Source organism: Staphylococcus equorum (genome assembly GCF_029024965.1).
Lineage (GTDB): Bacteria > Bacillota > Bacilli > Staphylococcales > Staphylococcaceae > Staphylococcus > Staphylococcus equorum.
In genome coordinates, this window is record NZ_CP118982.1 from 1,845,486 (window position 1) to 2,076,171 (window position 230,686).

The window sequence follows — 230,686 nt, forward strand, 5'->3', positions numbered from 1 at the left end:
CTTACAGCTGAATTCTCATTATTTGGTACGTTGTTTGCAGCGTTACTAACACTGCAACATGGTGGCGATTATGGTGGTAAAATGACTACCGAGTTATTTGAATTGCCCCTCGTTTTGATAATGACATTCGCTTTATTGATTAGTTCTTATACATGTGGTATTGCAATTTACTACATGAGAAAAGAAAAAGAAAAATTAATGATGATTTGGATGATTATCACTGTATTATTAGGTGTCGTATTCGTGGGCTTTGAAATCTATGAATTCATACACTATGTACATGAAGGTGTTAACCTTTCTATTGGTTCTTATTGGTCTAGTTTCTTTATACTATTAGGAACACATGGTGCCCACGTATCGTTAGGTATCGTCTGGATTATCTGCTTATTAATTCAAGTAGCTATGCGAGGATTAAATAAAGACAATGCTCCTAAATTATTTATAGTAAGTTTATATTGGCACTTTTTAGATGTTGTATGGATCTTCATCTTCACTGCCGTATATATGATAGGGATGGTGTTTAGCGGATGAATACAATAGTAAAACACACAGTAGGTTTTATTGCCTCAATCGTTCTGACAATATTAGCAGTGTTTGTAACTTTATACACATCTATGGAACTTAACGTTAAGATTACCATCATTTTTGGTTTTGCTTTTATACAAGCTGCAGTTCAATTATTAATGTTCATGCACTTAACTGAAGGTAGAGACGGAAACTTACAAGCATTTAAAGTTATATTTGCGATTATCATTACTTTAATTACTGTTATTGGTACTTATTGGGTAATGCAAGGTGGACACTCGGCTCACTTATAATCCAAGAAAAGACTTCTCTAAAAGAGAAGTCTTTTTTTATTATTAATTAAATTATAGAAGTTAGTTCCCGTTAAATTTTATGTTTTTTCCCTACTTTTATGCTCAACTTAAATATACATTAATTTATATACAACACTTTTAAAAGAAAACAATGTAAAATGGATCCATACAATAACAAAATGACTTAGGAGGACTTAACAATTATGAAACAACCAATCATTATAGATTCCGATCCTGGTATTGATGATGCCGCTGCTATAAGTATCGCGCTGAATCATCCCAACTTTGACCTACGAATGATTACTACAATTAATGGTAATGTTGGCATTGAGAAAACTACAGCAAATACGTTGAAACTCAAGCAATTCTTTGCAAGTGACGTACCCGTTCATAGAGGGGCTTCTCAACCATTAGTTTCTGAGATTGTAGATGCAAGCCAAGTTCATGGTGAGTCAGGTATGGATGGTTATCCATTTCCTAAAGTAAATGAAAAAGATTTAGCTTCAACACATGCTGTAGAAGCAATGCGAAAAGCTTTAATAAGTAGTGAGATTCCTATAACTCTTATACCTATAGGTCCATTAACGAATATTGCCTTATTACTTTCTACTTATCCAGAAGTAAAAGATTATATTAAGGAAATTGTATTAATGGGAGGCAGCGCAGACCGTGGTAATGTCACCCCTTTAGCGGAATTTAATATTTATTGTGACCCTGAGGCTGCACAAATCGTTTTTAATTCTGGTTTGCCTTTAACCATGGTAGGACTTGATGTAGCAAGAAGTTCAACATTAAGCCATGCATTTGTAAATAAACTACCAACACTAAATGAAACTGGTGATATGTTGCATCAACTCTTCAAGCATTACAAAGGCGATGATTTTGAAAAAGGGATTAATGTATACGATGCATATACTGTGCTTTATTTGCTTCATCCTGAGAAATTCAATGTACAGGAAGCAGATGTACAAATAGAAACGAATGGTACATTTACAAAAGGTGCAACAGTAACTGATTTCAAATCTCGCTTCCCTAATTGTTCAGTGGTCATGTCCATTCATCCCGATACGTTTGAGGACATGTTCGTCAATGCACTAAAATACTGTAAATAAGGTGAATATGATTTGTAGCATAATATAACTATTATTTATACTTAAGAAAAAACACTCCTAATACTGTCATCAAGTTAAAGGTTGTACCTTTACACTTTACAGTTAGGAGTGTTTTAAATTACTTCATTTTAGGTTACTACAATAATCAAGTAATTAATAACGTTGCCCTACTATATTATAAGGCTTGTCTTGTTTTAGTAATTTATTAAAAATATGTTTTATCTTTTCCTCATTATTCACATCATTATTTTCATAATTTGTCCCAAGCACCACAATATAGTCGTCATTAAAATATGCCGTAAATACTTGTCCAAAAAAACCACCATTAATTCGATTTTTATTAGGAAGTGAATAAAAACCATAACGATACGCTTTTGGATAACGTGGCGTTAAACTTTCATGTAGTAAAGGCGTTGTTATATTATCTTTGAATAGTTCATTGTTTTGTAAAGTTAATATCAATTTCCCCATATCATGAGGGGTCATATATAAATTACCAGCGCCTTAATATTGGTTTAAAACATTAGGCTTCTGCTTAACCGGTTCACCTGTATTTTCATCTTTTTTATAGCCTTCCGCCATATCTTTTTTGAAAGTTTCATCATTAAAAAATGCCGTGTGCTCCAATCCGTATGGCTTTGATAATCTGTTTTCGAAATTCTTTGAAAAAGATTTACCAGTTACTTCTTCTATCACACGAGATAAAACTAAATAATTAGCATCATTATATCTATTTTTATTATAAAATTTAGTCTCAATACCTTTGCGTTGTATTGACTGTACTGCATTATCTAGATTTTTATAAGAAGTTGAAGCTTTATATTTATATAAACCACTTTGATGAAGCATAAGTTGATTTAATGTAATAGGTTTGGATGTTTTGAACCATGGCAAATATTGATGAACCACATCATTCATATTAATTTTTTGCTCATTTTCTAATTGCTTAAGCATTAATCCAGTGGTGAATTTTTGAGAAGATCCGATTAAATATAATGTGTCTGCCCTATTCTTTTCATCTGTTTCAAAATTTTTGAAACCATATCCTTTATTTAATTTAAGTTGACCACGTTCAAAAACAGCTATAGTGCCGTTAAAATTAACTTTTTCTAAATATTGATGAATCGCGTTTATTTGTGGGTTGTTTTTACCCATTACTGTTTTCAAATTATTCGTATGAATAATTTGGTATTTCGTGTCTTGTTTATTATCTTGATAATATCTATATCCAATTGTAAAAGTGATTATTGTTAAAATAAAGATTAAAAAAATGATAAATTGTTTTAGTTTTTTTGATGTCATCTTGCTGCCTCTACATAAATTAATCTATATTTTGAATATAGTCTTTTTCAAATTGATCTGTAATTGCATCTATATCTTCTACATTCAGAGAGAAATAGAGTTTAATTTTCGGCTCTGTTCCAGATGGTCTAAGCGCGATAAATCCATTATCAAAAATGAATCTAATCAAATCCGTTTTCGGTAACGTTAATGCTTCTGTTGTACCTTCTATAACATTTCTATTTTCACCCGTATGATAGTCTTCTATTTGTTTTACATCCATACCACAAATTGAGAATATATCGTTATTTCTAAATTGACTCATTATATTCGAAATCTTTTCTACACCTTCGGCTCCTTCAAATGACGGTGCGAGTGTTCTATCTTTAAATGCACCAATATTTTGATAAATATCTTCCATAGTGTCTTTAAATGTTAAACCATTTTTAGATAATAGATTTTTATATTTAACTAATAAAGGTACCATTTGAATTGCATCTTTATCTCTAGAAATTGATTTCGCTAAATAGCCGTGGCTTTCCTCAAATGCGAGTAATAATTGCGTCTCATTGTCTGCACCTTTTTGCTCAATTAAATCAGAAATATATTTAAATCCAGTCAGCACATTATTAACTTGTACATCTAACGCTAATGCTAATCTTTCTGCTAACTCACTTGTGACGATAGATTTAATAATGTAAAGTGGTGCGCCTGCTTCAACTAATTCTTGAAATCTCAATTTCATAAACAGTAACCCAATTTCATTACCATTAAAATATCTATATTCATTTTTTCCATAACGCTCAATAAAACCAAATCTATCTGCATCAGGGTCTGTAGCTATGATCAGTTGTGCGTCTGTTTTTTCTGCAAGTGCTAGGCCGTAATTAAAAGCAGTTTCATCTTCAGGATTAGCAATTTCTACAGTTGGGAAATTACCATCCGGTGTAGATTGCTCTTCTTCTATCACAAAATTTTGGTAATCCAATTCTGTTAATATATTTGAAACTAACGGTAAACTTGTACCATGTAAACTGGTTAATACTACTTTTGCACCTTTTTCATCAATCGAACCTACTAAATCTTTAACTTCACTTTTATATTTTTCAGTTACTTCACTAGTAATATATTTAATTCTATTATTTTCTTTTAATACTTCAAAATCGCCCTTTTTAATCGATAATGGAGATTCTATCGTATTAATATAATTACTAAGTTGTTCGGATTCATCAGGTAATAATTGGCCGCCTTTTTCATCATAAATTTTTATACCATTATAATTTTTAGGATTATGACTAGCTGTTATCATCACACCTGCATCTGCATTCAAATGTCTAACGGCAAATGATAACTCTGGAGTAGATTTATAATCTTCTGATAAAATAGGTATAACATTATTGTTAGCTAGCACACTAGCCATTTCTTGTGAAAATGCTTTAGATAAAAATCTCGTATCAAAGTGTATTACTACAGTTGGTGAATCAATTTTACTTCTTAAAAATTGAGCTAAACCTAAAGCCACTTTGCGAATTGTAAATGCATTTAATCTTCCTGGTCCTAAGCCAAAAGTGCTTCTAATACCTGCAGTTCCAAAAGCTAAACTTCCTTTGAACCCTTCTTCTTTTTCTGTTTCAGTTTGTATTTCATAAAAATCTTTCACTAAACTCTCATCTATTTTATCTAACCATTCTTGCTTCATACTCACTTTTCCTCCTCATATCTTTTGCTAAAGATATATCCATTTCAATTATTAATTTTAAAAATATTTTATAGAAAGCATTGTTCTTAAATTATAACGTAGCAAAGCCCTTTTTTCTTATATTTATAATTATTTTGTCATTTCCTTGAAACACAGTTATTGTTCACAAGATGATATTTCTATTATATATTATAGCTCATGTATCGCTATAAATCATTTCTAAGCAAATGACAATTTTGTTAGTTTCTACTGATAAATTCCAATATATAAGCATTATACTTCACATACCCTAATTTAATTTTACTTTAAACTTGAAAATAACACATTCATAGTTGATATTTACTAGCTATAGTAATAAAATTATAAGTTATAGTACATTTTCTTCTTTACAAATATTTAATATAGTTAAAAGAGCTATAACATTTAACGATAATATAGTAACATGTACAAAATCATATACATGGGGAGCTTCAAACATGAATAAATTTTTAAAATATTTTTTAATATTTCTATCTTTAGTTCTTGTCGTTGTTCCGGTTATATTTGCTATCATTCTACTCAAATCATCTCAAGGCGCTTTTGAGAATTCTTTTAACGATGGTGACTCCTCTAGGAAATCAAACATTCGTGAATCTAAAGTCGATCCTTCTAAAGATCCTATTTCTATCTTATTTTTAGGTATTGATGGAAATAGTGGACGAGAAAAAAATGGGCAAAGTACTGAACAATCAAGAACCGATGCAATGATTCTTTCAACATTTAATTCCGATAAAGAACAAATAAGAATGCTAAGCATTCCTCGTGATACAATCAGTTATATTCCAAAAGTAGGTTATTACGATAAAATCACTCATGCACATGCTTATGGTGGACCTACAGCTTCAATGGATTCTGTAGAAGCTACTTTAAACGTACCGGTTGATTATTATGTACGTATTAATATGGATGCATTCGTAGATGCTGTTGATGAACTTGGTGGCATTGAATATAATGTCCCTTATGACATCAGTGAACCAAATACTGATGACAGTGGCAAAATAAAAGTTGAAAAAGGACATCAAAAACTAAATGGCGACGAAGCATTAGCAGTCGCTAGAACACGACATCATGATTCTGATTTAAAACGTGGTCAAAGACAAATGGAGTTAATTAAAAAACTCTTTGCTAAGGCACAAAATGCTGGTTCCTTTAGTAAGCTAGATGATGTTATTGAAATAGTTGGGAATAATTCAAAACATAATTTAAGCTATGATGAGGTAAAAGCTCTTGCAACATCTTATTTAAAAGATGATGTTGAAATCAAAAGTAAACAACTTAAAGGTGAAGATGATTACTTAAATGGAATCTATTATTACAATCCAGATATTAATAGTATTCAAGACACTTCAAATTTACTACGTGATGATTTAAATTTACCTAAGATTGAAGATACAAGTGATTTCTTAAATCAACGTGTCACTGATTTTTATGGTACACTCGTACCACAAACAGAGTTAGACAGTAGTCTACTTAGAAAAAATCAAAATGATACTTCCAATGATAATGATGAAGACAATTCATCAGAATTAAATGGCACTGAAAACAATGATAATTCACAACAACAGAATAACGATCAACAACAAATTGATCCTAATCAGCAACAAGTAGATCCTAATCAGCAACAAGGTAACCCTAACCAACAACAAAACAATAATAATCAGCAACAACAGAATACCAATCAGCAACAAATAGATCCTAATCAGCAACAAAATACTCAAGAAGTACCAACTAATCAATATTAACTGTAGAGAGGAGCTCACTATATGTCACGCAAAACATACGAAAAACTTGCTCATATAAACGGAATGTTTAATGTTTTAGAACAACAAATGATACACAGCAAAGATATGGCGCTTTTTAGAAATGAATTTTTCTATGTCAATCATGAACACCGTGAAAACTATGAAGCTTTACGCATATACTATAAAGATAGTGATAATAATCCTATCATCGATGGTGCATGTTATATTGTTGGACTTCCAGAAATATTCGAAAAAGTTGATGTTTTTGAATCAGAATTACCGTTTTCATGGGTTTATAATCAAAATGGTATTACAGAAACAATGAAAGAAATTAGCGTACCCATCCAATATCTTATTGCGGCTGCACTAGAGGTTACAGATGTTAATTTATTTAGACCATCTGGTTTTACAATGGGTATGAATAATTGGAATATTGCACAAATGCGAATTTTTTGGCAATATACTGCGATAATTAGAAAAGAAGCACAATAATCATTAAAAAACGCCCTATCATATTAAACTTTGATAGGGCGTTTTTTTAACCAAAATAAATGAAACGAGGAATAGTTATGTTTAAAATTGTTACAACGCCTTCCATGATGGAAGATGCATATAGTGTACGAAAACAAGTATTTGTTCTTGAACAAGGTGTACCGTTAGAAAATGAAATAGATCAATACGAAGCTATTGCTACGCATATCATTGGATATGATGAAAACAACATCCCCTTCGCCACTGGTAGATTTCGTCCTTATGACAATGCCGTTAAAATAGAAAGAGTTGCTATTATTTCATCTCATAGAAAATCTGGATATGGCAAACTACTCATGCAATTTTTAGAAGAAATCGCTAAAAATCAAGGCCATCATTCCTTAATGCTAAATGCACAATGCCACGCTCAAACTTTTTATGAATCTCTTGGATATAAACCTTTTGGAAAGATTTTTATTGAGGAAAATATTGATCATATTGCTATGACAAAATCTATTTAACCCAATTTAATATGTTTTTGTATTTATATTGCAACTATCTTTTGTAATATTTCAATATTTTCAAAATTAAGCTTTATAACGCATTAAATCAGATGTTATAACTTTTCCAAAACTTAATTAGATTAATTTTATATTACAAATCAGTAAAAAGTAAACCACTCCTCCAAAAGTCGTATTATAATAGATATTAAATTATATAGTTAAAGGGGCAGTTTAATGACTAAGAAAAAGTTTACTTATAAAGTACCGTCGATGGTAGCACTAACGTTAGCAGGTACAGCTTTAACATCTCATCAAGCACAAGCTGCAGATGACGTACAAAATAAATCTACAAACGAGAATGTGTTAGATGATAAGAATACACTTAAACAAAGTGAACAAATCAAATCTGAAGTTAGTAAACCTACCGCTAATATTTCAGGTACACAATCATACCAAGACCCTACACAAGTTGAACAGACCTTAGCAAACGAAGTTAACACTTACGATGCAGAATTAGATGAGTTGAACTCTGATCAAACACCAAGTCAAGATACATACAATCAACAAACTTCAGGCCAAGAAGACCAAGCGAACACGCAATCTGAAGCTAATGAAGTAACTGAAAACACTCAGGATTCTGAAGATGCTCAAAGTATTGAACAAGAGCCCGCTCAAAACAATAGTTCTTCTGACCTAAACCAGCAAGATTCCGAAGAGACTCAACAATCTGTAGAAGATACTTCTAATCAAAATATTCAACACAACGAAGGCAATTCAACTGATGATACAACTACTGCAGTTGATAACAGTCAAACTGTTGAAAATACGCAAGCTACTGAACAAAATACAGCTCAAGACAACACTTCTTCTGATGTAAACGAACAAAATTCTGAAGATACTAAAGCTACTGAAGAAGACACTTCTAATAAAGATGTTCAAGACAATCAAGCTAATCAAAATTCTGAACAAAATAAAGAGGACAACACTTCTTCTGATGTAAACGAACAAAATTCTGAAGATACTAAAGCTATTGAAGAAGACGCTTCTAATAAAGACGTTCAAGACGATCAAGCTAATCAAAATTCTGAACAAAATAAAGAGTACAATACTTCTTCTGACGTAAACGAACAGAATCCTGAAGATACTAAAGCTACTGAAGAAGACGCTTCTAATAAAGTCGTTCAAGATGATGAAACTAATCAATCTACTGAACAAAATACAGCTCAAGACAACACTTCTTCTGACGTAAACAAACAGAATCCTGAGGACGCTAAAGCTACTGAAGAAGACGCTTCTAATGAAGACGTTCAAGATGATGAAACTAATCATTCTACTGAACAAAATAAAGAGGACAACACTTCTTCTGACGTAAGTGAACAAAATTCTGAAGATGCTAAAGCTACTGAAGAAGACGCTTCTAATAAAGACGTTCAAGATGATGAAGATGCTAAAACTTCTGAAGATAATAAAGTAGACGACTCTTCTGACGTAAACGAACAGAATTCTGAAGATGCTAAAGCTACTGAAGAAGACGCTTCTAATGAAGACGTTCAAGATGATGAAGATGCTAAAACTTCTGAAGATAATAAAGTAGACGACTCTTCCGACGTAAACGAACAGAATTCTGAAGATGCTAAAGCTACTGAAGAAGACGCTTCTAATGAAGACGTTCAAGATGATGAAGATGCTAAAACTTCTGAAGATAATAAAGTAGACGACTCTTCTGACGTAAACGAACAGAATTCTGAAGATGCTAAAGCTACTGAAGAAGACGCTTCTAATGAAGACGTTCAAGATGATGAAGATGCTAAAACTTCTGAAGATAATAAAGTAGACGACTCTTCCGACGTAAACGAACAGAATTCTGAAGATGCTAAAGCTACTGAAGAAGACGCTTCTAATGAAGACGTTCAAGATGATGAAGATGCTAAAACTTCTGAAGATAATAAAGTAGACGACTCTTCTGACGTAAACGAACAGAATTCTGAAGATGCTAAAGCTACTGAAGAAGACGCTTCTAATGAAGACGTTCAAGATGATGAAGATGCTAAAACTTCTGAAGATAATAAAGTAGACGACTCTTCCGACGTAAACGAACAGAATTCTGAAGATGCTAAAGCTACTGAAGAAGACGCTTCTAATGAAGACGTTCAAGATGATGAAGATGCTAAAACTTCTGAAGATAATAAAGTAGACGACTCTTCTGACGTAAACGAACAGAATTCTGAAGATGCTAAAGCTACTGAAGAAGACGCTTCTAATAAAGACGTTCAAGATGATGAAGATGCTAAAACTTCTGAAGATAATAAAGTAGACGACTCTTCTGACGTAAACGAACAGAATTCTGAAGATGCTAAAACTTCTGAAGAAGACGCTTCTAATGAAGACGTTCAAGATGATGAAACTAATCAATCTACTGAACAAAATAAAGAGGACAACACTTCTTCTGACGTAAGTGAACAAAATTCTGAAGATGCTAAAGCTACTGAAGAAGACGCTTCTAATAAAGACGTTCAAGATGATGAAGATGCTAAAACTTCTGAAGATAATAAAGTAGACGACTCTTCTGACGTAAACGAACAGAATTCTGAAGATGCTAAAGCTACTGAAGAAGACGCTTCTAATGAAGACGTTCAAGATGATGAAGATGTTAAAGCTTCTGAAGATAATAAAGTAGATGACTCTTCTGACGTAAGTGAGCAAAGCACAAGCGAAGATAGTAAGGCAACATCAACTGCGACAGCAGTTGCAACTAAGCCTAGTTCGCCAAGTACTACTGCGACAACGGTAAGTACAGAAGCTACTCCTAAATTAAGAGTAGCATCAGCTAATGTAAATAATACGCTTTCAACGCGTTCTGCAATAACAAGAGAAGCAGGCACAACAAGTTCTCTACCAGCATATAGTCCACAAGTGAGTTCATCACTTAATAACTATATTCGTAACAATAACTTCCAAGCTCCAAATTATGAACAAGATATTGCAAGTTATTTACCGCAATATAATTATCGTTATGGTAAACCAGAAGGTATCGTTTTACACGAAACTGCAAATGATAACTCAACTATTACTGGTGAAATTAACTACATGAAGAATAATTATAATAGTGCTTTTGTTCATGCATATATTGACGGTAATCGTATTATTGAAACTGCAAATACTGACTATCTTGCTTGGGGCGCTGGTCCAGCTGCAAACGATCGATTTATTCATGTTGAGTTAGTTCATACACATGATTATGATTCATTTGCACGTTCAATTAACAATTATGCTGATTATGCAGCGACAAACTTACAATATTATGGTCTTTCACCAGATAGTGCTGAGTACGATGGACAAGGTACAGTTTGGACTCACCAAGCCGTTAGTACTTTCCTAGGTGGTTCTAATCATACGGACCCTCATGGTTACTTAGCTTCATATAACTACAGTTATGATGAATTATATGACCTAATCTATGAAAAATATTTAATTAAAACTGGTCAAGTAGCACCTTGGGGAGCAACATCTTCAGGTAGTACTAGTGGAAAAGACGAATCTACAAATACAGATGGTTCTAGCAATACTGGTGGCTCAGGTAGTACAGGTGGTTCTAGTAACACTGGTAGTACTGTTACCCCACCAAAAACAGGTTCATTAACAGTAGAAGCTAATAATGGTGTTGGCCGTTTTAATACTACGAATGATGGCTTATATGCAACAGTTTATGACCACCAAGGTAAAAAAACTGATCGTACAAATCAAACACTAAAAGTTACAAAATCAGCCAAAATAGGCAACGAAAATTTCTATTTGGTAACTGATTATAATAAAGGGAACTTAATTGGTTGGGTTCACCAAAATGATGTGGATTATAATACAGCTAAACCTGTTACTGCGATAAATAAAACTTATAATATTAAACCAGGCGAAATTTTATATACAGTCCCTTGGGGTACTAGCTCTCAAAAAGCTGGAACTGTTTCAGGTAACGCTAACCAAACATTTAAAGCAACGAAACAACAACAAATTGGTAAAACAAACTATGTTTATGGCTCTGTAAATGATTTATCTGGTTGGGTAAGTTTAAGTAAGTTGTCTTCACCAAGTTCAACTGTTGCCCCACCTGCAAATACAGGTCAATTATCAGTAACTAATCTTACTAACCAACAAGGTACTGTAGCCAAAACAAATCATGGTGTCTACACTTCAGTTTACGACAAACAAGGTGTACAAAAACCATATGTGAATGGCAATACTTATAAATTAAGTAAAAAAGCTACACTTGGAAGTAATAGTTTCTACTTAATAACAGATAACAAAACGAATAGTAATATAGGTTGGATGCAAACCGGTGATATTACAGTTAATGAAGCTGCTACTAAAAATACAGCAAACCCAACTCAATCAGTAAGTAAAATTGGTCAATTAAATAATACAAATTCTGGTATTAAGACTAAAGTTAATGATACAAAAGCCAAAGATGCATCTAAATTATCAGGCCGTACATTTAACGTTACAAAACAACGTACACAAGGCGATAACACTTACGTATTAATTCAAAATTCTAACCAAAACACACCATTAGGTTGGGTTAATACAAAAGACATCAATACACGTGATTTAAGTAAAACATCTGCTAAAAATGGTCAATTCACAATTAAATCTACAAATAATGGACTTTATGCAGTACCTTGGGGTACAAAAGCTCAACAATTAGACTCATTAAAAAATGTGAAAAACAATCAATTTAATGCTTCTAAATCAGTTAAAGTAGATAAAGATGAATACTTGTACGGTAATGTTAATAACAAGACTGGATGGATTGCAGCTAAAGATTTAAATACAAATAATAAAGTTGCAACCGAAACTCAAACATCTGACGTAACTAAATCGGCAGTTACACCTTATAAATTTGATTATGTTATTTATAATGCTGATGGTAGTTATTACTTAGATCCAACTTCTAATCAACCAGCAGGCTCATTAAATGATTTCTATGAAAGTATCTTTACAGTATTCGAGAAACAAGTTGTCAATGGTGTGACTTGGTATCACGGCAAACTATCTAATGGCCAAATGGTTTGGATTAAAGAAGAAGACTTACGCAAAGAGTTAATCAAATATTATCAATCTGGTCTAACGCTAGATGAAGCTGTTGCAATTCAAGCAGGTTTAAAAACCAAACCTCAAATTCAACACACACCAGGTAAATGGGAAGATGCTACACCTATCGAAATAAAAAATGCTATGGATACTGGTAAATTAGCACAAGACCCTACTCAAAAATATCAATTCTTACGTTTAGATAAATCTCAAGATATTGCTTCAGCAGATTTAGATAAACTTTTAGTTGGTAAAGGCATTTTAGAAGGTCAAGGCGAAGCATTCAGTGAAGCAGCTAAGGCTTACAATATAAATGAAGTTTATTTAATCTCACATGCCCTATTAGAAACAGGCGATGGTACTTCAAAACTTGCTAACGGTGGCGATGTAGTAGATGATAAAGTCGTAACAGATGGTCCAAACAAATATTATAATATGTTTGGTATCGGAGCAGTTGATAGCGATGCAGTTAAACAAGGTTTCGCTACTGCCAAATCTAACGGTTGGGATACAGTTAAAAAAGCAATCGTTGGTGGCGCTAAATTCATCTCAAGTTCATACATCAGCCAAGGTCAAAATACACTTTATAAAATGCGTTGGAACCCTGAAAATCCAGGTGAACATCAATACGCAACTGACGTAAGATGGGCAGAGCACAATGCCACACGTATTAAAGGGTTCTATGATTCAATGGGTAAATTAGGTAAATATTTTGATGTAAATACTTATAAAGCTTAATTTACACCTACAATACTATATTTTCTTTTATACAATTAAAATAAGAGTACATGATCACTCAACAGATATTTTCTATGAGTGATACATGTACTCTTAAATTTTTATTTATTGGTGCTTTCATATAAATTAATCAGCCCCAATAATCTAACGTAAATAAGCATGACGAACGTTTAATTTATATAGCAAATGGTTTAAGTCTTCTATATCTTGTGAAGTTAAATTTTGGCAGCGCGCTTCAATTAAAGCTACCCTTACCTCATTAATTTGTTGTACAAGTTCCTTTGTCTTATCCGTTACCACTAAATCTTTACATCTCAAATCTTTATTAGATTGTTTACTAGTTATGTAACCCATTTGGCAAAGTTTTTTTATCCAACGTGATACAATTGATTGTTCTTTATTAATTTTCATAGTTAAGTCATATTGAGATAAAACTTCATAATTGTATAAAATTCTTAACATTTCTAATTGCTCTGAAGTTAAATCTGTACGTTGGCCAAACCTTCTACTTACTAAGTTCAAATCGTTACTCGTCAGTGTAATTAATTGTTCTAGTTGTTTGTACATGTTGCTTCATCTCCACTATGTTAATTTACTTGTTACTACCAATCAAATGACACTATTATATTTCTTAATATTATAATGTCATTCTACATAATATACAATAATAAAATACAAATCGATCTATTTTGTTGCATTTCTCATATGATTTATAATAAATTAGTATCAGTGATTATAAAATTCACCCGGCACTTTTAAAGGAGAAAAAGCATGGCACAATTAAAAAAGAGAGATTACTTTTTTGACAATGCAAGAGCAATATTGATTTTTCTTGTTGTCTTTGGGCATTTATTACAACCTTACAATGAAGCGAGTACATATCTATCGTCGTTGTACTTAACAATATACAGCTTTCATATGCCAGCATTTTTATTTATTTCTGGTTACTTTGCAAAAAAAGCAGGAGAAGCTGGTTATTTAGAAAAAGTCTCTAAAAAACTATTAATACCTTATATTATTTTCTTTGGTTTTTTCTCTATATATTATTATTTAACTGGTAAAGAAGATAGCGTTCAATTCGATCCTTTCGATCCAGTGTTCGCACTTTGGTTTTTACTTACATTATTCTTCTTTCATGTGATTTTAGTAATTGTTAAAGACTATAAACCTTATTTTGTCTTACCAATAGCAATCATTTTTTCATTATTTGCTGGTTATTCTGACAATATTGATAATTATTTGAGTTTTTCAAGAACGATTATGTTCTTTCCGATATTTTATTTAGGTTATTTATTTACAAGTAAACATACTCAAATTTTACGAAATAAAAAGTTCGTCCCTATTGCTTTTATAATTTTAGTGACTTTCTATATAATCTATACCATTCATCCAATCAATTCAGACTGGTTGTTAGGTGATTCGCCATATATGTCATTAGAAGGGAAACAAGATCTTTACAGTCCGTTCAAAAGATTACTCCTTTATTTTATTATTTTAGCAACAATGTTTTCTTTCTTGAATTTAATACCTGAAAAAGAAAAATTCTTTACTTATATAGGACGTAGAACAATGCATATCTATTTATTACATGGTCTTGTAATCGGAGTGGTTCGTGGTTTTGGTCTTCATCCGTTTAAAGATGAAATATCTGTTTTAACTTATATTTATCTTTTAAGTGCAACATGTTTCATTGTTTATATTTTATCGACACGTTTTGTATCAAAATGGACAAACCCAGTTATTAATTTGCAGTCACCTTCTAAATTCAAAGGTTAATAAAAGCTTTTACCGAATTGTATTTATTTTAAATATGTTATGATAGAAATAATTTGATGATATCTATTAATCATACATATAAAAATACAATTCGGTATTTTTAATCTCGAGGTGAAATAATCAATGAAACTTTCTTTAAACAATAATGCTAAATATTTAAGTGCACCAAGCATACGTCAATTTTCAAGTCGTATTAAGAACATTGATAACTGTATCAATTTAACAATTGGCCAACCAGATTTTCCTATGCCAGATGTAGTTAAATCTGCATATATTAATGCGATAAATGAAAATCAAACAACCTATTCGCATAATAAAGGATTATTTGAAACAAGAAACGCTGTAAGTGAATATTTTGAGCAACGCTATCATTTTAAGTATAGTACTGAAGAAATTATTATTACTAATGGCGCTAGTGAAGCATTAGATACAGCATTACGAAGTATTATTAATCAAGGCGATGAAATTATTGTTCCTGGCCCTATTTATGCAGGATACATTCCTTTAATTAAAACACTGGGTGGCGTTCCAATTTTCATAGATACAACTCAGTCTCAGTATAAAATCACTCCTGAGGCCATAGAAGCTCATATTACGAACAATACAAAAGCAATATTACTAAACTATCCAACTAACCCTACTGGCGTCATATTATCGTATGATGAGGTTCAAGCAATCACTGAGACCTTGAAAGATAAAGAGATATTCATAATTAGTGATGAAATTTATGCTGAAAACACATTTAGTGGAAAACATACTTCTTTTGCAGAATTTGATGCTATCCGCGATCAACTTTTACTCGTAGGTGGTTTAAGTAAATCACATTCTGCAACTGGTATCCGTATTGGATTTTTAATTGGACCTGAGTACTTAATTGAAAAGTTAACATTTATGCATGCTTATAATTGTATTTGTGCAAATGTACCAGCACAAATTGCTTGTATTGCTGCTTTAAATGAAGGCTTAGAAGCACCACAATATATGAATAAAGCTTATATTGAACGTCGTGATTTTTTAATTCAAAAATTAGAGTCTCTCGGATTTGAACTTGATGCTAAGCCAGAAGGTGCTTTTTATATCTTCCCTAGCATCAAAAAATTTACTGATGACGATTTTGAATTTTGTATTAATGTACTTGAAAAAGCACATGTAGCAATGGTACCAGGTTCAGCTTTTACTGATTTAGGTAAAGGTCATGTACGTATATCCTATGCTTATGAACTTGACGCCTTAAAAGAAGGTATGAGAAGGCTTGAAGAATTTCTTAAGGAATACTATCAACAATAACTTTTTATTATAGACACAAAAGCACCCGCTAAATGTTGAATTATCTTCAATGTTTAGCGGGTGCTTTATATTTATAAATCTTCATTTTTCTTAAAAACATTTTTCTCAGCAAACGCTTTTAAAATTTGATAATAAGTAACTGACTCTTCAACTTCCATATCAAATTGTTGAATAACATCTTCGGAGATTTTGCTGAATTCTTCTTTAAGTTTCAAACCTTTTTCTGTTAATCTCACTTTAACTCTACGTTCATCTTCTTCTGTTCTGATTCGATTAATTAGGTCTTTTTTTTCTAAACGTTTAATTATAGGGCTTATAGTACCAGAATCTAAATAGAGTTCATCACATAACGTTTTAATATAAACATTTTTATCGTTTTCAATATAAAGTAATACAATATAGTTAGGAAAGCTTATATCATACTGTTTTAAGTAGCGATTAAAACGATTTACAACTTCTTTACTCGTAATATAAAATAAGTAGCACATTTCTTTTCGTATTTGGTCGTTAGCGTCTGATGCCATTGTTCTCCCTCATTTCTTTTCATTATAATATTAATATATTTTTAAATTATAGTCAAATATATTATAACTATTAAAAGAGTTTTTTAAACAACGTATTTCTAACTATAAATTGATACACTATCTTATTTTTATATAAAAATAAAATCTATGTAATGATTCCAGTTATTCATCTTTTTTATTCTTTTACTATGGGCAAAATCACTGAATAAAGTCACAATAATGGATCGAAATCATATCTTAGATAATTCCGTATAAAGATACATAGTAAAGTCAAAGTTGTAATTGCGCAAAAGCGCAAAAAAATGTCGACAAAGTCTGATACTTTGTCGACAGTATATGTTAACCTCTCAATAACGGTTAATATAATAATTCCTTACGGGAATTTAGGGAATTGGTCAAAATCAGGATCACGTTTTTCTTTAAACGCATCTCTACCTTCTTTTGCTTCATCCGTTGTATAGTAAAGTAATGTTGCATCTCCAGCCATTTGTTGAAGTCCAGCTAAGCCATCTGTATCTGCGTTCATAGCAGCTTTTAGGAATCTTAAAGCAGTTGGTGAATGTTTCTTAATGTCTTCACACCATCTAACAGTTTCATCTTCTACTTCGTCTAGTGGTACTACTGTATTAACTAATCCCATATCTAGTGCTTCTTGTGCATTATATTGGCGACATAAATACCAAATTTCACGCGCTTTTTTATGCCCTACTATACGTGCTAAATAACCAGAACCGTAACCTGCATCAAATGACCCTACTTTCGGTCCAGTTTGGCCAAAGATAGCATTATCAGCAGCAATTGTTAAATCACATACAACATTTAATACATTACCGCCACCTACTGCATAACCTCTTACCATTGCGATAACTGGTTTTGGAATTACACGAATAAGTCTTTGTAAATCTAATACGTTTAAACGAGGAACTTGATCTTCACCTACATAGCCACCGTGGCCACGTACTGACTGATCTCCACCAGAACAAAATGCTTTATCTCCCTCACCTGTTAAAATAATAACAGCAACACGTTGATCATCACGTGCTTTAGTAAATGCATCCATCATTTCTTGTACCGTGTTTGGTGTAAAAGCATTACGAACTTCAGGTCGATTAATTGTTACTTTAGCGATTCCATCGTAATATTCATACTTAATCTCTTTATATTCTTTAATTGTTTCCCACTGTCTAGTCATTTTGCTCCTCCTTTTGAATAAAACCTAATACTATTCTATCAAATTCTGCCATTTCTTCCACATGAACAGTATGACCACTCTGTGCTATTTCAAAAAGTTCAGTCTTCGGTATAATTGAAACTATCTTTTGAGCAATTTCACAAAATTTACCATCTAAATTTCCAACAATAATACATGTTGGGATTTGTATTTGATTCAATTCCGACCATAAATTAGGCATTTTTCCAGTACCATAATCTCTCAACGCTTTTGCTAATCTAGATGCGTCTTGACGCATTCTCATGTTACGAATACTTAATTTAGTGATCTTATCTAAGTCATGTTGTGTATAAAATAGTGGCAGTTTTTCCCAATCATTAACAAAAACTTCTAATCCTGCAATTTCTAATACTCGGGCACGTGCATAATCAACTTGTTGCCTTTCTATCTGTGCTGTTCTATCTTCAATGCCTGGGGACGTACTTTCCAAGACAAGACCTGTCAATGTAGTGTTGCCATGAATTGCATGATACAACGCTATTCTACCACCCATTGAATAGCCATGTAAAAATAATTGATATGCACTAAACACTTCTAGCGTTTCATCTAACTGTTGGCTAATAAAAGGAAAGTCCCACTCTCGATGAAATGGAGATTCATCTGCACCATGTCCAGGCAAGTCAATAGTTACGATATTTACGCTTTCTTTCAATATGTGAATATGGTTATCAAATGCCTGTTGATCACTAATAAAGCCGTGTAGCATCACTAATAATTGATTAGTTGATTGATTCGCTCGATGAAATTTATAATGTAACATTGATAATATCACTCAACTTTTTATAGAGTTTAAGATGTTGTTGTAGGTTATCTTCTCTATGCGTCATAATTTCATAAATATGTGCGCCAAATTTGGATAACTCAGTGTACTTAAATGCTTCAATAGATTCAAATCGTTTAAATGTAAAGTCGTAAAGTAGCGCAGTATGTTCAAAATCCAATCCAGTTGGTGTGCCAAATAACCTTTCGAAATATGCATCGGCTGAATCTTTCTGTGGTAAATAGGAAAAGATTCCTCCACCATCATTATTTAATAGCACAATATTCAAATTGATGTCATTTAATTTAGACATGAGCAAGCCATTCATATCATGATAAAAGGCTAAATCGCCAATTAATAATGTCACTTTCTTGTGTACCGCCATACCTAATGCTGTTGAAGTAACACCATCTATACCATTAGCGCCACGATTTGAAAAGACTGCTGCTTCACAGTCTATAAACAAATTATCTACATCTCGAATTGGCATACTATTACTCACAAATAATGCATCATCTGTTGTTAATTTGTCTAGTACATTTGCTACGTAGGCCGCTTCATCTGTCGCAGTTCTTACATAATCTTTAATTTCAACTTTGGCATGTTTCTCTAATGATTGCCATTTTTCTAACCATTGCTTACGTTCAACTGTAGTTGTCTCAGATAATTGTCTAAAGAAATCATTTGCAGACATCTCGTAAGAAACATGAGGTGTTATTGGAAATGCATCTGGTCTATCGTTATTCTGCACTAATATTTGAAATGCCTTCGTATCTTTTAACCATTGATTTATTTTTTTAGAAATAACTGGTTTACCTACTCTAATTATAAAGTCAACATCTACTTCTAATCCGGCTCTAAATAATAAGTCATATGTCGTTATAACATTAGGATGGTGCTCACGACGTAATTGACTTAATGGGTCAGCAAGTATAGGCATATCATGTATCGTCGCAAATGTGAGTATTTGATCTACATCTTGATGCTGCATATCACCAACGATAATAAGTCCTTTGCGTTTTTTAACAATTACATTTATTTCATTGAGACTCGTCGTTTTTTGATAATGTGGCATAATCTTCGTATCTGAAGTTAACCATTCAACTTTTTCTAAATCAGGTGTCAGCGGCTCTCTAAATGGCAAATTCAGATGAATTGGACCTCGATGCGGGCCATATAAATACTGACTCGCTTTTTGTAATTGGAATTTAACTGTATTCGTCATAAAGTCTTGGTCATCATTACTATCAGCAATAGGGAAATCAAATTGATATTGTGTATAATTTGCAAACATATTTGTTTGATCTATTGCTTGTGGTGCCCCAATACCTCTGAGTTCATGTGGACGATCACTTGTTAATACCACTAGTGGTAAATGACTCAAGCTACTTTCAGAAATGGCTGGTGTATAATTCGCGGCAGCACTACCAGATGTACAAAGAATAGCAACTGGTCGCTCACTACCTTTCATTAACCCCATCGCAAAGAAAGCAGCACTACGTTCATCTGGATGAATCCAAGATTTCATTTTAGGATGTGCCTCAATTGCAATTGCCATTGGTGTTGAACGAGACCCTGGACTTATCACTATTTCTCTTATTCCGTATGCATATAATTCTGAAACAAAAGTAAATACCTGTTTTGTTAATGCAGTTGTATGGTTATTCATATTTCTCGACTCCTAAAGCTTTCATCATTGGGCTAAATTTAACAGCAGTCTCTTCTACTTCACTATCCGCATCAGAATCACTTACAATCCCACAACCAGCAAATAATGTTGCCTGATTTTTCTTAATCAACATAGATCTAATTGCAACAATAAATTCACAATTATCATACATGTCAATATAGCCAACTGGCGCGCCATAAAGCCCACGTGTTCCAAACTCATTTTGTTCAATATATTCAATTGCTTCCTCTTTAGGATAACCTCCAAGCGCCGGCGTCGGATGAAGATTATCTAATAAACCAATATAAGATTTGCTAATCAATTGTCCTTTAATTTTCGTATATAAGTGATACAAATGATCATTTGTTAAAATTTGTGGTTTTTTATTGTATGTAATATCTTCAACATACAATTCAATATCATTCAATATACTGTCTACGACAAAACGATGTTCATTTAAGTTTTTTTCATCGTTTAAAAATGCATTTATATTTTCATTATCTACATCATCTTGGTGGGTACGTTTAATCGTACCTGCAACTGCTTTGGTAGATAGTATTTCATCATTAATTTCCATTAACTGTTCAGGTGTTTGTGAAAAGAATACACTGTCTTGTGATTCTAATACAAATAAGTAACTATTATGTTCACCTTGTGTTGCTTGGTTTAAGATATAAGGGATGTTTATGTTTTTATCAAACATAATCAATCGTTTTCTTGCAAGCACAATTTTTTTATTTTCGTCTAATATATCTATTGTATCTTTAACTAAATCACGCCACTCATCTTTATAAATATCCTCAATGCGCTTAATTTCACCTTTTTCAAAATTTGGGCTAACATTCTCTTGAGTTAACTTATCTATAATCGATAAAAATGAGTCAATTTCAAATTGATCTGCTTTTACAGTATAGGTAATATACGTGTTTCCTTCTTCCATAGTTACCAATACTTCAGGTAATATAAAATGATTAATACCAAATTCACGCCACTCATCTCCAGATTTATGTGTTGAAAATTGGAATCCACCACATATCTTTAAATGATGTCGTTCTGAATTTGGATGAATTAAATCAATATCACTTTTATATTTTTCCCATTCTCGGAAAATAGATTGTTTACTTTCAAAGTCATTTTTAAATCTTTTAATAGCATGATAGCCAAAGAATGAAGTTTCGTTGTCATTTTTTTTAAAATAAAAACGGTCTCCTGCACTGTCTTCCGTAACATGGAATAATACAGTAGGATCTAATTCATAATTTAATTTTGCTTCTACAGAAACCCAAGTATGATTACTTTCGTATACCGCTTCGACAATTTCACTTTCCTTGACGTCCAAAGTCATCTATTTCACTTCTTTCATTTATCAGTTTGCACTCATTATAATATTGTACCACTTTTCACAATATGTGTATGGTATCTAGCCTATTTCATTTATATAATTTTCACGTTATTTGACCTTTACAAGTTCTTCCATTAAAATAAATTTGATAAAAAATATTTTAATATAAAAGAATTCGAGGTATAAAATTTTATGGCATCTCAATATCAACAATATTCTACTGTCAGAAAATACTGGCACTTAATGAGACCACATACTTTAACCGCTGCTGTGGTACCAGTACTTGTTGGTACTGCTACTGCAAAAATATTCCTACTTGGTAGTGAAGATCATCTAAGTCTTACTTTGCTTTTAGCCATGTTAATCGCTTGTTTATTAATTCAAGCTGCGACAAACATGTTTAATGAATACTATGATTTCAAAAAAGGGTTAGATGACCACACTTCTGTAGGAATCGGTGGTGCAATCGTTCGCAATGGCATGAGTCCTAAGTTAGTCATGAATATAGCCATTGCATTTTATGTCATTGCTGCTTTACTAGGATTATTTATAGCCATCAACAGTTCATTCTGGCTCATACCAATTGGACTCGTGTGTATGGCAATTGGTTATTTATACACGGGTGGACCATTCCCTATTTCTTGGACTCCTTTTGGTGAAGTATTCTCTGGAATTTTCATGGGTATGATTATTATTTTAATTGCATTCTTCATTCAAACAGGTAATTTACAAAGTCTAGTTGTTTGGATCAGTCTTCCGATTGTTATAACAATCGGTTTAATCAATATGGCTAATAACATTCGTGACCGTGTTAAAGATAAAGAAAGTGGTCGTAAGACATTACCTATTTTATTAGGTAAAAATAATTCAATACGCTTCTTAGCATTAATGTACATTGTCGCGTATGCATTAGTTATCTATATTACATTCTTCCAACCTGGTGGTTCAATTTTCTTTTTACTTGCATTACTGTCATTCCCGTTACCTATCAAGGCTGTACGTAGATTCAAAAAGAATGACACGCCAGCAACTATGATGCCAGCAATGGCTGCAACAGGAAAAACGAATACATTCTTCGGTCTACTGTATGCACTAGGTATTTATATTAGTGCTCTGCTCGGTGGTATTTAATATATTTCTCAATTAGCAAGTTTAACCCAGCAATCAAATAAAGTAAGTATTACTTTTTCGATCTTCATACTCATGAAGGTCGATTTTTTGTTTTTTAACAGAGATAAAAACTCAGTCTTTTATATGTATCATGTGGTAATGCATATGACCATATAAATCGAATTCACTTGTAGGTTGGAATCCTAATTTTTTATAAACATGTAACGCCCCATCATTGAGTAAATCACAATTTAAGCTCCATTTTTCATCTGGATACGTTTCTAATACATGTTTAATTAATTTAGTAGCGACACCCTGCCCTCTAAATTCTGGGAATGTAGCAACTGTTTCGATATACCATTCATCATCATTAGCCTCTTTCATTGGCATCGGCGTCCCATAAGCTCTAATGTCTTCATCTAATTCCATATCTAACCAAGCCTTTTCAAGCTCTAACTCTTTGTTACCAGGATATGCAATTAAGCAACCTGCAATGTTACCATCGACTTCGTATATCCAAGTGTTACTATAATGACCTCTATATGGTACATCCACCATACTTTGTTCCATGATTTTTAGTAATCTTTCTTTATCGGTGTATTCCACTAAATCTATGTCTAATTGACTCCAGATGATATAACATAATTTTGCAATTTCATGCTTATCGGTAGGTTTAGCTTTTCTAATCATTTGTATTCTCCTTATTATGTTTATTTAACTATATTATATATGAATTAAATAAAAAATTCGAAGTAATAATTGGTTTTTACGAGAAATCGTTTTTCATTAATTGTTTTCGATTGTTGAATCGCTTAATATAAGAGATAATTAAGATAAGAACTTTAAAATGAAAGGACTAGACATATGAAAGTAAATAAAGTCATTTACGTTATACTTGCATTTTTACTCGGTTGGTGTGGCATTCATAAATTTTACTCAAATCAACTTTTACAAGGTATTATACATTTAGTGTTCTTTTGGACAGGCATTCCATACGTTATCGCTATCATTAGTGGCATCATTACGATTTTCTTTAACAAATCAGACGAAAACGGTCTTATTTCTTTTGAAAAATAACCACTTTTTTATTAAAAGATAAAATATTTTCTATTTTCTCCAATATTTCATCTGAAATTGGGTAAAGAAACTATATAGCAAATTATGGAAAGTTGAATTGTAACTTAGGAGGACTAATAATGAAAAATATTATATCACGTGTTTTCAGATCTGTAGTAGTAGGCTTTATTATAAAAGGAATCAGAAATTTAATAAGTAAAAAATAGATTTCATATACATTGAAATTCACGAAAAAATTGAAAAGCTAATCGTTTCTAATTTTAGAAATGATTAGCTTTTATTTTTACAATTACCTTATAGAATTCTTATGATTAACAAAAAACACCCACCAAATGTTGAGTGTTTTTTAATTATTTTCTTTTTCTAATTGCTTTCATAATAAATGAAACAATTAAGATTAATACGATTGACCCGATTAGTGCTGGTAAGATTGGAACGCCACCTAAGACTGGTCCCCATGTACCTAATAATTTACTACCAATAGCTGAACCGATTAAACCTGCAATAATATTACCAATTATTCCACCTGGAATATCTTTACCTAAAATTGCGCCGGCTAACCAACCGATTAAACCGCCTACAATAATCATTATAATAAAGCCCATATATCTCTCTCCTATTTTCTTGATTTATCACAATGCATAGCTTACCACTTTTTTTATTTATATACAACATTGCGAACAACATTTATTTTAAAAACCAAAACAATTTCTTGGTTTTTCCTCAAGCCATATCTATTTAAATTCGCTATAATAATATTTTATAATGAATTTCTTGTTTTTCATGCAATATCAAAATATATAGTCATACAAAATCTTGAAATAAAATCAAAAATTCATTACATTTATTGCATCATATTACCGATTAAGATTTACTCATATCTAATTATCATAATCTTGTTGTTTATAGTACATTTTTCCCTAACTAGTTATTTAAAATTTTACAAACTATAATTATTAATACACTTTTTCATTTTGACGTGTAAAAAACCTTCAAAGTTTTCACTTTTAGTGTCTACTTTGAAGGTTTTTATTATTTTTCTGATTTAATTTATGCTCATTTTTAAAATTGAGATAATTATAGTTCTTTAAATCGTTTAATTGTATCGCCTATTTCATCTCTTACGCGTTGAAACTCTGACCATGCTTTACCTGCTGGGTCATCAAAGCCCCAATGTTCTTTTTTCACATTAGGCGGTATAACTGGACAATTATCATCAGCATCACTACAAAGTGTAACAACGAGATCAGACTGTTTTAAAATATTATTATCAATCATATCAGATGTATGATTTGAAATATCAATATTAACTTCTTTCATAGCTTCTATCGCCTTAGAGTTTACACCATGCGTTTCAATACCTGCTGAGTAAACATTCCATTCTTTGCCGAGTATTTCTCTTCCCCAGCCTTCAGCCATTTGACTACGACAAGAATTACCAGTACATATAAAGTAAATTGTTTTTTTATCCATTTATGATTACCTCTCATTTAAAAAATAATTAGTGTTAAATATAAACCTAATAAGGTTACAAATAAAACAGGGATGGTGATAATAACTCCCGTTTTGAAATACACACCCCAAGATATTTTCACTCCTTTTTGAGTTAGCACGTGTAACCAAAGAAGTGTGGCTAAAGAGCCAATGGGTGTTATTTTAGGTCCTAAATCAGACCCAATAACGTTAGCATAAATCATGCCTTCTTTTAATATTCCTGTGGCACTCGATTGACCAATTGCTATAGCATCTATTAATACAGTTGGCATGTTGTTCATAATAGATGAAAGAAATGCAGCTATAAAGCCCATGCCCATGATACTACTAAATAAGCCGTAACTTGAAATATTTGTTAGTACATCACCAAGAAGTGTTGTAATCCCCACATTTTTCAGGCCAAATACGACGAGATACATACCAATAGAGAATAAAACAATATTCCATGGCGCACCTTTAATTACTTGTTTCGTATGAACGGCTTTAGATTTACGCGCTAATAATACAAATATTAAAGCAATCATACCAGCAATAATAGATACTGGAATATTTATAAACTCACTTATTAAATAACCAACGAGTAAGATAGCAAGTACAATCCAAGAGATGTTAAAAAGCTTTTTATCTTTAATCGCTTCTCTTGGTTCTCTAATATTTACTTCGTTAAATTTACCTGGAATAGATTTTCTGAAATAAAGCCATAACACAAGAATACTTGCAATCAACGAAAATATATTAGGTATAATCATTTTACTAAAGTATTCAATAAAACCTATATCGAAATAATCTGCAGAAACTATATTAACTAAATTACTAACAATGAGTGGTAATGAAGTTGTATCTGCAATAAAGCCACTAGCAATGATAAATGGAAATATTGCTTTTTTATCAAAGCCTAAATTACGTACCATAGCTAATACAATAGGGGTAAGTATTAAAGCTGCACCATCATTTGCAAAGAAGGCTGCTACAACTGAACCCAAAAGCATGATAAAGATAAACATTTTCAAGCCATTACCCTTTGATGCTCTAACCATATGTATAGCAGACCACTCAAAGAACCCAATTTCATCTAATATAAGTGAAATAAGAATAACTGCAACAAACGTTAAAGTCGCATTCCAAACGATCCCAGTAACTTCCAGTACATCTGAAAAACTTACAACACCCGTAATTATAGCTACTACAGCACCAATTAATGCAGTAATTCCAATATCTAAACCTTTAGGTTGCCAGATAACAAAAATTAACGTTAATACAAAGATTGTGATTGCTAATATCGTCATCATTAACACTCACCTGACTTCATATTTTTACAAATACATAATTCATTTGTAGTATTTATTAGATTTAAACTTTGATTAATTTGTTCAAATACATCGTGGTTAAGCCGATACATGCGCTTATTCCCCTCTTTTCGTGTAGTAATTAACTCACACTCTACTAATGATTTCATATGATGACTTAAAGTTGGCTGAGAAAATTGAAAATGTTGCAATACATCACATGCACATAACTCACCACAAGAAAGTAAATCCATAATTTCTAATCTACTTGGGTTAGAAAGCACTTTTAATACGTTTGATAATTCTTTATATGACAAGTTCATCTCTCCTCTTATAACTAAATATAATACTATCTATATAGACGAGTGTCTATGTATTATTGCTGATTACTTATAATTTTTTTATTAAAAAATTGAGTTTTGATATATTATAGTTGATTCACAGCACTTAACACTTGAGCAATATAAAACATGAAGTTATTACAGGATTAACGAAGCTCTATAACAAGTGGTATCAACTAGCAGTACTTGTAGCAATTCATTATACTTTTTAGCTTTTTGCGGTTACTTACTATCATGATTATTAATTGTGAATTTACAAATTATAAATTCACAAAACAAAAAAATACCGAAATCCTGTTAAGGACTTCGGTATTAAAAAGCTTGTTTTTATTAACGGAAACGGAGAGATTCGAACTCTCGCGCCGCTTGCGCGACCTACACCCTTAGCAGGGGCGCCTCTTCAGCCAACTTGAGTACGTTTCCAATGGCTCCACAGGTAGGACTCGAACCTACGACCGATCGGTTAACAGCCGATAGCTCTACCACTGAGCTACTGTGGAATAATTGATATCTCAATCAAGCACAAATACTATTATATCAACTTCAGAGAATTTTTCAAGTACCTTAATCAAAAAAATATGCGGAATATTTACACTAAATTAATATAATATTCCACATATGACATTTTTACATTTAAATTTCAGAAATGTTTTGCTATTTATTTTCAAATAGAGAATATTTTGCTAATGCTTCATAAATATTTAATTGTGGTTTCGTATAGTCTATAGGAGATTCAGGATCAAAAGTAGCCACCCTAGCTGCTCTATCCATCATATAGTAATAATATATACCATTTAAGTATTGATGATGCATACTGTGTGCTGAAATATTAACAACTATAGTCTGGTTATCGACAAATGTGATTTTACATTTTTTATCTTTTAAAGCTCTTATGGTTTGTACATAATGAATATTGATCCAAGTGTTTTCTTCTTTTCGGTCTGAATGTGTAGGAAAAAAATAAGTAGGAAATAATGGAGTGAATAATATCGGGGGTTTACTATTAATACCTGTAATTCTCATTGTGTCTTCTTTTTTAAATACATAACTGCTACCATAAAATCTACATGAACGATCTATAATCTTATGTGTCCGTTCCTTTACAATATCACGCTCCTCCTTATACTTTAATACACAAGTACCTTCATTTAGTCCTATAGATAAATTACAAGGTTGAAGAGCCATATCACCTTTTTTAATAATGTATTGTTGAATCATAGCTGACGCCTCCTTAAAGCTTATGGTGATACTCAAATAATATAACACAAAGATTTTAAAATCAACTTATTTAATAAAATATTTTATAAATTTTCTACAATTGATTTTTAGTTATTATACTTTTGCATTTTCTTATTTTTTGAAAAGTTGCAAATTACACTTATATTTTCGGAAAAGTCTGACTATTTATTGATTTCAAAAATAAAAGGCTGTATACTATATGTAAATATAGATAGAGGGGCTGTGTTGAAAATGAAAAACAATACAAATGTTAAATACAATTCATTAGAATCTTTTGTGTCAACGATTAATGATTTAGGTATTGAATTAATCATTGATGAGTCGTTAAGAAATGTCCGTAAACAGCAGTTAGAATACCTCATTGACCACGCGCTTAAGAATAAAAACGAGCAGGATTTCAAACGTTATACTGAAGAATACAGAAACCTGGAGGAATTTCTCGTTGGATAATTTAATAGCTTGTTATTTAAAATAAGGTCTATTCCCTACTTACACCAATAAGTTAGAGAATAGACCTTTTTGAGTTTTATTTTTACTTATAACTCTTGTTTAAGACATTAATCTAATGAGTTCATGGCGATCGATATCACCAAAATAATGATAAATATCGTAGTTTGAAAATGCTTCTTCAATACTATCAAACTCGTGTAACGTACCTTCTAATGCATTTTCAAGTTCTGTTATGTCACCTTCACCGAAGAAATCTCCAAAAATTCTTGCGTGCTCAATACGACCTTGTTTAACATCTAATTTAATTTGAACGAAACCTTTTTCAAACTTCTCTTCTCTTTCAAAGTTATATTTTGGATTTCTACCATAATTCCAATCCCATGTACGATATTTCTCATTACTCAATGCTTCAATATTTTTCCAATCTTCATCAGTAAGTTGATATGTCTCAACTTGATTTGCTTCTCCAAAAATAGTTTTTAAAATAATATCTTTAAAGTTATCAATATTAATAGGTTCTTCAAGAAATTCTGAAATATTTGCGACTCTGCTTCGTACAGATTTAATCCCTTTAGATTTAATTTTTGCAGGATTAACTTTTAATGCGTTCTGAACTTCATCCAATTCACTATTTAACATTAATGTACCATGACTAAACATACGATCTTTCACTTTTACCATAGCATTACCTGAAATTTTGGCGTTACCTACTTGAATATCATTTCTACCAGTCATTTCAGCATCAACACCCAACGATTTTAATGCTTCAACAATTGGCTCTGTAAATTTTTTAAAATTATGGAAGCTGTTACCATCATCATCTGTTATAAAACTGAAATTTAAATTACCTTCATCATGGTAAACAGCACCTCCACCAGATATACGTCTCACAACATCAATATTATGTGCATCAATATATGGTTTGTTAACTTCTTCAATCGTATTTTGGTTTTTACCAATTATAATAGACGGTCTATTCACATAAAATAGAAAATAGCTGTCGTCTTTCGGCATATTTTTTAATACATATTCTTCCATTGCTAAATTTAATGTTGGATCTGTAATATCATTATTACTAATAAACTTCATCTATTGCACTCCTTTTCCCTAAAAATATACCCTTACCTTATTTATGCTATATTTTCTCTAAAAATGCCAATCATTTACATTAAATATGATAAAAAGTTTCAAAATCGGTTTATATCACACAATTTAATGGTTATTTGTTTATTTGTCTTAAGTTTTTTTGTATAATACTATCTAGTTAGCATTTCTAGGGAGGACTAAAAATGACTGTTGCAGAAGTTGGAAATATAGTAGAATTCTATGATGGTTTAAAAGGCCGTGTAGAGAAAATTAATGATAATTCAGTAATTGTAGATTTAACAATTATGGAGAATTTCAATGATTTAGACTTGCCTGAAAAAACTGTTATTAATCATAAGCGATATACAATCGTTGAACAAGAAGGATAGTAAAAAATGAATAGAATTTCAAAGGCTTTAATATGGTTTCTTTTAAGCTTTATTGTATTCCACATCATCCTCTTCATTATGTGGGGGGAAAAACAAGAGTATTGGTATTTATATACTGGCATTATGCTCATAGCTGGTATTAGTTATATCTTTTATCAAAGAGATATAGAATCTAAGAGATTACTTACTTCTTTAGGTGTTGGAATTGTTACTGGTATTGTATTAATTATTATTCAGCTGATTATTGCAGCAATTTCTTCGGATATAAAATATCTTGAATTAATTAAAGAATTAACAAGAACTGGCGTATATTTTAAATGGCAAATGTTAATAACATTAGTCTTTGTTATACCTTGTCATGAACTCTATATGAGAACAGTTTTACAAAAAGAATTGATTAAATTAAACATACCAAGTTGGCTTAGCATTATAATTACGGCGCTTTGCTCAGCTTCATTATTCTACTATCTAGATAATTTATGGATTGTTTTCTTCATCTTTATCGTACAAATTGCACTCTCAATAAGCTACTTTTATACGCGTAGAATTGCTACCACTGTAATAGCACAAATCGTTGCAGTAGTAATTCTATTAATATTCCATGCTTAACTTATTGCGGAACTTTATACGTTTTATTAAAAATTAAAAACTGGAAGGCGCTCATTAAAATAATGAGCGCCTTCCAGTTTTTTGTGCTATATAAAATAAATATATTATAATGCTCATTTTTCCAGTTATTACAACACTGTTGCATACGAGACACTTGACCAACTAGAATAGTCTAGCATGAATTGAAGGCTACATGCTGAGTCTATAGCCCTATCTTATGCAAACGAGGATATAGTAGTATTTATATTACAATCCTTTAGCCTATGTTATTACATTAAAGCTTTGTTTTTGATTTATTTTATACTGCTCATTTTTCAAATTTCTAGATATTAATTCTACCATCGTTATTTTGCCAGTTTCATGAATAACTGCATTTTCTAAATACTGTCTATAATTTCTATAACAATAATCTGTCATACTTACACGATACATATGATTCAGTCTTATGTTTTTTAAATTAACACGATTAAACGGTGCAGCATTCATATCAATTGTGTAATCCACGCCTTGCCAAAACGTACATAATGTTTCATCAATAATTGTTAAACTGAGTTCACCATGGCTAAATTCTATATGTGAATAGCCATACTCTAGAATATCTTTAATCTGCTGTCCTTTTAAAGTTAAATCAACTGGCACGTCAGGATGCGGATACGCTTTATATAATGCTTCATTGGTTATTGTTGCTTCTAAGCCTTCTTCTCCACTGGTAGGTAAATGTACACATGAAATATCATAATCAAACTCTGAGCGAATACCGTCATGTAAAAGTTGCGTGAAAGGATGGGGCTTCGTAATAACGTCTCCTAAACCATTTACTTGAGCAGAAACGGGCGTAACATTTAAAACTTCTTTCCCCCAATGTTCAACAGTTTTTCTATCATAAAATGTTAAGTTTAGTAAATCCTCATCTTCCTTATACTCATTTAAATCAACAATTTGTGACTCAACATCTTCTAATTCATATGAGGTAGTTCTTTGCTTAAAGTTAATTTTTACATGGACTAATTGTTCCGCATTTTGACCAGCTTGTACATACAATGTTTGATCATCTCTACCTATAAAAGTTTGATGTTGATGACCAGTAATCAGTAAATCAATCACGCCTAATGATTGCATAATTTTTTCCGCTTCATTCACGTTTTGTTCGCGTTCATTTGCGGATTTATTCAGTTGGTTTATACCACCATGATATATGACTATGAGAAAATCTGGCATTTCAGTTTCATGAATAAAGCGAATCCATCTTTTAGAAGCCACTAAAGTTTTATCAATTTGTAGCTCATTTTCCATTTCAAAGTGTTCGCGGTTCATCAATCCGTCTGAAGTTAATCCAACAATAGCTATCTTGACGCCTTCTACTTCTTTTATCGTATAAGGTGTAGAGAAATAAGGTTCTCTTGTACGCTTATATTCAATATTCGCCGATAACCATGGAAACCTGGATAAAGAGACCGCTCTTGAAAAGAAGGACAAACCGAATTTAAATTCATTAGGACTAATACCACTTGCATCATATTGCATAGCATTCATCAGCTTTATCATAGGATGACGCTTATATGGCGCAACAACAGCATAATAAAATGCAGCCAATGAACCAGCCAAACTACCGCCACTGTCCAACAAAATAACATGTTCATTTTCTTTTCTCTTCGTTTTAACGTAAGTACCTGCTCTATATATATTAGAACCATGATCTCCGTTTAGAAAATGACTGTGCATATCTGAAGTTGTGATAACATCTATTGTAATTCTCTCGCTTTTTTTCATATGCCTCTCCCCTCATTTCCTTCAGTTTAACATGTTTCTAAATACCCATGATAGCAAAAGGAAATATTACATTCTAAGAATTTTAATAATTTAAGAAGCCTTGCTTAAATCATTTAATTGCCTCTTTTTAGTGCTTTTACATTATTCTATAAAACATTGAAATTAAAAAACCCTCTCTTGCACTGTTTTCACAAGAAAGGGAATAACTTTATAATTAATCATCTTAAAACTATCAAAATGAAGTTTTAGCCAATTTGAATACGTTCTTTCGGATAATGGTATTTGTCTGGCTCTCTACGCCCACCAATCATAATAATAAAACTAATAAGTCCTACACGACCAATAAACATCAGTACCATCAATACGATCTTACTCATCCCACTAATGTCATCAGTAACACCTAATGATAGTCCACATGTACCAAACGCTGACATGACCTCGAAAAATGCTTGTAGAAATGATATTTTGCCATTTTCAACCACAAGTATTGTAATCGTACCTGCAAATGTGAGTATTCCTGCCATTGTAAAAACAGCAAATGAGCGTTGTACATCTGTTGTATGAATTTCACGATTAAATGCTTTAATCGAGGTTTTTTCATTATTATTGCTAAAGTTCAATAAGAATAAGATTAAGATTGCGAAAGTAGTCGTTCTAATACCACCACCTACTGAACTCGGTGAAGAACCTATAAACATTAAGACACTCATAATTACATTCGTACCTTCTCCAAAATTACTTACATCAATGGTTTGTAATCCGGCACTTCTTGTTGTTGCAGATTGGAACAGTGCGTAAAATAACGATTTATGCCACGTCATATTTTGAAAAGCATGGTTATGTTCAAATAATAAAATTATTATTGCGCCGAATACAAACAATACTAAGTAAGTCATTGTTGTAATTTTAGCAAATAATGAAAATCTAAAATTAGGTATTCTATTTTTAATGTATGCTTTTACTTCAATTAATACTGGAAAGCCAATAGATCCTAAAATAATTAAAAACATAACTATAGTCTGAACAAAATAGTCATTAGCATAAGGAATTAACGATTGTCCTGTTATGTCTAAACCGCCGTTTGTCGTTGCAGATACCGCTACAAACATGCCCTGCATAATTGCATATTGCAAATCTGGATTATCTCTATAAAAATAGAATGCTAATAATGACGCTCCAACAAGTTCTATAATTAAAATTGTACGTACAATATCTAGAATCAGTTTAACTGTACCACTCATGGTATCTTTATTATTATCAAGCATAATAAGCTGACGTTCACGCATGCCAATATGTTTTCCTAAAAAAACCCATAGCATCGTACCAATGGCCATGACGCCAATACCACCGATATTTAGAATAATCATAATTATGATTTGTCCAAAAGTAGTATATGTCTCAACGATATTAACAGGTGATAAACCAGTCACACTCACGCCTGAAACTGCTACAAACAAAGAATCAATCGGGTCAACATTGATTCCAGATTTGTGAACAAATGGTAAATTAAGTAATAAAAATGCTACGATAATTGCAACAATATAATACATCACTATCCCTTGTTGAGGACTTGATTTTTTTAACAATTGATTGAAAATGGACAACGTTTATTCACCCCAACGCTACTTCAATTTAATCTTGATATCCTTAAGCTTACCATCTCTGTATATTTTAGCTGGTAATGTATCCAAATCATCTTTATGATTAAAAATAATTTGTCTATATCTTAGATTATCTTCTAATTCTTTACCATCTAATTCTACTATTACATCATCTTTTTGCAACCCAGATTTTTCACCTGTTGAATTTTCTTTAACTTCACCAATTATTACACCTGATTTCACATCTTCAGGTAGTTGTAATGATTGACGCGTTTCATCATCGATATCGGCAACATTCATGATACGAATACCTGTATTAGGATATTTGACTTCACCTTTAGCTTCAAGTTCTTTTGCTATTGATTCAGCTTGATTTACTGGAATTGCAAATGCAATACCTTCTACATTATCCATATCTATCTTCAACGATGCAATGCCTATTAATTTACCATCTCTATTAACCACGCCACCACCAGAGTTACCAGGGTTTACTGGCGCATCGATTTGAAATGCATCCATTAATACATCATATTGTTCATCTTTATCAATATCTACAGGAATATGACGATTAAGACCTGATACGATTCCTTCTGAAACACTACCTTTAAAATCAACGCCTAGTGGATTCCCTACCACGATAATAGGTTCCCCTAATACTAAAGTGCTTGAATCACCCATTTCGATTGGTTTAACGTCGCTCCCAGACTTAACCTTTGCTTTAACCACTGCAATATCAGAGAATTTATCTGTACCAATAACTTTTCCTATTGAGTAGTCTCCATTACCATATGTAATCTTCTGTTCTTTCTTGTCTCCTACTACATGCGCATTTGTCATGATAAAAATAGAGTCGCCTACTTTTTTGTAGACGACACCTGATCCTAGCTCATTTTCTTTACCTGCTTCTTGTGTCTCTTTCTCTGCAGAAGAATCTTTGTTGCTTGTATCATTCTCAACCGTTACTACTGATTGCGTAGCACTATTAGCGCTCTTCATAGTTGTGGTATATGACTTTTCTTTACCCTTATTACTTTGGAAAATACTATCCTTGTCATTACCGTTTTGATCAACGTTAGCAAATATTGCATTCATCAATGTTAATAATAATATAACTGCAATAACAATAAGTACTTTAGGCCAATGTTCCTTAAAGAAATATTTAATCTTATCAACGTTGCTTAATTGTCCATTTTGATTGGTGTGATTTGGTCCTTGATGTTGAGATGCATGTTTGTTACGCGCTGTTGTTTGCGCTTTTTCTTCTTTTGCATCTACATCATCTTCTTCAACGTATGTTTCAACTCGAGATTGTTGTGCTTCTTCTGAATAAAAGTTATCTTCTTCATCAATTTTTGACGATTGATTTTTTGATAATGTGCTCTGCTCAGTAACCACTGTATCATTTTCTGTATTCTCTCGATGATCATCTGTTTCTTGCTCAGACTTACTTTGAGTATGATAATTAGCATTTTGCTTCTGTGGGTAACTTGAGGACTGTGTGGTATCTGATGACTGTTTATCGCTTGGTATATCTATATTTTCTTTAGAACCACTTTGTTTAGCCATCAAAGCCTGTTGTTGTTGTATCTCTTCTTGTGTTAGCTTTTCGATACGTGCTTTTCGTAAATTTTCTTTCACACGCTCTTCATTATTTTTGGCTAATTTTTGCGCTTTTTCTTTACGCTGTTCTCTGGCCTCATGCTCTAAATGTACACGTTGTTCACGTTCTTCATTATGAAAAAACTCACGTCGTTTACGTCCATATTTTTCTTTAGGAATGACGTGTTTTTTATTTTGAGTCACCTTTATCCCCCCTAATCTTACATAAATCTTCACTATCTATTATGACATAATATAATAGATAATTCTTCTTTATTTTCTTTTATAAAAGTAGATACATTCTGATTATAATCACTTTCTTTCTAAATTTCTAACTTTAAATGATTTTCTCAAATATTTTGACACATCCTTGCTCAATTTTAGTAAACGACAATATTAAAATTTATAAATAATACCTTACATGTTTTTACATAAAAAAACTGGAAAACCTCTATGAGCTTTTCCAGTTACCTTAACATTTACTTTTGCTTTTCTTTTTTCTTGTTATTTCTTAATGAAGTTAACCAACCAATAACTACTAACAATATCATGACAGTCCAGAAAATAGATTGCCATAACGTACTATGTGGGAAGTGTTCAGGTAAAACAGCGATTTCTTCATGCGCAAGAACCATGACCACTAATTTAACACCTACCCAACCAACAATAGCAAACGCTGCGCCTTCTAAACCTGGGTATTTGTTTAATAAGTTTACAAACCATGTTGCAGCGAAACGCATAATTACAACGCCCAACATACCACCTATGAACATAACAGCAAACTGACCTAAGTCCATTCCGCCGAAGTGGATGCCAACTGCTGGTAATGTCACTGCAATTGCAAGAGCTGCAAGCATTGAATCAATAGCAAATGCAATATCTGCAAATTCAACTTTTAATACAGTGCCCCAAAATTCTTTAGGGCTTGCGTGAATCTCTCCACCATCTTCATCAAAGTGATGATCATCACCAGCTTCTTGTTCTTCCTTATCTTTCTCTTTAAAGAAGGATATCAAATTGGTTATGGACATATATAGTAGGTATAATGCACCAAGTGCTTGTATCCACCAAAGATTTGCGATAATACTGATTAAGAATAAAGAAATAAAACGGAATACTAATGCACCTAATAAACCATAAAACAAAGCTTTTTTTCGTTGTTCAGGCGGTAAATGTTTAACCATAACTGCCATAACTACGGCATTATCTGCAGCCAATAGTCCTTCTAAAAATACTAGAACAACGAGCACCCATAAATAAGGTAAAATCATACTTGGATCCATCTAGGACAACTCCTTAATTTTTTAAACATAAAAATAGAGACCTAAGCTAAGTTAGTGTATTGCCGCTATTTAATTTAGTTCATTTAGTTTTTATACACTAAAGAACAAATCAATCACGTTATTCACTATTAGCAAAGGTCTCACTCGACAGTTTGTATCTGCCCATTTTACCGGAAGCAATCAGGCTTCGTAATGACGATAAAATGACTATGTTAAAAAGATATATAAAGTATTTTCTTTAAGCATATAAATGCATGCTTCATATATATTTTTAATAAAAGTTGAGTTACTCCCCTCTGACTACAAAGTCATAGGTATTCTATTAATATCGTTATTATACACAAAATATAGTTTTATAACAAACCATATAATTTAATTTCTGGAAACTTCTCTTCAAACCATCTCGTTGCAAATTCATTATCAAATAAAAACACATAATTTTCATAAATATCTTTAACTAAAATTGAACGCGATGTACTCATCTTGTCTTTAACTTCTTCTTCATTTTCTATCCAACGTGCAATTTTCGGACCGACTGCCTCCATGACAACATCGACATTGTATTCATTTTTTAAGCGGTGTTCGAATACTTCAAATTGTAACTGTCCAACTGCCCCAATAAGAATTTGGTTTGTGTGTAGTGCTTTATAATATTGAATCGCACCTTCTTGAACTAATTGTTCAATACCTTTATGAAAGTGCTTTTGTTTCATAACGTTTTTAGCTGAAACTTTCATAAATAACTCTGGCGTAAATTGTGGTAATTCTTGGAAACTGAATTTTTGATTACCACCAACTAACGTGTCACCAATTTGGTAATTACCAGTATCATACAAACCAATAATATCTCCAGCCACCGCATGGTTTACTGTTTCTTTATCATCAGCCATGAATGATGTTGAACGTGTGATTTTTTGTTTTTTCTTGGTACGCTGTAACGTAACATCCATGCCACGTTCAAAGGCACCGCTTACTACACGCATAAAGGCAATACGGTCTCTATGTTTAGGGTCCATGTTCGCTTGGATTTTGAAAATAAATCCTGAAAAATCTAAATCATAAGGTTTTACTTCCACTTCTTCTTTTGTTTGACGACTATGAGGCATTGGTGCATGATCCACATAAGCGTTTAAGAAGTTTTGAACTCCAAAATTAGCTAATGCCGAACCGAAAAATACAGGCGTTAATTCACCATTTAGTAATGCTTCATTATCAAAGTCTTCGCCCGCTTCTTCTACTAGCATCAACTCTTCAATAGCTTGAGAAAACGCGCTATCATTTTTCATTTTATGATCTTCTTCTAATTCAAAATCATCATTTAAATGCAGCGTATTTTCTTCTTCTCTAAAAGGCTCAATTGTATGTGAGTCGCGATCGATAATACCAAAGAAATTTTGTCCCATTCCTATCGGCCAATTCATGGGATATGTTTCAATTTCTAAAGTAGATTCAATTTCATCTAATAATTCAAATGGTTCTTTACCAACACGATCAAGTTTATTAATAAAAGTAAAGATTGGAATACCTCTCATTTTACAAACTTTAAAAAGTTTTAGTGTTTGTGGTTCAATTCCTTTTGCACAGTCAATTACCATAACAGCACTATCTACTGCTAAAAGTGTTCTATATGTGTCTTCTGAAAAATCTTCGTGTCCTGGCGTATCTAGAATGTTGATTTTATAGTGATCATAATCAAACTGCATCACTGAACTTGTAACTGAAATACCACGCTCTTGCTCTACTTTCATCCAGTCACTTGTTGCAAATTTCCCACTTTTTTTACCTTTAACAGTTCCTGCTTCTCTAATCGCACCACCAAATAGTAATAACTTTTCAGTTAATGTGGTTTTACCAGCATCAGGATGAGATATAATTGCAAAGGTTTTTCTTGATTCTACTTCTTCCTTTATACTCATTTTTAGTCTCCTTTAATCCTCAAGTATCAATTTGACAATGTCAGTGGCAATCTTAGTTGCTGTAGACTCGTCAAGTAACGTAAACAAGTGTATCACAAGTTCATCATTGATATCATCTTCATTTAATGTTGTATCTATTTCTAATGACCAATTTAATTCTGGCAGCGCAATTAAGTATACTTCCGCTTCAGTATTTTCATAAATATATAAATTTGAATGCACATCATTACAATCTATATTGCTAATCTTCAACTGGCCCACCACCAAATTTTTTATATGCCGCTTCTAAACCAATCAAATCATCTCTATGAGGTACTTTTACATGGCCGGGCATAATCTGATACGGCTCCCGCCCTTTCGAAGCTAATACTACTGTATCTCCAGGTTCAGCGATATCAATCGCATGGCGAATTCCTTCTGCACGATCATCAAATTCAATGTAATTTTGATGTGTCGCACCTTGTGCTAGTGCCTGTGTTAACACTTTAGGCTCATCGTTTGCTGGATTATCTGGTGTGAAAACCACGTAGTCCGCACGGCATGCAATGCGTCCCATTTCAGGTGCTTTGCTCATATCTCGTTCTCCTGCCAAACCACATAAGAAAATTAATTTTTGTGAAGTAAAGGGTTGAACTGCATCAATTAATTTATCCATACCATCTGCTGTATGTGCATAGTCAATAATCAAATCAATTGGTAACGTTTCGTCTAATACTTCGAGTCTGCCTTCGACTGGTTCTAAATTTTCAACTGCTTTTACAATTTCACTTAGATTAACGCCCTTACTCCAAACAGCAATCATTGCTGCCATAATATTAGAAACATTAAAAAGCCCGACATATGGTGATTTCACATAAAAATTACCCTCTGGCGTTACAAAATTAAAACTCGCACCCTGTAATGATTCATTTATATCTTCAGCCATAAATTGTGCTTTGTTATTAATGCCGTAAGTAAACGCTTCAAATGGTGATACTGACGCAAGATATTCAGAAAATCCATCATCTTGATTTAACACAACAAACTTTTCTTGAGACAAATCTTGGCCAAGTTGGCTAAATAATAGTGATTTTGCATGGCCATATGCTTCCATCGTACCGTGAAAATCTAAATGGTCTTGTGTTAAATTTGAAAAAATTGCCACATCAAAGTTAACACCACTTAAGCGTCCCAATGATAACCCATGACTTGAAACTTCTAAAGTCATAGCTTCAGCTTTCTTTTCAACAGCTTCATTGATTTTTTTAGTTAAAGCTACAGTTTCTGGTGTAGTATTAGAGCCTTTTGATTTTTCTTCATTAATCTGAAAACCATTTGTTCCTAAGTAAGCACTACCTTTACCTAATTTTCTATAGATATGGTGTATCATTGTAGCAATTGACGTCTTACCATTTGTTCCTGTAACACCATAAGTGACAAGCTGTTTACTTGGATAATTAAATAACTTGTTTGCTAATAGACTTGCTACGCGTAAAGTATCAGGTACTATGATTTGTGTCACATTACCGTCTAATTCTTGCGCTTGACTTACGACGACGATTTGGCAGCCTTGGTTTACTACGTCTTGACAGAATTTGTGACTATCAACAGTATAACCTTTCGATGCTACAAAAACGCTACCTTGTTGTGCAGTACGAGAATCAGTTGTGATATCTGTTACATCTCTCTCTAACGTACCGACAACTTGTTTTACTCTTATTTTTTCAAATAACAAATTTGCATCCAACATTTATCGCTCCTTTATTTCCAATACTTCTATTATACACGTTTTTCTTTGATTTTATAGAATCTATTATCTAGATTATAATAATTTCTTCCTATTATATATGTGCTTTTATAACAGGAAAATCACATGATTTTTTTGAGTTTAAATTAGCTTTGAATTCCTTTGTTAAATTTATGTAACTAATTTGTTAATGCTTTCTATATATTCACTTAATTTTTACTTTTCAAGCATACATTTATATTAAGCGTGGTAATGTATTAATATACAATGACTTGATTTACTGCATACATATTTCTGAATTCAGTATGAATCATTTCATATCAGTATGTAAAATGATATAATCTTCAGTAATTATGTTTTTTCTTTCGCATGTCAAAGAAATGCGTTAAACTTAGCATGAGCTAAATTTATACTATTGGAGGGTGGCTTAAATGGTTACTCAAAATAAAAAAATACTAATCCTTACTGGATCCTTTGGTAATGGTCATTTACAGGTTACTCAAAGTGTAGTGAACCAGTTTAACGAAATGAATCTAGACAATTTAACAGTTATTGAACATGATTTGTTTTTAGAAGCTCACCCAATACTGACTTCTATATGTAAAAAGTGGTACATTAACAGTTTTAAATATTTCAGAAATATGTACAAAGCATTTTACTATAGTCGTCCCGACCAATTAGACAAATGTTTCTATAAATACTATGGACTTAATAAATTAATAAATTTACTGTTAAAGGAAAAGCCTGATTTAATCTTGCTTACTTTCCCAACACCAGTAATGTCTGTTTTAACAGAACAATTTGATATGAACATTCCTATTGCAACTGTGATGACAGATTATAGAATGCAAAAGAACTGGATAACTCCTCATTCTCAAAGATATTATCTAGCTACAGAAGATTTAAAAGATGAGTTTGCTAGCATAGGTATTCCTAAATCCCAGATAAAAGTTACAGGAATCCCTATCGCAGATAAATTCGAAGAGGAAATTGATAAAACATCGTGGCTACGCCAAAATAATTTAGCCCCTGACAAACCAACAATACTCATGTCTGCAGGTGCCTTTGGTGTATCAAAAGGTTTCGATCAAATGATACAAGAAATATTAAACCGAAGTCCTCACTCTCAAGTCGTAATGATTTGTGGTAAAAATAAAGAATTGAAACGTACGTTATCTGCACAATTTAAAAATTACGACAACGTACTTATCGTAGGCTATACTAAGCAGATGAATGAATGGATGGCTTCAAGCCAATTGATGATTACTAAACCAGGCGGCATCACAATATCCGAAGCCTTGACACGTCAAACACCTATGATTTTCTTAAATCCTGCTCCAGGTCAAGAGTTAGAGAATGCAAATTACTTTGAAGAAAAAGGATTTGGTTTGATTGCTGACACACCTGAAGAAGCAATTCAACAGGTGGCAACATTAACAAATACACCATCAAAAATAGCAGAAATGACTCAGTCAATGAATGAATCTCGAATTCCATATTCAACCTACAAGTTGTGTAATGACTTGTTAAATTTACTAGATCATTCATCTCGCTATGAAGAAGTTTACGGAAAGGTTCCTTTATATGCAAAGCTCTTCGTTAAATAAAGATAATTATCATTCAAGTAAAAACTTTATAATATTGTTAGTAATTTTGTTCTTAATGGAATTTGCCCGAGGCATGTATATATTAAGTTACTTAGCATTACTTCCAACAGCAACCTCAATTGCGGTAGGTATTACATCTATCGCTATTTCTGCTCATTTTATAGCTGATGCAACAACCAACTTCGTGATTGGTTTTTTACTTAAACGATTAGGCACGAAACTCGTACTCACATTAGGCTTCCTACTTGCATTCGGAAGCTTGTTCTTAGTCATTTGGTTCCCGACTTCTCCGATTGTTCTAATTATCAGTGCAGTACTACTTGGTATAGCTGTTAGTCCTATTTGGGTTATTATGCTTGCAAGTGTCGATGAGAAAAATCGTGGCAAACAAATGGGATATGTTTATTTTTCATGGCTCCTCGGTTTACTTGTCGGTATGGTGGGCATGAATCTTATCTTCAAGTTCCATCCGACGAAATTTGCATTTATGATGGCGTTAGTAGTACTAATTGCTTGGATTTTATATTACTTCGTGAAGATAAGACTTACGAATTATAATACTCGACCAGTTAAACAACAATTAGGTCAAATCGTAGATGTGACAAAACGTCATTTAATTTTATTCCCAGGTATTTTATTACAAGGTGCTTCTATCACAGCATTAGTTCCTATCCTACCTACATATGCAACAAAAGTTGTCGGTGTATCTACAGTAGAATATACTATGGCACTTGTATTTGGCGGTATTGGTTGTGCAATCTCAATGCTTTTCTTATCAAAAGTCATTGATAAACATGGCACATTATTTATGTACTGCGTCATTTTTGGTGGTTTTATATTATATACGATAATGATATTTGGTCTATCACTGATTACAGATATTGCACTTGTATGGATATTGGCAATCTTTATTGGTCTGATGTATGGTATATTACTACCTGCATGGAACACATTTATGGCAAGCCATATACATATAGATGAACAAGAAGAGACTTGGGGCGTATTTAACAGTGTACAAGGATTTGGTTCAATGATTGGTCCGCTTGTCGGTGGCTTAATCACCCAATTCACAGCTTCTGTAAATAATACGTTTTATTTCTCAGCATTATTATTCTTATTCTTAGCTATATTCTATGGCATATACTTTATTAGAAATAAAAAATATCACCTTAACTCATAACATATTCACAAAGATTATAATCACAAAATAAGGAGTCACTAACAATTTGTTAGTGACTCCTCTTTAATTCCATTTTTTATCGTAAGCAATCATAGATGCTACTAATGGGCATTATTTAAGCTAAGTTAAAGTTATCTAATACTTTCCATTTTTCATCTTTCTCATCGTAATAAACTAAAGAAAGTTGTTCAATTGTTTCTTTATAATCAATACCCGCTAATTTCAATTGTCCATAAATATCTTCGAACTCTTGGCTTGTTAGTCCTTGCGCAATTGTGAAATGTGGTACAAATGAGTGATCTGGCACGCCATGAAAATCACCATTGTTAAATTTGTAGAATAATTTTTCTAAAGTTTCAGTTTTTTCAACTTTAAAATAAATGACATTGGTAATCGGCGCGAAGTTCGATGCTTTTGTTGCATGAACATCAACTGCTGGTATACCCTCAAGTCTAGATTTAATTGTCTCTTTGACAGATTCTAAATCGCTATCGTTTATTTTAAATTGCCCCTTAATCGTGATATGCGGCATAATTGACGCATAGTGAGCATCATAACGCTTACGATATGCATTCACTTCATCTTGAAACGCTTTTGACGGAATTAATGCTAATCCTAAAATCATTTAAATTCCTCCTTTGTTTAACATAACTACATTATATCAAATTTCTGAAAAATTCGTTACTTTAAACTAAATTTTATTCAGATTATTAAAATGAAATATTATCTGACAAAAAATACTTTAGCAAATCATCGAGTAAATGCTTCCATGATTTCCATCTATGGCCGCCTTCAAACTCTATGTAATGATGCGTGAAGTTATTTGCTTCAATAATGGATTTCAGTTCACGGTTAGGCGTTAGAAAATCTGCACGTTTACCGTTTGTTGGTAACTCAAAGTCTTCTTCTTCTAAACCAACAGCATGCCATATTGTTAACTGTTCTTGAAATTGACATCGTTCAATTAAAGTCTGAATCACTTCATCATGTTGTGGACTTAATAAACCGACTTGACTAAAAATTCTTGGATAAGATAAAGCAGTCATTAAGGCTACGCTTCCAGCTAAACTATCTCCAAGTAATATACGCGCATTACCTACTTTATATGTAGGAAACGTTCGATCAATGAAAGGTAAAATTTCGTTCGCTACCGCTTTAACTGTTAAATGCGTACGCGCTCCTTGTGGATGAAATTCAGCACGGCGTTTATCAACGTCTTCATAATGAAAGCCAACGAAGATTGCTTTTTCAATTTCATTCGTTTCACGTAGATTTTCATAACTTCTATGAATTCTTCCAAAACTAAAAAAATCTAAACCATCAAAACAAAATACAACTTTATACTTAAATAATTCCGAAAAATCTTTTGGTAAGTAAATAGATAGTGTGACATCTCTTTCTAATAATTCGCTAGGAAAACTAATTTTATTAATTCTTCCTGGTTGAAAATCATACATAAATAATGCGCCCCCTAGTAGTCTTAATGACATTGTACCAAGAGACGCATTATTTTAAAATATTTCAACTTAATTTTTATAAATTGAATACTGAGTTATTCCTCAAAATTTTCTTCTTTTAGGCGTTTAGGATAATCTTTGTGCCAGAAGACAGCATTAGGTAATTTCTTAGGATCTGGTTTATAAATTGCTTTTTTACCTGATCCAAGGTCGTTCTTCTGTTTCTCATAATCTTTCAAAGCGTTAATTGCAGGCTTATGCAATATCCAAATAGCAATGATATTTAGCCAAGCCATCATACCTACACCTAAATCACCCATCATCCACGCTAAGTCAGCAGTTTTAACTGCACCATACACTGTAGCTGCAATGAGAACAGTTCTAGTGATATTAATATAAACAAAAGTCATTTTTTTCGAACTTTTTCTAGTTAGATACGTAATATTGGTTTCAGCAATATAGTAATATGCCAATATTGTTGTAAAGGCAAAGAAGAATAGTGCAATCGCAATGAAGTATGACCCTATTCCTGAGAATGCAGGATCGAATTGATAACCACTTCCTTGGAAAGCTTTATCAATACCAGCTTGCGCGTACATTGCTGTACCAGAGTAATCTTTATCTCCATTCGACATCTCTACAAAAACACCATTATCTTTAATCAAACTGGATTTACCGTCTGACATGTCAGCATTACCAGTGACATTATATGTACCTGAAAGTAAAATTATTAAACCTGTTGCCGTACACACAAAAAGTGTATCAATATATACTGAGAATGATTGTACTAGACCTTGTTTAGCTGGATGAGATACTTCTGCTGCAGACGCAGCATGTGGCCCCGTCCCTTGACCTGCTTCATTGGAATATAGACCTCTTTTAACACCAATTTCAATCATTGCCCCAACGATCCCACCAAATGCTGCTTCAAACCCAAACGCAGATTTGAATATTAAAGCAAATAGCGCTGGAACTTGTTCAATATTAATAAATATAATAACAACTGCCATTAAAATATATAAAATTGCCATAAACGGAACAACTGCTGTTGCAGCGTTTGCAATCCATTTAATACCACCGAAAATAATTAAAGCAATTAATACTGCCAAAATTGTTGCGACTATCCATGGATCAAAACTAAACGCATTTTTCATTGAACTAGAAATTGCGTTGGATTGAACACCTGGTAATAATAAACCTACTGAAATTACTGTTACTACAGCAAAGATTAAACCATAAATTTTACCGAGTTTACCTTTGATACCATATTCGATATAGAATGCTGGTCCACCTCGGTATTGCCCCTTTTCTTCCCTTTTATAAATCTGACCGAGTGTAGATTCAATAAATGCACTACCAGCTCCTAAAAATGCTGATGCCCACATCCAGAATATTGCACCAGGACCACCAATGAATATGGCAGTTGACACCCCTACAATATTACCAGTACCTACACGACCTGCTAATGATAGTGCAATCGCTTGGAAACTGGATATACCTGTAGGTGATTTCTCCCCTTGAAACATTAGACGTATCATTTCTTTAAAATGTCTAACTTGGAAAAAGCGTAACATAAATGAAAATAATACCCCCGTAAGTAACAAACCATAGACTAAAGGCTTGCTCCATACAATATCATACAACCACGTAAGTAAACTCTCTAACATAACGTATCCCCCTTGTTGTACCATTATGTATAATGATATTTTTTATCATTATACACATATAAAATATTCCGCGCAACGCATTTCATAAGTTATCTTTTTCACAAATTATATATTTTCGATTGTGAATTAATAATAAAAATTTTTAATGACTTAAATTCTCCATTAAAATAATTTTACACTATTTAATGCATTATGTGACTTTACTTAATATTCTATAAAGTTATTTGAATCGATTTAATTATTCATCAAATTGACATCAATTTTTATCTTTTGTTCTGTAGCTATTTGAGATATACTGAATAGTACTTCAAATACGATTTTTTAGGAGGAAAAGTCCTATGCTTAATAAGGTTTGGTTTAGAACAGGTGTTGCCTTGCTCATCCTGTTTTTACTTATCAAATTAGTAATGGAAGTCCATAGTGTATTCACACCATTTATTGTTATTATTCAATCGGTATTGTTACCACTGTTACTTAGCGGCTTCTTATTCTATGTCTGTTTACCTTTTCAAAAAATTCTTGAAAAATACAAAGTTCCACGTTGGGGTAGTATAACAATTATCTTGATTGCGTTAGTTATTATTATAAGCAGCTTTGTAGGTTATATTGCACCGCTGATAATAGATCAAATTTCAAAATTAATTAAACAAATCCCAGCTCTACAAAATGAAATTCAAAGCATTGTTAATTTTGCTTTAGATCAAATGGAAAGATTACCAGCAGATGTAACAGACAGAATTAATAATATGATTAAATCAATGAGCGATGGCGCTACTAGTATATTATCTAATTCATTAGGGTTTGTGACATCATTTATTTCTACTATGTTTCTACTTATCATGGTGCCATTCTTCCTAATTTATATGCTAAAAGACCACGAAAGATTCATTCCTTTTATTGCAAGATTATTTAAAGGGGATAGAAAAGTATTCGTAGTTGAATTATTAAAAGACTTAAATGAAACAGTTAAATCTTATATTCAAGGTCAAGTAACTGTAAGTATTATTTTAGGTGTCATTTTATATATTGGTTATTCTATACTAGGACTTAACTATACATTATTACTTGTTATGTTTGCCTGTCTTGCCAATATGATTCCGTTCTTAGGCCCTTGGATGGCATTTGTACCAGCTGGAATCATTGGCATTATACAAAGTCCAACAATATTTATTTGGGTCTGTATCATTACACTGATTGCACAACAGCTAGAAGGAAATGTCATTACGCCAAATGTTATGGGTAAATCTTTAAACATCCATCCATTAACAGTCATTGTTGTAATTTTAGCAGCAGGTAACCTTGGTGGTTTTGTACTCATTCTTGTTGCAGTGCCACTATATGCTATTATTAAATCTATCGTCCGTAATGTATTCCGGTATAGACAACAGCTTATTGAAGCAGCTAATAGTGACGTCAAAGATTAGCTCGTTTATAAAATCAAAACTTCATTGTTATTTAACTAAAAAAGCTGAAAGATTCTTTTAATGTAAAAGACCTTTCAGCTTTTTAGTTTGTCATCGATTTACCATTTTCATAGTTTAAAAAAACACCTCTAACGTGCAATGTTAATTTCTACACATTGCATGTTAGAGGTGTTTTGATTATTATTTAACGATATGATAACCACTGTCAACATGAATGTTTTCACCAGTTACTCCACTAGAGAAATCACTTAATAAGTATGCTGCAGTTTTACCTACTTCTTCTTGATCAACATTACGTTTTAATGGTGCACGTTCTTTTATCTCATTTAAAATCGTATTGAATCCGCCTACACCTTTTGCACTTAAAGTACGTATTGGTCCTGCTGAGATTGCATTTACACGAATATTGTCTTCACCTAAATCTAATGCTAAATAACGGACATTTGCTTCTAAACTTGCTTTAGCAACACCCATAACATTATAATTTTGAACAGCAAATTCTCCACCTAAGTAAGTTGTAGCTACGATACTACCACCTTCAGGCATCAATTTTTTAGCTTCACGTGACACGATTGTTAATGAGTACGAACTTATGTCTTGCGCTAATAAAAAACCATCGCGAGAAGTATCTATGAAACGACCACGTAAATCTTCCATGTTTGCAAAAGCGATTGAGTGATAAACACCATTAATGTTTCCGACTTCTTCGCCAATTTTCGCAAAACCGTCAACAACATCTTCATCTTTTTGAACATCAATTTGGTACATATGATGTGTTTCTTGATTCAGTTGTGCTACTAATTTTTCCAACTCTTTTTTACTTCTATCTTTACGATATGTAAATACTAAATTTGCACCTAATTCATCTAATACTTTAGCTACACCAAATCCGATACTACGTTTATTAGCAATACCCATAATGACAAACGTTTTATTTTCTAAATTAAACATGAGAATAACTCCTTTATTTAAGTTTTCATTTTAAACCGATTCGAGAAATCATCAGAAAGCTTTGGCTCATTGGCTCGATTCCAATTCCAATATCCTTTATTTTAACATTGGTTTAATTGTTTAAACAGTTTTTTTGCTATATATAATTTATTTAATAAATATCTACACCTTCTAATGAATAAAAGATATTTTCAACCTATGTATAAAAGTAAGGCGTCAGAGGTATCAAAACATAAAAAACACTTTTTCAACTTAACGCTATACTTTTACTAATAATAAAATTCTAATTCACGTTTCAATTCATCCACATATTCTTTAGACCCAGTTACAATCACTCTATCTCTATAACGTAATTGTGTATCACCATGAGGTACGATAGACTCATTATTTCTAATGATACGTACAAAGATAATATCACCATCGAATGGGAAATTACGTAATTGAATTTGGTCATATTGATGATTTAACATTGCAATTTCATATAATGAAGTTTCAACATTACTTAAAAGATTAAGCATGTTTGGTGTTTCAATTAGACCTTTCAGTAATATCTTGTTACTCAAATAGCTACTGAATACTTCTATGCCTTCTCTTTGTAGTTCAATATCACTAGAACTTGATTCTAACCTACAAATCACTCGTTTAACGCCACGTTCTTTAGCCATTAAAGCAACTTTTCGGTTTATATCATCATCATTAGTTGAACAGACTACAATATTTCTTTCAAATAATCCTAAACGTTCCAACAATTCTTCTTCATAATCTGCAATTTCAACCATAGAAATTGCATCAGAAAGCTTGCGTTTATCACTTAAATCATTTCTATAATAAAGTGAAACTTGATAAAGTTGTGAAGTTAAATTTTGAGCGATAGGTATTGTTAATTGATTTTTACCGATTAAGCTAACTTCAATTTGTCTTGTTGCTTCATCTGGCATTGGGAACATCTTTTTAAAGACAATAGGTACAAATACACATGTAATAACTGCACTTAGTATTAAAATACCTGATATTTCACTAGAAATAGTACCTAATTGTTCAGCAATTTTCGCCGATGCGATTACTAAAGACAATGTTGAAGTTAGTAGAAAGGCCGAAGAAATTGTAGTTTTCATATCAAACCATCTACGTATGTAAAACACAGGAACTAATTTCGAAATTAAAAATGCTAATATTAAAAAGGGTATTATTAATAATAACGAAGGTTCTTTAATTAACTCTGGAATATTTAAATCTACCCCTACCATTATAAAAAATATAGGAATAAAGAAACCATAACCAAATGAGTCTAACTTCTCTACCATATCTTCATCTGGACCTAAGAGTGATACAACGACACCTGCTAAAAATGCCCCAAGTATATTTTCAGCTCCTACGCCTTCTGCTAAAGCTACTAACAAAATAATCAATGCAAAGACTGCACGTATTCCAATTTGTGTCGTACCATCCATCAACATTTGTAGGAACTGCGCTTTCTTGAAGATGCCTCCTAAGAAATAAAAGATTAGCGTAAATACTACTAAACTACCAATTAACCAAAGTGATGTACTACCAGAAGCATGTATCGCACCATAACCTGTAAGTAATATCATTGTCACTAAATCTGCTAATACAGCAACAAGTAGGATAAATTGTCCTATTGTAGTACGCATAATGTTCATTTCTTTTAAAGTTGGTACTACTACACCTAATGAAATTGTTGAAATAATAATTACCATAAGTAAGACATCATCAATTAAACCAAACCATTTAAACATATAAGCAAATACAATTGAAATAATCATAATAGCCATAAATACAATAACTGCTAATTGTAAATGCCCAGGTTCTTGTTTTTTAGATTTTTCTTCTTGTGCAGTCGAACTTTTATCTTTTTTAAATGCTTTAAAATCTATTTCTAAACCACTTAAAAACATTAAAAAGATAAATCCTAAAGTGGATAAAATATTAAGCATCGCATCGCGTTCTACTAAATTTAAAAATGAGTGACCAATGACGATCCCCATTAATATTTCAGCAACTACGACAGGTAAAAAACTAACACGTAGTCTATTGACTAAAATTGGTGTTAAAAATGCCGCTAATACAACGACAACAAGCGATAGAAATTCCATATAACCCTCCTACGTTAAATAAGCCATAAATGACGTTGCTAAACCAAAATAAATTAACATACTTACAATATCGTTAATTGTTGTAATAAAAGGTCCACTCGCCACTGCGGGGTCGATTTTCAGTTTATCCATAACTAACGGAATCATTGAGCCTACTAATGTACCGACTGTCATTGCTATCGTCAAACTAGCGCCAACAATCACTGCTAATATTGGTTGACCATAAAGTATTATTATAATTAAAAATAGCAATATTGAGCAAATTAAACCACTTAAAAATCCGCTTCCTGTTTCTCTCAATGCTACTTTGAATTTACTTTGCTCGTAAATTTCACCAGTTGAAATATTACGCACAGAAACGGCAAGCGATTGCGTTCCAGAATTACCTGACATCCCACTTATAATGGGAATAAAGGCAGCTAATAATGCCACTTGCGATAAAGTATCTTCAAAAGAGCCTAAAATTGTGGCAGTAATCATACCTAGAAATGTTAATATGATTAACCAAGGCAAGCGTTTTCTAGCTGTTTTTATAATGGAATCATTGGTTGCATCAACATCTGACACACCAGCTAAGCGTGAGTAGTCTTCGCTAGCTTCTTCATCCATAACATCTAAAATATCATCGATAGTAATAATACCAAGTAAATGATCTTGATAATCTACTACAGGCATAGCAATAAAATCATAATCTCGCATTTTTTGAGCAACATCTTCTTGATCATCTGCCGCATTTGCACTGATTACACGTTCACTCATAATATCTTCTATATATGCATCATTTTCAGCCACAATCAAGTCTCTTAACGAAAGTACACCAGCGAGTTGTTTATTATCATTCACTGTAAAAATAACATAAATTGTTTCGGCATCTGGTGCTTGTTCTTTTACATGCATCATTGCTTCTTTAACTGGCATTGTCGCTTTTAAAGAAATATACTCTGTCGTCATGATACCACCAGCAGTATCTTCTTCGTAGTGTAGTAATGCTTTGATTTCTTTAGCATCTTCACGTTTCATTAATGTGAGCAAGCTAACAATTTTTTGCTTAGATAACTTATTCATTATATCTACAGCATTATCATAAGACATGTCTTCTAGCACTTTACTCGCATATTCGGCATCCATAGTGTCAAAAAGTGATTCATATTCATCTTCGTCAATTTCTAATTGCTCAAAGAAATCAGCTACTTCTTCTGGTGATAATACTTCAAATATTCTTTGTCGAATTTCTTCATCACTGTCTTCAAAGTATTCACTTTGTTCATATGTATGCATCGCTAAGAATTCTTTTCTGAATTCATCGATATGATTTTCAAACAACAATTTATCTAGCAATGCTTGATCATATACTTGTTCATCTTCTAAAGTGATTGAATCCTTTTCATTAGCCAATGGCCCCACCTCCATGAATGTTAAAAATTATATCATATTAAATATAGATTCTATTGCGCTATAATCATCATTTATTTCAAGCTTTTTATACGTAATTGGATGAATAAAAGATACACGTACACAGCGTAATAATTGATGTGTATATATTGGATGCTTTTCTCCGTATAAATCATCGCCCACGATTGGATGTCCTATATGTTGAAAATGCACACGTATTTGATGTGTCCTACCAGTTAATAAATGTACTTCACTCAAACTATAATCTTCAGAATATTGAAGGCATTTAAAACGTGTTCTCGCTTCTTTACCCTTCACATTGACTTGGCGTTGAATAATACTAGATGGATCCCTTGCAATAGGTGCATCAATTAAGCCTTCACTTTTCAAATTACCATGGCATATACATAAATATCGCTTATCAACCTGTGTTTGAGACATTAGATGATGTATGAATCCATGTTTGGTAAAAATAACGATGCCAGATGTATTCCGATCTATCCGAGTAACGATATGAGGGGTAATTGAGAGGGATGACTGCTTAAAATATCCTAATACTTGTTCGACTAAACTCAAATGTTTATGATCTCTCGAGGGTGCACAATTTTGAAGTGCAGGTTTCGATACAACAAGTAAATATTCATCTTCATATAAGATATTCAATCTATCCGTAAATGGCAGCAAATTCGAACTTGGCGTTTCTTGCCCTAAATGAACTTGAAGCACATCGCCAATTTCCAACTGCTTTCTGACTGTAACTGGCTGTCCGTTAACAACTAAAGCGCCATTATGTTTAATGGCGCTTATAGTCCGCTTAGAATAGTGATTTTTTTGTAAAAATGTTCTTACCAATTCTGGAAATTCAATATCATATGTGAATTTCATTACTCATCTTCCTCACTAGAGATAAAGGAGTCATGTACTCTTTTCCAGAAAGGAAATGGTCTAAATCTAGCAAACCTTACTTTTTCATTTGCTACTCTAAATTGTATAGCATTAACATTTTTATGTTTAATACTCACATGATCAATAGTAGTTAATATCGTGTCATGGTTTACAGGTGTTATCAAACACGTATGGTGTTTCGGCAATACTAAAGGCGAACCTACAGTTCTAAACACTCTATTATTAATTGATGCAATTTCTGCAATTTGCATTGCTTCTAGAGATGGATGAATTAATGCGCCACCTAGGGCTTTGTTATATGCCGTTGAACCTGATGGTGTAGATACACATAAACCATCACCTCTAAATCGTTCAAATTGATTACCTCGTATATTCACATCGACCACTAAAGTAGATCCATTTTCTGTTTTCATAGTTGCTTCGTTTAAAGCTAAATATCTTGTTTCGTAACCATTATCGTTATAACGCACAATAATTTCTAACAAAGGATATTCTATGACTTGGAATTCTGAATTATTAATTTCAATAATTAACTTTTCTACTTCATGTGGTAACCAATCCGCATAAAATCCTAAATGACCAGTATGTACCCCTACAAACGCACAGCGAGATAACATGTGACTATATTGATGGAAAGCTTGTAACAATGTCCCATCACCACCCACTGATATAACTATCTCTGGGTTGTCTGGGTCTTCAACCATTTGAAAATCTTTCATATGGTTAATCATTTTATGTTTCAGTGCATTCGATTTTGAATCACCTTTAGATAATATCGTATAACGCATGATTACACCCCCTAGTCATTATTGTGTTTCTTAGAGCGTTTTTTAGAATAATATTTTTGGGCTTCTTGAATTTCTTCTTTGATTTCCGACATTTCTTCATCAAGTAAAAACGCTGCTTCTGCTGCCCGTTCAAGGCGATGTTGAATCTCAGGTGGGTAATCTCCATCATATTTATAACGTAATGTATGTTCAACAGTGGCCCAAAAGTTCATGGCTAGCGTTCTGATTTGAATTTCTGCTAATATTTTCTTTTCTCCCTTTAGTGTTTCAATAGGATATTCAATAATAACATGGAATGAACGGTAACCACTTTGTTTGGTATTACTAATGTAATCTCGTTCTTCCACAACTTTAAAATCTTCACGTTGTCTTAATAAATTAACTACTACTTCAATGTCATCAACAAATTGACACATTAAGCGTAATCCTGCGATATCATACATTTCTTCATGTAATCGATCAAACGAAATTTGACGCTTATTTGCTTTATCAATAATGCTAGTCATTGGTTTGACACGGCCGGTTACGAATTCAATTGGCGAAGCATTGTCTTCTACTTCGTATTGTTTTCTAAGGCCTTTTAATTTAATTTTCAATTCGTCCACTGCTTGTTTATATGGAGATAAAAATTGATCCCATTGATTCATAATGCCTCACTCCGCTTCACTCTAATTCGAAAGTATCTTCTACAACGGAAACAAACTCTTTACCATAATTTAAATTACCTTGTATGTTATCCAATATGTAATTAAATTCCCTTTCGAACTGCTGTAATTCTAATTTATCATTTATTATTATTTTCTTACCTTTATTTTCATGTAGCATAGACCAAGTTTCTTGAACAAAAATTAAATATGAATACGATTGTCCATCATCCAAGATGTATGCAAAACTATAATTATCACTGTCAACAAGCATTTGTCCTGCTTCTTCCAGACCTTCTGTAGACGCTTCTGTATAACAATTAATACTATCTTCTGTTACTTTAATTTCATTTACATAAATACGCATGCTTGTTCCTCCTTATTCTCCATCATTTTAACATAATTCTATCGTACATAACACGTTACAAGTCTAATGTTATGACAACAATTTAGCATAATACCTGAAGTATTTTTAATTTTAAAATGCAGTTCAATTTAAATTATGTCGTAAGTGTTTTAAAATAAATCATTATATGCTTAAAAGGAGTGTTTCTCGTGGCAACTAACAATGAAATTGAATTCAAACAATTATTATCTCAATCACAGTACCAATCTATATATAATAAGTATTTCCCAGAGATGCAACCCTTCAGTCAGACAAACTATTATATAGATACTGAGCAATTTGATTTACGCTCGCATAAGTCTGCATTGAGAATACGCGTAAAAGATGATTACTATGAAATGACCTTAAAGGTACCTGCCGAAGTTGGCTTGATGGAATATAATTTTGAAACACATGTTATACCCGAACTAAATAAAGAATTAGTCGCGAATGATTTACCATTAGAAATCACCGAACAATTAAATAAAATGAATGTTGACGTTAATCAGCTTGTGATTCTTGGTGCTTTGACTACTTCACGTTTAGAAAAAGAAGTTCAAGGCAATTTACTCGTCTTAGATAAAAGTGACTATTTAAATTATCAAGACTATGAATTGGAATATGAAGTTGAAGATTATGATGATGGTTTAATTCAATTTAAAATGATTCTTGAAGCATTCGACATTAAACATGAAACACCCGAAAATAAAGTTCAAAGATTTTTCAATCGTAAATCAAATTTGAACAATAACTAATTGTACGCAAGTTTAAAAAGTCGAATTACTTCCAAATGTAAATATTCGTGTTATATTAGTTATATATTAAGAGAATATGGTGATAAAATGGCACAGACACCTTACGAAATCATTGGACATGACGCATTATATAAGATGATTGACCATTTCTATTTCTTAGTGGAAAAAGACGACAGAATTAACCATTTGTTTCCTGGAGATTTTCAAGAAACAAGTAGAAAACAAAAACAATTCTTGACTCAATTTTTAGGTGGACCAAGCCTTTATTCAGAAGAACATGGTCATCCAATGTTAAAAAGACGTCATATGGAGTTTATAATAACAAACAACGAACGCGACGCATGGCTTGAAAATATGTATAGTGCTATTCAGCATGCAGATTTCCAAGCGGGTGTCGGCGATTATTTGTATGAAAGATTACGTTTAACAGCGAATCATATGGTTAATACCGAAAACTAATTGTAGGTGAAATGTACATGACTGAAGAATTAAAATTAATACATGCTAATAGTCGTGAAGATGCGAATCTTTCACCTGTGAGTAAGATAGAAATTTATTCTTTTTTCGACCCATTCAGTAAAGATTGCTTTAAATTGTCAGCAATTCTCTCCAAATTGCGTATAGAGTATAAGCAATATATCAGTATAAGACATATATTAAATCCATCTTTACGTGTCTTAACTAAATGCCAAGCGCAAAGCACATCGGACTTAGATAATATTGCGCTCGCATATAAGGCTGCTGAACTTCAAGGACGCTTACGTGCAGAACGTTTTATACACCTTGTACAAAATGAAATTATACCAAAACGAGATATAATCACTGAATCAATGGTCAATAATTGCATAAGTAACGCAGGATTAGATTACGAAGTCTTTAAAGAAGATTTGCATAGTAGCTATTTAAAAGAAAGCTTACAAGTAGACTTGCATATTGCACGAGAAATGGAGATTGAAGAAGCACCTTCACTCGTATTCTTTAACGAAGACGTTCACGAAGAAGGTTTGAAAGTTGAAGGTCTATATCCTTATCACATCTATACGTATATCATAAATGAACTAATTGGAACACCTATTGAAAAAAAATTACCGCCTACACTAGAAGGTTATATACAACAACAGCAATTAGTTACTAAAGAAGAGTTACTTACCATTTATGAATGGCCTGAAAAATTAATGAATAAAGAGCTTAAAAAATTAGCACTGCAACAAAAGATAGAAAAACTTAAATCTCCAGATGGAAAATTTTGGAGATCTAAAATTTGAATGTGCAATAAACAGATAACCACATTTTTTAATAAATAAAAAGATAGCCTTTAGGGCTATCTCATAATGCCAACAAAGTCTCAGGCTTTGTTGGCATTTTTTTGTGCATGCTTTTCGCTAGCGCAGCTTCACTCTATAATCTTCTTCTAGTGCTTTTCCGCAAGTATCGGTCCAAATCACCATTTATATTTCAGGAGTGGGACATACCACATGTCTCGACCTCAATTTTTATATTGGCAGTGGTTGACTGAATTCAAAATGCGCTTATATCAAGCTTTTAAAGAACTACTACTTCATTTTTGAAGACAAGTAGTTCTTATGCAAGAGATTAAGTTCTTGTATTCCATTTTCTAGTCAGCTGAGCGAGGCTGGGACAGAAATTTTATTAGAAAATTTAAATTTCTGTCCCACTCTCATCTCACTATAGTTTTCATTATTATTTTATTTCGCAAATACAGCAAAACGTTGTTGGATGTGTTGTGCTTCTAATACTTCATCTACCATTGCTTGAGCAAAATCTGCATAACTTACTTTTGAACCAATAACTTCGTCTGCACTCAATTTATATTCTCCAGTTTTCTCACCATCATATTGAAAATCTGGCGCTGGACAAACAAATGTCCATTTTACATCTTTTCGTTTTTGTATTTCTTCTAGTGTTTTGATTTGTGCTTGGCTAATCTTTTTAAATTGTTCAGGAAAATCCGGTGAGTCTATCAACTTCAGCGTATGTGCTTCATCTACATATAAACTACCTGCCCCGCCAATAATTAACAAACGCTTGTTGCTGTTGCTTACTAAATCACCTAGATGTTTCATTGATTTACTATGTTCATCTAATTTATTTTCATCAGATTGTCCAAAAGCATCGATAACTACGTCAAATTTTGCAATGTCAGCCGTTGTTAAATCGAACAAATTTTTTTGAATCACTTGATCTGTTACTGTTTTATTTGAACTTCGTACAATGGCAGTAACATCTAATCCTCTATCGTAAGCTTCTTTCGTAATGAGTTGCCCTGCTTTACCATTTGCTGCTACAACTGCTAATTTCATATATTCAACCTCTTCCTTGTATTAATTTTAAGTACAAGTTAATTTTATAGTTTTACTTTTTTAAAGTCAAACGAATAGTTATTCATATTTTTGAATTTAATTAAAAAAGGGTATAAAAAAAACGCCGTGTCTGATTACACGGCGCTAAACAAAGGGGATGGGAGAAATTTTCTCACTTCAAACAAAGGGGTATGTTTGTTATGTGATTAATTTCATGTTTATAATATAACACGCTAAAATGCGTCTTTCAACCTTTTAGATTAAATAAAATCACTTTGTCACAAACTTGTCATATTGAAAACGAATACATTCATACTAAGCTTTCATAAGCTTTTCAAAAGCGTCTAATTTTTGTTCAAATACTTGGCAAGCTTGTTCAATTGGTTCAGGAGTTGTCATATCTACACCTGCATTTTTAAGTATTTCAATTGGATAATCTGAGCTGCCTTTTTTCAAGAATTCATTAATATATCTATCTACTGCTGGTTGGCCTTCAGTCAAAATTTGACGACTTAAACTTTGAGCCGCACTATATCCTGTTGCATATTGATACACATAATAATTCATATAGAAGTGAGGTATTCTTGACCATTCTTTACTAATATCTTCATCTGTTTCAACAGAATCACCAAAATATTGTCTATTCAGTTCTGCGTATTCTTCATTCATACGGTTTGCTGTAAGTGGCTCTCCTGATTCTTCGATTTGATGAATCTTATGCTCAAATTCAGCAAACATTGTTTGTCTAAATAACGTTGCACGGAAACGTTCAAGCTCTTGATTAAGTAATAATAGTCTACGTTCATCATCTAAATGTTTGTCCATATAGTCGCTTAACAATGCCTCATTACATGTAGAAGCTACTTCTGCTACAAATATTGTATAACCACTTGAATTGGCTGGTTGGTTTTGACGACTGAAATAACTATGTGCAGAGTGTCCAAATTCATGCACTAATGTATATAAATCGCTCACTGTATTAGACCAATTTAATAATATAAAAGGATTAGTTAAATGCGCACCTGAAGAATAACCACCTGAACGTTTCCCTTTATTTTCGTATACGTCTACCCAACGATGATTTAACCCTTCTTCAACAACTTTCATATACTCTTCTCCCATAGGTTGTAAAGCTTTTACCATCCAATCTTTAGCTTCTTCATATGGCATTTCAAATTTCACATCTTTAACTAAAGGTGTATAAAGATCGTACATCTTCATATCTTCTAATCCTAATAAGTCTTTACGTAATTTCGTATAGCGATGTAATAATGGTAAGTAGTTATGCACAGTTTTAACTAAATTATCATATACTTCTTCTGGTATATGATTATTACTTAATGCTGCTGCTCTTGCAGTTTCATAATTATGTGTTTTGGCATTAAACACATTCTTTTTCACTTCACCAGCTAAAGTTGCGCTTAATGTATTGTTATAAGCACCATAGGCTTTATATAAATTTTCAAATGCAGATTTACGTAAAATACGATCATCTGATTCTAAACATTTTATAAACGTGCCTTGAGTTAATGAATGATGATTACCATCTTTATCAATGGCATCCTCGAATTCTAAATCAGCGTTACTAAACATACCATATACATTATCTGCTGTTGATAAGGCATCTTGTGCTTCAGTAAGTAATTTTTCTTTATCTGCACTTAAAACATGAGGTCGTTTTTCATTAATCAATTTCAAATCAAATGCGTAACGTTTTAAATCATCATTAGACTCAATAAAATTTTGGATTTGTGCTTCATCAATTTGTAAAATTTCTGGAACTAAGAAACTCCATCCAGAACTAAATTTAATAATAAGTTGATGCGCACGTGATTCGTACCCAGTGTACTTATCATTTGCAGTGTCTTGATCTTGTTTTAGATGTGCATATACATATACTTTTTCTAATTGAGAACCTAGTTCATCTTCTAAAGCTAACGCGTTATAAAGTGTTTCTGCACTATCAGCTAAATGACCTCTAAATTGTTCTTCTTGTCCTATGTTATTTTCCACTTCTTTAAATGCTGCTTCAAAAGCTTCATCTGATTCGAAAATAGTAGTTAAGTCCCAAGTATATTCAGGGTACTTACGTTCTTGTTCTTCTCTTGTTAATTGTTCAGTCATAATATTAAGTAAACCTCCTATAAAGTTCATTATTATAATTTTCTCACGTAACAATCATTTTTGCACGTTATTAAGTCCAATGCTATAATTCAATTGTTGAAATTTTCTAACCATTTCACTAGCAATTTCTTCCTTATCAATATCACCTATATAAAATTCATTATACTCAATTAGTTTTATAAAATCACTTAACTTAAATTGTAAATGCGCTAGCATAAATAGAAGTTGTAATTGCCAATATACCGGATGAGATTTCACATATAATTGCTCTGGGAAAATAATGCCAAGGTGTTTACTTATCCATCCTTCTGATAATTGTAATTGGTACATAACGCTAAGGCTCGGCTCGAGTACCGAACGCCTATTAAGACAATGCTTCAAGTATTTAGTAATTGCAGTTTCACTTAATTTTAAAGTTAAATTGTTATGTTGAATATTTACGTGAGTCGAAGTATGTATCAAAGTATCATTTGAAACAATCTCCCTTATTGCAACATAACGTTTGCCTCCTAGATATTGTAAAATCTTATATCTGTACAGTTGTTGGGTGTAACTATTCCAAGCAAATAAATGGCGCTCTTTCAAATTAATATAAGTCCGTTCATAAGTTGTAAGCATTAAAATTTGTGTTACCTTATCATAACTTGGATTATTAATAATCCACACAACATCTAGTCCACATTTTTGTAAGGATATACTGCGTTTTTTTATATTTAATATCGTAATTCGTGAAAATTGTATTTCAATTGCTACACTGTGATTTATGATCAAATCAGGATATTGATAACATCTTGTTATATAAGGTTCTATGGCAACATCATAATTATATTTTTCAAACCATTGAGCAAGCTGGTATTTAAGTCGATAGTGTTCATAAGTTTCTCCTTTATTGCATGTAAGCCCCCTTTCACTTACATGGGCAAAATGAGGTGCAATGAACTGGCCCTTTTTAAATATAACCTTATTATGACAATGCGGACACGTATATTGATGCCCTTTATGAGCAATCATTGCTGATATGATTTGGTTACTTTCATTTTTTGCACATAACAAAATTTTATCACCTCATTTTATTACACTGTTACTAACGCATAATTACTTTTAAAATATAGTAATAATAGAAACTTACTTATATACCTCTAACAATTGAACATTAAATAAAAAAGAGTACACAAAAAGACCTACTGAAAATTAAATTTCAATAGGCCTCAATTTTAAATTCAAAACATTTACATTATTCTGTCGCACTTGGGAAATAACGACGTACTTGTGACGCAACATTATGACTCATAATAATTTTTGCATAGTCGTTTAAATATACTTCTGATTTGTCAGTAGGATATGCGAATTCAAGTAATTGACTATAACTATCATTAATTGATTCTTGATCCACTGTTTCATCAAAATGAACAGCATAGTAGTATATATTATTAAAACTGTATAATAAATCTTCAAAGTCATCTACTGATTGATTATTGTGATGTGCATAATCAATCACTTCTTCTAAATCGTTAAATCTAACAATCACTGTACGTGTGCTTTGTTGTTTATGGTCGTTATTATCTTGGTTGTGGTTGCTTTCTTTTTGTTGTTGACGTTGTTCAAATAAATCTTCTAAACTATCATCTTGATCAAACGTCTGTGATAATAAATCATTTACTTGATAATCAAGTTGTTCGTTATCACCATTCTCTGACATATTAATAAGATCTTCATTTTTAGATTTAGATATTGTTACTTCAACACCTTTTTCAAAAGCATGTACTTGTATCCATAAAGGTCCTTCAACTACAAAATCTTCTTCTTCGTTGATTTCTTCCATCATGTTCCAAAAGAACTCTTCACCACGCTTACGATTTGTCCATAAATCCTCACGTTTAAAACCTCTAGCCTCTATATCACTATATGTTATAAATAATTTAACAGTAGTATCGTCAACACGCTCTATTCTCATATCATCTCACTCCTTACAGTCGATGAATAGTAATCATTATTGTATTAGAACGTAGTAATAATTACAATTGATTTGTTTCATTGATTTTTACTATTTCCTAATTGGTCTCTTATATTAACACATACCCTAACATAAGCCAAAAAAACAGCACTAATTACCAAGTGCTGTTTCGCATTTATCATTCTTTAATCAAATGACCAATTGTTTATAATAGTATTGAAATATAAAACAATCGGTTCGTTTGACTTTACTCTGAGTCTATTTGTTATGCTAAATATAATAAAGCCATAAAGCAACATCATAAACATGCTACTTTATGGCCAATATTGTAATTTTTTTAGTCAACCATACGTTGCGCTTCTTGTAATTGGAACGTACGTACTTTTCTTGGTAAGAAACGTCTGATTTCGTCTTCGTTATAACCAACTTGTAAACGTTTTTCGTCTAAAATAATTGGACGACGTAATAAACCAGGGTTATCTTGAATAATTGAATATAAATCTTGAAGCGGTAATGCGTCTATATCAACGTTTAACTTTTGGTAAGTCTTAGAACGTGTAGATATAATTTCATCTGTTCCGTCTTCAGTCATTTTTAAAATTTGTTTGATTTCGTCAATTGTTAAGTGTTCTGAAAAAATGTTACGCTCCGTATACGGAATGTCATGTTCTTGTAACCATGCTTTCGCTTTACGGCAAGATGTGCAACTTGGTGAAGTAAATAATGTTACCATACATCTCACTCTCCTATTTTTCATGAATTTAAATTCATTAGATTTCAATATTTATATGATTAAGAAACTTTTAAGTAAACTTCGTCTTCCTTAACCTTACAATCAAAGTATACCCTTTCAACATTAAAATTAAATGAGAATTCTTTAATTTTTATCAAAAAATTTAAAATAAAACCATTTCTCAATAAATTCAGGTAGAAATATTGATATGTCTATAGTTTAACATAAATTACAAATGATTGAAATACTGTTATAATGTAGGTAATATATATTAAATTAAATTTTAGAAGGTAGGCATCTAAAAATGGAAACATTATTTTCAGGTATCCAGCCCAGTGGTATTCCAACACTTGGTAATTACATTGGTGCATTGAAACAATTTAGTGAAGTCCAAGACGACTACAATTGTTTCTTCTGCATCGTGGATCAGCACGCAATTACTGTTCCACAAGATCGTTTGAAGTTACGTAAACAAACAAGACAGCTTGCAGCGATTTATTTAGCTTCTGGTATCGACCCAGAGAAATCCACATTATTCATACAATCAGAAGTACCAGCGCATATACAGGCGAGTTGGATGCTCACTACGATCTCTTCTATTGGAGAATTGGAACGTATGACACAATTTAAAGACAAAGCTACTAAACAAACTGAAGGCGTTCCAGCAGGTTTACTTACATATCCACCGTTAATGGCTGCAGACATCATAATCTATAACACGAATATTGTTCCTGTGGGCGACGATCAAAAGCAACATATAGAATTAACTAGAAATTTAGTAGACAGATTTAATTCTCGCTTTAACGATATATTAATCAAACCTGAAATACGCATACCAAAAGTTGGCGGCCGTGTAATGAGTTTACAGGATCCGACTAGAAAAATGAGTAAAAGTGATGGTAATCAAAAGAACTTCATTTCCTTACTTGATCAACCAAATACTGCAGCTAAAAAAATCAAAAGTGCAGTAACTGATTCAGATGGTATTATAAAATTTGATAGAGATAACAAACCTGGTATTTCTAATTTATTATCCATTTATTCTAGTTTAACGGATGAATCTCTAGAATCATTACAACTTAAATATAAAGACTCTAATTATGGTGTGTTTAAATCAGATTTAGCAGAAATCGTAAAAACATTCTTAACAGATTTCCAAGAAAAATATGAGTACTATTTTAATTCAGATGAATTAGATACTATTTTAGATAATGGTAGAGATAAAGCACAAAAAGTTTCTTTCAAAACATTGAAGAAAATGGAAAAAGCTATGGGCTTAGGTCGTAAAAGATAATTATAACAGGCACATTCTATTTGATTAGAATATGTCATAATGCCAACAAAGTCAGTGACTTTGTTGGCATTTTTTGTGCTCGCTATCCGCAATCACAATCTCATCTGTAGTCTTCAGCTAGTGCTTTAAATAAATGTATAACTAATGGAAATAAAAATGTTGCCTTGATTTCAAATAAGTACGTACTAGTAAACTTTTAGTTTAATATGAAAGCAAACAGCACACCAACCTTATGTTGATGTGCTGTTTATAATATTTATTTTATTGTTAAAATTCTATTCTTTCTTTTCACCAGTTTCTCTATCAATACTCTTATCTATTCTTACATTTTTCAGAGATGTATCTCCTCCAATTTGGTGATAGATTAAGCCTTTAACTTGTGGATTTGTTAAATGCGCTTCCCCTTTTTGATATATCGGTGCAACTGGTGCATCTTCCAACATCATTTCTTCTGCTTTCTTCATAGCAGCATTACGTTCTTCCGGTTTTTTCAATAATTTGCCATTAGCATCTTCAATTAATTGATCATATTCTTTACTACCCCAGCCAGTATTATTCTGAGCAGCACCTGTTGTCATAATACTTAAGAATGTTAATGGGTCTGGGTAGTCTGGTCCCCAACCAGATAATGAGGCTTCGTGTGTTTCAGAAGACTCTTGATTCAAACGTTGTTTAAATGGTAATTGTTTAATTTTCATTGTGACACCAGGCAACGTTTTTTCTACTTGAGCTTTAATATATTCTGCTGAAATTTTTGAACTTGGTGTATCTTCAGTATTCATCGTGAATGTCAGATCTTTTATACCTAAATCTTTTTTAGCTTTTTCATAATGTTCTTTAGCAGCTTCTGGGTTATATGATAATGGTGAATCAATCGTTTCCGCAAAATCTTTACCATCAGGTGTTTCTGCTGTTAATTTAGATGTGAAACCATCTGTTGCTTCCGAACCATCATTTTTAACAGCATTTACATAGCCTTCTTTATTAATTGCTTGTGAAATTGCAAGTCTCATATCTTTATTCTTAAATGCTGGTACAGTTTTTTGGTTTAATTTGATATAAAATGTACTTGCTAATAAGCGTTTTTTCAAACCTGCATTATCTTCATATTTATCAACCTGATCAGCAGTAATGACAGTATCATCAACAGAGCCTGTATCATATAATGACGCCCCTGCTTGTTGGTCTTTCAATACTTTATAATTTACACGATCTAAATGAACAGCTTCTTTATCCCAATAATCTTCATTTTTTACCAGTTGAATTTTATCTTCAACCCTCCATTGTTCTATTTTGAAAGGTCCATTAAACACTGTTTTATCAGCTGTAGTACCATATTGCTGACCATGTTTTTTAACAACTTTTTCATTTTGTGGCATAAATGTACCAAAAGCGAACATTTCATTAATATACGGAATTGGTTTGTTTAATTCTACTTTTAATGTATGATCATCAACTGCTTTAACGCCTAATTCATCCACATCTTTTTTACCCATATTAATATCTTCCGCATTTTTCAAATCGTACATAATATAGGCATATTCAGATGCTGTTTCAGGATTAACTACTCGTTTCCATGCAAACTCGAAGTCATGCGCAGTAACTGGATCTCCATTTGACCATTTAGCATCTTTACGCAATTCAATCGTTAATGTTTTACCGCCATTGCTTTCTTTAGGCATTTCCTTTGCCACACCTGGTTGCGCTTTATCATCTTTATCTAATGTATACAGTCCTTCATAAATTTGGTTATACATATCAAATGACACTGTATCTGTTGCCAATGCTGAATCCAGTGACGTAATATCTTGAGATAACACTTTTCTAAATACTTGTCCTTTATCTGAATATATACCTTCAGCACTACCACAGCCTGCTAATACTACTGTCAGCGCAATGAGTATCGTAAATAACTTAAACTTTTTCATCATAATCCCCCTTTCCCCTTTTTATACAGACGGTTCCTGTGTTTCAGATTGCAGTTTTTCCGCTTCTTCATCTGTTGTAAATACATAATGATTTGGTCTTACTTCGTGCAATGAACGCTTGTCATTGTTCTCTGCATCTTCTTTAAAAACGGTTCTCTTTCTCACTCTTTCACTTTCAGGATCTGGCTGAGGTACAGCTGAAAGTAAAGATTTGGTATAAGGATGCATAGGATGATGATAAATCTCATCAGCACTACCTAACTCAACGATTTTTCCGAAATGCATCACTGCAATTCTGTCAGAAATGTATTTCACCATCGAAAGGTCATGGGCGATGAATAAGAATGTAATGCCACGCTCTTTCTGTAATTTTAATAACAAGTTTACAACTTGCGCTTGGATAGAAACGTCTAATGCAGAAATCGGTTCATCAGCAATAATAAACTCTGGTTGTACTGCTAATGCACGTGCAATGCCGATACGTTGGCGTTGTCCACCAGAAAATTCATGTGGGTAACGGTTCGCATGCTCTTTACTTAGACCTACTGTTTCCAATAAATCATAAACACGTTTCTTACGATCTTTAACCCCAGAAGCAAGTTTATGTATATCAATACCTTCAGCTACGATATCCATAACTTTTAAACGTGGATTTAATGATGCATAGGGATCTTGGAAAATCATTTGTATTTTTTTATTAAATTTCAATGAGTCTTTACGATTTTTTATCTTTTGAATATCTACGCCTTCATATAGAATCTCTCCATCTGTAATATCATTCAATTTAATAATGGCTTTACCTGTAGTTGATTTACCACAGCCTGATTCTCCTACTAAACCAAATGTTTCCCCTTTAAATACATCGAAGGAAATGTTTTCGATGGCTCTAACTTCATTTCGCTTACCTTCATTAAAATATTGTTTTAAGTTTTTCACTTGTAATAGCACATCTTTATTATTTTCCATCGAACGACACCCTTTCTACTTGTTGAGGTTTATCGTAATTATTTGGCATTTCACGTAAACGTTTCTGCACCATTTTTGGCGGCTCAATATAAGGTGAACGTTCGTCCAACAACCACGATTTCACAAAATGTGTAGGTGATACTTGAAACCAAGGTGGTGGCGTCTTAAAGTCTATATCTAATGCAAATTGGCTACGCTCTGCAAAAGCATCTCCTTTAGGTGGGTGTAATAAATCTGGCGGTGTCCCTGGTATTGCTAGCAATTCTGTTTCTGAACCTGTAGTTAAATCTGGCATTGATGATAATAATCCCCAAGTGTATGGATGTTTAGGATCATAGAATATTTCATCTACATCTCCGGTCTCTATCATCTGACCACCATACATTACTGCCACACGATCTGCAATATTCGCAACCACACCTAAATCATGTGTGATGAATATAATTGATGTACTAATTTTATCTTGAAGCTCTTTCATCAACTCTAATATTTGTGCCTGCATCGTTACATCTAAAGCGGTTGTTGGTTCATCGGCAATCAATACTTTCGGTTCACATGCTAGTGCTGTTGCAATAACGATTCTTTGTCTTTGTCCGCCTGAAAATTGGTGCGGATAGGCAGTGAAACGTTTTTCTGCATTTGGTAAACCTACTAAATTTAGTATCTCTAAAGCACGTTTTTTCGCATCTACTTTATTATAATTTCTATGCTTCATCAAAGGTTCCATAACTTGCTTGCCAATCTTCATCGTTGGATTTAAAGAAGTCATTGGATCTTGGAAGATCATAGATATATCTTTACCTCTAAGTTTAATTAATTCTTGTTCTGATTTCTTTGCTAAATCTTCTCCTAAGAAATTAATTTCACCTTTTTTAATTCTACCTGCATCACCTTGAAATAATTTAGTGATTGCTTTTGTTGTGACTGATTTCCCCGAACCAGATTCACCAACAATTGCGAGTGTTTCACCTTTATCGACAAAGAAATCAACACCTCTAACTGCTTGCACTTCCCCAGCATCGATATCAAAGGAAACATGCAAATTATTCACTTCTAATACTCGTTCTGACATAAATGTTGCCCCCTTTTATTATCTGCGCATTTTAGGATCAAATGCATCGCGTAATCCATCACTAAATAAGTAGAAGAATAAAATTAATAAACTTAATACTACTGCTGGTATAAATAATTCATGCGGGTGAATTAACAGCATTGCTCTACCTTCATTTACTAACGAACCTAACGACGTCTTAGGTGCCGGTACACCAATACCAATGAAGCTTAAGAACGCTTCGAAGAATATGGCATTAGGTACTGTAAACATAGAAGTTACTACGATAACGCCAAGTGTATTAGGTAAAATATGTTTGAATATTAATTTTAATTTTGATGCACCTAATGTTGTAGATGCTAAGACAAATTCTTGTGTTTTTAATTTTAAGAATTCACCACGTACTACACGACTCATACCAATCCAACCCGTAAGTGCCATGGCTAAAATGATGGTCCAAATAGATGGCTCGAAAATTAATACGAATAAGATAACCACGATCAGTGTAGGTATCGAAGCAACAACTTCTATAATACGCTGCATGACATTATCTATCCGTCCTCCAAAGAATCCAGATATTGCACCATACACAACACCTATAAATATATCTAGCAAAGCTGCTACCACACCAATGAATAATGATACTTGCGCACCTTGCCAAGTTCTTGACCATAAATCTCTACCTAATTGATCTGTACCAAACCAAAAGTTTTCTGTAACGCCTGCTTCTTTATAAGCATCGACACCTTTTGCGCCTTCACCATCAAATGGCAAAAATGGTACTTGATCTAGCACAGGTATTTTAGCTGGTAAGTTACGTCTATCTACATCTTGTTCTGCATAATCATGTGAACTTAATAATGGCCCAATCAATGCTAGTAGTACGATAAGGATTAAGCCAATCATCCCAACTACGGCCAATTTATTTTGTTTCAATTGCTTCCATGCATCTTGCCAAAAGTTTTTACTTTCTCTTTGCATTTCCGGTTCTTTTTCAATATCATTCTTACTTCTAATAAAATCAGATGCCGGTATACCTTCTGAAGTATGCGTCATAACTGCATTTGAATGATCATCTGTTAATTTTTCGTCTCTTTTATCAGCCATTATTTTTTACCCCCTTGTATACGGATACGCGGATCAATTAAACCGTATAAAATATCTACAATGAAAATGGAGACAATAAACAATGTACTGAATAAAATTGTTGTCGCCATGATAACTGGGAAGTCATTCGTAGTGATTGATCTCACGAATTGATCCCCTAATCCTGGCACACCGAAAATATTTTCAATTGTCAAAGTACCAGTTAAGATACTTGCTAACATCGGTACAATAATCGTAATAACCGGTATCAATGCATTTCGTAATGCGTGACCAAATAGTACTCTCATTGTTGAATTACCTTTTGCACGTGCTAACAAGATATAATCCGAACTTAAAACTTCTATCATCTCTGCTCTTATGTATCTTGCCACCGTTGCTAATACTGCTGCCGATAGTGCTAATGATGGCAGTATCGCGGTCGATATTCCTTCCCAACCTGCAACTGGTAACCATTGTAATCTAACTGCAAATACGTATTGTAGCAATACTGCTAAAACGAATGATGGTACTGATACTGCAATAACCGAAATGACGGTGGCTGTATAGTCGACCCAACTGTTTTGCCGTACTGCTGCTATAACTCCTAAAATCAACCCTAATATCACACCAATAACCATAGCTGTCAGTCCCATTTCAAGCGATGGTAATAATCTTGGTTTTATTAAGTCCCATACAGGTTGGTTATCATATTGGAATGAGTTACCAAAATCCCCCGTAACGACATTCTTTAAATAACTTGCATACTGTACAGGTACAGGTTCATTCAAACCATACTTTTCATTTAAAATTTGCTTCTGCTCTTCATTTAATTTTTCATCATTAAATGGTGAACCTGGCATAAGCTTCATTAAGAAAAATGTAATCGTAATGATTATGAATAATGATAAAATCATATATCCCAAACGCTTTAAAACATACTTAAGCATATTTTATCCCCCTTTAAATTCAGAATTAACATTCCCTTTGAAATATTCAGAATATTTATTAACATTATACTTTTACTTTACGTGTAAAGCAATATTGTTTTGCTTTACATTATTAAAGAATTTATTAACAATTTATTTTATAATCTTATACAAGTGTTGATATAATTGAATTTATAGAAGTTTATATTCATTTTTTAGTTATATTAAGTTACAATAAATTTATTGTATAATTGGAGGAGTTAATATGAAACGCATAACAAGTTTACTGATTTGGATACTTTTTACACCTTTACTTACTTTGTTAGTTTGGCTATTTGCTTCACATACATTAGTCCTATACATCAATACCTTTTTCTATATTTCCATTTCATTAGCTATCTTCTTCTTCATTATTATTGTTGTCCAAGAAGGTATTTTAGATCCTACAAGCTATGGTTTTAGAAGATTAAAATACCAACTTACTAACAAAAAACATAAAGACACACTCGAAAATGACGAGTTTTTCAAACCTACGCAAGCAAAAAAAGAAAATTATTTTGTTACGCCATGGGTTAAAATTGCATTTGCTTGTAATTTATTTTATTTATTACTCTCTATCGTAATTTCTTTTGCAATATAAAAGACTGCATTAGATATTGTTTATTTTTCAACAATACTCTAATACAGTCTTTTTATTATCTTGTTTCTATATTGGGATTAAAGAATAATGCATAGTAAAGTAAGACGAAACCGATTAATACAACTGTAGCAACATAGACTGACATCATCCATGGCAGTAAAAATGCCCCCAAAATCAATCCGAATCTAGATAATACATTGGCTCCATAATAAGATACCATGCCAAATGTAGAATAGGTACTGCGCTTGTCATCAGGTATCATTAAAAAGCGCTGCGCATTTTGAATCGGTGAATAAATTAATTCTCCTAACGTGGCAATGATTGCAAATAAACACAATATCCAAAATGCACTGGCTGACGTCAATACACTATAACCTATCGTATATAACACTATACCGATGATAAAGACAGTTTTTTTAGAAGTTTGCGCTATAAGTCGATTCACTGTAAAAGTTAACGTCGCTACCACAATCGTATTGATAATCATAATGACAGTAAACATTCTGACACCATCTATGTAAAATCCTAAAAAATGAAAAGCTTCAAACTCATCTTTTAATCTAACTACGACATATGAATTTAAACTGAGTTCTGCCATAAAAACTAACATCATTCCTAAATTAAAAATCATATAGTATTTATCTTTAAGTACAACATGATAACTATTCACAAAATGTTTAAAGCGAGATGTCAGTTCTTCTTTCTTATTATAAATTTGTGCTACGTCGTAATATTTTTCAAATAAATACCAACTCACTAACATAGCGAAGAAAAACATAATAAATAATAAATGCTTATGACCTAAGTATAGTAATGCACCTAACATCATCCCTATGGCCGTACTAATATTAAACATCCAATAATTGACTTGATATACATATTCCCTTACCTCTTCGTATATCGCATCCATGATGGCCGCATCAAAAATAGGTTGACTCGCCGCAAATAAAATTTCAAAAATAAATACTGTAGCACAAAAAATAATTAAACCGATACCATCCATAGTTACAGTTATACTTAATATAATTAAGCATATAGCATATAAGAAATGTATGTAATTAACGACTTTCTTCCTATTATAATTGTCGCCTAAGTATCCACCTAGAAAAGACACAAAAAAACTAACTACAATATTTGTGATTAAAAAAGCACCAGCAAAAATTGCATTTGTTTTGCTCGTTAAATATAAAGCCATAAAGGGTAAAATCGCTTGACTCGCTACATTCAAGATGAAATCTGCTATTAATCTTGTTTTCAAAGTGGTTGATAACGTCATAAATTTCTTCAAATTTCATCCCTCCTGACTGCTAAATTATTCCCATTATACATGAATCGTTTGTTCTGTACACACAATTTTCAAAATTAATATTTTATCATTATAAAGTTAATAAAAATAAAATTGTAGTCTAAGTACAAACTTAGAATGTGTATTAACACTGAAAAAATAAAACCTCAACCTAAAAAACAGCCGAAATCTTAATTTCGGCTGTTTTCATTAATTTATATTCGTCTTAGACATATTCATTTTAAATCTTTTTAAATAAAAGTTTATAGATTTAGTCAGCGAACTTTTTTAATACGATTACAGCATTATGTCCACCGAAGCCTAAACTATTACTCATCGCATAATTAATTTCTAAGTCTTCCGCTTTATTTGGTACAATATCAAGATCACATTCTGGATCTGGAGAGTCTGCATGAATTGTTGGCGCAATACGACTATCTCTAATAGAAAGTGCAGAGAATATTGCTTCTAATCCACCTGTAGCACCTAGTAAATGACCTGTCATCGATTTCGTCGAACTTATCTTTAATGATGCAGCAGCTTCTCCAAACGTATTTTTAATTGCTTGGATTTCTGTTAAATCTCCAACTGGTGTACTTGTACCGTGTGCATTAAGATATTGTACTTCCTTAGCCTCTATACCAGCATCATCTAAAGCAGCCTGCATTGCACGCGAACCGCCTTCGCCTTCTGGTGAAGGTGCAGTAATATGATGTGCGTCGCCACTAGAACCATAACCTACAACTTCAGCATAGATTTCTGCCCCACGCGCTAGAGCGGAATCAAGAGATTCAAGAACTACGATACCAGCGCCTTCGCCCATAATAAAACCATCACGACCTTCTTGGAATGGTCTACAAGCTGTTTCTTTATCGTCATTTGTAGATAAAGCGCGACTTGCACTAAAACCTGCTAATGCCATATGCGTTATAGGTGCCTCAGCTCCGCCTGAAATCATTGCGTCTGCATCTCCACGTTGTATAACTTTGAATGCTTCACCAATTGAATTCGTACCTGTCGCACATGCAGTCACTGTCGCACCATTAGGGCCTTTAGCACCTAAATCAATTGATACTTGCCCTGCTGCCATATCTGGAATAAGCATTGGTACAAAGAAAGGACTCACGCGTCTAGGACCACGGTTTAATAATTGGCTATGTGAAATTTCAAATGTTTCCATACCGCCAATACCAGACCCAATCCATACACCTATTCTATTAGCAGTATTTTCGTTAATGACTAATTTAGCATCTTGTACTGCTTCTCTAGCTGCAACCACTGCGTATTGTGTAAAACGATCCATACGTCGCGCTTCTTTTTTAGGCATGTGGTCTTCAATATTAAAATCTTTTAGCTCACTCGCTAAATGAACATTATAATCTGTTGTATCTACACGTGTAATGGTATCAATACCGCTTACACCGTTTAGAGCATTATTCCATGATGTTTTTGCATCGTTACCAAGAGGTGATAATGCTCCAATTCCTGTAATTACAACACGTTGTTCTTTGGTCATATTTTATCCTCCTATTTTCCCCATCTTAATGTTACAGCGCCCCATGTAAGACCGCCGCCAAATCCTACTAGTACTAGGACATCATCATCTTTAATCTTGCCATTTTCTAATTCTTGAGAAATACTTAACGGAATAGAAGCCGCTGACGTATTACCATATTTATCTACTGAAACACTCATTTTTTCTTTTGGAATGCCTAAGCGTTCTCGCGCTGATTCCATAATTCTTATATTTGCTTGATGTGGTACAAACAAGTCTACATCTTCAGGTGTTAAATTTGCTTTAGCTACTGCATTGTTAGACGCTTCGCCCATGATTCTTACGGCAAACTTAAATACTTCACGTCCATTCATAGATATTTTTCCATTTTCAGGATTTAAATATAGATATTTACCACCTGAACCATCTGAACCTAATTCGTAGCTTAAAATACCACGGCCTTCAGATACTTCTCCAATGACAACTGCGCCAGCACCATCACCAAATAAAATTGCAGTTGAGCGGTCTGTAAAATCAGTGATTTTAGATAATTTATCTGCACCAACAACAAGTATGTTTTTGTAGTCGCCTGATTGAACAAATTGCTTGGCATTTATCATGGCATACATAAAACCACTACATGCTGCAAGTTGGTCCATTGATGCAACTTTACCAATGCCTAATTTTTCTTGTAATATGTTAGCAACTGTAGGAAATGGAAAATCTCCAGTTGATGTTGCAACGATAATCATATCAATTTCTGATGCTTCGATATTCGCATCTTCTATCGCTTTTAAACTTGCATGATAAGCTAAATCTGAAGTTTCTTCATCTTCATCCGCCCATCTTCTTTCTTTAATGCCAGTCATTTGTGAAATCCATTTATCTGAAGTTTCTAAAAATGATTCAAAATAGGTATTGTCTACAACATTTTTAGGTGTGTATGCACCAAAACCTTTAATACCCACGTCCATGGTTGTACACCTTCTTATTTTTAATTTTAATACCAGGTATTAATTTAACATAATACACATTTCAAATACAAGAACAACACCTATCATATAAGATGTTTTACAGATTAATTATAATTTAAAGCTACTGTTATAACAATGTAAAACTATGAATCTAACTTTGCTACTATACAAATAGCGCTTTCTTATTTATAATGAACCTATATATATTATATTGGAGGCATTACATAATGAAATACCTCGCAACTTTATTTTGGTCTATTGTCTTATTGCAAATGATTAATTTTGTGCTTAATAGTTTAGCAGGCGGTGGCGAGCTTAATCTCATCACACCTATTGTAGGCGCGATATTTTTCACTATTATTATTGTATTATTTGAAATGGTTATTAAAGGCAATAATGATGATACAAAGGAACAACATTAGAACACGTCTATAATTAGACGCGAAAAAAATGCCAACAAAGTCAGAGACTTTGTTGGCATTTTTTGTACTAATTTTTAAAATTAAGTGTTTACTTATCAAACTCTTATTCATTGTTTGGTTTGATTTCTTCAAATATCAAACCATCATCCACTAAGTCTATGTTTACTTTTGTACCTTCTGTTAAGTTTTCTTTAATCATTTTGCGTGCCAGTGGTGTTTCAATTTGTCTTTGCACAAAACGTTTCAATGGTCTAGCACCAAATTGTGGTTCATAAGCTTCTTCACCTAGCCATGCTTTTGCTTTATCAGACACATCAATTGAGAGTCTTTGTGACATAAGTCTGATGTTTAATTGCGTTAATATTTTATCTACAATTAAACTCATATCGCCAATTGTTAATGGTTTAAAGAGTACAATATCATCCATACGGTTGATAATTTCAGGTTTGAAATATTGATTCAAGCTATTCATTACAGCTTTTTCAGTTGCATCAGTAATGACACCTGCATCTTTAACATTTTCTAATAGTACTTGAGAACCTATATTACTTGTCATAATAATAATTGTATTTTTAAAATCAACTTCTCGACCTTTAGAATCCGTTAAACGACCTTCTTCTAATATTTGTAAAAGCACATTAAATACATCTGAATGTGCCTTTTCAATTTCATCTAACAATATCACTGAATATGGATTACGGCGAACTGCCTCTGTTAATTGTCCACCTTCATCATGGCCTACATAACCTGGAGGTGCACCGATTAAGCGTGAAACTGAGTGTTTTTCCATATATTCACTCATATCGATACGAATCATATGTTTTTCAGAATCAAATAACGTTGATGCTAATGATTTAGCAAGTTCTGTTTTACCTACACCTGTTGGACCTAAGAATAAGAAACTACCAATGGGTCTATTGGGATCTTTAATACCCGCACGTGCTCTTACAACAGCGTCTGCAACTAAATCTACCGCTTTATCTTGTCCTACTACACGCTCATGTAAAATATCAGATAGATTTAATAATTTTTCTCTTTCAGTTTCAACAAGTTTAGATACTGGTATACCTGTCCAAGAACTAACAATATCGCCAATTTCTTCATCTGTAACAATTTCGCGAATGATGCGATCATTATCACCATTTTGTTCGTTTTGGAACGCATCTTCAAGTTCACGTAATTCTTTTTCTAATTCTGGAATTTTACCATGTTGTAATTCCGCTGCTTTTTCTAAATCATAATTATTTTCAGCATCTTCTAATGCTTTTCTACTTTCATCTAATTCTGTACGTTTTTCTTGTAGTTTTGCTATTTTACCTTTTTCTTCTTCAACACGAGATTGTATTGCATTTTGTTTTTCTTTTTCATTAGATAATTCTTGTTGCAATTCTTGTAAACGCTGTTTACTTAAATTATCAGATTCATTTTTTAAGGCGCTTTCCTCAATTTCTAATTGCATTACACGTCTATTGACTTGATCTAGTTCAGTAGGATTGGAACCCATCTCAGTGCGGATCGTTGCACACGCTTGATCCACTAAATCAATCGCTTTATCAGGTAAAAAACGATCTGTAATATAGCGATCTGATAATTCTGCAGCAGCTACGATTGCTTTATCTTGTATACGGACACCATGATACACTTCGTAACGTTCTTTTAGTCCACGTAAAATTGAAATTGTGTCTTCTACATCAGGTTCAGATACATTTACTTTTTGGAAACGACGTTCTAAAGCCGAATCTTTTTCAATATATTCTCTATATTCATTCAATGTTGTTGCACCAATACAATGTAATTCGCCACGTGCAAGCATAGGTTTCAACATATTCCCAGCATCCATAGCACCTTCTGTTTTACCTGCACCAACAAGCATATGAATTTCATCAATAAATAATAAAATTCTGCCATCTGAATCTTTCACTTCTTTTAATACTGCTTTCAAACGTTCTTCAAATTCACCACGATATTTAGCACCTGCTACAAGTGCACTTAAATCTAATTCGAAAATTGTTTTATCTAGTAAAGATTCAGGTACGTCTTTACGCACAATACGTTGAGCTAGTCCTTCAACAATTGCTGTTTTACCAACGCCAGGTTCACCTATCAATACTGGATTATTTTTTGTTTTTCTACTTAAAATTCTGACTGTATTTCTAATTTCTTCGTCACGACCTATGACTGGATCCATATTCCCTTTACGTACTTCTTCAACTAGATCGCGACCATATTTTTCTAATGCTTCATAATTTGATTCTGGATTTTGTGACGTCACGTGATTACCTCCTCTTATTTTTTTAATAATTTCTTCGATGACTTCTTTTTTGTTACCGACAAACTGTTTTGTTGTTTCATCAATTTCCATGGCAGAAACTATAAGATGTTCCATAGATATATATTCATCTTCATAGGAATTCATATAAAATTCTGCTTTATTTAAAAGTTCGTTTGCTTTAGGGCTGATGTATTGCCCATATTGAATGTTTTCTCCTTGAACCGATGGATATTTTTTTAATTTTTCATTATATGCATTAACAAGTTGTTCTGTATTAATATTTGCTCTTTCTAGAACACTTTTAAATAGGCTTTCATTTTCTTCAAGTGCTGCTTTAAGCACAGCTTCAATTTCTATATTTTGGTTCTCATTTTCTTTTGCCAATTCAACTGCTTTTTGTAAAGCACCTTGAACTGCATAGGTCATTTGATTAATATCCAAAATGATTCACCTCACCATTAAAAGTTTGATCAAAATAAATCAAGTTTGACTTTGACTTTCTTTGACCTTAATTTAATTATAGTCTTTTCCATTTAAATAATCAACAAATTAGTCTACATTTTAAAATTTATTTCACCTATTTATAAGTCAATGTCTATCAGTCTTTTGCCCATTTTTCACTACGCTTAAACACTGTTTTTCCCGCTTTTAAATAGCGTGGTAAAAACTTGATTAAAAAGTATATTCTGCTAGACTTCTTGTAACTTTACAATAAAGGAAGTGTCCAAAAATGACTGAAGAAATCAAAGTGCCTGTCCCACCTTTCAATGCACAGAGCGCCTTACAAAAAGTGAAAATGGCAGAAACTACATGGAATACTAGAGATCCAGAAAAAGTATGCTTAGCATATACAGAAGATTCAGTTTGGCGAAACCGTAGTGAATTTTTCGAAGGTCGTGAGCAAATTAAAGCATTTCTTTATAGAAAATGGGATAAAGAACTAAATTATAAATTAATGAAAGAATTGTGGTGCTATACTGACAACCGTATATCTGTTAGATTTGAATACGAATGGCGAGATGCAAGTACAAATCAGTGGATGCGTACGCATGGTAATGAACATTGGGAATTTAATGCTAATGGATTCATGACAAGACGTGATATGAGCGCGAATGATTACCCTATTCATGAAGCAGATAAAAAATATTGAAATTAAAATGTCCACTACATCATAGCGGTATTTTGTGACCACGTTTGACTAGTTAATACAACACTAGACAAAGACTACAGTTTGAAGCTATAGTCTTGGAAAGCATGCATAAAAATTATCGACAAAGCGTAAGACTTTGTCGACATTCTGAACGTCCTCAAAAATTGAGGGCGTTTTATTATTTTAATTATACACTTCCTCATATTACTTCTTGTTTATTCATCATTTTTTCGGAATTATATGTTTTAATATTTCATCAGTCATAGCTTCAACACCTGACTTTTCTAAATGAATACCATCTGGTGCAAAGTATTCAGAGTGACCTGCAGAACGTTTGTACCAATCGATGAGCATGACATTATCATGTTCTTTAGCTGCATCATTCATCAGCGCATTAACGTGACTTTCATAATTTCTTGGTACTCGTGTGTTTATTAAATAAACTTAGCACTACCAAATTTACCAATTAATTCATTTAATTGTTCTTTAGAAAAATCACCGTTTGTACCTAATTCTAATATGACTTGGTCATACTTTTTATTATATTGCCGTTCCACTAACGGTATAGCATCATATAAATTTCGTCCAACTTCACCGTCAATTTTAGCATTAGGCACACGCGAATTTAGATGTTGACCAATATCAACCATAACTGAATCACCAATAAACAACGGTTTTAAATCCGTGTACACTTTATTATCCTTATCCTTTTTAAAATTTGCATTACCTAAGAAATTAACATCATCTACTGGTATTGGATGCACTAAAGTTTTATCAATTTTTTCTGTATTAAAAGTCGTCTTTTTATTTGAATCTGTATCTTTACCTAAATGATCAAAAGCGCCTACAAAAACGAAGAGCGTTGGAATCACAATAAGAGTTAATATTACAGTTCTAATAAATCGAACTTTATTAAGCTTTTTAAACGTAAATATTTTAAAACCATTTTTCCTAAACGGTGTCTCAATATAACGATAAGATAATTCTGCGAAAATAGCTGTGAAAGTTAAGTCTATAATATAAACGTAAACAGGTATTTGACCGTCTACATAATAAGCATGTAAAAAACTAATAATTGGAAAATGCCATAAATATAAACTATACGAGCGTTTGCCAATATAGACAAACAAACGGTTACCAATAATTTTAGCGAAATAACCAGATGGATGTACTACGCTAATTATCACAAATAAAGTTAATGTGGATATTAAATAGAATCCTCCATTATATATCCAACTACTATCATCACTTACTTTGAAAAACACTAACAATAGTCCTAGTAAAGCGAACATGCCTATACTATCAATTATATTGCGCAAAATGATATTAGGGTCTTTTTTTAGTTTGAATGGAGGCCAAATAAATGCAAGGATTACCCCTAACAACATTGTCTGTAGTCTCGTATCAGTCCCAAAATACACACGAGAATGTGATGAATGTGGCCCTGAAATAATGACCATCGTCAATAAAGAAATGATTGATGTCGCTAAAAAAATCAAGATGACATTACGACGTTTTTTCATTGTTAAAAGCAACATTATCAAAATTACCGGAAAAAATATGTAGAATTGTTCTTCAATCGCAAGCGACCATAAATGTTTAAGTGGCATGAATGCAAACTGTTCAAAATAATTAACATCTGTTGCTATATACCACCAATTAGATACATAAAGAAATGCCGCAAATGCATCATGTTTTATGCTAACAATATGTTCAGGTTTAAAGATAAGTGTAGCCAATGTAACTACAAGTACTAATACGAAAACTGCAGGTATAAGTCTTTTAACTCGACGCAACCAAAATTGTTTCAAATTTATAATACCTGTTTCTTCATATTCTTTTAACAATAAACTCGTTATTAGATAACCTGATATAACAAAAAAAGTATCGACACCAATGAAACCACCAGATAACCATTGTTTATTTAAATGATATATGATAATTCCAATTACTGATATTGCTCTCAATCCATCTAGTCCTGGCATATAACGCGTATGCCGTTGTATACCATTACGCTGATTCAAATTATTTTTCATTTTATCTCAAACTTTCTTCATTAAAATGTATAAATGACTGTATGTATAGTAACGTATTACAAAAGTCATTGTAATGCTTTTGTAATATAACTGCAATACTTTTAATGAATTGAGCAATATAAAATTAAACATTTTAAATTGCTTGTATTTTAGAAGACAAAAAAACTAGTCTAAGTAAAAGTACATTTGAAAATGTACTTACTAGACTAGTTTTCATTCTACATATTAAAGCTTAGCTTACGCCTAAAGCAATCTTAGCGTAACGAGACATCTTATCTTTGCCCCATGGTGGACTCCAAACGATATTAATCTCTGTATCCTTAACTTCCGGAACTTCAGCTAATACTTCTTTTACTTGATTCATAATCTGCGGTCCCATTGGACAACCCATAGAAGTCAGTGTCATATCTACTGTGCATAAGCCTTCATCATCAACATTCACATTATATATTAAGCCTAAGTTCACAATATCAATACCTAACTCAGGGTCAATTACCATTTCTAAAGCACCTAATATGCTATCTTTTAAATCTTCCTCCATAAATTTCACCTCTTCGTATTTAATCTTATTAACAATATATCAAATATCTTACAAAACGCCAATAAAATGCTATGATATTTATACATCAATTATCAAAGATTAAGGAGATTTACATGAAACCTTATTTAATTTGTCTAGATTTAGACGGAACACTTTTGAACGATGAAAAAGTGATCACACCATATACCAAAGAAGTACTAACAACTTTACAAAATCAAGGTCACAAATTAATGATTGCTACTGGTCGACCTTACAGAGCAAGCCAAATTTATTATCATGAACTTAATATGAATACACCTGTCGTTAACTTTAACGGCGCATTTGTACATCATCCAAAAGATGATCAATTTGAAACAATGCATGAAAGACTAGATTTTGATTTAGCTCGAAATATTATTCAATCTTTAAATGATTTTGGCGTTACTAATATTATTGCAGAAGTGAAAGATTATGTATTTCTTAATAGCTATGATCAAAAATTATTCGATGGTTTTTCCATGGGTACGCCAAAAATTGAAACAGGCGATTTACTTACATGTTTAAATGAATCACCGACTTCAATTTTAGTAGAAGCAGAAGAATTTATGATTCCTAGAGTTAAACAAATGCTTACACGATTCTATGCAGAAAATATTGAACACCGTAGATGGGGTTCACCTTTCCCAGTTATAGAAATCGTAAAACAAGGTATCAGCAAAGCACGCGGTATTGATTATGTTAAAACACATTTAGATATTGATAGAAATCATATTATCGCATTCGGTGATGAAGATAATGATTTAGAAATGATTAAATACGCAAAACACGGTATCGCAATGGAAAATGGCTTGGATGAGTTAAAACATATTGCGAATGAAGTCACGCATTCAAATAATAATGATGGTATTGGTCGTTATTTAAATGATTACTTCCAATTAAACATTCCATATGAAGTAACTGTAAAATCTTATATTTAGTATGAGAATTACTCACTAGGAGGCAATTTATTATGAATAAGATCATAGTCGTTGGTGCTGTTGCTGGTGGTGCGACTGTCGCCAGCCAAATAAGAAGATTAGATCAAGAAAGTGAAATCATTGTCTTCGAGAAAGATCGTGATATGAGTTTTGCAAACTGCGCCTTGCCTTATTATTTAGGAAACGTCGTAGCATCAAGAGATCAAATACTAGAAGCAACACCAGAATCATTTTACGACGCTAAACAGATTGTAGTGAAACCTTATCATGAAGTAACCTCAATCAATGATACTTCACAAACCATAACTGTTTACGATTACACCCAAGATAAAACCTTTGAAGAACGATATGACACATTAATTCTAAGCCCTGGCTGTAGTGCTAATACGTTAAACTTAAATAGCGATATGACATTCACTTTAAGAAATATGGAAGATACAGATGCAATTGAAGACTTTATTGAAGCTAACCAAGTTAAAAAAGCGCTCGTTATCGGCGCTGGCTATATTGGTTTAGAAATTATAGATAATTTATATGAAAGAGGTATCGCACCTACGTTAGTTCATCGCTCAACACATCTCAACAAATTAATGGACGAAGACATGAATCAGCCAATTATCGATGAAATTGAAAAAAGACATATAGACTATCGTTTAAATGAACAAGTATCCAAAGTTATTGGTAATGAAGTTCACTTTAAGTCGGGTAAAGTCGAAGATTATGACCTTATAATAGAAGGTATCGGAGTCAAACCAAATTCAGCATTTATTGAGTCATCCAATGTCATTCTAGATGACAAGAGCTATGTGCCAGTGAATGATCAATTTCAAACTAACATTCCTAATATCTATGCTTTAGGTGATATTATCACTTCACATTATCGCCATGTAGATTTAAATGCACATATCCCGTTAGCTTGGGGTGCACATCGTGGTGCAAGCATCATTGCAGAACAATTAGCCGGTGACCCATCTATACAATTTAAAGGTTACTTAGGTTCAAATATTGTAAAATTTTTCGATTATACTTTTGCAAGTGTCGGTGTATCTCCACAGGAACTTTCGAACTTCGACTATGAAACTGTTGACGCCAAACAAGGAGAACATGCAGGTTATTATCCAGGTAATACAAAGTTACATTTACGCATTCATTTTGACAAAACGAACCGACGTATTTTACGTGCCGCTGCTGTTGGAAAGAAAGGTGCAGACAAACGTATAGATGTGCTGTCTATGGCAATGATGCATAAATTAACTATAGACGAATTAACAGAATTTGAAGTTGCTTATGCCCCACCCTATAGTAGACCTAAAGATATCATTAATATGATTGGTTACAAAGCACGCAATAAATAGCACTAGTGATTCAAACTAAAAGGGACCTTCCAAAATTGGAAGATCCCTTTTTAATTAAACTTGATTTATGTTTTAAATTTTTTATAAACCAAATAGTTGCGTAATTGGTCCCCATGGCAAGATAACACCTAAAAGCATAGTAATTAAAATAACAATAATCGTTGTCCACAATAAACTATGACTTGATTGACCTTTTTTACGTTTTGCAAGTGACACTTCCATAAGTGCAACTACTGCTACGCCACCAATCATTTTCAACGTAAGTAACATATGCCCGCCAGCGTTACCAGATGAGAATGCTTGAATCCATGTCCAAAAACCTGAAATTAAAACTAATACCATAAACACTCTTAAGAGCATATGAATTGGTTTAAAGTAAGGTGATGCGCCTTGTTTTACTGAAAAATTAAAATAAGCAGCAAAGAACAAGATTACTAATAACACCCAACTTGCAATATGCATGTGTAACATAATATATAACCCCCACACAATTTTTACTTCAATAATATGTAAAACAGAAGTATGTTGCACCTTTTAATTAGTAAAATAAAAAGTGCCTTTCTTAATCATACTCAAAATAAGTATATTTTTCAAAAAAGAAATTCTGCACTACTTATTTTATTTGAATATGCCGGTTATTGCAATGTTAATTCTATTTTTCGCATATTAAAACCGGGCATCACATATGTCAGCCCGGTTAATATATCTATCGTTTATTTTTCTGCGATAAAATTAGTCAGTGTACCAATATTATCAATTGTAACTTTAACTTCATCACCTGGTTGTAAAAATTGCGGAGGTTTCATTCCTGCACCTACGCCAGCAGGTGTGCCAGTTGCAATAATATCACCTGGATGTAAAGCAACATATTTAGAAATTTCTTCAATTAATTCATCTATTTTAAGAATCATTGCACTCGTATTACCATCTTGACGAATATCATTGTTTACTTTTGTAACAATATTCACGTCTTCAGGTGTAGGTAATTCATCTTTAGTTACGATGTAAGGTCCAACGGGGCATCCTCCAGTTAAACTTTTAGATAAGAATGCTTGATCTTGTGCATCTTGAGCTTTACGGTCTGTAACATCATTAATAATTGTATAACCATAAATGTAATCTAATGCTAAGCCTTTTGGTATTTTTTCACCAGATTTTCCAATAACAATACCTAATTCACCTTCATAATCTAATTGATCTGTAATATCTTTATGATTAGGAATTGTACTATTATCTCCAGTTAATGAAGAAGCGGCTTTAGTAAATACGTACAAGCGTTGAACTTCGTGATTTAATTCGTTAGCATGATCTTGATAATTACGTCCAAAGGCAATGACATTATTAGTTGGTGTTACTGGTGGTAAAAATTCAATGTCAGCAAATTGTACTTTATAATCTTCGCCTTTACCACTATCTTCTGCAGCAACAACTGCTTTACGAACTTCTTCTTGAAAATCTACGACTTGGTTTTGTTGAAGGCCGTCTAATAACGTTTTAGGATGGAACGCACCCTCCGAAAAATCTGCAAAAACTTTTTGTAAGTCCCACGCAGCTTCTTCACGTTTTACTTTCACACCATATGATGTCTGTCCTTCATGTCTGAATGATAGGAATTTCATTCAATATCAGCTCCTCATCTATATCTTATTACATATTATAACTATATTTACTACTAAATAACAAATAAATAACTAGAATTTTCAAAATTCTATTGTTTTATGTCTAATGCGTCTTATTTTAAGTAAGTAATTTTCCGCCATAACCACTCGATGGGTCCATACTTAAAGAATTTCAAATAATAATAACAAGCTAAAAGTTGCAAACTATATACAACTACTACGATAATATAAGATTGATAGAGCGGTAACTTGTTGTATAAACTTAAGCCTATATCATAATAAATGAATGTGAAAATGATACTTTGGGATATATAAACTGATAAACTAAGTTTTCCAGGATATTTAAAAATGTCTAGTACCTTCGCAGCTTTGGCATATTGACATAAACGAACAAAGATCAAGATGTATCCCATCGCAAGAATCGGCCCACCTACCATTGAACTTATGACTGAAAACGTATTGTTTGCATAATCTAAGGCAAATGGAAGTTTAATAAAATAACCGATAATAAATAAAGTGCTCCCCCATGTCATGGCACTACGTGGGTTGTTTTGAATCTTAGTTATCAAACTTAATTTTTGTGCGGCAATACCTATAAGTATGTAAGGTAAAAGATCAAGATATGCAGCTCTTGTAACAATATCTATAACACTATACTTACTTTCCAATCCATTTACTTGTAAGAATTCAAAGTAATGACCATTTTGTTTGATATCAACCAATTGCGCAAGTGACTTACCTGAATAATTACTTGCTTCATGGCGACCTTTATTCCAATATGCTAAAGAAATTGGAATAACCAATATGACAATTTTCATTATAAATAAGCCAGCAGCTGATTTAATTAAAGTCTTAGGTTTCAATTTGATAAATAAAACTGCAATCATTCCGGTAAAACCATATCCAAATAAAATATCTCCATTAAATAAAAAATAGCCATGTAGTACACCAAAAATAAGTAAAACTACTAATCTTCGATATATAAAAGGATAATATGACATCCCTCTACGTTTACTATTTTCATACATTATGCTTAATCCATATCCAAATAACATTGTAAATATTGGATAAAATGAACTGATAACAAAAAGTGTAACAATGCGGAATAGCCCTTCATTGGCACCATTTAATACTCCAGGTAGATAAGTTTCCTCATAAGGAAAACTAAAAACTAAAATATTCATTAATATGATGCCAAACAAACTAAAACCACGTAATGCATCTAATTCAAATAATCTGCGTTGCGGTGACACAATATAGCACCTCTTTTTGGAAATTTAAGTATCAATTGAAAGTTGTCCAAATTTAAAGAAATATAAATATCCTTTAACTTCGGTTTTTAATATTGTTTCTAATGTGGTGCGGTAATATTCCATCTGTATCTTATAACGCGCTCTCAATTGAGCACCAATTTCTTCATCTGACATGTTCCGGCGTCTATTAAATGCGTCTGTCTTATAATCTACAAAATAATATTGGTCATCTTTTAAAAATATAAGATCAATCATACCTTGAATGATTGAAGCATCTTCGTCATCGGTTTTTAAATGATCCACATTGGATTGATTCACGACGAATGGTAATTCACGATATATTGCATCACTAGAGGCGATGGTTGTGTATAGTTCACTACTAATAAATGTGTAGATATCCTCATAGCGAATATCGTCTTTCGCATCTTCCGGTATGATGTGTTTTTCAATCATTTGATCAATATGTGCATGTAATTCACGTTGTGATAGACCATCGCGTTTAAATGGTAGGTGTTGCATCACTGTATGCATCAATGTACCAACTTCATTTGCTTTCCTTTTAGAGCTATGACTTAAAAAGCCAGGTCTTTCATAAGACGATGTTCCTATACGATATTGTCTTACTCTATCATAATTTGTATCTGCTTGTTCCGTGTCTAGTTGACGTTTTAATTCAGATACAGACTGCTTTGAAGGTTTATCGACAACGTCTTGATAAGGATACGTATAGCTCAGCTGTTGATGAATTTGTGATTTAATTGCTTCATCATTCGTATTCAGCGTCTCAATATCTTCTATCGTGCGTCGTTCACTTTCTTCAACTACCGCTTCTGATGCAATATCTTGATAAAAATCTATATTTAATTGAACATAGGGTTTCATCGTTGCATCGATGTCACCAATCGAGCGTTCAAAACGCAATTCATTCGGTAAAGCAGATGACTGATATTTAGACAATATTGGATAAATCATATCAATCGGTCTTTGCGCAGTTAGTCGATAACTTACAGGCAAATGAGTATCCGACACAGAAACTTGTTCAAACTGAGCTAATTCCTTCTCATCTTTAACACGTCCTATTAAAAATAATTGTTCTTTTGCACGTGTGAGCGCAACGTATATGAGTCTCATCTCTTCAGAGACCATTTCTTTTTCTGCAATGGCTTTATACGTAACGGAAGATAGCGAAGGATACGATAAGTTACTTTCCACATCGTAATAAGTCATTCCTAAACCGTAAGTTTGATTTAAGATCACTGGTTTATGTAAATCATCTCTTCTGAATTTACGAGATAACCCCGAATATATTACAAAAGGAAATTCTAACCCTTTACTACTATGAATCGTCATCATTCTAACCACATCATCATTTGGACCGATAACGTTTTCTTCTCCAAAATCTTTGCCACGTTCTATTAATTCATCTATAAAGCGGATAAATTGATATAAACCACGGAAACTAGAATTCTCAAATTCTACTGCTTTATTAAATAATCCATATAAATTGGCGCGACGCCCTTTGCCTCCAACAATACCACTGAAATATTGAATCACATAATGCTCATTATAAAACTTATCTATTAGCTGATAAACCGGATGGCTTTGGCTATAATGTTGATACATCTCTATATCTTTTAGAAATGCATCTAATTTTTTCACTAATTTTTTATTTGCAACATCATTCAGCATATAATTTTTAATTGATTGATAAAAATAATCATCGTTAGGACTAAATACGCGAATATTAGATAATTCATCTTCAGTAAATTGATAAATCACAGAACGCATTAACCCTACTAAATAGATATCTTGTAACGGATTATCAACTGTTCTTAAAAAGGATAATATCAATCGTATTTCTACTTGTTCAAAATACCCTTCTTTACTATTCACATGGAACGGTATATTGTGATCTTTAAACGCCTGTTGAATCTTACGTGCTTGACCATATGAACGTTCAAGTATGACAATATCTTTATAGCTTGGTTTACGATATTCATCTAATTTCATATCATATATTTCATGTTTATCCATTATTTCTTCAACTTGTTGTACGATATATTCAGCTTCTTGCTCTGCGCCTTTTAAATCTGACTCAGCATCTTCTATCAACATATTCATCTGAACATCATGAGGCTTATCATCATAAGGAGCACCATAATACAATTGTGCAGCATCGTCATATACAATTTCTCCTACTGCTTCATCCATCATATGTTTGAATAAATAATTCGTTGTTGTTAGTACTTCTTCTCTTGAACGAAAGTTTTGTGACAAATCAATTCTCATACCATTTTCTAAGCCATCTAATGAAAAACGATTATATTTTCCTATAAATAAACTTGGATCTGCCTGTCTAAATTTATAGATAGACTGTTTCACGTCACCTACCATGAATAAGTTGCCGTCTGACTCGTTACCTCGTTTAATACATGATAATATTTTCTCTTGAACTCTATTCGTATCTTGATATTCATCAACAAGAATTTCTTCAAATTGTTGACGGTACATGTCCGCAATTTCTGAAGGCGTACCGTCATCATTCATTAATACGCGTAACGCAAAATGTTCATAATCAGAAAAATCCAAGAGATTTCTACTTCTTTTTTTCGAATTAAATTGCTTTATTACATCTGCTGTCACTTGCGTTAGATATGATACTCTCGGTGCTAAGCGCTGCATATCAAGCTTCAATTCTTCTGCTTCACGTGAAAAATAATCTTCCTGAACTTTTGAGACCAATGCTTTATATTGATCATAGTGTTTTTTACCATCATCATACGCATCAAGCATCATCTCATTCGCTTCTTTAATCTTCTTATTTTTAGCTGGGAAACGCGCTTCAAATTGGTGTTCAGCAATGACTTGCGTATTCAATTGACCGCCTTCCATCGCTTGATTTAAAAAGTGTCGTTCCTTATCTAATACAGCTACTTGTTTATCTACTTCTTCTAGCATCATGAATAAGTCATAACTTTTATTCAACGCTTCTAATGCTGAATTCATAAAAATCATTGCTACTTCATTCAATAATTGTAGTAAATCATCTTGTTGCTCAGCATTGTAATAAGGGTCTGCTAAATTTTGCAGCCAAGTTAAAGGATTGGGATTCGCCACACTAAAATAAAACATTTGTTTAATCGTATTCCGTAATTGATCATCATTTCGATCAGACGATAATTGTTCAGTCAAATCTACGAAACTTGGGTCTAACACATCATAATGACTTTCCAATACTTCATCAATCGTTTGTTCAAGCAATAAAATATTTTCCGCTTCACTACTTGTTCTAAAGTTTGGATCAATATCTAAAACATCGTAATGGTGTTGTATTAATTTCAAACAAAAACTATGGAGTGTAGAAATTTGTGCTTGGTGAATTTTGATCCGCTGATTTTTCAAATGTGCATTATCAGGTGATGCCATAGATGCTTCTTGAATACGTTGATCTACACGATGTTTCATTTCACGTGCACTTGCGTTTGTAAAAGTCACTACAAGTAAGCGGTCAACATCTATTTCATCTTTGATAATCCGCTGAATAATGCGCTCAACTAAAACAGCTGTTTTGCCTGATCCTGCAGCCGCAGCTACAAGTACATCTTGTCCTTTGGCATAAATACTTTTCCATTGGTTATCAGTCCATCTTGTATCAGCTGGCTTTGCTGGAATTTGACTCATAATTCATCTTCCTCACTTTCTAACTCCACATTTTGCACTGCTTCTAACGGATTAATCGACTCGTCTACAGTACGATAACGTTTGCTATCAATAGCACCATCTACATGACATACAGATTTATAATTACAAAATTCACAAGGTAATGTTTGATTATATTTCATTGGTGCAACTTCTGTATGACCATCCATAATACTGGAGGCAGTTTCAATAAAATTCTTTTTATTATGCTTTATTAATTTATAAATTGTTTCTTCATCTGCAACTTTACTGTTACTTTTAATTCCGCCATCTTTTTTCAATCCAAGTGGTACAATATCAGAATTATAACTTGGCTCTAATCTTGTATCAAAAGCATCTAATACTGATTCATCACTATTTAATAACCCACTTAATTTAAACGAATTAATAAACTCCGTATCTCTTTTATCTTCATTTAATTGGTTCCACGCTAATTTAATACGCGGTTCATGAACATGAAAATATAAAAGTCCTCCTGGTTTAGTCATCTCTGTTAAACCAAGACGTGATTTATTTTGTAACACAATATCCATATACGTCATCATTTGCATTTGCATACCATAATAGACTTTAGTCAAATCTAGTGTCCCACTATATTTTGAAGACTTATAATCAATAATATTCACAAAACTTTGATCACCTTGCTGATATGTATCTATACGATCAATTTGTCCACGAATATTGATTGGAACGCCTTGTGTTGTCTTCAATGGCTCAGCTAACAATTCACTATTATCACGCGGTTTTCTTCTAAATCCTGCTTCGAAACGTTGTGGCGTGAATTTTGTGTGACTACCTTGATATTTGAGCGCAGTCAAAGTGGTCTCAACAATAGCGCCGATTCGTTGTGATAAATAACGATAGTAAGCCGTTGAATTCAACAAGTTAAATTGAACTTCAGGTAATATTTCAGATAAAGCTTCTAATGTTAATTTATGAATTTGTTTCGTATTTAAGTTTTTAAAGTCACCATTCACTTTTTCTGAAATGAATTTCAACACTTGGTGAAAAATATCACCTAAATCAAAATTTTCAAGTTTGTATTTTGTACGTTCGTTAAGTCGTAAACCATGTGAGGCAAAATGTTTAAATGGACAAGCTTGATATCCTTCAAATCTGGATACACTTGCATTAATCGTCTTTCCATATAAATCTGAAGACAATGATTCACTTAATTGGACCGTTTCATTATCATACGTTAATGCCGATAATAAGTAACTCAAACCATCATTTAAATTGTCATCGTCTCTCATCACTTGATATGTGTCTAACCATGTATCAGCCACAATCTCATCATCTAACCATGCTTTTAACGATTCAAATAATGCAATTTTAGTTTGATGTGGATGTTCCATTAGTGATAATGGATTAGCTTGATGTTGATGATGAATATTTTGAATATCTAGATTTGTATATAACTGTTGAATTTGATTTAAAAATGGGCTCGGTTCTTTTTCATCTCCGCTTGTTCCCATCAAAGAATAAGAAAATGTAACAGCTATACGGCTTCTTGTCATAGCAATGTAGCACACAAACGCTTCATCCATTTGTAATATATCTGCTGTAGGGCTCAATTCTATCGTTGACTGTTCTTGGAAGTATTTCTTTTCGTCGTCTGTAATCAAACTCGATGATGCAACGGTTTGTGGCATGACCCCATCATTTACACCGACAAGGTATACATGTGCTTTGTTATCAACTTTAGCTAAATCCATCGTCCCTATACTCACTTGATCAATCGTTTGCGGTATCATCACAAATTCTAATTGCTCTAAGCCAATATCAAACAATTCTAAAAAACGTGTTTGAGTCATAGTCTGTTCGCCAAAAACAGTAACTAAATCATCCAATGTTTGAATAAAACCATTCCATATCTGGTCAATTTCTTCTGCTTTTTTATGTTCGCCCTCAACATCTAATGTGTCTCGGTCTGTCATCAATTGACTAGGTAAATCGAATGTTTCTATAGCTTCATAAAAGGCTGTCGCAAATTCAATTGCAGTTGTAGCATTATTCATTTTCGATTCAAACATCATCACTTTATCAATCACATCTGTTTTCATTTGAATTACACGTTCAAACGTTTCACGTTCTTCATCAGTTAATGGCTGGCGCTTTAATCCCATTTTTCTAAATTGTTCAACATGGAAATATTTTTCATCAATCCAGCGTTTGCCATAAATTCCACGTTCCAGTACAAAGTTTTCTAAAATATCAATAAGATAATGACTATCTTTAAACTTTTTAGAAAGTATATTTGTCTTAAACAGACGCATAAGTGGATCAAAATTCCAATTTGTTTGTATGACTTCAATAAGTGAGCGCATCATTTCCATTACTGGGTGATGCGTCATAGATTCTTTAATATCTATATTGTATGGAATATCGTATTGCGGTAATATCGATTCCATTAAATATGCATAAGACTCATCTCTATACAAAATTGCGATATCTTGAAAACGTCTACCTTGTTCGCGATTTTCTCTCAAAATACGACGAGCTACTTCATTAATTTCTTCGCGCATTACAGATGCCTCTAAAATTTCAATATTGCCTTGTGCCGAGATTGGCTCAAATTGTAATGCGTTAAAGTTATGCTCTAAATGTTTTAAATCACTATTATTAAACCGATTTGTTTCATTAAAACGTTTAGTGTTGACCTTAATATTCAAATCATTCGCGATGTCTTCAATATGCGTTAAAGATTCAGATGGTTTTCTAAATAAACTAAACGTATCTTTGTCCCCGTCTGTAGTTAATACTACGGTAACCTTTTTCGCATAACTTACTAAGCTACGAATAATTTGATATTCTAACGTCGAAAAGTTATGAAAACCATCGATATATATTTCGGCTCGCTTCAACCACTCAGATTGATCCATCATCGTTATAAAACGTTGAAGAGAATCCTCAGTTGACACATATTCACCATTTATTCTATCTTCTAAATGCTTATAAATAAGCGCGATGTCTTGCAATTTATGTTTCGTGCGTGTTTGTAAGTGATTTGCAGCTATATATTCCTCTAATTGTTCTGGAGAAACTGCATATTTTTTAAAATCTTGTATTTGTTCATAAAGTTTTTCACTAAAACCATAGTATTTAACTTGAGAGCGATAGAGCTTCAACTCTGTTTGATGTTGTTGGATGATATCATAAATCATCATCTCTGTACCTGCTTTTGATAACTGTTGTTCCATCAAGCCACCGACTTCTTGAAACACACGGTAACTCAAACGTTCAAAGTGTAGCACTTCTGTTCTAAGACTACCACTTAGTTCAGGATCGTTTACAAATGCTTGTTCGAGTTGAAAAGTATTTTGCGTAGGAGCAATTAATACAATGGGATCGCCTAGTGGATCTTGTTTCATTTTACTTTTAATTTCTTCAATGATTTCATGTGACTTCCCTGTTCCTGCTCTTCCAATATAAGCATTTAATTCCATGGCAAACTTCCACTCCTTTGACTCACATTTTAACATAGAAAAGGTTCTTCTTTACGAATCTTTCATCTGACTGATTCAACTATTTTAAGTATTTGAATCAGTTCTTTATAAAAAATACCCCTTCATATGTTTTTTTAAATTCCGTAACGATCTCTGATTTAAATTACCTCTACGCTGATTAATAAAAATTATTTAATTTCATAGATTTTTGTATAGAAAAAGTGCTAATCCATTAAATTAACAGATTAACACTTCTCTTATAATATTAGGTAACTATATCTTAAATTCAGTTATTATTTATCTTGATCTGTATCAGGATCAAATCCAAATTTCATTTCATTAAGTGGCCAGAAACTAAATGCTACTTTACCAACCACTTGATCTTCGTCTATTAAACCAAATGAGCGGCTATCTTTACTTACTTCACGATTATCACCGAGCACAAGTAGCTTGTCTTCAGGAATTTTATTTTTCCCATCTACTTGGTTTAAATCTTTTGTTTCAAAGCTGCCTGTAATATATTCATATTGTTTATTTTTTTTGTTTGAATCTAAATATGGTTCTTCTACTTCTTTACCATTAACAAACAATTTGTCTTTTTTGTATTCAATATTATCGCCAGCAGTTCCGATAACACGTTTAACATAGTCGCTTTCTTTATTTGCATGAAAGACAATGACATTACCGTTTTTTATATCGCCAAATTTATAACCAAATAAATTGACCATGACACGTTCGCCGTCTTTTAGCGTAGGATCCATGGAGTCACCTTTAACTGTATATGGTTTTGCCACAAAATTTACAATTAGTAATACCAATGCCACTGCAACGACAATCGACACAATCCATTCCAATATCTCTTTTTTCAATTTTTACACCTCGTCTATTTAATTAAAGTTCACTGTGAATTTTTCAAATGGGAAATACCTCAAACTCACATTTCCAATAATGTCTTCTTTTTGTATAAATCCAGTCGTTCTAGAATCTTGTTTATTTTCACGATTATCATTGAGTACAAAATAAGCATTCGGTGGAATGATATCTCCTTCAGATTGCTGAATATTTCTAAGTGATAAATCATTTATACTATTACTCGCATAAGGCTCATCCACTGCCCTGTCATCTCTGTATAACGTCCCGTTCTTATATGCAATAGATTGACCAGGTTTACCAATAATTCTACTGAATTGAATTTCATCGCCTTTACGATACATTATAATATCATTATTATCTAATATGTTAAATGTAGTTTTAATCTTATTTACAATAATTCGATCATCTTGTTTAAGGTTCGGAGCCATCCAATCATTTTTAATGACGGCGCCTGTAATTACAAACGCTTGTATCAATAGTACAATAATAATCGCAAATATTATGGAAATCAAATGTTTTAATATGAATCGCACGTTGTCACTCCTCTGAAGAATGCATAAAATGTTTCTCGATTTTTCGTCCTACAAACCATACTATTAAAATGACGATGATGATAGTTATCAATCTTGTAGGGCTTGTGAATAAAGTTGTAATATCATTCCCCAACCAACCTACAAGCCCAATCATTACAAATTTTGAAGCTATAAGAACGGTCAAATAGGCATGTGCTTTAATATGCGATAAACTTGCGACAATATTGACTAGCGCACTTGGTGTAAATGGAAAACACATTAAAATAAAAATTGGAAGAACGCCTTTTCTATCAATGAAATGTATCAATCTCTGAACAGAGGTACGTTGTTGTATTTTCTTCATATAACGTGTATGCGTAAGCCTTCTAAAAAATAGGAACACGATATAACTACCAGCCACTGTACCCATCCAAGCCAATAAAGTTCCGATTATAAAACCATATGCATTAACGTTAACAATGACAAATACAATGATTGGCAAAATAGGAATAAAAGCTTCAATAAATGGCAATAAAAAACCTACAATATATCCTAGGTTTCCGAATAAATCAAACCAATATTGTACTTGTTCTTCTGTCATCTAACCCATCTCCATCATTTCTATTGATTATAATTATAAGTGTAATATCATGTTTTTAAAACTATAAAGTACTAGATTTAATATAAATCAGTCTCGAGAATGAAGAAAGCATCATGTCAGAGACTTATAGTATTAGTAATCGTAATGTGCTTGAAAAAATATAGCTAATTATTATTCACTTTAGCGTTATCAATACAGAAAAGACTCATTCCAAATTTATCTTTGGAATGAGTCTTTTCTTAAATCACTATTTTAATGAAACAAGTGTTTCTATATTATAAACGTTTTTCTAATTCTGCTTTTTTATCTTCAAATCCAGGTTTACCTAATAAAGCAAACATATTTTGTTTGTATGCTTCAACGCCTGGTTGGTTGAATGGATTCACACCTAATTGGTAACCACTCATTGTACAAGCCAATTCGAAGAAGTAAACGATATAACCAAATGTTTCTTCATCTAAACGAGGAATATCAACAACAATGTTTGGAACGCCACCATCTGTATGCGCTAATAGTGTACCTTCAAAAGCTTTTGTATTAACTTCGTCTATTGTTTTACCTGCTAAGTAATTTAATCCATCTAAATTATCATTATCTTCTTCTATAGTAATGTTATGTTTTGGATTATTTACTTTTACTACTGTTTCAAATAAGAAACGACGTCCTTCTTGAACATATTGGCCAAGAGAATGTAAATCTGTTGTATAGTTTGCACTTGAAGGATAAATACCTTTGAAGTCTTTACCTTCAGATTCGCCAAATAATTGTTTCCACCATTCATTGAAATATTGCATTGAAGGATCGTAGTTGATTAACATTTCAGTGTCATAACCTTTTGCATATAAAACGTTACGGATAGTTGCATATTGATAAGCAATATTGTCTTCTATGTTTTCTGATGACAATTCTTCACGTGCTTTAGCTGCACCTTCCATCATTGCTTTAATATCAATTCCAGCAACTGCAATTGGTAATAAGCCCACTGCAGTTAATACTGAATAACGACCACCAATATCGTCAGGTACAACAAATGTTTCATAGCCTTCATTTGTAGCTAATTCTTTTAATGCACCTTTTTCTTTATCTGTAGTTGCAAAAATACGTTTTTTCGCTTCATCTTTGCCATATTTATTTTCAAGTAATTGTTTAAACAATCTGAATGCGACTGCTGGTTCAGTTGTTGTACCAGATTTTGAAATTACATTGACTGAGAAATCTTTTCCATCTAAATAATCAATTAGCTCTTGTGTATATGTTGAAGATAAATGATTACCTACAAATACGATTTCTGGATATTCATCACTATTTCTAAATGAAGAAGTTAACATTTCAATAGCTGCACGTGCACCTAAATATGAACCGCCGATACCAATTACTACAAATACATCTGTATTTTCTTTAACACGTTTAGAAGCTTCTAAAATACGTGAAAACTCTTCTTTATCATAATCAACAGGAAGGTCTATCCAACCTAAGAAATCACTACCAGCGCCTGTTCCTTCATGAATTGTTTTATGAATTGATTTAACGATATCTTTTTGTTGTTGTAGTTCGTGTTCTCCAAAAAATTCTAAAGTTTTACCATAATCTAATTGAATATGAGTCATTTGATATTGCCTCCAGTGTTTTTAGTTTCAGTATAATATTACTAAGTTTATTTTGACTATTCAAACAACTAGCCTATAATCAGTCATAAATTATGACAATTTTGCTAATTATTTTTAGCGTATCACTTTTTTTATTCATTATTATATACATATAGATATAATCCTTTAATCAACACTATTCCAATATTCGTAACATAAATACTTCCTTTAATGAATAAGCCTATCCAAATATTTTTGCATATTTATGTATAAAAGTGGTTTTATTTTCAATAAACATCTGCTATACTATTCAATATCAAATAAAAAAACAAATTTTAAAATATCAATTAGAGGTGGAAATTATGAAAGAGAAAATAGTATTAGCATATTCAGGCGGTTTAGACACAAGTGTTGCAGTAAAATGGTTATTAGATAAAGGTTACGACGTTGTAGCTTGTTGTTTAGACGTAGGTGAAGGTAAGGATTTAGACATCGTTCATCAAAAAGCATTAGATATGGGGGCAAGTGAATGTCACATTATTGATGCTACTGAAGAATTCAGTCAAGATTTCGTATCATATGCAATTAAAGGTAATTTAATGTATGAAGGTACTTATCCATTAGTATCTGCATTATCAAGACCTTTAATTTCAAAAAAATTAGTTGAAATTGCTAGCAAAACAAATTCAGTTGGTATTGCACACGGTTGTACTGGTAAAGGTAATGACCAAGTTCGTTTTGAAGTAGCAATTAAAGCTTTGGATCCAGAACTAAAAGTATTTGCTCCAGTTAGAGAATGGGCTTGGAGCCGTGAAGAAGAAATAGATTATGCAATTAAACATAATATCCCAGTACCGATTCAACACGATTCACCTTATTCAATAGACCAAAACTTATGGGGTAGAAGTAACGAATGTGGTATTCTCGAAGATCCATATGCCACACCACCAGAAGATGCATATGACTTAACTAATCCAATAGAAAATACACCTGACGAATCAGATGAAATTGTACTTTCATTTGAGCAAGGTATCCCTACTGCTTTAGACGGTCAATCATATAAATTAAGTGAACTCATTTTATATTTAAATAAATTAGCTGGTAAACATGGTATTGGTAGAATTGACCATGTAGAAAATAGACTTGTAGGTATTAAATCAAGAGAAGTCTATGAAACACCTGCAGCTGAAGTAATTGTAAAAGCGCACAAAGCACTTGAAACAATTACCCTTACAAAAGATGTAGCACATTTCAAACCAGTAATCGAAAAACAATTCTCAGAACAAATTTATAATGGCTTATGGTTCTCTCCATTAACAGATAGCTTAAAAGTATTCGTCGATAGTACGCAACAATATGTTACAGGTGATGTACGTATTAAATTATACAAAGGTAATGCAATCGTTAATGGCAGAAAATCGCCACATACACTATATAATGAAAAATTAGCTACTTATACAAAAGAAGACGCGTTTAATCAAGAATCAGCAGTTGGTTTCATCGATATCTTTGGCCTACCTACTAAAGTGAATTCTATGTTACATGGCGGATATAACGATGAGCAGTAAAGCTTGGGGTGGTAGATTTAGTGAACAACCAGAAGCATGGGTCGATGAATTCAATGCTTCTATCCACTTTGACAAAGCATTAATCGAATACGATGTCCAAGGTAGTATTGCTCACGCAACGATGTTAGCCAAACAAGGTATTATTTCTGATTCAGACTGTGAACAAATTATAGATGGCTTAAATGCTATTTTAGCTGATTATAAACAAGGTAATTTAAACTTAGACGTTTCTTTAGAAGATATTCACTTAAATATTGAACATGAATTAATTAAACGTATCGGTGATGCTGGTGGCAGATTACACACTGGCCGTAGTAGAAATGATCAAGTCGCTACTGATATGCATTTATATACAAAAGAAGAAGTTAACTACTTAATTGAATCTATCACTGCTTTCCAACAAACTATTGTAAAAGTTGCTGAAGCACATGTTGATACAATTATGCCTGGTTATACGCATTTACAAAGAGCACAACCAATATCGTTTGCACATCATATATTGACGTATTATTGGATGTTAGAAAGAGATAAATCACGTTTCCAAGATAGCTTAAAGCGTATTGACATCTCCCCTCTTGGTGCAGCTGCATTAAGTGGTACTACTTATCCAATTGATCGTCATGAAACACAATCTTTATTAAACTTTAGCGCACTTTATGAAAATAGTATGGATGCTGTAAGTGATAGAGATTATATTGTTGAAACGTTACACAACATTTCATTAACTATGGTTCACCTTTCTCGTTTTGCTGAAGAAATTATTTTTTGGTCATCAGCAGAAGCAAATTTCATAACTTTATCCGACGCATTTTCAACTGGTTCTTCTATCATGCCACAGAAGAAAAATCCTGATATGGCAGAATTAATTAGAGGTAAAGTTGGACGTACGACAGGTAATCTTATGAGTATGCTTATGACACTTAAAGGTTTGCCTTTAGCATACAATAAAGATATGCAAGAAGATAAAGAAGGACTCTTTGATGCTGTGCATACACTTAAAGGTTCTCTACGTATCTTCGAAGGCATGGTCGATACAATGACTGTGAATGTGAATCACTTACAAGAAACAGTCTACAATGATTTTTCAAATGCAACAGAACTTGCAGATTACTTAGTCAACAAAGGTGTGCCATTTAGAAATGCACATGAGATCGTCGGTAAAATTGTGCTTTGGTCTATACAACATAACGTTTATTTACTAGACGTTCCGTTAGAAGAATATCAAAACGCGCATGCTAGTATCGAATCGGACATTTATGATTACTTAAAACCTGAAAACTGTGTAAGTCGTAGAATCAGTTATGGTTCAACGGGACAAGAAGCAGTAAAACAACAAATCAATATAATAAAGCAACAACTTTAGCAAAAAGAACTGGAAAACGTGCTTAAAAAAGCGGTCTTCCAGTTCTTTTTGTTATATATATAATCATAACGCCTTAATAAATCATCCTAAATTATAAAGACATATATAGCACTCTGTGACGCAATGACAGTATTGCTAGTTAATATATCTTCAAATAGCCACAACTCTTGAGAAAACAGCTTGTATTAGCCATTCAAGGTATAGTGTCGTTCTTTTATTTGTAATTTTTTGATATAAATTGTAATTATATGTTTAACATTATTTAGTTTGAATAAATATGTTGTAAATCCTATTCTTATTTCTGATTTTATTTTGTACTATGAAATTACAGTTCAGATTAAGGAGTGACAACATTATGAAACACGTCAGTAAATTTATCATTTCAAGTATTGCAGTAACATCATTATTGAGTCTCGGTGCATCTCCAGAGATTCACGCAAGTGGTAAAGGCAGTCAGATGGAAAATCAGAACGCTTCTCATTCACAACAAAGCGCTCATTCAAACGGTATAAATAATAAGCAGAACGAATTACATAATTTAACAGGTGAAAAATTCACAACAATCGCTCACAGAGGCGCAAGTGGCTACGCACCAGAGCATACCCTAGCGGCTTACGATAAGAGTCACAATGCCATAGGCGCATCATATATAGAAATTGATTTACAAATGACTAAAGATGGTCACCTCGTCGCAATGCATGATGAAACTGTTGATAGAACAACGAATGGTACAGGTAGAGTCGATCAATATACACTTAAAGAACTGAAACAATTAGATGCAGGAAGTAAATTTAATGCGGAAAATCCTCAATATGCAAATTCAAACTATGAAGGTGTCCAAGTACCGACATTAGATGAAATTTTCCAACGCTATGGTTCAGGTGCCAATTATTATATTGAAACAAAATCGCCTGATGTTTATCCTGGCATGGAAGAAAAACTTCTAGATACATTAAATAAACACAATTTATTAAATAGTGATTCGCTTGAAAATGGACATGTTATGCTTCAATCCTTTTCACAAGAAAGTTTATTAAAGCTACAAAACCTTAACCCTAACATACCGCTTGTACGCTTATTAGATAAGGGTGAATTACCTAGTATGACACAACAAGACTTTAATGCGATCAAACAATATGCAGTCGGCGTAGGACCTGAACATACAGATTTAACAAAACAAAATGTGCATAATCTCAAAAAAGCAGGTCTCTTAGTTCATCCGTTTACTGTTAATGAAAAAGCAGACATGCAACGACTCAATGAATATGGCGTAAATGGCGTCTTTACGAATTATCCAGATTTATACAAACAAGTAATTAATGAAAATGAAACACAAGCAAAATAAGAATTTCCATTACCTACAACAAATGTCTAAATTAACAACCAAAATAAAAACTATCCTGTAAAATGTTATGTTATTTACTATAGTGATGAATTAGTTTATTATTGATAATAGCTATCAATAGGAGTGTTTTTTTGAAATATTTTTTAATTATTATTGGTGTGTTATTTACAGTCATTGGTTTTGCTGGCGTGTTATTACCTTTGTTACCAACTACGCCATTTTTATTAGTTGCAGTACTTTGTTTTTCTAAAAGCTCTGATAAATTTGAAAAATGGTTAGTACAAACAAAGGTTTATGTTAATTATGTTGAGAGCTTTAAAGAAAACAAAGGCTATACATTGAAGGATAAGTTCAAACTTTTGTTAAGTCTTTATATAGTTATCGGCTTTTCAATTTTCATGATAGATCATCCTTATATAAGATTGGGTTTATTAATCATGGTAACGTTGCAGACGATAGTTTTATTTACTTTTGTAAAAACATTACCAGCAAATTTTTATGATAAAAAATAGTTTGCTGGTAAAAATAATAGTGTTGAGGAAAGTATTATTTTTTAATAATCATCCCATTACTGGATATATATGGATTAACTATTAAATTTATTAAACGCATTTACTTAAAAAGTTAGTTTTCAAACTAACTTTTAAGAGTGTCAACAAATTCTGTGACTTTGTTGACATTTTTTTATGCTCACTTTCCACGGACACAGCCTCTTCCTGTATTTTTTGTCTAGTGCTTTTTTACCGAGTAAGAAATCGCACAATAAATCGCCCTTTTTCAAAAGAAAATGAAATTAATATATTTACTGTGTCAACAAATAGAGATACCCTAAATTTCAAAAAGAATTAAATGATAAGTTTCATGGAAATAGAGTGTTTCAAAGATATAATATCTATAAAAAACACCCCTAAAAATTAGATTTTTAAGTCCAACTTTTGGGGTTCACATCACAATTGATTTGTCTTTGTTTTAAAACGTGAGTTTGAAATGTAAGTTTTTATTTGTAAACTTCGGTAACTATAATCTTCTGAAAAATTTAGTTTTTAATTATTATATTCAGATTTAAGCAAGCTAAACACGTAACTATCAACGAATTTTCCATTCAATTTTTCATCTTCTCTTAAAATGCCTTCTTGTTTAAATCCTAATTTGCGGGGGATTTTTTGACTTTTAATATTTTTAGTCGCTGTTTGTATTTCAATTCTGTTCAAATTTATTTCATTGAAACAGTAATCTATTAAAAATTTTGTGCATTTTGTCATTATTCCTAAATTTTCGTAATTTTGATCAATATAATAGCCTATAGATGTTTTTTCATTCAACCAATTTATGTAATGTAATCCGATGACACCAATCAATTGTTCGTTGTACCAAATACCACAGTGAAACCCATCATTTTCTATAAATTGATTTAGCGCAGATTTTATAAATTGCTTAGTATCTTCACTTGTTTTCGTGAATTTTACAAAGGGAAGTCATTCATTTAGATAGTCTCTTGAATTATCAACTATATTAAAAAGTGCTTGAGTATCTCTTTCTTCTAAAATTTTAAGGCTTAAATTGTCATTAATCTTTGTTTTAAACATAGTACTCCTCCTTTTAAAATCTTATAAGTGTGTTTATATTTTGATATTTTATTTAGGTGTAAAACGAATAATAAATGTATTTTCCTTTTCATTTAATATAGATTACTCAAATATCCTTTCTATTTATAATCACAATAATCGAAGATATAAAAAGCAGTGTTGCAGCTAACATAAATATGAATCTCACACCAAATAAGTCGGTCAAATTCCCTAAAATTAGCGAGGAACCCCCGAAAATTGCCGTTATTAAAGCGTCTTTTGCTGAGTAAATATTAGGTAAAAGTCTATGAACCACACTCTTCTGTACTAATGTCTCTTGAGCAACATCCTTCATCTGATTTACCAAACCAAATAATAAGGATAATACTAATGCCATCCACGGAGTCGACGTTAAACCAAACATTAGAGTTGTTAAACTAGCTAAGAGAGCTCCAACTAAAATAACTTTACTGGAAAGTCTATCTACTAAATGTGACCATTTTAAACTTAAAAACCCACCTATCATTAATCCAGAGAAGAAAGTCGCGTTTATATACCCCCACCATTGTTCTCCAGTTTGCAAAACTTGGTCTACATACACGTACATAATTGCAGCTACCCACACCACATTTGCAATCGATTCAAAAAATTCTACGATACTAATAGTACGTAAGGTGGGTGTTTGCCAAATAGTTACCCATCCTTTTTTTAACACTTCCCAATTTGATAGTTTTATTGACTGTTCATCGCTCACTATATTTCTATCAATACTAGGAATTAAAAACATCATAAAAGTTGATGTTACAAACAAGAAAAATGTAAACCAAAGAACGTTTACTCCCCCTATAATAGCAACAAGCATTCCTCCAACTGCCCATCCGCCTAAACGAATTGTTTGATCAAGAATAGCAAGTAAACTATTAGCTTTCACCAGAGCATTTTGTTCGACTAATATTGGAATAAATGCATTTCTCGCTGGATTTGCCCATCCGTCTAAAAAGGAGATGGTAATTACAAAGAAAAAAATTAAAACAGATGTATTAATAGAAGAAAAAACATCTATATAACCTATAAGTATAATTATAGCTATTGTTTTACCTAATTGGGAATAAGCTAAAAGTGCCTTTAGGCTAACTCGTTCAATAATTAAAGGAGCGATGATGCCACTTACAAACCTTGATGCTGTTATAAAAAAAGGTACAAAAGCCATATAAGTTACAGAACCTGTTAATTCGTATATTATCGCTATTAAACCCACCATATAAAAAACATCTCCGCTATTTGCGAGAGATTGACCAATCCATAAAAAACGAAACGATGATTTATTCATCAGAAATTACTCCTTGAATTAATTTATTATTTAATTTTTATTTTAAATTAAATATGATCTTACATCGGGTCGTCATCCTTTTCTTTATATAGTTTATCAGGTGGAGTTAATTATTTAGCTATTAATATTCTTTTTTACAATAGCATAACTAAAAAAGTACGACAAGTCTGATAATTCGGAAAATAAATAACATAGCATTTTAAATTAAATCAATGTTAATAACAATTATAAGTTTAGTATAGATTTTTGTGTAGCATAAAAAAAATAAAGTTTTTCACTTTTTAAACTTCCACTTTGAAGAGAGCATATAAAATACAATAAATGTTTATTCATTAACTGAAATATGATTAAAGTTTCTACCAGTACTCATAGCCTTAGAAAAATGGATAATTAAATGTAATATACTAACAAAAAATATCGATAAAGTTATAAGACTCAATCGACATTTTGAAAGGAAGTTTCTCCTAAAAAATAAACTCGTAATAAATAGAAAGTACCCACTATTAAAAATTAATAGTGGGTACTTTCTATTTTTCTAAATCAATAACTATTTAAACCATTTATACTCTATTTTACGTTTTATGCCCAACCACGATAACGAGCTGCCTCTGCAGTACGTTTAATACCAACGATAAACGCAGCTAAGCGCATATCAATTTTTCTATTTTGTGATAATTCATAAATTGTATCAAAAGCAGTTATAAGTTTTTCACGTAATTTAGTGTTTACTTCTTCTTCTGTCCAATAATAACCTTGATTATTTTGTACCCATTCGAAGTATGAAACAGTTACGCCACCAGCACTTGCTAATACATCAGGAACAAGTAGAATGCCACGTTCAGTTAAGATACGTGTTGCTGCTGGTGTAGTTGGGCCATTAGCAGCCTCAACCACGATATCAGCTTTAATATCTGCTGCATTATCTTCAGTAATTTGATTTGTAATTGCTGCCGGAATCAGCACATCACAATCAAGTTCGAACAATTCTTTATTTGAAATTGTTTCTTCAAATAAATTTGTTACTGTTCCGAAACTATCTCTTCTGTCTAACAGATAGTCAATATCTAAACCTTCTGGGTCATGTAATGCACCATAAGCGTCTGAGATACCAACAATTTTTGCACCCATGTCGTACAAGAATTTCGCTAAGAAACTACCTGCGTTACCGAAACCTTGAATTACCATACGTGCACCTTTTAAGTCTAGCCCTCTTCTTTTTGCAGCTTGCTCAATGGCAATTACTACACCTAAAGCTGTTGAACGATCACGGCCTTGTGAACCGCCTAAAACAATTGGTTTACCAGTAATGAAACCTGGTGAATTGAATTTGTCTAATGAACTATATTCATCCATCATCCACGCCATAATTTGAGAGTTTGTAAATACGTCTGGTGCTGGAATATCTTTAGTTGGTCCAACGAATTGAGAAATTGAGCGCACATACCCACGAGATAGACGTTCTACTTCATGAATGCTCATTTGTCTTGGATCACAAATGATTCCACCTTTACCTCCGCCGTACGGTAAATCCACTATGCCACATTTCAATGTCATCCACATTGATAGGGCCTTAACTTCTTCTTCATCAACATCTGGATGGAAACGAACTCCACCTTTTGTTGGTCCAACAGCATCATTATGCTGTGCACGATAACCAGTAAATGTTTTAACAGTACCATCATCCATACGGACAGGAATTCGAACTTCAAGGAATCTTAAAGGTTCCTTTACTAAATCATACATACCATCGTCAAATCCCAGTTTATGCAATGCTTCTTTAATAATTTGTTGCGTAGAAGTAACTAAATTATTATTCTCAGTCATGATTCATTTCGCCTCTTTTTCGTAACTAATGATTTCGCTTTCATGATAATTGTAACATAACATTTCGCTTTTTAAAGAGTTTTCAAAACTTATATTTTTTAACTATAAATTTACTCGAAAACGCTTCTTACTTTGTCTAATGCAAAGTCTAATTCTTCTTTTGAAATAATAAGTGGTGGAGCAAAACGGATCACAGTGTCATGAGTTTCTTTGCATAATAACCCTTTTTCTTTTAATGCTTCACAATAAGGTCTCGCATCTTCATTTAATTCAATTCCGATAAATAAACCGCGACCACGAACTTCTTTAATTGCAGGGTGATCTATTTTTTCTAGTTCAGATTTGAAATAATTTCCTAATTCTAATGAACGTCCTGGTAAATCTTCGTCGATAATAACATCTAATGCAGCATTTGAAACTGCACAAGCTAATGGATTACCACCAAATGTAGAACCGTGAGACCCAGGTGAAAACACACCTAATACTTCTTCGTCTGCTAATACGACTGAAATTGGTAATACGCCGCCGCCTAATGCTTTACCTAAAATGTATACATCTGGTTTAACGTCATCCCAGTCTGTAGCAAACAATTTACCTGAACGACCTAAACCAGCTTGGATTTCATCGGCAATAAATAAGACATTATGTTCATCACATAATTCTCTAATTGCTTTTAAGTAACCTTCTGGTGGAACATTGATTCCAGCTTCCCCTTGGATTGGTTCAATTAAAATTGCAGCAGTATTTTCGTTGATTGCGCCTTTAACAGCTTCAATATCTCCAAAATCAACTTTATTAAATCCTTCTAATAATGGACCATATCCACGTTGATATTCAGGTTCTGATGATAACGATACTGGCGCCATAGTACGACCATGGAAGTTACCATTGAATGCAATTACTTCTGCTTTATCTGGTTCTATATTTTTAACATCGTAAGCCCAACGACGTGCAGCTTTTAACGCAGTTTCAACCGCTTCAGCGCCTGTGTTCATTGGCAATGCTTTTTCTTTACCTGAAAGTTTACAAATTTTTTCATACCATTCGCCTAGATTATCACTATGGAATGCACGAGACACTAAAGTAACTTTATCTGCCTGGTCTTTCAATGCTTGAATAATCTTTGGATGTCTGTGACCTTGGTTTACAGCTGAATACGCAGATAGCATATCCATATATTTGTTACCTTCGGGATCTTTAACCCAAACACCTTCTGCTTCCGATATAACGATTGGAAGTGGCACATAGTTTTGTGCTCCATAATGATTTGTTACTTCTATGATTTCTTTTGATCTTGACATGATATCTCCCCTTTGAAAATATTTAAGAGTCTTTTTAAACTCTAAAACGATACTTGTTCATAGCATAACGTATTTAGAGTTCAACTGAAACCATTTTCTAAAACTACTCATTTCATGCGACTTATAAGCTGATACATCAACAAAAATCAAGCTTTAAACATATCTTTAAACTACTCGATTTATATGTAAGCCCTTACATATATAATGACATAATTACCTATGTTTACACAAGATAATTTTGTCTGATTTAAAAAATAAAATATCGTTTATTATTTTTACATAAAATTGTATATTCAATCATAGCTTCATGCATTATAACAGTGGATAAATTAATAAATATACACTGTTATTTACTCGTAATTATATATAATTACTAATGAATAATACCTTGCCCAATATCTATTAGTTTGATGAAGCCATAATAATAATTGTTATTTTTAAATTATTTTTCCGAATTTTTCGTTTTATTTTATCTATAAGCTGCTAATATTTTACTTTTATTTATAATTAAAAAAGTAGCATATCAATCACAATATCTTTGGAAAATTGTGATAATACACTACTTGATGTTCTATATACTATTTATTATCTGTTCTTGGAAGTGGGTAGAAACCTTTATTAAACTGTTCCCATAATTTTGGTGGTAAATGATGCTTGTCTTTTCTATTTGGATCAAAATGAGAAATAATTTGATCTTCTTCACCGTTTTTAATTTTACTAACAAAATTGTGATCTAATAAGATTTCTCTACCTAAAGCTACAAGTTCTACATTTGTTGATTCAATCGCTTCAATTGCTTGTTCCGCAGTAAATATTGAACCAATACCAACAAGTGGCATACGACCATTAATCCATTGTAATAACAATTTAATACGTTCTTGACCTTTATATTGTCCTTCACGCGTTTTTGAATGTATATCCATCAATGAAACGTGTAAATAGTCTAATGGTTTTTCAATTAAATGTTTTACTAACGTTTCTGTAATTTCCATGCTTATACCCGGTGTTTCTGCTTCTTCAGGTGAAAATCTATATCCAACGATAAAATCTTTATTCCCGTGACGTTTAACTGTTTCTGTCACTTCATCAACAACTGCATTTGCGAATTTATAAGGATCTTCGCCCCATTCATCATTACGACGGTTGTAATAAGGTGAGACAAATTGATGGATTAAGTAGTGGTTAGCACCATGAATTTCTACGCCATCAAAACCAGCTTCAATCACTCTTCGTGTCGCTTCACCAAACGCTTTAATTGTTTGTTCTATTTCTTCAACAGTGATTTCACGTGCATGATGTTCTTCTTGTTCTCCAAAACTTTTTAATGAAATTGGACTCGGTGCAGCTACATCTCCATTAGGAGTTAAATTAGGTAATGCCTGGGCACCACCATGATGGATTTGAACGACAGCTTTAGATCCATTTTTCTTCATTGCCTCAGCTAATCGTTTCAACCCTTCTAAATTTGAATCATGTGCTACAGAAGGTTGTCCAGGAAATGCTTTACCTAAATCTGTTACATTACTAGCAGCAGAAATAGCTAATCCCACATCTTTTGAACGTTGTTCCATATATACTACTTCTTCATTTGAAATCGACCCATCATCATTAGAAGATACGTGTGTTAGCGGAGCTAAGACAAATCTATTTTCTAATACAACTTTATTAGGTAATGTGAGCTTTTCAAATAATGGTTGAAATTTTTTATCCATTACAATTATTCCTCCTAAGTAAAATACCATATCGCTTTTTTTCCACACTATTTGAGTGCTTGTTAATTCTAACTACCTAAACTATAAAGATAAATAAATATGCTCACGCATGTAATTTTTGATTATATCTTCTTCACAATAAAAAAATACTGACATTTCTTATCGAAATGTCAGTATCTTGTTAAAGATGTTTTTTCATCTTTAATAGCGTTTTTGGACTGTTTAATCCAAACCGGCAAGCGTTCTTTAATTGTTTGAAACCCATATTTTTCGGTTTCTTTAATTTCATCTAATACTGATTGCTTTTCCTTCTTACGTTCATAATTTTTAAAATAGTCATTATCTTTTAAAGAAAGATTCAGTTTACCTTCATCATCAATTGAAATCACTTTCGCTCTTACAATTTGTCCTTCTGATAAAAACTTTTTCAAATTATGGACGTAATCATCCATAATTTCGGATATGTGGATTAATCCTTCAGCATTGTCCGGGGTTTCTACAAAAGCGCCATACGGTTGAATACCAGTCACACGAACTTTGATATGTTGACCTACTGTATAGTGATTATTCAACGTGATAACCCCTTATTTCGTTTTACTTAACACTATTATAATAGCATATATTATAACTTGGTACTAACATTTAATAGAAAAATTTCACATTTTATATATTCCATACAATAATTCAACAAAATAAAAACCTGAACCTTCTATGTATAGCAAGTATCTACTCTCATTTAACACTTAAAATTGCTAGACTATAAAAAATGCATACATAAAAATGTGTCTACCTATTTTCAATACGTTTAATTACATTGTTAACTTGTAAAGTACTTTCAATAAAAAAAACAGGCTCAACTTCACACTCAACATAAAATTACTAAATTGGGTGTTCGATTGAACCTGTTTTATATATTATATTTTATATTCTGCTTATAATTGCAAAACTATCATTTCTTACTCGCTTACTTTTGGTTTTCTTCGATATCAATTGAATCAATTGTAATATCATGTACTGGTTTATCTTGAGGGCCTACTTTTGTATTTGCAATGTCTTCTAATGTTGCTTTCCCATCTATTAATTGACCAAAAACTGTATGTTTTTGATCTAACCAAGGTGTACCACCATTTTCACCGTATGCTTTAACAATCGGTTCTGGCCAACCACCATCTGCTAATTGACTTAGCATTGATTCAGGTACTTCTGTCATTTGGACAATGAAGAATTGAGATCCATTTGTATTTGGACCAGAGTTTGCCATCGATAAAGCACCATATAAATTAAATGCTTCAAGTGAGAACTCATCTTCGAATGCGCCACCATAAATACTTTCGCCACCCATGCCACTTGCTGTTGGGTCTCCGCCTTGTACCATAAAGTCATTAATTACACGGTGGAAAGTCACACCATTGTAATAACCATTTTTAGCATGTGTTACAAAGTTTTCCACTGTTTTTGGTGCCACGTCAGGTAATAATTTAAATGTCATATCTCCTTTATTTGTGTGTAATACCATTTTAATTTCGTTACCGTTTATTTCTGAATTTAACTGAGGATAGTTCGTCATTTTTATTCTCCATTTCATGTTAAGATGATATATGTATTCTAACACAAATGAAGGGATGTATTGAATTATGTTATATCGTTTTGCACATAAAACTGGAAGTTACGGTGTCATAATAAAGGAAGAAGATGAAAATCAAGTCTTAGTACAAGTGGAACAAGTTATCAAACACCCAAAACAAGGTGATTTACATAGCCCAACTGAAACTGAAAATGTATTTTTTCATGAGCGTAAAGCGTTAAGTCATTTTGAAAAGCGCTATACAACTAAATCGCATCTTAAATCATTCACAGAAGACGAATTACCTTATGAACAATCACTACAACAAGCAATCACTAAACTGGAACTTGAATTAAAAGATCAGGATACGTTACATGCAAAGAAATCACTCGAGAATTTACAGCAACTTAAGAAAGATTACGCAATTCAATATAAACAAAATTTTGAATAAAAATACTGCGTTTCTTCTTATTTAAATAAACATTAAATTCATGTGCTTCATGGGTTAGCCATGTTTTTCAGAATAGTCTAATTCATGTATAATAACCTTATACTATTTTTAAAGGAGGATAAAATAATGAGTTTGTTACATATAGCGGTTCTTCTACCGTTAATATTTGCACTCATTATTCCATTTGTATATCGGTTTCATAAACGAATACATTTAGGATGGTTTGTGTTACCTATCCCCGTCGTCTTATTTATATATTTCCTCTCATATATTTCTACAACCATGTCAGGGAATACCGTAATGCAGAAAGCAAACTGGATGCCTCATTTTGGTATGAATTTCGATTTATATGTTGATGGTCTGGGATTACTATTCAGTTTGTTAATAACTGGCATTGGTAGTTTAATCGTACTATATTCTATAAGTTATTTAAGTCGACAAGAGCAATTAGGGAATTTTTATTGTTATCTCTTGCTCTTTATGGGTGCAATGTTAGGTGTTGTTTTATCTGATAATATTATTATGTTATATCTATTTTGGGAGTTAACTTCATTTTCTAGTTTTCTACTCATATCATTTTGGCGTGACAAACAAGCATCTATTTACGGTGCTCAAAAATCAATGCTTGTCACTGTCTTTGGTGGCTTGTCACTACTGGGTGGTCTTATTTTATTATCACTCGCAGGTGGCTCTACAAGCATTCAAGAACTTATTGGAAATGCATCTGAAATCCAAACAAGTCCGTATTTCATTTTATCAATGATATTCGTATTAATTGGTGCGATGACAAAATCTGCTCAAGTTCCATTTTACGTTTGGTTACCGGATGCAATGGAAGCGCCAACGCCGGTCAGTGCCTACTTACACTCAGCTACAATGGTTAAAGCGGGTCTTTACTTAGTAGCACGTATGACACCCATCTTTGCACTTTCGCAAGGTTGGATTTGGACAGTAACTGCTGTCGGTTTAATTACTCTATTTTGGGCGTCATTAAACGCTACAAAACAACAAGATTTAAAAGGTATCTTAGCATTTTCTACCGTTTCACAACTTGGTATGATTATGTCTATGTTAGGTATAGGTGCAGTAAGTTATCATTTTGAAGGTGCTGAAAGTCAACTTTATGTTGCTGCGTTCACCGCTGCTGTGTTCCATCTTATAAATCACGCTACATTTAAAGGTGCGTTATTTATGATTGCTGGTGCCATTGACCATAGTACAGGTACTCGTGATGTAAAAAAATTAGGTGGATTGCTAACAGTAATGCCTATTTCTTTTACAATTACCATAATCACCTCACTCAGTATGGCAGGGGTGCCACCGTTTAACGGTTTCCTTTCTAAAGAGAAGTTCTTGGAAAGTATGATTGAGGTCACAAACGTTAACTTATTTAGTTTAAATACGCTTGGCTTATTAATTCCAATCATAGCAATTATCGGTAGTATATTTACATTTGTATATTCTATAAGATTTATTGGCCAAATCTTCTTAGGTAGCCATAAATCAGATGCTTTACCGAAAAAAGCACATGAAGCTTCTATACTAATGTTGTTTTCACCAGCTATTTTAGCAATATTAGTTATTGTATTTGGGTTCTTCCCTTCTATATTAACGGGATCAATTATTGAACCTGCTGTTAATTCAATTAGTCAAAGTACTGGAACGCATGCAGAATTCCATATGTTCCATGGTTTTACACCAGCATTTTTCTCTACCATTGGTATATATATTGTTGGTATATTGCTAATTTTATCGTTTGGCTATTGGGTGCGCTTATTACGCGCACATCCTACAAAACTTACAATCAATTACTGGTATGATAAGTTCGGTAATGATTCGCCAGGTTACTCAAGTAAGTTCACAAATGCTTATGTGACTGGTTTTACGCGTAACAACTTAGTAATTATATTTATTTCTTTAATTTTAATTACTTTAGCTACATTATTAGTCACACCATTTGGTATTAACTTTAAAGACGTGAGTGAAGTACGTCCATTTGAATTAATCATAGTGGTACTTATAATTACATCAGCTTCTATGATTATATTTGCACGTTCACGACTGTTCAGCATCATTATGGCAAGTGCTGTAGGTTATTCTGTCGCTATATTCTTTATATTCTTTGGCGCACCAGATTTAGCCTTAACACAGTTTATAGTTGAATCAATTTCTACAGCGTTATTCTTATTGTGTTTCTATCACTTACCAAACTTAAACAGACATAAAGAGACGCGTTCATTCAAACTTGTAAATGTTTTAATTTCTATTGGTGTGGGTGCAGTCGTAACTGTACTTGGCTTAATCGCTTATGGTAACCGACATTTTAGCTCTATTTCTGAATTCTACAAAGATCATGTATATGACTTAGCACACGGTACAAATATGGTTAACGTTATACTTGTCGATTTCCGTGGTACCGATACTTTATTCGAATCTGCGGTGCTTGGAATCGCTGGTTTAGGTGTATATACAATGATCAAACTTCGTACAAGTAATAAAACAAATGACGAAGGAGGTAAAAACATTGAAAAGACAGAAGAATAATATAATCTTTCAATATTCAGCTGTTGTTATCTTCTTCCTCATCGTAATGTTTGGTTTATCTTTATTTTTGGCAGGACATTACACACCAGGTGGTGGCTTCGTAGGTGGACTGTTATTAGCCAGTGCGCTTGTCATCATCACTGTGGCTTTTGATATTAAAACTATGAAAAAAATCTTTCCTTGGGATTTCAAAATATTAATAGGCATTGGTTTGCTATTTTGTATAGCAACACCTATGGCGAGTTGGTTTTATAGTAAAAACTTCTTCACGCACACACCGTTTGAAATACCTTTAGGAATATTACAACCGATAGAAATGCACACAGCAACATTCTTTGACTTAGGCGTACTGTTTGCGGTTGTCGGTACCATAATGACTATAATCTTATCGATTGGAGAGGATGAGTAATGGAAATAGTAATGATATTTGTTTGTGGTATCCTCACAGCAATGAGCGTCTACCTCATTCTTTCTAAGAGTTTGATACGTATCATTATTGGGAGTACCCTTTTAACACACTCTGCCAACTTATTTTTAATTACAATGGGTGGGTTGAAAAAAGGTGAAGTACCGATATTTGAAAAAGATATTACTTCATATGTAGATCCGCTACCACAAGCGTTAATTTTAACAGCTATTGTAATTTCATTTTCTGTAACAGCGTTCTTCTTAGTACTTGCCTTTAGAAGTTATAAAGAGTTAGGAACTGACAACGTAGAAAGTATGAAAGGAGTGCTAGATGATGATCGAGAGTAATCTCATTATTTCACTACTCGTCATACCAATGTTAACTATTATTGCACTTGTGTTCATTGGTAAGCGCCCTATTATTAAACGATACGTTGCACTAAGCGGGACAGCTGTCACATTAATTTTTGCATTTATTAACTTAAACAACGTATTAAAGAATGGGATTATAACTTTAGAACTTGGTTCATGGGAAGCTCCATATAGTATTGTATTAGTACTCGATATATTTAGTATCCTTCTCGTGATTTCAAGTTTAATCGTAACAATGCTGATTATTTTATATTCTTATCAATCAGTGGGCATAGAACGTGAAACGTATTACTACTACTTCGCAGTAATGTTCATGCTAACAGGTGTCATAGGTTCATTTATCACAGGTGATATTTTTAACTTATTCGTATTCTTCGAAGTATTCTTACTGGCATCTTATATTCTATTAGTTATCGGTGGTACGAAAGTACAATTAAGTGAAACAATAAAATATGTACTTATAAATGTTACATCATCCGCTTTCTTTGTTATTGCGGTAGCAATGCTCTACTCGGTAGTTGGTACGTTAAATTTAGCCGATATTGGTGAAAAATTAGGACAACTACCTGCTGCTGATACTGGGATTGTAAATATCATATTCATCATGTTTATCTTTGTATTTGCAACAAAAGCCGGCGTTTTTCCAATGTACATTTGGCTACCAGGTGCTTATTACGCCCCACCAATTGCAATCATTGCCTTTTTCGGTGCATTATTAACAAAAGTTGGTGTCTATGCAATTGCCAGAACATCAAGTCTATTCATTCATGATACATCAAGCTTTCCGTTCTACATTATTCTTTTCTTAGCATTATTAACCATTATTTTTGGTTGTGTAGGTGCAGTGAGTTATTTTGATACTAAGAAAATTATTATCTACAATATTATGATTGCTGTCGGCGTTATTTTAGTCGGTGTAGCTATGATGACCCAAACTGGTATGATGGGTGCTATTTATTACACGTTACATGATATGTTAATTAAAGCAGCACTGTTTTTCTTAATTGGTGTTATGTACAAAATTACTAAAACGCATGACTTACGTAAGTACAGTGGTCTCATTAAAGACTATCCAGTTTTAGGTTGGACATTCTTTATTGCAGCGCTTAGCTTAGCAGGCATACCACCACTAAGTGGTTTTTATGGTAAATTTTATATTGTTCAGGCTACCTTCGAAAAAGGTTTCTATTTAAGTGGTATTGTCATACTGCTTTCAAGTCTTGTTGTACTTTATTCCGTTATTCGCATATTCTTACAAGGATTCTTTGGCGAATCAAAGGGATATAAAGTCAATCCTAAATTACAATATAAAGGTATACTTGCGATTGCTATTGTATCAGTTGTAATTTCAGTACTTTTCGGATTATCTGCAGACTTTCTACATCCAATTATAAAAGATGCTGCAGAGGCGTTCTATGATCCAAGTGTTTATATCGATGGCGTATTGGGGGGAAAATAATATGGCAGTCCAAATATTAGTAAATTTACTTTTATCCGTTTTTTGGTTGTTTGTAACAGGGAGTTATACTTTTAATAACTTTATACTAGGCTACTTATTTGCCCTATTATTAGTATACCTAATGCGTGGTATTTTACCTGGAAGGTTTTATATTATTACAGTTTATAAAATAATTAAACTTTGTTTTGTTTTCATTATAGAATTAATAAAAGCAAATATAGATGTGATACGTATTATTATTAAACCTAAGATGGACAATGAACCAGCATTTTTCACTTATAATACTGACTTGAAAACAGACTGGGAAATTGCGTTATTATCTAATTTAATAACTTTAACACCTGGTACAGTAGTGTTGGGTATAAGTGATGATCGTACTGAAATTTATATACATTGTATTGATTTTAGTACTAAAGAGGAGGAAGTGGACGGTATTAAATCCTCCCTTGAAAAAGTCGTTAGAGAGGTAGGCGAAAAATGATGAACTACAATATAATCTTAATTATCGCATTAGTCATCGTAGCGTTGTCTATGTTAGGTATGCTTGTGCGTGTAATCTTAGGTCCTTCTCTAGCTGACCGCGTTGTTGCACTTGATGCAATAGGTATTCAACTTATGGCCATCGTCGCATTATTCAGTGTGTTCTTAGGCACTAAATATTTAATGGTCGTCATCCTATTAATCGGCATTTTAGCATTCTTAGGTACAGCAGTATTTGCGAAATATATGGATAAAGGTAAGGTGATTGAATATGATAACGACGATCGTCATTAGTATCGCACTTATTTTAGTTATCCTTGGTTCACTCATCAGTGCACTTGCAGCGATTGGACTCTTACGTTTAGATGATGTCTATTCAAGGGCACATGCTGCTGGTAAGGCAGCTACATTAGGAGCTATGTTATTAATTAGTGGTGTATTCTTGTTCTTTATTGGACGTGAAGGCTACGCAAGTATGCAGTTACTTATTGGTATATTATTTATCTTAATTACCGGTCCATTATCAAGCCACCTCATTGTTAAAGCTGCATATAATTTAGATACACCCGCTTCAAAACGAACAAAACGTAACGATTTAAAAGATGAGTTAAAAGATACAAAAATCTAATATAAATTGCTTTTCCCTATATTATGAAACACTCAGCTATCATTAAATAGCTGAGTGTTTTTTTATAATTTATAGACACAGATTAAGATAATTTTAACCAGTATGTTCATTTCTATTTGTCATAGATAAAAATTAATGATATATTAAATCGTAATCATTTCGTTTTAAAGGAGATTTAATACTTATGACAACTTGGACAATTATCGGTGGTGGTTTGCATGCTGCTACAATAGCTATCAAACTAAGATCGAAGGGGTTAAAAAGTGACCGTTTAAAAATTATAGACCCACATCATAATCTCTGCGAACAATTCAATAATTATACTAAACGTATAGACATGCCCTATTTACGTTCCCCATGTGTACATCATGTTCATCCTAACCCATTTCATTTGAAACAATATGCTAAGAAAATGCACTACACACATCCAGCTTATGGTCCCTACAAACGACCAAACCGTGATATGTTTATGGATCATACGCATGAGCTTATTCATCACTTTGAATTAAACCAAAGTCATATACAAAGTTATGTCAATAAAATAGAAAAAGACGACAAGCAATGGTTAATACAATTAAGCAATAATGAATGGGTACATACAGATAATTTAATCATTGCTTTTGGCTGTAATCATGAACCATACACGCCTAAACTGTTTGTACAACAACCCGATATATCACATGTGTTCGATAACGATGAATCCTATTATCAGGAAACTTCACATGTCGTTGGTAGTGGTATATCAGCTGCACATTTATGCTTAAGACTATTAAAAGAAAATAACAATAAAATTCACTTGTGGACGAATAAACACATAGATGTACATGATTTTGATGCAGACCCAGGATGGCTCGGTCCTAAAAATATGACTTCTTTTAATGCCATTGAATCTTCTGAACAAAGATTTGATATTATTAAACGCGAGCGACATAGAGGATCTATGCCTAAAGAACTAGAATTAAGGCTTAAAAAGTACATCAAACAAAACAGATTGAATATGCATATCAATGAACTTACAGATATTCAACAACATCATATTTGCACTGAAAATTATTGCTTGCGCTATGATCATATTTTATTAGCTACAGGGTTTAAAGAATCAATCATGCAGCAGTCCATTATTAAGCACCTTACGAATCACTTCCAAGCTCCTATAGCATCCTGCGGCTTGCCATATATTTCTCCAACCTTAGAATGGTTACCTAACCTCTTTGTCACAGGTGGTTTAGCTGATTTAGTGCTTGGACCATTTGCACGCAATATTATGGGCGGACGTGAAGCAGCACTTCGTATTGCAGAAGCTTATGATGAAATTGAAAATAAAAGCAAATCAAAAAGCGCTATAAAGTTAAATAATTAACTTTATAGCGCTTTTTGATTATTAACGTTTCAGAGGCTTTATAGCAATTGTTCCGCGCATGACACAAATTAATCTATCTGTATCATCTTTAATATCTATATTCCAGACCTGTGTTGTCTTACCCTCATGTATGATAGATGCTGTTGCGTAAATTGTACCCTCTGTAGTAGATCCAATATGATTTGCATTCATTTCTAATCCTAATGGTACATATTGAGCCGTATCGATTAAATATGCCGCACCCATAGAACAAGCTGTCTCTCCTAATGCTAAACTCGCACCACCATGTAAATAGCCAAATGGTTGTTTAACTTGATCCGTTACTGGCATAGACATAATTAACAAACCCTGTGCTTCTTTTTCTATTTTCATATTTAACGCTTCTAACATATTGGTCATTGCTGTCACTCCGTTTTCCACTTAATAGCTTTATAGTACCATAGCAGCAATTGTACCGAAAATAATTAACGGTATATTGTAAAACACAAAGTTAGGTATACACGTATCTCTAATGTGATCATGCTGACCATCAACGTCTAATCCAGCAGTTGGGCCAAGTGTTGAATCACTTGCGGGCGAACCAGAATCACCTAACGCACTCGCTGTACCAATTAAAGCTATAAGCCCCATTGTGCTTAATCCTAAAGATTCGCCTAACGGAACAAATAATGTAGCTATAATAGGTATCGTAGCAAATGATGAGCCAATACCTAACGTGACAACTAATCCAATCAAATACATTACAATAATACTTATCAGTTTATTATCTCCTATGACACCACTTATGCCATTCACTAACTTAGAAATGTCACCTGTTTCATTCATCACACCCGCAAAACCATTTGCAGATAAAATAACGACACCGATAAAGGACATAATTTGTATACCCTCAACAAATTTCTTATCTAATTCAGTCCATTTATATGCTCTAGAAATAAAGAATACTAGGACACCTGCTAATGCACCAAATATCATTGAATCAGTAAGTAATTGTACAAGGAATGTTGCGATAATGGAAACTACTGTAACTATAAGTATATAAGGTTTAATTTCAGTGTGAGTTGTATCTTTTACTTCATCACGTTGTATATATTTTCTTGGCTTTCTATAATAGTATATACCTGCAATCAAGCCGACAATATACCCTATCGATGGTATAAGCATCGATTTCCAAATCATACCCATTTCAATTGGATGATCTGCTTTTGAAAAACCACTTTGAATAATTTGGTGGTAAATCTGTCCAAAACCAAAAGGCATAAGAACATAAGGAAAACATAAACCAAAGCCAATGATGATTGCTATTTGTCTTCTATCGATATTAAGTTCATTAAATAAACTGATTAATGGTGGAATAACGATTGGGATAAATGCAATATGTACAGGAATTAAGTTCTGACTCATTATACTTATCGCTAATAATGCAACAATAATAATAATTTTCACTTTTACTCGTGACATTTTACTATTTTCAGCATGAATAGCATCTATAATTTTATTCACTAAATAATCGGTAATGCCACTATAAGAAATAAGTGCTGCAAAACCACCTAACAAGGCATAACTAAGTGCTACTTCAGCACCATCTACTATATTTTTACCAAATACGGACACAATTTCAGTGATATTCATTCCTGAAATTAAGCCACCTACGAGCGCACCAATAAATAAACTTATCACTACATTTAATCTACATAAACATAAGACAATCATCAGTACGACTGCTATAACTACTGCATTTATCACAAAGCATGACTCCTTTACCACGTTATCGAACTAAAGCGTTACGAAATTTATAATATCAATATCCACTTCAATTGTCAATGGCATTTATCCAATGTGTTTCCATATTTTTAGCTCATTGGTAATTCATAACCTACTGTCAAATGATTATTACATGTTTTTCATATTATAAATAGAAAAATGGAAAACCCTATAAAATAATTTATGAGTTTTCCATTAAAATAATAACAAAATGATTTAAATTACTTTAACATTTACTTTAATGTGCGCAACCATTGAACAATAGTTGGAATTAAATAGCCTGTCGGTCCTTTTGGTCCTTTATATGTGTTGCTTTCAGTTGTTGCAGGCCCTGCAATGTCAAAATGTAAATGAGGTGTCTCACCTGCAAAATGATTAATAAATGTAGCAGCAAACAAAGCTTTTCCATGACCATTCGTATGATTCACTAAATCAGCGACTTCACTTTTATGGATTAAACTTTGTTCTGTAGAGGTCATTGGTAATTCAAAAACATATTCGTCTACTAATTGTGCTTTAGCAATTATAGCCTCAAGCTGGTGTTCTGCGTTATGTTTAAACACTGCAGCTTTATCTTCACCAAGTGCGGCTACAGCTGCGCCGGTTAAAGTTGCAAAATCAAGAATTACTTGTGGCTGAAATTGGTTTGCATAAAATACTGCATCACCTAATACTAAGCGTCCTTCAGCATCCGTATTCAATACTTCAACAGATTCACCGTTTAACGCTGTATAAACATCGTCAGGTTTCATAGCTATTTCATTCACCATATTTTCAGCAGCTGCAATAACCCCTACAATATTTACTTTTAGTTTTAATTGGCGTGCTGCTTCAATCATTGCGATCACATTCGCAGAACCACACATATCATACTTCATCGTTTGCATGCCTATTTTCGGCTTAATAGAATAGCCACCCGAATCGTAAGTGATACCTTTACCTACAAGTGCTATAGGCTCAGCATCCGCATTGCCTCCATTATATGTAAGTGTAATAACTCTAGGACCATGCTTTGAACCTTTACCAACTGCATGTATCAATCCAAAGCCTTCACGTTGTACGGTATCGCTATCTTTAATATCGACAGCAACGTCTGTATCTTTAAAGTGATTTTGAATGCATTCAGCATAATAACCTGGTGTTAATATATTAGGCGGTATATTACTATAATCGCGCGCTAAATTAATCGATGAACCAATAATTAATCCTTGCTTAACAAATGTGTGCACTGCTGAACTTTCTGTATGTATATCTAAATCAAGTTGATAAGGCGGCATTTTATTCGTTTTATAGCCATCAAATTGATACGTTGCTTGTTCACTTTGTTGCCCTAAAATTTCTGCAACCGTATCTATCGTAATTACTTGAGAGCCAAACGTATCAAATAAGAGTGAAGCCTGAGTAATTCTATCTTTTTTTAAATATTGAAATAAGTTGCCAAATACTTTTAAAAAATCACTATAGTTTGTTGTTTTTAAATTGCCTAAACCAACTGTGATGAGTTTTAATTTTTTACCATTTAATGAAAACAGTGTACTAGAAATTGTCCCAACATTTGTATTAATAATTTGATTGCGTTTTAGTTCTTCTAATTTTTCAATTATATTTTCATCTTCTATAGTTAACTCACTAATTTGATTCAAGTGTTCTGGCACACCAACTACTAAAGTTTTATTGTTAATATTAGTATTGCTTTGCATTGTTACTTGCATTGCGCATCCCTCTTTTTCAATTATATTTTTAATGTGTCATTATCTATCCATTATTTTATTAAAAATAATACTACAGTTTATATGGCTTAGTGCTTTTTTATTTAATAAAAAGACCTATCTATTTACTAGACAGGTCTTTTTAAGTACAGAATCACATAGTGCATGCGCCTGTATTATTTAATTGCTATATTAAAATTTACCTTTTTTAAATGCTAAGCCGACACCGCCAAGTTTGTAAACTGCACGTGTATCGATAACTTTTTTCATGAAAGCAGCTTTTTTACCTTGAATATCTTTACCGTAAACAACGCCTACACCATCATCAGAACCTAATGAACATACAGTACCACGATCAACATATTCAAATTCTTGAGTTGGTTGACCTTCTAAAATATTTATAATATTTTTAGCAGTTTGTTCACCTTGTTGCATAGCAATTTGCGCAGTTGTTGGTAATGGACGTTCTTCACCAGCTGGAATAAATGCAGAAACATCACCAATTGCAAAGACATCGTCATAACCTTCTATAGTTAAATCTTGTTTAGTAACGATGCGTCCACGTTTAACACCTTCAAATGATTCTTCCATTAAATTGCTACCACGAACACCAGCAGCCCATACAACTGTATTAGCTTCTAGTTGTTGCTCTTCATCGTTAACTTTTACTACGAAACCTTTTTCGTTAGCTGCAACGATTGGAGTACCAATTTTGAATTCTACGCCTCTATCTTCTAAGTAACTTACAGCGTGGTTAACTAATTCATCAGAGAACATTGGTAACATTTTTGGAGCAGCTTCGACACAAGTAATTTTAACTTTGCCTTGTTCTACACCATATTTATTACATAATTCAGGGATGCGGTCAGTTAATTCACCTAAGAATTCCACACCAGTAAATCCTGCGCCACCAACAATAATAGCTAAATCTTTGTCATCTTTTTGTTTAGAAGATGCATAGTTAGCAAATTTATCTTCGATATGACGAGATAATTTACGAGCAGTTAAAACGTTTTCGATTTGGAAAGCATGGTCTTTCATGCCTTTGATACCAAATGTTTCAGTTTCGAAACCTAATGATACAACTAAGATATCGTAATCAAAAATACCAGCGTCAGTTTCTACTTTTTTAGCATTGCGGTCGATTTTTGTAACTTCTGCTTTAACAAAGTTAACTTTGTCTTTGTTTACTACACTTTCAACTGGATATAGTAAATCTTCATAGCTAATCGTACCTGCTGAAGCTTCATGTAACCAAGTAGCTTCATAATGGTAATCATTTTTATTAATTAATGTAACTTCAGCTTCATCTGCTGAAATTTGCTTTTGTAATTTTGTAATAGTTTGTAAACCTGCATAACCCGCGCCTAAAACTAATACTTTTTTACGATCTTGAGCCATTTCATTCACCTAAACTTTCATAATTTTTTTGTTGCCTTAGTCTTTTGCTATACCCTATATTTTAATTAGTAATTCACAAAAAAGACATTTTTTATCCAATACTAATTTTATAGTTTTTATAGCTTATTTTCAAGCGCTAATGCCCATATTGTTTATTATTTCACATAAACTTATAAAAGGCTATAGCTCACCTTGGATATTATGCGAACTATAGCCTTTAAATTTTAAAAATTAAATTAACAATCTTCTGGAGAACCAGCAACTTTGGCTGTTCTAAATGAACTACCGCAACCGCAAGATGCAATTGCGTTTGGATTATCAATTTGGAAACCGCCGCCCATGAGTGACTGTTTGAAATCAATTCTAGTACCATCTAATACAGGTTTGTCATATTTTTCTACAAGTATCTTCAAACCGTGGACTTCCAAGACTTCATCATTTTCACCTGGCTCTGCTTCAGCTGACATACCATAAGTAAGGCCTGTACAACCTCCACCATTTATTTTAATTTTTAAATAACCATCTGCCATATCATTTTGCTGTAACATGTCTTTTACTTCATATGCTGCTGCTTCAGTTATTTCAACTACTGCCATTATAATTACCTCCTAAAAAATCCATGTTTCTTCTATATGTGCGTAAATTTTTTGTAATAAGTCATCTGGCGATTCACCTTCAACGATATCACCATTCACTAGTGCGTACAACCCACTTGAACATAGTCCACAATTTTGTAAGCAACCATATTCTAATACGTCTACTTCTGGGTCATTTTCAAGTTGATTATATACGTAGTCCCCACCTTTCGCTAAATTCGAAATGCAGAACTCAATTATTGGATTCATAATACACCCTCTCATAAATTATCAATTAAGCAATTATAACAAACACTGCACATAGTTGACTACATACTAGCTTATAAAATCCACACTTTTATACTGTCTTATCAACCAGAATAAACAATTGATTATAGATGTATAATTAATCAATTAGCCACATTTATTTATCAAATAGATTGCGTCAAAATAAGCCGTTATTACTTAAGTAGATGAAATAATAAATTCTGTTACAAATTAAATGTAATTACAAATAATAAAGTATCTACTTTATTTGTAGAAGTATTCAAAAAGGCTTATAATATATCTAAGTAAGCTGATTATAGAAAATTGGTATATCGATGAAAGACGAAATATGATTTAACCACATTATATTTAATAACTTACATTGACGAGTTGAAGATAAAATACATCTCATTTTATCTTAATGCTCAATACAATTTTTACTAGAGGGGTATCACAAATGAAAAACTTAGTCTTATTAGGTGGCGGCTATGGAAATATGCGCATCATGTCACATATTTTACCATCTGCACTTCCTGAAAATTATACGGTCACATTAATTGATCGTATGCCTTACCACTGTTTAAAGCCAGAGTTTTATGAGTTGGCTGCTGGTACTAAATCTGATAAGGATGTTCGTATGAATTTTCCTGATTCTGATCGCATCAACAATGTTTTTGGAGAAATTAATGATATCGATTTAGAAGATCAAATTATTTCCGTTGGCAATACGAAAGTAGATTATGATGAATTAGTGATTGGTTTAGGCTGTGAAGATAAGTATCACAGTGTGCCAGGTGCTGAAGAATACACACATAGTATTCAAACATTATCTAAATCTCGTGAGACATTCCACCATTTAAGCGAATTACCAAATGGCGCCAAAGTAGGTATCGTTGGTGCTGGGTTAAGTGGTATCGAATTAGCAAGTGAACTACGTGAAAGTCGAGAAGATTTAAAAATCTACCTCTATGACAGAGGCGAACGTATTCTACGTCGTTTTCCTGAAAAGTTAAGTCAATATATTGAAAATTGGTTTAAGAAAAATGATGTAACTGTAGTACCAAACTCTGATATTAATCGCGTAGAACCAGGCTGTATCTATAATAATGATGTACCTGAAGAATTAGATTTAGTCGTATGGACTGCAGGTATTCAACCTGTTGAGGTAGTTAGAAACCTTCCAATAGACATTAGTAAAGGTGGCCGTGTTATTTTAAATCAATATCACCAAGTGCCTACCTACAAAAACGTCTATGTGGTAGGTGACTGTGCAGAATTACCGCACGCACCAAGTGCACAGCTCGCTGAAGCACAAGGTGATCAAATTGCAGATGTTATGAAATTACAATGGCAAGGTAAAGCACTTCCAGAAAAAATGCCTGAAATTAAAGTTCAAGGTTTCCTCGGCTCACTTGGGGATAAAAAAGGATTTGCTTATATAATGGACCGAACTGTTACCGGCCGCTTAGCTTCTATTTTAAAATCAGGCGTGCTATGGTTATATAAATACCATAACGGTTAAAAAGTACTCTCTCCTCAAAATTAGTAATATGAAAAACAAATTTGGACAATAAAGCGCTTAAGACATTATAATAAGATGTCTCAAGCGCTTTATCTTTTTAAAACGTAATATTTAATTGAAAGACTAAATAGGATGTGATTAATGCGCATCCATAAATTTCGTTATATCTTTTAATTGTACATAACCATCTGATACATATTCTTCATTTATAGTAACTAATGGATAGAATAATTCATCTTCTTGAATGCGTTCAATGTACTGTTGGTCATGATCTGTTAAGTTCTCAGTATCTTTTTCAATATCAATATATGTGAATTCAAACTGAACATCTGGATATTTCCTTTTTAACAATGGTTGTAACCAATCGTAAGTATTGCGTGCTGTTGGCGCATTAACGCAACTTGCACAAACAATATCTGCACCATAAACGATGACACTAGCTTTATTCATTTTAACATTCCCCTTTTGTATTGATTGATAGATTTTTCCTTACATTTCTATTATAATAAAAAGATAAGTAGAATATGAAATAACTCACTTGAAAGGAGGCATTTCCATGCCAACTGAAAACGTAACAATGTTTGATCAAGTAGCAGAAGTAATTGAAAAACTTCGTCCCTTCTTACTACGTGATGGCGGTGACTGTTCACTCGTTGATGTAGAAGATGGTATTGTTAAACTACAACTACATGGTGCATGTGGTACATGCCCTAGTTCAACAATCACTTTAAAAGCAGGTATTGAACGTGCTTTGCATGAAGAAGTACCAGGAGTAATCGAAGTAGAACAAGTATTCTAATTGATATATTCATATATAGATAACATCTCAAGATTAAGTTTCTTTCGAGCACTTTAATTAACTATTTCATTTTTGTAATGCGAATAGTTTCAAAGCATAGTCAAGCTAAACGAATAACATCGTTTAGCTTTTTATTTTGCAAAAATTACAAGTGCTTTACTAGAAATGTATTCTCCGTCATAATATCAATTTTCCGACTGATTATACAATATTCCGTACTTTTCCATCGTATATTTCTAGTGAATGCCACTTTTTGGATTGTTTAAAGTTAAACAAGAAGTGGAGTTATCTTAATGGCAATAAGCATAAAGAAAATTGTTGATCATCGAGCTACTCAAATATATAAAACATAAAAATGATGGCTTCTATTTTATTTCACATAGAAACCATCATTTTTCAGTTATCTAAGAAGCTTATGTTCCAGATTTAATCCATAATTTTAACTATAAAAAAGAATAGAAGCGTTGAAACTTTCACATTTTCAATTCAGACAACAACTTGATTGATTTAACAATAGACTCTGAAACTTGTTAGTAAAATGCTAAATTATTCTTGTAAGTGTTGATTAATTCTTTCGCTTATATACACCCAGCCTTTCCAGCCAATATGTACTGCATCACTTACAACGTATGGTTCATAATCTTTATCTGACATATCATAAACGTCCCCACCATGCTCTACAATTGTTTGATTAATTTTTTTATAGATACCTTGTCTTCTCTGTTTATCAATACCAATATAATCATACCACTTACCATTAGATGGTAAGATTATATATTCAACATCAGCCCCAGCTTCGTTTAGTGTGTCTACTAACAATGCTAAATCATTAAACTCTGGAGAGTTAATATTAAACTCATAATCTCTATTTATTTTACGTTTATGACTTTTTATTAAATCCCAATATTCATCTCTAATACCAAACTCATTTGATTTCGTTCGTGCTTCACCATATTTTTCTGCTTGCTTTTGAATATCCTCCCATGACTGACCTTCTTGAGTTACAGGTTTAACTTGCGATAATGGAGAAGAAGTTAACGGAAACATCGCTTTTATTAATTCAATTTTTTTCAATTGATTATCTGTGAAAGATGAAATATAAGTATCCTTAACATTTTGAGGTTGTTGCGCTACTTTTTTCAAATACGCCTTATTTTCAGCATCTTTAAACTGTAATAGTCTTTTAGCAAAACGTTGTTTAAGTTCAGGGCTTAACTTATTTTGTTTAAACAGTTGGTTTAACTGTCCTTTAGCAATATGTGCTTTAAAATTTTCAGATGTTAAACCATTATTAGTAAACCATTGCGGTGATACAATAAACGCTATTTTTTTACCTTTAAGATTATCATATTGCGAACCAATTTCTACTGCATTGACTAAATCTGTTGAACCACCTGTTCCAATTAAAAATGGTTTCTCAGGAATATTTTTATCATTGTTTATTAATAAAGCTGGGTTAAAAGGATCATCTTTTTCAAGTTCACTCGAACCATAAATTGGATAATATGCATCAGATTCATACATCTTATCTTGAATTAATGTTCCTTTTAACACTTGATCTGATAACGATATACGTTGTGTTTCTAAAGTTTTTGAATTAATTAAACCTGTAAACCAACTTACTGGTATAGCTAAGAAAATTCCAAACAATATAAGACTTGCGATGATTGGTATAAATGGTTTTAGTTTCATCTTAATTCTTCTAAAACCGCTACTATTTTATTTGGTGTTTCCCATTCGTCTCTATCAAAATCCATGATTGAAACCTCTATATCTAATTTGTTTTGTATTTCTAGTAAAAGTCCCACTGTTTGAAAAGAGTCTATTATACCTTCTTCAAATAATTCAACATCTGGATTTTCTTTAAAGATACTATTTTCAGCTACTTCTTCTAATAAATCTAAAACTTGTTTTCTAAATTCCATAAAAATTCCTCCTATTTTTAAAACAGTTTTCCAGAAAATATCAGAAAACCAAACGTTACAAAATGAAATGTGATAATGATACTTAACATTGTTGTAAATAGATTTTGCCATCGTGGCGGATGATTTTTTCTCCACTTTTCATAATAACCGTAGCCAATAAAAAGTACCGCATGATATAAACCATATAAAATATAATGGATTTCAATACCATGCCACACACCCATGATTAAAAAGTTAAGTGAAAATGCAATATTGGACATCGCAAATTGACTTTTCAATAATTTTTTCTTTGACATAAAGAATAATGATCTCATATATATACAATCTCTGAACCAAAACGATAATGACATATGCCATCTATTCCAAAACTCTTTAATATTTTTAGCTTTAAAAGGTTGCTTAAAGTTTTGAGGAGTTTGTATGCCATACAAATAACTAAATGCAATGGCAAACAACGAATAACCTGCAAAATCAAAAAATAAATATAAACTATAGGCATACATATACAGCCATTTTGCAGTAAAGCTCGTAAAATCTAACATGAGTGGATTGATTGCATACATTTGGATTAAGTACGCAATAATATATTTATACAAAAATCCAAGCATTATAAAATGAATTGCTTTAACTAATAGTTCACGATAATGTTCTCCATTAGGTATTTTATTATCATCTTTTACAAATCGTTTATAACGATCGATTGGTCCAGATGAAATGGTTGGAAAGAATGAAATAAATTGTATGACTTTCCAACTTTTTATTTCTTTAATTGAGCCATCGCGTATTTCCATCAATAATTGAACACTTTTAAAAGTTACATATGAAATACCTAAAAATCCTATAAATTCTATGACTTTATTTTCATGAAGTTTCAGCTGTGCAGCTCCAAACCAAGAACTTTGTATCACTTTCACAATAATTAACGGTAATATAGATAATGTGATGACCATAAAAAATTTACTGAATGTATTATTTTTAGCTCGAGATTTCCAATAATACACAATAATTAAAACTTGCCAAATCGTATAGAGCAAAAAATTTATAACTTGAACACTTAAATAATCCTGTCCAAATAAATTGTGTTTTTCAGATGAGAAAATAAGTACAATCATTATTACAGTACTCACACCATTATATATGCGGCTTCTTTTACCCATAAGACCAAGAATAATGACGGGTATTAATACTATAGTTGCTATGAGAAAAAACGTAAATGTGCCATATGGAATCATTACATTACATCCTCAGCAATCTTTTTACGATCTAATTTACCATTTACTGTTAAAGGCAATTTATCTTGGAATATAACTTTCCTTGGAATCATATATTCTGGTATCCGTTGTTTTAATTCATATTTGATGTTATGAATTGCTTCTTGTTCATTTTCCACACGGTCAGCTTCATTTACTACGATTACAGCATTTAAATGTATAACTTTATTTCCTTTGTATATTGGCACTACTATAGCTTCCTTGATACATGCTATTTGGCCTAATTGAAATTCTATTTCTTCTAATTCCATTCTGTAACCATTTAATTTAATTTGAAAATCTATACGACCATTGATAAACCATTGGTCATCTCTTATTTCCGCTTTGTCACCTGTATAATAGTACTTTTTATTATTATTTATTTTAAACACTTCATTAGAACGAACCTCATCTTTGACGTATCCCGCGCTTACACACTTTCCAGAAATAACAAGCTCACCTTTATCTGTCAGTGATAAAGATGTACCTGGTCTTGGAACACCCACCGGTAAAGGATTATATCGCTCAATTACCGCTTCAGTAATCAATATACTCGTAACAGCTACAGTTGCTTCTGTAGGACCATATGTGTTGTATATATAAGCAGATGGAAAACGCTGTAATAACATTTGAGCAGTTCTATGTGCCAAAATTTCACCACAAAAGAAAAATTCTTTTAAACTCGTGTATGTTGTCTCAGATAAATTGGGTAGCATTAAACACATCTCCATAAAGGATGGTGTGGAAACCCATATATTTATTTTTGAATGCTCCAGCATTTGATTTAATAGTTTAGGTTTATTAATCATCGTTTTATCTACTAAATTTAATGTACCTGCAGTTGCGATACATGGATAAACTGCCATCACTGATAAATCAAATGAAAATGGTGCCTGATTTAACCATTGTTGCTTATGACCTAATTTATTAAGGTCAACCATCCATTTAGTGAATTGATTCAAACTTTCATAGCTTATTTGAACTCCTTTAGGTTCTCCTGTAGAGCCAGATGTGAATATTGTATAAGCAATATTCTCTCCTACCATTCTAGAATCAAATTGCTCCATGTTTAATGCGCTTGTCATCATACTCTGTTCTAGCACATCAATTCCCTTTATATTTATATCATTTTCAGTTGTATTGAATATAAATTGCCCTTCTATTTTTTCAATAATGGACTGAATACGCTCATGAGGTATAGATGTATCGATTGGAACATAACCGCAACCAGCTTTTATACTTGCTAACATACCGACAATCATAAATGGAGACATGTGACCATATAAAATGAGTGGTCGCTTAGAATCTTTAATAATATCGGCCAGTATATTTGAATATTGGTTCAATTCACGATAAGTCAAACTCTCATTATTATGTTGAATTGCTTTATGATCAGGGTGATTTTGGGCATTTTCAATTAGTGATTGTATAATATCTTTCATGCTTCTCTCCTCTATTAAAATTCATTATAAATAAAGTTATTATGAGTATCGCCGGTACCATATATGAGATACAGCGCTATAAAAATAGCAAAATAAAGCAGCGTTATGAGCCAAGGTTTTAACTTATTAAATAATGAATCTTGTTCTATTTTTTTACTCATTGGTCACCTCTTCTTTTCATTTCAGACTAAACTATAATTAAATTATGTAATAAATAAAATTTTATTAATTAAAGCAATTTACATTGCGTTAACATTTTACTAATATATTATACATTTTTTACGACAGATTGACAATTGAATAAACAAATTTATATATAACAAAAATGTTATATTGAATAACGCATAAAAAAAGAGTGGGATTACTTTTTTAAAAATATTAATATAACAAAGTGAGTTTCATGAAAAGTTGGGCACAAAAAAACTGCTAAAAAAGTCAAAGACTTTATTAGCAGAAATATAGACTCATTATCAATGAGTTTTTGTTCTATAAGTTGGGTTCTAAAGTTAACAAATAGGGACTTTAATAATTTATCCATGATTGGATGTACTCTAAAACGATTGACTGTTCTATATGATGGTTTTTGATTTTGAGATAACCACATCATACGAACACTATCTGAAAGTGCAGCTTCAATTCTTCGTCCAGAAAATATTGATTGTGTATAAGCATAAAGAATTATTTTTAACATCATTTTAGGGTGATAAGAGGATGCGCCATTTAAGTGATTGAATTCGTAGAATTCTGTTTCTGGAATTGTTTTAATAATTTGATTAACTGCATGTGCGATATCATTGTTAGGGATCAAAGTTTCAGTTTCCATTGGTAGTGTTAGCTGAGTCATATTGTAATTTTTATACATAAGACACTTCGTTTTAAAGTTATGTTAGAGTAACTTTATTATACGAAAATGGCTTATTTTTTTGTGTGAATTTATATAATTGTACCGATTTTGTAAAGTGCTGACGCCTAGGGTAATAGTATGAGTCTGTAAAACAAATAATATCTCAACTCTATTGCTATATTGGCAGTAGATGACTGAAGTGAAAACGCGCATAATATTAAGCTTGTTTCACTTCTAGTCATCTTTGCCGGGATTAGACGACGAAATCTTATTAGAAAAATTAGATTTCTGTCCCACTCCCATACCCCAGACAAGCATGCACTTTCAAAATCGGAATATTTTAACATAGAAAAGCAGCAATCCATTAGAAACTAATAGATTGCTGCTTTTAATTTGAGAATGGGATATTTATGTCCCATTCTCTCTGAGAAGGTGTAATTTAATTTTATGAAATCGGTGTTTTAGCCTGTTTATGACTTAACACTAAGCGTATATTATCTATACAAAGTTGAATCATGCGATTTCTCGTTACTACAGATGCACTACCAATATGTGGTAAAATGACTGCATTTTTCATTGATAACAATGGATGTGTCATATCAATCGGTTCTTGACGTAAGACATCCAAACCACATGCACCAATTTCTCCATCTTGTAAAGCATTAACAAGTGCTTGCTCATCAACAACTGCACCTCGGCCGATGTTAATGAATATCGCATCATTTTTCATCTTTTTGAATGCAGCAGTATCAAATTTATTTCTTGTATCTTCAGTAAGTGGCGCTGTACAAATAATAAAATCACTATGCTCAAGCATTGTATCAAAAGGCACGTATAAAGCGCCTAATGCTTCTTCAGCATCTTTATGTCTTGACCTATTGTGATACATGATATTTGCATTGAATCCTTTCAAGCGTCTCGCAAAGGCTTTTCCGATATCACCCATGCCGTAGATGCCTACCTTAGCATTATATAAATCTTTACCTGCCAAAAGATATGGCCCCCAACTTTGCCATTCCCCTCTTTGTACGTATTGTTCCGCTTCAACAATTCGTCTTGCCACGGTCAGCATCAAAGTGAAGCCTAGCTCTGCTGTTGTCTCAGTTAACACGCCAGGCGTATTCGTAACAACAATCCCTTTACTTTGTACTAGTTGGACATCTATATTATCGAAACCAACTGCCATATTTGCAATCACTTTCAAATGAGGTGCTGCTTCTATAACTTCTTCGTCAATTTTTTCACTTAAAGTTATAAGACAAGCAGTTGCATCTTTTAAAGAAGCCAAAAATTTATCTCTTGGCATTGGTGTATAAGATTCATTCCAAACTTCTACATCTGCAAGTGTTTCTAATTGTTCTATAAATGACTTAGGTATTTTTCTACTAACGACTATTTTATTCATACAATCACCCCTACATTTTGAGTTCTTTGATCACTTCATTCAAATCTTTAAACGTATAAGTCGGAGGTATTTCTTTGAGTACGATTTGTTCCTTAGTTGTGACACCTGTTTGTACATGTATCGTATCAATGTCCACATTAATTCCTGAAAGAATATCCGTATCATATAAATCTCCAACCATAGCTACTTCTGAACGCTCTAAATCTAAAATTTCCAATGCTTTTTTCATAATAATAGGTTCAGGTTTACCGATAAATGTCGGTTGAATACCTGTAGATACTGTTACAACACTCGTAATAGCACCGTTACCTGGTAAGAAGCCTCGTTCTTTAGGTATCGACACATCTTGATTTGTTGATATAAATTTCGCACCATTACGTACGCCTAATGTTGCAGTAGTCAATTTTTCATATGTAACTGCTTCATCTAATCCAATTACTACGTAATCCACAAACTCATCGTCTTTCAATATTAATCCGTGACTTGTTAGTGCTTTTTCAAGGCCGCTACCACCTAACATATAAACAGTAGCACCTGGAGATTCTTCTGAAATGTATTCAGCAGTTGCAAGTGCGGAAGTAACTACTTCGTCTGCCTTTGCATCTACACCCATTGTATGTAATTTTGAAGCTACTTCTTCTGGTTCTTTCGTAGAATTGTTCGTTACGTATAAATGTGGAATTTGTTGTTGGTTTAGATATTCTATAAATTGCGTTGCACCATCAATAGTTTCATTACCTTTATACATCGTGCCATCTAAATCAATAAGATAAGCTTTGTAATTTTTCATTAATATTTACTCTCCTTTTTTACCAAAAGCTGTAACTGGCACATCTTCACTTTTTAGAAAACGTATGACTTCTTCAATAAATTGTTGATAATAAGGCACCGTCTCATCAAAAAGTGGTATAAGACTAGCCGTATCAAGCTCATCATAATAGTGGACGAATTGTTTTCTTACATCGACCGTTTTGTTAATGTGAACTTGTGTATCTTTAGAAATCACTTTTTCTAATTCTAAAATATCGATAACATCTTTATAGTTACCTGGATCTCTTAATATAAAGCCATCAATAACCATATTTCCGATATCTACAGCTGACTCTATAAACATTTGTGCAATACGTTCGAACGCATAGTGATTATCTTTACTTTGAGGATAATCTGTAATTAATTGTTGTAAATAATTTAACTTTGTATTCAATTTTTCTTTATTAACAAAATACATCATCGTCACCCCTATCATTCTAATCATACCATACCTTTGCAGTCGAATTCATTTATCGTTATACTGTGAATTAAGACTTTTTAATCATGAAAATAGAATCAACTACTGTATTATATTATAAGTCACACACTAAGAGGAGTGTTATAAAATGATTGATATGTATCTATATGACGACGACGAATCAGCTCAAGTCCAATTTGTCGGATTTGTAGGTGAACATAGTCGTTACGATTTGATGTTAGTCCAAACCAATCGCCATTTTGGTAAAACTATCGTATTAAATATGCAAACAAATAAATTTGGGATTATCGGCACAGATGATTTGGAAGAAGAAGGTTACATTTCATATATACTTGGTGTTAATGAAGATGAAGGAAATGAAATCACCGAATATTTAAATGAAGTCATTCAATAGCTATTAACTATTAGAAAGCTTCATTAATTTTATATCACATTTGCATATGAGACTCCTAGGAAACAACGCGTGTCACATACTACAGGAACAATACATATGCCTATGCCTACATAATCAAAATCGTAATATTTAAATATAGCAAAAGAACTCATCCACAAATTTTAATGGATGAGTTCTTTTTAAAACGAGAGCTTTATGTTCTGTTCCCTTTTTATTAATCAACATTTATTTTTCTGTATCTTGAATACTCGGCTTAATCTTTACATCTTGTAATTTATTTTCTTCAAAATCATGATCAACCTCTTCAGTTTCATCTACATATGCTTTAAGTTCTTGTTCTGGAATACGTCTCAAGATAAAATATGGACAACCAAAATTACAATATTCTAATAAATAATCTTGTATTGTCGAAAAACGTTTGCTCAACTCTGCCTTTTTGTTTTTATCAGTATAAAAACCTTTTAATCTTAATTGTTCGTAACCAAAGTCACCTACAACGTAATCATACTTATCTAATATGTCAGAATAACGATTTGCGAAGGTTTCCTCGTCAAAACATTCTCTATACTCTTCTATGATTTCAAAGTAGTGTTCATTCACTTTTATCATTTCATTCACCTAATCTAAGTATACTATCCATGCATTCAATGAACGTCCAACTGCTTTAGTCAGGCTGGTGCTATGCATATATACTTTATATTTCTAATAAAGACTTAGCCCATAAAGTGAAGCTAAATTAAGCACACTTAACAAATGAACTAAGTCTTATTTACTATTAAATCTTTGTATCAGTACCCAATTTTTCTTCACCAATACGATGTTTTTCTTTGGCAGCTGCATTCACTTGTTCATCTGCATGATATGAGCTTCTTACAAGCGGACCAGCTTGGCAATGTTTGAAACCTTTATCCATCGCAATTTTTCTTAATTTACCAAATTCCAATGGTGTATAGTATTTTTCAACTTTTAAGTGTTTACGTGAAGGTTGCAAATATTGACCTATTGTTAAGATATCAACATCATTTGCTCGTAAGTCATCCATTGTTTCATAGATTTCTTCATGTGTTTCACCTAAACCTACCATTAAACTTGATTTAGTTGGAATATCGGGTTGTAACTCTTTAGAGCGTCTTAAGAACTCTAACGTACGATCATACGTTGCTCTTGCACGAACTGTCGGCGTTAATCGGCGGACTGTCTCGATATTGTGGTTTAAAATATCTGGTTTTGAAGCCATTAATGTTTCTAACGCTTCAAAATCTCCACCCATATCTGATGGCAATATTTCTATTGAAGTAAACGGATTACGTTCACGCACTTTACGTACCGTCTCAGCATAAACATTTGAACCAGCGTCTCTTAAATCATCGCGTGCTACTGCTGTTATAACAACATGTTTTAAGTTCATTAATTCAACAGATTCAGCCACACGTTCTGGCTCATCTAAATCTAACTCGTTAGGTAATCCTGTCTTAACTGCACAGAAACGACAAGCACGTGTACATACTGCACCTAAAATCATAAATGTAGCAGTACGGCGTTCTCCCCAACATTCATGTATATTGGGACACTTTGCTTCTTCACAAACTGTATTCAAATTCTTTTCGCGCATCATTTTCTTCAGACCAGTGTAGTTCTCATTAGTGTTCAGCTTTATTTTCAGCCAATCTGGTTTACGTAAAATTTCTTCATTTTTAGTAGCCATATCCGCACAATCCTCCTGAGTTTGAAATCTGTAATCATTATAACGAAATTTTCAATAAATTAAAACGTATATTGTTAATTTTTAAAATTCTAGTAATTTTTCCTTGAAAATATCTCTTAAGAACTCAGGCATTAAGTAATCTATAGCCTCATCTTTTAACATTGGGAAATAACGACCGAATGTGTACATATCAACTGTCCCTAAAATGTAAGTCGCTTCATCATCAATTTCTTCGCCGTTAATAAAGTAACGTGATTCAGATTCTATAAAACCTAAATTATATAATATATATCCACCAAATATATTACCTCTAAAGCCTAAACCTTGTGCATGCTCATGAATATATTCTTGTTTCTGGCTTTTTATTATAACGTTTTTCAATTCTTGTCCACTTAATTTAATCCTTACTGCATTAATTGGGTGAGGTAGCATCTGATGAATATCATATTCAGTAACTTGATCTGCAATGACACCTTTAACGATTAATCCAGCATTGATAATCGTACAGTCAGCATTCGTAAATTCAAATATACTTTCAGCAAGCATATGCGCCGTTTGCGTAATAACATCTGTTCTACGTGGCAGCTCGATTTGTCGATCGACAATAGGTTCACTTAAAAGTGCCTTACCTTCAGCTTCAAAATCTGTTTCAACTTCAGGCAAAGTTTCAACTGGATATATCGTAGCTTCTTTTCTAACAACTTGTTTGTTTTCAATTTCAAGGGTAACTTCACCTAAAAAATTGCCATATTTACCTGCTGCTGCCATTAATACACCGTTATTCATTTCACCATTTTCAAAATAATGATGAGTATGACTACCTAAAATAAGGTCAATTTCAGGAATTTCTTGGCATAACTTTTCATCGAAGAAAACACCGACATGACTCATAATAATTAATAAATCATACTCCCCTTCATTAGCACTAATTTCATCTTTTATTGCTTCTAAAGGATTCGTTACTACCCAATCAAGTGCTCTATAAAAAGGCGTAAATGGTGCAGTAGCTGCAATAAATAAAATGCGTACACCATCTATAACTTTAATTAAAGATGTTGATATATGATTTGGTAATTGTCCTTGTTCATCAAAAACATTGGCACATGTCACTTCGAAGTTCGCATCATCATAAAGTGTATTTAAAGCTTCATGTGAAATTGTCATACCTTCATTATTTCCTATCGTGGCAATATCACACTGTGCTTTATTTAACAGTTCAACATTTTTTGTGCCCATCGTTGCCTCAGTAACTGGCGCAGATAAGTCAACATGGTCGCCAATATCTAAATAGAGTGAGGGATGATCTAGTTTCGGTCTATCTTCGGCTAAATATTTTGAAATTCGTGCATATTCATGTAAATGACTATGTATATCATTTGTATGATAAATCGTTAGTTTCATCTATAATTTCCCTCCTCTTACTTTATAGGAATGATTTTATTATTAAATATATACCCATAATTAACATAAATGTACGTAATAAAAAGACTACTGTATCTGATTTTATGGATTGATTCACTTTCACGCCTAGTTTAGCACCAAAATAACTCGCAATAACTAGGACGATAGCATATGACCACGCGACATGCCCTTGTACAATGTGTCCTGCTGAACTCATTATACTTGTGAAAAATATCATCATCATACTTGTACCAACTGCCACATGAGGCGGGAACCTAAATACAATAAGCATTAATGGTGTCATTAATGCACCGCCACCAATGCCGAATAATCCAGTTAAAGTACCAATAAATAGTGTCGCAATAAATGCTACTAGCGGCGGTACACTATAATGATATTTCTTACCAGTACCATCGACATAACTACGCTCATATTTGGGTTTATCAAATATTTTAAATGGTTTAATCTTATTTCTTATAATAAGTAAGATGGATACAATGATTAAGAATATACCAAAATATAAATTAAAGGATTCTAACGTTAAATAGCGACTTAGTAACGCTCCAATTAAAGAACCAGGCAATAAGCCAAATAAAAATATTGATCCGTTTTTCACATCTACTTGCTTTGTTTTTAAATAACCTAAAGTTGAAGTTAAACCCGTCACTATTAAAATAACGGAAGATGTTCCTATAGCGATTTGAGGCGTAATACCTTCTAACAGGTTATTCTCTACCCCAAGATATATCAAAGTAGGCACGATAATGATACCGCCACCGATACCCACAATAGAGCCTAAAATTGCTGATAACCCTCCAATTAAAATCAATAATATAATTGTTAACATGTAATCTCTCCTAGAATAATTTTAATTGTTGCGGTGCTAACCCTTGATAATCAATGCCTAATATTTTTTGGTAAGTTTTTGCATTTTGAGCAGCATGGCCACCAGAATTATTATTAAAAACAACGTAAATGTTTTTAGCTTTGTGTTCTAATACTTTCACTTTACTTACTAAATCTTTTAATTCTTGTTCATTATAATCGTATAAATACCTTACATCTCTCCATGCTTCATCCGTCATATCTTTTTTAGTCCAGCCGTGAACATTTCTCCCATGATACCTAACAAATGCAGTTTCATGCGTAATGCGATTAACTAACGGAATCGAACCTTGACCTGCTTGTGGTTCATCACACACGGAATGTATTATTTGTTGCTGCGTTAAAAACGCTAATGTTTCTTCTTTATAAGCATCATTAAACCATGATCGATTACGAAATTCTACACACATAGGAAATGCTTTTAATTGCTCACGAATATAGCGTATATATGTAATATTCTGAACTGTACAATCAAACCATGGTGGAAATTGTACTAATACCATAGCCAGTTTATTTTCGTCTTTTAATGGCTCTAGCATCGCTTTAAATTGATCAAATAGGATTTGCCTAGTTTCTGCATAATCATGATAATCAGCATGCAAAGTTAATGCTTGATGTATCTTTACGACAAATTCAAAGCGTTTAGGTGTTTCTCTTATCCATTTTCTTATATTTCTTTCAGGTTGAATTGCATAATAAGTAGCATCTAATTCTACTATCGGGAAATGACTTGCATATGTCACTAGTTTATCTGCTTTTCGTTGCAAGTCTTCGTATAATGAAACATGATCGCCCCAACCCGTTAATCCAATATTTATCATAGTATCACCAATGTAATGATACCATATATGTTTTATTGGATTCACTTGATTAAATTTAATTTACTATAACTTTAAAAAACAAGAGATTTCTATAATATACAGAGTACACTTAGCCTAATTTACTCATCTCTATATTATAGAAAAACGATTGCTCATAATATAAGGATACGAGCAATCGTTTAGCGTAAGACATCTATGTTATTGATATAACAATTTAACTATTCAATAGTGCTTTTGATTCATTAATTATACGTTGAATTAACAACGTAGCGGACACATTTTGAGCAAGACGTGGACTTTGACCGCTCCATAAATGTGTCCACTGTGCATCCCCTTTTTGAGCTGCTTCTTTACGAATCGCACTCGTTAACTGGTTTTGAATTGGATAGTCCGGTATGTCATCGTTATATTCATCCATTTTATGGATAAAATCATTGTCAATACCGCGAGCGGGCTTTCCAGTAAATACATTAGTGATTACAGTATCTGTTTCTTTACTTTGCTGTATCATATTTTTATATAGTAATGATGCACCACTTTCTTCAGTAGTTAAAAATGCAGTTCCCATTTGAATTGCTTCTGCACCTAAAACGATACTTGCCACTAGTCCACGACCGTCCATAATACCGCCAGACGCAATAATTGGTATATCAATTGCATCAGCAATTTGAGGGACGAGTGACATTGTTCCAATTAATGGCGTCTGGTTACTTCCAGTAACAGTAAATGAACCTCTATGACCGCCTGCTTCACTACCTTGTGCAATAATAGCATCTACCCCTGCACTTTCATTAGCGATTGCTTCATCTACAGAGGTTGCGGTACCCACAATGGTTATATCTCTTTCTTTTAATTTTGCAATGGTTATTTGATCAGGAATACCGAAAGTAAAAGTAACCACCGGTACGCCCTTTTCAATAACAACATCAATTGCATGATTAAATTGATGTGTTTCATCCATATTCAATACTGGCTCTTCAATGTTAAACGCACGCCGATATGGTTTTAGCCAAGCATTCATATGTTCTACTTTATCTGGAATATATAATTTCTGACTAGGTACAAACAAATTAACGGCATAAGGTAAATCAGTCAGTTGTTGTACATAGGTAATTTCTTTTTCAAGTCGCTCAGGTGTGAAATAACCTGCACCGATACTTCCCAATCCTCCACTATTACTCACAGTTGCTACTAATTCAGGCGTTGTGTTACCTGCCATGCCTGCTTGCACAATCGGAAATCTAATACCTAAAACCTCAGTAATTCTTGATGATAATTTCATATAGCACACCCCTTTTTCAACACTTATATTTAACTACAAAATGAGTATAAAAGTGTTATTAAAACGTTATTTCTTGTTGTATGCTTTCATTTGTTCTTCGATTTTTTCATTTTCTTCTTCATCCATTTCATCTTCTATCTCCATACCTAACATCTCTTCAATTAGATCTTCATAAGATACAATACCTTCTGTACCGCCGTATTCGTCTAATACAATCGCCAAATGTTTACGTGATACAGTCATTTTTCTTAGCACCCACTCAGCCTTATTATGCTCATTTACAAATAAAGCTTCAGAAGTATATTGTGTCATATTGTTATCGGTCTCACGACTCCAAGCTAATAAATATTTTGAATGGAAAACACCAATAACATTATCTATATCTTCATCATACACTGGATAGCGGGTATAGGGATTTGAAACAACTGTATCATATGCCTCTTTGTAAGACACATCTGATGAAAACGCTGTAACATTTATTCTAGGTGTCGTATCAATATCTTTAATTTTTAATTTTTCAAAATCCATAACCCCTTGTATACGGTTGCGTTCCATTTCATTAAATGCACCTTCACTACCTGCAATCGAAACCATCTGTCTGATTTCCTCTTTTGAAAATCGTTGCTGGTCTTCATTGCCTTTAGAAAGAAACTTATTTATCGCATCAGTCATACTATTTAAGATTAACGTTATTGGTTTAAATATAATAATAAAGAATGAAATCGGTGTATAAACTAAACGTGAAATTCTATCAGGGTATGTAGCAGCAATCGATTTGGGAATGACTTCAGATATTACAATAATCGTTACTGTTGTCACAGCTGTTGCAATACTAACACTAATTCCTAAATCAACAGCTAAAATTGTTATTAATGTAGGTAAAACAATATTTGCTATATTATTACCAATAAGAATAGTGGTAATAAATTCACTTGGTTTAACTAATAATTGCGATAATTTTTTAGACTTTTTATCGCCTTTTTGAGCTTGTGTTTGCATCTTCATCCTATTGGCTGCCGTCAATGCGGTTTCACTGCCTGAAAAGAAAGATGAAGCAAACAAAAGTATGATTATAGCTATAATCATATATGCATTACTCCTTTAGTATAATTTATAATAAAAAAATTTATAAGTTATAATTTGATTCCCTTCTTTCAAAACTTATAAACATTACAAAAGGATTAGGATTTTGAATCATCTAATTGTGATGAATTAACTAAATTAAATTTTAAATAAGTTAATTAGTAAATATCATCCTTTAGTACTATTTCCTATCATATATATATTATGAATTTTATAGCTATGCTAGAATTAAGATAAGCGTGACACTTAAGTACGCTAAATTCGGGAAACTCTTCACAAACTCACTTATATTAGTGAGTTTTTTAAGCTAACTTTACAAGGAATGTTTTATTTATGGGAAATTTAATGATGTATACGGCTTTTGCCTTTTTCTGTATATTATTCTTAATAATAATTTTCAGCCTCCTTTTTGATATTAGCAAACTAGGAAAATGGATTATTATTTGTACAGTAATGATACTGCTCTTATCAATTATCGTTTTGTACAGAACAGGTGCAGACCTGCGAAGAGAAAATATCAGTACGCTCCAATACGGTACTAGCTATACATAAACACAAGTGCCCAACCAATTCATATGGCTGGGCACTTGTTTTCTTATCCTTCTTGAAATTCGTCAAACCCTCACCCTATTAATGGTGAAAAGTTTGAAATATACCTTTGCTTTCTTCTATTTTCAAGAAAATATGTCACAAATAGTATGATTGGTGTATACCAATGCTATAAACTTCCCTTGTATTTTGAAATTATGATAGCGCATAAAGTTGTTTCTTTACTAAAAGGGGTGTTTTTTATTAAGTATTATATGACTTTAGTTTCTGCTTTCGCTACATTAGTCGCCTATCTCATACCAATATTATCTTTTAACAAAGTATTTAATGGTAACTTATATTTTTATAGTGGATTTTTTATAATCATAATATTAATTATGATTAATATTATTTCAGCTATCAATGGTGACCGCATCGTAAATAGCTTACTGTGTTTATTAACACTGGTAGCACTACTTATTTTTACTTTTCCAATATGGAAGGTTTTAATTTTTTAAAATTATGCATAAATACTAAAGTTATGTATAAAAAAGCACGAGATGATACGCAAACTTCGATAACATTTAAAGAATAAATGATATTGAATTCGTATCTCTCGTGCTTTTATTTTGTAAGAAATTGTTGAATCAGCAGCTAAGACTAGCCAATTGATCCTTCCATTTCGAATTTGATTAAACGGTTCATTTCAACAGCGTATTCCATTGGAAGTTCTTTTGTAAATGGTTCAATGAAGCCCATTACAATCATTTCAGTCGCTTCTTCTTCTGAAATACCACGGCTCATTAAATAGAATAATTGTTCTTCTGAAACTTTAGATACTTTTGCTTCGTGTTCTAACGAAATATTGTCATTAAATACTTCATTATATGGAATAGTATCTGAAGTAGACTCGTTATCTAAAATTAAAGTATCACATTCGATGTTTGAACGTGCGCCTTTTGCTTTACGACCAAAGTGCACGATACCACGATAAACAACTTTACCGCCATCTTTAGAAATAGATTTAGAAACAATTGTAGAAGATGTGTTTGGCGCTTTGTGAATCATTTTAGCCCCAGCATCTTGTACTTGTCCTTTACCAGCAAATGCGATAGATAACGTACTGCCTTTAGCTCCCTCGCCTAAAAGTACACAGTTTGGATATTTCATAGTTAACTTAGAACCTAAGTTACCATCAACCCATTCCATATTACCATTCTCGTATACTAAAGTACGTTTTGTAACTAAGTTATATACGTTGTTCGCCCAGTTTTGAATCGTTGTATAACGTACATGCGCGTCTTTGTGTACAATGATTTCAACAACAGCTGAGTGTAACGAGCTTGTTGAGTAAACTGGTGCTGTACAACCTTCTACATAGTTTACAGATGCGCCTTCATCAGCAATGATTAAAGTACGCTCAAATTGACCCATGTTTTCAGAATTAATACGGAAATAAGCTTGTAAAGGTGTATCTAATTTAACGTTTTTCGGAACGTAAATAAATGATCCACCTGACCACACAGCTGAGTTTAACGCTGAGAATTTATTATCTGCAGCAGGTACAACTGTTGAGAAATACTGTCTGAATAAATCTTCGTTTTCTCTTAAAGCGCTGTCTGTATCTTTAAAGATGATACCTTGGTCTTCAAGTTCTTTCTCCATGTTGTGATAAACAACTTCTGATTCATATTGTGCTGAAACACCAGCAAGATATTTTTGCTCAGCTTCAGGAATACCTAATTTATCAAACGTACGTTTAATTTCTTCAGGCACTTCATCCCATGAGCGTTCAGTATTTTCTGATGGTTTAACATAATAAGTGATATCATCAAAGTTTAATTCTGATAAATCTCCACCCCATTGAGGCATAGGCATTTTGTAGAATTGTTTTAATGATTTTAATCTATAATTAAGCATCCATTCAGGTTCACTTTTCATATTCGAAATTTCGCGGACAATATTTTCTGTCAAACCGCGTTCTGATCTAAAAATGGAAACATCTTCGTCGTGGAAACCATATTGATAATTCCCAACATCAGGTGCTTTTTTAGCCATTTAAATCACTCCTTTTATATATTAAAAACGACTTACGTGCAAGTTCATTTATTGTATTATTCTCTTTTAACTGTCTGCTATAAGAATAATGATTTCATTTATATACGTTCATGAAATTTCATGTTGTTCCTACTAGTTTGAATGGGATTTTACACAATGTCAATGGTTCGACTCGAATTAGTCTCCTGCATTGCCTTCCTTTTCAACTGTACCCTTTTCTAAGGCTTTCCAAGCTAACGTGGCACATTTAATTCTTGCAGGAAATTGTGAAACACCTTGCAGTGCTTCGATATCTCCCATGTCTTCACTGATTTCATAATCTTCGCCAAGCATCATTTTTGAGAATTCTTGACTCATTTTCATGGCATCAGCTAACGAATTGCCTTTAACCGCTTCGGTCATCATTGAGGCGCTAGACATTGAAATTGAACAGCCTTCTCCATCAAATTTCGCATCTTTGATAAAACCATCTTCTATATCAAACGTAAGATGAATACGATCCCCACACGTTGGATTGTTCATGTCTACTGTCATAGATCCATTATCTAAAGTACCTTTGTTTCTAGGGCTTTTATAATGATCCATAATCACTGAACGATACAACTGATTTAAATTATTAAAATTCATATGAGAAAAACTCCTTCGTTTGTTTCAAGGATTCAACTAATTGGTCAATATCTTCTTTCGTGTTATAAATGTAAAAACTTGCACGGGCTGTAGAAGATTGTTTTAACCATTTCATTAGTGGTTGAGCACAGTGGTGCCCTGCGCGAACAGCTACACCTTCAGTATCAACCGCAGTTGCAACATCATGCGCATGAACATCAGTCATATTGAAAGTAATGATACCAGCACGACGATCTTTTGCTGGACCATATATCTCGATACCTTCTATCTCTGACATTTTGTCATAAGCATACTGTGTTAACGTTGCTTCATGTTGATGAATTGCTTCGAACCCTAAATTTTGTAAATATTTTATAGCCTCTGCAAAGCCAATCGCTTGTGCAATCAGTGGCGTACCTGCTTCGAATTTTGTTGGCAAATCTGCCCATGAAGCTTCATATTTATCAACAAAATCTATCATATCTCCACCAAATTCAACCGGTTCCATGTTATTTAACAATGTGCGTTTACCATATAAAACACCTATACCCGTTGGACCAAGCATTTTATGACCACTAAAACTATAAAAGTCAGCATCTAAGTCTTGCATATCTATATCCATATGAGGGGCAGCTTGTGCACCATCCACACTGATAATTGCACCATGATCATGCGCTATTTCGGCAATAGCTTTGATATCGTTTATAGTGCCCAATACATTGGAAACGTGCGCTATAGCAACTATTTTTGTTTTTTCATTAATAGTTGCTTTAACATCCTCAATCGCTAATTCTCCATCTTCTGTCAATGGAATAAATTTCAATTCTGCCTTTTTACGCTTCGCTAGTTGTTGCCAAGGAACGATATTAGCATGATGTTCCATTTCAGTAACAACGATTTCATCACCTTCATTAACATTTGCATCGCCATAGCTATGTGCAACAATATTAATTGATGCTGTAGTACCACGTGTGAAGATAATTTCTTCAAAGTATTTCGCATTTATAAAACGTCTTACCGTTTCACGTGCATTTTCATAACCATCTGTTGCTAATGAACCAAGTGTGTGAACACCACGATGCACATTAGAGTTATATCGTTTGTAGTAATCATCAATCGCATCAATCACTTGAGTAGGCGTTTGACTTGTTGCTGTAGAATCTAGATAAGCTAGTCTATTACCATGTACTTGCTGCTTAAGAATTGGAAAATCTTTTACAATTTCACTAACATTTAATGATTCGGTCAAATTATCCACAGACCTTTCTTAATTAAAAATCTATAATCAGACCTTAGTAAAGTTAGGAAGGCTACTTTTAATTCAAATTTAAAAAGTACTTAACAAAAATTATTCGCATCCCTAACAATTGAATTACTACTGTCTTTAACGTAATTAATATCGTTAATTATTTATTAATTTTAAGTTCAATTACTTCACGTAATTTGCGTTTTACATCTTCAATCGGTAATTCACGTACAACTGGATCTAAGAAGCCGTGAATAACTAAACGTTCAGCTTCTCGACGTGAAATACCACGACTCATTAGATAATAAAGTTGTTCTGGGTCTACACGACCTACTGATGCTGCATGTCCTGCTTCTACGTCATCTTCGTCTATTAACAGAATAGGATTCGCATCCCCACGTGCCTTTTCAGAAAGCATGAGTACACGTGATTCTTGTTGCGCGTTTGATTTAGCGCCACCATGTTTAATGTAGCCAATACCATTAAATATTGTTGAAGCACTTTCTAACATAACGCCGTGTTTTAAAATATATCCGTTTGTTTCTTTACCGTATTGTACGATTTTAGACGTTAAATTGATTTTTTGACTACCCGTACCAATAACAACAGATTTTAATTCACTTTCTGAACGATCACCAATTAAATTAGTAGTATTATCAATTATTTGGCTACCTTCATTCATTAGTCCTAATGCCCAGTTAATTGTTGCGTCTGCTTCTGTCATACCGCGACGAATAATGTGACCTGTAAAGCCTTTGTCTAAATAATCTACTGAACCATAAGTGATTTTCGAATTTGCAGCAGCACTTACTTCTGAAACGATGTTAAGTTGGTTACCTTCACCACTTGCATTTGACAAATAGTTTTCAACATACGTTACTTCTGCACTTTCTTCAGTAGCAATAATAACGTGATTATAGAAACTTGCATTAGCATCGTCATGTAAAACAACGTATTGAATTGGATGTTCAACCACTACGTTTTTAGGTACATATACAAACATACCACCATTAACAAGCGCTGTGTGTAATGCTGTTAATCTATGTTCATCAACAGTTACTGTGTCATTCATAAAATATTTTTTTACTAAATCAGGATGATTCTTCAACGCATCTGATAATCCTTCAATGATTACGCCATCGTTTTTTGCAGAATCAGAAACCTTTGTATAAGCAAGTGTATTATTATGTTGTATTACTAAGTTCTCTGTGTTTTCTACATCAATAATTTCTTTTACTTCTGCAGGTAGATTTTCAATTGATTCATAAACATTACCTACTGTTTCATGTTGTTTAAATGAATCGAAATCCCATTTGTTAATTTTTGTTTTATCTGGTTTTGGCATTTCTAAAGTTTCAGTTAATTTCAACGCTTCTCTACGTAATTCAGTTAACCAAGAAGGTTCATTATGGGCTTGTGAATATTCAACAAGTTGAGCTTCAGAAATGTTCAAAGTTTCAGTCGTCATACTATTTTTTCCTCCCATTTGATGATTGTATGATTTAATTCATTGGTATAAATCAAAACCTTAAATCTTCATCTAAATTAATGTTTTCATATGATTTGAGACTTATTATTGAGCGTTGAACTCTTCTTTAACCCAATCATAGCCTTCTTCTTCTAAACGTTTTGCTAATTCAGGTCCGCCTGAAGTAACCACTTTGCCCGCATACATAACATGTACATGGTCTGGAGTAATGTAGTTTAATAGACGTTGATAGTGAGTGATAATTAATGCACCGAATTCTTCGCCACGCATTAAGTTGATACCTTTAGATACTACTTTTAGAGCATCGATATCTAAACCAGAGTCAATTTCATCTAAAATTGCGAATTTTGGTTCTAACATCATTAATTGAAGAATTTCATTACGTTTTTTCTCGCCGCCAGAGAATCCTTCGTTTAAATAACGTTGCGCCATATCTTGATCGATATCTAAACGATCCATTTCTTTATCTAATTTTTTGATAAATTGCATCAAGTTAATTTCATTACCTTCTCCACGTTTAACATTAATTGCTGAACGTAGAAAATCTGCAGTTGTAACACCAGTGATTTCTGACGGATATTGCATAGCTAAGAAAAGTCCAGCTTTTGCACGTTCGTCAACTTCAAGTTCTAATATGTTAACACCGTCTAATAAAACTTCACCTTTCGTTACTTCGTAGTTAGGGTGTCCCATGATTGCTGATGATAATGTTGATTTACCAGTACCATTTGGTCCCATTACAACGTGTATTTCGTCTGTGTTAATTGTTAAGTTAACACCCTTAAGAATTTCTTTATCTTCAATAGACACATGTAGGTCTTTAATTTCTAATGTTGATGGCATACATATTCCCTCCGTATTATATGATATGTTTTTCTTATCTAGTTTATAATAATTTTAATCTACAGTCAAAAGACTGAGCCTTTCTTACATCTTCTAATTATAACGTAGTTATATTCGAATATAAACCTTTTCAGGAGCTAAATTAAAATCGTTATTAAAACACAATCATTTTCGATAGGGATTCTTTAATTTTTGTAACTGATAATAATATCATCTTTGTTCTCAATACCTATATTCTTTTAAATTAGAGTCTCAGTTCATTTATATGTGATAAACAATAATCTTTTCTATTTTGCTTTTAATATTATCATGCTTACTTTTATGCTATTATCATTTATATATTTTTAATCAAAAGGAGACTGTCATGTCAAAAATAAAATGGTCAAATATTTGGAAAGGATTTGCTATGGGAACAACTGATTTAGTTCCGGGAGTGAGTGGAGGTACAATCGCACTCTTACTCGGTATTTATGATGAATTCATTCGTTCTGTTAGTGGTCTTTTTTCAAAACGTTTTTGGGAAAGTTTAAAATTTTTAATACCAATCGGATTAGGAATGGTAATTGCTATTGGGTTATTAAGTAAAGTTATTAATTACTTACTTAATGAACACACAGTACCCACGATGTTCTTTTTTGTTGGGTTAATCGCAGGAATCGTTCCATATTTATTAAAAACTTCTCGATTTAAACAAACATTTAATGTTAAACATTACTCTCTTGTAGCATTGGGTATCATTATAATTGTTGTTATTACTTTATTAAATAACGGCGACAAGCATGCAGGTGAAACACTAGAAATTTCAACTGGTCTTTTCATAAAATATTTTATTGCTGGTGCGTGTGCTTCTAGTGCTATGTTACTTCCAGGTATATCAGGATCATTTATGTTATTAGTGTTTGGAGTATACGGTACAGTAATGTATGCTCTCTCAGAATTTATTTCGCTAAACTTTAATGCCATTCCTGTATTGATTTCTGTTGGTTTAGGCGTTATTGCCGGTTTCTTATTTGCTAGTAAAATCATTCAACATTTATTGACTTACCATACTTACTTAACCTATGCATTAATTATTGGTTTTGTAGTAGGTTCGCTTTACGCAGTATTTCCTGGCCTCCCGGATTCTATTTTAATATGGATAATTTCAATCATAACGATAATTTGTGGCTTTATTATTAGTTATAAATTAGGAAGCACTACAAAAGATTAAAATCAATATATGTTTGAAACGCCGTCGATATTGCTCGATGGCGTTTTTAAATACACTTTCTCAAAGTTTTCGATGACACAAAACACAAATTCAATTTTTTAAACTCTGTAAATCTTGATAGTGGATAACTACACTCATTTTTTATATAATGAACTTTCAATCATTTTTAGATTGAATCAGAAAATATTGGAGGAATTAATTAATATTTGGGAACCCTTATTAGTTTAATCACGTTTATCATTTTATTAATACTTACTGCATTCTTTGTCGCTTCAGAGTTCGCAATAGTCAAAGTTCGAACATCAAGAATCCACTCGCTTGCAACAGGTAATAACAAAAATGCACTTTCAGCACAAAAGGTAGTAACACACTTAGATGAATACCTAGCCGCCTGTCAATTAGGTATTACAATTACCGCTTTAGGCATCGGTATGGTCGGCGAATCGACTTTCGAGTTTATGTTACACCCGCTTTTCAGTAGTTTAGGCTTGTCAGATTCGATGATACATGTCTTCACATTAATTAGCGCTTTCGTAATTGCAACCTATTTACACGTTGTAGTCGGCGAAATGGCTCCTAAGACAGTTGCGATACAAAAAGCCGAACAAATCACATTAATTATAGCTAAACCAATGATCATGTTTTACAAATTATTTTATCCATTTATATATATACTTAATGGTTCAGCGAGATTAATTTTGAAGATGTTTGGCATGCAACCTGCTAAAGAAAGTGAACTTTATCATTCCGAAGAAGAATTAAAATTATTGATTAAAGAAAGTCATGAAGGCGGAGAAATCTCTGAAAATGAATTAACACATATCAATCGTGCTTTTGCCTTTGATGAAATGACGATTAATGATGGTTATATTGCTCTCGACAAAGTTTCAATTATCGATATTAAAAATGATGTTGATGAAACAAAAGCTTATATAAATAATGCGAATTACACAAGATTCCCTGTATTTAGAGATAACCCAACTCAAATTGTTGGTTACTTACATGCTAAGGATTTTTTAAATGATGATTTAACGACACTTGAAAATATTACAAACGATATTCTAAAAGTAAGTCTTAATACTAAATACCATCATGTATTAGAGCTGATGAAAACACATCAAATCCACATCGCACTTGTCGAAGATGAAAACCGTAATCCTATTGGTATAATTACCATGGAAAACATTTTAGAAAATATAGTTGGCGATATTAAAGATGAGCATGATTTAGTCTAAATATGTACTTTAATTAAAATAGTATTTCAACCGTAGACAAACCACCGACGAAGTTAAGCAACTTTGTTGGTGGTTTTTTGTAGTTCTTTAAGTACAATCTTATTATTTTATATGTCAGAAGCGTTTGGCTCAGACACGGTTACATATTTACGTATTGAAGTATTCTGCAAGCACTAAATTAGTCCCATTTGCTCATGCGTCTTGTAAGAATCCAGATAAATGCGCTAAAAAATAACCCGGAAGTATATGTCCCATCACTTTTAAATCATTTATGATATAAAAGCATCCCATAACTTCCGAGCTATTAAATAAAATATCAACAGCGAAAGTGATATTTTATTGATTCTATATATAATCAATATATAAACCTTCCATTATTATAGAAAGCTTACCATTAATTTGTTAGTTCTCCCATTGAAAATTAAACTGATTTTTCTCAATCAATCTATTTCCATTCTCTTATTTTACTCACCTGAGACCACTATTTCAAATATAAGAGATAAGCGTGCATCACATGTTTCAATCATTTATTACAATTCACTTTATAAATGCTATACACAACTATATTTTACAGTTTTTTATTATTGCCTTATATTGTCCAAACGTCAAAAATACATACCCACGCATTTATATATTTTGATAATCTAATATATAATTTATGATATCCTTAAGCAAAAAGGAGATTTATTATGGGTTTACTAGCTGCTATTGTATTAGGGATTATTTTCATACCTATCTACGCTTATTTTTGGGCTTTTATATTTCGCTGGGAAAATAATAGAAGAGTTAAGCGGAACAACTTTACCCCCATGACTGATAAACAGTATTATTTACTTTTAATCGTACATGGAATATTTGCTACATTTTTAGTTATCTTTGCAATATACATAAGTTACTTTAAATGATATGTGGCTATTTCATAATAATAAAGCCCTCTACACTCATATTCTCAACTTTAATTTTTTATTATCGTATTAATTAAAAAACAAGAAAGAGTTAAAATGGAATGACAATTATTACCGAAATAGCAATTTTGTGTTAACGAATCACAATGGCAATCCTATACAACTTAGACGCTTTTACATATTTTTAAGAAAGACTGTTAAAGATGAAGAGATTATAAAAGAAGTATCTTCACAAATATTAAGTCGTAGCCATATCTTTAAAAAGTGTTATAGAACAAATGGATAAGGAAATGATGAACAACCTTGAATAAGTAAAACTTAGTTAACACGTCCAAATTTGGTCGTGTTTTTTATGCTTTATATTCGATAATTTTTACATACTGCCCTTTTTCAATTCTTACAACCATAAAAAAGAACCCTCAAACCGTTGCGGTTAAAGGATTCTTCATAAAATTTGATATTATTTTGCTGGTACGACCGCACCATCGTATTCTTTGTTGATATAGTCTTTAATTTCTTTAGACTGGAGTACATCAATTAGCGCTTTAATTTTCTCGTCATCTTTATGACCTTCTCTTACGCCAATTAAATTCGCATAAGGATTGTCTTTTGCTTTCTCTAGAACAATTGAATCATCTTTAGGGCTTAAATCTTGATCAATTGCAAAGTTTGAATTAATAATTACAGCATCAGCATCTTCGTTTTGATAAATTTTAGGTAGATACTCTGCAGATTGTTTATTATTAAATTTGATGTCTTTTTTATTTTCTACAATATCATCAAACGTAGCGTCTTCTGTTTTAACGCCATCTTTTAATTTAATAAGTCCTTCATCTACGAAGAATTTTAAGAAACGTCCTTCTTCAGCTGGATTATTCGAAACATATACTGTTGCGCCTTTTGGTAAATCTTTTAAACTTTTATATTTTTTAGAGTAAACTGCCATAGGCTCCAAGTGAACGTTTCCTGCTGATTCCACTTTATAGCCTTTGTCTTCCTTCTCTGTTTTTAAATATGGTGTATGTTGGAAGAAGTTCGCATCAAGTTCACCTTTATCTAATAATTTATTCGGTGTTGTATAATCATTAATCGTTTTGATTTTTAGCTTATAACCTTTATCTTCTAACAATGGTTCTGCTTTTTCTAATATTTCTGCGTGCGGTGCTGGCGAAGCTCCGACTGTAATTGTCTTATCTTTTTCATCTCCGCCACCGCCACATGCTGCTAATAAAAGTGCTAAAGCAACTACAGAAACTAAACTTAATATTTTTTTCATATAATAAAGTCCCCTTTTAAAATTTATCGTTTATCTATTTTATTTGTAGACCAGTCACCAATAAATTGAATGATAAATACAATAATCAGTATTAAAACTGTTGATACAAATATGACGTCATTTTGATTTCGTGTGAAGCCAGTTAAATACGCTAAGTTACCTAAACCACCTGCACCAATTACACCAGCAACCGCTGTTGATCCAACTAAAGCAATTGCAGTCACTGTAATACCGGATATTAAAGCTGGCATTGCTTCTGGTAAAAGGACTTTTTTCACTACTGTCCATGTATTTGCGCCCATTGACCAAGCCGCTTCGATTACGCCTTTGTCGATTTCTTTAAATGCGATCTCTACTAATCTTGCATAGAACGGTGCAGCACTAATAATCAATGCTGGTAAAGCTCCAGTTGGTCCACTAATTGTTCCTAATATTAAACTTGTGAATGGAATCAACAAGAGTATGAGAATAATGAAAGGTATCGCTCTGAATAAGTTTACGATAAATGAAACTACACTATAAAAGACTCTTGCCACTGGTGATTTACTTTTAGCTGATAAGAAGAGTAATACACCTAAAATCAGTCCTAAAACAAAAGCAAACGCTGTTGCTATTACAGTCATATAAATTGTTTCATATGTTGCTAACCAAACTTCGTCCCAACTAATATTTGGCATAGTAACCATCTCACGGAGTATGTCACCAAACGAATTACCCATGCTTTAACACCTCCACTGAAACGTGTTGCGCTTCTAAATCATTTTTGAACTTTTCGAATTTTTCTGAATTTACTGTTGGTAAATGCACTACTAAAAAGCCGATTGAACCGTCTTTCGTATGTTTAATATTAGCTTCCAATATATTTACATCAATATTATGCGTCTTAGTTATGTATGATACTAACGGCTCCGTAGTATTGCTTCCTGTAAAATTCAAGCGAACTACATAATCATTTTCATTTAATGTTATTAAATCTGTGATAGATTCATCAAAATCATCGTCTAAATCATCTTTCACAAAGCGTTTTGTTACTTCATGTTGTGGGTTTTCAAAGACAGTTGTAACCTTGCCTTGTTCAATTACACGGCCATTTTCCATAACAGCGACTTCATCACAGATACGTCGAATGACATGCATTTCGTGTGTAATGATTACGATTGTTAAATTTCGTTCTTCTTTAATCTTTAATAATAATTCTAGAATTTCATCTGTCGTTTGAGGATCTAAAGCACTTGTTGCTTCATCGCAAAGCAATACAGTAGGTTCATTAGCTAATGCACGCGCGATACCGACACGTTGCTTTTGACCGCCTGATAATTCCGATGGATATGCATTTTCTCTTCCTTTTAGTCCTACCAATTCCACTAGTTCTAAAGCACGTTGCTTCGCTTCACGGCGCGAAACACCAGCAATTTCTAGCGGAAATGTAATATTATTTAATACATTTCGTGACCACAGTAAATTAAAATGTTGAAAAATCATGCTCACTTTTTGACGTTTTTTTCTTAAATCTGATTTAGATAAATCACCAATCTTATCTCCATCAATAATTACGTCACCTGAAGTAGGTTGCTCGAGATTGTTCAAGAGTCTTACTAAAGTACTTTTCCCCGCTCCTGAAAAACCAACTACTCCAAAGATTGAGCCTGATTGAATGTTTAAATCAACATGATCTACAGCTAGTACGTCGTGTTTTTTTGTCTTGTACCTTTTGACTATTTGATTTAATTCAATCATCACACTTGCCTCCTTGTATTACACTATCAATTAAAAAATGCTTCCTCTATTATTCAGTGAAGAAAAGAGAAAGCATTAATCGCTTCTCTCATCTCCCAAAGTTAATCGTAACTTCATGTGAATTGGCACCATTTCTGATTCAGACGGTTGCCGGGCTTCAAAGGGCACATCCCTCCACCACTCTTGATAAGAGTATCATTTATTTAATTATTTTTAATCCTATCATCGCACTCATGTTTCGTCAATAACTATTTTAAATTTTCTAACAAATAAGGAACAGATTGAAATGCGTAAATTCTTTTCTGCTCTTTACCTTTAGACATCAACATGAGCACAGGTACAGATTGTATTTCTTGCGCTTGGCTAAAATCAGGATGAAAATTCAAATCTATTTTTGTAATTGGTAGTTTCAAAATTTCATTTGCTATATCTAACATGCGTTCTGAAACTTTACAAGTTCCACACGTTGGTGTATAACCAAATATTAAATATTTTTCTTTTTCTTCATGTTCGTGCACATCTGCACGGTGTTCACTTGTTACATTCATGTTAATAAACTTACCCTTTCAGCTATATAATCTAATTTTGCTTTAGCTACTTTTTCTGCGTCTTTTACAGAAAAACCATGTTTTCGCAGTACTTTGGATAAATATGGTTTAGGGCATCTAGCAACCTCACAATATTGTCTATCTATGCGTATATGTTTACTTTCACTGAGATATCGTTTGAACCATTTCCGTATCTTTTCACCTTCTTTATCTGAATCAACAAGAATATACACTTGTTTATCATATAAAGTTTCAACCATTTCATCGATTTTATCAATGCCCATAGTACCGTTTGTACATATGATATCAATTGGCTGATCAATAACTTGCTTTACCCGCTTCTTGTCTGACTTGCCTTCGACAATGATAACTTGGTTTAGTATCGTCATGACATCCACCCTCTAAATGTTGATAGTTGTTCAATCTACTTAGTTCTTCACAATACTTAGCGACTATAAACATAATTTACATATTCCTAATCTTATCTTATTATTGAAAATAATTTTTGTCATTTAAAGACATCTAATTAAATATTCATTATCTTATATAAGAACTGTTTTTTAGTACTATTAAGCTATGATTTACTATAGCTCACTTTATGCATCTTTTAACTTGACTAAAAACCACATAAAATAGATTATTCTCATTAAAAAAACCCCAAGATAATCTATATCATGGAGTTCATACTTTGTTTTTATTCACCAATCATTTCTGAGTATTGCTCAGCTGATAGTAATTCATCTAATTGACTTTCATCACTTAATTCAACTTTTACCATCCATGCTTTATCGTATGGTGATTCATTTACGAATTCTGGGCTGTCTTCTAATTCTTCGTTAGACTCGACAACTTTCCCAGTAACAGGTGCGTATAGTTCTGAAACTGTTTTTACTGATTCAACACTACCAAAAGTTTCACCTTCGTTAATCTCATCGTCGACTTCTGGTAATTCAACGAATACGATATCTCCTAATTCACCTTGAGCATATTCAGTTATACCAATTGTTACTGTATTTCCTTCAATTTTAACCCATTCATGTTCTTTAGAATATTTAAATTCACTCGGTACTGCCACAAGAATCCCCTCCTAAATGATTTTACATATTAATGATGCCATATGAAAAGCTTTCAAGCAACTATTTCCTGATACCATAATGCAATCAGATGTTTTCACAGCAATAGATGAAGCGTTTCCACAATCACTATTGTAACCACTTATTTAATTATGAATTTAAAATTTATTTTATAACCAAGTTTCTTTATATTGGTCTTCTTTAAATCCAACTGTAACTTTATTTCCTGAAATGGCTAGCGGTCTTTTAACTAACATACCATTTGAAGCCAATAAATCTAACTTTTCATCATTCGTTAGATCTTTCAACTTATCTTTCAATCCAAGCTCACGATATTTTGCGCCATGTGTGTTAAAAAGTTTATTAATATCAATTTCTGTCGCTTCAATAATATCTTTAAACTCGTTTTTAGTAGGTGTATGTTGAACGATATCAATTGGTTCAAAACTAACACCATACTCCTGTAAGAACTTAGCTGCCTTCTTACAAGTTGTACAATTAGGATACTGGTAAAATTTTATCATTATGCTGTACCTCCTATGTCTAGTTAACACTAATATATCAAATTTCTACTTAAAACGCTCTTAATATCAAGCTGATTTTTTTAATAATGGCTAATTGTCAGTTATAATAAAGTTAATAATATCTAAAATAAAGGAGTTATACTATGCAACCAATAAATTCTACAGACAATTTTAAAGAAACAATACAAAGTGATAATCCTGTCATTGTTAAATTCGAAGCAGGCTGGTGTCCAGATTGTAAAGCGATGGACATGTGGATTGATCCAATCACTGAAAAATATAATGATTACCAATGGTTCACTGTAAATCGTGATGAATTAGAAGACGTAGCGTCTGACAATGATGTAATGGGTATTCCTAGCTTGTTAGTTTTCAAAAATGGAGAAAAACTAGCTCATTTACATTCAGCAAATGCAAAATCTCCAGAACAAGTTGAATCATTTTTAGCAGAAACATTTAAATAAATTATAAAATATTGCAGATGAAAATCTAAGGCATACATTTAAGTATAAAGGCCGCATTGAATTTTAATTTCAATGCGGCCTTTATATATTTATCTCAACAATCATTCAAATGACTGCTTACCCACTTTACAATTATTATATGACAGTTAAAATTTATCAATTATATTATTTAGATGACGTTCTCTATGTGGTACTTCGTCTTCTAAATCAGTTAAATATAAAAATCCGACTAAGCTCTCATCGTCTTTCACTCCAAATAACGCACGCATTTCAGGTTCAAAAATATATGCTGGCGTTTTCCAACACGTACCAATGCCAACTTCATGTAGAAGAAGCATTAAATTTTGAGTGAAAGCTCCAAATGCCATATAATTTTCTAAATTTTGTTTTTGTCTTGGATCTTCTTTTAAGACTAAAGCTAGCATGCCCCCAAGATTTGTTGCTACATTATAATGATCTTCTTGTTTTTTCTTCAGATTAGGAAACGCGATTTTGGTAAGCTGTTTACTCATATCCCCTAATCTATCTTTAGCAATATGAACAACTCTCCATGGCTCTCTCATACCATGATTAGGTGCATCAGTAGCTTGTTGAATAGCTTGATATAAAGCAGCATCGTCTATATTCATATCTCTTTTGAACACTTTAATACTACGACGTTGTGCTATTGCTTCCTGCAATTCCATATAATATCGCCCTTTCACTATTGATAATTATTTTCAATTATAAGACAGGTCGAGATTATTTTCAAACTACTCATATAACTTTAATTGTTGTTTTAACGCTTCAACATGAATTTGACCTGGTGCTTTAGGACTATCAAGACAGCCATACGTTACAGTGCCTCCAAATAATCCCTGCGCAGTCCTTGATATAACACCCAATTTTGACATTGCAATGCCTATTACTTGTTGAGTGACTGAATCAGACGTTTCTGACATCGCACTTAATAAATTAAGCACATCTTGTTTTTCATGAGGCATTACTGCAACTTTTAAATAATCTGGTTCAAGTTGATGCATTTTAAAATAAAGATGTTTTAAAGCTTCTAATGCCGGTGTTTTTTTAAAATCATGATAGGACAATACCACTTGGATTTGTTTGCTTTTAAATTGTTCAATTAAATCTATTAAAGGTTGTGTTGATTTCCCGGGTTCAAATTCAATATCAACTAAATCAATATGTGCTAAATTGATCATTTCAGCTAATGCATTCAAATATGCTTCTTGTGATAACGTGCCGCTTCCACCTTGTGAAGAAGTACGATAAGTAACGAGTATTTTTTTCCCTAAATTTAAACTATAGATATTGTCTACTACTTTAGACACATGCTTCACATCAAAATCCACCCACTGATCTATTCTAAGTTCAATGATTTCTATTGAATCTTGAAATTTAATTAAGTCTTTTATAGTAGATTGTGAAAGTTCGTTTTCTGGCGCTATCGTAACAGCTATATCAACTTCAGTCATTTTTATTACTTCCTTTATCTAATATGATTAAAATAATTGTATAACAATTTTCAAAAATAAAACAATCAATATACATTAACTTATAAAATGGCAGTATTAATCAAAGAATGAATTTTATATGATTTAAAAATAATTCTTCGGGTATACAGTAATAGTAAGTCATTAAGGAGGTAATAAAATGGCAGTAAATTATGAAACTAAAGCAACAAATACAGGTGGCCGTAACGGACACGTTCAAACAGATGATAAAGCAATCGATGTAGCGGTTATTCCACCAGCACAAGCTGACGCTGAAAAAGGTACAAACCCTGAGCAATTATTCGCAGCAGGTTATGCCTCATGCTTTAACGGTGCATTCGATTTAATCTTAAAACAAAACAAAGTGAGAGATGCTGAACCAGAAGTAACTCTAACTGTGCGTTTAGAAGATGATCCAGATGCTGAAAGCCCTAAATTGAGCGTTTCAATTGATGCTAAAGTTAAAAGCGTATTATCTCAAGAAGACGCTGAAAAATATTTACAAGACGCACACGAATTTTGTCCATATTCAAAAGCTACACGTGGCAACATTGACGTTGATTTAAACGTAGAAGTTGTTGACTAGTATTTAATATAATATTTAACCCCTAGACTCTATTTCGAGCCTGGGGGTTATTTTGTGTTTTGATGTTTCTGCCCTCTTATTTCTTGATGTCTTTAGTATTCTCTGTCTAGGTATTTAATTGTCATCATCACTAAATTGAGTGAAAAAATAAACAACTAAAATTGCAAAAGAAACCAGGATAAGTGCTGTCAGAGAAACAATAATTATAATTAATGCCTCCAAAAGTCTTGCCTCCACTTTAGTATATACCACTATATTATATCATAATCCATCAAATGAATTTCAATTCTTTAAATTTTAAATTTAATTAAAAATAAATTTAAAGCGATGAATTTATTAATCCAAGGAATTTTAAGTTAATTATATTTTTGACATAAGCAAATGGAAAAGTTGCCCAATCACTTCTTTTACTATAGTATTATAAATAAAATATCAGAATATTAATTATTTTATTATATATACTTTGTACAGTTTAGGAGGCATTCAATGACAGATATACGTTACTTAACAAGTGAAGATTCATCTATTTATCGCGCTTTTTTATTAAAGGGCATCCACAAAGAACTTGAAGTATTTGCATGGAAATTGCAAAATGACAAATGCTTAGTTGAATTAAATATACAAAAATTACTTTCTTCACAAACATCAGATTATGCAGTGCTTGGTGCCTTTGAACAAGATGAATTAGTTGGTGCGGCTACTTTAATTCACAAACAAAAATATAGCTTATCTCATAAAGCAATAATGGAAAACATGTGTGTACAAGGTCATGATGATCATTCAAGAGATTATATCTCTAAATTGTTAATGCGCCATATTTTCCAAATATGCCATGACAAAGAAATAGAAATCTTATTAACTTCACTCATTTCTAATAACATTAGTGGAAAAGTATTTTTCAGTAATCTCAACTTTGACACACTCTTTTTAGAGGAACATGCTAGAAAATATGAGGACTATTACGTCGATGAACATTGGTTAATATATTACTTTAAAGGCAATGATTTAGAACTATTTAATTAAATAGTTGATACCTGTATATAAAATAACGTTATATTTATTTCATAATCACAATAGCTCGCTTTATGTAGCAAAATCATCGAGTTAAAGTAATTTTTCAAAAGTTTTCCTATAATGGCTTGCAATCAAAAGCATTTAGAAATATTATTTTAATAAGTCATACTTACAATCTACATATGCACATTAAAATATCATCTTTCCAATTATAGAAAGGACTGAACAAATTGAAATATGCTACTACATTACTATCTTTGTTCTTATCATTAATCACTTTAGCTACACCTTTACTAGCTGTTAACAAAGTGTTAGAAGGCGATATGGCAATATTAGCAGGCGCTTTGTTTATCTTAGGTGTTTTATTATTTAACCTATACGCTTGTATACGTGGCGATCGTGTAGCTAATATCTTTGCTATGTTCGTATCCATCTTCGCATTTATTCTAATGAGTTATCCAATGTGGAAAACATATGTAATGGGTTTTTTAGGTTAGCTTTCTTTTTATACATAACTTCATCTATTTACTATCAAGTGCATCTATTGTTAAATTCAAATTTATCAATAGATGCACTTTTATTTTAAAATTAATTCTTTAGAAAGTTTTTATATAAGTTTTTATTTTTCATTTTACAAATCAAATGAAAGCGCTATAATTAGACAGATGGGGGGGAGTCAAACATATGAATTTAGCTTTATTAGGTTTCATTATGATTATCGTTTTCTTGATATTAATCATGTCACGTAAAATGTCAGCATTAACAGCATTGATTGTTGTACCAACTGTTTTTGCTTTGATTGGCGGTTTCTACTCTGGTCTTGGCGAATACATGCTTAAAGGCATTGAAACAGTTGCACCAACAGGTATTATGCTCACGTTCGCCATTTTATATTTTGGTGTCATGATCGATGCCGGGTTATTCGAACCTGTCATCAATCAAATTATTAAAGTAGTTAAAGGGGATCCAGTTAAAATTGCAATGGGTACTGTTGTCCTAGCTTCTATGGTCGCATTAGACGGCGATGGCACTACTACATTCATTATAACTGTAACTGCAATGATGCCACTATATAAAAAAATTGGCATGAGCTTATATACACTTTCAACCTTAGCACTACTATCAATTGGGGTTATGAACATGTTACCTTGGGGTGGCCCGACAGCACGAGCAATTTCATCTTTACAGGTTACCACTGAGGAAGTTTTCATACCTATTATTCCTGCAATGATTGCAGGTATCGTTTTTGCTTTTGCCGTAGCATACATATTAGGTAAACGTGCAAAAAAATACATTACTTCTAATACACATATTGATTTAGATGATGTAAGACCTACAGATACGAAAGAAGAGTCATTATTAAAAAGACCTAAAATGCTCATACCAAACGCAATTTTAACAATTTCATTAATTGTTTGTCTTGTGATTGGTCTGTTGCCTATTCCAGTTATGTTCATGCTTTGGTTCGGTGTTGCAGTTGTACTCAATTATCCAAACCTAAGTATTCAAAATTCAGTAATTAAAAAGCATGCTGGCGATGTACTATCAGTAATAAGCCTTGTTTTTGCATCTGGTATCTTTACGGGTGTTATGGATGGTACACATATGGTTGATGAAATGGCAAATACATTAGTGCAAATTATTCCTGATGCTTTAGGTAATCATTTTGCTTTAATTACTGCCATACTAAGTGGGCCTTTCACTTACTTTATGGCTAACGATCCATTCTATTATGGCGTATTACCAATTCTTGCTGAATCAGCACAACAATTTGGTATATCTAAAGTAGATATGGCCAGAGCTTCAGTATTAGGACAACCGCTTCACGTATTAAGTCCACTGTATGCTGCCGGTTATTTACTAGTCGGTATGCTAGATATTGAATATGGACAAAACCAACGTATTGTTATCAAATGGGCAATAGGATCAAGTTTATTTATGATTCTAGTCGCTTGTATTCTCGGTATTATACCTTGGTAGAATTATTTTTTTGACGTGTATAACAACGTTTGAAATTAAGAGCCTGGAACATAAATATCCCATTCTCAAATTAAAAGCAGCAATCTATTAGTTTCTAATGGATTGCTGCTTTTCTATGTTAAAATATTTGTTAATTAATTTAGTTATCTTCATTAGTATCTATATTGTCCTTTATATAAGTTCAATCAATGAATAATCTAACGTTTTGTTTTTGTTTAAAAATGGCAGTGATTTGGGCTGCCTCCTGCGGGAAAAGCACTAGCCGAAGACTACAGGATGAGGCCGTGCACGCGAAAAGCATGTACTAAAAGCTGCTCATAAAGTCGTAAGTTTTTTCAACGCTATGACTGGAAACACTCTTTTGAGTGCTTCCAGTTTTTTTATTTAGTAATATTCATATTTTTTGATTAACACATACTAAAAAGCGGGTATATAAAAAGAAAACGCATAACCCATTGCGTTACACGTCATCAAGTATTATTTATTTGAATTACTTGTTTATTAACTTTAAAATTATATAGCTAAAAAATACGATTAAATTTCATTTATTTCACAATTATCGTTTTACCCATATCATACATGGGTAAAACTTAATGTCGGATTTACAATATTAAGGAGTGTTATTTATGAATCAGCTCAAAGAGTGTAATTATATTAATCCTTCGAAAGTTTCACTTGATTGGGAATGTTTTGTCGTCAGTAAGACTGATATGGAATTAGATGGATTACCTAGAGAGCTTATTAATTCATGGATGGCTCAAAGTATACTTGAACCATTCTCTATTAGAAATAATGAAATTAATTTTAAAACAAAAGATATTAAAGATGCTTTAAACAAACAAAACTGGTATTACGAAACATAGATTACTAAATATATTAAGCTATGCTTATATTATTAAGATATAAACTCAGCGCCCGTTTAGCAGAAGCTAACATTTCATGATCTATATAATTACTATAAAAATACGAGTTTAATTCATTATAGCTAGTTGCATCTTTAGGGAAATTATTATCCCTTTTAATTTTGTGAGCGAGTTGTCCAAGAGGTGTATCGTCTTCTATAAAACTAATTACAAAATCATAAAATGTCATAAGCATTACCTCGATTTTATATATTTTTAAATCGTTACATGATTTACCATATCGTACTTTTGTCTAATCATATCAAATATAAGTTATTTGTCTACCACGATTCTTTTTATTATTTAAAAAATTAAAAAGAATTGTTGTTATGGCTATATTTAATTCGGAAATGTAAACTTTATAAAGTTTTTTTAATTTAAAGTAAACATTATAAACTGCCTGCAAAATTGCGTGTTTTGTAAGCAGTTTTTTAATTTAAAAAATAAATGATTACTTTTTATGATATGCCAAGAATTAGAATTAACACCCTTTTGCGTCCATTATACTCATATATTTTGAACGAAAAAATGACTGTTAGATTTCCGTAGAATTCTAACAGCCATTTAATAAGTCTAGGATTGCTAGCCTAGACTTATTTATATTCATATTACTTATACTAATACATTACCGTTCTGATCAGCTGGTTTCAATAATGTAAGGATAGCACCAATAATCGCTAATATTTGAGGAATACCTGTCCAACAAAATACTAGATATAAAATCCCTACGCCAGTTTTCCTAGCGTAGAATTTATGAATACCAAAGCTACCTAGAAACAATGCTAATACAATATAAATCACTTTATTTACTTCATTCATAGCTAAATCTCCTCGCATAATTAATTTACTTTCATTATACATCAAACTACTTAATTAATTAAATAATATTAATTATCGCTATATAATAGTTCAAAATACGATCTCTCAATTGTCAAAATTTCACTATATTCATTTGGCATAATTTCATTACTTAACTCTATTAATTCAGTCAAAATATAATCCATCAATTTAGCATTTATTTTGTGGTCATCAAAATGGACTTTCACTTGCTCAATCAATGTATTTTCTTCCATAAGTAATAATGCACGTCCATATGCTTTATCAACTTTTCCCCTTTGAAACGTCGGTGTTAAATATCCAATAACTTCATCCACATTGTCAAATTCATCAAAGGCTACTTTTATATGCGAACTAAGTTTACTCGCTATTTCTTTGATACGTTCATCTTCTTGTTTGTTATCAGGCATGAGCTTATTTCGTATATAGTCTTTTTGTTTTATAATTTTGGTTTCAGTTTCATCATATTGTTGTTTATTATCAGAGTAATCCTTGGACTTTAAATTATTAACTGCTTCTTTAGTTTCTTCTAAGTTCACATTCATATTTTCCAATATATAACCACCCCTTCCAGAAAATCGTTATTTAAATTGTATAGTATTATCTTTCCTAATTTTATCTTTTGAAACTTTTAATTAATCAAACGGTACTCATCCATTTGATTGTGACTCAATATATTCTATATAAATATTTACACTATTGCTGTTAAGTATTTAGTGATAAACTTATAATGTTATAATAAAAATTATATTTACTACATTTAAAATTACAAAAAGCAATAATATTATGTCTTAAATCATTGGCAATTCAACTTTTATATTAAAGGAGGTCTAGTGCTTTGAGTCTACATTTCATGATTATATTCTGGTTATCATTAGTTTTTCTAGTATGTGGTATCGCGTTACTTATCACTTACAAAAACAAAAAGTCTCAGCAAGCTAAAGAATCATTACTTGGAGCAACATTTATGTTAATTATTATAGGTGTCGCTGGTATTTTATGCTCAATTATATTCAGTTAATCGAATTAAGTCCTGATCACAACGCGAATAATCTCTTAAAGATTATTCGCGTTGTGATCAGGACTTTTTTAATTTCTCATAAAATTATAAACCTAATTTACATGTACAATTATAAAACTAAATTTTCGATATAAATCTGGTGGAATCGTAATTAATCAGTCAGAAAATGATAAATTGTTAACATAGCTATTCCTAAAATAAAAAAGTATATAAAGCGTTTATACGCTCTCCTTTTCTCATGACGAACCTCTTCACTTGAATGGTTAACATTTTCGTGCAATCTCGTATTTACAAATAAAAATGGCATTGTTCCTAAAAATGCGAATACAAGACTTAATATTATTGCTATCAGAATATTCATAACATCACCTCTATTAAACAATTTCTTCAATATTGTTATTCCCTGTAATTAACATTTTAACTAAATGAGTCGCATTTACTTTCAGTTGTGTTTAATACCATTTTCAGCAATATAGTTTATAATGAAAATTAAATAATAATTTTTGAACAACAACAATTAGGAGGGTTAATTTTGAAGTTAACATACTTACCTCAATGGGAGATTATTAATCAAAGTCAGAAACAATTTGTAATACAGGAAGATGCCAATTCTATTTCATTGGTCAGCCCAATTAATGACTATGCAATGGGTATCTTAAGCCAAGTTCATTTTTCTATACAAAATGGTGAAGTAATTAGCACTACTGTAGAAAATAATAGTAAAAATCTAAAAATAGAAATTAATGAAACACAATCACAACTTAAAATCATTGACGTTTAATTTTTTAGACTAAGCCCTTTCTACAATTTGTGTAAAATGCCAATTACAATATTGTAGAAAGGGTATTATATTAATAAGGCAATTATGTATTAAAAATATGTTGCTATATTTAAGTCGTTTTAATAAAGACGGGTGAGTGATAATTATGAAATTATTCAAAAATTTACTTTTACTATTAACTGGTGCACTTATAGTACGAGCATTATTATTAAGTGTAGACAACTCAACTGACGAAAAAGTCGAAAATAAAGTTAGCATACAAGATAAACAAAAATCTTAATATGGAAATTAACTGTACTCATAATCGCTATTAATATAGCTTAGCGATTATGAGTTTTGTGTTAAAACTTAAACTTTTTACTTTAAAATCACAATTGTATTTTAGAGTGGGACAGAAATCTAATTTTTCAACAAGATTTCGTCGTATGAACCTAGCCTGGCTATGCTGACTGTAAAATGGAATGCAAGAGCTACTTGTCTTCATAATTGAAGTAGTAGTTCTTTAAAGGTTTGCTATAAGCCCATTTTCAATTCAATCAGCCACTTCGAATTTATAAATTGAGGATTAAAAATTAAAAAACAACAAAACCCACAAGGCTTTGCTGATCACTTAAAAAACCCCTAATTAAAGGGGCTTTTGACTATAACGGGAGTTATGAATCTTCACATGTCAAAGGACACGTAGAAAACCCATCTCCGTTAAATTCTATCATGCCCTAAGACATGCCTTGGTTATTATATCAAAATAAAAGTTGCCTATACAATCAAAAACTTATTATATCGTCAAATGCGTATATTAAATTTCATAGAGTATCACATTAAGTTATAATTAATTTGTATACATCATCTAAAAGCGAGGTCATTATGCAACACTTTAAAAGTAAAATTGAACACTATCAAATTTATATATATTTTGTAGCACTTGTGCTGGGTATATTAGCTGGTTTATCCTCACAAATATTTTCTGTTTTTCTAGAGTCTGTGGTTTCAATTTTTATTGGTATTTTAATGTTTAGCATGTTTTCACAAATTCCTTTTTTCAATATTCGCCAAAATCTTTTTACCACGAAATATATAATTGCATTAATTTTATCTAACTTTATAATCATACCTATTTTTGTTTTTGCTTTAATACAATTATTTGAAGTTAGTTCTGCTCCAATATTAATTGGGCTATATCTCGTACTGTTAACACCGTGTATTGATTACGTTATCGTCTTCACCGCATTAGGAAAAGGAAATGCACAGCGTATGCTTATTTCTACACCTATATTATTTGTATTACAAATTATTCTACTGCCCGTTTATTTTACTATTTTTTTACATAATGAAATCTTATCAATCATTGATGTAGCACCATTTATTAATGCTTTTTTCACATTCATTATTATTCCTTTGATGCTCGCATTATTATTACAACTGCTCAGTAAAAAATCTAACTCTATGAATCGTGTCTTAAATCTTACTGCATGGTTACCGGAACTCTTTATGTCACTCGTACTTTTTTCAGTCGTCGGTTCACAAATAAACAAGATTACGAATGATTTAAATATTGTATTAACTGTTGTGCCTATTTATATCTGTTTTATGATTATTGCACCTATAATAGGCTTATTTTGTGGAAAGTTATTCCGTTTAGATATTCCGAATTTAAGAACATTAGCTTTCAGTACTAGTACGAGAAACGCATTGGTTGTGTTACCTCTTGCCCTTTCCTTACCAAACCATTGGATAACCATCACTACAATAGTCATTATTACTCAAACATTAACCGAACTCATTGGTGAGCTTGTTTACATTAAAGTTATTCCTAAGCTTATAAAATAAACAATTAAAATTGAATATTGGTGTCGCTAATCCTATATTTAGATATTTAACAACTCATTTTTTTAGTATAATTAATAAAAATACTAACAAACTCATCATATATATATTCGTTTGTCAGTATGGCTGTATGGTAAACTATCTAACAAAGAGGAGCTTGATGTTATGAAAAAAATTGCCTTAGTCTCATTAGGTATTGTTTCATTTTCACTATTAGTAAAATCTATATTAAGTACATCTACTGATTACGGCACAGATGAATATATTGTTGAAGAAGATAGAACAAACGATCAATTTTAATCATTTTTTACATTGCAATTCTATCAAATCATTATAGAAATAGATAAAGCGAGGCTGAGTTCATATATACATTTCTCAGTCTTTTTATATCGTTTAATCACCCTTTTTAAAATCCAATTATTTCCTATTTGATCAAAAATGCTTTAATATAATCGTTAGGTAACATTTTACACTCAAAAGTTTTTGATTTCCTCTTTCTTGCACTTTCGTATTTCTATTTGATGAGGTGATAAAGATGCAAATTCTAAGAAAAGTATATGAAAACAAGGCACCTATTTATCATATAAAGACAAACTTAGGTCTATTAATTAAAGTCAAAACTGATGACAAATCGAATAAAACTGAAATAACTCACTTATTAACTGCCGTTGCTAAAGACATGGACGAAAAATTAAAAAATAATATTGAATAACGGAAAAGCTATACACCACTCGTGTTTATTCAAATAAAATACAGTCCAATAAATTGAATTAAATTCAACTTATTGGACTGTATCTTTATATACATTAATTCATAACAACTATAATAAAACCTACAAATAATATAAGCATAGATAATCTAGGTTTTTGCTTTCCGACTAATCCACTAAGTAAGACTAATGATAGCCCTACAATGAGTAATTGACCATTAAAAGTTGTAATACCCATGGCATCACCAACCATCATAATCACACCATAAACAATGATCAATGCTATAAATATGCTACAAACCAATGATAGTATATTGAGTAATTTCATCTTTTACATCCTTTTAATTTAAATGATACTATTAATATAACTTATCGCTATTATAAAAGAAATACGCCACTTCGAAAAGTGGCGTGAAATCTCGAATCGAAAATATATTCCACACTAAAGTTTGGAGGACTTCTTGTGCTTAGTTATATTTACCCGTTTTTATATAATAAAAACCTAAATAACTAAATTTTGTAAATCGTTCTCAAATTATTTATTTGAACTTATAATTGATTTATCAATGAAGAATATAGCAATATATGTAAATATTAATAAATTTAAATAAAATTAATCATACTGTTGGAAATGAATCCAACAAAAAGTTATCCTATAGTTAAAGTATTAATAACTAGCAATTTATTTTATAAAAATGATTGCTAGTTACGATAACAACTCAATTCTTTACTTTTAACCATTATGTGTTACTAATTATATTGAATTGTTTCAGATAAAAAAGGGTGATGAAATGGAAGTACTACGCAAAGTTTATAAAGATGACGAGCCTATCTATCATGTTAAAACAGATAAAGGTTCTGTTATAAGAATTAAAGGTTCTGATGATTTAACGGACTCTGAAACTGAAGAATTATTAATGTTAGTTTCTCAAGATATTGATAAAATGAAAAAACAATAAATCAGAAGCTAAAGGATATGCATTTAAGTTGGTGTATCAACCGGAGATATTCAAACAAACATTAAGGGGCTATCACATTTGTTTGAAAAAAAGTCTTTCTAAATGATTTTTCTAAAGACGATGAGTTCAAAAAGACCGAAATTACATCTAGGTAAACCCTAGTTAAATTTAAAAGAGTAGTTTCCATTTCGGAAGCTACTTTTTTTAAATCTATCTAATCCGTTTTGTATTAAATTTAAACAGTTCAAACACATTTCGTTTATTAAACCTTCTTATTATCTTACCATCATTTCAAATTTAATATGTGGAATATCGTCTTCTAAATAAATATCAGAAACACCTTTAAAACCAAATGATTCATAAAATGATTTTAAATAGGCTTGCCCCGAAATACTGATGAGTGATCCACTATATTTTTCATTTATAATATCTATTGTTTTCTGTACAATGTTACGCCCAAAGCCTCGCATTCTATAGTTTTGTGCCACTAGCACCCTTCCGAAGCTAATATGCGACTGGCGATCAACAATACGCGTGTATGCAGCAATATGGTTTTCATCCTTCAATATAATATGCAAAGCTTCCTCGTCGTCTTTATCTATTTCTTGGTATGCACATTTTTGCTCTACTACGAATACTTTTATTCTTTCTTCTAAAATATGTAATAGTTCAATATTTGATAAATCTTTTGTCCGTTTAACTACTAATTCCATAAAACACCTCCTATAATTCTTAGAAAATAAACTAAATTAATATTAATGGTAATAGTTCAGTAGTCGGTTACAGTGTCTTTCATCATATATTATTGTTCTATAAGTTGAATTAAATTACCACAAGTATCTTTTATAACCGCAAGTTTGGTGCCATCAACTACCTTAGGTTTAGTATGAAACTCGACACCTAAATTAACTAAACGCTCATGTGATGCTTCCATATTTTCAACACCAAACATAGTTACGGGTATACCAGCACTATATAAACCTTCTTGATAATTTTTGGCAATCTCACTCACATTAGGTTCTAACACTATTTCAACTGGATTATTAGAATTATTTTCTTTTACGGTCAACCATTTAAATTCCCCGCCCATTTCAATATCATGTTTCAGTTCGAATCCTAATTTTTCAGTATAGAATTGTTTCGCTTTATCTTGATTATCAACAAAAATACTCATAGCAATAATTTTCATATGAATCCACCTTATCTCTCTTTTTCGAATTTTTTATTATTAATACATTCTAATCCTGCTCTTATTTACCAAGCTAAATTGCATAATACCAGTATATGATAACGCCTTTATAAGTTCACTGATTTGAAAATAAATAGTGTGTATACTACAATTAAATACGGATTTTATTACAACTCGTTTGGGAGTGATTAATTGTGAAAGTACTAAATGATTTACGTGAAAAATATAATTTAAGTATCTCTAGATTAGTTGTTAATTTAAATAATAACTATGGCAAAGATTTTAGAATTTGTCAGGTTTGGGATTGGGAAAATGGATACCGTCGTGTTTCAGAAAACGATATTGCCATTCTCGCAGATTATTTTAATGTTTCTAAACAGACATTTAGTGCATAATGCTATTGTTATATTAAGCTAAGTACGCATTAAGGGACAGAAATTCGAATAACGTTCTTAGTTATAATAAAGTGGGAAACAACAATCGTTTTCCACTTTTATTTTTTAAATACGACGGTAATAAAATAATCTACACCTTCCAAACTATTTGTAACAGATGGTGTAACGCTCACAAGATCCCAATGTTGCTTTTCACTAACTTCTTGTAGGAATTCGTTCACTCGTTCATCGAAAGCTTCAAAACCCTCTTCATATTGCATATGCAATGTTTTTATCATCATAAATAATTTCTCTCCTTAAACATGACTTCTACACTTATTGTAAAATGTTCAATAGTTCAAAACAAACATTTCCTGATAGTTAATAAAGTATTGAGCAATAATAATGATGTATACTTTAAAATTCCAAAGCTATTTTAGTTCATAATTTAGCCAATCTACAATTTCATTAAATATACTTTTGTTATAAGAAGATTCGTTAAATATTTCGTGTTGCAAGCCGTCATAAATATGAATAGATTTATGCTCTGAGCCTATTTCATTATATAATTGAATTGAGTCCTTATAACTAACTAAACCGTCTTCTTTACCATGTAACATTAATATATTATCCTTGAACTGCTTTGCGTTATTTTTTAAATACTCAACACCATCAAGTAATGTATAAATGAGCCCCATGGATATTTGTTTCGCATTTAAATCATCTAATTTATACTTTTCAACAACTGTTTGGTCAGAACATAATCCATCACTTAATTCATTTTCTACATATTCATATGGAGACATACTTCTATCTAGCTCACCAAATAATTTAATATTATAACGTGTTAATCCCCCCGAAGTGATTATGCCATCTACTGCATTGGGATATTGCGTACCAAATAATGTCACTGTATAGCCTCCCATACTATGGCCAATCAAGTATACTTTACCCTCAAAATTCGATTCCACATAATTAATTACTGCTGATAAATCTTCTACTATTTCATTCATATTACTATAATACGTTTGACGTCCTTCTGAGCGTCCATGTCCTCGTTGATCATATCGAATGACATTGAATTTATTTAAATTTAAATGCCTTGTTAATTCATCATAGCGATCTAAATGTTCTCCTAATCCATGCACTACGATGATATTTGCTTGTGCTTCTTTAACATCATTAATCTTCGTATAAATTCGGGTACTATCTTGAGAATTTAAATATTTTATATAATTCATAAAATCCACCCTTTCATTTAAATTATTGCGCCTCAACAATTTTATTCTAACGGCTCTTTAAAACAACATGACTGTATGATTATTCATGCACGTATGAGTAATAACATATTATATCTATACCCCTAAATTTCTAATATATTTTATTTTCCGTAGTATATAGAAATGGTTTAATTAAAAAAAGCCAACAAAGTCAGAAACTTTGTTGGCACTCTAAATTAAAATCTTATTTACAGAGACCATTTGAATACTCTGGGTTATCTTTATTTAACAACCAATTGCCAGTATTTAAATAGCTGGCATAACTAGACCAAAGAACATAAGGGAAAAGCAAGATACCTGAAATAGGCTTGTTTTTAAAAAATACAACAACGTTAGTTGTTACTGCTATTAATAAAATAAAACTCTCAATCAATGCGATGCCCCTTACTTTCTTTTTAAAATACAATAATGACCATAGAAAATTCAAACTAAGCTGAGTATAATGCGTAACAGTTGCTGCTTTGGTATTTGTTCCATTGCCTTTAACCAAATTATAAGCTATACCCATGCATAAATATAATATTGGCCAAACAATAGGAAACGCATATCGTGGTGGAGAATACGGTGGTTTTTCAAATTTGCCATAATCTTTTGGTGCTTCTTTTGCAGTGATTTTGCCTATGATATTTCCACCCACAAAAGGTAATAATGTTCTCGTTAACATTTTTATCATTCCCATTATAATTCCTCCTATTTCAAATTTTTTATAATTGAAGATTGTTTTATATAATCAACGTTGTAAAAATAAGCCATACTTTTGAGAAATTCTAAAAGATAAGTTTCATCTATTTTATGTTGTTGAAATTGATATTTTAAACTTTTCTGGAATTCATTTTCTGATGAACTACGTATTTTTTTAAAATACCCCCACATATGATCATAAGCATTGATAATAGAACCTTCAGTTGGCTTTAATATTAACGCATATGAAATCAAAGATGCTATATCTCCATATGTCGGATTTTGTTTCATTCTTTCTCTAATTTTATTGTAACTATTTTGGTCGTGCCACAGCACTTCATATTTATATTGACGCCATAACTGTTCAATTTGATAACGTTGTGTCATATTTATCCGTACCTTTTTTAATACCACATCGTGGCGGTATTTTATCTTTTTTCCATTTATTGAATAATAATGTTTGATATAACTCAAATGCATCTTCACCGTGTACTTTATAATCACCAAAAACATAAAATGGAGGTAGTTTTTCATGTGAAAAATATTTTTGATATTCTTTTTTATAAACAATTTCTCTCAAACGTGCTATATCATTTTTAAAATCTACAGACCGTTTTCCTCCTCGGCGAATATGCTCTTCGTTCATACATTCTAAAATTTTGAAAGTATCTATAATATATGGTTCGCCATTGTTATAAACATGAGCAACAATTGGATGTTTAATATAATTACTGTTTACATCAACAAGGTTTAACTTTGCTAAACATACTCTAATAATTTGATATAATTCTAATACTTGCTTCGATAGCCTTCTATTATCTAAAAAACGTGCACTTTTCTTATGGTCTGAGCTTATTCTGAAAATTTGCATATGCATCTTCCCTTACTTATATAGATTATGAATTCTCTAACAAAGTCATTTTTTAAATCCCTACATACAGTATTCACTTTTAAATATTTATATGCAAATGAGAGCTATTTCTCTCAATTTAAATTACCTCTAAAATAAATTAAGCTTCAGTAAATAGAACACTAAATTAAATACTTTTTATAATTCTTGTAAAAGCTTACTCTAAATTCGCTTAATATCAACCTTTGCCCAACTTTTATTTTACAGTTAATGATATGCTTATATAGGAGGCTGATATTAATGTCAAAATACATATTGTCGTATAATTTGAATTCTATTTCATATGGTTATGAAAAATTGCCTGCTAAATTAAATACCTTGGGTAATGCTTTGTATATTTATAGAGGGTTATGGCTTTTAAAAAGTGATTTAGAAAGAAACGAAATATACGAAAGTATTAAAAATTCTTTTAATTCAAACGATGATTTTTTAATATTTAAATTTGAAGAAAGTCCATTAGGTATGTTAAGCGAACAAAAATACGATGAAATCTTGCAAATACTTAATGATTAAACACATCCAAAATTACTGATGTGTTTTTTATTTACATAAATTTCATAGAATAATTCTTGCTATATATTTAAAATTCAATCTTTTTATTACTTTCTACAACAATAAATAGTACAATATAAATATTAAGTTATTTATTGGGGGATGCAAAATGAAAAAGATTTTTGTTTTATTTTTAATGAGTTTTTTAGTATTAGCAGCATGTAGTAACGAAAATGAAAGTAATTCTGATGAAAAAAAGTCTCAAGCTTCCGAGAATAAATCAGAAAAAAAGAAGAATGACGATGATAAAAATAAAGAGTCTGATGAATCAAACTCTAAAGTTTCAAATAAGGAACAAAATAACACTAGCAATGACACACAAAGTAGTAATGAATCATCTGTTGAAAATGAGGAACTAAATCAAGACGTGACTCAAAATAATAATCAACAAAATAGAGCTCTAACAAAAGACGAAATAACACAAAAAATGAAGAATGGCGTAAATGTTAATGGTATGGTTGATGCTGATGGAGATACTTGGTATCAAGCTCCGGGGAATGGAGATGTAGTAGGATATAATAAAGCTGACGGCACTCAATGTACTGTTGGTGGTTGCGTAACTCCAGAACAACAAATGGAAACTAATAGTGAAGATCCAGAAACTGCAAATACCGGTGATGTAAATACTGAAATTAATTCTGCAGAAACGGAAGATGAATATATAAATGCATTACGCAAAAAATACAATGGTGGTCTTTCATCTGGAGAAATACAAACCAAACATGCAATTGAAGAAGGCTATTACGACGGCGATGATGCAGAAGAAGTATATAATGAAATAGAGCAACGTGAAGCAGAAGTCGACTCTGGGAAATATGATCACTATAAAGAATAAAAATATAACAAATCTTATGATATAACGATTTACACTTTAATTAAAGCGCCAATCCATCTTTTTGATGGATTGGCGCTTCTTTTGTTAAAACACGTTAATTTATATAATCTATTTTAAATTTTTTTCCTTTTTAACACAAAAAAACACCCACCCCGTAGGGTGAGTGTTAAAGATAATTTATTATTTTAAATTATGCTTTGTTAACGTTAGCAGCTTGTTTACCACGGTCGCCATCAACGATGTCGAATTCAACTGTTTCGCCTTCTTCTAATGATTTGTAACCTTCAGAATTGATAGCTGAGAAATGTACGAATACGTCGTCGTTATTTTCTACTTCGATGAAACCGAAACCTTTATCTGCATTGAACCATTTTACTGTACCTTTATTCATATGAAAACCTCCGTGTGCTTTAGCACATATATTTGTAACTTGTTATTAAAAAATCCAAAGGAGTAAAATTCAATGAATAAGACTACTTTTAAAATTTCCGAATGAAAAATTACTTGAATACAAATATACTATGGTTATAACGCTTTGTCAACATCTTCTATAAAAATTTGTGTTTCTACAGTTTAATTAAACTATCAGATTTTAGTAAATATAAAATTAAATTAGCTTTTATTACCTTTTTTACAACAAATTAACTTTATATGTAGTACAATTAGATATAATTAGTTATACATCGTTCAAAACAATTAAAAAGTCACGAAAAATTACGAACGCATTCATTGTATAATAAATTCAATTTCCGAGGAGAAATTTATGCAAATCATTAATTATAATATCAATCTTGACCACGTCACTTATACTGTTGAAACTAAAAACGGGCATGTATTTACTCACAGTTTACCGAAAGATACCACTTCAAATAATATATATCGCTACTTAGAAATTTTATCAAATAATGTAGATGGAGCTAACTCATAAATGGACATATTAATCATTATTACTTTCATAATTAGTTTGATTCTATTGATCATTAGTTTGTTTTCATTTTATGAATTTAATAATGAGCGCAAAATCATCAACGAAAAAAAATTAGACAATAACCATGAGTTAGGTATTCAAAAACAATCTAGAAAACTCGTGTTTTTTGGTGCTATCTTATTTATTTTATCAGCCGTATTTTTTGTGATTTCTATAATTTTATTATAAAATATAAAAGACAACAAAAATTCCAAGTGTTTATTTTAGAACATAAACAAACCATTTGTTATAAAAGCATTTGGTTCTTTTTTATGAGCAATTTCTTCATAATGCGACATTAGTACCGAATCTTCCAATTTTGAAAGGACATATCATGATCAACAAAACCTTGAATTTCACTGGTTTAATTTTTATTATTTTACTTTTTTTATATACTTCTATTAATTACAATAGTTTGCCAGAGAAAGTACCTGTGCACTTTGATTTATATAGTAACCCAGATGCGTGGGGATACAAAAAAGAAATATTCCTTCTTCCAATAATAATTTTAGCTTTATGGATTTTCATGTATCTCTTATTTAAGTATTACGTAAAATTCGAAAATTTTAAATCCACTTTTGAGAATAAAACAATATCCAAAGACGCTATAAATTTCAATAGAAGATTCATTACTATATTAAATTTCGAGTTATCCACGCTTCTATCTTTCATGGGTATTAAAGACGTATATAACGCTACTGGCGGAAATATTGATATAGGTATATTTCAATTTGTCATCATTTTAGTAGTCATTTTTTCTACAATTATTTTGCACCTCTACAAGTGCTACAAACACAAATATTTCTAAAGTTTACTACTTATAGTAGAACACCACTTAAAAGAGTTATTCCTCGTCTTTTAAGTGGTGTTTATATTATTATATAAACTCTTTCTGAAATGCTATGAGACATTGTTTTACAAAAATACAGTCTTTATCTTTAAAATAGATGGCTGCTTCATATTGGATAGGTAAATTATTTTTTAATGTTTTAACATTTTCTTTCATTAAATTTGTCTTGCCTCCATTAATCCTGATATCATCATTCAAACAGTCTGGCGCTGTGAGGACACTTCGACCTATATCCCAAGCACTAAGTAAATTATAGAATGTTTCTGTATCTAAACTTTCCAGAAAATTTAACCCTTCACTTTTCGTTTCAGGGTTTTTAATAAACAGTCCAATTATTTTATCTACACCGTTTCTTCGTTTATCATTTTTACTTGTTGTAGAAGCATTCGAGAGTATTACTTTATAGGTATTTATGACATTATTTAAATCCATAGTTATCCAACCTCTCTAAATATCTCATTTAAACTAACTTTACTATACCCATATAGCAAATACAAAAGTATCTGTTCACTATTGTTATAAAGCATAAAGTTCTGCACATACTTTTAAAAAAACGCTTAATTTCTAAAATGATATATCAATTTCTTTTACGTAAACAGCATTGCCAGTTATTTCGATTTCGTTATTTTCTGCAACATTCACTATCATCTGGCCATCCTTATTCATTTCTTGTCCTTGTTCTACAATAAGATTGATAGGCATATCAGACTCTTTTTTTATATACTTGGCAAAATATGCCCCCATTACACCTGAAGCAGTGCCAGTAACCGGATCTTCTATTGTTCCTGAAAAAGTTGAAGAAAAATGACGACCATGCATATCCGCTTCTTCATAATAACTTTCAAGGCAAAATGGATGTACCGATGCGTTTGGTATTTCATTTAAAATTGAAGAAAACACCTTATTATTTGGTTCCATTTTATTAAAAATATCAAGTGACTTTATAGGTATTAAAAGTGTCCATGCCCCAGTGCTACCGTACATTATGGGTAGCTCATCGTCAAAATCCACTTCTTCAATGCCAATTGCTTTTGCTAAATCATATGTAGATCCTTCAAATTTTTTAAATTGTGGTAATGCTTGTTTCATTGTTATATGTATTTCCTTTTGCTCATTCTTTGTAATACGTATCGGTAAGACCCCTGCATTGGTTTCAATAGTTAGCTCTTTTTTATTTTCTAACCATCCGTTTGTCTTTAACGCATAAATGGTTGCCATTGTTGCGTGGCCACAAAGTTCCATCTCTTGTTTTGGTGAAAAATAGCGTATTCTAAGGTCTGCTCTATCAGATGCTATTGGAAAAGCTGTTTCATTAAACCCTACTTTAAAAGCAACGTCTTGCATCTCCGTTTCTGTTAGGTCATCTCCATTTAAAACAACTCCAGCAGGATTACCTTTATTTGGCTTTTTACTAAAAGCATCATAATGATACACTTTTATTGATTTCATCTATAATCCTCCATTTTTCTGTAACTTAATAGTTTTTATAAGCGTATCATGCCTCCAAAAAACTGAAAATCAGAAAATGAAAAAACACTAGGTATCTATGTCTACCTAGCGTTTAACTTTATATCTATATTAATATTACTTAAAGCAATATTTTTTTAATCATTTTTAGATATTAATAGCATTAACTACATTAAAAGAATGGAATTGTTTTACTCGCTTTCATAATATCTTTTGTAAAAAAGAATTGTCTACCTTCTCCAGTATATGCAGGGTTCAATATCATATTCGCTTTAGCACTATATAACCATTCAGGATTAATGCCAGAATTTAGTATTTCTTGGAATTCTTGAAAATCTTTTTTCCAATTTAAATTTGGCTCCATATTTATCACCTCAAAGATATAATAGAACACTTGTTCTTGTTTGTAAACAAAAAAAGAAGCAACTGTTAAAACAGTTAACTTCTCAAATGTCACACTTAGATTAGAAGAAAATAAATAGAGTATCAATTTCAAGCGTGGATACGTGAAGTCGAGCCAAACTTGTTTAAACAACTAGATTACCTTCTATTTATTTTTTTATTAATCTATTTAGACTCCCTATTATGCTTTTTTTCATACAAGAAAGAAATAAAACTTCCAAAAAAGCCTAATAGTGCCATAATCACACTACCAAGCAGTTGATCTTTTCCTGTGCCTATAAACATTAATAAGAAGATTAAAATCCCAATTAAGATGCTCATCCCAAGAGCCTTAACATATAATAACATTTATAATCCCTCACTAAATCTCCAAAATACTACACTAGACCATTCTATTATTTATATTTAGTATCGTAAACCGCCTTTTTACACTTTTCAGATATAAAAATAAGGCTAACGCAACGTTGCGCTCGCCTTAAATTATAATCTGTTAACTTTTTATTAATTAAATAAGAATGAGTAATTGATCAAGTGTTGTGTGCATCATCAATCTTTATAGAAGTAATCTTCGCTACATTTACATAGCTATCACAATCTTTTAGATAAAAGTAATTATATCTATGAATTCCTTTTTCAAATCTTTTAAGTGCTAATGCCTTATCAATTTTCCATATATTCTCCACATACTCACGATAAACATTACCATCGCTACATTCTATTATGAATACATATACATCACTCATGTGTTGTCACCCTAATTAATATTTTATGGTTCTCATACGTTAACTCTATTATCCACCTAATGAGTTAGGGTTGCAACATAATGTGGAGTTATTTATATCAAGATACTCTTGTGCATAATTTTGATTAACCGTTCCAATGATAAACAAACGTATTAATCATGAATTAATTTATTGAACATAATGAGGACGTATAAACCACATTTCAGTTTCATAATCATGTACTACTCTGTGAGCTACTTCTGTTTTTTCAGCGCCACCGCCATCCCAATTTTGATCTAATGATTCAAATTTATCACTAGCGCCATTATAATTACCTTCCGTAACGATTGCTGTGTGACCTGCACCACTGCCAAATTCATCATTGAATACAACGATATCTCCAGCTTGTGCTTGGAAGCCCTCATAATTTTTATATACCGTGGCTTCACCCTCAAAGTTATTTTTAGTTGGAATTTCTTTTGCATAGTCACCTTCTAATCCGTGACCATACAAATAATCCCATTGCTCATTCACTAAATCAAAACATTGCCAGCCATATTCATCATCATAATCCCATCCCTTACCTTCTAACGTGTTCATATGACTTATGGATTCCTCTTGAGTTGCAGCCGTCGCAGCGGATGCAGTGTTTAAATGTGTAAATCCTAATATGCTTAAAACGCCTATAATAAAAAATGAAAAAATATATATGTATCGTTTAATTATAAATCGTCCCTTCTAAGTGTTATTTTACTAAATAAACTATACAAGCAATATTGTCATTGACTTGTAAGCTAAAGTGTAAAATAATTCAATCTTAGAATAATATATCATGTGGTTTTTAATTGCCGATTACACTAATATTAATTCCATTTTAATTTTTTTGGTTAATCTGTAATATTCAAATTAATTTCATTATAAAGTTATCTCAATAATCAAAAAAAGACACCTTAATTAAGGCGTCTCAAAGAATCCAAATTTGCCAACGTTTTTTGTACATACTTTGAGCAATCACAGAAACTGCCTGTAGTCTTCGGCTAATACTTCATCAACTAGGAAGGCGTCAGACCAAGCCTCTACGATTTCTGTAACAGTTTAAAAACAATCCATAGTAATTTTTAGATTTAAAAGTCGTTCTTTTCCACATTCATTCTAAATTGTTCAATTTCTTTAATGTTGGTTAAAACAAATACTTTTTTATCGTTTTTATTTGCCTTAATTTTTTGTAATAAATATGGTTTTCTGTGCTTAGGAAAATTCCAAATATATTTTAAAAATGTGAGATTGATCCTTTCTTTACAATCTTTGCCCATATCAATTCTAGTCTTACCAATATTTTTAAACAATCTCTTAAAAACTCTATAAAAACAAATTTTTCTTGGCAAATCTAAAAGTATCACACTATCTGCAGCATTTAATCTTTCATCTAAGATACCAGTATAACTTCCATCAATAATCCATTTCTTTTTTTGCAATAATGTTTTTTGAATTTCTTTTTGTTCTTCAGAACTTGTCATAACCCAATTAGGTTTCCAAAATAATACGTCTAAATGAAAAACAGGTATATTTAAAGTATGACCTAGTTGTCTTGATAACGTTGATTTTCCAGAACCCGAAGACCCGATAACCATTATTTTCTCCATATATTTACCACCAATCTATTTAAATGAGTTTCATTCACTATACAATAATTTGATTGCTTTCATTCTTAGCAGTTACTTATATTCATTACAGTATAATTCATGTAGTTTATTGATTAAATCATATGTAAAACGCTCAACTCTTTATATTTAACATTACCACTGATACTTAAGAAAATAATATTAAAATAGATTCATTTACTAAACATGCTACATGTTCAGTAGGAATAACGAATATCAATGTTTAAATTCATACATTTAAAAATGAACCTATTGACCAAGAAAAAATTAGAAACTTATAGAAAAGTAACTAAATAGCATGAATAGACTGGTATACTTAATAGTGATAGCACTATCAACTGACAAATATTATTCTAATAATCAATTAGTCCAGATACTGGGTTATTCAATAACAATTCAGTCCATTATAAAATAAATGAATTATTCATCAGGTATTTAATTTACCCTATTATTGTTAGAATTATGTAGAACGTTGTTTTTTAAAAGAGGAGAATATTTATGAATTTAAACGAATTTCAAGCACATATAGAAGATAAATTACCAGCGTTAGATAGCTTTTACGACAAAGCTATCAACTATCAACTAGAAAAGGATAAAAGACGTCCACCGAAAAAGCGCTGGTCAGAGGCAAAAATAGAAAGAGCAGCAAATGCGATGTATAAAGATTTGATGAAAGGTATATATGAAAAAATTAAATCTTTAGTTGAAGAAAGAGAAAAGAAACCGAATGATGTATGGATTGATTATTTAGAAAAATATGAGCTGTACGAACAAATAAACGAATCATTATACGAAATAGAGTTTGATTAAACAATCACAGGTTAACCTCGTAACCCCTGTATATTTCCATCTTTCACTAGTATAAATTAACATTATTCTATTTCTGTTTTTTAAATATCATAACAAGTAGTAGAGGCTGGGACATATCACATGTCTCAGCCTCTTTGCGCAATGTTCATTCCCTATTAACTTTATTTAAGCCCCTTTATTAAATTTAATGACTGTGTAAATAAATATTGGAATTAAAATAATAAATTCTAATGTTCCTATAATGAAAATAAACACTTCAATATTAGCACTAACTATTTCATTACTTAAGATTAGAAAATCCCATAAACAGTGATATATAATAAGTGGTATAAAGCTCTTTAAATTTATTGAGAGGCAAGCATACACTATTCCACCTAAAAATACCCCAATCATTTGGTTTATCACTTCACCTATTGATGATCCGCCAAAAATATTAACTGCGTGAAATAAGGAAAATAATATCGCACTAACTAAAATAGCTGTTACTATTCCGCCCTTTTGTAAAAATGTTTCCAACACTATACCTCTAAATACTACTTCTTCACTAACACCAACTAAAAGTGTTGTTACTAATATTAAAGAAACCATTGGTATTTTGCCGGTAAAATCTCCATTTATAAAAAATACAACCAATGTAATTATGATTAGAATAATAAGAGGTAAAAACCAAAAAGAAAGCCGTATGTTAAATAATTTTTGTGTTGAGAAAAGTTTTTTATACATAAATATGGAAAGCATACTCATAATAATTTCAAAGTAAATCAATACTTTAACCATTTCCGAATTCTCATAATTATAGCCAAAAATATAATGCATTGTTGACATAGCTAATGCCATAATTAACGTAATAATCAATACAAAAACTAAAGCTTTCTTTCTTTTATTTTTCATCTTATTCCACTCTCTCGTTAGTGTAATTTTAAAAACTCAACCTATTTTTTTATCAAGCTAAACCATTTCCAATAAGTTCCCATTCTCCATATATATTCCAATGGGCCATATTTAAAGTATTTCAGCCAAATACTTGTGAATAACAATTGTAAAATATAGATTGCAATACAGATCCATAAAGTATCCATATAATCTACTTGATCACTATCCACACATAATATAACCAGCCAAATTAATAAAGTTTGTCCTACATAATTTGTAAGCGCCATTCTTCCATATAATCGTAATGGGCTTAAGATTTTAGCAAAGCTTCGTACTTTTATAATTAATAATAATAGAGAGACATAAAATAACGCTATAAATGGACTAGTAACAACGATTAATTGATCATACAAATCTTTATTTTGAATATATTTATTAATCAATTCATTGTTCGAACTATCTTCTAAAAATTTATATGTAGGAAATACATATGACTTATTTAGCAAAATCCAACTTAATGCAGACATCACACCTGAAGCACTTACTATTACAATTAACACTTTAGTCTTAATATTCTCAAAAATATTAAATTGACCAGCTGCCAGTCCTAATATGAAATATGGTATCGGTAATATTGTTTTACTACCTATATATAAACAAATAGCCAATAATATTAAGCCAATGGCTAAATTGATAGACCTTTTAAAATAAAAACAAGGCAATAAGATCAAGCCAATGATTGAATATAATAGTAACGCTTCTCCTGGTTGAAGCATTTGATGCAATATACCGAAACACGCTAAGATTACTAACCTTCTTATAAATACGATATTACTATTTAATTGTTTTGCTTTAGCATTGCGAATAAATATATAAAATCCGACTCCAAATAAAAATGTAAATATTGTAAAAAATTTACTTTCAACAAAAAAATCAATGAACTTTAAATAACTAGCCTGATCGTAGTTACTTGGTGCTGGCAAGACAAATATTGAAATTATATTAGTTAGAATTATTCCTAGTAAGGCAAAGCCTCTCATATAATCTAATTCTGAAATTCTATTGTATTTTACGCTCTCGTTCATATTATCCTCCTAAATTAAATATCTTTTTTTAAAGTTGACTTTCATTAAGCCAAAGATAATTTTAACAAAGGCGGGTATTAATACAACTTACATTATTGTCACACTTCATTTCATTAAATTTAAAAACACACCGCTTCTTACAACAAAAAGATTATTTTGTATACGGCACCGTACTTCAACAAGCTTATATTCGACAATACTAAATCAACACAAACTAAAAAGACTAAGCCACAATGGCTTAGCCTTATAATCTAACGTCTGCGGGAGTTAATTACTTCATTTAATACCGCTATAGGTGTTGCTAAATCATGACTCACATTGTATTTCTAGCTGTGTCTAAAATATAAAAATCACAAAAACAACGTAAGTCGTTGCACTTTGTACATATTCATTTTCATACTTGTGTTAGGTAATTATTAAAAAGTGACATTACCTTCAAATTTAAGTACAGTTTCTATTTTAACAACATGATTTAAATTAATTACTTTATTTTTTGGTTTTGTCACAAACAATAAATTCTCGGATGATTTATCAACATCAATTTCTTTAGCACGTTCTAATTTACCAGTTACCAATAATAAATCTATACTCACAACGTTTTCTTCTTTCAATAAATCAGTTACTATATTTATATTCATTTTATAAATCTCCTTTTCTTCATTACCTTCATTATACATCAAAATGTAATTTTTTACTTGATAATCAAAATTTATTATTAATTATACAATTTAATTGTTATATAATCGTATAACAATTAATGGTTTTTATAGTAATTAAGGGTATCTAATTGCAACATAATTTAAAACTGCCCCACTAGACTTATAAAGATACTTAACTTAATCTTAACAATTTAGTTTCACTATTCATTTTTAAGTATAGTACAATTAAGTTATATAATTATTTTTTAGGGGGATGCATAAATGAAGAAGTTATTGTTTTTATTTCTAGCAAGCTTTTTAGTATTGGCTGCATGTGGGAATGAAGAAGAAAGTAAGTTAGACGACACAAAAGAAACTAAATCTGAAGATAAAGAAAGTAAGAAAGATGATAAGGATTCAGATAAAGGGTCAGATGAAGAAAAAGATAAGTCAGATGAAAAACAAAAATCAGACGACAAATCATCTGAAGAAGTAGCAACACAAGATGAAAGTACTGAAGAAGCTCAACCTCAAGAACAAGTGAATACACAAGAACAACAATCTACACAACAGCCGGCCCAATCACAACAACAAACACAACAAGCGCCTGTTCAGTCTCAAGAACAATCACAACAAACTCCTGCTCAGTCACAAGAACAAGCTCCTATGGCTAATGAACAACCGACACAAGAGCAACAAAGAAGAGAAATTGATTTAAATAGATTACCAAATGGCGATTTCTCTACTGAAGGCATGTCCAAAGATGCTCAAATGCAAATAGAAGAATTAACTAGACAAAAAGATTTTGAAGGTTTACCACAAAAAGAGTACAACGATCAAGTATCTGCAATTATGAATAGTGAAATGAATTAATTTTACGATGCATTTGGCAAATGCATCTTTTTATTTAAAATCAATGAGTTAATTCAACTTATAATTAATACTCATAAACAAAAAAGGCTTAGCCACAATGGCTAAGCCTTTTGATATGGAGACGGCGGGAGTTGATTAAAGCGATTATGTATACATTTAAAAATCGCTATAAGCATTGTCATATCAATGTTAAAATTGCATTACTAAGTCAGTGTAAAATGTTAAAATTGCAAAAACAACATAAATTTGTGCACTTATAAATAATTCTGTCCAGTATTATTTTTCTATTACTATAAACTCCATTAGTTCACGAATATCCTCAATTTCTAATGCACTTGCAATTCTAGATATATGGTTAAAATTTAGTACAGTTCTATTACCTCTAATAATATCACTTATAGTAGATTCTCTTATTTTTGTTATTTCTGCAAGACCTTTTTGAGTCATTTTTTTCTCACTTAACAAATCTTTTAATTTCATTTTTAGTTCTACTTCCATATTTAAACCTCTTTATTTAGATTCTAAAACAACAGTCATATATAATATATCCCACAAGGATGACTCTTTACCAGCAGCATTGGGATTCCCTCTTAAAGATTTTACAACCCCCATTGCTTTTTCTGATAAGATGCATCTATTGTTTTGATAAAATTCAATAGGATCTTTTGTCCATTCAAATTTTCCTGTATCTTTATTTTCCACAACTAATGCCCTAAATGCAGCTACTATTGGATACACAATTCCATCTGGTACAGCGTATTTCATTCCATTCTCACTAAATTTAGCATTTTTTATTATCTTATCATTATCATTTGCAGCAAAATTAAAATTACCATATTTTCCACCTGTTTCATTATAAGCATATGGAAAGTCAGTCTCAATGTAGTCATATAAATCAAAAATATCAATAGCAATATTTGAAAGCTTTTCAAAATGTTCAGGATCATCCAAGTATTTATCGAGCATTACTTTTTTACTAGAATAAGCTTGCTTTGGATGAGTACTTTTATATTTATCAATATCAAACATTGATAAAATAGCAACTACTTCTCTTGCATCTATCATTTTAATTCCAGGTCCATTTTGTTGATTTTGCTTAAAGGCAATTCTATTATAAAAAGTCATACCTCCAATTGCATCCTTAATTGGATCAAAATGATTTTGTAACTCTGCTAATGATTTATCATCAACTTGGGCTGATCTATTTCTTGCCTCTGCTAAATCTTCGATCATGTCTTCAACATCAACCATAATTTCCCAAAATACATATTGTTTACTATTAGTAATTTTATTACTGCTATCTTCATCGTGAAAAATCGGGTTATATATGTTTTCTTGAATTATTTTATATGTGTGGCCACCATCAATATTTCCATGTGCCTCTTCATCTTCAAATCGTATAGTTAACTCGTCTGTCTTATTATTATATTTTACACTTTGAGCTGACATAACCATACCTCTATTTTTCAAATGGAAATTCATATCATTTGTTAATAAAGACTCTTTTATACCTTTGGCTATGTTTGTTGTTAATTTTTGATCTCTCGGGTTTGTTCCCATAGGAATATTATGCGGAATATCATGAACGTTAACATAACATACATACTTATCCTTATTTGATCTCCCATTTGGGTCTTCTAATTTTCTAAAATTTTGTACATTTGGTACTTTAATAATTTTTTCCATATTATTACTCCTTTAGTAAATAATTTTGCTTATACACTTATTCAAGTAGTAAAGCTTAAATATAATCTAACACAAATAACAAATTAACGCAATAACGTTATTTAGTATGTGGTATATTATTTTGAAGTTTGATACTATATATGACGTTTGAATTAAAAACCATGCTCTGACATTGCTCTGACATTCACTCTGTGCTGCATCGAGAAATCAATTTACGTATAGTTGTTCGTTTGACGTTCTATAATTATGTCCATATTATCATTAAATATAAACAAATTCTTAAATTTTTATATTAACCATAACTTTTTGTTATCACCTTTATTTTTTATGTATAGTACAATTAAGTTAATAATTTATTTTTTAAGGGAGATGTATAAATGAAAAAAGTTTTATTTTTATTATTAGCGAGTTTTCTAGTATTAGGGGCATGTGGTAACAAAGAAGAAAGTAAATCAGAAGATAAGAAAGAAACAAAGTTATCGTCAAAAGATGATAAAAAGAAAGATGAAAACAATAACTCAAATGACGATAAAAAAGAAGAATCAGATAAAGAAGGTTCATCTAATGCTGTTAGCACGCTACAAGACGAATCACAACAAGAAAATACAGAACAACAAACGCAAAATGTTGAAAAAACACAAGAACAAGTAAATACCGAAGAACAGCAACCTGTTCAATCAGTAGAGCAAGCACCTGCTCAGGATGAGCAACAAAACTCACAAGGAAGCAATAACGAGCAATCAAATGTACCTGCTGGTGACGCTATGTTTGGTGAATATAAAGATGATGGTTCATATTGTACAGTTGGTGGTTGTTTAACGCCTGAACAACAAAAAGATCAAGAAGAAGCAAACTATGAAGAGATGGAAAATCAGGGATATTCTCGTGAAGAGTATGATGAAATCCAGAATAAAGCAGCAGAATTACAACAACAAAGAGACAATGGTGAAATCTCATCAGAAGAGTTCACCGATAGTTATCTTGAATTATATGATTGATAATTCTATTTAATATATTTTTAAATGGGCGTTTAACTACGCCCCTTTTATTTTATCTCCACAATATCTTTTAAATCTAATTTAAGTAACCCTTTATTTTCATATAAACGTAGTGTCTGTGTGTATGGGTCTACTTTGTGAATAATGCCCTCTTTTGATTTAATATAGCCGTTACTAAAGTGTCTTACATTAATGTGTGGGTCATTAAACATTTTAAAAACTAACGTTTCATTTAATTTCTGTAATTGATCGTCACTAAGTATACGTTTATCTATCTTATTCTGGTCCTCCATGTACTGTGCTATTTGCTCATACTGTTCGGGAATTGAAGCGAATGGCTGCCACTTAACTGACCCTATACCTTTTGTAATATTGGAATTTAGATACTCTCTCGGTATCTTTCGATAGTCCGTTTCATATCTATATGGCTCTGGTAAATCTTCATTTATAGCTATCATAAATAATCACCTCATAAATACAATAGAACATTTGTTCGTATATGTAAATAAAAAAATACTTCCTAAAAATATAGGAAGTTAAGATATATTTGTATTATTCATTTGTGTTTGTACCAAATTTAAAATATAAACATAAAGCTATCACTGGTATTAAATAAAAACCTCTAAAAATTTTATAGCTAAGTATAAGTATAAATACAACTGCTAAGAAAGTAAGTATTAGAGTAGCAACCATACCTATAAAATCATTACCATCTTCTGTTCTGGAAATCTTATTTGAATGAAGAAAATCACCTATAAGTCTAGACAAAATGTAATATATATTTTTATAAATATAAAATCCACAACCAAGTAAAATAATAAATGCTAACAATTCCAATTACTTTGCTCCTTCACTTTTTAAGTTAATAAAATTATATATTATTTCTTTTGTTTTGTAACGCTTTTTTCACAAAAAATAAGACAAGCACTTATGTGTTTACCCTATAACTATTATACATTTCTTTATTTTCGTCGTTTCTCTAAATTTAAAATAACCACTCCGAAGAGTGGTTAACGAGAGGCTTATCTTTTCCAGTTATTGTTCATCAAAAATTTTTTGTTCTATCTTATCAAAATCTTCAATAGTTATATTTCTATCTGTTACTAATGACTTTAATTCTCTATGGATTCTTGGAGTATTAATATTCTCTAAAATAAATAACTTCAAATCAACAGATTGATCATAATTTAGATATTTGTCTTTTAGCATTAACAATAATTCGAGTTGTGATTTATTTTCACCTATATTATAAGGAGTAGTTTTGCATTCACACAATTCTATGAACTCTTGCTTTCTAAAATAAATATCTACAGTTTTTGATTTGAAATTCTCAACATTACATACAATTGTTACATCATTTTCTTCAAATTGAGCATCCCACAAAAAATTTTGAGAGTTTTGTTTTGACACATCGTACCTAAGAGAACAAGCGATTGCTTCTGTTAGTAACCCTCTTATATATTTATATTCATCTTTAGAAATATTCTTCAATTCACTTATAATAATACTAATATTGTTAATAATACGTTTTGTATATTCATTAATAGGAAAGGCATTATTCTTATTGTATTCCTTCATTTCCTTAATTAAAGCACCATAATATTCAAAAAAATCTTGTTCCTCATTTGAATTAATTTTGGCATGATTTCGTAAATTTTTATTGAAAGATTTTAAACTTTGTACTAAATTCAAATATTGATGATAGTCCTTTTTAAGGATATCGTGCAAAATTTTAGAAATATTTTTTACATTTTGATAACACGGTTTATTATCTCCTAAATTTGAAGGAATAGCTTTAATCATCTTGATCCTCTTTTATTTTCATTGAATCAATACTGCGAGGAACATCGATTGTTGGCAACATTTGATTATAAAATCCTGCATCTCTTAAATAATTATGAACAACTGATCTGGTAAAAGGAAGTAATAATGGTAATATTAAGCTACTAAGTAAATCATTCTCAATATTATTCCCTCGTTCATTTCTAAACAATCCTTTTACTATTAATTTCAAATTGAAATAATCATTTTGTAAAGTAAGGATTAATATCCCTTCTTTTTTCGCATTATCATTTTTTGAAACTAAAACTTTATATTTTGGTTCAAGATTTTTCAAGTCTTCATCCCATTGTTTCTTCTTCACAAAATTTATTGCTTCAATCTCATATTGTTCTAAAACTACATGAAAATTTGTTTCCATTTTAAATTGCAACTCTTTCTAAATTACTGCTTAATATATCTATATTACTTTCAATTTCATTATCTGTTAACCTTCTAAATTGTCTTTCAAGGTCAATCAATAATTCAATATAATCCGTTGATTTATCTAAATCATCATTTATCTTACTAATTAATTTCAATTCTTTATTTGCTGTTTCCATAATACTACCAAACAAATTATTTTCCATATGCAAAGTTATAGAGAATATTTTATTTTGAAAATTATCTTTTATCCATGCAATTTCTTCATTAATATTTGAACTAGTCTTTGTTAAATCAATTAAAATTGATTCTGATAAACTCAAGAAGTCACTTAACTTACCATTATAAAATGAATTATCAGTATTTCGTAATTCATAAAAATCTATAATATTGTTCATACATTTCCCTCCCAAGCTAAATCGTTTATTAAGTTTATAAAACGAAATATACTTTCTCACATTCCAGCATATAATTTTCCTTGCTTCTATTATACATTCATATGTTCTAAAACAGCAACTATATGTTTTTATTTATTATATAACTTATCCAACAATCTATTCAACATCTGTTTAGCTCTTGCTTCTTTGATGCCAAATATATTTCCAGCCTTTTCAAAGCTCACACCATTACATATCAATAAAAATAAATTGTGTTCTTTTTCAGTCGCTACTCTTTCTATAACAGCTTCTAATTCGTTATAAAATATACTTTCTTCAACATTATTATTATCTAAATCGTTAGTTTCTGCTTGATCATTCACATTAAAGAAATCATCTATATCAATATCTTCATTATATGCATTACTATTATTTATTGTTTTGTGGTAGTTCAATATAAACTCTTTCACTGTTGCTTTATCATACCTCATACATAATCTACTGCCTTTGCAACACGTTTTAATATAACTTCTCTAGCATGTCTTAACGTTAACTTACTAACGCCCATCACATCGGCTATAACTTCATCTGTGTACTTCTTATCATCCCACCATGTGAGCTTAATAATCTGCTGTAATTTCACATCACTATCGTTATAAACTTGAGTAACACCTTTTACAATCGATTCTAGATTCATATATTTTAGGTCGTCCATATCACTAGGTTTATTCTTATAAGTATCTACCATACTATGATAATTACGCATGTAGCGTTCTAATATAGGATAATCTACATCATTTAAACTTCTAATCACACAACCAACTCCTCATGTTCGTTATTTAATGATTTTTTGACTTCTACTACAAAGTTTTTATAAATGACTTCACTCTCTTTTTCATGCTGCTTATTACGCTCTATACGCTTATGATGATGTACTTTATATAAATCTTCCTGTAACTTATCAATCGTCTTAATTGGCTTGTTACTGCCATTAGATTTGAAGTATCTCATCACTTCTTGCTGCTCTTTTGGTGTGTAATTATGGATGATTTTCTTTAGTAAATTTAGCTTCTTAGTACTACTATTTTTAAAACGATTCAATTCTTCTTTTTGATCTATAATCCATAAAACTAACTTCTCTAACGGATATGAAATAGAAATCACGCCCATCACATCATCACAACTCATATGAGATGTATTTAAGTGGTACATTGCATCGATTTGTTCCTGTATAGCTCGTATCTTACTATTAATGAATTGTGGGTTATAATGCGTTAACAATTCATATTCAGTAATTTTCTTTTCTTCGTAATACCACAAAACTGATTTACAACGTTTTAATATCATAGTAGCCCTCCTAGATACTTTTTAATGGAACAAATTTATTTATTAGTCATCATCATCTACACCGAATATGTCATACACCGTTTTATTTCTACCTTTACTAGCAAGCATTTCAGCCAATGCATCATCTTGTGTTTTTGGTGCTTTAGGTTCCAAAATTTTTAATCGTGATTCTACAGTTAACCCTAACTTAGGCGCAATGCTATTTAATTGCGATAACGAATCTCTTTTTATAGCATGATTCTGATTAAGCTTTGTGCCACGTTCAGTAACGATAATTGCGTCTTCATTTTTCATACGTATAGTTGCATTGATGTAATCTGAATAGGCTGTACAATAAGCAGAAACTAATGCTAAATCTAAACTAGCTACAGGCAATTCTTGTAGTAATGGAAATATCCTATGCCATTCTTTTGTAGCCGTATCATCTAGCCATTCAGGAGGTTCTGGTGATAGTTTTGTTAATTGCTGCAATGCTTCTTCTGTAGCTTGTTTCGATTCCTGAACTTCTGTAGTTAATCTACTCTTTTGTTGTGACAATAACTTTCTTTGAGCCATTAAAACTCCCCCTTTTTTCTATATTTTCTATTATGTAAAGCGAATATTCTTTACACATTTTCAACTTTCATTTTCAACATTCGGTTAAGATTAAGTATCGAGCGATTACAAATCTTTTTAAAATACATGGGCGCCTAACAGACCCCTGGCTTTTTATATTAGTAATGCTTAGATGGTAATAGCTGCACGATTATGACGTGCATTTATTATTTATATAGCTTTTAATCACAGTGTTGTTATATGCTCTAAAACAAGTTCTAAATGCCTTCTATGAAGTCTATTTTTAAATGCTTTAGTTTCATATTTATTTCATTTTATAACTTTATTTAGGTAAGTAATTTAACTTTATCTATAAATGTTTTTATCCTTAAAACACATCATTATAATTGGATAATTTATAACCATTGTATTAGTAATCTATTTGCTATTAACCTCTTATCACTATTAAGCATTCAACCTATGAACAAGTATGAAGATACTTATTGTATTCATGTTCATATTGAATATTTATTTTTATTTTAATAATTTATTTAATATTTAATTTCAAATGAATGAACAAAAACATTTTGTAATCATTTATCTTTTAAGTTTGTTCATCAAAGTTATTTCGTTAATCAATCTTCTATTAATAATATAAAAGAATTTATTATGATCTAATCATTTACTTATCTTAATATCATTGTTGATGTAACAACTTAATCTTTATCATCATTGAACTAATATCTTTGTTAATGTTCAATACAACTTCAATCATTATCTATCTTAAATACTTCTTAACTTAACATCACAACAACTTATTATTATTCTCTTCTGAATCAATGTTCATTATCAATATGTTAATCATGATCTAATCACATGTTAGATGTGATTGCTTAATACTAGAATTAACCAATGATATTTCCTTTACAATAAACCTTGATATTAAAACAGCCACCACCACAAGTATAAGAGCAGAACAAGTGATGATGGCGTACAAGGAAAATATACAACTTTCAAGAACAAGCGTTTAAACAACTGATACCAGAAGAATTAGTGAATGTTTTATAAAGCATTCAAGGTAGATTCCTACCTACTTACATTATACTACATAAAATATATTATAACAATAGTATTTTATAAGTTATTTATTTTGTATTAATAGACACTAAATCAATCTTATCAATATTGCCAATAGTTGTATTATCCATACCCAATTTACTAGCGTAACATTGTACTGATACCGATTTATTATTCTTAGCTATATCGATTAATTCTTGCAATCCCTCACCTTTATCTTGAACCCTATCAACTTGAATACCAAAGCCAATGAATTCTTCTTTAATAACAGTAAGTACGCCTGAATCTTTACTGTTAGCAACAAATGATTCCTCATTGTTGTTTATCACAATATTGATACCATCAGTATCTTTAAAGTTTTTAAATACCCTTCTAGTTAAAGAACCTTTTTTATAATTAATATCCGAACTAGCCACACCATCAACGGTAGCAATCCCAACTTGTGTATTTGAATATAATGGTTTTAAAATAATAGTGTTTTTCTTTTCATCAAAGCCTAAAGCATAATCTTGTTTTATTGGACTTAATACTGTGTAACTCATTTTATATTCCCCCTCTTACCATTTATGATTTCCGTTATTGTATTCTGAATCAGCACGACCATTTACATTAAATAATTTTTCCTTAAAACTATTGGCTAATGTAGTTGGGTCTGTATTCGTTCTAAATGGATCATCAACTAAACTTGTATTACGCTGTAGACTCAATCTCCATTGCTCTGGATTGTTAATAGCAGTATTCATATAATTGCGTCTTGATGCTCTACGAATGGCTTCAACTTTATTAGCTGCAATCTTCTCATATACATCATATGCTTCTTGTAATTTTTCATTGAATTCTTGTATTAGTTTACTGTTATTATCTTTTAATTCTTTAATCTCTTTATCATACCCAACATTAAATGCTTTTATATCTTCATCTAATAATTTATGATTGTCATCTTCACTTTGCTCATGTAATGCTACAATTTCATCTTCAAGTTTTCCTTGTTCTTTTTTAAGTGACGCAATCATAGCGTAATCATTTTCATTTCGATAATGTGACATCTTAAAATCAAATTCTTTTAATTTGTCAGTGACTTTGCTTTTTTCTAAAGCCACGTGTTTTTTATTCTCTACCTTTGGTTCAATTACCTTATTAAATACTTCGATTGATTTTTCATTTACTTTAGTCATTTAAAAAACTCCCTTATTTTTTATTTATAAAATCTTTATACGTTTTAATTTGCTTGCTGCTTTTCATTTCATTAATACATTGTTTCACTTCTTCAATATCTTCACGCCTAGTTACATATCGCTTGATTACAGTATCTAAATAACTCTCTGACACATTACTTATATTAGTTGGTAATCTAGCAACAATTTGATTCGCCACATCCCTATACCACATGTGCATATCTCCTTTAATTAAATAGATATAAAATATCTTTAATATCTACCAAAATGTTGTAACTCTATGATTCCTAGTAACTATATTACTTTTGTAATTGTTTGATACTACATTCACTTATTGGATAAAACCAATTTAGATCATCAGCACTTTTAGGCTTAAATCCTGCTAATGCCATCGCCTCTTTCATGTTACTGTTTGATATATAAAAGCCATAAGGCTCACGTTCAAACATATGCTTTAAGTTATAACTGGAATAGTTTTCGTTGACTGTCTTAATAGGTTCTAACTGTTTGCACCACATCAATACTGTTTCAAGTTGTTCCATTGTCATATCATTAAAATCAATTGCATTAAATCCTAAATTATTATCACTCATATACTGCTGTAATTCTTCATCGTTAAAATAAAATACTTCACGTGGATATTCTGTAATCACACGATGTGCATTGTTATTAGTTCTTACTGTTCCATATCTATTGCCACTGTTGTATAGGTATCTCATTTTCTTAATCTCCTTTTTTTATCCGTTTACTTTAAAATGTTACTACTTGGTTACTACTTTTTTGTTAAAGTTACTACTTTCTTATATTACATAAAAACTGTCATATCAAGGGTTACAGCGCACATGTTACTACTGTTACTAGTGTTACTACTTTTTTTAAGGGGCTACTATTATAAGAAACACACACACATTTATATCACTTTATATTTAACCTCTTATTTTGAAAGTAGTAACAGTAGTAACATTTATATTAAAATCAGTTATAAACACTGTAATATCAAGGTTTATAGCTGTTATTACTTTTGATAAATAAGTAGTAACTAGGTAGTAACAACTAGTAACTTTGTTGCTCTTTCTTAAAGTCAAATCCTAATTCCTTAATGATTTCAGTTTTGATGGCATATCCTTTTTGTTGTTCTCCATTAAATCTTATATTTTTTTGCTTGCCATAATTATTCGTTTCAAGGTATCCTCTTTCATCCCATTGTTTAACAGTGGAATTAAATTCAGCACCTAGCATTTCTTTTATGGTTGGGGTCATAATAAGAACAAAATCAGCCCTATAAATTGCCATAAGTTCTGCATTGTCATGATAATAGTGCTTATTGTAAGCGATACGTCCACGGTTAGCATTTAACTTTTCAAGTAATTCTTCTAATAATTGTTTTGGTTTATCAATATTTTTATTGTTCTTCATCATACTTGTATGTGCTTTATTCACATTAATATATGGGTCATGCTCAAAGCCTTCAATATCATTTAATATCTCACCTGTGATTTGTAATAGTGCAAAACTACGTGCGATACGATCCATCACTTCATTACCGTTAGCCTGTTTCATGAAATATTTAACAGCACCTTCAAATGATGCTTTATATTTGTCTTTGTCAGTACGATATTGATTGATGAATAACTTACCTAATAAACCATGATTATTTTCCATTGTTTTAGCTATATCGCCAAATTCAGTTTTATCTGTGTTAGGGAATGGGTCATCTTGTAAAGTAATTACACGACCAGCAACACCTGCCTTATCAGGTGCTATATCTGGTATAGCAACTTCACCACTTGAAAGCATGATATTGTTCCACGGTTCCAAATAATCAATAGAACGGTCTGAATTGCCACGACCTTTAGATTGCCCACCAGAAAATTGATATACAATACTTGGTATTCTAAATGGATTGTCTGCCTTACGGGTATCATCTTTAATTAAAGGAAATGAATTTAAAAATGAAGCCATACGTTCAACACTTACATTTGTGGCATTCCATTCAGTAACTAATTTACGACTTCCCCATATGCTTGCACATATCTTTAAAGTGAATGTTTTACCACTTGAAGTACGCCCTGAAATCTCACTTACAAATGGATCTACGTCAAAATCTTTGAGCAATACAGAAGCTAGTGAGCTATAGAACATCATCATTACCATTGGATTGTCTTTAATAGGCTCAAATACACCATTTATATAATCATCAATACTACCTTTTGTTTCAAATGCATCAATCAACGCTTGATACCCCTTATCAGCATTAAATATTTTGTATTGATTATCTTGCATATCTTCATCGTAAGGTGAAATGAAATGGCCATTTATATTGCCTAATCGAGTAGCTACATCGTAATCTGGTATCTTATTAAAACGTCTGTAAAAACTAAGATATTGAACAAGATTAGCTGCTTCATTTTGAGTAACTTCTAACCCTTTACTAGCAAGTTCTACTAAATATTTACTTTGAGTAATATCTCGAGCTAACACTGGTAATTTATATTTACGTTTTGAATCTTCAAATTCAAGTTCATAATAAAATTCACCAGATTCAATATTTTTGTATCTTTCAGTAACATAAGGTGGCGTGCTAGTAATATAAATATGTGCTATATCTATAACTTCACCTTTGTTATTCTTTTTCTCTTTTTCCAAATATAACCATTTTCCTTTGATTAAATAAGGTTCTGGAATAGTTGGTTTATCTTTATTGATTTCTTGAAATTTTTCAAGACTATTCATAGTTTCAAATACATCTTCTTTAGTTACTTCCATTTCCTCTACTGTCATATCCCGTCCCCCTCTAGTTGTTCATATGCTTTTTGAGTATCGAGTTAAATGTTTTGTTTATTTCTCCATCGTCCATAGGTGGGTTACAAGATTTCCCCCATGCTATCACTAGACCATATACAAGGTTTACGTCTACATACCTACGCAATAAGTAACCACTAATTGATGCTAGCGCTTGATTACGCCCACCTTCACTTACACCAAACGCAAGATCACGCCAATAAGTTGAATCACGTTTTTTCAAATGACTTGAGTAGTTGATGGTAATTGATTTATCTTTTTGCGTATTTTCTAGATTTTTCGATAACTCAACTAAATCATCATTTGTTATTGCTGGTGCATCATTATATTTAAAAATATATGGTATATCCTTATCTGGTCTTACTGGTAACGCCATTGCTCTTGATGGTTGATAGCTACCTTCATCAATCTTATAGCCTATTTTCTTCGCCAATGATTGTGTATACTTTCTATAATCATCTGATCTCACAGGATTATTTAAAGGCACCATAAGGCGAATACGTGGTTTTTCTGTAGTGTGGTTATAAGTTGTGTGGAATGCCCAACAAAAGCCTTCTAACTGTTTACAGATAGCACTGTACAATCCTTTGAAATCTTCAATATCATCATAATCAAGTGCTAGTGTATTTCTATTTATAATATTTTCATCATTGCGATATTTTTGTATTAGTTTCCCATCTTGTTCAACATCTTTAACATCACCATAAACTACCAACCCACGTTGGTATTTTTCATTGTGGTTCATTGGTGTTTGCAATCTATTAAGCCATTCCGACCACATCACATCATTAGTTTGAACAAACGAATAGGAAGATAAATTTTTGTACTCTATAATATTTAATCGAATATCATGCTGTAATTTGATTTGTTCAAAACCCATTATTTTTGCCCTCCTGCTGTTAAAACAAGGCGTGAAATGGTATAATTAAATATATAAATAAGCCATTCTATGCTTGTTTTTTATTAAAATTTCTACGCGTTATCTTCGCTTTGGTCGGCTTGAGATAATGCGTTTTTTGTTTGCCCATATAAATACTCCACGTCACTTACCATTGCTTTAATATCAGTTCTGATACTTTTTAAAATTGCGTGTATATTATAGACATCTTGAATACTTTCTCTTACAATTTCAGATTCAAATATCTTGCCATCTCTTATAAGCATTTTTCTATATGATTCATGACTTTCAAGTCTGTCACATACTAGATTAATCAATCCGTTAATCTTCATATCTAATTCTGTTTCAGTTACTTCATCTATCATCGCTTTAATTTGCAATTCAATATACTCTGTATTTGTCATCCAAATAACCTCCCTATGATTTTATTAATTGATCTAACTTTTCATTAGCTTCTGCTTCTAAATTTTCAACTTCACTGTGTCTATACCATATATCATTTAGTAATTCGTTTAACACGTTGTACTCATTACTATCTTTATCAGTGATGTTATCCATCTTCTCTACAATTAAATCTACTGTTTGTCTGAATGCTTTTCCCATTCCTGCATGATGTGTTGCATCTACTAATAATTTACCTTTGCTTACGTTTGTGTTTTCCATGTTATTTCTCCTCCATTAATTGTTTATATTTACGTTTAATTTTTTTATCTTCCAAACCAACTTTAACTACTATGATCCTACTTTGATTGAATTACTGAAAAGTTCATCAATACTCATTCCATACAATTCAGATAAAATTTTAGCTTCTGGTAAAGTGAACGAACCTTTACCACTTTCCTTAATTTGGTAACGTTGTGGAGAAATGCTAAGTCTCTTTGCGATTGCTTTCTGTGTGTGTCCATGTTCTTTACGTGTGATGTACAACATTGGATATGCTAAGTTTGTCATTTTGTTCCCTCCTTATACTTTTTCTTTTATTTCAAATATTTCTGATACATCAACTTCAAGCGCATTCGAAATTTTTATAGCCATTAAATCAGAAGGATTTGCTTTACCATTAATGATTTTATTTAAATAAACGTAATCCATAGGTACTTGTTCAGCTAATTGTTTAACGTTCCACCCTTTTTTGACTATTGAAAATTTAAACGCCATTCTTTTAATAGCAATACTCATTTTTTTCACCACCACGTCAATATATTTACGTTAATCACGTAAGTTACGTAACTAACTTAACCTAAATATACACTACTTTTACTAACGGTGCAAGCGTAAGTTGTGTTAAAATTTATATTAACTACTATTAAAGGAGTGAAAACCTTGATATTAAAGGATTTACTTAAAAATTTGAGGGAATCAAGAGGACTTAATAAACAAGAATTAGCAAATAAAGTTGATATTTCACGTTCTTATATATCTACTATAGAAAGTGGTAAAGTTGAAAAACCGACTAAAAAAACTTTAATGAAAATTGCATATGTTTTTGATCCAGATGATGAACAAAATATTTATAGTTCTTTATTGGAAGCTTCTGGTTATGATACTAAAAACAGTAAAGAAGAATACAGAGACTATTTAAATGAAATGAGTGCAAATTTTCAAGAAACAAACAAATTCAATGGAGAGGTCTTATCAGGCATGAAATATCGTGTGAATAAGCATGATAATTCTGTTGTGTTTTTAGATAAGCCATACATGAACATATTATGGTTATTAGAACAAGAGGATTTTAGAGTCTATTTAGGTTACGAAGATGATGAATTTTTTATTGATGATAATGGGACACCTTTTAGTAAACCATTAGAACTTGATGATGAAGATAAAAATAATTTGTTATTTCAAGTGCGTAATTTTCAAAGCAATTTGTTATTAATGAAAAAAGCTTTAAAAAACAAAATTGATATTGATGAATTAAATATTGACTCAATGGAATACACTTTAATTTTTGATTTATTAAATAATCGTATTAATGATAAAAATGAATTAATTAGTAAATTAGCTGTTATCAATAAAGAAAGAGAAATATTTAACGCAAAAGAATATTACGAAGAAATAAACAAAGCTATAGAAGACCAAGATGCTATAAAGTTACAACGTCTTGTAAGAATAACTACTATTAATGAATTAAAGAAGTATTTATCAGAACAAAAGTAGGTGAAACACCATGCAGCATGACTTAAAACTATCCCACAACATCCATAAAGATGCTAAACGTGGTACATATTACTTCCGTATCACATACTATGATAAGACAAATACACGCCAATATATAACTCGTAAAGGGTTTAAACAACGTAAGGAAGCAGTTAAAAAATGTAATGAAATAATGGATGAAATTGAAGGAATAGGTAAAATTAATCAGTTACCATTTGATAAACTGGTAGAGGAATATATTGATTGGTATTCAGCTAGAAGAAAATCATCAAGTGTGAAAGCATTAAAAACTCATGCTAACAATCATTTGTTACCTTTCTTTAAATCAATGGACGTATTTAATATTGATACTAAAATGATTATGAAGTTTCAAACACAGAAATTAAAAGAAGGACATTCCCCTGATTATTTAAAAAAGATGCATGTATTTTTAGTATCTATATTGAATCATGCCATGAAGTATCATGATCTAGGGCGTAATGTTGGCTCGTTAGTAGGTAACTTTGAAATTGAAACACAAAAACGTTTAAATTATTGGACGTTAGAGCAATTTAATCAATTCTATGATATGTTACCTACAATACAACAGAAATTGTTCTTCAAATTGCTTTTCTTTGGAGGCATGCGTAAAGGGGAATGTAGAGCTTTAAAATGGGAAAATATCAACTTTGATGAAGATTACATTCATATAAACAAAACGGACTATCATGGTGAAGTGACAGCCCCTAAAACGAAAGCAGCCATACGTGATATATACATGCCTACTCACATGATGGATGACTTACAGAAATATTTAATTTGGTATAAAGAGAATAACATATATAAAGAAAACTATGTATTGTTTGGTACATTCTTTAAAGCTTATAGTGAATCAACTATCGATAGATGGTTTACCAGCACATTAAAAGCATTAGATGATTCTTTACCTGATGGTGAAACATTCCCACGTATTGTAATACACGAACTAAGGCATTCTCACGCATCTATGTTAGTCAATCATGGTGCTAGTCCAATGATAATTGCGCAACGATTAGGACATTCATCTACAGAAGAAGTTACATCACGCTACGGGCATTTGTACCCTAGTACACAAAAAGAAATAATAAAATATTTATGAGGTGAATAGATGAATAATATAAAATGTTTGTTAATTGGTCAAGAGCCTTTTAATAATGATAATTACGAAAACATGAAGTATCAAATAATAACTGCGAAGATAGAAGAAAACATTTGTTTTGAAGATATTGCATTTATACCTGTTGCCAAAAAAAGCAATTATAAAATTAACTATAATACTATAACTTCCTATACAAGAATTTTAGGATTAATTAACAAAATTAAAGTTGATAAAAATAACTTCGTAAATCTCAATTCAAATGTAACTTCTCAAATTACCAATTTAGCAAATAAAGGCGTCTACCTAGTGAATTTTAGTGAATTACAAGCTATGAATTTTTTTCAAAGTATTTATTATAACGTCAATATAACTTTAATTTGTTTTGGTGACAAAGCAATTAAAGGTATAAATCAAATGAATTTAAGTAATGAAATATTAGAATTTCCACATCCTTCTCGACAAAATAAACATCCTCTATGGTATGAATTTTATGATACACCGAGAATATATAATGGCGCTATTGAAATAACAAGTAAATTTTAACGCTTCCTTAATTCAGGGAGTGTTTTTTTATTTGCTGTGCATTATCTGTGCACTTTCTGTGTACCCAAAAATAAAAAGCCCTCAACCGCAATGGTTGAGAGCTATATAGTGGAGACGGCGGGATTCGAACCCGCGTCCAGAGGTCCTGATACAGATCTTTCTACGTGTGTAGTCTATCATTGAGTTTCGCATAATGGTAAGTGATAGACGGCCATCATTATGCTAGTTTGATTAATCTCTTCTAGGCAGACTTCAAACGGCAGTGCCTAGCGTATCCTACTAAAGGTTGAATCGCGGTTAACGGCACATAGGAGATGCCGTTAGGCGATGCAGAGTGCTATTACGCAGCTACTGCGAAATTATTGTTTTCTTTGCCAGTTATTATAACTGTGTGTGTTAGTGACGGAGACAACCCTCCGACACGCTTAACCTGCTCATGGTACCCCTGTCGAATCCAAAAACGCCCCCTAAATAGTATAAAATGCACTTCCTGTCCACTTCACGCTTATCGCTCAGCTTTTTAGAAAGCACATATTATATTACCAAAGATCAGGGTCTTTGGCAATATATCCGCTTAATAACGGTCTTTCATTGCTCTATCCATATCACGTTTTACTGCTTTATCTTTCAATGCTTGTCGCTTATCGTAATTTTTCTTACCACGTGCAACACCTAGCAATACTTTACAGTGTCCATGTTTTAAATAGAGTTTCAATGGCACAATCGAATAACCTACTTCTCTCGTACGCTCACCTAATTTTTCAATTTGACGTTTGTGCAATAAAAGTTTACGTGAACGGCGAGGATCATGGTTAAAGCGATTGCCTTCTTCGTATGGGGCAATATGCATATTATTAAGATACATTTCACCGCGATTAACTTGCGCATAACTATCTTTAAGATTGGCACTGCCACGACGAATTGACTTAATCTCAGTCCCTTGTAACACAATGCCCGCTTCAATCGTATCTTCAATGACGTAATCATGTCTGGCTTTACGATTTTCAGCTAGTGTTCCTGGTGATTTTTTCTTTGGCATTGAGTTTCACCTCTTTGTTGAGTTATTTTTTCTTCTTACGTGCTTTATTTTTCACATTTTTATCTTTATAAAATGGTTTGTGTTTTGTATTACCACTATTTGATTTATCGTTGTTACGCTGATTTTTACCTCTGCGTTGTTTGTGTTTCGTTTTATCCTTGCTATCACCTTTAGATTTATCTGATGATTTGCCACGAGGATTCGCTTGGATTGTCTTACCACGTGAAGGTCTTTGACTGCGTTCATTTTTAGGTAATGGCATACCAACGATTTGGAAATCGATCATGCGCTCATCTACGTCCACGTTGATGACTTTAATTTGAACTGGGTCGCCTATACGGAACACTTTAGCCTGACGTTCACCAATCATTGCCATTTGGCGTTCATCGAAATGGTAAAAATCGTCTGTCATATTCGAAACGTGTACCATGCCTTCAATCGTATTTGGTAATTCAACAAACATACCAAAATTAGCAACTGAACTTATAATACCTTCGAATTCTTCGCCAACATGTTGTACCATATATTCTGATTTTTTAAGTTCATCTGTATCACGTTCTGCTTCAATCGCTCTACGTTCTCTTTGAGATGTATGATCAGCAATTTCTGGTAACAGTGCTTCCCATTTTGACTTCTCTTTATTGTTCATAGATTGTTCTACAATATATTTACGTATTAATCTATGTACGATTAAATCAGGATATCTACGTATTGGTGATGTGAAATGTGTATAGTATTCAGCTGATAAGCCAAAGTGTCCTAAATTTACATCATCATAACGTGCTTGTTGCATTGAACGTAACATCATTGTTGAGATAACCATTTGTTCTGGTTGGCCTTCAACTTCTTGTTGAATCTTTTGTAATGTTGAAGGATGGATTTCTTCTCCTGTACCTTGAATCATTAGTCCAAAATTCGTAATAAAATCAAAGAACTTGCGTAAACGTTCTGATTTTGGTTGTTCGTGAACACGATATATGAATGGTACTTCTAAGTGATCGAAGTGTTCTGCTATCGTTTCATTTGCTGCAAGCATAAATGACTCGATTAAGCGTTCTCCTTCACCACGTTTTCTTAATTCTACATCTGTTGGGATACCTTCTTCATTAACGATTACTTTTGCTTCACTAATATCGAAGTCGATTTCACCACGACGTCTTCTCATGTTAACTAAACGTTGTGATAAATCTTGTGCTAAGTCTAACATTGGCGTAACTTCACTAAATTTTTCACGTGTGTCTGCATTTTGATCTGTAATGATTTCATTCACTTCATCATATGTCATACGATAATTTGAATGTATCACACTATCAAAAATCTCATGCTTAACGACTTCTCCACGTTCATTAAATTCCATGCGACAGCTCAATGTTAAGCGATCAACGTCTGGATTTAAAGAACAAATACCGTTACTTAAGCGGTGTGGAATCATAGGGATCACACGGTCAACTAAATAGACACTTGTAGCTCGACTATATGCTTCTTCATCTAAGGCTGATCCTTCAGTGACATAATAACTAACGTCAGCGATACTGACTGTTAATTGCGTATGACCATTGCTTAGCTTTTTAATACCAATTGCATCATCTAAATCTTTTGCGTCCGCGCCATCAATTGTAATTGTAAGTTCATCACGTAAATCGCGACGGCCTTCAATTTGTGATGGTTCAATTTCATCCGGCACGGCTTCAGCTTCTGCTAAAACATTGTCTGGAAATTCAATTTCAATGCCATGTTGATAGATGATTGATAATATATCTACCCCTGGATCGTTTTTATGGCCTAATATAGCCGAAACTTGTCCTTCTGGATTGTTTGTACCATCTGCGTACTTCGTGATCTGTACAAGTACTTTATGGCCGTCTACAGCGCCTAAGTTATGTCCTTTGGCGATAAAGATGTCTTGCATAATACGTTTATCATCTGGTAATACAAAACCGAAATGGCGTGCTTCGCTAAACGTACCAACCACTTGTGTGACTGAATGCGTTTCTATCGATTTCACTTCGCCTTCTAGCTTACCTTTATGTTCACCTTTTGAATTTTGTACTTCTACTAGGACCGTGTCACCGTCCATGGCTCTATTAATTTTTGTAGGTGGAATAAAGATATCATCCATTTCACCTTCTTCTGGACGTAAGAATGCAAAGCCTTTTTTATTCTGGCTTAGTTTACCCTTCACCAATTTTGATTGTTGGGATTTGTTAGATTCCTTGCGTTGATATCTATCTGTTTTTGTACGTTGAATTAAACCTGTTTGTTCTAATTCAACAAGCACCTTAATTAAGTCTCTAAATGAGTCGGCACTATTTAAACCTAATGCGTCTTGAAAATCAGATACAGACATGGGTTCATAATCTGGTTGTTTAATAATTTCTTCAATGGCTGGTTTTAAATTCATTATGCCCCTCCTTTCTTTTTTTAAATAATTCTATAATTTTTATTCAGACCAATCTAATGATTCTAAAAATTGGTATACATCTTCAAATACTAATTCTTTTTCCTTATCAATTGTAATGACATGTCCGGAATTCGCATACCATTTAATATCTTTCTCATCAGATTCGCTCTCATTGTATATAATGTTTGCAGAATCTGTATTGATCATTTGGTCTTGTTCTGCTTGAACGACCAATAATGGATCCATTACTTCGTCCACATGATCTCTTACATCTTGGATTTGTCCTTGAAGCTCTTTTAAAGTTTCTGAAGGTTGAAAAACGTCCATTTCTTTATTAATTGTGGTTTCATCTTTACCTTCATACTTTTTAAAATTGCGGGCATATTCTAGCACACCATCAAACATAGACCCTTCTGTCTTAATGTACATAGGTGAACACATAGTTATAATACCCTTTACATCTCTGTTTAAGCTTAATTTTAATGCATAGCAGCCACCAAGTGACAAACCAGCGACTACAATTTCATCGTATCCTTTTTCGACTAAAAAGTCGTAACCGTCTAATGCTTCTTTAAACCATACAAAAGGACTGGATTTTAATATTTCTTCAGGGGGTGCAGCATGTCCCTCATAGTGAGGCGCATAAGATGTGTACCCTTTTTTCTGTAAGAATCGGCCTAATTGTCTTACATCTGATGAATTCCCAGTGAAACCATGTAATAATAACACAGCTCGGTTGCCTTCTTCAAAAAAGAATGGCTTTGGAAGTTTGATTTGCATCGTGATTCAACCCTTTCGCTTATGCTTGATTTCGAGTTAATTAATTTTTATAAATTTCTTTTTAGCGTACAACATATCTATTATAAATAAAAAAGCCCGACTTTAACATTGTCGGACCTTATAAACCAAAATAACTTATGCCTAACATTAACAAGAAGAAAATGACAGACAATATAATTGTTAATCTATGCAAGAATAAATCGACACCGCGTTGCTTTTGTTTACCAAATAACTGTTCGGCGCCACCACTTATCGCACCTGATAGTCCATTACTTTTACCTTCTTGGAGTAATACAACAGTTACTAATGCAATACATACTAAAACTAAAATAATCATTACTACTGTATGCATGAAAATTGTCCTCCATTCATTATATACGAATCGCATTATACCACACGTTCGTCTTCTTTAGCAAACTACTATCTATTGAACGTACTCTTACGTTTAATAGAAACAGCTAACATATAAATCGCTAATACAAATGACATAATCAATACAACCGTTAATGGAATTAAATTAATTCCTGCTTTAACATCTAATATTGCTCCATATACCGGACCGATATTAACTACATTATACAAGATTTGTGAGATGAATACAGCAAACATAAACCACCATAAATAAGTATGTCTATTCCAGATGGCGATGATACCTGCTAAGTTAGCAAATATGTACATTACGCCTGTAAATTGAAAACTATTTTTAATTGTTCCAACAGCATTTTCCGATGGCTTTTGTTCACTATTTAAAAGTAATTGTTTAATTACACTATCATCTAAAACAACAAATAAATGTATTGCATAAAGAATAGCGATGATTAATGAACTATAAGCAATCAGATGAGCCGTTTTTGTTTCTTTTGATTTAGGTTTTACATCCATATAAATTAAGGCTCCTTCTATGATTTACATCTTTAATTATATCAGTTTCATAGTGAAAGATGAACAATTTAAGAAAGTCTTACTATATAAATTATGTGACATAATTTATATAGCCATATTGTAAGGTAGTACTATAAATCTTGTTCGTTTAGCATTTCATCTACCTTCATACTTCTATTTAAGTAGACGTATTCATTAACTTCGCACCACTCAAGTGGACTTCTGGAGGATTACAATAGCTAAAGTTATTGCATAAGAAGACCTAACCACTAAAGTGGACACCTAAGGATTACAATAGCTAAAGCTATTGCATAAGAAGACCTAACCACTAAAGTGAACACCTGAGGATTACAATAGCTAAAGCTATTGCATAAGAAGACCTAACCACTAAAGTGAACACCTGAGGATTACAATAGCTAAAGCTATTGCATAAGAAGACCTAACCACTAAAGTGAACACCTGAGGATTACAATAGCTAAAGCTATTGCATAAGAAGACCTAACCACTAAAGTGAACACCTGAGGATTACAATAGCTAAAGCTATTGCATAAGAAGACCTAACCACTAAAGTGGTAAGGTCTTCTTTAAAAAACACGCAAGCCATAAATGACTTGCGTGTTAGCGCGTGAACTCTTTAATTTTTAAGCGGTATTATTTAGATAAGTTATAGAAAGATTTAAGTCCGTCAAACTTAGCAGTTTCGTATAATTCATCTTCAATACGTAATAATTGGTTGTATTTAGCAATACGGTCTGTTCTTGATAATGAACCTGTTTTGATTTGACCAGCATTTGTTGCAACAGCGATATCAGAAATTGAAGTATCTTCTGTTTCACCTGAACGGTGAGAAATAACTGCTGTGTAACCAGCTTTTTGAGCCATTTCAATAGCTTCAAATGTTTCAGTTAAAGTACCGATTTGGTTAACTTTAATTAGAATTGAGTTACCGATACCTTTTTCGATACCTTCTTCTAATTTAACAGTGTTTGTAACGAATAAATCGTCACCTACTAATTGTACACGATCACCGATACGTTCAGTTAATACTTTCCAACCGTCCCAGTCGTTTTCGTCCATACCGTCTTCAATAGAGATGATTGGATATTTGTTAACTAATTCTTCTAAGAAGTCAACTTGTTCTTCAGCATTACGTTTTTTACCATTTTCGCCTTCGAATTTAGCGTAGTTATAAACGCCATCTTCAAAGAACTCAGAAGATGCACAGTCAAAGCCTAAAAATACATCTTTACCTGGTTCTAAACCAACTGCTTTAATTGCTTCTAAAATAGTTTCTACTGCGTCTTCAGTGCCTTCGAATTTAGGAGCGAATCCACCTTCGTCACCAACTGATGTTTCTAAACCACGGTTTTTAAGGATTGATTTTAAGTTGTGGAAAATTTCTGCGCCCCAACGTAATGATTCTTTAAATGTTTCTGCTCCAACTGGTAATACCATGAACTCTTGGAATGCGATTGGTGCATCAGAGTGAGAACCACCATTAACAATGTTCATCATTGGTACTGGTAATTGTGTACCGTTGAATCCACCTAAATATTTGTAAAGTGGTTGGCCTAATAAATCAGCTGCTGCACGAGCTACTGCTAGTGATACACCAAGAATAGCGTTAGCACCTAATTTACCTTTGTTTTCAGTACCATCTAATTGGATCATCATTTTGTCGATAGATACTTGTTCTAGAACTGAAAATTCACCTTCAACTAACTCTGGTGCAATAATTTCGTTTACATTTTCAACTGCTTTAATAACACCTTTACCTAAGTAACGGTCTTTATCACCGTCACGTAATTCTACTGCTTCGTGTTCACCAGTAGAGGCACCTGATGGAACTAATGCGCGACCAAAAGCGCCACTCTCAGTTAATACTTCTACTTCAACTGTTGGGTTACCGCGTGAGTCTAAGACTTCGCGAGCGTAAACATCTGTAATAATTGGCATGTTTATAATCTCCTTTATAAATAAGTAGTTTAGAAATATTAAATTTCATCTTCATTATAGCTTTAAATACTATAAATACAAAGTAATTTAATTCTCTTGTGTTGTTTATAGATGCTACAAATTATCAGAATAAGAAACCCTTCTATCTTAATTTATAGCATCAATTTTCACTCTAAATTTTAATTCATTAAATTAATGATTGATTAATGATTCACCAGTCATATCTTCTGGTTGGTTTACATTGAGTAAATCTAATAATGTTGGTGCTAAGTCACCTAGACGACCCGTTTCACGCAATGTTACGCCTTCTTTAGTAACGATAACTGGAACTGGATTCGTCGTATGTGTAGTCATAGGTTGATCATCATCTGTTAATACCATGTCTGAGTTACCATGATCTGCAGTAACGATAGCATGACCACCCATTTCTGTAATCTTATCAACCACTTCGCCTAGACATTCGTCTACAGCTTCTATTGCTTTAATCGTTGGTTCAAGCATACCACTGTGTCCAACCATGTCAGGGTTAGCAAAGTTTAATAAGATTAAATCTAAGTCACCTTTATTTAATTCTTCAATTAATGCATCTTTAACTTCGTATGCACTCATTTCTGGTTTAAGGTCGTAAGTTGCAACTTTTGGTGAGTCGATTAGACGACGACGTTCACCTTCAAATTCAGCATTACGTCCACCACTCATGAAATAAGTGACATGTGGGAATTTTTCTGTTTCTGCAATACGCAATTGTTTTAAACCATTGTTTTGAACAACTTCACCGATAGTATTTGTTAAATCAACTTTTTCAAAAACGATTTCTGCTTTCACATTGTCGTTATATTTTGTAAATGTTGCATAAAATAAATCGTCAATTTGTTCAACTTTGAAACCTTCGAAAGCTTTGTCTGTAAATATTTCAGAAAGTTGTCCTGCTCTGTCTGGACGGAAGTTATAAAAAACAACTGCGTCGCCATCATTCACACCGTCATTTTGATCTTTTACGATAAATGGTTCAACAAACTCGTCTGTTAAATCTTTCTCGTAGTTAGCTTCGACACCAGCTTTAGCTGATTCAAAAGTTTCACCTTTAAAATTACGGATTGCATTATAAGCTTTTTCTTCTCTATCCCAACGTTTATCACGATCCATTGCGTAATAACGCCCTGAAACAGATGCAAATTGGCCAATGCCAAGTTCATCGAATTTAGCTTGCGTTTCTTCGATATATTTTAGTGATGATTTTTGATCTACGTCACGTCCATCTAAGAATGCGTGAACATAGACTTTCTCAACACCTTGCTTTTTAGCTAATTCTAATAATGCGAATAAGTGTTTATAATGACTATGAACACCACCATCAGATAATAAGCCAAAGAGATGTAGCGCTGAATTATTGTCTTTAACGTGTTGAATTGCGTTGTTTAATACTTCATTATCAAAGAAATCACCGTCTTCGATAGATTTATTGATACGCGTTAAACTTTGATAAACTACACGTCCAGCACCAATATTCATATGACCAACTTCTGAATTACCCATTTGACCTTCAGGAAGACCAACATCTAAACCACTTGCTTCGATTTGCGTTGTTGGGTATTTACTGTAGTAACGGTCGAAATTAGGCTTATTAGCTAGTTTTACAGCATTACCATGTTCTGTTTCTCTGTTTGCAAAACCATCTAAAATAATTAATGCAGTTGGTTGTTTCGCCATATTATTTTGCACCTTCTAACAATTGTACAAAATCATCCACTTTAAGTGATGCGCCGCCTACTAATGCGCCATCGATGTCTGATTGAGCCATGTATTCTTTAATGTTGTTAGGTTTAACACTACCACCATATTGAATACGAGTTGCATCTGCTACTGTTTGACTAGATAACTCAGCAACTGTTTCTCTTACAAATGCACACATTTCATTAGCATCTTCAGAAGTTGATGATTTACCAGTACCGATAGCCCAGATTGGTTCATAAGCAATAACTACTTGTTGTAATTGCTCTTCAGATAAACCTTCTACTGCTTTTTTCACTTGGTTGCCTACAACTTCGTTTGCTTTTCCACTTTCGCGTTCTTCATCAGTTTCGCCAACACAAATGATTGGTGTCATGCCATGGTTAAATACAGCATGTGCTTTTTTGTTAATGTCTTCGTCAGTTTCTTTGAAGATTTCACGACGTTCTGAATGTCCAATAACAACATATTTAACACCAAGGTCTGCTAATGCAGCTGGAGAAGTTTCACCAGTAAATGCGCCATTATCTTCGAAGTAAGCATTTTGAGCACCGATTTGTAATCCTTGTGCTTTACCATCATTTACTAAAGTAACTAATGCGTCTAATTGAATTGCTGGTGCACAAATTACAGATTCTACTTCTTTAGTATCTGGTAATGTTGGTAATGCATTAACGAAATCTTTAGCTTCTTGAACTGTTTTATTCATTTTCCAGTTACCTGCGATAATTGGTTTTCTCATTATATAACACTCCTATTAGTAATTTATGATTAATATTTTAAACACTATAATCATGTCTTGCATATTTAGTCGTGCAATTATTTGTTAGCAATTGCGATAACGCCCGGTAGCTCTTTACCTTCAAGGTATTCTAATGAAGCGCCGCCACCAGTTGAAATGTGACTGAAGTCATCTGCATATCCTAATGAAATTGCTGCTGCAGCTGAATCGCCGCCACCGATAATTGTGTTAGCATCTTTTAATTCAGCGATTGCTTCACAAATACCAATCGTACCTTTAGCAAAGTTACTTAATTCAAATACACCCATTGGTCCGTTCCATATAACTGTATGCGCACCTTGTAATTGTTCTTTAAATAATTCTACTGTTTTCGGACCAACATCCATTGCTTCTTGATCAGCTGGGATATCATCAATAGATACTTCTGTGATTTCAGCGTCATTTGAGAATTCTTTAGCAATTTTACAATCTACTGGTAATACAATTTGATCGCCAGCACGGTCTAATAATTCTTTAGCAAAGTCAACTTTATCTTCTTCTAATAATGATAAGCCAATTTCTTTACCTTGCGCTTTGAAGAATGTGTACGACATTCCGCCACCGATAAGTACTTTGTCAGCAATTTTCAATAAGTTCGTGATGACACCAATTTTGTCAGAAACTTTAGCGCCACCTAAAATTGCAACTACAGGTTTATCAGGGTTTTCAACTACGCCACCGATATATTTAATTTCTTTTTCCATTAAGAATCCTGCAACTGTTTCTAAATTAGATGCGATACCAACGTTAGACGCGTGCTCACGGTGAGCTGTACCAAAAGCATCATTTACGAATACATCGCCAAGTGAAGCCCAGTATTTGCCTAAGTCAGAATCATTTTTAGATTCTTTTTTACCCTCAACGTCTTCATAACGTGTATTTTCAACTAAAAGTACATCACCTTCGTTAAGTGCTTTAACAGATTCTTCTAGTTTTTCACCGCGTGTTTCAGGTACAAACACAACATCTTTACCTAATTTTTCTGTTAATGCTGTAGCCACTGGTTTTAAAGTTAATTCTGCTTTATCACTTTCTTCTTTAACTTTACCTAGGTGAGAGAATAATACTACTTTTCCACCTTGCTCAATAATATGTTTTATTGTTGGTAATGCTTGAACGATACGGTTATCATCAGTGATTTCGCCGTCTTTCATTGGTACGTTAAAATCTGCACGTACAAGTACAGTTTTACCTTTTAATTCTATGTCAGTTACAATTTTTTTAGCCATATAAGCTTCCTCCTCTGAATGGAACAATAAAGTAAAATAAGCGGAGAAGCGATGTGCTCCCCGCTTACTCCTAAGCTTATTGTTTAAATTTAACAACATTTAAGCTTGTTAAATTAATTTTTTAATCCGAATTATTTAGATTGGTCAGCTAAATATTCTAAAGTACGAACTAATTGTGAAGTGTAAGACATTTCGTTATCATACCAAGCAGCTATTTTAACTAATTGGTGATCTCCAACTGTCATAACACGAGTTTGCGTTGCATCGAATAATGAACCGTAAGTCATACCGATTACGTCAGAAGAAACGATTTCGTCTTCAGTGTAACCAAATGATTCGTCTGAAGCATTTTTCATTGCTGCGTTAACGTCTTCAACGCTTACGTCTTTTTCTAATACAACTGTAAGTTCAGTTAATGAACCAGTAGCAACTGGAACACGTTGAGCGCCACCGTCTAATTTACCATCGATTTCAGGGATTACTAAACCAATTGCTTTAGCAGCACCTGTTGAGTTAGGGATGATGTTTTCAGCAGCTGCACGTGCACGGCGTTTGTCGCCTTTTCTGTGTGGAGCATCTTGAGTACTTTGGTCACCAGTATATGCGTGAATAGTAGTCATGAAACCTTCAACTAAGCCGAAGTCGTCATTTAAAACTTTAGCTACTGGAGCTAATGAGTTAGTAGTACATGAAGCACCTGAAACAACTGTTTCTGAACCATCTAATTCACTGTGGTTAGTGTTATAAACGATTGTTTTTAAGTCGCCTGTTGCTGGTGCAGAGATTAATACTTTTTTAGCGCCAGCGTCAATGTGAGCTTCTGCTTTTTCTTTATCAGCGAAGAAACCAGTACATTCTAAAACAACATCGATGTCTAAATCTTTCCAAGGTAATTTACTTGGTTCAGGTTCTGAGAATGATTTAACTTCTTGTCCATTTACACGGAATCCGTCTTTTTCTACTTCAACTTCTCCTGTGAAGCGACCTTGTGTAGTGTCATATTTTAATAAATGAGCTAACATTTCGTCATCTGTTAAATCGTTAACTGCTACTACGTCAATACCTTCTACGTCTTGAATTCTTCTAAATGCTAAACGTCCAATTCTACCAAAACCATTAATTGCTACTTTAACTGCCATTATAATGGCCTCCTTTAAAATGATATTTAAAAAGTGTATTTCACCTTTTATTACTATTGTTTTGCGATTACTCTTGCCGCAGCTTCGTCTGTGATTAATACAGTGTTATTGGGTGCAATTGAAAGGTAAGCTTTAATAGCTTCTCCTTTTGATTTACCCCCAGCTACGGCAAAGATAAACTTCTTCGACTCAAGATCTTCTAATTGTAGTCCAATCGTTTTCACTTTATGGACAATGTCACCTTGATCATCGAAATAATATCCAAATGCTTCTCCCGAGGCATTGTGATGTTGAAGTTTCTCTATAACTTCACTAGGTGATTGACGTCTTCGCGCCATCTTCAGCGCATCACCAATGCCGTGGATCGTAATATTGGATTCCTTAATTTTCTCAAGTGAATGGATAACTGATGGTTCTAACATAAGCGTATTATATGTTGTCTCACTTACATTATCTGGTACATATAGTGTTGTATAATCACCGTTCGTTTGCTGCGCCATACTTGCAGCAATCGTATTCGCTTGATATACAACATTTTCACCAAGTCCTCCACGTGCAGGTACGAATAATACATTGTACGGTTGCTTGTGCATGGCTTCGCTGACATATGCCATCGTTGAACCACCAGTCACAGAAACTATTGCATGTTCGTAAAGAACATCTTCTACAAGTTGTCCCGCCTGACGTGACAACTCAATCTTAACTGTTTTATCAGCATCTGAATCGCCAGGTATGACGTAAACCTCTTTGATGTTGTACTGCTCTTTAATAACTTGCGCAAGATGATGATCGTCTGAATAAATATTGAAATAGCTATTCAATTGACGAATCGTTGTTTCACCTGCTTCAGTTATTTCCATACCTGTTGGTTTAACTTTGATAAGTTCTTGTTTCTTCAATATATCTGTTTCTGAACGCAGTACACGTTCAGTCAAATCCATGTATTCACTTAAACTTCGTCTACCTACGGGTTGATGCTTGGAGATAGTAGTGAGTATTGAAAAACGACGATACATCTTTTCAACAATTTCTGGAACTAACTTTTGTTGAATTTTTATCAAGTCCTTCACTACTATCCACCTCCATTTCCATTTAAAGGGTCAAGTTCTAACCATAGATTGACTTTTTACGTCCCTGGTGGGACAAAAAAATATAACCTCTTATAACAGCAATACTACTACTATATTTTTAAAATTGCAAGAGAAATACCTATCTATTAATTATTAACTATTGACCATTAAAATTTTTGTTACTTTTGTAACTACCTACAATAATTTAATACCCGTTAAAAACATCAATTAATCATTCATACTTATTATTTTTTAATAGTACATATTATAATATAAACACATATTATTCACATTCTTATGCTTTTACAAGCGTGAATGATTGAATGGTTGTCCTATTATCATTAAAATAGTTTTATAATACTATTTTGGAGGAAAAACTATGTCACAAAAAGATCAACCAGAGGTTATCGATCCGGATGACCAACGATATAAGGACCCAGATCATTTTAATAAGCATAGTCAAAAACCATACGCTGGTACACACCAACACCAATCATATAATTATACAAAAAATATCGGTTGTGGTTGTGGCCCATTCGGTTGTTTGAGTGGTTGCATTACCTTAATACTCTTGTCATCGCTCCTTACTTTCTTATTAAACTTCCTATTTTAATTCAATTTGATTCACATTAGCTTTTATTTTATTTGAAATTATAAGCACCCTGCCCTTCAAGTTAATTAAAATAAAGTCTGCGTTTGTCTTTATAAGGGGTCAACTAATTACTAATGATGAATGATTGATTGGTTTAAAAAATGACAACGCTTTGGTCTGACTCCTTCAAGAAAAATCCTAGCTGAATACTATAGACTAAGGCTATGACTGCAGAAATAGCATAGAAAAACGCTAGCAAAGTCGTAGTCTTTGTTGACAATATAAAAGAAGCACCCGTGAGAACGAGTGCTTCTTTTTAATAGCTTATACAACTATATTTACTAAACCGTTATGAACAACGTTAATCTTCTTCTGATGAATTCGAGTTACTATTTTGTGTTGATCTTTCTTGTGTGTCAGCTTGACTACTTCTTTCTTCTGTTGAAGGTTCAGGTGTTTGCTCTTCAGTTGAAGGTTCTGAAGTTTTTTCTTCTGTAGATGGCTCAGGTGTTTTTTCCTCTGTTGTACGCTCTTCAGTCGTGCGTTCTTCTGTAGTGCGTTCTTCAGTCGTGCGTTCTTCTGTACTACGTTCCTCTGTAGTTTGCTCTTCGGTAGAGCGTTCTTCAGTTGTTTCTTCTTTTGTTTTCTCAGGAGAGTCTTTTTCTTCTTCTGTTGTACGTTCGGCTGTTGCAGGTTGTTTTGTTTGTTGTTGAGTTTGTTGTGTCTGCTGTGTTTGTTGCGTAGTTGGAGCTTGCTGAGTTTGTTGTTGGGTTTGTTGCGTTTCTTGTGACTCTTCTGTTGATTTCTCTTTTTTCTTATCTTTTTCTTCTTTAGTCTTTTCTTTTTTCTTATCTTTTTCTTCTTGCTTTTGATCAGCTAAACGTTCGTCGGCTTGTTTCGAATGATCTACAAAGGCAAAAATGGCAAAAACTAATCCACCTACTAATAACAAGACAATAATCGCACTCACAATTTTTGCAAAACTGCTCATTTTCTTGTTATTTTGATTATGCTTTGGCATAAGCTCCCCTCACTTCAATTTATATCATAACTTTTATATTTATTCTAAATGTACTTTCATTAACAAATGTATATTTTACACTATTTTTTATACTAATCAAACCGATTAACTATTTTTTAATATGGCTGTTATCTTGATGTCATATCTGTTGTAAAATACAACTATGCTTTAACATTTTATGATTCAGTATAATATTAATCTAAATCAAACTATATTTTCAATACTTTTATTTAATTTCAATTGTTACTTTACATGTTTCACTATTATCATAACAGGATGTGAGCTAAATATGAATAAACATGATTTATTAAATGATTTTGAGCAGCAGGGTCACCCTAACAAAAAAGGCCTTCGTCAAATGATGGTTGAAAATGACAACTATGAACCAAAGCCTACTTCCAAGAAACGTAATCTTTTCTTTAGTTTTATTATTTTCCTTCTATTAGTTATTTTCAGTCTAATATTTCTTTTCATCTAATAGTAAAGCATTAAAAAATTTATTAAGGATACGTTTATATAAGCAATTTATAAATAAAAAGATAGTTATAAATCTTTAATTACGTTAGCATATAAATATAGGCCTATACGATAATCGCATAGGCCACTACTAAAGGGAGTCAAAATTTTACCTTCGTTAGTATATTATGGGGTATACTCGAAATAATTAAGAGATGATTAATTAATATCGAAGGTACCCTTATTATAACGGTATCCAATATTATTTTAAATACTTCTTAAGATGACTAAATGACATATTCTTGAACAATTTTCGAAAGAATTATGTCAGAAAAATTTAGCTTGAGTCGTTTTTTAATCATTACAGTCTAAAGCATTACTATTTTATGAGGTGATATAATGAAACACTATTTAATAACAGGTGGCACAGGTATGGTTGGTACCCAACTCGTTGAAGCTATCAAGCAAAGTGACGCGCATATAACAATTCTTACTAGACAAGACAAATCAACTTCACATCCAAAAATAACATACGTTAATTGGTCTAAAACGAATTGGGAATCTCAAATTCCTGATATTGACATCGTTATTAATCTTGCAGGTGCAAGCTTAATGAAACGTTGGACAAAAGAACATAAACAAGCAATTATGTTGAGCCGCTTACAGTCTACGCAAGCATTATTCGACTTGTTTAAAAACCGCAAACAAAAACCTTCAGTATTCTTTAATGCGAGTGCAGTTGGTTATTACAAGCCAGATTACGATCGAACTTATACAGAATTATATAAATCGCTCCCATTTGATTTCTTATCAGAAGTAGTTTACCAATGGGAACGTCGCGCACGTCAGTTTGAATCATTAGGCACACGTGTTGTGATTGGTAGATTTGGCATGATCCTAGCAGAAGATGGAGGTGCCTTACCTTTGATGAAACTACCATATGAATTTTACCTTGGTGGTAAACTCGGTTCAGGTAGACAATGGTATTCTTGGATTCATTTAGATGATTTAACAAGAGCCATACTCTATACAATTAACAACGGAAATGCACATGGCGTTTTCAACTTTACAGCGCCTATTGTTGAACATCAAAATTTATTTGGCTATACATTGGCACGCGTCACACATCGTCCCCATTTCACTTGGGTACCTGCATTAGCCTTAAGATTAGCTTTAGGCCAAATGTCTACAGTTGTATTGGACACACAAAAAGTAATACCAAATAAATTACAGGCTATAGACTTTAAATTTAAATATCCAGATTTAAAAATAGCTTTAGAAGATTTAGTAGAATAATAATTAAAAAAGACAAGCCACATGATGTGGCTTGTCTTTTTTAATTAAGCTTTTATATTAATTTTAGCGTTATGCTTCAGGAACCATAACTTGGTCAACTAGACCGTATTCTTTAGCTTCTTCAGCTGATAAGAAATTATCACGATCTGTATCTTTTTCAATTTTTTCAATTGACTGACCAGTACGCTCTGCTAAAATTTGGTTTAATTTGGCACGTGTCTTAAGAATATGATTCGCAGCAATTTCAATTTCTGTTGCTTGACCTTGCGCACCACCAAGTGGTTGGTGAATCATTACTTCAGCATTTGGTAAAGCAAAACGTTTACCTTTTGCTCCTGCTGCAAGTAGGAATGAACCCATTGAGGCAGCCATACCAATACAGATTGTTTGTACATCTGGTTTAATGTGTTGAATTGTATCATAAATTGCAAATCCAGCCGTCACACTTCCGCCTGGCGAATTGATATAAAGATAGATATCTTTTTCAGAATCTTGTGCTTGTAGGAATAATAATTGTGAAACAATAGAGTTCGCTACATTATCATCGATTTGTGAACCTAACATAATAATACGGTCTTTTAATAAACGTGAGTAAATGTCATATGCACGTTCCCCACGGTTTGTTGTTTCAATTACTGTAGGTATTAAATTCATTAATATTGCCTCCTCATTTCTAATTGATAAATTTATTTTAACTCAAAAGTCAAATATGGTCAAAAATTAAAGCTCGAAATTTCACGAAACTTACATTATTCTTATTGACCGTTACTTCTAAGATTTGTACACTTGTATTAGCGTGTTTTTTAACCCCCTCGTAGTGTAATGGATAACACGTAAGATTCCGGTTCTTAAAATGGGGGTTCGATTCCCTTCGAGGGGACTTGAATAAGATTTTCTAAACATCACCCGATACCATAGGTTATATATCTATGGTATCGGGTTTTATTTTTTATTTAAAAACACTCAACTCATTAACCACTTTTACCATATACCCTTTTTCAATATATCTAGTAATCTATGTAGTCTATAATATGCTAAAAATCTATGCAAGACAATTGTTTCTCTTTTTTAAATCAATACTTTTATAAATTTATTTTACATTTATAAAAGTACTACCTAAAACATCTCTCACATCATGGATTACTAAAAAGGCGTTTTCATCTTCTTCGTTAACAAGCTTTTTCACTCTCGTCACTTGAGACTGTGGCACTACCACGTATAGCATATGCGTCTCACTCTTAGCATAGCCGCCCTTACCAGTTAATATCGTAGAGCCTCTTCCTGTAAAAGCATTAATTTTATCGCTAATTGTTTCACTTTTACTTGATATAATCGTAACTGCTTTTTTAGGATTAAATCCTTCTATGATAAACGATGTCGCTCTTTCGGTTACAAATAGCATAATGATTGTAAATAACACATTTTGTAAAGGAAGTACCATCAAAAAGGATAGAACGACGAGTGCATCCAACACAAAGATGCCTTGCGATGTTTTAATTTCTGAGTATTTATTAATTATCTTAGCTATAACTGATGTGCCTCCAAGTGTACTACCTGTCGCAATAACTAAACCTCCACCAATACCGATAATAGCCCCACCAAACACAGCATTAATCACGAAATTATCCACACCAAGATTTATATTTTCAGTTAAATGTAAGAACAGTGAAAGTGACGTATTTGCTATAACTGTATAGACTGCAGTTGTTTTACTCAAAAATTTCCAACCAATTAATACAACGAGTGTATTGATAATTAATGATGTCCAAGCCGGCGACAATCCAAATGAATATAATAATGCTAAAGATATACCGACAGTGCCCCCGTCTCCTAAGTTAGATCCAAGTAAAAAACAATTGACACCTATTGCGTTAATAAACGTACCTATTATACAAAGAATAATATTTTTAGAATGCTTATTAAACAGTTTTGACATTAACTCACTCCTTCGACTCCAACAACAATAGGATTTAAGCATAATTCTATTGCTATTACGCATCACAAATTGTATTAATTATATAAAAAAACACCTCTTTATAGAGGCGTTAATAATCAAAATTAAATTATACAATTATTTTATAATAATACTAGCACAACTAATTCACGTATGACTAGATTTATTTTTAATAATGCCACTAATATTTCTCGAAGGTAGAATTGAAGAGTCCAAGGTAAAATATAAAACTGTAAAGTATATTATTTCAGTTCAATTGGTTCGCCAGTTCTCAATTTATCCGCCATTTCATTCAACTTTCTTAATCGATGATTCACACCAGATTTAGATATATTGCCAGAAGTCATCATTTCTCCTAATTCTTTAAGAGACACTTCTTGGTGCTCTACCCTGAGTTTTGCAATTTCACGTAATCTTTCAGGTAAATTATCCAGACCAATTTCTTGGTCAATTAAACGAATACTTTCTACATGTTTCATAGCAGCGCTTACTGTTTTATTCAAATTAGCAGTTTCACAATTCACCAATCTGTTAACAGAGTTTCTCATATCACGTACGATACGAACATCCTCAAATTTCAAAAGTGCTTGATATCCCCCGATTAAACTTAAGAAATCAGAAATTTTTTCCGCTTCTTTTAAATAGGCAATACTACCTTTTTTTCGTTCGAGGTGCTTGGCATTCAATTCATATTTATTCATTAACTGCGTTATACCTTCAGAATGATCTTCATATAATGAAAATATTTCTAAATGATAAGATGACGTTTCTGGATTGTTTACAGAGCCACCAGCAAGAAAAGCACCACGTAAATAACTTCTTCTCATTTCATCATCATGAATCAATGCTTCATCAATTTCGTGCGTGAAGACACCACTTTTTAAAATACCTAATTCATCCAATATTTCTCTGGCACGTACTTTAATACGACAGATATAAATATTGTTCTTTTTTAATTTCATTTTCTTTCTCACAAGTAGTTCCACTTCAACATTAAATACTTTTTTAATTAACGAATATATACGTCTTGCCGTAGTAGCATTTTCGGTTTGTACGTTAATAACAAATTGTTGGTTGGAAAGACTGAGTGCACCATTCATACGAATAAGCGCACTGAGCTCTGCTTTTGCATTCTCTTCATCTACTTCTATTCTAGTCAGTTCATTTTTCATCTCGGATGCAAAGCTCATAGATTAATCAGTCCCTTCTTTAACTAAATGAAATCACTTAGTTATTATTTATCATTTTCTTTCTCACGCGTAAATTCAATCGTGTCAGTTTCCCTCATAGCTATTTCATAAATCATTTTAGATAATACTTCAGTATTATGACGCACGTAGTATTCTTCAGAAACCTCTACTAAATTAGGATGTGTAAATACTTTAATATTTTGTTCTTCCATATGATCCATATTACATTTCACTGGTGATGCTCCATCTTCCCTATAGCGCTTTAACACATCTTCAGTAAATGATTGGGTGCTACAGATAGAATAATTGATAAAGTTCTGACCAACATGATCATGTATTGCGTTCACATGATCGATTGCAGTGTAACTATTTGTTTCACCTGGTTGTGTCATAACATTTGAAACATATAATTTAGGAACATCTCCACCTAGCAGTGCATTAGAAATACCCTTCACGCATAGATTAGAAATCACACTCGTATAAAGTGAGCCAGGGCCTAATACGATTAAATCTGCCTCTTCTATTGCTTCAACTGCTTCTTCCATTGGCTCAACATCTTCTGGTTCTAAAAATACACGTTTAATCTTTTTATTCTTTTTTGGAATATTAGATTCGCCATATACAATTTCTCCATCTTCCATCACCGCATTTAAACGTACACTCGTATTGGTAGAAGGAATAACACGTCCTCTAATATTTAAAATTTGACTTAGTTCTTTCACTGCATGTCCAAAATCGTTATTGATGTTGGTTAATGCAGCAATGAGTAGATTACCTAAAGAATGACCTTCGACTTGGTTTTCTTTAAAACGATATTGAAACAATTGTTCTATTGTTGATTCTGTTTCACTTAATGCCGAAATAACGTTTCGTATATCTCCTGGAGCAGGTATATCCATTTCGCTTCGTATTTTACCCGTACTACCACCATCATCAGCTACTGTGACAATCGTCGTAATATCGATCGGATAACCCTTTAAACCACGTGCTAAAACGGATAAACCCGTACCTCCACCTATAAGTACAAGCTTAATTCTTTTCATTTTTTTGTTTCACGCCACTTTCGACATGTGCATCCCTATGTTGTACATACACATTATAGTCAAAACTCTCCCTGAGTTCTGCTCCGATACGTTTGGCTAGTGCGACAGAACGATGTTGGCCACCAGTACAACCTATTGCAATAACAAGTTGAGATTTTCCTTCTTTTTTATATCCTGGTATCATAAATTTCAATAAATCCATTAATTTTTCATAAAAAATGTTTGTTTCTTTCCATTTCATTACATATTTATATACTGCTTCATCTTCGCCAGTTAATGGTCTCAACTCATCAACATAGTGCGGATTAGGTAAAAATCTTACATCAAATACAAGATCCGCATCTATTTGTATACCATGTTTAAAACCAAAGCTAATTACATTAATATTAAATGTTTGATAGTTACTTTGATTAAAATAATCTCCCATACGTTTGCGCAATTCTTTCGGTGTCATTTGCGATGTATCAATCGTATAATTCGCTAAACTTTGTATTTCAGTCAACAACTCACGTTCTTCTTCAATAGCTTCAATTAATGAACGTTGACCTTTTTCATTTAAAGGATGTGCACGACGTGTTTCTTTATAACGAGAAATCAGTTTTTCATTCGATGCTTCCAAGAACATTAAATCAACAATAACATCTGAGTTACTCTTAATTTGGTCCATTTCTTTAATTAAAGATTTAAATAGTTCCTTACCTCTTAAATCAATAGCAATCGCTACTTTTTGTAAAGAAGGATTTCCTTGCCCCATCAATTCTACAAATTTTGGTAAAAGAATCGGTGGTAAATTATCTACACAGAAATATCCAATGTCTTCTAAACTCTGAATGACCACAGATTTTCCGGCGCCTGACAAACCAGTTACAACCAACAATTCACTCTTTACTATTTCTTTTTCTTCTCGTTGCATCTCTTTACACCATCCATTGATTATTTTAATCGCAAAATTAGTTCTACGCTGTTAATAGCTTATTTATATTGGCATTTATACAATATCTTTCATTTTTCTCAATATAAGTCTAACGAGTTAATATTATCACATTATATTTTACATGAAAAACGACTAAGGTAGTAGTTTTATCTATCAATATTATAACGCTATAGTTGTTTCATTATGTAAAAAAGCTAGAATGTTATAACTTACTATAGATCGTAAGTATAACATTCTAGCTATGACTGAATTTATCTATGATATTTTATACAATCTTTTATAATCTATGACTTTATCCCATCAATGATACAATTTATTTATGCTTCAATTGTATCGTGTAAATGCTCGATATATGCAATGGCACTTTGTGCAGCAATACTTCCATCACCAGTTGCAGTGACAATTTGACGTAACCCTTTTTCACGTACGTCGCCTGCTGCATATATACCAGGTACACTTGTACTCATGTCTTCATTCGTTAAAATGTAGCCAACTTCATTAGTAATACCTAAATCTTGGAAAGGTATTGTTAATGGTTTCATACCAATGTACACAAATACGCCATCGCCATCTAGTGTTTGTTCTGTGCCATCTTTTGTTGATTCTAATGTTACCGAACCAACTTTGCCATCTTTGTCATTAATTGTTTTTAAAGTGTGACTCCAAATAAAATCAATTTTATCGTTTTTAAATGCGCGATCTTGTAAGATTTTTTGAGCACGTAATTCATCTCTACGGTGAACAATTGTTACGCTATCAGCAAATTTTGTAAGGAATGTTCCTTCTTCTACAGCTGAGTCTCCGCCACCAATAACAAATAATTTCTTACCTTTAAAGAATGCTCCATCACATACGGCACAATAACTTACACCACGACCGCCAAGTTCTTGTTCACCAGGTACACCAATTTTTTTGTATTCTGCACCTGTTGAAATGATTACGGCGCGAGCTGTAATTTCACTATTACCAAGGTTAATCACTTTATGAGTACCTTTATCTTCTATTGATTTGATATCGCCATATTGATATTTAGCACCAAATTTTTTCGCATGTTCAAACATTTTCGTTGATAAGTCCGGACCTGTTACCATTTCAAATCCTGGGAAGTTCTCAACTTCTTCTGTGTTTGCCATTTGTCCACCTGGCATACCACGTTCAATCATTACTGTGCTTAAATTAGCACGTGATGCATAAACTGCAGCAGTCATTCCTGCTGGTCCGGCACCTATAATTGCCACATCAAAATCCACTTGTTCAGCCATTTAAATTGCCTCCTGTTTAATAATTCATTATGCGCAGTATATATGATTTCTTGCATTTCTTAAACTTATATGCTCACTAAATAATCTATCGTTTTATTTAAACGGTAAGAAGATATATCAAACCATTCGATTACTTGTTGTTTTGTTATTTTACTATCAGCATTACGATAATACATATACACAAATGCTGCAATATATTCATTTACATTTGTTAAATCTACTTTTTCAGATATAATCGCTTCTGCTTGATCAATCCATACAATAAATAAATCCTCATTATTTTTCAATGATTTCACACCATACAACATCAATAAGCCTCTATGAATGAAATCTAATTTGTTTAATTTTAAATCTTGAATAATATAGGTAAGATATAGCTTTTCGTAATCTTCCATAGATTCTAGAACTGCCCAAATTTCTTGTGTTAAAAGCACTTCGCGTCCCTTTAACTGGTTTAATAAGAAAATACCATATAACCTATGATGGCTATCGTCATGGAGTAATAATGGTAATACTTGTTCATCGAAATACATTTTACTCTCTGCAATAACCCAAGGTGCATAACCTACATCTACTTTAGTCATATCTTGCAACTTCGACCAATAATATTTACTATCCTCAATATTGTTTAAATAGTAACTATTATAACTTAACGCATTATACATTTGGATGGAAAGGAATTTTCCTTTTCTATAAAGTGGCTGTAATATTTTTTGCGAAGCTTCATATTGTTTCAAGTAACATAAAACGATGCCTAGCTTAAATGATTCATCATCATTCATCGGCATGACTTTATTTAAAATTTTTAAATAGCGTTGGTATTTTTCTTTATCATTCGTATTATAAAGTAATAAAGTATAATGACATAATGCATGTACATCCGTATTATCTTCACTAAGCAATCGCTCAAACATTTCTTTAGCAATGTCATATTCATTCATGTATAAATAACACATCGCAAGTAAATTACGCACTACGCGATGTTCTTGAATTTCATCGTTTTGATTTAAGATAAATGTTCGTGCTTCGGGTAATCTTCCCTGAGAAAATAGGTATTGGAAAATAAGTTGTACTGCAAATAGCTGACTTTCTATCTCTATTTTTTCAGCTGAATTATAAGAAACTTCAAACATTTCTTCAAGTTCTTCTTTATAATCTTCATCGTTAGACATCGTGACATAATTTATACCAAATAAAAATGCTTTATTTGCTTCATTTAATGTAATGTTTAATTGACTAAGCTGATAATAACTTTCTTCTACTAACTCTTGTTGCGCAATACTTTCATAAAATAGATGCTCTGCTTTACCACTTAGTCCTATATTCACAAGACATTCCGCGTATTTTACTTTTACATCAAAATCTTGAGGTGACATATCCAGCACTTTGCCATAATATTCTGCTGCCTTTTTATAATCTTGGTGCAGAAATTTTTGGTCTCCCAATTTTTTATAAAATTGACTATCTAATTTCATTGGTATTACTTTGCCGTTATGCGCCATCCATTATCACCTCCTAAATATTAATTAAGTTCTTATTTGCATGGGATTTCCATATGCTAATGCCGAATCAGGTATGTCTTTTGAAATAACAGCACCCGCTCCGACTTTAACATTTGATCCTATGCTTACACCTGGTAATATTGTAACATTCGCGCCAATTAAAGTATTATCACCAATTTGCACACGCCCCGTTCGAAATTCATCAACGAGAAATTCATGAGTCAAAATTGTAGTATTATAGCCAATCACACAATTTTCCCCTATGGAAATATACTCTGGGTATAATAAATCGGGAACTACTTTAAAAGCAAATGCTGTGTTTTTACCAATATTCATTTTCAATAAATTGCGATACGCCCAATGTTTTAATTTCACGTGAGGCAAGTACCTGCAAATTTCAATAATTATCGTTTGTTTAAATATTTTAAAGTATCTAATATAACGATACATATGCCAAAGTGGGTTATTGCCTTTAACTTTAACCTTTTTTAAATTACGCATGATATTTTATCACTTCACTTTTTGATTTGACCAAGTTAACGGACCAACATCTTTATATCTTGGTGCGTTATATTTCACTCTTCTTATAATCATAATCACAATACCTACTATAATCAGTATAATAGACATTAACTGCGCTACTCGAATATCACTAGTTAACATCAAGCTATCTGTACGCATGCCTTCTACGAAAAATCTGCCGATTGAATACCATATCAAATATAGACAGAAAGTATCTCCTATACGTAAATGTTTTCTAAGCAAGATTAGTATAACAAAGCCTAAAATGTCCCAAATAGATTCATATAAGAATGTTGGCTGGTAGTATTTGCCATTAATATACATATTATTAATAATAAAATCTGGAATATGTAAGTTTTCTAAGAATGTTCTTGAAACAGGACCGCCATGAGCTTCATGATTCATAAAGTTGCCCCATCTTCCAATACCTTGGCCTAAAATCATACTTGGTGCAATGACATCACCAATTTGAAACGGGTTAATATTTTTTTGTTTACAGATGATAATCCCTGTAACAAATCCACCTATTAAGCCACCGTGTATTGCAATACCACCGTGCCATATCATCGGAATTTCAATTGGGTTTTGAATATAATACGGCCACTGGAATACAACGAAATAAAGTCTCGCCATAATAAATCCAAATATTGCACTCCAAAAAATGATATCAACTAATGTATCTGTATCAAAGCCAATTCGTTTCACACCTTCTTGAGCAATAAAATAACCCAAGAGTATCCCAACAGCGATAATAATTCCGTACCAACGTACTGAAATAGGCCCAAGCTCAAGTGCAATTGGATTGATATAATTTAATGTCATCATTACCTATTTCTCCTCACTATTGCTACCATTTCGTAATATTTCAGCATTTAAGCGATCATTAAACTCTTCTGCTGTATTGATGCCCATAATATTCAGTCGGTAATTCATTGCCGCAACTTCAATAATAACCGCTACGTTACGTCCAGGTCGTACAGGAATTGTTTTTTTCGTAATTTCAGTATCTAAGATACGTAATTTTTCTTCATTTAAGCCGACTCGATCATATAATTTGTCTTTATGCCAGTTTTCTAAATGAATATTTAAACGCAATCGTTTTTCAGTTAAAATCGAACCTGCACCAAACAATGTCATTACATTAATGATACCTAAGCCTCTAATTTCTAATAAATGTTCTATTAATTTAGGTGCTCTCCCAATCAATTCGTCTTTACTAATTTCTCTAATTTCCACATTATCATCTGCTACTAATCTATGACCACGTTTTATTAATTCTAATGCCGTTTCACTTTTACCGATTCCAGAATCACCAGTAATCAGTACACCTACACCATAAACGTCGACAAGTACTCCATGCAGTGATGTTGTTCGTGCGAGTTCATGTTCTAAAAATGTAGTTAAACGACTCATTAATTGTGTAGTAGCAATCGTCGACGCAATTAAAGGCGTGTCGAGTTCTTTTGCTGCAGCGATAAGTTCCTCTGGTGGTTCTAAATCTCTCGTCACAATAATCGCTGGTGTATCTGGACGACATAACTTTCTCATACGACCTTTACGTTCTTCATCTGGTAATAAGTTATAAAAAGATAATTCCGTCGTACCTAATAATTGAATACGGTCAGAAGCATAGTGAGAAAAATAACCTGCCATTTCCAAACCTGGTCTTGAAATATCTGTATTTTTAATTTGTTTGTTTAAACCTGCTTCTCCAACAATAAGATCAAGTTCAAAGCGGTCTACTAAACTCTTGGTAGTTAACATAGTTCACCTCTATCAATATTTCTCTTACATTTGCAATATGATATTATCATATCAAAAAGAAATGATAATCCATATCAAAAAGTGTAGAAGATCGATAATTCAACACATATCTATAATATCTATCATTATATCAATTATAAACGATATCACACACCAGTGACTGATTATATTTTCAATTTATTCATTTAATTTACTACAAATCATTTTCTAGGTATTTGTTGGTAATAAATACAAAAATACCCCCTTCAAAGTTTGCACGTTAAAGTACTTACCTTGAAGAGAGCCATTTATACTTATGTTCCCGCCTTTTTGAGTGGAGTTACATACTTATATTGTTTATTTTACTGTATCTCTTTCTAGCACAGGCTTTAAGTATTGTCCTGTATAACTTTCTTTTACTTCTGCAATTTGTTCTGGCGTACCGGTAGCTACAAGCGTACCGCCCCCATCGCCACCTTCTGGACCTAAGTCAATAATATGATCTGCCATTTTAATAACATCTAAGTTATGCTCAATAATAACCACAGTATCACCATTTTCCACTAGTTTATTGAGTACTTTTAATAATCGACCAATATCATCAACATGTAAACCAGTCGTTGGTTCATCAAGAATATAGATGGAGCGACCCGTAGAACGTTTATGCAATTCAGATGCGAGTTTAACACGTTGTGCTTCCCCACCAGAAAGTGTTGTTGCTTGTTGTCCGAGTGTAACGTATCCTAGTCCAACATCAACTAATGTTTTCAATTTACGATGAATTTTTGGTACTTTTTCAAAGAAATTAGTCGCTTCTT

234 protein-coding genes, 3 tRNA genes, 1 other RNA gene, 4 pseudogenes and 1 riboswitch (2 of these 243 only partly in view) are annotated in these 230,686 nt (G+C 32.2%); of the genes and pseudogenes, 71 read left to right on the top strand and 171 right to left on the bottom strand.

The genetic code is table 11. The features are described from left to right. The 3 genes from qoxC to rihC form a co-directional block, all read left to right on the top strand. Positions 1-531: the 3' portion of a cytochrome aa3 quinol oxidase subunit III gene (gene qoxC / locus PYW44_RS08895; protein ID WP_002508040.1), read on the top strand. It extends 75 nt beyond the left edge of the window; the window shows 531 of its 606 coding nt (coding positions 76-606); its start codon lies off the left edge, out of view; the stop codon is at positions 529-531. Next, the gene (gene qoxD, locus PYW44_RS08900; protein ID WP_002508041.1) at positions 528-818 is read left to right on the top strand and encodes a cytochrome aa3 quinol oxidase subunit IV; all 291 of its coding nucleotides are present in this window, start codon (positions 528-530) and stop codon (positions 816-818) included. The genes qoxC and qoxD overlap by 4 nt, the downstream gene beginning before the upstream one ends. Before the next feature lie 203 nt (positions 819-1,021). Continuing rightward, positions 1,022-1,930, top strand: a complete 909-nt coding sequence (gene rihC / locus PYW44_RS08905; protein ID WP_115076015.1) for a ribonucleoside hydrolase RihC — start codon at positions 1,022-1,024, stop codon at positions 1,928-1,930. Between the two features lie 153 nt (positions 1,931-2,083). On the opposite strand, the pseudogene PYW44_RS08910 reads toward rihC, so the two are convergent. Both PYW44_RS08910 and PYW44_RS08915 read right to left on the bottom strand, forming a co-directional pair. Then, positions 2,084-3,232, bottom strand: a pseudogene (locus PYW44_RS08910) (serine hydrolase domain-containing protein). Between the two features lie 19 nt (positions 3,233-3,251). After that, entirely contained in the window at positions 3,252-4,910 is a 1,659-nt protein-coding gene (locus PYW44_RS08915; protein WP_021338626.1) for a phospho-sugar mutase, read from the bottom strand. Between the two features lie 476 nt (positions 4,911-5,386). On the opposite strand from PYW44_RS08915, the gene PYW44_RS08920 reads away from it, so the two are divergent. The 4 genes from PYW44_RS08920 (at position 5,387) to PYW44_RS08935 (ending at position 13,488) form a co-directional block, all read left to right on the top strand. Next, complete coding sequence (locus PYW44_RS08920; protein WP_107518744.1) at positions 5,387-6,691, top strand: LCP family protein; 1,305 nt, start codon at positions 5,387-5,389, stop codon at positions 6,689-6,691. Positions 6,692-6,712: 21 nt separating this feature from the next. Then, positions 6,713-7,183: a DUF2538 family protein gene (locus PYW44_RS08925; RefSeq protein WP_002508047.1), complete on the top strand. Its 471-nt coding sequence runs from the start codon at positions 6,713-6,715 to the stop codon at positions 7,181-7,183. A gap of 77 nt (positions 7,184-7,260) precedes the next feature. Next, complete coding sequence (locus tag PYW44_RS08930) at positions 7,261-7,683, top strand: GNAT family N-acetyltransferase (RefSeq protein ID WP_021338624.1); 423 nt, start codon at positions 7,261-7,263, stop codon at positions 7,681-7,683. A 216-nt stretch (positions 7,684-7,899) separates the two neighbouring features. Continuing rightward, entirely contained in the window at positions 7,900-13,488 is a 5,589-nt protein-coding gene (locus PYW44_RS08935) for a GW dipeptide domain-containing protein (protein ID WP_236593602.1), read from the top strand. Between the two features lie 144 nt (positions 13,489-13,632). Here PYW44_RS08935 and PYW44_RS08940 read toward each other — a convergent pair whose 3' ends face one another. Next, positions 13,633-14,055 (bottom strand): MarR family transcriptional regulator, encoded by a 423-nt coding sequence (locus PYW44_RS08940; RefSeq protein ID WP_021339522.1) that lies wholly within the window; start codon positions 14,053-14,055, stop codon positions 13,633-13,635. Between the two features lie 204 nt (positions 14,056-14,259). Here PYW44_RS08940 and PYW44_RS08945 point away from each other — a divergent pair, with 204 nt between their 5' ends. Together PYW44_RS08945 and PYW44_RS08950 are read left to right on the top strand one after the other, a co-directional pair. After that, entirely contained in the window at positions 14,260-15,264 is a 1,005-nt protein-coding gene (locus PYW44_RS08945) for an acyltransferase family protein (RefSeq protein WP_021339521.1), read from the top strand. A gap of 123 nt (positions 15,265-15,387) precedes the next feature. Beyond that, entirely contained in the window at positions 15,388-16,551 is a 1,164-nt protein-coding gene (locus PYW44_RS08950) for an aminotransferase class I/II-fold pyridoxal phosphate-dependent enzyme (RefSeq protein WP_021339520.1), read from the top strand. 71 nt (positions 16,552-16,622) lie between these two features. Here the strand turns inward: PYW44_RS08950 and PYW44_RS08955 are convergent, their stop codons facing one another. From PYW44_RS08955 to PYW44_RS08975, 5 genes are all read right to left on the bottom strand, one after another. After that, on the bottom strand, positions 16,623-17,075 hold the full coding sequence (locus PYW44_RS08955; protein WP_021339519.1) for a MarR family winged helix-turn-helix transcriptional regulator: 453 nt from the start codon (positions 17,073-17,075) through the stop codon (positions 16,623-16,625). A 373-nt stretch (positions 17,076-17,448) separates the two neighbouring features. After that, on the bottom strand, positions 17,449-18,267 hold the full coding sequence (gene menB, locus PYW44_RS08960) for a 1,4-dihydroxy-2-naphthoyl-CoA synthase (RefSeq protein ID WP_002508054.1): 819 nt from the start codon (positions 18,265-18,267) through the stop codon (positions 17,449-17,451). Continuing rightward, positions 18,260-19,066, bottom strand: a complete 807-nt coding sequence (menH, locus tag PYW44_RS08965; RefSeq protein WP_002508055.1) for a 2-succinyl-6-hydroxy-2,4-cyclohexadiene-1-carboxylate synthase — start codon at positions 19,064-19,066, stop codon at positions 18,260-18,262. The genes menB and menH overlap by 8 nt, the downstream gene beginning before the upstream one ends. Further along, the gene (menD, locus tag PYW44_RS08970; RefSeq protein WP_021339518.1) at positions 19,053-20,735 is read right to left on the bottom strand and encodes a 2-succinyl-5-enolpyruvyl-6-hydroxy-3-cyclohexene-1-carboxylic-acid synthase; all 1,683 of its coding nucleotides are present in this window, start codon (positions 20,733-20,735) and stop codon (positions 19,053-19,055) included. Before menD ends, menH begins: the two co-directional genes overlap by 14 nt. Then, positions 20,728-22,080: an isochorismate synthase gene (locus tag PYW44_RS08975; RefSeq protein WP_002512253.1), complete on the bottom strand. Its 1,353-nt coding sequence runs from the start codon at positions 22,078-22,080 to the stop codon at positions 20,728-20,730. Before PYW44_RS08975 ends, menD begins: the two co-directional genes overlap by 8 nt. Before the next feature lie 189 nt (positions 22,081-22,269). Here PYW44_RS08975 and PYW44_RS08980 point away from each other — a divergent pair, with 189 nt between their 5' ends. Further along, complete coding sequence (locus PYW44_RS08980; protein WP_021339517.1) at positions 22,270-23,208, top strand: 1,4-dihydroxy-2-naphthoate polyprenyltransferase; 939 nt, start codon at positions 22,270-22,272, stop codon at positions 23,206-23,208. A 111-nt stretch (positions 23,209-23,319) separates the two neighbouring features. On the opposite strand, the gene PYW44_RS08985 is transcribed toward PYW44_RS08980, so the two are convergent. Then, the gene (locus tag PYW44_RS08985) at positions 23,320-23,877 is read right to left on the bottom strand and encodes a GNAT family N-acetyltransferase (RefSeq protein ID WP_021339516.1); all 558 of its coding nucleotides are present in this window, start codon (positions 23,875-23,877) and stop codon (positions 23,320-23,322) included. A gap of 174 nt (positions 23,878-24,051) precedes the next feature. Here PYW44_RS08985 and PYW44_RS08990 point away from each other — a divergent pair, with 174 nt between their 5' ends. Beyond that, positions 24,052-24,264, top strand: coding sequence for a TM2 domain-containing protein (locus PYW44_RS08990; RefSeq protein ID WP_021339515.1), 213 nt, complete (start codon positions 24,052-24,054; stop codon positions 24,262-24,264). Between the two features lie 350 nt (positions 24,265-24,614). Here PYW44_RS08990 and PYW44_RS08995 read toward each other — a convergent pair whose 3' ends face one another. The 7 genes from PYW44_RS08995 to PYW44_RS09025 all read right to left on the bottom strand — a co-directional run bounded on the left by PYW44_RS08995 (position 24,615) and on the right by PYW44_RS09025 (position 28,603). Beyond that, positions 24,615-24,869 carry a GlsB/YeaQ/YmgE family stress response membrane protein gene (locus PYW44_RS08995; RefSeq protein ID WP_021339514.1) on the bottom strand — a complete coding sequence of 85 codons (255 nt, stop codon included), beginning with the start codon at positions 24,867-24,869 and terminating at the stop codon, positions 24,615-24,617. Between the two features lie 472 nt (positions 24,870-25,341). Further along, positions 25,342-25,737 (bottom strand): arsenate reductase (thioredoxin), encoded by a 396-nt coding sequence (gene arsC, locus PYW44_RS09000; protein ID WP_021339513.1) that lies wholly within the window; start codon positions 25,735-25,737, stop codon positions 25,342-25,344. A gap of 17 nt (positions 25,738-25,754) precedes the next feature. Then, positions 25,755-27,047: an arsenite efflux transporter membrane subunit ArsB gene (arsB, locus tag PYW44_RS09005; RefSeq protein WP_021339512.1), complete on the bottom strand. Its 1,293-nt coding sequence runs from the start codon at positions 27,045-27,047 to the stop codon at positions 25,755-25,757. Continuing rightward, positions 27,047-27,361, bottom strand: a complete 315-nt coding sequence (locus tag PYW44_RS09010; protein ID WP_021339511.1) for an ArsR/SmtB family transcription factor — start codon at positions 27,359-27,361, stop codon at positions 27,047-27,049. Before PYW44_RS09010 ends, arsB begins: the two co-directional genes overlap by 1 nt. 358 nt (positions 27,362-27,719) lie before the next feature. Further along, positions 27,720-27,808 (bottom strand) — tRNA-Ser (locus tag PYW44_RS09015). 2 nt (positions 27,809-27,810) lie between these two features. Next, a tRNA-Asn gene (locus PYW44_RS09020) sits at positions 27,811-27,885 on the bottom strand. A gap of 154 nt (positions 27,886-28,039) precedes the next feature. Then, complete coding sequence (locus PYW44_RS09025; RefSeq protein ID WP_002508070.1) at positions 28,040-28,603, bottom strand: competence protein ComK; 564 nt, start codon at positions 28,601-28,603, stop codon at positions 28,040-28,042. A 252-nt stretch (positions 28,604-28,855) separates the two neighbouring features. Here PYW44_RS09025 and PYW44_RS09030 point away from each other — a divergent pair, with 252 nt between their 5' ends. Beyond that, positions 28,856-29,074, top strand: a complete 219-nt coding sequence (locus PYW44_RS09030; protein WP_002508071.1) for an IDEAL domain-containing protein — start codon at positions 28,856-28,858, stop codon at positions 29,072-29,074. 99 nt (positions 29,075-29,173) lie between these two features. On the opposite strand, the gene PYW44_RS09035 is transcribed toward PYW44_RS09030, so the two are convergent. Continuing rightward, a complete protein-coding gene (locus PYW44_RS09035; RefSeq protein ID WP_002508072.1) occupies positions 29,174-30,163 on the bottom strand; it encodes a lipoate--protein ligase in 990 nt (329 codons plus the stop codon). Between the two features lie 200 nt (positions 30,164-30,363). On the opposite strand from PYW44_RS09035, the gene PYW44_RS09040 reads away from it, so the two are divergent. Next, positions 30,364-30,549, top strand: a complete 186-nt coding sequence (locus tag PYW44_RS09040; protein ID WP_002508073.1) for a YkvS family protein — start codon at positions 30,364-30,366, stop codon at positions 30,547-30,549. Positions 30,550-30,555: 6 nt separating this feature from the next. Continuing rightward, positions 30,556-31,158: a CPBP family glutamic-type intramembrane protease gene (locus tag PYW44_RS09045; RefSeq protein WP_002508074.1), complete on the top strand. Its 603-nt coding sequence runs from the start codon at positions 30,556-30,558 to the stop codon at positions 31,156-31,158. Positions 31,159-31,419: 261 nt separating this feature from the next. On the opposite strand, the gene PYW44_RS09050 is transcribed toward PYW44_RS09045, so the two are convergent. The 7 genes from PYW44_RS09050 to PYW44_RS09080 form a co-directional block, all read right to left on the bottom strand. Continuing rightward, positions 31,420-32,928 (bottom strand): bifunctional metallophosphatase/5'-nucleotidase, encoded by a 1,509-nt coding sequence (locus PYW44_RS09050; protein ID WP_021339510.1) that lies wholly within the window; start codon positions 32,926-32,928, stop codon positions 31,420-31,422. A 245-nt stretch (positions 32,929-33,173) separates the two neighbouring features. Beyond that, positions 33,174-34,532 (bottom strand): TrkH family potassium uptake protein, encoded by a 1,359-nt coding sequence (locus tag PYW44_RS09055; RefSeq protein ID WP_002508076.1) that lies wholly within the window; start codon positions 34,530-34,532, stop codon positions 33,174-33,176. A gap of 18 nt (positions 34,533-34,550) precedes the next feature. Further along, positions 34,551-36,332: a S1C family serine protease gene (locus tag PYW44_RS09060; RefSeq protein ID WP_021339509.1), complete on the bottom strand. Its 1,782-nt coding sequence runs from the start codon at positions 36,330-36,332 to the stop codon at positions 34,551-34,553. A 275-nt stretch (positions 36,333-36,607) separates the two neighbouring features. After that, positions 36,608-37,411: a TerC family protein gene (locus PYW44_RS09065; RefSeq protein ID WP_002508078.1), complete on the bottom strand. Its 804-nt coding sequence runs from the start codon at positions 37,409-37,411 to the stop codon at positions 36,608-36,610. A gap of 353 nt (positions 37,412-37,764) precedes the next feature. Further along, complete coding sequence (locus tag PYW44_RS09070; protein WP_021339508.1) at positions 37,765-39,327, bottom strand: peptide chain release factor 3; 1,563 nt, start codon at positions 39,325-39,327, stop codon at positions 37,765-37,767. 12 nt (positions 39,328-39,339) lie between these two features. Beyond that, entirely contained in the window at positions 39,340-39,579 is a 240-nt protein-coding gene (locus PYW44_RS09075) for a YueH family protein (RefSeq protein WP_021339507.1), read from the bottom strand. After that, positions 39,569-41,053 carry a UDP-N-acetylmuramoyl-L-alanyl-D-glutamate--L-lysine ligase gene (locus PYW44_RS09080; RefSeq protein WP_031266046.1) on the bottom strand — a complete coding sequence of 495 codons (1,485 nt, stop codon included), beginning with the start codon at positions 41,051-41,053 and terminating at the stop codon, positions 39,569-39,571. The genes PYW44_RS09075 and PYW44_RS09080 overlap by 11 nt, the downstream gene beginning before the upstream one ends. Positions 41,054-41,484: 431 nt before the next feature. Between PYW44_RS09080 and PYW44_RS09085 the strand changes: the two genes are divergently transcribed. Together PYW44_RS09085 and ltaA are read left to right on the top strand one after the other, a co-directional pair. Beyond that, positions 41,485-42,660 (top strand): diglucosyl diacylglycerol synthase, encoded by a 1,176-nt coding sequence (locus PYW44_RS09085; protein WP_021339505.1) that lies wholly within the window; start codon positions 41,485-41,487, stop codon positions 42,658-42,660. After that, a complete protein-coding gene (gene ltaA, locus PYW44_RS09090; RefSeq protein ID WP_021339504.1) occupies positions 42,638-43,840 on the top strand; it encodes a lipoteichoic acid biosynthesis MFS flippase LtaA in 1,203 nt (400 codons plus the stop codon). Before PYW44_RS09085 ends, ltaA begins: the two co-directional genes overlap by 23 nt. Before the next feature lie 115 nt (positions 43,841-43,955). Here ltaA and PYW44_RS09095 read toward each other — a convergent pair whose 3' ends face one another. From PYW44_RS09095 to PYW44_RS09105, 3 genes are all read right to left on the bottom strand, one after another. Further along, positions 43,956-44,465, bottom strand: coding sequence for a YjcG family protein (locus PYW44_RS09095; protein WP_002508084.1), 510 nt, complete (start codon positions 44,463-44,465; stop codon positions 43,956-43,958). 85 nt (positions 44,466-44,550) lie between these two features. Then, a complete protein-coding gene (locus PYW44_RS09100) occupies positions 44,551-45,297 on the bottom strand; it encodes an esterase family protein (protein WP_021339503.1) in 747 nt (248 codons plus the stop codon). Positions 45,298-45,392: 95 nt separating this feature from the next. Continuing rightward, a complete protein-coding gene (locus tag PYW44_RS09105) occupies positions 45,393-46,964 on the bottom strand; it encodes an alanine/glycine:cation symporter family protein (protein ID WP_021339502.1) in 1,572 nt (523 codons plus the stop codon). Positions 46,965-47,302: 338 nt separating this feature from the next. Between PYW44_RS09105 and cozEa the strand changes: the two genes are divergently transcribed. Next, complete coding sequence (cozEa, locus tag PYW44_RS09110) at positions 47,303-48,388, top strand: lipoteichoic acid biosynthesis protein CozEa (protein WP_021339501.1); 1,086 nt, start codon at positions 47,303-47,305, stop codon at positions 48,386-48,388. A gap of 180 nt (positions 48,389-48,568) precedes the next feature. On the opposite strand, the gene fabI is transcribed toward cozEa, so the two are convergent. From fabI to PYW44_RS09145, 7 genes are all read right to left on the bottom strand, one after another. After that, positions 48,569-49,339 carry an enoyl-ACP reductase FabI gene (gene fabI, locus PYW44_RS09115; protein ID WP_002508088.1) on the bottom strand — a complete coding sequence of 257 codons (771 nt, stop codon included), beginning with the start codon at positions 49,337-49,339 and terminating at the stop codon, positions 48,569-48,571. A 269-nt stretch (positions 49,340-49,608) separates the two neighbouring features. After that, on the bottom strand, positions 49,609-51,453 hold the full coding sequence (locus PYW44_RS09120; RefSeq protein ID WP_002508089.1) for a monovalent cation:proton antiporter family protein: 1,845 nt from the start codon (positions 51,451-51,453) through the stop codon (positions 49,609-49,611). Between the two features lie 9 nt (positions 51,454-51,462). Beyond that, positions 51,463-52,848 (bottom strand): magnesium transporter, encoded by a 1,386-nt coding sequence (mgtE, locus tag PYW44_RS09125; protein WP_021339500.1) that lies wholly within the window; start codon positions 52,846-52,848, stop codon positions 51,463-51,465. Between the two features lie 27 nt (positions 52,849-52,875). Next, a complete protein-coding gene (locus PYW44_RS09130; protein ID WP_002508091.1) occupies positions 52,876-53,730 on the bottom strand; it encodes an RluA family pseudouridine synthase in 855 nt (284 codons plus the stop codon). Further along, a complete protein-coding gene (locus tag PYW44_RS09135; RefSeq protein WP_002508092.1) occupies positions 53,730-54,539 on the bottom strand; it encodes an NAD kinase in 810 nt (269 codons plus the stop codon). Before PYW44_RS09135 ends, PYW44_RS09130 begins: the two co-directional genes overlap by 1 nt. Positions 54,540-54,550: 11 nt before the next feature. After that, the gene (gene yjbM / locus PYW44_RS09140; protein WP_002508093.1) at positions 54,551-55,186 is read right to left on the bottom strand and encodes a GTP diphosphokinase; all 636 of its coding nucleotides are present in this window, start codon (positions 55,184-55,186) and stop codon (positions 54,551-54,553) included. A 16-nt stretch (positions 55,187-55,202) separates the two neighbouring features. Then, complete coding sequence (locus PYW44_RS09145; protein WP_021339499.1) at positions 55,203-55,550, bottom strand: UPF0738 family protein; 348 nt, start codon at positions 55,548-55,550, stop codon at positions 55,203-55,205. 188 nt (positions 55,551-55,738) lie between these two features. On the opposite strand from PYW44_RS09145, the gene PYW44_RS09150 reads away from it, so the two are divergent. The 3 genes from PYW44_RS09150 to yjbH all read left to right on the top strand — a co-directional run bounded on the left by PYW44_RS09150 (position 55,739) and on the right by yjbH (position 57,588). Beyond that, on the top strand, positions 55,739-56,323 hold the full coding sequence (locus tag PYW44_RS09150) for a CYTH domain-containing protein (RefSeq protein ID WP_002508095.1): 585 nt from the start codon (positions 55,739-55,741) through the stop codon (positions 56,321-56,323). A gap of 87 nt (positions 56,324-56,410) precedes the next feature. Beyond that, complete coding sequence (locus tag PYW44_RS09155) at positions 56,411-56,782, top strand: truncated hemoglobin YjbI (protein WP_002512240.1); 372 nt, start codon at positions 56,411-56,413, stop codon at positions 56,780-56,782. Positions 56,783-56,799: 17 nt separating this feature from the next. Further along, complete coding sequence (gene yjbH / locus PYW44_RS09160; protein WP_002508097.1) at positions 56,800-57,588, top strand: protease adaptor protein YjbH; 789 nt, start codon at positions 56,800-56,802, stop codon at positions 57,586-57,588. 441 nt (positions 57,589-58,029) lie between these two features. Here the strand turns inward: yjbH and PYW44_RS09165 are convergent, their stop codons facing one another. The 5 genes from PYW44_RS09165 to spxA all read right to left on the bottom strand — a co-directional run bounded on the left by PYW44_RS09165 (position 58,030) and on the right by spxA (position 63,455). Next, positions 58,030-58,644, bottom strand: a complete 615-nt coding sequence (locus PYW44_RS09165) for an NAD(P)-dependent oxidoreductase (protein WP_069828063.1) — start codon at positions 58,642-58,644, stop codon at positions 58,030-58,032. A gap of 315 nt (positions 58,645-58,959) precedes the next feature. Next, the gene (pepF, locus tag PYW44_RS09170) at positions 58,960-60,768 is read right to left on the bottom strand and encodes an oligoendopeptidase F (RefSeq protein WP_069828064.1); all 1,809 of its coding nucleotides are present in this window, start codon (positions 60,766-60,768) and stop codon (positions 58,960-58,962) included. A gap of 54 nt (positions 60,769-60,822) precedes the next feature. Further along, positions 60,823-61,821, bottom strand: coding sequence for a competence protein CoiA (locus tag PYW44_RS09175; RefSeq protein WP_069828065.1), 999 nt, complete (start codon positions 61,819-61,821; stop codon positions 60,823-60,825). 181 nt (positions 61,822-62,002) lie between these two features. Further along, entirely contained in the window at positions 62,003-62,722 is a 720-nt protein-coding gene (gene mecA / locus PYW44_RS09180) for an adaptor protein MecA (RefSeq protein WP_021339495.1), read from the bottom strand. A gap of 337 nt (positions 62,723-63,059) precedes the next feature. After that, positions 63,060-63,455, bottom strand: coding sequence for a transcriptional regulator SpxA (gene spxA, locus PYW44_RS09185; protein ID WP_002483765.1), 396 nt, complete (start codon positions 63,453-63,455; stop codon positions 63,060-63,062). A 304-nt stretch (positions 63,456-63,759) separates the two neighbouring features. On the opposite strand from spxA, the gene trpS reads away from it, so the two are divergent. After that, the gene (trpS, locus tag PYW44_RS09190; RefSeq protein ID WP_069828066.1) at positions 63,760-64,749 is read left to right on the top strand and encodes a tryptophan--tRNA ligase; all 990 of its coding nucleotides are present in this window, start codon (positions 63,760-63,762) and stop codon (positions 64,747-64,749) included. A gap of 275 nt (positions 64,750-65,024) precedes the next feature. Here trpS and PYW44_RS09195 read toward each other — a convergent pair whose 3' ends face one another. From PYW44_RS09195 to opp3b, 5 genes are read right to left on the bottom strand one after another with little or no spacing between them, the layout of a single operon-like run. Continuing rightward, on the bottom strand, positions 65,025-66,677 hold the full coding sequence (locus tag PYW44_RS09195) for a peptide ABC transporter substrate-binding protein (RefSeq protein ID WP_046465150.1): 1,653 nt from the start codon (positions 66,675-66,677) through the stop codon (positions 65,025-65,027). A gap of 21 nt (positions 66,678-66,698) precedes the next feature. Then, a complete protein-coding gene (locus PYW44_RS09200; protein ID WP_002508104.1) occupies positions 66,699-67,643 on the bottom strand; it encodes an ABC transporter ATP-binding protein in 945 nt (314 codons plus the stop codon). Continuing rightward, positions 67,633-68,715 carry an ABC transporter ATP-binding protein gene (locus PYW44_RS09205; RefSeq protein ID WP_002508105.1) on the bottom strand — a complete coding sequence of 361 codons (1,083 nt, stop codon included), beginning with the start codon at positions 68,713-68,715 and terminating at the stop codon, positions 67,633-67,635. Before PYW44_RS09205 ends, PYW44_RS09200 begins: the two co-directional genes overlap by 11 nt. An 18-nt stretch (positions 68,716-68,733) precedes the next feature. Beyond that, positions 68,734-69,801, bottom strand: a complete 1,068-nt coding sequence (gene opp3C, locus PYW44_RS09210) for an oligopeptide ABC transporter permease (protein WP_069802042.1) — start codon at positions 69,799-69,801, stop codon at positions 68,734-68,736. Continuing rightward, entirely contained in the window at positions 69,801-70,727 is a 927-nt protein-coding gene (gene opp3b, locus PYW44_RS09215; protein WP_021339489.1) for an oligopeptide ABC transporter permease, read from the bottom strand. The genes opp3C and opp3b overlap by 1 nt, the downstream gene beginning before the upstream one ends. 244 nt (positions 70,728-70,971) lie before the next feature. On the opposite strand from opp3b, the gene PYW44_RS09220 reads away from it, so the two are divergent. Continuing rightward, positions 70,972-71,346, top strand: coding sequence for a DUF3899 domain-containing protein (locus PYW44_RS09220; protein WP_021339488.1), 375 nt, complete (start codon positions 70,972-70,974; stop codon positions 71,344-71,346). Between the two features lie 55 nt (positions 71,347-71,401). Here PYW44_RS09220 and PYW44_RS09225 read toward each other — a convergent pair whose 3' ends face one another. The 3 genes from PYW44_RS09225 to PYW44_RS09235 all read right to left on the bottom strand — a co-directional run bounded on the left by PYW44_RS09225 (position 71,402) and on the right by PYW44_RS09235 (position 75,100). Beyond that, the gene (locus PYW44_RS09225) at positions 71,402-72,634 is read right to left on the bottom strand and encodes an MFS transporter (protein WP_107520938.1); all 1,233 of its coding nucleotides are present in this window, start codon (positions 72,632-72,634) and stop codon (positions 71,402-71,404) included. A 268-nt stretch (positions 72,635-72,902) separates the two neighbouring features. Beyond that, entirely contained in the window at positions 72,903-74,147 is a 1,245-nt protein-coding gene (gene fabF / locus PYW44_RS09230) for a beta-ketoacyl-ACP synthase II (protein ID WP_002508110.1), read from the bottom strand. An 11-nt stretch (positions 74,148-74,158) separates the two neighbouring features. Beyond that, positions 74,159-75,100, bottom strand: coding sequence for a beta-ketoacyl-ACP synthase III (locus PYW44_RS09235; RefSeq protein WP_002508111.1), 942 nt, complete (start codon positions 75,098-75,100; stop codon positions 74,159-74,161). 227 nt (positions 75,101-75,327) lie between these two features. On the opposite strand from PYW44_RS09235, the gene PYW44_RS09240 reads away from it, so the two are divergent. Further along, positions 75,328-75,522, top strand: coding sequence for a DUF2929 family protein (locus tag PYW44_RS09240; RefSeq protein WP_002508112.1), 195 nt, complete (start codon positions 75,328-75,330; stop codon positions 75,520-75,522). A 103-nt stretch (positions 75,523-75,625) separates the two neighbouring features. On the opposite strand, the gene clpB is transcribed toward PYW44_RS09240, so the two are convergent. Then, complete coding sequence (gene clpB / locus PYW44_RS09245; RefSeq protein ID WP_107520939.1) at positions 75,626-78,235, bottom strand: ATP-dependent chaperone ClpB; 2,610 nt, start codon at positions 78,233-78,235, stop codon at positions 75,626-75,628. Between the two features lie 289 nt (positions 78,236-78,524). Here clpB and PYW44_RS09250 point away from each other — a divergent pair, with 289 nt between their 5' ends. Beyond that, positions 78,525-78,944, top strand: coding sequence for a nuclear transport factor 2 family protein (locus tag PYW44_RS09250; RefSeq protein WP_069828069.1), 420 nt, complete (start codon positions 78,525-78,527; stop codon positions 78,942-78,944). Between the two features lie 222 nt (positions 78,945-79,166). On the opposite strand, the pseudogene PYW44_RS09255 reads toward PYW44_RS09250, so the two are convergent. Then, a pseudogene (locus tag PYW44_RS09255) lies at positions 79,167-80,980 on the bottom strand (acyltransferase family protein). A gap of 232 nt (positions 80,981-81,212) precedes the next feature. Then, positions 81,213-81,521: a metal-sulfur cluster assembly factor gene (locus tag PYW44_RS09260; RefSeq protein ID WP_002508116.1), complete on the bottom strand. Its 309-nt coding sequence runs from the start codon at positions 81,519-81,521 to the stop codon at positions 81,213-81,215. 113 nt (positions 81,522-81,634) lie between these two features. On the opposite strand from PYW44_RS09260, the gene PYW44_RS09265 reads away from it, so the two are divergent. Continuing rightward, on the top strand, positions 81,635-82,477 hold the full coding sequence (locus PYW44_RS09265) for a Cof-type HAD-IIB family hydrolase (RefSeq protein ID WP_002508117.1): 843 nt from the start codon (positions 81,635-81,637) through the stop codon (positions 82,475-82,477). Positions 82,478-82,509: 32 nt separating this feature from the next. Further along, complete coding sequence (locus PYW44_RS09270) at positions 82,510-83,832, top strand: CoA-disulfide reductase (protein ID WP_107520940.1); 1,323 nt, start codon at positions 82,510-82,512, stop codon at positions 83,830-83,832. Between the two features lie 81 nt (positions 83,833-83,913). Here PYW44_RS09270 and PYW44_RS09275 read toward each other — a convergent pair whose 3' ends face one another. The 9 genes from PYW44_RS09275 to PYW44_RS09315 all read right to left on the bottom strand — a co-directional run bounded on the left by PYW44_RS09275 (position 83,914) and on the right by PYW44_RS09315 (position 97,442). Further along, entirely contained in the window at positions 83,914-84,303 is a 390-nt protein-coding gene (locus PYW44_RS09275; RefSeq protein ID WP_065337634.1) for a YisL family protein, read from the bottom strand. A 242-nt stretch (positions 84,304-84,545) separates the two neighbouring features. After that, complete coding sequence (locus tag PYW44_RS09280; protein WP_069828072.1) at positions 84,546-85,451, bottom strand: fumarylacetoacetate hydrolase family protein; 906 nt, start codon at positions 85,449-85,451, stop codon at positions 84,546-84,548. Between the two features lie 113 nt (positions 85,452-85,564). Next, entirely contained in the window at positions 85,565-86,704 is a 1,140-nt protein-coding gene (locus tag PYW44_RS09285) for a DUF418 domain-containing protein (protein WP_021339480.1), read from the bottom strand. Positions 86,705-86,728: 24 nt separating this feature from the next. Then, positions 86,729-90,388, bottom strand: coding sequence for a helicase-exonuclease AddAB subunit AddA (gene addA, locus PYW44_RS09290; RefSeq protein ID WP_172457967.1), 3,660 nt, complete (start codon positions 90,386-90,388; stop codon positions 86,729-86,731). Continuing rightward, complete coding sequence (gene addB, locus PYW44_RS09295; protein WP_069819051.1) at positions 90,382-93,849, bottom strand: helicase-exonuclease AddAB subunit AddB; 3,468 nt, start codon at positions 93,847-93,849, stop codon at positions 90,382-90,384. Before addB ends, addA begins: the two co-directional genes overlap by 7 nt. Before the next feature lie 293 nt (positions 93,850-94,142). Further along, positions 94,143-94,718 carry a signal peptidase I gene (gene lepB, locus PYW44_RS09300; RefSeq protein WP_069828074.1) on the bottom strand — a complete coding sequence of 192 codons (576 nt, stop codon included), beginning with the start codon at positions 94,716-94,718 and terminating at the stop codon, positions 94,143-94,145. 18 nt (positions 94,719-94,736) lie between these two features. After that, a complete protein-coding gene (gene lepB, locus PYW44_RS09305) occupies positions 94,737-95,255 on the bottom strand; it encodes a signal peptidase I (protein ID WP_021339475.1) in 519 nt (172 codons plus the stop codon). 4 nt (positions 95,256-95,259) lie between these two features. After that, positions 95,260-95,835 carry a TVP38/TMEM64 family protein gene (locus PYW44_RS09310; protein ID WP_002508126.1) on the bottom strand — a complete coding sequence of 192 codons (576 nt, stop codon included), beginning with the start codon at positions 95,833-95,835 and terminating at the stop codon, positions 95,260-95,262. 275 nt (positions 95,836-96,110) lie between these two features. After that, positions 96,111-97,442 (bottom strand): glucose-6-phosphate isomerase, encoded by a 1,332-nt coding sequence (locus PYW44_RS09315; protein ID WP_002508127.1) that lies wholly within the window; start codon positions 97,440-97,442, stop codon positions 96,111-96,113. Between the two features lie 341 nt (positions 97,443-97,783). On the opposite strand from PYW44_RS09315, the gene PYW44_RS09320 reads away from it, so the two are divergent. The 4 genes from PYW44_RS09320 (at position 97,784) to PYW44_RS09335 (ending at position 102,209) form a co-directional block, all read left to right on the top strand. Next, complete coding sequence (locus tag PYW44_RS09320; protein WP_021339472.1) at positions 97,784-98,989, top strand: argininosuccinate synthase; 1,206 nt, start codon at positions 97,784-97,786, stop codon at positions 98,987-98,989. Then, positions 98,979-100,352 carry an argininosuccinate lyase gene (argH, locus tag PYW44_RS09325; RefSeq protein ID WP_069828075.1) on the top strand — a complete coding sequence of 458 codons (1,374 nt, stop codon included), beginning with the start codon at positions 98,979-98,981 and terminating at the stop codon, positions 100,350-100,352. The genes PYW44_RS09320 and argH overlap by 11 nt, the downstream gene beginning before the upstream one ends. A 355-nt stretch (positions 100,353-100,707) precedes the next feature. After that, positions 100,708-101,697 (top strand): glycerophosphodiester phosphodiesterase, encoded by a 990-nt coding sequence (locus PYW44_RS09330; RefSeq protein WP_021339470.1) that lies wholly within the window; start codon positions 100,708-100,710, stop codon positions 101,695-101,697. Between the two features lie 131 nt (positions 101,698-101,828). After that, complete coding sequence (locus PYW44_RS09335; protein WP_021339469.1) at positions 101,829-102,209, top strand: YbaN family protein; 381 nt, start codon at positions 101,829-101,831, stop codon at positions 102,207-102,209. A 531-nt stretch (positions 102,210-102,740) separates the two neighbouring features. Here the strand turns inward: PYW44_RS09335 and PYW44_RS09340 are convergent. The 7 genes and pseudogenes from PYW44_RS09340 to PYW44_RS09370 all read right to left on the bottom strand — a co-directional run bounded on the left by PYW44_RS09340 (position 102,741) and on the right by PYW44_RS09370 (position 110,996). Continuing rightward, positions 102,741-103,283 (bottom strand): annotated as a pseudogene (locus PYW44_RS09340) (GNAT family N-acetyltransferase). Positions 103,284-103,389: 106 nt separating this feature from the next. Further along, positions 103,390-104,592 (bottom strand): MFS transporter, encoded by a 1,203-nt coding sequence (locus tag PYW44_RS09345; protein WP_115076016.1) that lies wholly within the window; start codon positions 104,590-104,592, stop codon positions 103,390-103,392. A gap of 579 nt (positions 104,593-105,171) precedes the next feature. Next, positions 105,172-106,416, bottom strand: a complete 1,245-nt coding sequence (locus PYW44_RS09350) for a Glu/Leu/Phe/Val family dehydrogenase (RefSeq protein ID WP_002508134.1) — start codon at positions 106,414-106,416, stop codon at positions 105,172-105,174. A gap of 110 nt (positions 106,417-106,526) precedes the next feature. Then, positions 106,527-107,717, bottom strand: a complete 1,191-nt coding sequence (locus PYW44_RS09355) for an ornithine--oxo-acid transaminase (protein ID WP_002508135.1) — start codon at positions 107,715-107,717, stop codon at positions 106,527-106,529. 578 nt (positions 107,718-108,295) lie between these two features. Continuing rightward, entirely contained in the window at positions 108,296-109,429 is a 1,134-nt protein-coding gene (locus PYW44_RS09360) for an NADH-dependent flavin oxidoreductase (RefSeq protein WP_056935412.1), read from the bottom strand. A gap of 170 nt (positions 109,430-109,599) precedes the next feature. Then, positions 109,600-110,001 (bottom strand): S1 domain-containing post-transcriptional regulator Ygs, encoded by a 402-nt coding sequence (ygs, locus tag PYW44_RS09365; protein WP_002508137.1) that lies wholly within the window; start codon positions 109,999-110,001, stop codon positions 109,600-109,602. 392 nt (positions 110,002-110,393) lie between these two features. Further along, positions 110,394-110,996 carry a peptidylprolyl isomerase gene (locus tag PYW44_RS09370; RefSeq protein WP_021339466.1) on the bottom strand — a complete coding sequence of 201 codons (603 nt, stop codon included), beginning with the start codon at positions 110,994-110,996 and terminating at the stop codon, positions 110,394-110,396. A gap of 67 nt (positions 110,997-111,063) precedes the next feature. On the opposite strand from PYW44_RS09370, the gene kapB reads away from it, so the two are divergent. The 9 genes from kapB (at position 111,064) to PYW44_RS09415 (ending at position 118,695) form a co-directional block, all read left to right on the top strand. After that, positions 111,064-111,444: a sporulation phosphorelay system protein KapB gene (kapB, locus tag PYW44_RS09375; RefSeq protein ID WP_115076017.1), complete on the top strand. Its 381-nt coding sequence runs from the start codon at positions 111,064-111,066 to the stop codon at positions 111,442-111,444. 126 nt (positions 111,445-111,570) lie between these two features. Further along, positions 111,571-113,988 (top strand): Na+/H+ antiporter subunit A, encoded by a 2,418-nt coding sequence (locus PYW44_RS09380; RefSeq protein WP_069828077.1) that lies wholly within the window; start codon positions 111,571-111,573, stop codon positions 113,986-113,988. Beyond that, positions 113,969-114,397 (top strand): Na(+)/H(+) antiporter subunit B, encoded by a 429-nt coding sequence (locus PYW44_RS09385; RefSeq protein WP_002512223.1) that lies wholly within the window; start codon positions 113,969-113,971, stop codon positions 114,395-114,397. Before PYW44_RS09380 ends, PYW44_RS09385 begins: the two co-directional genes overlap by 20 nt. Next, positions 114,397-114,744: a Na+/H+ antiporter Mnh1 subunit C gene (mnhC1, locus tag PYW44_RS09390; protein ID WP_002508142.1), complete on the top strand. Its 348-nt coding sequence runs from the start codon at positions 114,397-114,399 to the stop codon at positions 114,742-114,744. The genes PYW44_RS09385 and mnhC1 overlap by 1 nt, the downstream gene beginning before the upstream one ends. After that, entirely contained in the window at positions 114,731-116,227 is a 1,497-nt protein-coding gene (locus tag PYW44_RS09395) for a Na+/H+ antiporter subunit D (RefSeq protein WP_046465130.1), read from the top strand. The genes mnhC1 and PYW44_RS09395 overlap by 14 nt, the downstream gene beginning before the upstream one ends. A gap of 1 nt (position 116,228) precedes the next feature. Beyond that, the gene (locus PYW44_RS09400; RefSeq protein ID WP_021339463.1) at positions 116,229-116,708 is read left to right on the top strand and encodes a Na+/H+ antiporter subunit E; all 480 of its coding nucleotides are present in this window, start codon (positions 116,229-116,231) and stop codon (positions 116,706-116,708) included. Next, on the top strand, positions 116,708-117,001 hold the full coding sequence (locus PYW44_RS09405) for a Na(+)/H(+) antiporter subunit F1 (protein WP_031266039.1): 294 nt from the start codon (positions 116,708-116,710) through the stop codon (positions 116,999-117,001). The genes PYW44_RS09400 and PYW44_RS09405 overlap by 1 nt, the downstream gene beginning before the upstream one ends. Beyond that, the gene (locus PYW44_RS09410) at positions 116,979-117,335 is read left to right on the top strand and encodes a Na+/H+ antiporter subunit G1 (protein WP_002508146.1); all 357 of its coding nucleotides are present in this window, start codon (positions 116,979-116,981) and stop codon (positions 117,333-117,335) included. The genes PYW44_RS09405 and PYW44_RS09410 overlap by 23 nt, the downstream gene beginning before the upstream one ends. A 184-nt stretch (positions 117,336-117,519) precedes the next feature. Continuing rightward, on the top strand, positions 117,520-118,695 hold the full coding sequence (locus tag PYW44_RS09415) for an NAD(P)-binding domain-containing protein (RefSeq protein ID WP_021339462.1): 1,176 nt from the start codon (positions 117,520-117,522) through the stop codon (positions 118,693-118,695). 21 nt (positions 118,696-118,716) lie between these two features. On the opposite strand, the gene PYW44_RS09420 is transcribed toward PYW44_RS09415, so the two are convergent. The 6 genes from PYW44_RS09420 to PYW44_RS09445 all read right to left on the bottom strand — a co-directional run bounded on the left by PYW44_RS09420 (position 118,717) and on the right by PYW44_RS09445 (position 124,414). Continuing rightward, a complete protein-coding gene (locus PYW44_RS09420) occupies positions 118,717-119,094 on the bottom strand; it encodes a hotdog fold thioesterase (RefSeq protein ID WP_021339834.1) in 378 nt (125 codons plus the stop codon). Positions 119,095-119,124: 30 nt separating this feature from the next. Then, the gene (locus PYW44_RS09425) at positions 119,125-120,441 is read right to left on the bottom strand and encodes a Na+/H+ antiporter family protein (protein WP_021339835.1); all 1,317 of its coding nucleotides are present in this window, start codon (positions 120,439-120,441) and stop codon (positions 119,125-119,127) included. A gap of 251 nt (positions 120,442-120,692) precedes the next feature. Then, positions 120,693-122,171, bottom strand: coding sequence for a M17 family metallopeptidase (locus PYW44_RS09430; RefSeq protein ID WP_071664952.1), 1,479 nt, complete (start codon positions 122,169-122,171; stop codon positions 120,693-120,695). A 189-nt stretch (positions 122,172-122,360) separates the two neighbouring features. After that, positions 122,361-123,569 carry an NAD(P)/FAD-dependent oxidoreductase gene (locus PYW44_RS09435; protein WP_115076018.1) on the bottom strand — a complete coding sequence of 403 codons (1,209 nt, stop codon included), beginning with the start codon at positions 123,567-123,569 and terminating at the stop codon, positions 122,361-122,363. Between the two features lie 236 nt (positions 123,570-123,805). After that, on the bottom strand, positions 123,806-124,165 hold the full coding sequence (locus PYW44_RS09440) for a HesB/IscA family protein (RefSeq protein WP_002512219.1): 360 nt from the start codon (positions 124,163-124,165) through the stop codon (positions 123,806-123,808). Between the two features lie 12 nt (positions 124,166-124,177). Beyond that, positions 124,178-124,414, bottom strand: coding sequence for a YuzB family protein (locus PYW44_RS09445; RefSeq protein ID WP_002512218.1), 237 nt, complete (start codon positions 124,412-124,414; stop codon positions 124,178-124,180). A gap of 454 nt (positions 124,415-124,868) precedes the next feature. Here PYW44_RS09445 and PYW44_RS09450 point away from each other — a divergent pair, with 454 nt between their 5' ends. Next, a complete protein-coding gene (locus PYW44_RS09450) occupies positions 124,869-125,933 on the top strand; it encodes an NAD(P)/FAD-dependent oxidoreductase (RefSeq protein ID WP_002508154.1) in 1,065 nt (354 codons plus the stop codon). 138 nt (positions 125,934-126,071) lie between these two features. Here the strand turns inward: PYW44_RS09450 and PYW44_RS09455 are convergent, their stop codons facing one another. Further along, positions 126,072-126,383 carry a YuzD family protein gene (locus PYW44_RS09455; protein ID WP_002508155.1) on the bottom strand — a complete coding sequence of 104 codons (312 nt, stop codon included), beginning with the start codon at positions 126,381-126,383 and terminating at the stop codon, positions 126,072-126,074. 106 nt (positions 126,384-126,489) lie between these two features. Here PYW44_RS09455 and PYW44_RS09460 point away from each other — a divergent pair, with 106 nt between their 5' ends. Further along, a complete protein-coding gene (locus PYW44_RS09460) occupies positions 126,490-126,732 on the top strand; it encodes a NifU family protein (RefSeq protein ID WP_002483816.1) in 243 nt (80 codons plus the stop codon). A gap of 546 nt (positions 126,733-127,278) precedes the next feature. Here PYW44_RS09460 and dltD read toward each other — a convergent pair. From dltD to PYW44_RS09505, 9 genes and pseudogenes are all read right to left on the bottom strand, one after another. Further along, positions 127,279-128,424 (bottom strand): D-alanyl-lipoteichoic acid biosynthesis protein DltD, encoded by a 1,146-nt coding sequence (gene dltD, locus PYW44_RS09465; RefSeq protein ID WP_115076019.1) that lies wholly within the window; start codon positions 128,422-128,424, stop codon positions 127,279-127,281. Next, the gene (gene dltC, locus PYW44_RS09470) at positions 128,421-128,657 is read right to left on the bottom strand and encodes a D-alanine--poly(phosphoribitol) ligase subunit 2 (RefSeq protein WP_115076020.1); all 237 of its coding nucleotides are present in this window, start codon (positions 128,655-128,657) and stop codon (positions 128,421-128,423) included. Before dltC ends, dltD begins: the two co-directional genes overlap by 4 nt. Positions 128,658-128,674: 17 nt before the next feature. After that, positions 128,675-129,889, bottom strand: coding sequence for a D-alanyl-lipoteichoic acid biosynthesis protein DltB (dltB, locus tag PYW44_RS09475; protein ID WP_115076021.1), 1,215 nt, complete (start codon positions 129,887-129,889; stop codon positions 128,675-128,677). Next, complete coding sequence (dltA, locus tag PYW44_RS09480) at positions 129,889-131,349, bottom strand: D-alanine--poly(phosphoribitol) ligase subunit DltA (RefSeq protein WP_065367364.1); 1,461 nt, start codon at positions 131,347-131,349, stop codon at positions 129,889-129,891. Before dltA ends, dltB begins: the two co-directional genes overlap by 1 nt. A 14-nt stretch (positions 131,350-131,363) precedes the next feature. Then, on the bottom strand, positions 131,364-131,510 hold the full coding sequence (locus tag PYW44_RS09485; RefSeq protein ID WP_002508161.1) for a teichoic acid D-Ala incorporation-associated protein DltX: 147 nt from the start codon (positions 131,508-131,510) through the stop codon (positions 131,364-131,366). A gap of 290 nt (positions 131,511-131,800) precedes the next feature. Then, positions 131,801-132,211, bottom strand: a pseudogene (locus PYW44_RS09490) (transposase); the annotation flags it as partial. Positions 132,212-132,638: 427 nt separating this feature from the next. Beyond that, a complete protein-coding gene (locus PYW44_RS09495) occupies positions 132,639-133,598 on the bottom strand; it encodes a 2-hydroxyacid dehydrogenase (RefSeq protein WP_069828082.1) in 960 nt (319 codons plus the stop codon). A 10-nt stretch (positions 133,599-133,608) separates the two neighbouring features. Then, positions 133,609-134,388 (bottom strand): TIGR01457 family HAD-type hydrolase, encoded by a 780-nt coding sequence (locus tag PYW44_RS09500; RefSeq protein ID WP_002508163.1) that lies wholly within the window; start codon positions 134,386-134,388, stop codon positions 133,609-133,611. A 6-nt stretch (positions 134,389-134,394) separates the two neighbouring features. Next, positions 134,395-134,826 carry a DUF86 domain-containing protein gene (locus PYW44_RS09505; protein ID WP_002512214.1) on the bottom strand — a complete coding sequence of 144 codons (432 nt, stop codon included), beginning with the start codon at positions 134,824-134,826 and terminating at the stop codon, positions 134,395-134,397. Between the two features lie 148 nt (positions 134,827-134,974). Here PYW44_RS09505 and PYW44_RS09510 point away from each other — a divergent pair, with 148 nt between their 5' ends. Continuing rightward, positions 134,975-135,241, top strand: a complete 267-nt coding sequence (locus tag PYW44_RS09510) for a DUF3055 domain-containing protein (RefSeq protein ID WP_002508165.1) — start codon at positions 134,975-134,977, stop codon at positions 135,239-135,241. Positions 135,242-135,466: 225 nt separating this feature from the next. On the opposite strand, the gene PYW44_RS09515 is transcribed toward PYW44_RS09510, so the two are convergent. The 12 genes from PYW44_RS09515 to sufC form a co-directional block, all read right to left on the bottom strand. Further along, the gene (locus tag PYW44_RS09515) at positions 135,467-135,850 is read right to left on the bottom strand and encodes a YutD family protein (protein WP_002508166.1); all 384 of its coding nucleotides are present in this window, start codon (positions 135,848-135,850) and stop codon (positions 135,467-135,469) included. 166 nt (positions 135,851-136,016) lie between these two features. Continuing rightward, positions 136,017-136,946: a lipoyl synthase gene (gene lipA, locus PYW44_RS09520; protein ID WP_002508167.1), complete on the bottom strand. Its 930-nt coding sequence runs from the start codon at positions 136,944-136,946 to the stop codon at positions 136,017-136,019. 81 nt (positions 136,947-137,027) lie between these two features. Then, positions 137,028-138,347, bottom strand: a complete 1,320-nt coding sequence (locus PYW44_RS09525) for a bifunctional metallophosphatase/5'-nucleotidase (protein ID WP_021339844.1) — start codon at positions 138,345-138,347, stop codon at positions 137,028-137,030. A gap of 22 nt (positions 138,348-138,369) precedes the next feature. Then, positions 138,370-139,194 (bottom strand): sulfite exporter TauE/SafE family protein, encoded by an 825-nt coding sequence (locus PYW44_RS09530; RefSeq protein WP_021339845.1) that lies wholly within the window; start codon positions 139,192-139,194, stop codon positions 138,370-138,372. A gap of 10 nt (positions 139,195-139,204) precedes the next feature. Next, positions 139,205-140,053 carry a DUF72 domain-containing protein gene (locus PYW44_RS09535; protein WP_021339846.1) on the bottom strand — a complete coding sequence of 283 codons (849 nt, stop codon included), beginning with the start codon at positions 140,051-140,053 and terminating at the stop codon, positions 139,205-139,207. 214 nt (positions 140,054-140,267) lie between these two features. After that, on the bottom strand, positions 140,268-141,335 hold the full coding sequence (locus PYW44_RS09540) for an NAD(P)H-dependent flavin oxidoreductase (RefSeq protein ID WP_021339847.1): 1,068 nt from the start codon (positions 141,333-141,335) through the stop codon (positions 140,268-140,270). Between the two features lie 66 nt (positions 141,336-141,401). Beyond that, positions 141,402-142,421 carry a hemolysin family protein gene (locus PYW44_RS09545; protein WP_002508172.1) on the bottom strand — a complete coding sequence of 340 codons (1,020 nt, stop codon included), beginning with the start codon at positions 142,419-142,421 and terminating at the stop codon, positions 141,402-141,404. A 1,185-nt stretch (positions 142,422-143,606) separates the two neighbouring features. Continuing rightward, complete coding sequence (gene sufB / locus PYW44_RS09550) at positions 143,607-145,004, bottom strand: Fe-S cluster assembly protein SufB (RefSeq protein ID WP_021339848.1); 1,398 nt, start codon at positions 145,002-145,004, stop codon at positions 143,607-143,609. 177 nt (positions 145,005-145,181) lie between these two features. After that, positions 145,182-145,631 (bottom strand): Fe-S cluster assembly sulfur transfer protein SufU, encoded by a 450-nt coding sequence (sufU, locus tag PYW44_RS09555; protein WP_021339849.1) that lies wholly within the window; start codon positions 145,629-145,631, stop codon positions 145,182-145,184. After that, complete coding sequence (locus PYW44_RS09560; RefSeq protein WP_031266114.1) at positions 145,621-146,859, bottom strand: cysteine desulfurase; 1,239 nt, start codon at positions 146,857-146,859, stop codon at positions 145,621-145,623. The genes sufU and PYW44_RS09560 overlap by 11 nt, the downstream gene beginning before the upstream one ends. Positions 146,860-147,016: 157 nt before the next feature. Then, complete coding sequence (gene sufD, locus PYW44_RS09565; protein ID WP_021339851.1) at positions 147,017-148,324, bottom strand: Fe-S cluster assembly protein SufD; 1,308 nt, start codon at positions 148,322-148,324, stop codon at positions 147,017-147,019. A 105-nt stretch (positions 148,325-148,429) separates the two neighbouring features. After that, positions 148,430-149,188 (bottom strand): Fe-S cluster assembly ATPase SufC, encoded by a 759-nt coding sequence (gene sufC / locus PYW44_RS09570; RefSeq protein WP_115076022.1) that lies wholly within the window; start codon positions 149,186-149,188, stop codon positions 148,430-148,432. A gap of 364 nt (positions 149,189-149,552) precedes the next feature. On the opposite strand from sufC, the gene popT reads away from it, so the two are divergent. Next, complete coding sequence (gene popT / locus PYW44_RS09575) at positions 149,553-150,398, top strand: polyprenyl-phosphate transporter PopT (RefSeq protein WP_021339852.1); 846 nt, start codon at positions 149,553-149,555, stop codon at positions 150,396-150,398. Between the two features lie 206 nt (positions 150,399-150,604). Beyond that, positions 150,605-151,633 (top strand): hemolysin family protein, encoded by a 1,029-nt coding sequence (locus PYW44_RS09580; protein WP_021339853.1) that lies wholly within the window; start codon positions 150,605-150,607, stop codon positions 151,631-151,633. A 1,365-nt stretch (positions 151,634-152,998) separates the two neighbouring features. On the opposite strand, the gene PYW44_RS09585 is transcribed toward PYW44_RS09580, so the two are convergent. The 7 genes from PYW44_RS09585 to PYW44_RS09615 form a co-directional block, all read right to left on the bottom strand. Further along, on the bottom strand, positions 152,999-153,814 hold the full coding sequence (locus PYW44_RS09585) for a MetQ/NlpA family ABC transporter substrate-binding protein (RefSeq protein WP_002508185.1): 816 nt from the start codon (positions 153,812-153,814) through the stop codon (positions 152,999-153,001). Positions 153,815-153,837: 23 nt separating this feature from the next. Beyond that, a complete protein-coding gene (locus tag PYW44_RS09590; protein ID WP_002508186.1) occupies positions 153,838-154,533 on the bottom strand; it encodes a methionine ABC transporter permease in 696 nt (231 codons plus the stop codon). Further along, on the bottom strand, positions 154,526-155,551 hold the full coding sequence (locus PYW44_RS09595; protein ID WP_021339856.1) for a methionine ABC transporter ATP-binding protein: 1,026 nt from the start codon (positions 155,549-155,551) through the stop codon (positions 154,526-154,528). Before PYW44_RS09595 ends, PYW44_RS09590 begins: the two co-directional genes overlap by 8 nt. Before the next feature lie 85 nt (positions 155,552-155,636). Beyond that, a riboswitch (SAM riboswitch) is annotated at positions 155,637-155,744 on the bottom strand. A gap of 55 nt (positions 155,745-155,799) precedes the next feature. Further along, on the bottom strand, positions 155,800-156,099 hold the full coding sequence (locus PYW44_RS09600) for a thioredoxin family protein (protein WP_021339857.1): 300 nt from the start codon (positions 156,097-156,099) through the stop codon (positions 155,800-155,802). Next, positions 156,096-156,488: a toprim domain-containing protein gene (locus tag PYW44_RS09605; protein ID WP_002508189.1), complete on the bottom strand. Its 393-nt coding sequence runs from the start codon at positions 156,486-156,488 to the stop codon at positions 156,096-156,098. The genes PYW44_RS09600 and PYW44_RS09605 overlap by 4 nt, the downstream gene beginning before the upstream one ends. Positions 156,489-156,793: 305 nt before the next feature. Continuing rightward, positions 156,794-157,174: a glycine cleavage system protein GcvH gene (gene gcvH, locus PYW44_RS09610; protein ID WP_002508190.1), complete on the bottom strand. Its 381-nt coding sequence runs from the start codon at positions 157,172-157,174 to the stop codon at positions 156,794-156,796. 168 nt (positions 157,175-157,342) lie between these two features. After that, positions 157,343-157,696, bottom strand: a complete 354-nt coding sequence (locus tag PYW44_RS09615; RefSeq protein ID WP_002508191.1) for an arsenate reductase family protein — start codon at positions 157,694-157,696, stop codon at positions 157,343-157,345. Positions 157,697-157,839: 143 nt separating this feature from the next. Between PYW44_RS09615 and PYW44_RS09620 the strand changes: the two genes are divergently transcribed. After that, positions 157,840-158,160, top strand: coding sequence for a thioredoxin family protein (locus PYW44_RS09620; RefSeq protein WP_002508192.1), 321 nt, complete (start codon positions 157,840-157,842; stop codon positions 158,158-158,160). Positions 158,161-158,306: 146 nt separating this feature from the next. On the opposite strand, the gene PYW44_RS09625 is transcribed toward PYW44_RS09620, so the two are convergent. Further along, positions 158,307-158,846, bottom strand: a complete 540-nt coding sequence (locus PYW44_RS09625; protein ID WP_021339858.1) for a nitroreductase family protein — start codon at positions 158,844-158,846, stop codon at positions 158,307-158,309. Between the two features lie 66 nt (positions 158,847-158,912). Continuing rightward, the gene (gene aroD, locus PYW44_RS09630; RefSeq protein ID WP_021339859.1) at positions 158,913-159,632 is read right to left on the bottom strand and encodes a type I 3-dehydroquinate dehydratase; all 720 of its coding nucleotides are present in this window, start codon (positions 159,630-159,632) and stop codon (positions 158,913-158,915) included. Positions 159,633-159,810: 178 nt separating this feature from the next. Here aroD and PYW44_RS09635 point away from each other — a divergent pair, with 178 nt between their 5' ends. The 5 genes from PYW44_RS09635 to PYW44_RS09655 all read left to right on the top strand — a co-directional run bounded on the left by PYW44_RS09635 (position 159,811) and on the right by PYW44_RS09655 (position 164,093). After that, complete coding sequence (locus PYW44_RS09635) at positions 159,811-160,236, top strand: organic hydroperoxide resistance protein (RefSeq protein ID WP_002508195.1); 426 nt, start codon at positions 159,811-159,813, stop codon at positions 160,234-160,236. 486 nt (positions 160,237-160,722) lie between these two features. After that, the gene (locus tag PYW44_RS09640; protein ID WP_056935397.1) at positions 160,723-161,259 is read left to right on the top strand and encodes a GNAT family N-acetyltransferase; all 537 of its coding nucleotides are present in this window, start codon (positions 160,723-160,725) and stop codon (positions 161,257-161,259) included. Between the two features lie 221 nt (positions 161,260-161,480). Next, positions 161,481-161,747: a hypothetical protein gene (locus PYW44_RS09645; protein ID WP_021339861.1), complete on the top strand. Its 267-nt coding sequence runs from the start codon at positions 161,481-161,483 to the stop codon at positions 161,745-161,747. Positions 161,748-161,934: 187 nt separating this feature from the next. Next, positions 161,935-163,230 (top strand): CitMHS family transporter, encoded by a 1,296-nt coding sequence (locus PYW44_RS09650; protein ID WP_002508198.1) that lies wholly within the window; start codon positions 161,935-161,937, stop codon positions 163,228-163,230. A 626-nt stretch (positions 163,231-163,856) separates the two neighbouring features. Further along, positions 163,857-164,093, top strand: a complete 237-nt coding sequence (locus tag PYW44_RS09655; RefSeq protein WP_002508200.1) for a hypothetical protein — start codon at positions 163,857-163,859, stop codon at positions 164,091-164,093. 13 nt (positions 164,094-164,106) lie between these two features. Here PYW44_RS09655 and PYW44_RS09660 read toward each other — a convergent pair whose 3' ends face one another. The 3 genes from PYW44_RS09660 to PYW44_RS09670 form a co-directional block, all read right to left on the bottom strand. Next, positions 164,107-164,322, bottom strand: a complete 216-nt coding sequence (locus tag PYW44_RS09660) for a sterile alpha motif-like domain-containing protein (RefSeq protein WP_002508201.1) — start codon at positions 164,320-164,322, stop codon at positions 164,107-164,109. A 422-nt stretch (positions 164,323-164,744) separates the two neighbouring features. Then, positions 164,745-164,951, bottom strand: coding sequence for a TM2 domain-containing protein (locus tag PYW44_RS09665; protein ID WP_107510292.1), 207 nt, complete (start codon positions 164,949-164,951; stop codon positions 164,745-164,747). A gap of 68 nt (positions 164,952-165,019) precedes the next feature. After that, on the bottom strand, positions 165,020-165,514 hold the full coding sequence (locus PYW44_RS09670) for a hypothetical protein (protein ID WP_226956860.1): 495 nt from the start codon (positions 165,512-165,514) through the stop codon (positions 165,020-165,022). Positions 165,515-165,807: 293 nt separating this feature from the next. Between PYW44_RS09670 and tsaT the strand changes: the two genes are divergently transcribed. Then, positions 165,808-165,990 carry a type II toxin-antitoxin system toxin TsaT gene (gene tsaT / locus PYW44_RS09675; protein ID WP_021339863.1) on the top strand — a complete coding sequence of 61 codons (183 nt, stop codon included), beginning with the start codon at positions 165,808-165,810 and terminating at the stop codon, positions 165,988-165,990. Positions 165,991-166,141: 151 nt separating this feature from the next. Here tsaT and PYW44_RS09680 read toward each other — a convergent pair whose 3' ends face one another. Next, positions 166,142-166,351: a hypothetical protein gene (locus tag PYW44_RS09680; protein ID WP_002508205.1), complete on the bottom strand. Its 210-nt coding sequence runs from the start codon at positions 166,349-166,351 to the stop codon at positions 166,142-166,144. Between the two features lie 171 nt (positions 166,352-166,522). On the opposite strand from PYW44_RS09680, the gene PYW44_RS09685 reads away from it, so the two are divergent. The 5 genes from PYW44_RS09685 (at position 166,523) to vraX (PYW44_RS09705) (ending at position 169,307) form a co-directional block, all read left to right on the top strand. Beyond that, complete coding sequence (locus PYW44_RS09685) at positions 166,523-166,771, top strand: hypothetical protein (RefSeq protein ID WP_021339904.1); 249 nt, start codon at positions 166,523-166,525, stop codon at positions 166,769-166,771. Positions 166,772-166,916: 145 nt separating this feature from the next. After that, complete coding sequence (locus tag PYW44_RS09690; RefSeq protein ID WP_002508207.1) at positions 166,917-167,051, top strand: hypothetical protein; 135 nt, start codon at positions 166,917-166,919, stop codon at positions 167,049-167,051. Positions 167,052-167,635: 584 nt separating this feature from the next. Continuing rightward, entirely contained in the window at positions 167,636-168,598 is a 963-nt protein-coding gene (locus tag PYW44_RS09695) for an arsenic resistance protein (protein ID WP_021339903.1), read from the top strand. 162 nt (positions 168,599-168,760) lie between these two features. Beyond that, complete coding sequence (locus PYW44_RS09700; RefSeq protein ID WP_002508209.1) at positions 168,761-168,895, top strand: hypothetical protein; 135 nt, start codon at positions 168,761-168,763, stop codon at positions 168,893-168,895. Positions 168,896-169,130: 235 nt separating this feature from the next. Further along, the gene (vraX, locus tag PYW44_RS09705; protein ID WP_002508210.1) at positions 169,131-169,307 is read left to right on the top strand and encodes a C1q-binding complement inhibitor VraX; all 177 of its coding nucleotides are present in this window, start codon (positions 169,131-169,133) and stop codon (positions 169,305-169,307) included. A 94-nt stretch (positions 169,308-169,401) separates the two neighbouring features. Here the strand turns inward: vraX (PYW44_RS09705) and PYW44_RS09710 are convergent, their stop codons facing one another. Further along, on the bottom strand, positions 169,402-169,632 hold the full coding sequence (locus tag PYW44_RS09710; protein WP_021339902.1) for a hypothetical protein: 231 nt from the start codon (positions 169,630-169,632) through the stop codon (positions 169,402-169,404). A gap of 463 nt (positions 169,633-170,095) precedes the next feature. Here PYW44_RS09710 and vraX (PYW44_RS09715) point away from each other — a divergent pair, with 463 nt between their 5' ends. Next, positions 170,096-170,263 carry a C1q-binding complement inhibitor VraX gene (vraX, locus tag PYW44_RS09715; RefSeq protein ID WP_002508212.1) on the top strand — a complete coding sequence of 56 codons (168 nt, stop codon included), beginning with the start codon at positions 170,096-170,098 and terminating at the stop codon, positions 170,261-170,263. Positions 170,264-170,538: 275 nt separating this feature from the next. On the opposite strand, the gene PYW44_RS09720 is transcribed toward vraX (PYW44_RS09715), so the two are convergent. Next, on the bottom strand, positions 170,539-170,976 hold the full coding sequence (locus tag PYW44_RS09720) for a GNAT family N-acetyltransferase (RefSeq protein WP_021339901.1): 438 nt from the start codon (positions 170,974-170,976) through the stop codon (positions 170,539-170,541). An 89-nt stretch (positions 170,977-171,065) separates the two neighbouring features. Beyond that, positions 171,066-171,452 carry a VOC family protein gene (locus tag PYW44_RS09725; RefSeq protein ID WP_021339900.1) on the bottom strand — a complete coding sequence of 129 codons (387 nt, stop codon included), beginning with the start codon at positions 171,450-171,452 and terminating at the stop codon, positions 171,066-171,068. A gap of 194 nt (positions 171,453-171,646) precedes the next feature. Here PYW44_RS09725 and PYW44_RS09730 point away from each other — a divergent pair, with 194 nt between their 5' ends. After that, on the top strand, positions 171,647-171,847 hold the full coding sequence (locus PYW44_RS09730) for a helix-turn-helix domain-containing protein (RefSeq protein WP_021339899.1): 201 nt from the start codon (positions 171,647-171,649) through the stop codon (positions 171,845-171,847). 98 nt (positions 171,848-171,945) lie between these two features. Here PYW44_RS09730 and PYW44_RS09735 read toward each other — a convergent pair whose 3' ends face one another. The 5 genes from PYW44_RS09735 to PYW44_RS09755 all read right to left on the bottom strand — a co-directional run bounded on the left by PYW44_RS09735 (position 171,946) and on the right by PYW44_RS09755 (position 174,658). Next, a complete protein-coding gene (locus PYW44_RS09735) occupies positions 171,946-172,128 on the bottom strand; it encodes a hypothetical protein (RefSeq protein ID WP_002508216.1) in 183 nt (60 codons plus the stop codon). 129 nt (positions 172,129-172,257) lie between these two features. Continuing rightward, positions 172,258-173,067, bottom strand: a complete 810-nt coding sequence (locus PYW44_RS09740) for an alpha/beta hydrolase (RefSeq protein ID WP_002508217.1) — start codon at positions 173,065-173,067, stop codon at positions 172,258-172,260. 223 nt (positions 173,068-173,290) lie between these two features. Beyond that, positions 173,291-173,785 carry a TspO/MBR family protein gene (locus PYW44_RS09745; RefSeq protein ID WP_021339898.1) on the bottom strand — a complete coding sequence of 165 codons (495 nt, stop codon included), beginning with the start codon at positions 173,783-173,785 and terminating at the stop codon, positions 173,291-173,293. A gap of 11 nt (positions 173,786-173,796) precedes the next feature. Then, positions 173,797-174,174, bottom strand: a complete 378-nt coding sequence (locus PYW44_RS09750; RefSeq protein ID WP_021339897.1) for a DUF1722 domain-containing protein — start codon at positions 174,172-174,174, stop codon at positions 173,797-173,799. After that, a complete protein-coding gene (locus PYW44_RS09755; protein ID WP_002508220.1) occupies positions 174,152-174,658 on the bottom strand; it encodes a pyrimidine dimer DNA glycosylase/endonuclease V in 507 nt (168 codons plus the stop codon). The genes PYW44_RS09750 and PYW44_RS09755 overlap by 23 nt, the downstream gene beginning before the upstream one ends. Positions 174,659-174,937: 279 nt before the next feature. Between PYW44_RS09755 and PYW44_RS09760 the strand changes: the two genes are divergently transcribed. After that, positions 174,938-175,210: a hypothetical protein gene (locus tag PYW44_RS09760; protein WP_002508221.1), complete on the top strand. Its 273-nt coding sequence runs from the start codon at positions 174,938-174,940 to the stop codon at positions 175,208-175,210. Between the two features lie 148 nt (positions 175,211-175,358). Beyond that, positions 175,359-176,084 carry a hypothetical protein gene (locus tag PYW44_RS09765; RefSeq protein WP_021339896.1) on the top strand — a complete coding sequence of 242 codons (726 nt, stop codon included), beginning with the start codon at positions 175,359-175,361 and terminating at the stop codon, positions 176,082-176,084. 190 nt (positions 176,085-176,274) lie between these two features. Here PYW44_RS09765 and PYW44_RS09770 read toward each other — a convergent pair whose 3' ends face one another. Further along, positions 176,275-176,475, bottom strand: a complete 201-nt coding sequence (locus tag PYW44_RS09770) for a cold-shock protein (RefSeq protein WP_002508223.1) — start codon at positions 176,473-176,475, stop codon at positions 176,275-176,277. Between the two features lie 537 nt (positions 176,476-177,012). Between PYW44_RS09770 and PYW44_RS09775 the strand changes: the two genes are divergently transcribed. Continuing rightward, on the top strand, positions 177,013-177,240 hold the full coding sequence (locus PYW44_RS09775; RefSeq protein ID WP_021339895.1) for a hypothetical protein: 228 nt from the start codon (positions 177,013-177,015) through the stop codon (positions 177,238-177,240). 145 nt (positions 177,241-177,385) lie between these two features. Then, positions 177,386-177,859, top strand: a complete 474-nt coding sequence (locus PYW44_RS13405) for a DUF1648 domain-containing protein (protein WP_021339894.1) — start codon at positions 177,386-177,388, stop codon at positions 177,857-177,859. Between the two features lie 69 nt (positions 177,860-177,928). Here the strand turns inward: PYW44_RS13405 and PYW44_RS09780 are convergent, their stop codons facing one another. The 7 genes from PYW44_RS09780 to PYW44_RS09810 form a co-directional block, all read right to left on the bottom strand. Beyond that, positions 177,929-178,333: a hypothetical protein gene (locus PYW44_RS09780; protein WP_021339893.1), complete on the bottom strand. Its 405-nt coding sequence runs from the start codon at positions 178,331-178,333 to the stop codon at positions 177,929-177,931. A 132-nt stretch (positions 178,334-178,465) separates the two neighbouring features. After that, a complete protein-coding gene (locus tag PYW44_RS09785) occupies positions 178,466-179,350 on the bottom strand; it encodes a PhzF family phenazine biosynthesis protein (protein WP_115076023.1) in 885 nt (294 codons plus the stop codon). A 190-nt stretch (positions 179,351-179,540) separates the two neighbouring features. Continuing rightward, on the bottom strand, positions 179,541-179,732 hold the full coding sequence (locus PYW44_RS09790) for a hypothetical protein (RefSeq protein ID WP_031266130.1): 192 nt from the start codon (positions 179,730-179,732) through the stop codon (positions 179,541-179,543). A 203-nt stretch (positions 179,733-179,935) separates the two neighbouring features. After that, entirely contained in the window at positions 179,936-180,118 is a 183-nt protein-coding gene (locus PYW44_RS09795; protein WP_021339890.1) for a hypothetical protein, read from the bottom strand. Between the two features lie 179 nt (positions 180,119-180,297). Continuing rightward, on the bottom strand, positions 180,298-180,453 hold the full coding sequence (locus tag PYW44_RS09800; protein WP_230456616.1) for a hypothetical protein: 156 nt from the start codon (positions 180,451-180,453) through the stop codon (positions 180,298-180,300). A 228-nt stretch (positions 180,454-180,681) separates the two neighbouring features. After that, positions 180,682-181,092, bottom strand: a complete 411-nt coding sequence (locus tag PYW44_RS09805; protein ID WP_021339889.1) for a CHAP domain-containing protein — start codon at positions 181,090-181,092, stop codon at positions 180,682-180,684. A gap of 524 nt (positions 181,093-181,616) precedes the next feature. Further along, positions 181,617-182,135, bottom strand: coding sequence for a DNA topology modulation protein (locus PYW44_RS09810; RefSeq protein ID WP_021339888.1), 519 nt, complete (start codon positions 182,133-182,135; stop codon positions 181,617-181,619). A 516-nt stretch (positions 182,136-182,651) separates the two neighbouring features. On the opposite strand from PYW44_RS09810, the gene PYW44_RS09815 reads away from it, so the two are divergent. Then, a complete protein-coding gene (locus PYW44_RS09815; RefSeq protein WP_002508233.1) occupies positions 182,652-182,963 on the top strand; it encodes a hypothetical protein in 312 nt (103 codons plus the stop codon). A gap of 165 nt (positions 182,964-183,128) precedes the next feature. Here PYW44_RS09815 and PYW44_RS09820 read toward each other — a convergent pair whose 3' ends face one another. The 3 genes from PYW44_RS09820 to PYW44_RS09830 all read right to left on the bottom strand — a co-directional run bounded on the left by PYW44_RS09820 (position 183,129) and on the right by PYW44_RS09830 (position 185,559). Next, entirely contained in the window at positions 183,129-183,854 is a 726-nt protein-coding gene (locus PYW44_RS09820; protein ID WP_021339887.1) for a CPBP family intramembrane glutamic endopeptidase, read from the bottom strand. A 41-nt stretch (positions 183,855-183,895) separates the two neighbouring features. Beyond that, the gene (locus tag PYW44_RS09825; RefSeq protein WP_021339886.1) at positions 183,896-184,921 is read right to left on the bottom strand and encodes a DUF418 domain-containing protein; all 1,026 of its coding nucleotides are present in this window, start codon (positions 184,919-184,921) and stop codon (positions 183,896-183,898) included. 416 nt (positions 184,922-185,337) lie between these two features. Continuing rightward, positions 185,338-185,559, bottom strand: a complete 222-nt coding sequence (locus tag PYW44_RS09830; protein WP_021339885.1) for a hypothetical protein — start codon at positions 185,557-185,559, stop codon at positions 185,338-185,340. 282 nt (positions 185,560-185,841) lie between these two features. Between PYW44_RS09830 and PYW44_RS09835 the strand changes: the two genes are divergently transcribed. Next, complete coding sequence (locus PYW44_RS09835) at positions 185,842-186,432, top strand: hypothetical protein (protein ID WP_021339884.1); 591 nt, start codon at positions 185,842-185,844, stop codon at positions 186,430-186,432. A 276-nt stretch (positions 186,433-186,708) separates the two neighbouring features. Here the strand turns inward: PYW44_RS09835 and PYW44_RS09840 are convergent, their stop codons facing one another. Next, on the bottom strand, positions 186,709-186,930 hold the full coding sequence (locus tag PYW44_RS09840) for a helix-turn-helix domain-containing protein (RefSeq protein WP_115076024.1): 222 nt from the start codon (positions 186,928-186,930) through the stop codon (positions 186,709-186,711). Positions 186,931-186,942: 12 nt separating this feature from the next. Continuing rightward, positions 186,943-188,118 (bottom strand): AIPR family protein, encoded by a 1,176-nt coding sequence (locus PYW44_RS09845; protein WP_115076025.1) that lies wholly within the window; start codon positions 188,116-188,118, stop codon positions 186,943-186,945. Between the two features lie 377 nt (positions 188,119-188,495). Between PYW44_RS09845 and PYW44_RS09850 the strand changes: the two genes are divergently transcribed. Then, entirely contained in the window at positions 188,496-189,116 is a 621-nt protein-coding gene (locus PYW44_RS09850) for a midas domain-containing protein (RefSeq protein WP_115076026.1), read from the top strand. Positions 189,117-189,163: 47 nt separating this feature from the next. Here PYW44_RS09850 and PYW44_RS09855 read toward each other — a convergent pair whose 3' ends face one another. The 19 genes from PYW44_RS09855 to PYW44_RS09945 all read right to left on the bottom strand — a co-directional run bounded on the left by PYW44_RS09855 (position 189,164) and on the right by PYW44_RS09945 (position 200,707). Further along, positions 189,164-189,574: a YolD-like family protein gene (locus PYW44_RS09855; RefSeq protein ID WP_115076027.1), complete on the bottom strand. Its 411-nt coding sequence runs from the start codon at positions 189,572-189,574 to the stop codon at positions 189,164-189,166. Positions 189,575-189,668: 94 nt separating this feature from the next. Further along, a complete protein-coding gene (locus PYW44_RS09860) occupies positions 189,669-189,953 on the bottom strand; it encodes a hypothetical protein (RefSeq protein ID WP_115076028.1) in 285 nt (94 codons plus the stop codon). 198 nt (positions 189,954-190,151) lie between these two features. Then, the gene (locus PYW44_RS09865; protein WP_115076029.1) at positions 190,152-190,919 is read right to left on the bottom strand and encodes a hypothetical protein; all 768 of its coding nucleotides are present in this window, start codon (positions 190,917-190,919) and stop codon (positions 190,152-190,154) included. Beyond that, complete coding sequence (locus PYW44_RS09870) at positions 190,912-191,316, bottom strand: hypothetical protein (protein ID WP_115076030.1); 405 nt, start codon at positions 191,314-191,316, stop codon at positions 190,912-190,914. Before PYW44_RS09870 ends, PYW44_RS09865 begins: the two co-directional genes overlap by 8 nt. A 1-nt stretch (position 191,317) precedes the next feature. Beyond that, positions 191,318-191,716, bottom strand: coding sequence for a hypothetical protein (locus PYW44_RS09875; protein WP_115076031.1), 399 nt, complete (start codon positions 191,714-191,716; stop codon positions 191,318-191,320). A gap of 128 nt (positions 191,717-191,844) precedes the next feature. After that, entirely contained in the window at positions 191,845-192,186 is a 342-nt protein-coding gene (locus PYW44_RS09880; RefSeq protein WP_115076032.1) for a sigma-70 family RNA polymerase sigma factor, read from the bottom strand. After that, positions 192,183-192,509: a hypothetical protein gene (locus tag PYW44_RS09885; protein WP_233688983.1), complete on the bottom strand. Its 327-nt coding sequence runs from the start codon at positions 192,507-192,509 to the stop codon at positions 192,183-192,185. The genes PYW44_RS09880 and PYW44_RS09885 overlap by 4 nt, the downstream gene beginning before the upstream one ends. Then, the gene (locus PYW44_RS09890; RefSeq protein WP_115076033.1) at positions 192,506-193,042 is read right to left on the bottom strand and encodes a pathogenicity island protein; all 537 of its coding nucleotides are present in this window, start codon (positions 193,040-193,042) and stop codon (positions 192,506-192,508) included. Before PYW44_RS09890 ends, PYW44_RS09885 begins: the two co-directional genes overlap by 4 nt. A 42-nt stretch (positions 193,043-193,084) precedes the next feature. Further along, positions 193,085-193,597, bottom strand: coding sequence for a phage terminase small subunit P27 family (locus tag PYW44_RS09895; protein ID WP_115076034.1), 513 nt, complete (start codon positions 193,595-193,597; stop codon positions 193,085-193,087). A gap of 1,124 nt (positions 193,598-194,721) precedes the next feature. Next, on the bottom strand, positions 194,722-195,195 hold the full coding sequence (locus PYW44_RS09900) for a hypothetical protein (RefSeq protein ID WP_112369595.1): 474 nt from the start codon (positions 195,193-195,195) through the stop codon (positions 194,722-194,724). Positions 195,196-195,210: 15 nt separating this feature from the next. Then, positions 195,211-195,828 (bottom strand): hypothetical protein, encoded by a 618-nt coding sequence (locus PYW44_RS09905; protein WP_115076035.1) that lies wholly within the window; start codon positions 195,826-195,828, stop codon positions 195,211-195,213. 13 nt (positions 195,829-195,841) lie between these two features. After that, positions 195,842-196,042: a hypothetical protein gene (locus PYW44_RS09910; protein ID WP_236593601.1), complete on the bottom strand. Its 201-nt coding sequence runs from the start codon at positions 196,040-196,042 to the stop codon at positions 195,842-195,844. Between the two features lie 85 nt (positions 196,043-196,127). After that, positions 196,128-196,547 carry a hypothetical protein gene (locus PYW44_RS09915; protein ID WP_115076036.1) on the bottom strand — a complete coding sequence of 140 codons (420 nt, stop codon included), beginning with the start codon at positions 196,545-196,547 and terminating at the stop codon, positions 196,128-196,130. Positions 196,548-196,881: 334 nt separating this feature from the next. Then, positions 196,882-198,609 carry a DUF927 domain-containing protein gene (locus PYW44_RS09920; RefSeq protein WP_115076037.1) on the bottom strand — a complete coding sequence of 576 codons (1,728 nt, stop codon included), beginning with the start codon at positions 198,607-198,609 and terminating at the stop codon, positions 196,882-196,884. A gap of 13 nt (positions 198,610-198,622) precedes the next feature. After that, positions 198,623-199,510: a primase alpha helix C-terminal domain-containing protein gene (locus PYW44_RS09925; RefSeq protein ID WP_115076038.1), complete on the bottom strand. Its 888-nt coding sequence runs from the start codon at positions 199,508-199,510 to the stop codon at positions 198,623-198,625. A gap of 92 nt (positions 199,511-199,602) precedes the next feature. Then, positions 199,603-199,932: a hypothetical protein gene (locus PYW44_RS09930; RefSeq protein ID WP_115076039.1), complete on the bottom strand. Its 330-nt coding sequence runs from the start codon at positions 199,930-199,932 to the stop codon at positions 199,603-199,605. A 13-nt stretch (positions 199,933-199,945) separates the two neighbouring features. Then, complete coding sequence (locus PYW44_RS09935; RefSeq protein WP_115076040.1) at positions 199,946-200,191, bottom strand: hypothetical protein; 246 nt, start codon at positions 200,189-200,191, stop codon at positions 199,946-199,948. Between the two features lie 69 nt (positions 200,192-200,260). Continuing rightward, positions 200,261-200,479, bottom strand: coding sequence for a helix-turn-helix transcriptional regulator (locus tag PYW44_RS09940; RefSeq protein ID WP_115076041.1), 219 nt, complete (start codon positions 200,477-200,479; stop codon positions 200,261-200,263). 12 nt (positions 200,480-200,491) lie between these two features. Then, positions 200,492-200,707 carry a helix-turn-helix domain-containing protein gene (locus PYW44_RS09945; RefSeq protein WP_115076042.1) on the bottom strand — a complete coding sequence of 72 codons (216 nt, stop codon included), beginning with the start codon at positions 200,705-200,707 and terminating at the stop codon, positions 200,492-200,494. 144 nt (positions 200,708-200,851) lie between these two features. Here PYW44_RS09945 and PYW44_RS09950 point away from each other — a divergent pair, with 144 nt between their 5' ends. From PYW44_RS09950 to PYW44_RS09960, 3 genes are read left to right on the top strand one after another with little or no spacing between them, the layout of a single operon-like run. Further along, complete coding sequence (locus tag PYW44_RS09950; protein WP_164972025.1) at positions 200,852-201,685, top strand: helix-turn-helix domain-containing protein; 834 nt, start codon at positions 200,852-200,854, stop codon at positions 201,683-201,685. A gap of 10 nt (positions 201,686-201,695) precedes the next feature. Continuing rightward, positions 201,696-202,802 (top strand): site-specific integrase, encoded by a 1,107-nt coding sequence (locus PYW44_RS09955; protein ID WP_115076044.1) that lies wholly within the window; start codon positions 201,696-201,698, stop codon positions 202,800-202,802. Positions 202,803-202,811: 9 nt separating this feature from the next. Continuing rightward, complete coding sequence (locus PYW44_RS09960; RefSeq protein WP_115076045.1) at positions 202,812-203,345, top strand: hypothetical protein; 534 nt, start codon at positions 202,812-202,814, stop codon at positions 203,343-203,345. 106 nt (positions 203,346-203,451) lie between these two features. On the opposite strand, the gene ssrA is transcribed toward PYW44_RS09960, so the two are convergent. The 12 genes from ssrA to PYW44_RS10020 all read right to left on the bottom strand — a co-directional run bounded on the left by ssrA (position 203,452) and on the right by PYW44_RS10020 (position 216,353). Next, positions 203,452-203,813: a transfer-messenger RNA gene (gene ssrA, locus PYW44_RS09965) on the bottom strand. 106 nt (positions 203,814-203,919) lie between these two features. Continuing rightward, the gene (gene smpB / locus PYW44_RS09970; protein ID WP_002508246.1) at positions 203,920-204,384 is read right to left on the bottom strand and encodes an SsrA-binding protein SmpB; all 465 of its coding nucleotides are present in this window, start codon (positions 204,382-204,384) and stop codon (positions 203,920-203,922) included. A gap of 22 nt (positions 204,385-204,406) precedes the next feature. Beyond that, on the bottom strand, positions 204,407-206,785 hold the full coding sequence (gene rnr / locus PYW44_RS09975; protein WP_021339870.1) for a ribonuclease R: 2,379 nt from the start codon (positions 206,783-206,785) through the stop codon (positions 204,407-204,409). Positions 206,786-206,824: 39 nt separating this feature from the next. After that, complete coding sequence (locus tag PYW44_RS09980) at positions 206,825-207,565, bottom strand: alpha/beta hydrolase (RefSeq protein ID WP_002508248.1); 741 nt, start codon at positions 207,563-207,565, stop codon at positions 206,825-206,827. A gap of 118 nt (positions 207,566-207,683) precedes the next feature. Further along, the gene (secG, locus tag PYW44_RS09985; protein WP_002508249.1) at positions 207,684-207,917 is read right to left on the bottom strand and encodes a preprotein translocase subunit SecG; all 234 of its coding nucleotides are present in this window, start codon (positions 207,915-207,917) and stop codon (positions 207,684-207,686) included. A gap of 68 nt (positions 207,918-207,985) precedes the next feature. Next, positions 207,986-208,447, bottom strand: coding sequence for a hypothetical protein (locus PYW44_RS09990; RefSeq protein ID WP_021339868.1), 462 nt, complete (start codon positions 208,445-208,447; stop codon positions 207,986-207,988). 651 nt (positions 208,448-209,098) lie between these two features. Beyond that, positions 209,099-210,403: a surface-displayed alpha-enolase gene (eno, locus tag PYW44_RS09995; protein ID WP_021339867.1), complete on the bottom strand. Its 1,305-nt coding sequence runs from the start codon at positions 210,401-210,403 to the stop codon at positions 209,099-209,101. Between the two features lie 192 nt (positions 210,404-210,595). Then, positions 210,596-212,113 (bottom strand): 2,3-bisphosphoglycerate-independent phosphoglycerate mutase, encoded by a 1,518-nt coding sequence (gene gpmI, locus PYW44_RS10000; protein WP_021339866.1) that lies wholly within the window; start codon positions 212,111-212,113, stop codon positions 210,596-210,598. 1 nt (position 212,114) lies between these two features. Continuing rightward, positions 212,115-212,876: a triose-phosphate isomerase gene (tpiA, locus tag PYW44_RS10005; RefSeq protein ID WP_002508253.1), complete on the bottom strand. Its 762-nt coding sequence runs from the start codon at positions 212,874-212,876 to the stop codon at positions 212,115-212,117. 77 nt (positions 212,877-212,953) lie between these two features. Then, positions 212,954-214,144, bottom strand: a complete 1,191-nt coding sequence (locus PYW44_RS10010; RefSeq protein ID WP_002508254.1) for a phosphoglycerate kinase — start codon at positions 214,142-214,144, stop codon at positions 212,954-212,956. A gap of 131 nt (positions 214,145-214,275) precedes the next feature. Then, a complete protein-coding gene (gap, locus tag PYW44_RS10015) occupies positions 214,276-215,283 on the bottom strand; it encodes a type I glyceraldehyde-3-phosphate dehydrogenase (RefSeq protein WP_002508255.1) in 1,008 nt (335 codons plus the stop codon). Positions 215,284-215,336: 53 nt separating this feature from the next. Continuing rightward, positions 215,337-216,353 carry a sugar-binding transcriptional regulator gene (locus PYW44_RS10020; protein ID WP_021339865.1) on the bottom strand — a complete coding sequence of 339 codons (1,017 nt, stop codon included), beginning with the start codon at positions 216,351-216,353 and terminating at the stop codon, positions 215,337-215,339. A gap of 379 nt (positions 216,354-216,732) precedes the next feature. On the opposite strand from PYW44_RS10020, the gene PYW44_RS10025 reads away from it, so the two are divergent. Beyond that, a complete protein-coding gene (locus PYW44_RS10025; RefSeq protein ID WP_002508257.1) occupies positions 216,733-216,966 on the top strand; it encodes a hypothetical protein in 234 nt (77 codons plus the stop codon). 340 nt (positions 216,967-217,306) lie between these two features. Here the strand turns inward: PYW44_RS10025 and PYW44_RS10030 are convergent, their stop codons facing one another. Continuing rightward, on the bottom strand, positions 217,307-217,966 hold the full coding sequence (locus PYW44_RS10030; RefSeq protein ID WP_021339864.1) for a DUF4887 domain-containing protein: 660 nt from the start codon (positions 217,964-217,966) through the stop codon (positions 217,307-217,309). A gap of 855 nt (positions 217,967-218,821) precedes the next feature. Here PYW44_RS10030 and PYW44_RS10035 point away from each other — a divergent pair. After that, entirely contained in the window at positions 218,822-219,718 is an 897-nt protein-coding gene (locus tag PYW44_RS10035) for a TIGR01777 family oxidoreductase (RefSeq protein ID WP_002508259.1), read from the top strand. Between the two features lie 69 nt (positions 219,719-219,787). Here the strand turns inward: PYW44_RS10035 and clpP are convergent, their stop codons facing one another. Beyond that, a complete protein-coding gene (gene clpP, locus PYW44_RS10040; RefSeq protein ID WP_115076046.1) occupies positions 219,788-220,372 on the bottom strand; it encodes an ATP-dependent Clp endopeptidase proteolytic subunit ClpP in 585 nt (194 codons plus the stop codon). Positions 220,373-220,526: 154 nt separating this feature from the next. Here clpP and PYW44_RS10045 point away from each other — a divergent pair. After that, positions 220,527-220,598, top strand: a tRNA-Arg gene (locus tag PYW44_RS10045). 210 nt (positions 220,599-220,808) lie between these two features. Here PYW44_RS10045 and PYW44_RS10050 read toward each other — a convergent pair. The 10 genes from PYW44_RS10050 to uvrA form a co-directional block, all read right to left on the bottom strand. Beyond that, positions 220,809-221,654 carry a YitT family protein gene (locus tag PYW44_RS10050; RefSeq protein WP_021339461.1) on the bottom strand — a complete coding sequence of 282 codons (846 nt, stop codon included), beginning with the start codon at positions 221,652-221,654 and terminating at the stop codon, positions 220,809-220,811. Between the two features lie 260 nt (positions 221,655-221,914). Then, positions 221,915-222,862, bottom strand: coding sequence for a DNA-binding protein WhiA (whiA, locus tag PYW44_RS10055; RefSeq protein WP_002512107.1), 948 nt, complete (start codon positions 222,860-222,862; stop codon positions 221,915-221,917). Between the two features lie 44 nt (positions 222,863-222,906). Continuing rightward, positions 222,907-223,905, bottom strand: coding sequence for a gluconeogenesis factor YvcK family protein (locus tag PYW44_RS10060; RefSeq protein WP_021339460.1), 999 nt, complete (start codon positions 223,903-223,905; stop codon positions 222,907-222,909). After that, positions 223,892-224,818 (bottom strand): RNase adapter RapZ, encoded by a 927-nt coding sequence (gene rapZ, locus PYW44_RS10065; RefSeq protein ID WP_002508265.1) that lies wholly within the window; start codon positions 224,816-224,818, stop codon positions 223,892-223,894. Before rapZ ends, PYW44_RS10060 begins: the two co-directional genes overlap by 14 nt. 338 nt (positions 224,819-225,156) lie before the next feature. Continuing rightward, the gene (gene trxB, locus PYW44_RS10070; protein WP_002508266.1) at positions 225,157-226,101 is read right to left on the bottom strand and encodes a thioredoxin-disulfide reductase; all 945 of its coding nucleotides are present in this window, start codon (positions 226,099-226,101) and stop codon (positions 225,157-225,159) included. 65 nt (positions 226,102-226,166) lie between these two features. Further along, positions 226,167-227,603, bottom strand: a complete 1,437-nt coding sequence (locus tag PYW44_RS10075) for a tetratricopeptide repeat protein (RefSeq protein WP_002508267.1) — start codon at positions 227,601-227,603, stop codon at positions 226,167-226,169. Positions 227,604-227,627: 24 nt separating this feature from the next. Beyond that, the gene (locus tag PYW44_RS10080) at positions 227,628-228,104 is read right to left on the bottom strand and encodes an acyltransferase (RefSeq protein ID WP_021339459.1); all 477 of its coding nucleotides are present in this window, start codon (positions 228,102-228,104) and stop codon (positions 227,628-227,630) included. Positions 228,105-228,113: 9 nt separating this feature from the next. After that, on the bottom strand, positions 228,114-228,950 hold the full coding sequence (gene lgt, locus PYW44_RS10085) for a prolipoprotein diacylglyceryl transferase (protein WP_021339458.1): 837 nt from the start codon (positions 228,948-228,950) through the stop codon (positions 228,114-228,116). Between the two features lie 3 nt (positions 228,951-228,953). Beyond that, complete coding sequence (gene hprK, locus PYW44_RS10090; protein ID WP_002508270.1) at positions 228,954-229,889, bottom strand: HPr(Ser) kinase/phosphatase; 936 nt, start codon at positions 229,887-229,889, stop codon at positions 228,954-228,956. Between the two features lie 336 nt (positions 229,890-230,225). Continuing rightward, a protein-coding gene (uvrA, locus tag PYW44_RS10095) for an excinuclease ABC subunit UvrA (RefSeq protein WP_021339457.1) crosses the window boundary here: on the bottom strand, positions 230,226-230,686 show its final stretch. It continues 2,374 nt past the right edge of the window; 461 of the gene's 2,835 nt are visible here — the last part of the coding sequence; its start codon lies beyond the right edge, outside the window — the gene reads right to left on this strand; its stop codon occupies positions 230,226-230,228.

Excerpts from the sequence above, each read along its gene's own strand:
- aroD (WP_021339859.1), bottom strand. The coding sequence starts at position 159,632 with ATGACTGAAGTTGATATAGCTGTTACGATAGCGCCAGAAAACGAACTT.
- PYW44_RS09650 (WP_002508198.1), top strand. The coding sequence starts at position 161,935 with ATGAATTTAGCTTTATTAGGTTTCATTATGATTATCGTTTTCTTGATA.
- PYW44_RS09945 (WP_115076042.1), bottom strand. The coding sequence starts at position 200,707 with ATGAGTATTGCTATTAAAAGAATGGCGTTTAAATTTTCAATAGTCAAA.
- mnhC1 (WP_002508142.1), top strand. The coding sequence starts at position 114,397 with ATGGAAATAGTAATGATATTTGTTTGTGGTATCCTCACAGCAATGAGC.
- PYW44_RS09510 (WP_002508165.1), top strand. The coding sequence starts at position 134,975 with ATGATTGATATGTATCTATATGACGACGACGAATCAGCTCAAGTCCAA.
- PYW44_RS09625 (WP_021339858.1), bottom strand. The coding sequence starts at position 158,846 with ATGGAATTGCAGGAAGCAATAGCACAACGTCGTAGTATTAAAGTGTTC.
- PYW44_RS09280 (WP_069828072.1), bottom strand. The coding sequence starts at position 85,451 with ATGAAATTCCTATCATTCAGACATGAAGGACAGACATCATATGGTGTG.
- PYW44_RS09835 (WP_021339884.1), top strand. The coding sequence starts at position 185,842 with ATGAAGAAGTTATTGTTTTTATTTCTAGCAAGCTTTTTAGTATTGGCT.
- PYW44_RS09100 (WP_021339503.1), bottom strand. The coding sequence starts at position 45,297 with ATGTATGATTTTCAACCAGGAAGAATTAATAAAATTAGTTTTCCTAGC.
- PYW44_RS09805 (WP_021339889.1), bottom strand. The coding sequence starts at position 181,092 with ATGAACACGTTAGAAGGTAAGGGATGGGATTATGATGATGAATATGGC.
- spxA (WP_002483765.1), bottom strand. The coding sequence starts at position 63,455 with ATGGTAACATTATTTACTTCACCAAGTTGCACATCTTGCCGTAAAGCG.
- PYW44_RS09430 (WP_071664952.1), bottom strand. The coding sequence starts at position 122,171 with ATGCAAGTAACAATGCAAAGCAATACTAATATTAACAATAAAACTTTA.
- arsB (WP_021339512.1), bottom strand. The coding sequence starts at position 27,047 with ATGATGACGATATTAGCAATCACAATCTTTGTATTAACGTTAATTTTT.
- PYW44_RS09670 (WP_226956860.1), bottom strand. The coding sequence starts at position 165,514 with ATGAATGTGAACTTAGAAGAAACTAAAGAAGCAGTTAATAATTTAAAG.
- PYW44_RS09605 (WP_002508189.1), bottom strand. The coding sequence starts at position 156,488 with ATGACGATACTAAACCAAGTTATCATTGTCGAAGGCAAGTCAGACAAG.
- PYW44_RS09760 (WP_002508221.1), top strand. The coding sequence starts at position 174,938 with ATGTCAAAATACATATTGTCGTATAATTTGAATTCTATTTCATATGGT.
- PYW44_RS09840 (WP_115076024.1), bottom strand. The coding sequence starts at position 186,930 with ATGGAAGTAGAACTAAAAATGAAATTAAAAGATTTGTTAAGTGAGAAA.
- PYW44_RS09135 (WP_002508092.1), bottom strand. The coding sequence starts at position 54,539 with ATGCGTTATACGATATTATCTAAAGGTGATTCAAAATCGAATGCACTG.
- PYW44_RS09240 (WP_002508112.1), top strand. The coding sequence starts at position 75,328 with ATGAAATACCTCGCAACTTTATTTTGGTCTATTGTCTTATTGCAAATG.
- PYW44_RS09695 (WP_021339903.1), top strand. The coding sequence starts at position 167,636 with ATGCAACACTTTAAAAGTAAAATTGAACACTATCAAATTTATATATAT.
- PYW44_RS09905 (WP_115076035.1), bottom strand. The coding sequence starts at position 195,828 with ATGACTAAAGTAAATGAAAAATCAATCGAAGTATTTAATAAGGTAATT.
- PYW44_RS09500 (WP_002508163.1), bottom strand. The coding sequence starts at position 134,388 with ATGAAAAATTACAAAGCTTATCTTATTGATTTAGATGGCACGATGTAT.
- PYW44_RS09445 (WP_002512218.1), bottom strand. The coding sequence starts at position 124,414 with ATGAATCCAATAATTGAGTTCTGCATTTCGAATTTAGCGAAAGGTGGG.
- vraX (WP_002508212.1), top strand. The coding sequence starts at position 170,096 with ATGGAAGTACTACGCAAAGTTTATAAAGATGACGAGCCTATCTATCAT.
- fabF (WP_002508110.1), bottom strand. The coding sequence starts at position 74,147 with ATGACCAAAGAACAACGTGTTGTAATTACAGGAATTGGAGCATTATCA.
- PYW44_RS09870 (WP_115076030.1), bottom strand. The coding sequence starts at position 191,316 with ATGGAAACAAATTTTCATGTAGTTTTAGAACAATATGAGATTGAAGCA.
- PYW44_RS10035 (WP_002508259.1), top strand. The coding sequence starts at position 218,822 with ATGAAACACTATTTAATAACAGGTGGCACAGGTATGGTTGGTACCCAA.
- PYW44_RS09660 (WP_002508201.1), bottom strand. The coding sequence starts at position 164,322 with ATGACATTTTATGATTTTGTAATTAGTTTTATAGAAGACGATACACCT.
- PYW44_RS09330 (WP_021339470.1), top strand. The coding sequence starts at position 100,708 with ATGAAACACGTCAGTAAATTTATCATTTCAAGTATTGCAGTAACATCA.
- PYW44_RS08940 (WP_021339522.1), bottom strand. The coding sequence starts at position 14,055 with ATGTACAAACAACTAGAACAATTAATTACACTGACGAGTAACGATTTG.
- PYW44_RS09460 (WP_002483816.1), top strand. The coding sequence starts at position 126,490 with ATGCCAACTGAAAACGTAACAATGTTTGATCAAGTAGCAGAAGTAATT.
- PYW44_RS09710 (WP_021339902.1), bottom strand. The coding sequence starts at position 169,632 with ATGAAATTACTCAATATACTATCATTGGTTTGTAGCATATTTATAGCA.
- sufB (WP_021339848.1), bottom strand. The coding sequence starts at position 145,004 with ATGGCTAAAAAAGCACCTGATGTTGGGAATTATCAATATGGTTTCCAC.
- PYW44_RS09320 (WP_021339472.1), top strand. The coding sequence starts at position 97,784 with ATGAAAGAGAAAATAGTATTAGCATATTCAGGCGGTTTAGACACAAGT.
- PYW44_RS08920 (WP_107518744.1), top strand. The coding sequence starts at position 5,387 with ATGAATAAATTTTTAAAATATTTTTTAATATTTCTATCTTTAGTTCTT.
- PYW44_RS09525 (WP_021339844.1), bottom strand. The coding sequence starts at position 138,347 with ATGAAACTAACGATTTATCATACAAATGATATACATAGTCATTTACAT.
- fabI (WP_002508088.1), bottom strand. The coding sequence starts at position 49,339 with ATGTTTAATTTAGAAAATAAAACGTTTGTCATTATGGGTATTGCTAAT.
- PYW44_RS08935 (WP_236593602.1), top strand. The coding sequence starts at position 7,900 with ATGACTAAGAAAAAGTTTACTTATAAAGTACCGTCGATGGTAGCACTA.
- PYW44_RS09850 (WP_115076026.1), top strand. The coding sequence starts at position 188,496 with ATGAAAAAAGTTTTATTTTTATTATTAGCGAGTTTTCTAGTATTAGGG.
- tpiA (WP_002508253.1), bottom strand. The coding sequence starts at position 212,876 with ATGAGAAAACCAATTATCGCAGGTAACTGGAAAATGAATAAAACAGTT.
- PYW44_RS09865 (WP_115076029.1), bottom strand. The coding sequence starts at position 190,919 with ATGATTAAAGCTATTCCTTCAAATTTAGGAGATAATAAACCGTGTTAT.
- rapZ (WP_002508265.1), bottom strand. The coding sequence starts at position 224,818 with ATGCAACGAGAAGAAAAAGAAATAGTAAAGAGTGAATTGTTGGTTGTA.
- PYW44_RS09955 (WP_115076044.1), top strand. The coding sequence starts at position 201,696 with ATGCAGCATGACTTAAAACTATCCCACAACATCCATAAAGATGCTAAA.
- PYW44_RS09105 (WP_021339502.1), bottom strand. The coding sequence starts at position 46,964 with ATGTTAGAGAGTTTACTTACGTGGTTGTATGATATTGTATGGAGCAAG.
- PYW44_RS09310 (WP_002508126.1), bottom strand. The coding sequence starts at position 95,835 with ATGACAGAAGAACAAGTACAATATTGGTTTGATTTATTCGGAAACCTA.
- PYW44_RS09535 (WP_021339846.1), bottom strand. The coding sequence starts at position 140,053 with ATGATAAATATTGGATTAACGGGTTGGGGCGATCATGTTTCATTATAC.
- opp3C (WP_069802042.1), bottom strand. The coding sequence starts at position 69,801 with ATGGCTGATAAAAGAGACGAAAAATTAACAGATGATCATTCAAATGCA.
- PYW44_RS09120 (WP_002508089.1), bottom strand. The coding sequence starts at position 51,453 with ATGGAATTTCTATCGCTTGTTGTCGTTGTATTAGCGGCATTTTTAACA.
- PYW44_RS09205 (WP_002508105.1), bottom strand. The coding sequence starts at position 68,715 with ATGTCAGAACGAGTATTAGAAGTGAATAATTTGCATGTTTCCTTTGAT.
- PYW44_RS09815 (WP_002508233.1), top strand. The coding sequence starts at position 182,652 with ATGAATTTAAACGAATTTCAAGCACATATAGAAGATAAATTACCAGCG.
- PYW44_RS09895 (WP_115076034.1), bottom strand. The coding sequence starts at position 193,597 with ATGGCTCAAAGAAAGTTATTGTCACAACAAAAGAGTAGATTAACTACA.
- dltD (WP_115076019.1), bottom strand. The coding sequence starts at position 128,424 with ATGAAACTAAAACCATTTATACCAATCATCGCAAGTCTTATATTGTTT.
- PYW44_RS09450 (WP_002508154.1), top strand. The coding sequence starts at position 124,869 with ATGAAAAACTTAGTCTTATTAGGTGGCGGCTATGGAAATATGCGCATC.
- PYW44_RS08930 (WP_021338624.1), top strand. The coding sequence starts at position 7,261 with ATGTTTAAAATTGTTACAACGCCTTCCATGATGGAAGATGCATATAGT.
- PYW44_RS09690 (WP_002508207.1), top strand. The coding sequence starts at position 166,917 with ATGAAATTATTCAAAAATTTACTTTTACTATTAACTGGTGCACTTATA.
- PYW44_RS09260 (WP_002508116.1), bottom strand. The coding sequence starts at position 81,521 with ATGGAGGAAGATTTAAAAGATAGCATATTAGGTGCTTTAGAAATGGTA.
- PYW44_RS09200 (WP_002508104.1), bottom strand. The coding sequence starts at position 67,643 with ATGGAAAATAATAAAGATGTGCTATTACAAGTGAAAAACTTAAAACAA.
- smpB (WP_002508246.1), bottom strand. The coding sequence starts at position 204,384 with ATGCCAAAGAAAAAATCACCAGGAACACTAGCTGAAAATCGTAAAGCC.
- yjbH (WP_002508097.1), top strand. The coding sequence starts at position 56,800 with ATGACTGAAGAATTAAAATTAATACATGCTAATAGTCGTGAAGATGCG.
- argH (WP_069828075.1), top strand. The coding sequence starts at position 98,979 with ATGAGCAGTAAAGCTTGGGGTGGTAGATTTAGTGAACAACCAGAAGCA.
- gpmI (WP_021339866.1), bottom strand. The coding sequence starts at position 212,113 with ATGGCGAAACAACCAACTGCATTAATTATTTTAGATGGTTTTGCAAAC.
- PYW44_RS09785 (WP_115076023.1), bottom strand. The coding sequence starts at position 179,350 with ATGAAATCAATAAAAGTGTATCATTATGATGCTTTTAGTAAAAAGCCA.
- PYW44_RS09495 (WP_069828082.1), bottom strand. The coding sequence starts at position 133,598 with ATGAATAAAATAGTCGTTAGTAGAAAAATACCTAAGTCATTTATAGAA.
- PYW44_RS09590 (WP_002508186.1), bottom strand. The coding sequence starts at position 154,533 with ATGGGTAATTCGTTTGGTGACATACTCCGTGAGATGGTTACTATGCCA.
- PYW44_RS09195 (WP_046465150.1), bottom strand. The coding sequence starts at position 66,677 with ATGAAAAAGTTTAAGTTATTTACGATACTCATTGCGCTGACAGTAGTA.
- PYW44_RS09770 (WP_002508223.1), bottom strand. The coding sequence starts at position 176,475 with ATGAATAAAGGTACAGTAAAATGGTTCAATGCAGATAAAGGTTTCGGT.
- yjbM (WP_002508093.1), bottom strand. The coding sequence starts at position 55,186 with ATGAATCAATGGGATCAATTTTTATCTCCATATAAACAAGCAGTGGAC.
- gap (WP_002508255.1), bottom strand. The coding sequence starts at position 215,283 with ATGGCAGTTAAAGTAGCAATTAATGGTTTTGGTAGAATTGGACGTTTA.
- dltB (WP_115076021.1), bottom strand. The coding sequence starts at position 129,889 with ATGATTCCATATGGCACATTTACGTTTTTTCTCATAGCAACTATAGTA.
- PYW44_RS09350 (WP_002508134.1), bottom strand. The coding sequence starts at position 106,416 with ATGACTGAGAATAATAATTTAGTTACTTCTACGCAACAAATTATTAAA.
- PYW44_RS09265 (WP_002508117.1), top strand. The coding sequence starts at position 81,635 with ATGAAACCTTATTTAATTTGTCTAGATTTAGACGGAACACTTTTGAAC.
- PYW44_RS09775 (WP_021339895.1), top strand. The coding sequence starts at position 177,013 with ATGGACATATTAATCATTATTACTTTCATAATTAGTTTGATTCTATTG.
- PYW44_RS09900 (WP_112369595.1), bottom strand. The coding sequence starts at position 195,195 with ATGAGTTACACAGTATTAAGTCCAATAAAACAAGATTATGCTTTAGGC.
- PYW44_RS09615 (WP_002508191.1), bottom strand. The coding sequence starts at position 157,696 with ATGATAAAATTTTACCAGTATCCTAATTGTACAACTTGTAAGAAGGCA.
- opp3b (WP_021339489.1), bottom strand. The coding sequence starts at position 70,727 with ATGCTTAAGTATGTTTTAAAGCGTTTGGGATATATGATTTTATCATTA.
- lgt (WP_021339458.1), bottom strand. The coding sequence starts at position 228,950 with ATGATGACATTAAATTATATCAATCCAATTGCACTTGAGCTTGGGCCT.
- mecA (WP_021339495.1), bottom strand. The coding sequence starts at position 62,722 with ATGAGAATAGAGCGTGTTGACGATACTACTGTTAAATTATTTATAACA.
- PYW44_RS09925 (WP_115076038.1), bottom strand. The coding sequence starts at position 199,510 with ATGGGTTTTGAACAAATCAAATTACAGCATGATATTCGATTAAATATT.
- PYW44_RS09250 (WP_069828069.1), top strand. The coding sequence starts at position 78,525 with ATGACTGAAGAAATCAAAGTGCCTGTCCCACCTTTCAATGCACAGAGC.
- PYW44_RS09035 (WP_002508072.1), bottom strand. The coding sequence starts at position 30,163 with ATGAAGTTTATTAGTAATAATGATATTACAGATCCAACATTAAATTTA.
- PYW44_RS09515 (WP_002508166.1), bottom strand. The coding sequence starts at position 135,850 with ATGATAAAAGTGAATGAACACTACTTTGAAATCATAGAAGAGTATAGA.
- PYW44_RS09880 (WP_115076032.1), bottom strand. The coding sequence starts at position 192,186 with ATGAGGTATGATAAAGCAACAGTGAAAGAGTTTATATTGAACTACCAC.
- PYW44_RS08985 (WP_021339516.1), bottom strand. The coding sequence starts at position 23,877 with ATGATTAGAAAAGCTAAACCTACCGATAAGCATGAAATTGCAAAATTA.
- clpP (WP_115076046.1), bottom strand. The coding sequence starts at position 220,372 with ATGAATTTAATACCTACAGTAATTGAAACAACAAACCGTGGGGAACGT.
- PYW44_RS09745 (WP_021339898.1), bottom strand. The coding sequence starts at position 173,785 with ATGGGAATGATAAAAATGTTAACGAGAACATTATTACCTTTTGTGGGT.
- PYW44_RS09405 (WP_031266039.1), top strand. The coding sequence starts at position 116,708 with ATGAACTACAATATAATCTTAATTATCGCATTAGTCATCGTAGCGTTG.
- PYW44_RS09910 (WP_236593601.1), bottom strand. The coding sequence starts at position 196,042 with ATGTGGTATAGGGATGTGGCGAATCAAATTGTTGCTAGATTACCAACT.
- PYW44_RS09940 (WP_115076041.1), bottom strand. The coding sequence starts at position 200,479 with ATGACAAACTTAGCATATCCAATGTTGTACATCACACGTAAAGAACAT.
- PYW44_RS09270 (WP_107520940.1), top strand. The coding sequence starts at position 82,510 with ATGAATAAGATCATAGTCGTTGGTGCTGTTGCTGGTGGTGCGACTGTC.
- rihC (WP_115076015.1), top strand. The coding sequence starts at position 1,022 with ATGAAACAACCAATCATTATAGATTCCGATCCTGGTATTGATGATGCC.
- PYW44_RS09420 (WP_021339834.1), bottom strand. The coding sequence starts at position 119,094 with ATGACCAATATGTTAGAAGCGTTAAATATGAAAATAGAAAAAGAAGCA.
- PYW44_RS09810 (WP_021339888.1), bottom strand. The coding sequence starts at position 182,135 with ATGGAGAAAATAATGGTTATCGGGTCTTCGGGTTCTGGAAAATCAACG.
- PYW44_RS09980 (WP_002508248.1), bottom strand. The coding sequence starts at position 207,565 with ATGCAAATCAAACTTCCAAAGCCATTCTTTTTTGAAGAAGGCAACCGA.
- PYW44_RS09485 (WP_002508161.1), bottom strand. The coding sequence starts at position 131,510 with ATGAGTAAAAAAATAGAACAAGATTCATTATTTAATAAGTTAAAACCT.
- eno (WP_021339867.1), bottom strand. The coding sequence starts at position 210,403 with ATGCCAATTATTACAGATGTTTACGCTCGCGAAGTCTTAGACTCACGC.
- arsC (WP_021339513.1), bottom strand. The coding sequence starts at position 25,737 with ATGGATAAAAAAACAATTTACTTTATATGTACTGGTAATTCTTGTCGT.
- PYW44_RS09825 (WP_021339886.1), bottom strand. The coding sequence starts at position 184,921 with ATGAACGAGAGCGTAAAATACAATAGAATTTCAGAATTAGATTATATG.
- PYW44_RS09130 (WP_002508091.1), bottom strand. The coding sequence starts at position 53,730 with ATGAAATTCACATATGATATTGAATTTCCAGAATTGGTAAGAACATTT.
- PYW44_RS09795 (WP_021339890.1), bottom strand. The coding sequence starts at position 180,118 with ATGTTATTATATGTTAAGGCTCTTGGGATGAGCATCTTAATTGGGATT.
- PYW44_RS08955 (WP_021339519.1), bottom strand. The coding sequence starts at position 17,075 with ATGGCATCAGACGCTAACGACCAAATACGAAAAGAAATGTGCTACTTA.
- kapB (WP_115076017.1), top strand. The coding sequence starts at position 111,064 with ATGTTATATCGTTTTGCACATAAAACTGGAAGTTACGGTGTCATAATA.
- PYW44_RS09220 (WP_021339488.1), top strand. The coding sequence starts at position 70,972 with ATGAAACGCATAACAAGTTTACTGATTTGGATACTTTTTACACCTTTA.
- PYW44_RS09720 (WP_021339901.1), bottom strand. The coding sequence starts at position 170,976 with ATGGAATTAGTAGTTAAACGGACAAAAGATTTATCAAATATTGAACTA.
- PYW44_RS09640 (WP_056935397.1), top strand. The coding sequence starts at position 160,723 with ATGACAGATATACGTTACTTAACAAGTGAAGATTCATCTATTTATCGC.
- sufD (WP_021339851.1), bottom strand. The coding sequence starts at position 148,324 with ATGACGACTGAAACTTTGAACATTTCTGAAGCTCAACTTGTTGAATAT.
- PYW44_RS09395 (WP_046465130.1), top strand. The coding sequence starts at position 114,731 with ATGATCGAGAGTAATCTCATTATTTCACTACTCGTCATACCAATGTTA.
- PYW44_RS09165 (WP_069828063.1), bottom strand. The coding sequence starts at position 58,644 with ATGAAATTAGCAGTTGTAGCAGCAAATGGTAAAGCAGGGCAACTCATT.
- PYW44_RS09370 (WP_021339466.1), bottom strand. The coding sequence starts at position 110,996 with ATGACGAACTATCCTCAGTTAAATTCAGAAATAAACGGTAACGAAATT.
- PYW44_RS09765 (WP_021339896.1), top strand. The coding sequence starts at position 175,359 with ATGAAAAAGATTTTTGTTTTATTTTTAATGAGTTTTTTAGTATTAGCA.
- PYW44_RS09440 (WP_002512219.1), bottom strand. The coding sequence starts at position 124,165 with ATGGCAGTAGTTGAAATAACTGAAGCAGCAGCATATGAAGTAAAAGAC.
- menB (WP_002508054.1), bottom strand. The coding sequence starts at position 18,267 with ATGACTAGACAGTGGGAAACAATTAAAGAATATAAAGAGATTAAGTAT.
- PYW44_RS10075 (WP_002508267.1), bottom strand. The coding sequence starts at position 227,603 with ATGGCGCATAACGGCAAAGTAATACCAATGAAATTAGATAGTCAATTT.
- PYW44_RS09855 (WP_115076027.1), bottom strand. The coding sequence starts at position 189,574 with ATGATAGCTATAAATGAAGATTTACCAGAGCCATATAGATATGAAACG.
- PYW44_RS09045 (WP_002508074.1), top strand. The coding sequence starts at position 30,556 with ATGAATAGAATTTCAAAGGCTTTAATATGGTTTCTTTTAAGCTTTATT.
- PYW44_RS08990 (WP_021339515.1), top strand. The coding sequence starts at position 24,052 with ATGAAAGTAAATAAAGTCATTTACGTTATACTTGCATTTTTACTCGGT.
- PYW44_RS09750 (WP_021339897.1), bottom strand. The coding sequence starts at position 174,174 with ATGACACAACGTTATCAAATTGAACAGTTATGGCGTCAATATAAATAT.
- PYW44_RS09620 (WP_002508192.1), top strand. The coding sequence starts at position 157,840 with ATGCAACCAATAAATTCTACAGACAATTTTAAAGAAACAATACAAAGT.
- PYW44_RS09830 (WP_021339885.1), bottom strand. The coding sequence starts at position 185,559 with ATGAATATAAATATAGTAACTGATTTATTGAAAGAAGAAAACGTTGTG.
- PYW44_RS09845 (WP_115076025.1), bottom strand. The coding sequence starts at position 188,118 with ATGGAAAAAATTATTAAAGTACCAAATGTACAAAATTTTAGAAAATTA.
- PYW44_RS09400 (WP_021339463.1), top strand. The coding sequence starts at position 116,229 with ATGGCAGTCCAAATATTAGTAAATTTACTTTTATCCGTTTTTTGGTTG.
- PYW44_RS09920 (WP_115076037.1), bottom strand. The coding sequence starts at position 198,609 with ATGACAGTAGAGGAAATGGAAGTAACTAAAGAAGATGTATTTGAAACT.
- PYW44_RS09030 (WP_002508071.1), top strand. The coding sequence starts at position 28,856 with ATGAAAAACAATACAAATGTTAAATACAATTCATTAGAATCTTTTGTG.
- PYW44_RS09890 (WP_115076033.1), bottom strand. The coding sequence starts at position 193,042 with ATGATATTAAAACGTTGTAAATCAGTTTTGTGGTATTACGAAGAAAAG.
- PYW44_RS09275 (WP_065337634.1), bottom strand. The coding sequence starts at position 84,303 with ATGTTACACATGCATATTGCAAGTTGGGTGTTATTAGTAATCTTGTTC.
- PYW44_RS09415 (WP_021339462.1), top strand. The coding sequence starts at position 117,520 with ATGACAACTTGGACAATTATCGGTGGTGGTTTGCATGCTGCTACAATA.
- PYW44_RS09410 (WP_002508146.1), top strand. The coding sequence starts at position 116,979 with ATGATAACGACGATCGTCATTAGTATCGCACTTATTTTAGTTATCCTT.
- PYW44_RS08915 (WP_021338626.1), bottom strand. The coding sequence starts at position 4,910 with ATGAAGCAAGAATGGTTAGATAAAATAGATGAGAGTTTAGTGAAAGAT.
- dltC (WP_115076020.1), bottom strand. The coding sequence starts at position 128,657 with ATGGAATTTAGAAAACAAGTTTTAGATTTATTAGAAGAAGTAGCTGAA.
- PYW44_RS10080 (WP_021339459.1), bottom strand. The coding sequence starts at position 228,104 with ATGCGTAATTTAAAAAAGGTTAAAGTTAAAGGCAATAACCCACTTTGG.
- PYW44_RS09235 (WP_002508111.1), bottom strand. The coding sequence starts at position 75,100 with ATGGACGTGGGTATTAAAGGTTTTGGTGCATACACACCTAAAAATGTT.
- rnr (WP_021339870.1), bottom strand. The coding sequence starts at position 206,785 with ATGAATTTAAAACCAGCCATTGAAGAAATTATTAAACAACCAGATTAT.
- PYW44_RS09435 (WP_115076018.1), bottom strand. The coding sequence starts at position 123,569 with ATGGCTCAAGATCGTAAAAAAGTATTAGTTTTAGGCGCGGGTTATGCA.
- sufU (WP_021339849.1), bottom strand. The coding sequence starts at position 145,631 with ATGAATTTTAATAATTTAAATCAGTTGTATCGTTCAGTGATTATGGAT.
- PYW44_RS09345 (WP_115076016.1), bottom strand. The coding sequence starts at position 104,592 with ATGAATAAATCATCGTTTCGTTTTTTATGGATTGGTCAATCTCTCGCA.
- secG (WP_002508249.1), bottom strand. The coding sequence starts at position 207,917 with ATGCATACAGTAGTAATGATTATTTTAGTTTTAGTATGTATTGCATTA.
- PYW44_RS09040 (WP_002508073.1), top strand. The coding sequence starts at position 30,364 with ATGACTGTTGCAGAAGTTGGAAATATAGTAGAATTCTATGATGGTTTA.
- PYW44_RS08925 (WP_002508047.1), top strand. The coding sequence starts at position 6,713 with ATGTCACGCAAAACATACGAAAAACTTGCTCATATAAACGGAATGTTT.
- menD (WP_021339518.1), bottom strand. The coding sequence starts at position 20,735 with ATGAATAACCATACAACTGCATTAACAAAACAGGTATTTACTTTTGTT.
- ltaA (WP_021339504.1), top strand. The coding sequence starts at position 42,638 with ATGCAAAGCTCTTCGTTAAATAAAGATAATTATCATTCAAGTAAAAAC.
- PYW44_RS09600 (WP_021339857.1), bottom strand. The coding sequence starts at position 156,099 with ATGAATGTAACAAGTGAACACCGTGCAGATGTGCACGAACATGAAGAA.
- PYW44_RS09455 (WP_002508155.1), bottom strand. The coding sequence starts at position 126,383 with ATGAATAAAGCTAGTGTCATCGTTTATGGTGCAGATATTGTTTGTGCA.
- PYW44_RS09755 (WP_002508220.1), bottom strand. The coding sequence starts at position 174,658 with ATGCAAATTTTCAGAATAAGCTCAGACCATAAGAAAAGTGCACGTTTT.
- PYW44_RS10050 (WP_021339461.1), bottom strand. The coding sequence starts at position 221,654 with ATGTCAAAACTGTTTAATAAGCATTCTAAAAATATTATTCTTTGTATA.
- PYW44_RS09780 (WP_021339893.1), bottom strand. The coding sequence starts at position 178,333 with ATGGATTTAAATAATGTCATAAATACCTATAAAGTAATACTCTCGAAT.
- PYW44_RS08980 (WP_021339517.1), top strand. The coding sequence starts at position 22,270 with ATGGCATCTCAATATCAACAATATTCTACTGTCAGAAAATACTGGCAC.
- cozEa (WP_021339501.1), top strand. The coding sequence starts at position 47,303 with ATGCTTAATAAGGTTTGGTTTAGAACAGGTGTTGCCTTGCTCATCCTG.
- PYW44_RS09050 (WP_021339510.1), bottom strand. The coding sequence starts at position 32,928 with ATGAAAAAAAGCGAGAGAATTACAATAGATGTTATCACAACTTCAGAT.
- qoxD (WP_002508041.1), top strand. The coding sequence starts at position 528 with ATGAATACAATAGTAAAACACACAGTAGGTTTTATTGCCTCAATCGTT.
- PYW44_RS08995 (WP_021339514.1), bottom strand. The coding sequence starts at position 24,869 with ATGGGCTTTATTATAATGATTATTGTAGGCGGTTTAATCGGTTGGTTA.
- PYW44_RS09505 (WP_002512214.1), bottom strand. The coding sequence starts at position 134,826 with ATGTATTTTGTTAATAAAGAAAAATTGAATACAAAGTTAAATTATTTA.
- PYW44_RS09930 (WP_115076039.1), bottom strand. The coding sequence starts at position 199,932 with ATGACAAATACAGAGTATATTGAATTGCAAATTAAAGCGATGATAGAT.
- PYW44_RS09725 (WP_021339900.1), bottom strand. The coding sequence starts at position 171,452 with ATGAAAATTATTGCTATGAGTATTTTTGTTGATAATCAAGATAAAGCG.
- PYW44_RS09540 (WP_021339847.1), bottom strand. The coding sequence starts at position 141,335 with ATGAAATTATCATCAAGAATTACTGAGGTTTTAGGTATTAGATTTCCG.
- PYW44_RS08975 (WP_002512253.1), bottom strand. The coding sequence starts at position 22,080 with ATGACTTTGGACGTCAAGGAAAGTGAAATTGTCGAAGCGGTATACGAA.
- PYW44_RS10025 (WP_002508257.1), top strand. The coding sequence starts at position 216,733 with ATGTCACAAAAAGATCAACCAGAGGTTATCGATCCGGATGACCAACGA.
- PYW44_RS09680 (WP_002508205.1), bottom strand. The coding sequence starts at position 166,351 with ATGAATATTCTGATAGCAATAATATTAAGTCTTGTATTCGCATTTTTA.
- PYW44_RS10010 (WP_002508254.1), bottom strand. The coding sequence starts at position 214,144 with ATGGCTAAAAAAATTGTAACTGACATAGAATTAAAAGGTAAAACTGTA.
- PYW44_RS09735 (WP_002508216.1), bottom strand. The coding sequence starts at position 172,128 with ATGATGATAAAAACATTGCATATGCAATATGAAGAGGGTTTTGAAGCT.
- PYW44_RS10030 (WP_021339864.1), bottom strand. The coding sequence starts at position 217,966 with ATGCCAAAGCATAATCAAAATAACAAGAAAATGAGCAGTTTTGCAAAA.
- whiA (WP_002512107.1), bottom strand. The coding sequence starts at position 222,862 with ATGAGCTTTGCATCCGAGATGAAAAATGAACTGACTAGAATAGAAGTA.
- PYW44_RS09070 (WP_021339508.1), bottom strand. The coding sequence starts at position 39,327 with ATGAGTATAAAGGAAGAAGTAGAATCAAGAAAAACCTTTGCAATTATA.
- menH (WP_002508055.1), bottom strand. The coding sequence starts at position 19,066 with ATGTTACATTATAAATTTCATCGAGCGAATCAATCAACTAATCAATTA.
- PYW44_RS08950 (WP_021339520.1), top strand. The coding sequence starts at position 15,388 with ATGAAACTTTCTTTAAACAATAATGCTAAATATTTAAGTGCACCAAGC.
- PYW44_RS09145 (WP_021339499.1), bottom strand. The coding sequence starts at position 55,550 with ATGCGTATTTATGTAAATGAAATTAAAGTAACAGAAGATAGTATTAAT.
- PYW44_RS09155 (WP_002512240.1), top strand. The coding sequence starts at position 56,411 with ATGGCACAGACACCTTACGAAATCATTGGACATGACGCATTATATAAG.
- PYW44_RS09360 (WP_056935412.1), bottom strand. The coding sequence starts at position 109,429 with ATGGATAAAAAATTTCAACCATTATTTGAAAAGCTCACATTACCTAAT.
- PYW44_RS09820 (WP_021339887.1), bottom strand. The coding sequence starts at position 183,854 with ATGAAAAATAAAAGAAAGAAAGCTTTAGTTTTTGTATTGATTATTACG.
- PYW44_RS09085 (WP_021339505.1), top strand. The coding sequence starts at position 41,485 with ATGGTTACTCAAAATAAAAAAATACTAATCCTTACTGGATCCTTTGGT.
- addB (WP_069819051.1), bottom strand. The coding sequence starts at position 93,849 with ATGGAATTAAATGCTTATATTGGAAGAGCAGGAACAGGGAAGTCACAT.
- PYW44_RS09355 (WP_002508135.1), bottom strand. The coding sequence starts at position 107,717 with ATGTCAAGATCAAAAGAAATCATAGAAGTAACAAATCATTATGGAGCA.
- pepF (WP_069828064.1), bottom strand. The coding sequence starts at position 60,768 with ATGACTGAACAATTAACAAGAGAAGAACAAGAACGTAAGTACCCTGAA.
- PYW44_RS09585 (WP_002508185.1), bottom strand. The coding sequence starts at position 153,814 with ATGAAAAAAATATTAAGTTTAGTTTCTGTAGTTGCTTTAGCACTTTTA.
- popT (WP_021339852.1), top strand. The coding sequence starts at position 149,553 with ATGTCAAAAATAAAATGGTCAAATATTTGGAAAGGATTTGCTATGGGA.
- PYW44_RS09960 (WP_115076045.1), top strand. The coding sequence starts at position 202,812 with ATGAATAATATAAAATGTTTGTTAATTGGTCAAGAGCCTTTTAATAAT.
- trxB (WP_002508266.1), bottom strand. The coding sequence starts at position 226,101 with ATGGCTGAACAAGTGGATTTTGATGTGGCAATTATAGGTGCCGGACCA.
- PYW44_RS09530 (WP_021339845.1), bottom strand. The coding sequence starts at position 139,194 with ATGTTAACAATTATATTATTGATTTTAATTGGAGGGTTATCAGCAATT.
- PYW44_RS09700 (WP_002508209.1), top strand. The coding sequence starts at position 168,761 with ATGAAAAAAATTGCCTTAGTCTCATTAGGTATTGTTTCATTTTCACTA.
- PYW44_RS10060 (WP_021339460.1), bottom strand. The coding sequence starts at position 223,905 with ATGAAAAGAATTAAGCTTGTACTTATAGGTGGAGGTACGGGTTTATCC.
- PYW44_RS08945 (WP_021339521.1), top strand. The coding sequence starts at position 14,260 with ATGGCACAATTAAAAAAGAGAGATTACTTTTTTGACAATGCAAGAGCA.
- vraX (WP_002508210.1), top strand. The coding sequence starts at position 169,131 with ATGCAAATTCTAAGAAAAGTATATGAAAACAAGGCACCTATTTATCAT.
- PYW44_RS13405 (WP_021339894.1), top strand. The coding sequence starts at position 177,386 with ATGATCAACAAAACCTTGAATTTCACTGGTTTAATTTTTATTATTTTA.
- dltA (WP_065367364.1), bottom strand. The coding sequence starts at position 131,349 with ATGAAAGATATTATACAATCACTAATTGAAAATGCCCAAAATCACCCT.
- PYW44_RS09065 (WP_002508078.1), bottom strand. The coding sequence starts at position 37,411 with ATGGATCCAAGTATGATTTTACCTTATTTATGGGTGCTCGTTGTTCTA.
- PYW44_RS09915 (WP_115076036.1), bottom strand. The coding sequence starts at position 196,547 with ATGAGATACCTATACAACAGTGGCAATAGATATGGAACAGTAAGAACT.
- hprK (WP_002508270.1), bottom strand. The coding sequence starts at position 229,889 with ATGTTAACTACCAAGAGTTTAGTAGACCGCTTTGAACTTGATCTTATT.
- PYW44_RS09790 (WP_031266130.1), bottom strand. The coding sequence starts at position 179,732 with ATGGAGCCAAATTTAAATTGGAAAAAAGATTTTCAAGAATTCCAAGAA.
- PYW44_RS09095 (WP_002508084.1), bottom strand. The coding sequence starts at position 44,465 with ATGATTTTAGGATTAGCATTAATTCCGTCAAAAGCGTTTCAAGATGAA.
- PYW44_RS09935 (WP_115076040.1), bottom strand. The coding sequence starts at position 200,191 with ATGGAAAACACAAACGTAAGCAAAGGTAAATTATTAGTAGATGCAACA.
- PYW44_RS09990 (WP_021339868.1), bottom strand. The coding sequence starts at position 208,447 with ATGGATGTAAAACCTAAATCAAAAGAAACAAAAACGGCTCATCTGATT.
- PYW44_RS09025 (WP_002508070.1), bottom strand. The coding sequence starts at position 28,603 with ATGATTCAACAATACATTATTAAAAAAGGTGATATGGCTCTTCAACCT.
- PYW44_RS09380 (WP_069828077.1), top strand. The coding sequence starts at position 111,571 with ATGAGTTTGTTACATATAGCGGTTCTTCTACCGTTAATATTTGCACTC.
- sufC (WP_115076022.1), bottom strand. The coding sequence starts at position 149,188 with ATGCCATCAACATTAGAAATTAAAGACCTACATGTGTCTATTGAAGAT.
- PYW44_RS09635 (WP_002508195.1), top strand. The coding sequence starts at position 159,811 with ATGGCAGTAAATTATGAAACTAAAGCAACAAATACAGGTGGCCGTAAC.
- PYW44_RS09665 (WP_107510292.1), bottom strand. The coding sequence starts at position 164,951 with ATGAATGAAGTAAATAAAGTGATTTATATTGTATTAGCATTGTTTCTA.
- PYW44_RS09740 (WP_002508217.1), bottom strand. The coding sequence starts at position 173,067 with ATGAATTATATAAAATATTTAAATTCTCAAGATAGTACCCGAATTTAT.
- PYW44_RS09875 (WP_115076031.1), bottom strand. The coding sequence starts at position 191,716 with ATGAACAATATTATAGATTTTTATGAATTACGAAATACTGATAATTCA.
- lipA (WP_002508167.1), bottom strand. The coding sequence starts at position 136,946 with ATGGCTACTAAAAATGAAGAAATTTTACGTAAACCAGATTGGCTGAAA.
- PYW44_RS09315 (WP_002508127.1), bottom strand. The coding sequence starts at position 97,442 with ATGACTCATATTCAATTAGATTATGGTAAAACTTTAGAATTTTTTGGA.
- PYW44_RS09545 (WP_002508172.1), bottom strand. The coding sequence starts at position 142,421 with ATGATTATAGCTATAATCATACTTTTGTTTGCTTCATCTTTCTTTTCA.
- PYW44_RS09595 (WP_021339856.1), bottom strand. The coding sequence starts at position 155,551 with ATGATTGAATTAAATCAAATAGTCAAAAGGTACAAGACAAAAAAACAC.
- PYW44_RS09655 (WP_002508200.1), top strand. The coding sequence starts at position 163,857 with ATGAATCAGCTCAAAGAGTGTAATTATATTAATCCTTCGAAAGTTTCA.
- trpS (WP_069828066.1), top strand. The coding sequence starts at position 63,760 with ATGGAAACATTATTTTCAGGTATCCAGCCCAGTGGTATTCCAACACTT.